The sequence below is a fragment of the Haloplanus sp. HW8-1 genome, from assembly GCF_023703795.1.
Classification (GTDB): Archaea; Halobacteriota; Halobacteria; order Halobacteriales; family Haloferacaceae; genus Haloplanus; species Haloplanus pelagicus.
Map to the genome: position 1 here is coordinate 2,116,607 of NZ_CP098518.1, position 224,010 is coordinate 2,340,616.

The window sequence follows — 224,010 nt, forward strand, 5'->3', positions numbered from 1 at the left end:
CTGGCGCTCTCGACGCACCGCCGGTCGACCCGCCGTATCGACGCCCTGGCAGCGGCGGCGCCCCTGTTCGACGGGGTCGACCCGAGCGTCGACGTCGATCCGGCCGTCTTCGACGGGGCGACGCTGATCGAGTCGACACCGTACGCCCCCAACCGTCCCGCGGAGGCCGTCGGCGACGTCGTCGAGCGGGCGACCCACGTCTCGGTGTACACCGGTCGCTTCCTCTCCAGACACGCGCGGCTCTACCACGACCGGGTGATGGAGTCGGGGCTAACCGGCTCCTTCGTGGCGACCGACCGAGTGATCGAACGGCATGCGGTGTCCCACCCCGGGGAGATGCGGGCGGCCGTCGAGAGCGGCCGCATCGCGATTCGACGTGCCGACCGGGACGAACCGCTGACGCTCGTCTTGGCCGAGACGCCCGACGGTCCCGAGATGGGCCTGGTCGTCTACCGCGACGGCGGTGCCCGCGGGTTCGTCGGCAACGATTCCCCCGCTGCGACGCGGTGGGCGCGCGCGTTTCACGACCGCCTATGGAACGCGGCGACGCCCTTCGATCCTACCTGACCGCGGCGTCGAGTTTCTCCACCGGCGTTGGAGGCTCCGACTCGTAGTGATCGCCGAGTTGAGTCCGGCAGGACGCGCCGGGGGCGACGAGTTCCTCGCCCGAACTCTCGTCCACCTGGTCGAAGAGGATCGACCCGATGGCCTTGCTCATCGAGAAGTGTTCGGCCTCGTAGCCGAAGGACCCCGCCATCCCACAGCAGCCGGAGTCGAGCGGATCGACCGCGTACCCCGCCCGCCGCAACACGCCGACGGCGTGGTGGTCCTTCTTGGTCGACTTCTGGTGACAGTGGCCGTGGTAGGTCAACGACCCCGTCGCGTCCGTCGACAGCGACTCGTCCAGGCGGAACGCGTCGAGATACTCCATGACGCCGTAGCTGTTGTCGGCGAGCGTCTCGACGTCGCCGTTGGACGTCGTCCGATCCTCCGAGGAACGTGGCTCCTCGCTGCCGCCCGGGAGCAGGTCGCGATAATCGGACTGGAACATCACGGCGTCGGAGGGTTCGACGAGTACCACGTCCCAGCCGTCGCGGACGCGGGGGGCGAGGGTCTCGACGTTCGTCGCCGCCTGCTCGCGCGCCTCGTCCAGAAAGCCCTTCGAGAACGGCGGCCGGCCGCTGCCGGCCACGTCGCGAGGAATCTCCACGTGGACGTTCGCCGCCTCCAGCACCCTGACCGCGGCCTTCCCCGATTCGGGGTGGTTGTACGTGGTGTAGGTGTCGGGAAAGAGGAGGACCCGGCGGTCCGCCTCGGCCGCGCTCACCCGCGCCCCACCCCGGTCGTCGAACCAGTCGACGAGCGACTGGCGGTGGAAGGTGGGCAGCGAGCGATCCTTGGCGATGCCGAGCGTCTTCTCCATCACCGTCCGGGCGCCGGGAACCTTCGCCGCCCAGTTCGACAGCGGCGCCAGCGCCGAGCCGAGGGCGTTCAGTGTGTCGACGTTCGCGAACAGTTTATCGCGCAGCGAGGCGCCGTGGCGCTGGTGGTGTTCGTGGGTCACCTCCGCTTTCAACTTCGCGAGGTCGACCTCGCTCGGACAGTCCTTCGAACAGCCCTTGCAGCCGATACAGAGGTCCAGCACTTCGTGCATGAACTCCACGTCGGTGGCCTCGTCGTCCAGGTCGCCGCTCATCGCCTGCCGGAGCAGGTTCGCCCGGCCGCGGGTGGCCTGGATCTCCTCCTGGCTCGCGCGGTAGGTGGGACACATTACGCCGCCGGTGGTCTCCTGTGGGCCGCGACAGCCCCCACAGCCGTGACAGAGTTCGACCATCCCCTGCATCCCGTTCTCGTTGTCCCAGTCGAGCGCGGGCGAGAAGCCGGCGTCGAACTCGTAGTCGGCGTCGAACCGCAGGTTCTCGGTCATGTCCACGTCGCCACAGACCGTCCCCGGGTTCAGCAGCCAGTCGGGGTCGAACGCCGACTTCAGGTCCCGGAACGTCTCCCAGAGACGGTCGCCGTACAGTTTCCGGTTCCACTGGGTTCGGGCGCGGCCGTCGCCGTGTTCGCCCGAGACTGAGCCGTTGTACTTCACGACGAGGTCGGTCGCGGCGTCGGCGATGGACTCCATCCGCTCGATACCCTCGACGGTCTTGGTGTTGACCAGCGGCCGGATGTGGAGGACGCCCGGCCCGGCGTGGGCGTAGTAGCTCGCGAACGTGTCGTGATCGTCGAGCAGCGCCTGGAAGTCGGCGACGTAGGCCGGCAGGTTCTCGGGCGGGATGGCGGTGTCCTCGATGAACGAGATGTGTTTGGCGTCGCTGGTCCGACCCAGCAGGATCGGCAACCCCGACTTGCGCATCTTCCAGAACGTCGCCCGTTCCTCGGCGTCGTGAGCCTCCATCGCGTCGCGGGCGTAGCGCTCCTTCCCGGTCAGGTCGGCCGCCCCCTCGCTCGGCGACGCCTCGGTGTCGACGCCGCCGACGCGGTCGGCGATCAGGTTCGCGACCTTCCGTCGCCCCTCCTCGTCGCTGTCGGCGTAGAACTCGACGAGCAGGACCGAGTCCGTCCCCTCGGGCAACAGGCCGACCACGTCCGCGAACTCGGCCGTCTCCCGCGCCAGGTCGAGCAGGACGTCGTCCATCACCTCGACGGCCGCGGGGTCGTGTTCGAGGATCGGTGCCACGTCCTCCATCGCGTCGATCAGGTCGTCGTAGGTCAGCAGGCCGATGGCCTTCGTCTCGGGGACGGGCTCCAGCGAGACGGTCGCCTCGGTGATGACCGCGAGGGTGCCCTCGCTGCCCGCCAGCAGGCGCGCGAGGTTGACCGACCCCGTCTCTGCCTCGTCGATCAGCACGTCCAGGTTGTACCCCGAGACGTTGCGCTTCAGATCCGGATACTTCTCGCGCACTTCGTCGGCCTCCTCGTCGACGATCCGGGCGACTTCGGCGTAGATGCGCTCGCGGATCGACCCCTCGGGGTCGGCGTCGGCCCGCAGGTCGTCGAGGTTGATCTCGCCGAACGTGGTGACGGTGCCGTCGGCCAGCACCGCCTCGACTTCCTCGACGTAAGCGTCCGTCTTGCCGTACTTCAGGGAGTGCGATCCGGTGGAGTTGTTGCCGATGGCGCCCCCGAGGGCGCTCTTGTCGCCCCACGCTGGGTCGGGGGCGAACTTCAGGTCGTGGGCGTCGAGTTCCGCGTTGAGGTCGCCGAGGTTGATGCCCGGCTGGGCGCGGGCCAGGCGGGCCTCGAGGTCCATCTCGATCACGTCGGTCATGTGCCGCGAGAAGTCGAGGACGACCGCCTCGTTGACGGTCTGTCCGGCGAGGCTCGTGCCGCCGCCGCGGGGGAGGACCGGCACCCCACGGTCGGCACAGTACTCGACGACCGCGGACACGTCGGCAGTCGAGGTGGGGAAGACGACGCCGACGGGCGTCACTTCGTAGGCGCTCGCGTCGGTCGCGTAGAGCTGTCGGGAGTAGTCGTCGAACCGCACGTCGCCCTCGATCAGCCCGTCGAGATCGTCGACCATCCCCGGACGGTCGACGTCGTCGCTCCGGTAGTCGTAATCCCCGTCTCGGGCGGGGTCGTCAGCGGGATCGCCTGTCGTTGCCATCGGGTGGGAATTGGTGTACGACCGCTTAAAAGCCGGGTACTATGGTAGCCTTTGTAAGTCATCGCACACCTGATCGCCAGACTGCGTGGGATCAGGTGTGCAAACAGTTCCAAACGCTACTATAGCAGACGCCGGGGATCAGTACGTCCCCCGAACGGGGGTCGGGAGTCCCGTCGCCGGCGCCTCGTGCGCGAACGGGACGCGTCTCCGGCACGGAGATTCCACCCTGTCGGCGACCGAAGCTACAAAGCTCACGCGTCCCTACTGCGGGACATGGCTACCACCACGAACCCGACGCTGTCGACGTTCGCGGACGCCCTCGACGAACTCGGGGTCGCCCTCACCCGGACGACGGCCGACGAGTTCGCGGCGACGCTCGACGACGTCGTCCGCGACCCGGCGGTCGGCGTCCCCCTCCCGTTCGACGTCACGTACCCGGACCGCGTGACGGTCGATCCGACGCCCGCCGCCCTGGAACGGGCGGCGACCGGCGTCACCCCCGCCACCTTCGGCGTCGCCAACTACGGCAGCGTCCTCCTCCCGTCGACCGCCGACGGGGCCGAACCCGTCTCCCTCTATCCCGAACTCCACGTTCCGGTCGTCCGCGCGGGTGACGTCCTCCCGGACCTGCCCGAGGCACTGGACCGCTTCGGCGACATGGCCCGGACGGACGGTGCGAGTACGGTCGTCGCCACCGGCCCGAGCGCCACCGCCGACATGGGGGAACTCGTCCTCGGGGCGCACGGTCCCGAGGCCGTCCACGTGGTGATGCTCGATGAGTAAGGGCAGGGGCGACAAGGCCGCCGAGATCCGGCGGCTGATGGCGACCGAAGGCTCCGCCATCGAGGCGAACACGAAGGGGTTCAACCGGAAGCGCCGGGAGGCGGTCGCGGAACTGGACAACTACGAGGAACTCCGGACGCGCGCCCGCGAGATCAAGGAGGACGCCATCGACCGCCTCCCCGAACTGATCGCGGAACTCCGCGAGTCCGTCGAGGAAAACGGCGGTCACCTCTACGTCGCCGACGACGCCGCGGACGCGAACCGGTACGTCCGGGACGTCGTCGCCGACGAGGACGCCGAACGCGTCGTCAAGAGCAAGTCGATGACCACCGAGGAACTGGACGTCAACGAGGCGTTGGAGGCCGACGGCGTGGACGTGGTGGAGACCGACCTCGGGGAGTGGGTCGTCCAGCTCGCCGACGAGACGCCCTCGCACCTGATCGCCCCGGCCATCCACCGCTCCCGGGAGAGCATCGCCGACCTGTTCGAGACGGTGTTCGACCCCGCGGACCCACCCGAGACGGCCGACGAACTCACCACGTTCGCCCGGACCCGACTCGGCGAACTCATCCGCGACGCCGACGTTGGGATGACCGGCGCCAACTTCGTTACCGCGGACTCGGGGACGCTGGCGCTGGTCACCAGCGAGGGCAACGCCCGGAAGTGTGCGGTCACGCCGGACACGCACGTCGCCGTCGCGGGCGTCGAAAAGGTCGTTCCCTCGACGGACGACCTCTCGCCGTTTCTCGAACTCCTCGCGCGCTCCGGCACGGGACAGGACCTCACGGCGTACGTCTCCCTGCTCACCCCGCCCGTCGACTCCCCGACCCTCGACTTCGACGACGACGAGACCCCGCTCTCCGAGCGGGAGTCCGACCGCGAGTTCCACCTCGTGCTCGTCGACAACGGCCGGATGGCGATGCGCGAGGACGAGCAACTCCGCGAGACGCTGTACTGCATCCGGTGTGGGGCCTGTTCGAACTCCTGTGCCAACTTCCAGCACGTCGGCGGGCACGCCTTCGGCGGCGAGACGTACTCCGGTGGCATCGGCACCGGCTGGGAGGCCGGGGTCGAGTCCCTCGACTCCGCGGCCGAGTTCAACGACCTCTGTACCGGCTGTTCCCGGTGTGTCAACGGCTGTCCCACCAAGATCGACATCCCGTGGATCAACACCGTCGTTCGCGACCGGATCAACCGCGGGGCGGACCCCGAAGGGACCGACTTCCTCGTCGAGGGGCTGACGCCCGACGAGGAGCCAGGCGGCCTCGACCTCGACAAGCGCCTGTTCGGCAACTTCGCGACGCTCGCGAAAGTCGGGAGCGCGACTGCCCCCGTCTCGAACTGGATCGCCGACGCGGCGCCGGTGCGGTGGGCGCTCGAACGCGTCGCCGGCGTCGACGCCCGTCGCGACCTCCCCGAGTTCCGGCGGGAGACGCTCGTCGACTGGGCGCGGACGCGCACGGCGACGGTCACCGATCCGACCCGGGAGGTCGTGCTCTATCCCGACGTCTACACCAACCACGTCCAGGTCGAACGCGGCAAGGCGGCCGTCCGGACGCTGGAGGCCCTCGGCGTCTCGGTACGGGTTCCGTCCGTCCCCTCCAGCGGCCGCGCCCCGCTCTCACAGGGGATGATCGCCACCGCCGAGGAACACGCCCACGACGTCTATGGCGCCCTCGCCGAACACGTCGACGCCGGTCGCGACGTGGTCGTGATCGAACCGTCCGATCTCGCCATGTTCGAGCGGGAGTACGAGCGGTTCCTCGCCGACGCCGCCGTCGAGCGCCTGCAGGAGCACAGCTACGAGATCATGGAGTACGTCTACGGCCTGCTGGCGAACGGGGCCGACGCCGACGCGCTCCGCGCCGGCGACGGCCACGAGGTCGCCTACCACGCCCACTGCCAGCAGCGGACGCTCGGGCTCGACGCCCACACGACGGCCGTCCTCGACGACCTCGGCTACGACGTCGTCACCTCCGACGTGGAGTGCTGTGGGATGGCCGGCTCCTTCGGCTACAAGGACACCTACTACGAACTGAGCATGGACGTGGGCGAGGACCTGGCCGAGCAGTTCTCGACCCCCGAGACGCGCGACCGGACGGTCGTCGCGAGCGGCACCTCCTGTCTGGAACAGCTCGACGCCCTCCTCTCCCGGCCGTCGCGGCACCCGATCGAACTGATCGCGCCGTAGCCCACCGACGCGTCGCCTACGGCGTCCCGGTCGGTCGCTCATCCTCGACGACGGTCAACACGTCCTCGACGAACTCGCAGGACCGGTACCGGATCCGTCCACCCTCGGGATCGTACTCGACGAGGCCTGCCTCCTCCAACCGCGGCAACAGCGCGTGTCGAAGCGCGAGCGCCGCGTCGGCGGGCGGGTCGACGCTGTTGGACCGCACGTGTTCGGCCACCTCTCGACAGGTCGCGGTCCCGTCGGTCTCCTCCATCAAGTAGCGAACCGCGAGCCGTCGCCGTTCGTCGTCCAACGCACGGAACACGGCGTCAGCGAGGTCGGCGTCCATGCCGTGGCGGTTCACCCGATGGGCACAAATTGTCATCCCGTAACGCGGCGACACCTCCTGTCGCCTCGCCGTCGACACCCGTCGTTCGGGCGACTCAGTCCCCCGTCTTCTGCGTCGACTCGTCGCGGTACGTCTCGAACATCGATTCGACCGTCGCCAGCAGGTCGGGATCGTCCGAAACCGCGAGCGCGTGTGGCCGGCCCTCCTTGGACACGGCGACTGCGGCGGTGTCGTCCATGACCCCGGCGAAAAACGAGATTCGGTCCGGGTGGACGTAGACGTCGACGGCGTCCGACTCGACGGTCGCCGCGTGGCCGTCGCGGTACTCGGCTCTCGACTCCGCCACGTCGCTCGCTCGCTGCGGGATCACCACCTCGACGTCGATGTCCTCGTCGCCCTGCACCCGTGCTGCCAACTGGTCGATGCTCTCCCGTTGAACCCCGGGGGCGACCTCCCGAATGCGGGTCGCGTCCGCCCGTAGCGAGAGGATCCGATCGAGGATGCCGAAGGGATCCACGTCGGACGCGACGAGCAACTCCCCGTCCGCCAGTCCCTCGAGCGGGAGGCTACGAAAGGCGGGCGGCGCGTGGCGCAACAGGGGAGCGAAGTCGAGTGCTGTCCCTGCCCGCGTTCGGAACGCGTCGACTCCGTCGGCGACGTGTGTCCCAAGCGGCGTGAGTCGGAGAGGGCCGTCGGCCTCCCGGAGGTACCCCCGCTCTTCGAGCGAGTTCACGACCCGTACGACGGTCCGGTGTGACACGTCGAGCCGCGACTCCACTGCCGCCCGTTCGATGGGTCCCTCCTCCGAGACGATGTCGAGGACCTTCGCTCGATTCTCTGACTGCGTTACGAACCGAAGTTCCGCGACGGCTTGCCCCATACGCCCCGTGGACGGCACTCGCTTAAATCACGAGCGAACCCGGTCCGTCGGCGTGTCGAACCCTGTCGCGTACGCCGCCATCCGCGAACTATTAAGACCCGTCACGAACAGGAAGTGCATATGGACGGCACGCCACAGGAGATCACGACGCTCGTCGGGCGCGAGGTGTACTCGAACAACGGGGTTTTCGTCGGGGAGGTCGAGGACGTCCGCCTCGATCTCGGCCAGGAGTCCGTCACCGGACTCGCGCTCGGCGAACTGAGCCAGGAACTGTTCGCAGGGCGAGTCGAGGCCGGCAAGGGCGTGATGATCCCCTACCGCTGGGTCCGTGCCGTCGGCGACGTGATCCTCATCAACGACGTTGTCGAACGGCTCGAAGACGAGGACGAAGACGAGGAAGTCGTCGCTTAGCTCCCGTTTCCGGCATCGTTCGCACTGCTCTCGACACCCATCGCGTCGAACAGTTTCTTGCGCACTGCCTCTTCGGCCAGCGCGAGCAGCGTGTCGCGATTGTCCTCGCTCGCCTCGATGCCGGTAAAGAGCCCGAGCGGAATCTCGGTGCTCCCTTGGGTGGAGTGTCCGCCGGCCTCGCCGATCTCGCCGTACGCGTCGTCGAGGACGTTCCCGATGTTGATGCGGATGTCCTTCGAGCGGGCGGCCAGATAGATGGTGTCGTCGGCGATGCCGAACACCGCGGTCGTGGTGATCCCCTCTAGGTTGAGGAGGTGCTGGGCGGCCTGCGCGAGCGCATCGCGGTCGCGGATGAATCCCGCGTTCGAGACGAGGTGGCTCCCCTGTACCTGCCGGTTCTGGATCGCCTCCGCCAGTACGTCCAGTGTCTCCGGCGACATCGACGGCGACTCCACCTGTTCGAGCGTGTCGTGGTCGGCGAAGGGGTAGAGGTACGCCGCCGCCGTCAGGTCCGCGGGCGTGGTGTCGCGCTTGAAATCAAGCGTCTCGGCGCGGATGCCGTACAGGAGCGCCGTCGCCACTTCCTGGTTCGGCGAGAGGTCGAACTCCTGGATGTACTTCGTGAGGATCGTCGACGTCGAGGAGACGTTCGGCCGCACGTCCATGAACTCGGCGTCGTAGTCGGTCTCGGGTTCGTAGTGGTCGATGAAGATGTCGACGCCGGTGTCGAGGCCGAGATCCCCTGATTTCATGTGGTCGACCAGTGCGATCAGCGCGTACTCATCCAGTGACGCCACGTCCGACAGGGGAAGGAGTTCGATCCCGAGCAGGTTCACGAACGCCCGGTTCTCTTGGTGGCCGATGTCGCCGTGATAGAGGATGTCTGCCTCCACGTCGTGGGCGTCGGCGATGGCCTGCAGCGCCACCGCACTGGCGATGGAGTCCGGGTCGGGGTTGTCGTGAGTGAGGATAGCGAGTTTCCCGCCACCGGTGTGGAGGATGTCCGCGAGTTGTTGAGCCTTGTACTCCAGTTCGCCCGTCTCAAGGGCGCGCAGCGCCGACTCAGCGATCACCTGTGATGGATTGATCACCACGTCCGCCCCCGCTTCGGTGAGTTCGTCTTCCGAGACGGGATCGGACGCCCGGACGATGATGAACTGGTCGCCGCCGCGCTCGCGGATCGTCGAGACGGCGGCCTTGTTCGCCTCGACGTCCGACGCCAGAATGAGGAGGACGTCGCGGTCGGCGACGAGATCAGCCACCTCGTCCTCGCGGATGTCGGTCCGACGAGCGTCGAGGTCCTGATCGCGGAGCGCTTCGACGCGGCTCTCGTCACGGTCGAGGATCAGCACGCTCTTGCCTTCCGACGCGAGGTCCTCGGCGACGGCGTGGCCGACGCTCCCACAGCCGAGGATCGCGTACGAAGACATAGTCGAGACTGAGGCCGCGTTACTCATGTGATCCGACGTATCGAGCCATCTCACTTAACGTCGTCCCTTTTTCCCACCGGCGTGAAGGGAAACGCCTTTTAGTGGGCCACGGATACCGGATGTCGTAGGGCCGGTAGCTCAGTCAGGTAGAGCGACGGACTCTTAATCCGTCGGTCGGGGGTTCAACTCCCTCCCGGCCCGCTTCTGCGCGACACTACGCGACGAGCAGAGCACGGAGTGAGCGACGCGAGGAGCCGTGTCGCGCGAACGGTATACGGAGGAGTTGAACCAGGGAGTGAAGCGAACGCAGTGAGCGGAACGACCGTGGTTCAACTCCCTCCCGGCCCCTGCACCGAACCGCCGAGCGACGACGTAGCCGTGAGGGAACTCGGTAGCCCGCGGCGGGAGGGCGGGTAGTTTTTTGCCGCTTCGTTCCGATCTGAGTCCAACAGTCGTGATCCGAGTTCTCTACGTCGCCGCGGACGAGGCCGACGCCGAGGGGGACGCCGCCGCCCTCGAACGGGCGGCCCCGTCGCTCTCGGTCGTCCCGGTGACGCCGTCCGGCGCCCTCGACGCTCTCGGTGAGACGTCGGTCGATTGCCTCGTGATCGGCCTCGACCCCGCCGACGAGGGGGTCGCCACCCTTCTCGGATCGGTTCACGAACGGGGACCCGACCTCCCTCTGATCGTCGCGGGGGCGGCCGTCCCCGAACGCCTCGCGGCACGCATCGCCGCCGCCGTCCCGGACGACGAGGGGGCGACCGATCGGGACGTAGCGTCCGTCCCTGTGGCACCGCAGGGCTCGTGTCTCGACGCCATCCCCGGCATCGCCTGCATCGTGGACGCCGACGGCACGGTCCGGCGGTGGAACGAACGGACGGCGGCCCTGGTCGGGGGGCGCGACTCCACGCCGACCCTCACCGAACTTGTCTCACCCCCCGCGCGTGAGCGCCTGGCAGCCGCGCTCGACGAGGCGCTGGACGTGGGGCGCGGGACGACCGAGGAACCGGTCGAGACGGCGGCGGGACGGCACGTCGCCCACGAGTGGACGCTGACCCGCATCGGCGACGGGTCGGCGCGGCGGGGGTGTCGCGCGGTCGCGGTCGACGTCTCGGAGCGAGCGGCCATCGCCGCGGAACTGCGGGCCACCGAGTCGTCGCTCGCCGCGCTCTACGATATCCTCTCGGATCGGGAGGCGACGTTCGAGTCGCGCCTCGACCGCATCCTCGAACTGGGCTGTGATCGGCTCGGCGTCGAGTACGGCTTTCTGACGCACATCTCCGGCGAGACCCAGCGGATCGTCGACGCCCGCGGGAGTCACCCGCTGCTCCAGCCCGACGAGCAGTGCCCGCTCTCGGAGGCGTACTGTCGGAAGGCGATCCGGTCAGACGGCCTGCTCGGCGTTCAGGACGCGATAGACGAGGGCTGGAAGGCCGATCCGGCCTACGAGGCGTTCGGCCTCGGCTGTTATCTCGGCGGGAAGGTGATCGTCGAGGCGGACCTCTACGGGACCCTGTGTTTCGCCGACGACGACGCGCGAGAGCGCGCGTTCACCGACGCCGAGCGGACGTTCGTCGAACTGCTGACCCGGTGGGTGAGCTACGAACTCGAGGGGCGGGCGGCCACCGAGGAACTGCGCCGCCGGAACGAGCGGCTCTCCGAGTTCGCGAGCATCGTCTCTCACGACCTCCGCAACCCGCTGAACGTCGCGAAGGGGAAACTCCAGGTGAGCCGCGAGACGGGCGAGATGGACCACCTCGACCACGTCGACGAGGCGCTCGATCGCATGGAGGATCTGGTGACCGGGCTGCTGGATCTCGCCGAGCAGGGGACGGTCATCGAGGCCGTCGGCGACGTGGAACTGGCCGACGTCGTGGCGGCGGCGTGGGCGAACGTCGAGACCGAGGGTGCGGACCTCGTCGTCGACGCCGACGGGACGATATCCGCCGACCGCAACCGCCTCCTCCAGTCGTTCGAGAACCTGTTTCGCAACGCGATCGAGCACGGCGCCGCCGCGGACGGCGGGGTGGCCGACCTCACCGTCCGCGTCGGCGACCTCCCCGACGGGTTCTACGTCGAGGACACGGGGAAGGGCATCGACCCCGAGCGACGGGATAGCGTGTTCGAACGGGGGCGGACGTCGGGCGGCGGCACCGGCCTCGGCCTCACCATCGTTCGTGCCGTCGCCGACGCCCACGGCTGGACGATCGACGTGACCGAGGCCGACGCCGGCGGCGCCCGCTTCGAGTTCTCCGGCGTCGACCGGCCCGTCCCGACGGCCTGATCGAACGGGAACTCCTATGAGGACTGCCGTTCCGGCGGTTCAGGCGTCGCTCGCGTCCAGAAAGTCGGGATCGACCCGCTTCTCGTCGCGCTCCGTCCGGAGGTGGGCCGCGAACGCCTCCCGGGCCACGTCCTTGCGCTCTCGCTCTTTCCGGTCCCGCACCGAGACGGTGCCGCTCGCCTCTTCGTCGTCGCCGACGACGAGCATGTAGGGGACGCGGTCGCTGTGGGCCTGCTGGATCTTGCGACCTACGGTCCACGACCGGTCCTCGACCTCGACCCGGAAGTCGTCGAGGTCGTTCGCGATCCGGTGGGCGTAGCCGAGGTTGTCGTCGCTGACCGGGAGGATGCGTACCTGTTCGGGGGCCAGCCAGAGCGGGAACTTCCCGTCGAAGTGCTCGATGAGCACCATCAGGAACCGCTCGTAACTGCCGTAGAGCGCGCGGTGGATCATCACCGGCCGGTGGTCCTCGTTGTCCTCGCCGGTGTAGGTGAGATCGAACCGTTCGGGCATGTTGAAATCGAGTTGGACGGTCGGGCCGTCCCACTGTCGTCCGAGGGCGTCCTCGAACGCGAAGTCGATCTTCGGGCCGTAGAACGCACCGTCGCCCGCCTCGACGTCGTACTCGATCGCCCGGGATTCGAGGACTGCGCGGAGCTGTGACTCCGCCCGCTCCCAGATCTCGTCGCTCCCGACCGACTTCTCGGGACGGGTCGCGAGCGCCACCTCCGCGTCGAGGTCGAACGTCTCGAAGACGCGGACGATGTTGTCCATCACGAGCGTCACCTCGTCTTCGATCTGATCGGGGCGGACGAACTCGTGCCCGTCGTCGATGGTGAACGCCCACACCCGCGAGAGTCCCGACAGCTCCCCTCGTTGCTCCTTGCGGTACACCTTCCCGTCCTCGAAGTAGCGGACCGGCAGTTCCCGGTAGCTCCAGGATTTCTGGTCGAAGATGGTGGCGTGTCCCGGGCAGTTCATCGGCTTCAGGCCGTACTCCTCGTCGTTCACGTCGAGCAGGAACATGTCGTCGACGTAGTTCTCGTAGTGGCCCGACTTCTTCCAGAGTTCCGTCCGGAAGAGGTGGGGGGTCTCGACAGGTTCGTACCCCGAATCGAGGTTCAGATCGCGCGCGAACCCCGCGAGTTCGTCGAGGACGCGCTTGCCGTTGGGATGGTAGAGGGGCAGTCCCGGGCCGGTCGTGTCGTCGATGGAGAAGAGGTCGAGTTCCTGGCCGAGTTTCCGGTGGTCGCGCTCCTGGGCCTCGCGTCGCCGTTCGAGGTAGGCCTCCATCTCGTCCTCGTCGGCGAAGGCCGTCCCGTACACGCGCGTCAGGGTATCGTTCTCCTCGTCGCCCCGCCAGTACGCCGACGAGATGTTCAGGAGTTTGAACGCGCCGATCTCGCCGGTCGACTCGACGTGGGGACCCTGACAGAGATCCGCGAACTCCCCCTGCCGGTAGACGGTCACGGGGTCTTCGCCCGCCGCCTCCGTCTCCAAAATGTCTTGCTTGTACGGGTTGTCGGCGTATCGCTCCAGTACTTCCGCCCTGGGGTGCTCCTCGCGCTCGAGGTCGAGGTCCTCGGCGATGATCTCTTCGGCTTCCGCCTCGATGTCCGCCAGGTCGTCGCTGTCGAGGTCGACGCCCGTGACGTCGTAGTAGAAGCCCTCGTCGGTCGGCGGGCCGATGGCGAGTTTGGCCCCCGGATACAGTCGCTGGAGCGCCTGTGCGAAGACGTGTGCCGCCGAGTGGCGCAACACGCGCAGATACTCGTCGCTGTCCTCGGTGACGATGACGAGGTCGGCGCCGTCTTCGAGGGGCGTGGCCTTGTCGACGAGGTCGCCGTCGACGACGCCGGCGACGGTGTCGCGACCGAGTCCCGGCCCGATCTCGTAGGCGACGTCCTCCACCGTCGACCCCTCCGCGACGGAGAGTTCCGATCCGTCGGGAAGCGTCACTACGATTTCGCTCATACCGGTGGAAGTCGGACGAGCGGAATAATACTGTCGAACACGCGTTTCGACGGGACGCTTCTGCCACGCGCGCCGACCGACAGCGCGCCCCCACACCACGCGACACGCACCACGAGCCGAGCCGTGGCTTCGACCGCCTCTCGACACCGCCTCCTGGGCACGGAAACGAAACCCCGAAACCCCGCCGGTCCAACCCGGTGGCATGGAACGCGGCACCATCCCGCTCGACGACCTCGACGGCCCGTTCGACCTGCAGGCGACCGTCGAGAGCGGCCAGAGCTACCTCTGGGACCGCCCCGACGACGGGATGTACGAACGGACCGACGTCCACGGGGGCGACGCGTGGTACGAGACGGTCGTCCCACCGCTTGACGCCGTCGGCAACGAACGTGCCGTCGTCCGGGTACGACAGACGGCAGGTCGTCTAGAGTGGGAGGCGACGACCGATCCCGTGCCGATCCTGACCCATCTCCTCCGTCTGGACGACGACTTGGACGCCATCCTCGACGCGACGCCCGACGACCCCCTGCTTTCGCGTGCCTACGACAGGTACCGGGGGATGCGGCTGGTCCGCGATCCGCTCGTTCCCTGTCTGATCTCTTTCATCTGCTCGGCGCAGATGCGCGTCTCACGCATCCACGGGATGCAACGGGCGCTCGCCCGCGAGTACGGCGACACTCTGTCGGTCGACGGCCGGACGTACCACGCCTTCCCGACGCCCGAGCAACTCGCCGCCCGCACCGAGGACGAACTCCGCGACCTGAAACTCGGTTACCGCGCTCCCTACGTACGGCGGACGGCGGCGATGGTGGCCGACGGCGAGGCCAGCCCCGCGGACGCCCGCGGCCGCGACTACGAGGACGCCCGCGAGTATCTCACCCGGTTCGTCGGCGTCGGCGACAAGGTGGCCGACTGCGTGTTGCTGTTCTCGCTGGGGTATCTGGAGGCGGTCCCCCTCGATACCTGGATACGGTCGGTCATCGCCGACCACTATCCGGACTGTGAACGGGGGTCCTACGTCGAGACGTCCCGTGCGATCCGCGAGCGGTTCGGCGGCGAGTTCGCCGGCTACGCCCAGACGTACGTGTTCCATCTCTTGCGGGCGGGCGGGGAGTGAGCGCTATCCGAGTTCGTCGAACAGCGCCCGGACCCGCCCTCTCACCTCGTCACGGATCTCGCGCACGCGGTCGATGTCGGCGCCGTGTGGGTCGTCGAGCGCCCAGTCGCGGACGTCGACGTCGTCACGGATCGCGGCCACGTCGAGCGTCGAACAGCCCATCGTGGCGACGTAGTCACAGGTTCGGAGTTCGTCGAGGGTGATCGCACGGGGGGTCCGCCCCGAGATGTCGATCCCGACCTCGCTCATGGCGTCGACGGCGACGTCGTGAACCGTCTCCGCGGGGTGGGTGCCGCCGGTCAGGACCTCTATGTCGTCGAGGCCGCGGCGCTCGCGTTCGCGTTCGGCGAAGGCCGCGGCCATCTGTGATCGGCCGGCGTTCTGCACACAGACGAAGGCGATGCGGGTCGGATCGGTGGTGTCGGTGTCGATGGTCATGATCTCAGTCGTCGGTCGGTGGTTCGGCCGTCGTGACATCCGTGCCGGTCGGGTCCCAGTCCAGTCGGCCCTGGAAGTAGAGCGCGACGTTGACGAGGGCGAGGAGGACGGGTACCTCGATCAGCGGGCCGCCGACGATGGCGAAGGCGACGCCGGAGCCGACGCCGAAGACGGCCACGGCGACGGCGATGGCGAGTTCGAAGTTGTTCGACGCGGCGGTGAAGCCGATGGCGGTGGTCGTGGAGTAGTCGGCGCCGATGCCCCGTCCCATCCCGAAGCTCACGAGGAACATCACGACGAAGTAGATGGTGAGCGGGACGGCGATGAGGAAGACGTCGCCCGGCGCGGCGACGATGTTCTTCCCCTGGGTCGCGAACATGACGACCACGGTACAGAGCAGAGCGACGAGCGTCAGGGGATCGATCTTCGGGACGAACACCTCGTCGTACCACTCGGTCCCCTTCCAGCGGGTGCCGACAAAACGGGTGAGAAAGCCTCCGGCGAAGGGGATGCCGAGGAAGACGACGATGGCCTCGAACACCTGCATCGGCGTCACGTCGAACGCCGTGATGCCGGCCACGAGCGTCTCCATCCCCAGTAGCGGCGGCAGGAACAGCCCGAAAAACCAGACGTAGACGCCGTAGGTGACGATCTGAAAGAGGCTGTTGAACGCGACTAGGCCGGTCACGTACTCGGTCGATCCCTCGGCGAGTTCGTTCCGGACGAGCGCCGACATAATCAACGTTTCGCCGGCTGTCGGCTTCATCCCACCCCTGAAGGGGTGGGCTTTCGCCTCGAAATGCTGTAATCCGCCTTCGCGAGTGGCGGATACATCATCGCCACGAGTCCCACCTCGACGAGGTGGAAGTCCCGAATCGGCGCTGTCACCGACGGGGCCACGAACCCGGGGCCGACGCCGATGGCCATCGCGCCGAGGATCCAGACGGAGAGGTACTTATCGAGGACGTCCATCGAGCGTGGGTCGCCACAGCTCGCACACTCGCAGTTCGGCCCGTGCTCGTGGGCGTTACTCATCACCGACGCTCCCGTCGAGAACCGTCACGAGGGCGACGGCCGGGTTGGTCGCCCGGTATTTCTTCCACCGTCCCTCCTTCCAGCCATCCACGAGGCCCGCGTCGACGAGCGCCGAGAGGGCGTGACTCAGCCCGCTCTCGCTCACGTCGACGACGGCGTTCAGTTCGCAGACGCACATGTTCCTCGCCCGCGGCCACGAGCGTCCGCACGAGGGTGTAGCGTCTCGTTGGCGAGCGCCGAGAGTACATCGAGTGCGGTCTCGACCCGCGTCAGTCCGAGCGCCGCTTCGAGCGTCCCGAGCTCTTCGAGCCGTCGCTCCACGTCTTCGGTACGACACTCCTCGAGCTCGTCTTCGAGGGCTGTGTTGAATCGCCATATTGCGGTGGAACTCACTGTTTCACAGCCTGCTTGATGTTATAGACGACACACATCAGCGCGATTTCTCGGAACTCACGGAACCACGAACGCGCTCGCACGGCGAAGCCGAGCGAGCGCTTCACAGCCGAGTTCACGGTCTCGGTCATCGAGCGCTGATTGTAGCGCTGTTCGTCGATTCTGGCGTTGTGCGCGTGGTCGTACGGTGCGAAGATGCGATGTTTGATGAGCGGGCGAATCCCGAGGTCACGAAGGGATTCGCGGAGCGACTGCTTGTCATAGCCTTTATCGGCGGCAAGAGACCGCAGATCGCCCGCCGGAATGCGGGCGATCTGCTCGGCGAGGTCTGCGTCGCTCCCTTCACGGTTCGTCGAGCAGTGAACGTCAAGGATGGCTTGTGAGTCTGTATCGACGAGTTTCGTGACCTTCAGCTTCTGCACGCGGTAGCTTATTCGCTGGCAGTAGTGGCGGCTCGCTGCTGAGCGTTCGTAGAATGTCGCGTCGATCGCGCCGTGTTTCGAGGGGTCGTGCAGTTGCGCCGACTGGCGCAGCAGCACTCGGCAGACGCTCATACTGATCCGGTCGAACGCTTTACACAACGTGGATGGAGAGGGGAGATCGGCCGCGCTGAGGCCGATCTCCCCAGTTATTTGTGGCATCTCTTTGAGCAGGTCGATCGTCATTCGATAGGACGTGTCGAGGTAAATCCGCAGACAGTGGAGGGAAACGAGGGCATAGTCGGCGAATCCGCCGCCACCTTCCGGGGCGGCGGATTCGTCTCCATCGCCAGTAACTCTTTGAGAAATCGGGACGATTTCGCTAGTGAAGCGGGAGATTTGGGTCATGACAACTGAAGTCTCCCGCTTCAACTCCTTCGATTTAGCGGCCTATCCCAACGCCGTCTAGTGATTCAACACAGCCTATCTATCGGATTCTACTCCGGGCCGCGGCGTATCCTATCCCGAATAGGAATCCAATAAGATGACCGACGATATCGGCCCGGCCAACCGGAAGAAGTCCGGCCAGCTGCCCGAGCATGTATGGAATCAGCACAATGGGAGTAAGTACCAAGACGATCCCCCAATACGTTCGTACTGGAGTGGTGATTGGACTGCCAGACGTGAGTGCGCCGAACTCGAACTCGTCTCGGTGCTCGAGGAACATGTGGACACTGTAAAAACCGATAAATGCCAATATGCCCCCACTAGCGCCCAGTGTACTCTCACCGGAGACTGCAGTTCCGATTAGTACCGCTACCTGCGCGGTAATCACAAAAAATGCGATAACTTCGGCCTGCCGCATATGCTGCTCGCTTTCTCCGGCAAATAGCCACAGGAAGGCTACATTCCCAAACAAGTGGGTTATTCGCGGTGGGAGCGCATGTGAGACAATCGCAAAGAACAGTCCAGGCGATAATGCGGGAAACGACTCAGTTGTGAACATCCACTGGATGAGCTCTTTGTCCCACCCGAGAAACACCACTCCAATTTGGAAGAGGTACCACAGCATGATGACTGTAGTGAGGAATCCTGTCCCCAGCCGATTTTGGAAAAACAATCGGCTCTGAATTGCCTCGGCGACTTGTTCACAGTGGGGGTGATTGAATCCCATCATAGTCGTACCCCGCAGACGCTTCTCAGCACGGTTGCCCGTTTGCTTTGATGCGCTCGGCGCATATTAATCAAAAGAACCCCAGAATACTTTTAGAGGCATTGAGAATCGGGATTCGCCTGTTCACGATAGCCATTCGCCCAACCACGAATCACCAATTTCCTATCCATGTCACGTTTTGACCTCCTTCCCCACGACGTCCACACGAAGCTCAAGACCGATCCACGCCACGTTAGTGGCAACGAACTACTCCCGGCCGAGGTCGCGCTGACAATGTATGAAAATGACCGCCCGATATGGACAGCCTCGCAAATGCAGTCGGAACTTGATACCAGTCATGGTAAGGAGACTGTCCGCAAAAAGCTGAACACGCTTGATGAGGTGGAGGTTTGCGAGTCCATGCCCGCCAATAACGGTCGCATCTACTGGTGGAGCGACGATCGCAGTGATTGGCCGATTCCCCCAGATATCATCGTGGATGGCCAACAAGAACTGACTGTCGCCGAATTGATCAACCCGTGGTATTCGAAAGTCGGACTGATTGGGCTACTCGTCCCCGCACTCGCTGGTATACCACTCCTAGTCGGGATCTTCGCGATCGGCGGAACCATCTCGATCCCCGTCTCTGGCACAGAGTTGCTCTCGATGGGGATGATCGCGATCGTCCTCTCATATATACTCTTGGCGTACGCTGGTCTCATCGGTATTGTGCAATGGGCAACGGGCAACACCATCGGCGTCGGCTTCCTCGATTCCTAACGAGAACACTCGTGATTCCCATGTACCTCCAATGCGTTCACGTAATATGGATGAAAAAATCGTGTCTCTGACCGCTGATACTACTCGATTATCTTAGACTAAGTAAAGGTTATAACGTTTCGATTAGGTGATGTCTATATCCAATGACTAAGAAGACAATCGGACAGAACACCGGCCGATCGGGTCGGGTGAACTTGTCTGGCCCTGAACTTGAACAGTTCAGTGCCGAGGTTGGGGACTCAATCAAGGTTGATATTGCTGAGTCAAGTAAAACACTCAGAGTGGCTAAAATGATCTGACTGTATCCATACAAAATCTCATTAACATAGAGACCCGGTTCAATCCTCAGTCGGTACCCCGTCAGTAAGATCAATAATTGGCTGCTCTTCGAATATGGTCTCAGGAACGCCCAGCCGTTTCAGCAGTTGATGCCACGAGATGTCTCGAGCGTAGCTCTCCCCCATAGTGGAGTGATCGCGGGCAGTCCACGAATCAGGGACTTCGTCAACGCGTTCTGCGGGGACGACCAATTTTCCTACTTCTCGTTCTCCCCCGTCCTCAATTGTATAGACACAAAAGAAGTAGAGAAACTGGGTTTCGAAATGCCACGAGCGGGCCGTTGAGACGAACTCGTCGTGATGTTGCTTCCAGATCCGAAACCGCCCATACGGCCCTGATGGATAGCGGTGCACGCAACTTTTCGACTCGATTCGAAAAGCAATATCGTGACTCCCCTTGGCGAACGTGTCGTACCATGGATCGCCACGGCATGCATCAAATATCAAACATTTATCAAAGACTGCACTAACCAATCGTTCGGTATTATATCCACGAACAGCAGCAGTGTTTTTCCCCCGACCAGAGCACGTTGGGACGTCTCCAGAGACATCCTCAAGAGCAACTTCAGGCCGCTCAATCAGCTCTGTCAGTGCAAATTCCGACGAAATCTCTTCTCGGTTACCATCTATTTCCGTCTCTCCACCCTGATCTGGACTGGGAGTCTCAACATCAATTGAGGAAGCACCCTGTCCTGAGCTCTCTACGCTGGATGACTCAGTTTTGTCGGACATCAATCGATCACCTCATCGGTGGCTGCTGGCGCTAGCCCCCGGAGCGTTGCAAGCCAGTCGTTGTCGGCGCAGGACGGACAGACTGGCGGATCGGTTGGATTGCCGTCCCACTGGACGGTTTCCCAACTGAACGTGCTATCGCAGGCTGGACACTGCCAGTCAGAGACTTCATATTTAGACGCTAATTTCGGGTACTGTTGAGCGAGGGTCGGTGTGAGTTTCTCCGTGCCACTGTCTGCATTCAGTGCGCGTTCGACCTGCTCTCTGGGGTACGAAACCAGCGGGAGGAATCCGTCTGGAGGCTGGTCGGTGTAGGGCTCATCACCTTTGCCACACCGCTGGCGATACGAGCAGTAGTCACACTCCCACCCGTGTTCGGGCTCGGCAGGAGGCAGTGTCCCCTCAAGTCGATACGTGGACTGGGTCGCCATCCACTCGCGGACGGTCTCCTTCCAGAATTCGTGGTCGAATTCGACGGTCATCGCTCGGAAGTCGTGCTGCTCGCGATCGATGTAGATCACCAGCCCGGTCCGGACGGGATAGGAAACAGTCTGATCGAGGCCGTAGAGATAGGCGTGCAACTGAGCACGGTGATGATCGGCTGGTGTCGGGTCTTCGTTGTCAAGACTGGTGAGTGACTGTTTCGCTTTCACCTCTGTCGGCAGCAGTGGATCGCCCTGTCGCGTGCAGATGACGGGATCGGTCGCGCCTCGGACCTGCAACTCGCCGGCGTGCGTATCAAGCTGGTAATCGACCCACATCGAGTTCTGGACGTACGCCGGTGGGTCAGCTGTCTCGGCAGCGATATCCTCGACAAAGGGCATAACGATATCCTCCTCGATACGTGTCCCAGCCCAGAAGATGCCGGTGGGCTGTTGGTCTTCCTTCGGTGCATTCTGGGTTGCGTAGGCAGTTTTCCGGTGGCACTGCAACAGTCGGTGTGGCGCGTGCCGATCTGGTGGTGTGAGAGACGCGGGGGTATGCCGCCACGGCTGCCCCTCGCGCATGTGCTGTTTGATTTGACGGGTCCGGTACCACTCACTGAAGGCATCTTGATGGATGGCTTCGACGACCGCCTGAATGTGTGACTGTGGTTCTGCTGTGGTGATCGACGTCATGCTTGGAAAGACCGGGTTTGGATGGCTGGTGCTACTACCGGCTGAGGTCTAGAGCTACCAGAATATAAAACCACATTAATTAGTGAGGTTATTATATTGAATACATCATCTCCGGTAGTCGCGTTTTATACAACAGCACAAATTCGTGTGAATATTATATCCAATTAGTTATCCTTGCCTAATATATTGCCGCGGTAACGACGGCGGTGTAGGTGGCCTAAGAAGTGCGACAGCCAGCGCCGTGGATGCAGCTGCCGCTCGACGAGCGGATCCTAGAGGCGTTAGATTCGTCTGGACTGATTTTGTCTCCAGCCGTGATTTCGATCAACATCGACAAATCACGGAGCGAGGTGAATCGGCGGCTGTCCACACTGGTTGAGTATGGGCTCGTCACTCGAGTCCAGCGAGGCTATTATGAGATCACGGAGACAGGCCAGCAGTACTTAGCTGGCGAGTTGGATGCTTCCACACTCTCCGAGTCTGAGTGACCGAGCACCACTAAAGGTAGGCCAATCGGATCACGCAAACAGCCGAATTCAGTATGAGGTATCCGGAGTCTCCACGGCCGTGATCAAAAACTCAGACAGCTATCTGACGGGGGCCTCATGGCCAACCCACCGTGGGGTCAGTCTCTCCAACTCTCCCGGCATTTAGCGGAGCGTCTGCGCGCTTGAGCAATATTATCTGATTCCCAGCGTCAGTGACGCTGTCGACGTTGGTGACACCGACAAGTTACCCCACGCGTAGCGAGAAATCCAACTATGTGGGGTAACAAATCCAATCCAGACCGCCGGTCTGTTGCTATTCCCCGTTCAGCGAGGAGAGACATTTCACTCGGTACACGGGGCCTCGGACGTGGACGTCCCGGATCGCCGGGAGGTGAGTGCGCCACTCCCGCCACCTGGACACGCGCAGACGGCTGGACCACCGGGGTAACGGCGGTCGCAAGGCCGCCCACACCCTCATGAACGCGCTCGGCCACAGCCTCAGCCACCGGTGGTTTGAGAGAATTCGATTAAGAAATTCTTTGATTTCAAGCCCTCTACCCCGTATGACCGGCGCTTCTACATAAATCCTGTTGACAAGACTTTTTTTGCTACCTCCAAAATTCTCTCTCGCCTGCGGGAGCGCCCCCAACCAAGCACGCTCTTCCTCAGGCCTTGACAGGACCGTGTTCGAAATCATCCCTCGTGAGCTGCTGCTGTGGCTTCGGGCTGGGGCAGCAGTCCTCGCGATCGTCGTCCACATGTACAGGCTTCGAAACGAAATCGATGCCTCTGGCGACGAGAGGTAGCGGGCGCCAGAATCGCCGGCGCCCCCAACCAAGCATCGGTTACTTTGCGCCCACATATTTTAAAAATTGGGTGGTGGAGAATTGACCAGTCGAGGTCTGTCCACGAACGGGCGTTCCTCAACAGACTGTCCGCAGCCCTTTTTTAATAACACGAATAGGTGTCCGTGAACGTCGCTTGCTACGTCCGGGTTTCGACCGCAGAGCAAAACCTGGACCGCCAGCTGCAATCCACGACCGACTACGCCACGGACGACCTCGGCGCCAATCTCGCGAATGTCGACACCTACCGAGACAAGTCCACGGGGACGAACACCGAGCGAGGCGGGTATCGTGAGATGATGGACGCCGTCGACGGCGGCGACGTGGACGCGGTGGTCGTCCACGAGATAAGCCGCCTCGCCCGATCGCTGCAAGACTTAGAACGGACGGTCTCGCGGGTCACAGACACCGGCACAGAGATTCATTTTGTCCGGGACGGCCTCTCGTTCGGCGACGGGAAGGAACAGCCGATGCACCGGCTACAGATGCAAATGCTCGGCGCGTTCGCGGAGTGGCAAGCGCGGGTCAAACAGATGAACACCCGCGAGGGGATCGCGGCCCGGCAGCAAGAGGACGGGTACCACCACGGCCCCGCGCCGCTCGGGTTTGAGAAAGACGAGGGCCGTCTCATCGAGGCGGAGGACTATCACGACGTTGTGGCGGCGCTGGACATGGTCCAGAAAGACGAACTCTCGAAGCGGAAGGCCGCGCAACGACTCGACTGTTCGCGTTCGACCATCGGCCGGGCGCTGGAGCGAACCGAGTTGTATGGAATCTAACCCGGTGCCTTCGACCGGTTAGACGCGTTCGCGGGTTCCGAGGACGTAACCGAGAAACACAATTGCCGCCGTCCCGGCGAACGTCTCAATGCCAGCAGCGAGCGTCCCAATTGTTCCAAATCCGACCCCTGAGGGGTCTGTTGGAGGCGCGGTCGTGAACGTCACGACGCTATAATATAGACTCTGATCGATCGGCATCCCTTCCCAGAAGTAAGCCGCGACAGAGGCCAAGTATAGGGCTACCATGACTCCACTAATCCAAGTGAGTTGGACTCCATACCCGGTGAATACTTTCGATAATAATGATCCAAACCACGCAGCGGTCCCCCGCGGTCCGCCGCCAGCGAGTGCCTCTCGACGTCGTGCTCGGCGTTCCCGAACACGGGCACTTCGAGCCTGGCTAATCAGCCCGTTCGCGCTGTAGGCGGTTCGCAACTCGTGATTCGCCCGGGCAATAATATCGTATTGCTGGTCCTCAGATACCGAGTCCTTGTCAGCAAGCTCATGCCTGATTCGTGTGCCAGGGGCGCCGATTTGTGTGTTCCGGGAGAGTGCCGCGTCGGTGAGGATGATGCCAGAAATGAAGGTGTTGCGGAGATCGGCGTCTCGGAAGTCCGCGTTGGAGAGGTCGGCGCTTCGGAGGTCCGCCTCGGAGAGGTCGGCGTCGGTGAGGCGCGCCTTGGAGAGGTCAGCACCGGCGAGCACCGCCTTGGGGAGGTCGGCGCCTCGGAGGTCTGCCTCGGAAAGGTCGGCGCCTACGAGGTACGCCTCGGATAAGTCGGCGCGTACTAGGTCCGCCTTGGAGAGATCGGCGTGCTTGAGGCGCGCCTCGGAGAGGTCGGCGTTGGAGAGGTCCGCCTTGGAAAGGTCGGCGTGCTTGAGGCGCGCCTCTGAGAGGTCGGCGTATCCGAGGTCAGCCCTAGAAAGGTCGCCTTGGAGAGGTCGGCGTTGGAGAGGTCGGCAAGTCCGAGGGTCGCCTTGGAGAGGTCGGCGTTGGAGAGGTCGGCAAGTCCGAGGGTCGCCTTGGAGAGGTCGACATTTCGGAGGTCCGCTCCGGAGAGGTCGGCGTAGTTGAGATCCGCTCCGGAGAGGTCGGCGTAGTTGAGGTTCGCCCCGGAGAGGGCCGCTTCGGGTTGAATATCACCCGGCGAAATGTTCTCGTCGTTCGGTATTTCCCAGTCTGAATTTGGCATATAGAGACCACGTCATGCCGGGTCTAATTTCTGGGGACGCCCTGCTGGCCGTGTCGGTCGCCCGTCTGACTGAGCTATTTGATTCAGTAGTGAATCAGATTGATTCATCGCCCTCGTCCTCGCCACTATCAACGACGAACAGAAGGCCTGGGTTGAATCACAATCTGATTCACTCGACGTGCCCAAAGCCGAGGTTATACGTTGTGTTTCTCGGCTACGTGCTGGGGACCCGAGAGCGGGTGTAAGCTCTTTTCAGGTGGGGTTCCCCCAAGAGGCTCCAAGCACATCGGCACGATCGAAAAAGCAGTCGGCGACCGCTCCGACAGTCTCCGGGGCTCTCCATACCGATTGTATTCAATTGAGACCAGTCTACGTAGCGGTATCGAATGAGAAATTTCAGCCCCAGAAACAGTGTATTAGTGTTTAATATCTCTCTACCGTATTGTCAATATGCAGTTGGTCCCCCAGCCAACTGAGCTCCTGCTTCCCCGCACTGCCCTCCCCTCCTCCATTTTGCTTAGGATTCGGCTCGGAAGATAGCTTTGTAGCATGCTGAAACACTCTGTTGGAGAACGCCGAATACGACCTCCAGCGTCAGTCGAAGATCGTCGAGTCATCGAGTGACCCTGACGTATTCCGTTCAGGGTCGATTCCTAACTCGCGGAGCTCGTCTTCGCTCGGGGGCTCGCCTGCTCCATGGTAGCCTTGGAGTGCTTCATCAAGGTTTTCGAGGGCCTCTCGGCGGCGTTTCCCTTGGCTGATGACGCCGGTTCCTTGCTCTTTTGCGAGCCACCACTCCCCCTCGCGTGTGAGCGTGATTACCGTCCCAGTCGGCAGGTCATCGGTAATGGGTGAGTCCGTAGTCATTGGTCGCCTGTATCTTACTACGCCAAGCGGGTGGACGCCTGATCCGTCTTCTGGTCACTGTCTTCTTCTTGGCCAAGCGGCTCGACCCCGTTACGTTCGCGATTCCCTGGGTTTGCTCCCGCTGCGAGTCATGTCCTCACAGCGGGGACAGGCACGCGGAGCATCGACGTTGTCGGGCGTGAATACACGGACGTACTGTTCGGTGACGTGCGCACCGCAGTTCTGACACTCCGGCATGGTTACTCTGGGTCACTCCCGTTGACATCGATCCCGCGTCCTTCGAGCAGTGCTGTCGCGACTTCCTCAGGGTGGTTCGCCACAACTCGGAGGGCAGCATCGTGAAGTTCGCGCTTTGGAACATCTCGGACGCCGTATTCACGACGGAGGACCATGCCAACATCAAGATCGAGTGTATCCTCAAACGCTTCCCATGCCGATTCACGAGCATAGAGCGGACGCTGTGTCGTCTCGTCGAATGTGAATGCTGGCATGTCGGCTGACCGCTCGGTTGGCTTCTCATCGGCCGGCGTGGCGGCGTTGGGCGGCTCCTCAGCGGTCGTGTCATGCGTCGAGTCAGCTCCGGCTGTTTCATCGTCGGCATCGTTGGCCTGATCGTCATCGCCTTCGAGTGCCTCACTGATCCCGTTGAATCGACTCTCATCAGGCATCGATACCACCTCGCTCGACGATTGCTGCCAGTTCATCAAGCCGCTCCAGTTGGTCGCACTCGCTGTCGTAGGCCGCGACTGGCTTGCCTTCTCGCCACGCCCGACGGAAGGCGATTCGTTTCCGGATCCCCGGTCCAGGAGAGTTGGGGTTGTCGAAGTGATCTGATCGACCGAATGCTGGGAGATTCTCCGCGAATGGTGAGGTCTCGATGTCTGTGATAATCCGTCGTTCTTCGTTGTCACCTTCGAGACGGTTGGGAACCAGCGCGAGGATATTGATATCCAGTTGTTGGCGGAGAGGAGCAATCTGGTCTTCGACCATCCGCTCTAATCCGGAAATACTCGGCTCACTCATTTGGAGTGGCACGATTACGTTCTGGGAGGCGATCAGTGAGGCATCTGAGAGTGCGCCGAGATTTGGTGGCGAGTCGATTACGACGTAGTCGTACAGGTCTCCGAGGACTGCTTCAACAACGTGCTTGCGAACCCACGTCTCAGCGAACGTCGTCGTCCGGATCCGGTCTTCAAGCGCGTCGAAGTCTCGGTTTGCCGGAATGACGTCGAACCACTCTGTCTCTTGGATGATGTCGTCGAGTGTTGCTGTCGCGTCATCACCGAAGACGTCCCCGAGATGCGTCTCAGCATCGTATGCGTCTCGAAGCCCGACGCCCTCGGTTGCGTTCCCCTGCTGGTCAAGATCGACTAAGAGGACACGATGTCCTCGTGCGTGTAACCGCTCAGCGATGTTGATCGCGAGTGTCGTCTTCCCAACACCGCCTTTCTGGAGTGCTACGGAGACTGCGCGAGGTTGTGTTGCCGTGTCTTCTGAATTCTGGGACATGGTGGTCTCTCGTTAAGAATAGGTACAATAGGTGAAATAGGTGAGATTCCAACCTATCGTGCGCTATGTGGATACTCTACCTATTGTACCTATTCCTATTATAGAGGTCATATCGCGGAAGATATGTAAAAGTGCGTCAGACAATACAATAGCTAGAATAGGTGAGATAGCTAACTTAGGTAAGATAGGTAAAATAGGCGTGATGGAATTTTATCGCCAATAGTTACCCCACAATTTGAACCAACAGCTGATTAGTGGGGTAACTTCTACTGTCGCCATTCGTCGCTGTGAGTTATTCCTGAGGACTCACGACTTCGTCACAGATCGGACACTCTGCCCAGATCCCAGTCGTCCCGTCGTCTTTCTCGTATTCGACCAAGACGTGTACGCCAGAGAGCCCCTCACCACACTTCGGACAGCTTCCGAGTGGTGGATCGCCGGTCATTAGGGGAGGGAAGGGAGCGTGTGACATATCCCTTCCATCCGAATGTGGGGTAATGATTGGGTGTAAGCCTTGTGTGGAATCGCATTGGCGATACACCGCTGTCGGTGAATTCAGCTCAGCCGCCACAACTAATTCCCTCGCAACTGACTTTCAGATGATGAGTCTCCGGAAAGTACTCACTCGAGTACTCTTTGAGACCGACTCAACGGTCATCGTTGAGTGCCGTCACTGTGGGCTGACCGTTTCTCCGGAGATCGACTCGTGCCCAGCGTGCGGGGCGACGGATTTCTGTTGCTACGAGATACCCGAACAGGGAGTTCTGTCGCAATTCTCGGCAACTGAGACTATTCTCTTGCTGAATATAGAGGATGGACCGGTCAGCTAGTCACATAGCCAGCCACTTCGGTAAAGATAGCCGGTTATACCCGCAGTACACGCTGCTGCAAGGCCGAATGCGATTAGTCCTGTCGGGTCCGGGGCGAACAGTATACTGAGAGTGCTTCCCGTGAACAGGCCGATAATGAGGCAGAGGGCAAAACGGATGGAGGAACTGGCCATGCTCAAATTTTCGGCCACGAATATAAATCACTGACCGACTTGCGCTCTATATTCAGCACGACGACTGAAACCCCACAACGAATGAGAATTTCAACGAAGTAGCCGACGTGTTGCGAAGATAGGGAATAATGCACAGGTCCGCGAGCGACCACTCGCCCCGTTGAGTGTTCTTGAGCACCCCTGTTCACGAGTGAATAACGGCTTTCTCTCAGAGCGGCTAGAAGAATTCAGTCGCCTACGCCATTGTTCGTCTTACCGCTGATTTCTATGGGTTGTACGTCATTCTTATCAGTATGACCACCGGATCTGTTGACGATTTTGAGGAGATTTCGCACGCGAACGGAGACATACTCGCCGAACGCATCGAACTGCTCGATGATCTTGATGATGAGGAGACGCTAACCGCCGATGAGGTCGGGGATAATCTCGGCATCGACCTTGGCGGCGATACCTGCACCACCGACGAGATGCGGGATCATCTCGATATTTCTTGATTGCCTGAACCTCTATCGGACGCCTAAATACTTCGCCGCCTCCTCCGCGATCTTTTCGGTTGTCGCCTCGACGAGACGCCCCTCCTCTTTTTGAATATCCGCGTGGCGGATCGAGACGACCGTCCACGGGTTCACATAGGTCTCGCGTGGAAGGCCGCCGGCCGCGAAATCGTCCTCGCCAAGCGGGATCGCAACCGCCCTCGGCGTCGTCGTGCCCGCGGCGTAGAGACCCTCCTCGTCGCTGAACGGGTGCGTGTCGTCGTTCAGGCAAACATACGGCCGGTAGTCGTGATCGGCGAGGAGATCAGGACCCTTCACCACTGCGCCGCGAGTGTATCCGTCGGTCATTCCTCGCCGTAGTAGTCGTCTGTCGTCGACGACGAACTCGCACCCATCTGAGCAGCGTACGAGGCGAGGCGGTCGTCCTCAGCGATCGCCCAGTACCGGCCACGGTGCCGGACGAGCCCCCGGTCCTCGAGACGGGACAGAGCCCCGCCAACGCTCCCGCGCTTGATCCCTGTCTCCTCGTGGAGTTCGGTCTGTGTGAACGCTTGGTCGCTGTGCTCGGCGAGGAACTGCAGAATCTGGTATGGTTGTGTGCCTTCTTGGAGATCGAGGACCTCGGCGGGCTCGTCATCGAACCGATCGATACTGATGGGCATACGTAATAGAACGTAATAGATCGAAATAAGTCTATGGGAGAGACATATCGGGTCCGTTCTCTTCGGAATGAGGGAAACATCCAGTAGCCGTTAATTTGCGAACGACAGAAAACGTGCACGTGATTATTTCATAAAAAAGAGGGCATCATAGAACTCGTCTCACACCGTAATAATCGTACTTCCCGGATTGTCTCTACGTTCGTAGTTGGTGATAGCGACGACGAGCCGAAGGCACAGTACGAGGAACACCTGCGCTCGTGCGTGGACGCGGCCTCGGGTGTGGGTTCGCCCGAGGCCGCAGTCCTTGACTGATTCGTTGGTTCGTTCAACTCCAGTACGGCGGTTGTACGTCTCGTCTAGCGTCGATTGCTTCAGTTGAACGTCCTCGCTGTGTTTCTCGATGCGATCTTCGACCCTGTACTCGATGTATTTCGGGTCGTCGGTGTTTCGCGCGTTGTAGGCAGCGACTGGCACGACCCCTGCGGCCAACAGGTGGTCGTGCCAGTCGAGCGTGTCGTAGGCGCTGTCACCGACCATCCATATCGGCTGAGCGACGGCGAGCGCGTCACGCGTGACGCGCATCGCTGTCTCCTCTGGCGCTTGCTTACTCTCTGTAAACTCTGCTGCTATCGGGATCTTTTGCCCAGTCGAGACGATTGTGCAACCGTAGCCGTAGTAGTACTCGTCGTCGGTTGGATCGTAGCACTTCGACGCGTCTTGATCGGCGGGCATCGCTCTCACGTCAGTTGAATCGACACAGTAGGTCAAGTCGAGCAGACCGCGTCGGGCGGCCTGCTCGACGAGTCGGTCAAAGACCTCGTCAACGACGTGTTCGAGGTCGGTGAGAAAGCGATCGACCGCGTCTCTCGACGGCGGTCGATCGAAGCCACAGCTCAGCCAAACGACCGTGTTCCGAAGCTCTCGTTCAACGGGACGAATCCCGCAGATGTCGTGGTAGTAGCAGTGGAGGAACCCACGCATCAACTCTGGTGGTTCATGCTCTCGTGTTCGCCCCGTCTCCGCCGGGGCGAACACGTCGAACTCAAGCGACTCGAACTCAAGGGACTCGAATAGTGCCAGCGTCTCGGTAGCCACGACATTGAAGAACTCGTCGATAGAAGCCTCTCCTTGCAGGGTTTGGGAACTCGTAGACACAGTTTCCACACCCTGCCTCCTCGCGTGTGACTGTTTCTATGACGCTCTCTCGAAGAAGTATTCAATACTCAGTCGATACGTCCACTCAGGTCGATGGACTCCGGATACTCCTATCGTGATCCACAAACCCAGGCCCGTCTGGTGTGCCTGCCCAACGTTCGAGGTACTGGTGATTTATGCGGATGTTTTCTCACGCTTGTTCCGTTCAGAGAGATTCCGGAAGATGCCGTAGACGACAGGCCCATCGGGAAGCGATACCGTATCGACAGCGATTTCGATAGGAATGGTTTCACCGTCGGCGATCACCAGTTTCGGCTGCGAGCCATCCGGTAGCGTTTGGATTGTCGTTCGTTCGCCTTTAGCCCGCTTGAACCCTTTGCGGTACAGTTCGGCGTCCTCGGTTGGATGGAGTGAACTCTGGTGGCGGCCAATGATCTGATCGCGCGGTTCCCCGAGTAGCGTTTCGGCAGCGTCGTTTAGCTCGACGATTTCTCCCGTCTCGGCTTCCGCAACGAACACCGGATCCGGAGCCGCCGCAAGCAACGTTTCATACCGCTCTTTTTGTGCCGCCAACTCCCGGTCGCGCTCTTTGCGTTCGGTGATGTCGCGCCCCTCTGGAATCAATAGCGTAACGTTGTCTTCGTCATCGGTAATTGGTCGAATCGAAAAATCGATAATGACCGCGCCCTCATCACCTTGCACTTCGACCTCATACCGGACGAACTCGCCCGTTGCGGCACGATTGACCGCATCCTGTAACTCTTGTTGAGTAGCGTCGTCGATCTGCCACCAATCCGCCTCCCAAAACGGCTTGCCGATAACGTCCTCCCGGTCAAGACCTCCGAAGTTGAGAGCTGTCTCGTTAGCCTCAAGAACGGTCCCGTCAGGATCTAACAATCCGATAAACTGATATGTCTGATTGAAGATTGCGTTGTAGCGACGTTCGCGTTCCTTGCGTTCGGTGATATCCCGACCGACGACGAGATGCTCGCCAGGGACAATATTGGCCTTCCCCGAGTATTCGACGGTGTGTTCCACTCCATCAGCATCAACGACGGTGATGTTGCCGTGGGTGGCTCCAGTGCCCGGGAAATCACCCATTTCGGCGTCGAAATCGAACGCATCAGGAACTAACTCGGTGAATGACCGACCGACCAACTCCTCCCAATCCAGCTCAAAAAGCGTCTCTGCCGCCCTATTGCCGTTCAAGATTTTGGCGTCGTCATTGAGAATGAGTATCGCGTCGTTTGCTTCTTCGAAGGCCGCCTGAAACCGGTCACGTCCCCGTGTGGCATCAGGGAGCTGTTGTTTCGGACTAAGGTTGGGGATTCGTGGGACCGAAAGCGTGATGGTCGTCCCGTCTTCCGTGACTGTCGTATCGATAGTCCCATCGTGGCCCGTCACGATCCAGTGGACCAGCCACAGCCCCAATCCGCTTCCATGGGAGAGCGGCGTTTCTTCTCCAGTAGTCAGTACCCCAGCTTCCATATCGGGGAGTCCGGGTCCGTCGTCGGCGATCCGAATCTCGATAGCATTCGGCACGGTGTCGATGGTCACCGAGACAGTCGGGGTTTCATCGCTGTGCTCGGTGGCGTTTTCGAGTAGTTCTCTGATGGCCCGCTCGAAGCTCGGCAGCAGGGCTACACTGATGTCTTTGTCGTATTCGACGGAAAGTGACGCCTGCGGCTGTTCTTGTGCGACCGTCTCGACGACATCCTCAACGAGCGTGCCAACCGCGGTGGGCTGGCATTTGGTGTCAGACGTGACGATCTGTTCCAGTTCACGGGCTTTCTCGCTCAGATCGATGAGGGAATCGATATATTCGAAAGTGGTTTCGATAACGGCTTGATCCGGCAGTTGCTCGGTTAGCTGTCGTATGTTTCCTCGAACGACGCTGATGTCGTTCCGGAGGTTGTGTCGAAGCACTCGGTTGAGAACGGCAGCGAGATTGGATTGACTCGTGAGTTCGGCCTTGACATGCTCGCGTTCGCGTTCGCGTTCGAGCAACCGTGTGAGGTGCTCGGCAAACAGCGTCTCGATATCGCTGAACGGCTCAGAGCGGGGGTCGTCAGCGACGAAACAGACCGTCCCGTAGAGGGTCGCGTTGACGATGAGTGGAATCCCGAGGTAGGTGTCGTGGTTGCGGGTCTGGAGTGCCGGGTCGTCGGTCCACCCCTGGGCGGACGCATCGTGGAGTGCGTAGTGAGTCTCTGTCGTGATAGTCTCACGACAGTACGTATCTTCAAGCGAACATCGTAGTCCGGCAGGAAACTGCTCAGTATCGGTCGTGATGACTACCTCCCAGTCTTCAATTTCGCTGTCGATCCGAGTGAGATATCCATAATCCAGATCGAGATACTCCACCCCGACTTCCAGGACTTCACGGGCTTTTTTATCGAACGGAACCTCCTTTCGCACGATGGAGTGTAGTTGCTGTCTGGTTTCTGTCGGTGGGACTGTCGTCTCCGCCATTCAGTGCTCACCTCTCTGATGTGTGTGTCTTTGACTCTCGGCTGGTCGCTCTATACTGTCAAACAAATCAGATTGCGATTGAGCTGTTCGACCCGCTTCTCGGAGACTGTCGCGTTCCCCTCTGCCTTCGACTCGTTCGGTAATGTCTCTATTGACAGCAACAAAGTCAGTTATTTCTCCCGTCTCGTCAGTTACCGGTGTAATCGTTTGATTGATAACATACCGGTCGCCGCCTTTCGTCGCATTGACTAATTCACCCTCCCACGTGTCTCCGGCGAGGATCGTCTCCCACAGTTCCTCGTAGAATTCCTCGTCGTGTTCGCCGGATTTGAGGATTTGCGGTGTCCGACCAATCGCTTCTTCGGCAGTGTATCCGGTGGTTGTTTCGAAGGCCGGATTGACGTATTCGATGGTCCCGTCAGCGTCAGTAATATACACCGAATGCGATGTGGCCTCGATTGCTTGCTTGAACTGGCGAAGCTCACGTTCGCGTTCGTGGCGTTCAGTTATATCAATTGCCACACCGGTGACAGTACCGACGCCCCCATCCTCGTCGAACACGGGATTGTACGTCGTCTGGTAGACAGCATCAGCGATTTCGTGTGTTGCCGTCGTCTGTGCCCCCTTGAGGGCACTCTCGGCTGCAGCGATAATATCGGGATTGTCAGCAAATACGTCGAAGACAGACTCGCCAACCAGTTCGCCGGGCAGAAACCCCAGTGTACTCAGAGCCTTGCCCCGGGACAGCGTGAACACGCCGTCTGCATCGAATGCAAAGGAGATGAGCGGACTGTGTGAGAGGACAGTATCGAGTTCCTCGGTCTGTTGGGTGAGTTTGTCATGGACACGTTCTTTTTCGACGCTATTTATAATCCGGTTGGCGAGGACAGTGAACTGGTCGGTGCCGGACTCCTTCTGGAGATAGTCGGTCACACCGGCCGAAATAGCGTCGCTGGCGACTTCTTCGGACCCTCTGCCGGTAAAGAGAATAAACGGGAGGTCCGGATAGGACTCACGGACAGCTGTGAGAAATTCGATCCCATCCATGCCAGGCATGTTATAATCGCTGACGATACAGTCAATATCGTCGCCGAGACGCTCACTTCCCTTCGCTGCGCTGGGCGCTTTCTCGACGCTGATCCGGTCTGTCTCCCTTTCGAGACACGTCACAGCCAGGTCAGCGAAGCCAGGGTCGTCCTCGACGTGAAGTACCTGGATCTGCTCGGGGCGACTCCCGTTCTTCGACCGTCCATTGGTGTGAGTTTGTTTGCGTGACATTATCTCTCTTCTCACCGCAGGTTATCGGTCCATCTCAGGCGGTGAACTCCAGTGGGTTGAGCCAGAGCGTGAACCCATCGTCGTCTGTGATGAGTCCGCGCAGGAGGTCAGTGTCACCGACACTGTCGGTGTCCAAGGTCTCCTCAGTCACCTCGGTCACTTCGTGGACATCCGAGACGAGCCAGCCGGTTGCCCCTCCGTGCCGACGGTGTCCGAATCGAGGACGACGATGCGACCGTTCGACCGACCTCCATCGGCACTTACCGCGTTCGATCTGTCGAGGAGTGCGGAGAGATCGACGATGGTCGTCGTCTGCCCCCGGAGATCCATCATCCCTGCGACGTGGGCAGCATCGCTCGGTGTGGTCGTCAACTCGCCGGCTCTGACGATCTCGGCCACGTACGTGATGTCAACACAGCAGGTTTTCTCACCTAACCGAAACGTCAGCACCTGCGTCCCGGTGTCCGCTGTGGTCGCCATCAGGCACTCACCCTCCCATCCGGCGGCAGTGACGACACACCCGGCTGGCTCGGCCAGCGCGTGGGTGACCACGTGATGACGTCCCTCGACGTGGGTGTGGGCCCCGAGTGGACAGTCCCAATCATCGGGTCTCACTCCCTGACTGTCTGGTCTCGGACGACCTACCGGACCCGACGCCACCGTCGGCTACAGCTGATGAGCGAGTGTCACCCGAGCCCGTGGCCCCCGCCGGATTCTGCGCCACGTTCTGAACCTCGAAATCCGCGACCTGTGCGTGCAGGTCGTCGGCGAGCGTGGAGAGGTGCTGGATGGTCTCTGCGGTTTCAGACAGCGAGGCGGACTGCTCTTCAGTCGCTGCTGAGACGCTGCTTGCCTCGGCCGCGGTCTGCTGACTCACACTCGACACTTCGTCCACCATCGAAACGACCTCTTCCGAGGAGGCTGCCTGATCGTCGGTGGCGTCACTGATCTCTGTAATGCCCGACTCGGCCTGTTGGACAGCCCCCGCGATCTCGTCGAACATTTCGATTGCGTCTTCGATGGTTTCTGACCCCCGCTCGACACGGCCACTCATCTGCTCCATCCTGTCGACTGTCTCGCCCGTCGTCGATTGAATGGCTGTGATGCGCTGTTCGATATCGGTCGTCGCGTCGGCGACCTCCTGAGCGAGCCCCTTGATTTCGTCGGCAACCACTGCGAAGCCTTCGCCAGCCTCGCCAGCACGGGCTGCCTCGATAGAGGCATTCAATGCGAGCATATTCGTCTGCTCTGCTATCCCAGTGATCATCTCGACAATCTCGCCGATTTCTTCCATCTTTTCGTCGAGAGTCTTCACCTGGGTGGCGGCCTGGTCTGCCTGTGTTTCGATGGCTTCGATTTCCTCGGTCGCGTCAGCGGCGTACTCCAGGCCGGTTTCACTCCGCTCGACGGCTGTCGAGGCGGTTGCGGCGACCTCCTCTGCCGAAGAGGCGATTTCTTCGACTGTGGCCGACATGTCGTTCATCTCGTTGGCGACTTCCTGGAGGTTCTCGCTCTGTGTGTCGGCACCGTGTGAAATCTCCTCAACGGACTCGGCAACCTCAGACCCGGCCTGCTCGATTTCTTCGGCACCGCTGGCGGCCTCCTCGCTCGATGTCGATACCTCGTTGGCGATTGCCTGGACACGGCTGACGCTGTCGCTCAGTTGTTCGATTCCGTCTTCGAGCGTCGTCAGTACGTCGCCATAATCGCCGGGATAGTCGGTTTCGAACTGACGGTCCAGTTCGCCCGTTTGCAGACCCTCGCTCGCGATGGCAATCTGCTCGAACCCGTCCGAGAGTTGCCGCGATCCCGCGTCGAGACTATCCAGTACGTCGCCGTACTGGCCGGGCTGGTCCGTATCGATCTGCTGTTCGACCTGGCCCTGCTGGAGATTGTCGCTGACACGCTGTATCTCGTCGAAACTCTCGGTGAGCTGTGTCGTTCCCGAGTCGATGCTTTGCATGATATCTCCGTAGCTCCCAAGATAGTCGGTCTCGACATCCCGCTGGGGATTCCCGGTATCGAGGTCCTGGCCGACGGCGTCGAGTTCGGCGAAGACGTTGCGCAGGTTCGTCTGCATCTCGTTGAACGCCTCGACCATGCGTCCGATTTCGTCGCTTTCGACGTGATCGTCGAGATCAGTGTCGAGATCGCCCTCACTGGCGGCAACGGCCGCCTCCGAGAGCTGGTTGATTGGCGTCGTAATCCGTCGCGCCACGAACAGTCCAATTGCGATTGCAACGATGAACGCTCCCACGGTAAGTGCGAGGATGGTCATGCGAGCGGTTTGTGTGACGCTGTCGGCCTGGGCGTCCTGCTGGGCCTTGGTCTCCTCTGCTGAGGCGCCGAGGGCTTCCGTCGTTTCAATTAGCTCAGTGCGCACTCCCTCCATCTCGGCGGCTTTCTGTTCTGCGAGGTTCTCATCGCCCGCTTCCCTGGCCTCGAAATACTCGCTGGCGAGTTGCACATACTCTTCATCCTGTGATTTGATAGTTTCAAGTTGCTGTTGTTGCTCTTGGGTCAGATCTCTCTCTTCTACCCGCTGTTCCTGTTGATCGAAGGTTTCCGAAGCCTCGTCAAATCGCTGCTGGGCGTTCTCTTCACCGATTTTCGCCAGCTGTACAGCTAATGCTTGCTCTTCAGCGGCAACACGCAATTCCGCCGTCGCATCCATCAGTTCTCCATCGTCTCCGATCTTGTCGGCCTGAGTGTTGACATCGGTAATCGACGTGTAGCCCACTAACCCTGTTACTCCGACAAGCAGTGCCACGATCATGAAGGCGATGAGCAGTTTCGGTCGCAGGTCCAGACTGTCGATTTTTATCTTGTCAATCATTTTTTACACTCCTGCCTGGGGACACGCAGGTGTTCGGAGTACTTGTTCGCGCCTTGGGCCGCGTGTTACTGAGTTGCACAGTGGGTGGGCAGGACTATTTGATTACGAGACTGTGGGCTAAGAAGTCAGGTCGTGTCCGGACAGCAGTGCTAATATATTAGGTCGCCCTTCTCAGTCGGAGTCGGCGGATTCGGTTGCGGCCACCAAATTCCCGTCGCCCTTCAACAGAGTGTCGAACAGTTTCCGTTCCGCTTCCCGGACGTGCTCGTGGAAGGTTGGGTTCGAGAACCCGAACATCTCCGCGATGTCTTTGCCACTCGCATCCCGGGGCGAGTCGAAGTACCCACACCGATAGGCTGTTTCGATGACCTCGCGCTGGCGGGTGGTGAGAGTTTCGAGTATGCTACCATGCATAGCGGCACTCGAATCGGAGGAGGTACTCGACTCCCGCTTGGCGAGCAGTTGTGCGTCCTCGAATTGGGACATCACCAGGTCGACTGCTTGCCGAGCATCACTCGCCCGCGGAACTTCCACTGTCAGCCGACCGCCAGTCTTGTCAGCCGAGAGTCGTCGCAGAATCAGTCCTCGGTCGGACAACTCGGAGCCAAGAAACGGTCCCGTGAAGTACATCTGAACGAACGTGTCCGTCTCTCTCTCTATCAGACGGTTCTTCTCGACCCCGTCCAGTTGTTCGGCCTCCTTCAGTACTTGAGCTGGCGTTCCATCAGTGACTTTGGCGAAGACGAGCGTGGACTGGTCGGACTGTGGAACGAATCCATCGAGTTCGAGGCCGAGATTGGTTCCGGCGGTGAGCCGGCAGAACAGACAGGTCCGGTCCTGAATCTCGAAGTCGAGTTCCATCGTCTGATCTGTGTGCAGTGCCTCTTTATGCTCCATCGCAACAATCGAGCGGGCAAATAAGTCGCCCAGGTCTTCCAGGACGGAACGCATCGCAGCTGGAAAGCCCGATTGCGTACGTGCGTATACGCTGAGGACACCGTAGAGTGTCTCTTCATAGACGAGTGGAATACTCAGTACGGACTGGAATCCACGCTCGAGGGCCACACTCCGCCAGTTGTCGCGGTGGATATCCGTCGCGATGTTCGCACTGCCACTCACATCTCGGGAGCGTGCAGCCTGCACGGACGGTTCGGACTTGCCTCCCGCATCTAATCCGAGAGGGATACTGTCGAGATACCCCTCCGCGTTACCGGCGCGTGCCTGGGGAGACAACTGCTTTTCTCCGAGGTCGACGCGACCGATCCAGGCAAAGTCCACAAGTTCGGACTCGACGAGGCACTCACAGACCATCTGTTCGAGTTCCGCCCGCGTTTCGGACTGCACGATTGCGTGACTGATGTCCCGTATCTGTTCGTTTATCGACTCGACTTGCTGGAGTTCACGGCGCTGGTCCTGGAGTTGCTGTTCATGCTCGACACGGCTGAGTGCCGCCTCGGCTGTGGCTCCCAGCGTCTCCACGAGACTGACTGTCTGGTCGGTGAACTCCGCGGGTTGGGTATCACCAGCCACGAGAACACCTCGGTCAGCGACTGGAATGACCAGTTCGCTTCGGACCGTCCGCTCGAATTCGTACTCCGTCTCACGTGTCCAGAAGTCATCGACGAGCGTGGTCTCGCCGGTGGAAAGTGCATGCCATTCGACGCCAACTCCCGGTTCCAGAACGGGAAACTCTTGGGGTGGCTCCTCAGGTTGGTTCCCGTCAGTAGTGATCACTGGCTGGAGTTCCCAGTCTACCTCATCGAAATGATAGAAGGCGACGGTCGCGACGTTGAGGATCTCGCCCAAGGTCTTGACCACCGTCTGTTCCACGTCCCGTGCAGTTTTGGCGCCGAGCAACTCTCGCGTTGCCTCGTTGAGTGACCGCAAACGGCGTTCGTGTTTGAGTTGGTCGCTGATATTACGGATAATGCCGAAGGTAACGTCCCTCTCGCCCAGTTTGACCGTCCGTACGCTGACTTCAACTGGGATTTGAGTTCCCTCCCCGGTAACGACGTGAATTTGAGATCCATCGGACAAGCGCCGCCAGGTCCCTCCGTCGTCTATTGCGTCTGTAAAGAACGATTCGTACGCCGTTTTGGACTCAGTCGGATACAGAATGGAGCCTGGCCGACCGATGAGTTCGCTTTCTGGATACGCAAATAGACTTTCGGCGGCCTCGTTTACTTCGATTATCTCGCCTGTTTCCGCGTCCGCAGCGACGATGGGGTCCGGTGCTGTCTCCAGTAGCGTCTGGTACTGTTTCTCGGCCCGCTGTCGTGCCTGCTCTCGCTCTTTCCGCTCGGTGACATCCCTGAAGTAGACGGCAATCCCACCGTCGTCGTTGGGGGATGCCTGAATATCGAACCAACTGTCGAGACCCGAGTAATACGCCACGAACGAGGTCGGCTCGCGTGTGTCCATCACCTCCCGGTACCGCTCCTCGAATGTCGTTCCACGTGCGTCGTCGAACACGTCCCAGATGGTCCGGTCGAGGAGTTCCACCTCGGGTGTGTTCAACAGTTCTGCGCCCTGATCGCTGATGAACGAGAACCGCCAGTCGGCGTCCACCTCGATGATCCCGTCAGTAATCCGGTCGATTACCTGTTTCCGTTTGCGTTCCTGCTGCTTGCGCTCGGTGATGTCACGTAACGTTACGATAATGCCGCTGACTTTCTGAGAATCGAGAAGGTTCCTAGCTCGACTCTCGACCCAAAGCCACGTCCCGTCTTTCCTTCGGACACGAAATTCCATCTTTTCCGAGACACTCTCCCCAGTGGTGTACTTCCGGAGGCGCTCTTTGATCCGGTCGCGGTCCTCGGGGTGAACGTAGTCGAACGCCGACTCACCGACTCGCTCGTTGGCCTCGTATCCGAGCATTCCGGTCACACCCGGACTCTCGTATTTGATGACCCCGTCCTCGTCGACGACGATAGTTAGGTCAGAGACGCTTTCGAGATACAGTTCGTGGCGTTCGAGTTCCGCCTCACGTTCCTTGCGCTCGGTGATGTCCGTAGACGTGCCAAACCATTCGACAATTTCGCCATCCTCCAGGATTGGGACTGCCCCCGAATGCGCCCACCCGGTGGCTCCATCAGCGCGCTTGACACGGTGTTCCATCTCGAACGGGCTCTGTGTCTCGATCGCTTCGTCGATTGCCTCCCCCACGCGCTCTCTCGTCTCTCGGAATGTAGTCTTGCCACGTGTTGGGGGTATCGTCCGCGACAAACCCCTCCCCGGCAAGTTGGTCTATTTCAGACCAATCAGGACTTATTCGATAGACACCCTCTGTGGTGGCCTCCACCAACGCATTGAGCCGTTCCTCACGCTCCTGTACCGCTTGGTCGGCGTGTTTGCGCTCGGTGACGTCCCGAGTGGTGATAACGATCCCCTCAAACAGCGGATCATCCGTGAGAACGCGAGCACGGCTCTCGACCCAGATCCACTCACCATCTGTCGTCCGGGCGCGATATTCTATCGGACGCTGGGAACCTTCCTCCGCCACACGTTCTTGGAACCGCTCTTTGACCCGCTCTCTGTCCTCGGGATGAATGTGTGTGAACGCCGGTTCACCGACTCGCTCGCCAGGTTCATACCCGAGTATCTCGCTGATTCCAGGACTATCATACCTGATGGTTCCATCCAACTCGACGACGGTGATGAGATCTGAGACGCTTTCGAGATACAGTTGCTGACGTTCGAGTTTCGCTTCGCGTTCCTTGCGGTCGGTCACCTCTTGCCCCGAACTGAGGGTCCCAGTGATACTGCCCTCGTCGTCACGGAGGACTGTGTTGTGCCATTCGGTGATGCGCTCTTGACCGTCCGCTGTCACGACCGCGTTCTCGTGGCGTTCGTCGGCCTCTATCTCACCGGTCATCAACCGGTCAAACACTCCACGAACCTCCTCCTGTATCCGGTCCGGAATGCACGTGTCGAACCAGTCTGCCCCGACGAGGGTGCCCGGTTCGTAGCCGAGAATATCACGGGCTTTGGCGTTTGTGTACGTCACTTCCCCAGTGGCGTCAATCGCTATCATCATCACATCGGCGATCTCGAGGAACCTGTCGCTGACATCCGAGGCGGGCGAAGGAGGTTGCGAGCGCGACTTCATAGTAACTATGGGGCGTTCTTTATGTTGTAGACAGAAATATCCTTGAAGAACTACGTACGCTCTTGAGTAGACTGGCGGAATACTCTGTTAACAAGCCACAATTAGGCGTGTGTGACGGGCTGAGACGCCGGAATTCGTGGGGGGAAGCGATTCATCACCCCATTCCGAAGAGCCAGTTCCGCTGTACTACCGAAGAGCGAGTTAGCATGAAGAGTGAGGCGTGCTGATTTCTGAGTGTCTATGCCCGAAATCAGCCGCCTCAGCGATGATAACGACTGGATCGAATTAGATTTTGTGGAGCGTCAGCGGACACCCGAGTTCGCGATGCGGCTCGGTATTCAGATGCACGTGGCAGGACTATCACTTTCGAATACAATCTCGATTCTTGAAAGGTTGGGTGTCGAACGCTCTCGAACAGCCGTCCACAACTGGGTGCAGAAGGCCGATCTACAGCCCGAAGGCGGTGCAAGCCCGAATCACGTTGCACTCGACGAAACCGTGATTCGAATCAACGATCAGCAATACTGGCTGTATGCCGCCATCGATCCTGAAACGAACACATTCCTTCATATTCGGCTCTTTAGCACGTATACGACCGGCCTTACAGAAATCTTCCTGAGCGAGTTACGCGAGAAACACGATGTCGAAACCGCCGTGTTTCTCGTCGACGATGCTCAGTGGCTCAAAACTGCCCTCAATCGACACGGCCTCGATTGCAGATACGAACTCCATGGCAATCGGAATGCCGTCGAACGTATATTTAGAGAAGTAAAAAGACGAACCTCTTCGTTTTCAAATACGTTCAGTCACGTGGAGCCGACGACAGCAGAATCGTGGCTCCAAGCCCTCGCCGTCTGGTGGAATCGATGCCAAAGTTAACGCGACCGCGTGACGCGGGCGAAGGTTCATGACGGTGGACGTACAATTCTTGTGTGGTATGGACTGTCGAGTCGTCGTCGAGGCAGCGGTCCCGGTGTACGACGTAGAGACCCCGGACGAGGCGATTCGGATCGCCATCGCCAAGACCGGTGAGATGCTGAATCCCGACCTCAACTACGTGGAGATCGAGATGGGATCGCGGACCTCCCCGTCGGGGGAGGAGCTCCAGCCGGCCTTCATCGCGGCCGACGAGGCACTCGTCGCCCTTGAACTCGAAATGACGGTGTTCAACGTGGAACAGGAGGAACACGCCTCCCGGATCGCGCGCAAGGAGATCGGTCAGCGACTGGAGAACGTCCCGCTCACGATACTATCGGTCGAGCGGATCGAGTCGGACGACGAGACGGACGAGGACGACGAGACGGACGAGGACGATGCGACGGACGAGGACGATGCGACGGACGAGGACGATGCGACGGACGAGGACGATGCGACGGACGAGGACGACGAACTCATCCCCGAGTTCGAGGAACTGGTCGACGAGTGATCGCCGGCGCCACCGCTGGTCGATCGAAGCGTGTCGGGAGACCGCGCCGTACGTTCGCGTTCAGTCCGCGCGAGGAGCGACGCGCTCCTCGGACGTGTCCAGGGAGGAAGTGATTCCCTTCGCCAACTTGAAAACAGCCGCCTTGTGATCGGTCTTGGACTTGTGGATGGATGTGGGTCGTACCCCCATCTCCTCGTATGCCGTCAGGTCGATTTCGTCGTCATGCCACGCCGCACACTGTTTCTCTACCTCGGCCAGAAGGCCGTGCAGGTGAATGAGCTCCTGCTTTTTCATAACAACGTCCCATAGCGAGTGGAAGGTTATATTATTATCCTGAGTGGAGTTAACATGCGTCTCGGCAAGCGTCGGGGTCCGTTGCCGGGGCGTTCTGAAACGTTTTAGTCGTCACGGTTGTCAGGTTGGGGTATGGATTACGAAGACAGTCTCGACCGGGCGCTAACGGAGACGCCGGAGATAAGCGACGCTGTCGGCCGGTTTCAGGTCCCGGACCCCGAGGTTCGAACGGAGGGCAACGTCACCAGCTACGAGAACTTCGAGGAGACACACGACCGTCTGAATCGGGAGCGGGACCATCTCCTCAAGTTCTTCCAGTCGGAACTCGGGACGAGCGCCAGTATCGACGATCGGGGACGTGCGCGCTTCACCGGCGATTTCAAGCAGTCACGCGTGGCGGATGCCCTCGACGAGTACGTCGAAACCTTCGTGACGTGCTCGGAGTGTGGATCGCCCGACACTCGACTGGTCGAGGAGCGCGGCGCGACGGTCCTGAAATGTGACGCCTGTGGCGCGCTTTCCTCCGTTTCGGAGCTGTGATCAGTCGAACTGCTTGACGAGTTCGAGGTCGCGTTCGGTTCGCATGAACTCCGCGAGGCGGCGGGTCGCATGACACGTCGGACAGCTGAAATTATTTCGGTGACCGGGTAGATCGGTCGGTCCGGCTTCCCAGTCCTTGCCGCACTCGGGACACAACAGTCTCACGAACGCTTCGGCCATACCCTCTTCTGTGTCACGGAGTCTCATTAAACGTTCGGGGCTGCGACCGGGCGCCGATACACCTCCGGACCCCCACGACGGCCGCCGTACGACACCGTGGCCCGCCGGAACCGTTCCGGTCGGCTCCGTCACGATTTCAAAACCCTTAACGCCGCCTCGCCGGTAGCGTACAGTAGCGGGATGGGATAGCCAGGAGATTCCGCCGGGCTCATAACCCGGAGATCGGTAGTTCAAATCTATCTCCCGCTATTTTCGAACGCCTCGTAGATTTGAACAGTGAGTGAAACGACCGTGGTTCAAATCTATCTCCCACTATCTTTCGGCGGCCGTCGGGACGAATCGGAGCCGAGATCGGTCGAACGAACCGTCGTTCCCCGTCTCCCCGACGTGGGTTTCTCGGCACCTTTCTCCGGAGTTGTCCCACGTTCGGCGACCCCGCCCTGTGGGACCGAAAGCCATAATCGCCGCGCGTCCCTGCCGATAGTCGATGAGTCACCAGTTGCCTGACGTGCAGGCAAGCCAGCCCGACGTGACCGTCGGGCTCAGTCAGGTCGGCGTCACCGGAGTCGAGAAACTCGTCAAACTCGACCGGAACGGCAAGCGCCCGATCGTTCTGATGGCGGAGTTCGAAGTGTTCGTCGACTTGCCGAGCGGCCGCAAGGGGATCGACATGAGCCGGAACATGCAGGTGATCGACGAGACACTGGAGGCGGCCGTCGCGGAACCGTCCTACCGCGTCGAGGAGGTGTGTGGCGACGTCGCCGAGCGACTCCTCGAGAAGCACGAGTACACCTCGACCGCCGAGGTCCGGATGGAGGCGGACTACGTCACCCGCGAGCGAACGCCCGCCTCGGAGCTCGATACGCAGAACACGGCGACCATCATCGCCGGTGCGGTCGCCACCGACGAGGGAACACGTGAGGAAATCGGCGCCCGCGTCACCGGGATGACGGTCTGTCCCTGCTCACAGGGGATGTCCGAGTCGCGCGCACACGATACGTTGACCGATCTCGGCGTCGACGACGGGAAGATCGAGGCGTTCCTCGATCAGGTACCCCAGCCCGGTCACTCACAGCGTGGCCACGCGACGCTCACGATCACGAGCGACGGCTCGCCGGACGTGGACCTGCGGGACGTGATCGACGTGGCTCGCGACGCGATGAGCGCGCGCATCTACAACCTCGCGAAGCGCCCGGACGAAGACCACATGACATACCACGCCCACGCGAACGCCAAATTCGTCGAGGACTGCGTGCGGTCGCTCGCCGAATCCGTCGTCGAGGAGTTCGGACACCTCTCCGACGAAACGGTGATCCACATGAAGCAGTCGAACGACGAGTCGATCCACCAGCACAACGCTCACGCGGAGCGTGAACTCACGCTGGAGGCGCTCCGCGAGGAAGTGGGCGACGCGTCCTGAACGGCTATCGAACGTCGAGCGGGGTGGAGTCGTTCCACTGGTTCTCGAAGACGGTACGGACGTCGTCCGCGAAGTCGGCATCCTTGAAGTCGATCATGGCGAAGGTCTCGGTCGAATCGAGCGGGTTCGGCACCTCGATACACACCTCCTCGCTGTCGATCAGCGTGAACGTGCCGTCGATCGCCGTCGACGTGCGGATCCGGTAGTTCTCGTGGCCGCGGAGGCGGGCCGAAAACTGCTCGTTGAGTTCGTCGGGGATCGTCTCGACCAGGCCCGGATCGATAATCGCTTGTATCGACACGCCGCGGTCGAGCGCCGCCTCGAAGGTCTCCAGGACACGCTGGCCGACCTCTCCGATGTCGATCTGTACGGGGGGGAGGTCGGCGACGTAGTAGATGCGTTCGTCGGCCGCCGAGACGCGTTCGAGGAACAGTTCGACCGTCTCCTCCGGCCCGACCGCCGCCGTCCAGAACTGTTCTTCGGGGGTGTCGACCGCGTCGAGGTCGCCGATCAGGTCGGCCGCGACCGCCTCGTACCGCTCGGCCTGCTGTTCGAGTTCTCGCTTTCGCGCGTCGACGAGTCGATCCAGCGCGGTGTCGGGCTCCACGGCGACGTACCTTTTGGGCCGACTGGCCGTCTGACTCCTGACGAGTCCGCTCCCCTCCAGATCGTTCAGTACGTCGTAGATTCGGCCCATCGGCACGTCACTGACCGACGACAACTCTTTAGCCGTTGTCGGCCCCTGATCGAGCAGTTCGCGATAGGATCGTGACTCGTACTCAGACATGCCGAGATCTCGAAGTTCCGCCATACATCCCCGTGTTGGCCGGGAAACAAAAACGAAGCGGTAGTTTATTCGCTGGCGAGGGTCGCGACGGCCTCGGCGAGTGCCGCCGGCGTCTCGACGGCTTCCGAACGGTCACCGACGATTACGCGCGCCGTCCCGGCGCTCGGAGCGGACGCGCCCGGTCGGACGACCTTCTCGTGGTCGGCGACGCGCAGGGCGGCCCGGTGGAGGTCGCTCCCCGGATCGGTCGCCACGTCGATCACCAGCGGGTCGCGCCGGAGGCGGGCGGCGACGGCGCCGTAGCCGGCGACCTGGACGCCCAGACGATCCCAGGCGCCCGCGAAGGCGGCGACGGCGTCGTGGGCCACTTCGTGATACCGCTCCTCCCCGGTCAGTGCCGCGAGGTCGAGCAACGCGTCAGCCATCTCGACGTTACCGTCGAGCGGGTGGAACGACCGGTCGAGCAGTCCCGGCCCCTCGGCCGGTCCGTCGCGGAACACGCCGTCATCGAACAGCGCCTCGATCGTCCGGTCGGCGACCCGGCGGGCCATCGAGAGGGCGTCCTCGTCGCCGAGCACCTGCATCGCCCGGACGCCCGCGGCGACAGTCCACGCCTGGTCCGCGAGGACGAGTTCCGGCGCCTCCTCGTCGGCCCAGTGGCTGACCGTTCCATCGTCGACGAGATCCGTCCGGATCGTCGAAAGCGTCCGGCTGGCGTACTCGTGGGGACGGTCGGCGTCGGTGTACCCCGAGAGGGCGAGCAGGGCATCGACCGCGAGGGCGTTCGAGTCGGCGAAGGCAGTCAGATCCGTCCGTGGACCGGTGTCGTCCTCGGCGTTTGCCGGCCCCTGGCTCCCGCCGAACGCCGAGCCGTTCCACAGCGCGTCGATCAGATACTCGACGGTGCGGGCCGCGGGCCGCCGGTACGCGTCCTCGCCGGTGTAACAGTAGGCGTGGGCGAACGCACGGACCAGCGCGGCGTTGTCCGCGAGAAGTTTCGCGCGATCGGGGTCGCTCCAGTCGCGGGTCCGGGCGTACCGAAAAAACCCGCCCGCGTCCTCGTCGAAGAGGCCACGGGTGATGGCGTCCAGGGTCTGTCTGGCTTTCGCCCGATCCCGCTTGAGCGCGAACTCGACCGTCCGCGGCAGCGGGAACTTCGGGGCGTCGCCCCATCCCCCGAACTCGGCGTCGAAGCTGCCGTCGATCTGCCCGGCGAGGTGTTCCTCGATCCGATCGGTCACGGAGCCCCGCGGTGGCCGGTCGTCCGCCAAGGAGCGTGGGATCCGACCGGCCTCGGCGCCGCTCGCGTCCCAGCGCTCCCGCACGCTGTCGAGCACCTCTCGCATCCCATCCGGACCGAGAAACCCGGCGCTCGCGATGCGCTCACCGTTCGGCGTACAGAACACTGTCGACGGGAAGCCGCCGACGTTGTAACGTTCGCGGACCCGCGGGTGTCGATCCACGTCGACCCGGACGGGGACGAACCCGTCGTTCAGGTTGGCGGCGATGCGTGGGTCGCCGTACGTCCGGGCGTCCATCTCGTGACACTCCCCACACCACGTCGCCGTCAGCGCGAGCAACACGGGCGCGCCGGTCCGGTGGGCCTCCTCGAAGGCCTTCTCGCCCCACGCTCGCCACTCGACCCGCGTCCCGTCGGTCATACCGACACTCCGTCGTGGGCGGGCCTAAGGGCTTCGTCATGTCTCCGGGAGTGGCGCCATCCCCCGGTCGACCGCAGCGACGTCAAAAGGGCTATGCGTAGGCACGCGGTAATGACGATTATGCGCCTGCGCTGGGTGTTCGTCCTCCTGTTGCTCATCCCCCTCACCGACGCTCTGTTGCTCGTCGTCGTCGCCGACGCCGTCGGTGCACCGGCGACCGTCGCGCTGGTCGTCCTCACCGGCATCGTCGGAATGTTGCTGGTACGGGCCGAGGGCCGTCACACAGTCCGTCGCCTTCAGGAGAAACTGGCGACCGGTGACGTACCGACCAAGGAACTCATGGACGGCGGCCTGCTGATCGCCGCGGGCGCCTTCCTGCTCACCCCCGGACTCGTCACCGACGCCATCGGCTTCCTGCTCGGCGTGCCGCTGACGCGCGCGCCGATTCGAGCCCTCCTCGAGCGGACGGTCGTTGGCCCGTATCTGGAGCGGAAGAGCGGCGGCTTCGTCACCGGTGGGGTGTACACCGGTGGCTTCCCGAACGAGGACCCGTCCGCCGACGACTTCCGGAACGACGACGTCTACGACGTCGACAGCGGTTCCTATCGTGTCGACGACGAGTAGAACGCGAACGGAAACGCTTAACCGACCGACCGCGCAAGCAACTGATGCGCTCACCTGGGCCAATAGCTCAGTCAGGTTGAGCGCTCGGCTGATAACCGGGAGGTCCGCGGTTCAAATCCGCGTTGGCCCACACCCATTTTCCACGAAACGTTGCTAATACAATAGATCGTCTTAAACCCTCGTCGTAGACAAATTACACCGCTCAAGTTCGGGATAGCTATGGCAGAGTGAGCGTTGGTTGAGCGGACTCACTCGCGCGGTCGTCCTACATCTATGCATTGTCGATTAGTTAGATTCAGTCTACTCTGAACACGAATTTAAAATCGTCTGTCACATCCTATACGGAATACTATAGCTTTCGCGAGTGCGTTTTCGGAAGGTTCTTGAATAAAATATCAAGTGCTAAAAAATTTAATTAATGAAATCTACTACAGGCACGTCGTTTATTATCACAATATATAAATGCGGTGAACCTTAATTAAGAATGGGTAGCGCTAACGGTGCCAAAATTCCGATTACGTCCCTGACCGCGATGAGGCGGTAACGAAGCTTTCGTGGACGGGTTCGTGTTCCTGTCGCGGATGGCATGTCGCACCGTGGATGTTACCCACTTTTAGTGCCCGTCAACCCCGACCGCCTCACGATATTATTATTATATTATATTTATTGAACCTTTCGGTGAATTTTCATGGGTGAATCTGGTGTATTTTGAGTAGAACATGCATTAAATCGAATCCAAGTACTCCCTTCGTTGTTCCGCCTTCTCGCGTTCGCCACGCCGGTCGTAATGTTTCTCAAGCACGTCGAGACTGACGTTCATTCGGTCGCTGACGACCTTCTCGGGGACATCCTTGGAGAGATGCTGTGTGATCGAGCCTCGGCGGATCGCGTGGGGACTGACGCTCGACGGACACCGACTGGCCTTGTTCTTCTCCATCGCCTCGCAGGAGTCAATCTCGCGGTCGTGCGGGCACTTCCCGGTGTACTCGCACGGACGAGTGGCCCGGTAGATGCTGTCTCGGAGTGATGACTTCGCCGCCCGTCCGTACCTACTGGAGAAGAGGGGCTTGCGTCCGTGGTCGTCCACGGCCTTCTCGCGGTTGTACCTGAGGTACGCATCCAGCGCGTCACACACCTCGGCGGTCAGGGAAACGTACCGCTCTCCCTCGTTCTTGTTTTTGAGTCTCGTTTCCGTGTCGGGGCGGTGTCGAACCTCGATGCGCTGTTCGTCGCTATCGTAATCGTCCACGTCGAGGCTGTGGGCCGCTCCGATCCGCATCCCCGTGTGCCACAACAACTCGACGAGAGCGTGCGTTCGCGTCGAAAATTCGAACTGGCGAAGGTACTCGATGAGTTTCGTCGCGGCGGCCTTATCGAGGTATGCCGTGCGCCGGTCCTCGTTCTTTGATAACGAGGGCATCAGGATCTTGTCGTGTGTTCCGGAGGCAACGGCGTCAATATCCTCACACCACTTGATGAACACACGAAGTGTGGACAGTTGCGTGACCATCGTGACGTTGTTGAGGTCGCCGTCGTCTCGCCGCCACATCTTGAATCGCTGGAGGTCGCGCCCGGTCAGGTCATTCAAGTTGTCGATCTCCGCGACCTTCTCGCACCATTCGACGAAGTGTTTCAACCTGTAGTGATGCGCTTGAATGGTTGACTCGGAGACTTCCCGCTTCCGCTGTTCGAGGTACAGTTCCTTCGCTTCGGCTGGCTCGATAGGTTCGAGGTCATCGTTCATGATTGGATGGATGCGAAGTAGCGAAGGGGGCGCAAGTCACGGGGCGCTCGCACGCGGGGCATATTCTCCCGACGCGAGCGTTCGAGCGGATATACTCAGAGAGCCATAGCGCCCGTTAGGGCACCTCGGAAACTCTTAGGTCCGCGCGTTCAAATCCGCGTTGGCCCATCCAAAATTAACCGGGAGCTACCCGGGAAAAACTGGGGCCTCAACTCCCCAGCCACCTAATTTCGGTTTCAACACACCTCGGAGACACTTCCCTCTTCGCGGGGTGTTTTGGCGCTCTATCGAACCCCGTAGCGAACGCTCCGGGCCTCGTCTCGGGAACTCCTCGCCACACAGGAGGGGACGCAGGGTGCCTATCACTGGGACAACGAGGACGTGGTCGGGAAGATGCACCGCCTGCAGTTGAGTCCAACCGACGCGGGGAAACTCGTCCCGACCCACCAGTACGGGAAGCTACTGAAATACTACCACCCGAAGTACGTTCGGTCGGAGGAGAACGGAGACGATTCGCTCTACAATCCGAAGGTCGGCGTCTTGGTCAGGAAGAAGTTCCACGGGAAAGCGATTCCGTGGAACGATCTCGGGGACGCTCGACGAGAGATAGAAGAGACGCTGGTGAACCTCCTCGCGTGGTCGAACGTGCCGGCCTCCCGGACCCGACGACCTACGTCGAGGACGATCACTTCACGCCCGTCGAGTCCGACCAGGAAGTTGCCCGGTTCGAGGACCCGACACCGGAGATCGAGGCGCGGCAAGACGCGCTACTGGTGACGACGCTACGGGAGTTGTCCGGGTCCGCATCGGAGGTCGTGGAGTCACTGGCGACTGACGGCGGTCAACACTACACGGAGTTGGCGGAGAACACAGAAACGTCGGCGAGTACGATCTACCGCGCGCTTCGACAGCTGGATGCCCTCGCTCGAAACGACGACGGGAACGTGGACCTCGCCAGCGAGAAACTCCGCCAGGAGATCGTCGGCATCGTCGAGCGGACGGACGACCACCTGCGGTCGGCGGCGGACCGTGCGTGCAAGCTCGTGAACTTGGAGACGCGACAGGCCGCAGACAGCGCGCTCCAGCAGTGGATGAAACGCATCCTCTGTATCGGTCAGGATGGCTCCGATAGCGATTGGGTAGATCGGTCACGCTCTGCGAGACGCACAGCGCGTACTCAACGCTGGTGTCGTTCAGCAATACGAAAATCGCCGAGTATCTTTCCACCAGCAATCGCTTATCCAAGAGCGAATACCGTTATCCACCGAGCCACCAGCCGTAGATCTTCTCCCGCTCCTCGGCGTCGGGATGCTTCTTCGATTGGCCGTACGTTTTCCCCTTTAGGAGTTGCCGTTCGACTGCATTCGCCGCGAGACGGAGCGCATGGCTAGCGCCGTACCCCTCGCCGTCGGCGGTGAAGTAGCCCCGGTCAGTGACCAGCCGGATTCGTGCCAGCACGAGCGGCACGCCCCGGCTCTGTTCCTTGTGCTCTTGCAGTTCGATGCTGGCCTTGATCACCTGCATGTCGCCGTACTTCGAGGTCATACTCTCGATCAATGCGGAGATGCCGTCGTAGTCCATCCCATCGAGCAGGTCGAGCCCAAACACTTGCACAGGCTGGCGCTCGTCGTCTCGGTCCCAAGTGAGTGCCTCGATGATATCCGTCTTCGTGACGATACCGATGGACTCGCCCGTCTCACCGTCGGTGACGACAAGCGAGGAGATCTCCCGCTCGAACATCGTCTCGACGACCTCGTCGAGCGTTGCGTCTTTCCCGATGGTCATGACCACATCGGACATCAGGTTCCGGACCGGCAGATCGAGCATCCGATCGGACTCCCCCTCGCGCGCGCCGAAGCCCCCTTGGCTCCCACCGGCGGCTTTCCCGCCGCCCCGGCCGCCGATGTCGCCAGAGGACCCGCCTTGGCTCCGACTCCCCCCTCGGGTTGTGAATTCGATGACATCGTAGAGACTCAGTATTCCCACTACTTCGTCGTCCTCAACGACCGGGAGATGGGCGATGCCCGATTCCCGGAGCGTGTTGAGCGCTTCTCCGGTCCCGGTATCGGGGGTCACGCTGATCAACTCGCCCGAGTACGCCTCGTCGACGGTAGCCGCGTCGAGGAACGGACGGACGGCCCCGAGGACGGCATCTGCGGTCACGACGCCGTAGACGCGTTCGTCGTCGAGGACGGGAAGTGTCTTGGCGTCGCTCGCGATCATGAGTCTGGCGACCTCGCGGACGTCTTCGGTGCGTTCGACGGCCGGGACATGTTGGACCTGTGAGCCGATCTTCGCCGAGGGTTGATTGGACGACGATGCCAGCTGTCGACGGCTGACGACGCCGCGATACTCGTCGCCGTCCGTGACGACGACGGCATCGAGTTCCTGGTTCTCGAACGCACCCGCGACCTTCGAGAGCGGTGTCCCAATGTCGAATTCGGTGAACGATGTGGAAACGATCTCGGCGATATCCATATTGATTCCCTCTAGGTTGACGGGCGCTGTACGGTTATGACTATCCCACCGACTGGGACGACGAGTCGTGAACATGAACTCGATTCCTCGACAGTCGGTGAGCGCCCCCAGAGGACCGTCAGCGATAAGAAAATATTCGCTCTTTGGTAATTGTTGGTAGCGTCATAGCGCAGTTTTGGGGACCGTTTCGAGTGTTTCGTCGCCCTCTCCTCGGGCATGGCGTCGCTGCTGGAGGACTACATCGACAACGTCCGGCAGGCTATCGAGGACGAGTACGGCCGCCGCCCGCTCGTCACCACCAACCAGGGTCGTCCCGCGACGGGAACGATTCGACACTGGATCGACGGCGTGACGCGCCCGTGCCTGCACAACGAGTGCCCGCACGACCGCGACGTAGAGGAGTGTGAGGCGACCGAGCATGACCAGGCGAGCAAGTGCCCGTCGAGTCGGTCGCCCCACGACCTCCGGTCCGGCGCGATCACCGCGCACCTCCTCGACGACGTGCCGGTGGAGATCGTCAGCGACCGGATGAACGTCAGTCAGGACATCCTGGATCGGCACTACGACCGCCGATCCCCCCGCGAGAAGATGGAACAGCGCCGCGAATACCTGCGGAACATCTGAAAGCCCATGATCCGATGCAATTCCCACACCGAGTGCCGCGTATCGTTCGAATCACTATCCCGCGTTGGCCCACTGGGACTCCACCCGAGATCTGTCCGGAACGGAACCCGCGTGCTACCTTCCCCAACCACCTCATTTCCGCAGTTTCACCCTTCCGAGAGAGGGGGTCTATCTCGCGCCTTCCAGTACACTCCGGGTATCCATCTTATTTGAGACCGTTCTACAGCCACTCAGATTGGATGAGTTTCATATGCACGCAAACTGTCTGGGGTACTATGCCCGGTGAGTTCTACGATCTTCTCGGTAAAATAACCGGTTACGGAATCGAGTTGGGCGATCAAATAAGCACTGTACATTATAACGAAGAGATGCCAGCCACGGCCGGATTGAAGATATCTCGGAACAATAACAAAGTCTCCATTTATGGGAACCCGCTCGAACGTAGCTTGTCCGTCGAATATCGGTTCCGAATAAGCAACCACCTATCAGTAACGCGAGAGGAGGTGGAGGACCAGGCAGAACAAACCAACACCGGACTGCCTTCTGGCCGGACGCAAATCGAGACGAGCCTTCGACGCCAGAAGCTACAGCGTATAGCCGACGAGGACATCTCCAATGCAGTGGAGGAAGGGGAGCGGAAGATCCAAGACGTGGAGTCCTCGATCAACTGGCTAACCTTCTCCGAAGACGACCCTGATCTCTGGGATGGGTTCACAGCGGTAGCTCGTCTCTATCCTTATCAACCGGACTTCGGCATGGAGGATTACAACACCACGGTCAAACAGGTGATCCGTGACGGCGTGCCAGTTGCTCAAGCTATCTATCAGGAGCTAGAAGAACTCGGTGAAGAGGCTATTCCGGATGTGAGTGACTCCGGCGAGCAACGACACGACCGAACGTACCAGTAACGAGTTGTGGGTCAGGCGTGACCGACGCTACTCGGATGGCGCGGTCAGCGATGACCGTCGATCCAGCGACACCATGTGTCGAAGTCGCCGGTCCCACACTGTTCGGCGATGGACTGGAACGTCCCAATCTTCACCCGGTCGTGGAACAGGACGCGTCGCCGTTCGACTTCCGCGGTATCGAGATCGGTATCCTTCAGAGTCGTCTGGATCCCGCGCTGGCGGTCCTTGTACCCCCACGATGTGAGGACACCGACGATCTCGTGTCCGGAGAAATCACCCGACGAGCCGCTCGTCCCTCGAACCACGGGGTGTCGGTGTCGGCGTCGTGGGGCCTCTTTCGCTAGCTCGACGGCCTCGTCGAGGTTGGCAAGCGTCAGTCGTGAGTACGATCTCGAACCGCAGTCGCCGACACCGCGACGGAACTCTACCTCGGCCACTGGAGGGAGGGGTTCGGACTAGACGCTCCTCACCGCTACCGGCTGGAGTCGTTCGCCGAGTGGTGTGAGGCAAACGATCGTCGGACTCTGAGCGACCGCACCGAACGCGACCTCCATGCCTACCGCGTCTATCGCCGGTGAGAGGGCCACCTGACCCCCGTCAAGCCCCGGGAACGGCTCTCCACGCCCGGGGCGCTCCTCGAAATCTGCTCGCCCGTCGGCGTCGGTTCAGAAATTCCCCTATCGAATGTCTTCCTCACGACGGTCAGCGACGAAGGGCGGGCTAAACGACGTTCGACCACGAACGCGTGGTGAGGCCGTCGAGAAGACGACCCCGACCTCTACCGAGTTTGGAAGATCCCATGCCCTGACCCCACAAGAGATATATTTGTCGTCCGCGTTTGGTCATATATGAACAAGCACTTCGAAGACGCGCTGTACTACATGGGACGGGCCGGCGAACACGCGAAGGAAGGCGTGATGGAAGAACTCGATCCGCTCGAAGAGCGGTTCCGGGAACTCACCGGTAAGGAGGAGGAACCGGAGCCGTCGCGACTGGAGACACTGGAGGACGACCTCCGAACCTTGGAGGCGCGGGCTGAAGGGGAGGCGAAGACCGCTATCGCAGATGCCCGTGAACGGATCGACCGGTACCGGTCGTCGGAGTAAGACAACCCTTAAGTCGGCGTCCCCAGTATCGGCGTACCACGCGGGTTGGTGGTCTAGTCCGGTTATGACGGCTCCTTCACACGGAGCAGGCCGGCGGTTCGAATCCGCCCCAACCCATTCACTCTCCTCCGGTGTGATGCAGCAGTCCCGTTATCTGACTCTCAAGTTCGTCCCGTTTCAGTCACGAGGCCTCTAAGTTCGTCGATGGACAACGGTTCGATCTCCTGACGGCCACCCGTCTCCGTATACAGAATGCTGGCCGAGATATCCCGATCCGGGTAGACGTCCTCGGCCACGTGGTAGTAGACACTCAGTTGCTTGCGATACTCCGCTTCGGCGTGCCGCCCACGATCCGTCTTGTAATCGACGATTTCGATTCGATCCGGCAGCACGTGGACGAGATCAACGACTCCCGAGATCGTCACTTGTTCGCCGTCGATTGAGAGCGGGAGGTACACATCCTCTTCGACCAGTAGCTTGCCGTCGAGCCCATCGATGAATCGCTCGACCGTCTCCTCGTCGTCGCTGGCGGGGTCGACGTCCTCCCCGAGCGCATACGCCTCGGCAAAGTCGTGCACACGGGTTCCGAACTCGGTCCCGCGACCCTCCTCCACACCCTCGAACGCGTCGTCGCGCATGAGCGTATGCGGCGTGTGGCTCCGTGGCCCGGCTGAAACCGGCATCTCGACCCGAAGCGTGCTCCCGTCGGTGTCCTCGCGACCGATTTCGGTCAATTCGGGATCGACCGACTCCACCTCGACCGGGAGTTCGTCGATGAAGGTGTTCGGATCCTCGCCCGCCGAGAAGACGACGTGACTCTGGGCTCGCGTGATCGCGACGTAGAGGAGGCGACGCTCCTCGTCGTACTCCCGAGGGAGACAGTTCTTGAGGACGTCTGCCCGCCAGTTGTCGTAGACGTGGGGCAGTTCGTTGGCGTCCGCCGAGTACACCTTCCGCTGACGCAGGCCGATCGGATCCTCGTAGGAGATGACGTCGCTCCCACCGCCGCTGGGCGGGAAGCGCCCGCTGTTCATGTTCGCGAGGATGACGATCGGATACTCCAGCCCCTTCGTCGCGTGAATCGTCTGTACTGTCACGGAGTTCGTTCCGGCACCTGTGTGGACGTCGTGTGTGCTTCCCGATTCGATGCCACGCTCGATGAACCGGATGAGGTCGCCGCGGGTGAGCGTCGTCGAGTCGTGGACCGACTGGATGGTGTGGAGCACGACGTCGGCACGCGGTCCGTCGTACCCGTACCGGGCAAACACGCGCCGTGCAACGCCGCCGAGCGTCTCCAAGTCGTGGAGTTTCTCCCGGAACGCCACCATGTCCGTCGGGTACTCTTCGGTGTCGAGCAGATGGTCGATCTCGTCGAGCGTGTAGCCGGCCCGTTCGAGCACGGTCGCCCAGCCGCGATCGGCATTCGTGTCGAGGATCCGCAGCCACGCGAGCAGGAGCTTCGCCTGGTCGGTTCTGAAGAGTTCGATCCCACCCTCGTAGGCCATCGGCAGCCCGCACTCCTCGGCCGTGCCGAGTAGCTCGCGCCCGAAATCACGCGTCCGTGTCAAGACCGTGATATCCCCGTACTCCGGCTGGCGAAGGTCGCCGTTCTCGGCCTCGACGCGGTAGCCCTCGCCGGTCACGATTTCCTGGATCTTCGCTAGAACCGCGACCTGCTCTTCGTCGCTCTGGATCGCTTCGATGGTAGTGTTCTCGTGGTCGGCGTTCGACTGCAGCGAGACGAGTCGGTCGTCGATTGCCTCGGTATCGACGTCGTCGCGGGATGCGGCGGGGACGCGAAGCGCGTGCTCCGAGAAATCGAGGATCTCCTGCGTCGACCGGTAGTTCTCGACGAGTTCGATGGTGGTGATGGGTCGGGACGGGAACGAGACGCGTTCGTGGTCGTCATTCAACTGCTCGATGAAGCGGTCCAGACGGGTTTCGAATTCGACGACGTTGTCGACGTCGGCGTACTGGAAGCTGTAGATACTCTGCTTCCAGTCTCCGACGACGCAGATGTTGTTGGTGCCCGCGAGCAGGAGCGCGAGTTTGAACTGGATCTCGCTGGAGTCCTGGAATTCGTCGATCATCACGTACTCGAACGCCACCTCGTCTCGCAGCTGGTGGTTCTCACAGAGTACCACGAACGCGAACAGCTGCAGGAACCCGAAGTTCAGGTAGTTCCGCCGGAGCGCGAAGGTGAGATACGCGTGGTAGACGTCGTGGACGAACGCCTTCAGGTCCGTCCGCTCCTCCTCGAAGGCCCAGCGGGCGAGGTCCTCCGGGACGTGCTTCCCGCTGCCCCGCACCGCCGGCTTCTTGGGCGCTTCCGGAAGGTAGCATTTGTTCCGCCCGTATCGACCGAGTTTCGACCGGAGCAGCGACTGCTTGTGCCCGCCGTTTCGGGGCTCGTTCATCGCCTCGAAGTATCGTTCGAACGCGTCGAAGTCGCCATCGAGGTGTCGCTCGCCGTCCCGGTACCAGCCGTCTTCGGTCGGGAAGACCCCCTTCGCCGCGAGTTGGTTGATCAGGTCGAGGAGTTCGCTGGGATCCGAGAGCGCCCGGAAGAACTCGTCGTACTCCGGATGGGTGTCGCTGAATCGCCCGATGAATTCGCGGAACAGGGCGCCTTCGACGAGCTCGTCTTCGATGAGACGCGTCGACCCCGTGATTCGATCTTCGATGTCAAGGTGGGTCGGGGCGGCGTGGCCGTGTTCTTCGAGGATATCGTGACACAGCGAGTGGAACGTCTGAATCGGTGCGTCGGCGAATTCGCGCATCCCGTAGCGACAGTTACCGACGATGCGCTCTTTCATTTCGGCGGCCGCGTTGTTCGTGAACGTCACGAGGAGGACGTCTTCCGGGGTGACGTCGGACTGCTCGACGATGTTCGCGTAGCGGCGCGTCACGGTGAACGTCTTCCCCGTTCCGGCGCCAGCGTCGACGAGGTGGAGTCCGTCGGTGCTGTCGATGAGTTGCTGTTGTCGCTCGTTCGGTTCGAACTCGGTCATCGGTTGCCCTCCAGGAGCAGGTCGCGGTTGTCCACGTAGCGGTAGTTCGGTTCGCCGCCGAGTCCATCGACTGGGAAGCGTTCCACCCCGGCACGTCGCTGGTTCAACTCGTCGAGTCGCTCGTCGACGAACGCCTCGAACGAATCGAGGTCGTCCTCGAAGAACGTCCGTCCGCGAACGCGAGCCATCTGCCGCATCGCCTGTTCACAGCCCTGTGTGACGTACTTGTAGTCCCCCACGGCCGTTTTCATTCGCTTGATAAATCCCTGCCCGAACGTCGACTCGATGAGTTCGTCACTGTCGCTCGTGTCCGGCACGGACGCGTCGTCGAACGCTGCTGTGTACGTTTCGTAGTCGACCTGCGAGAGGGTCTTTTGACACTTGTTCGCGCCCTCCTCGACCAGTTCGTCGAAGAACGTCTCCGAGCGAACGTGCGCGTCGAAGGGTATCGGGTAGTACGAGACCGTCGTCAGGGTGTCGTCGAGATCGACCTCCCCGGCGACGACGTCGTCGAGCGTTTCGAGGAAGTGGAAGAAGGTGAACTCCAGCGGCCGATCCGGATACTGCGCCCGCCAGTGGGTCAGATACAGCAGTGCCTGGAAATTCGGGGAATCGATCGGGAGGTCGATCGCGGAATTGGTCACGACCGTGGACGCACTTTTGCGACTTCCGCTCTTGTGGTCGACCAGCCGAGTGGGCGCGTGGACCAGATCGATCTTCCCTTTCAGCCCGAGGTCGTCGTTTTCGAACCAGCGCTCGGTGACCGGTGAGTCGACGGGGCGGTCGAAGCGATCGGCGAACACGTTGTCCCCCCGGCTGCTCGTGGGGGTCAGGAATGCCTCGTCCGATGGGGGGTTCGTGTCGAAGAACGCGACGATCGTTTCTACCCCGGCACGGTACTTCGTTCGCCGCGTCGCCTCGTCGACGGATCGCACGAACGGTCGCGTCTCCGCGAGCATGTGCTCGACCACGTTATCGACGACGTCTTCGTCGACGAAGTCGGGATGATTGACGTAGAATTCGGCGAAGTCGTGGAAGAGGTTCCCCTCTTTGAAGTAGTCCTCTTCCGGACTGTCGACCAGCCTGCCGAAGAGGTAGTCCCGGGGACAGTTGACGTAGGTTCCGAGACTCGATTGACTGATGGTCGTCATCTCGGTAGGAGTCATGTCGACTGACTCCCTCTCGAACCCCTCGCCACGACGGTCGAACTGCGGCGTGTGGACGTGCGAATCGAGGTCGCTGAAGCGCTCGAACTCCTCGTCGAACAACTCCGAGAAGTAGAGACACGGCGTCACCGGTGACCCGCCCTTCGCATCCTGAACGAGGTAGTACTGCCTCGCTCCACTCTGGAGGAGCAGCTGGAACTGCTGGATGTTGCGCGTGTACTGGGCGTCTCGATCGACCCACGGACGTCGTGGGGCGGAGTGCGTCCAGTCTTCGTCCAGCCCGAGATAGAAGACCACGGGCCGGTCGACGTAGGCCGCGGACTTCGCGTCCGCAAGCAGGACGCCGTCGTTCTCCCTATCCACCGGAACTTCGTAGGTCTGAAGGTAGAACACCAGTTGATCCACCGCTCGCTCGGTGGCACGCGTCTCGGCAATGCCGAGTGTCTCCAGTTCCTCGGCGAACGCATCGAGCCGATGACCAACGCGCCGCTCGAACGCGCTGAGGGCCTCGGCGAAGGTTCGAGTCTCGATAGTCTCACAAAAGGAGACGAGCCACTCGATTGCCTCGTCGTCCAGTTCGTACAGCCGTTTCGCGTCGTGTTCGACGTCCAGCGAGATGCCGAGTCTGGCGAGGAGTGGTCTGCATTCGCTGATGCGGGTGTCCGTGCCGCCGTGTGCGGCGCGCAGCAACTGGACGAACGTGCGATGGTCTGGGTCGTCTACGAACCCCGGACCGCCGTAGAACGGGATGTCGGCCGCTTCGAGGGCCGACTCGACGAGCGCGGAGAATTCGCTTCCCTGGTCGAGCACGACCGCCACCTCATCGGCGTTCGCTTCGGTGACCGCATCGACGACAGTGTCGACGATTGCCGTCGACGAATCGAAGACGTGGAACGGGGGACAGTCGAACTCGTCGTCGCTGAAGGGGCTGTACGTATCGTACGTTGAAGGAAGAATCGACCGTTCGAGCTGGGTCAACTGGTCGTCCCCGACGACGGCGACATCGCGGTCCCCGCTGATTCGGTAGTCGGTGAGCTGTTTCGACGTCGTGGGGAGTTCGCCAATATGCTCTACGGCCCGGCGTGTGGCATCGTCGACGTAGGCGTCGTAGTCGAGGATCGCGTCCACGCGACCCTGATGTTCCCAGCATTGCAGGATGTTCCCGATCGCGTACGCACCGCGCTTCCAGTCGAAGTCTTCGTGCTCGATGAGTTCGAGGAATGCAACCCTGTCTTCAGATTCCTCGCGTCGGCCTGCGGCGAGCCGACGAGGGGTGATTGCGAAAGCTCCGAGATGGGGCGTATCGAGACGGCGATTCAACGCGCTGGCCAGTGGTGCGTCCGGTACAACGACGAGATCGTACGTCGAGACAGCATCGTAGAGGTCGGAAATCGGTTTGGCCCGCGGAAATGACACGGCCAAACGAGTTCACGTCGAGTAATAAAACTTCACTGCGACGGACAGGGAAGGGGAATTTATCCGTTTTTCACATCTATCTATGCGCATGAGTATCGATTCCGGGCACGGATCCGGCCGGGAACCACGGATCACCCTGACCCACAACGAGGATGGGACCTGGACCGCCCGAGACCGCGAAGTCGAGGTGTCCGCTCAAGGAGAAACGCGAGACGAGGCCCTCGAAAATCTTGATGCTGTCGTTGACGCGCTCGAAAACAACGGTGGGCGTGAACCCACCGAGGAGGAGCTGCAAGAACTCGGAATCGATCCCGACGAGAACACACCGGCGCGGGGCGAACTGCCGGACGTTCTCAAGTAATTCGCATCTCCAGTTGAGGATATCAGCAAGCCCTGGATTCGTTCGGATTCAAGCCCTGTTCAGATAGGAATCCGGAGCGATCCCCTGCTCCGTGAGGAGCATTCGCGCGTCTCGACGCACTGTCTGGTTCTCCGGGCGGTCCTCGTGAGTTCGAATGTGCTCTTTGATGGACTCTGCAACCTGATCTACCAATTCATCATTCCCACAGTTAGCGACACTCCGGAGTGTTTTTTGATAGCCACTCACCGACATCGGCAGCCCCTGTTCCGACCCGAGCACCTCCTCGTTGACTTCCGTAATCTCGTAGAGATGGCCTTTAATTCGCAGCTCCAAATCCCGATTCACATGGTGAACGCCAATCCGAGTCCGTATATAATCGCGGACTACCAATATTAGCAGTCCCGCGTTTGCCATCACCAGCAATCCCGGGATTGCCAACATCCGAGTTCCGAGATTGCTATTGGACGATATTCGGGATTGCCAATTACTGAATGGTCGGGATCACCTTAGCAAGCAAAGTCGTAACTCTCGCGGACGACACAGTAGCGGATTACGACTGATTGGCACCTCACTATCATGCGCTGGATACAGACGGGGAAACTAAAGAGAGCATTCTGCCGGAGAAGTTGAAGCTCCAGAATCGGATCACCAATTATTCTACTCAGCCACCAACCCCGCCAATTCCACCAATCCCAATTAATTGGACCGTATTTATCACCGGGGTGTATCGGGGCGGATGATGGCCGGCAGAGACCTGGAACCGATCACCCCGGAAGACGCGATCGACTGGTACCTCGAACACCGTCGCGACGAACTCCGGACGGCGACCCGACGCACGCATCGCTCCGCGCTCAACATCTTTCACAGCTGGACGGAAGAAGAGGATATCACCGATTTGAACGACCTCCGTGGGCGAGGTCTCGTGGCGTTCAAGACTTGGCGCAAGTCCGAGACGGATATCAACACGGTCAGTCTGAACGGGACGCTCGCAGTCATCCAACGCTTCCTCCGGTTCTGTGAGACGATCGACGCCGTCGAGGAGGATCTGGCCGACCGCGTCCCACTGCCCAACGTACCTCCCAACGAGGAAGTCCGCACTGACGTCCCCGAGGACGAAGCCGTCGAAGGCATCCGATCTTTCTACCACCGCTTCGAATACGCCTCTCGGCGCCACGCACAGTTCGAACTCGTGGCCGAGGTCGGCATCCGACTCGGGGCGCTTCGAGCGGTCGACCTTGACGACTTAGAGATGGACGAAGCCGTCATCCACCTCCAGCATCGCCCAGAATCGTCAGATGCGTACGGGACGCCGCTGAAGAACGGCGCGGACGGCGAGCGAATCATCAATATCCCGCCGGAGTTGGTGGATCTGCTTCAGGCCTACATCGACCACCATCGGCACGACGTGACTGACAAGTTCGACCGCGACCCGCTCTTCACGACGACGAACGGACGCATCTCGACGACCACCATTCGACGGGATTTCTACAAACTGAGTCGGCCATGTGAGTACGCGTCAGAGTGCCCCCACGATCGGGAGATTGCCGACTGCGACGCAGCACAGAACGCCGAGGCTGCCAATTGTCCTTCCTCGTTCAGTACGCATCCGCTTCGGAAGTGGGCTATCATGTCCCAGCTCGACGCCGGCCTGCCGAAGGAACTGCTTAGTGACCGTGTCGACGTGTCCGTGGCTGTGTTGGACAAGCACTACGACCAGCGAACCGAGGAACGGAAATCACGGCGTCGGCGGGAAGCACTTGAAGCGAACATGTCGCAGTACGCTATGACGGATGGTGGTCAACTGCCGGACGACGGTGATAGCTGATGTGATTTGCATACTGGATGTAGAAGCGAAACGGCTTGGTGGTATTTCATAATCGGTCTAGCAGCGTGAGGACGGCGCACACGGTGGCTCGAACGGATAGCGCCGACTATTGATTGTTCATAATCGGTCTGTACGCCCGCAAGAACAGGTCTACTTCCGAAATCAGCCTGCGTGTCTACCGGATCTGTGTTTCTGTGTGCGCATCCCAGATGTTCAGCGAGCGGCGCGTAGCGCCCCGATTTCGGCCGTGTCGTCAACGCTTTTGAGGCCAGTCCGTTCGCGGTCCCGTCGGCTTTCCCATCGAATCGCCTGACAGCAACCGATTATGAAGCTCACACCGACTGTCTGGATGGTCGGTATCGTCTTGTTCGTTCCTCGCCACCCCCTGCTTTGCGGCCGTCTTATTCCGCATACTGCTGCTTGGGAGCTTGCTGTGGCTGTTGGTCTCGTGGACCCATATTGGCGAGTTCTGGTCTGTGTGATTCTTTCTTACGGCGTCGGGCTCCGATTATGATGGCTGTGAAACGGATCGATACGTGTTCAAATACTGTATTATAGGTTCTTACGCCCCAAATCCGATTATGAAAATTCAGTAAGAGCGATACTCTCGCAGCCTGTCTACGACTCAGCTGGGCTGCGAAGAATATCCAGTGTTCTCCGTCCTCTTCAGACGGCTGGAAGTCCCACTCATCAGTGACGGTGAAGCCAGCGTTCTGCAGATGCCTGCGTGTTGCATCCGCTCCGGCGATGCGCCACTGCTCTCACGATACACCCGTTGTTCAGATTTTAGCTTATTTTTCAAGTAGAGAACGAAGCACGTATACCCGGCCCTCACATATGTAAATCGTGGATAAAATCAACGTCACTGACATAGCGGATCAACTGGCCGAGGACGGGGAGATGGAAACCGAGGCAATGCGTGCAGTGTCGTTCAGCCTCCAAGTGATGCGGTTCGAGCCGGGCGACGAGGACCCGATGCACGCGCACGCTGAGGAAGAGATTTACCGTATCGACACGGGCGAGGCGACGCTCGTGACCGACGACGAGTCGGTGGAGGTGGAGCCGGGTGACGTTGTCCATCTCCGTCCTGGGACAGACCACCAGTTCACCGATTTCGAGGGCGAGTTCGTGGTCACGGTTATGTACGCACCCGCCGAAGGCTCTCAGGCAACGTAACAACAGGTCGCAGCTATACCTGTAGCCCCATTGAGTACGTCCCTCCAGCGTCGTCCCTAACGGCCAGTTCGATCCTATCTACCGAACCAGATCCAACGGTCTGCTGAGTACACCCTCTATACGCAGCACGGCAAGCGTGCCAAATAGCGTGAATTTCAACGGGTCTGCCTACTCCGATCGGTTGGAAACGGGGGTGAACTTGAGACCAACCTTGATATGTACACAAACCCATACACAAAACACGGATGGCTTCGAAAAATATCGGTATCAAGGAGGAGGTCTACGAGCGGCTGAAAGCGCACAAACGCGGCGACGAGAGCTTCAGTGAGACGCTCGACCGCCTCCTCCACGAACTCGATTCCGATTGGCGGACCAACGCCGGGTTTCTCTCTCGTCAAGCGGCTGCCGACCTCGAAGCAGAGGTTGAGCGAGGCTTCGAGGACCTCGATGATGCGTTCGATGAACGCAGCGACGGCATCGACGAGCAGCTTTCAGGGGAATCGTGAAGCTCGTCGACGCGTCGTTTCTCATCGACTACGCCCGAGGTGACGACGCCGCAATCGCGTATTTAGCTGCCCACGACGAGGAAGAGATCGGTGCATCGACCGTCGTCCTCTCCGAACTCTATCGCGGGTTGATGATCACCCAAGATATGACACAGGAGGAGGCGATGTCGAAGTACGAGTGGGTAGAGCCGGTACCGTTCACGAACGAAACGGCTGCAGAAGCCGCCGAAATCTACGTCGAACTCCGTGCCGACGGCGAACTGATCAACCGGAGCGACATCTACATCGCTGGAACTGCTCGCTCGCTCGGTGTGTCGCTGGTCGTGAACGACAATCATTTCACTGCTATCGAGGACCTAGAAGTCGAGATGTACCGGGAATAACCTCTTTTGATAGCATCTGGCTTCGTTGATTTCCCTGGTTGCTGATAGTTCTCAGACGGTGTGCTACAGACGAGGGGTATCGTATTGTATTATTAGTGTATTCTAGTTTACACTCCACGATGACCGAGTGCTGCATCCGGGCTCTGTATTCAGCACGCGGGTCCTACCAGATACAGAGTGCCTCCGTACCACATACTAGCAAAAAATGGACCAGCTGCGCCGAGCGCCTCAGATATTTTCGAGATACCCCCGTCGCTGCTCTAGTTTCACCTGCTCAGTCCGCTGGTCGTAATGCTTATCCAGCACGTCCCGACTCACGTTCATCCGGTCGCTCACTACCTCGACAGGAATATCCTGAGTCAGATAGTGGGTGATACTCCCCCGCCGAACCGCATGCGGATTCACGGCTTCGGGACACCGCTCCGAGAGACTCCCGGTACAGTCCGGGCAGGATTCGTTCCGGAAACACGGTGAGGTTACTTTGTACACGGTCCGGCGTATCGAAGCCCGGGACATTCGGCCATGAGAGGTCGTGAATAGCGGGTCACGCCCGTGGTCGTCGGGGACATCCTTCCGGATTCTCTCGATGTAGGCGCCAAGAGCGTCGGCGAAATCGGCGGTGATGGCGATGGGCCGCTCACCACCGGACCCGTTTTTCAGCGTCGCCCCTTCGCTGGGCCTGTGGACGAGTTGTAACTGCTCTTCGGCGAGGTCGACGTCGTCGACGTCAAGTCCGTGAGCCGCGCCGATCCGCATTCCGGACTCCCAGAGGAGCCCCAGCATCGCGTGCTCGACTGAGGCGTAGTGGAAGGTCGACAGGTACTCTAGGATCTCCTTGGCCGTCTCGGCGTCGAGCGTCTCGTCGGCCTGCTGGTCGTCGGGTGAGACCCGCGGCACCATCACCTTGTCGTAGAGATTCTCCGGCACGGCTTCGATGGAGCCACACCACTTGATGAAGACGCGCAACGAGCACATGTAGTTGTTGAGCGTCATGAGATTGATGTCGCCACTCTCCTTCCGCCAGAGCCGGAGGGCCTGGAGGTCACGCCCCGTGAGGTCGTTCAGATTGTCGACGTCGTTCTCCTCGCACCACGCGACGAATTCGTTCGTGTGGTACCGATGATTGCGCACCGTCGACTCGGTGCATTCGGTCTCCTTGTGGTCGAGGAACAGTTGCTGCGCGGTTCGAGGGTCGATCGGTTCTAGCTCGCTCTTTCGGGATTCCATGGTTATTCTGGAGTCCCGGTAGAAGGCTCGAAACGTCTGGAATCGGGCGCGAAGGGAACCAGCGAGGTCGGATCTCTTTCCGCCCCAACCCACTCAGTTGCGTAACGCTCCTGAGTGATAAGTGGGGTGTGAAGTGACCACACACTCGGACACCTCCCCTCTCTCCACGTACCTCCCTCCGAAGGTGTCGCTGTTCGTTCGACAGACATTTGGGCACTTACTTGTCGCCGCCGTGAGTCGATCCGGTATGGACCGTCGCTACGTGGTCGGCCTCGCCGTTGCACTCGTAGCAACCGGTATCGGCGCGCTCGCTTTCACGGCCGTCTGGTCTCCACACGCAACCGTGCCCGATTCCGACCGGCCGTATCCCGCAGGGGCAGGCCCACACCACATCAACTTCTCCGCGCTCGGGACGGACGATACGAACGTTTCGCACACTCCTCGTGAGTACTGGGACTCGTACGCCATCGTCTACACCGCACCTCCCGAACGACGACTCGTGGAAGGGGATTATTACATCGATTCCGCCACGGGGGCGATCATCGCCCAGCGCTGGCAGAACGCCACCGTGTATATCAACGGAACGACCTACGCGTTCGTCCAACCTGCCGACAGCATCCCGGAGCACCAACGCGAACAGTTCGCGTCGGATCCACAGTTCGTCTACGACGACACCACCGACGCGTACTACAGATACGATCCACACTACGGACAGATTGCCCCCACGAACATCGGTCGGCATACGATGATACTCGAAGCGTACGCGTGGGAGGCGACCGATACGACGACCCACCACGGCGTACCGGTTATCACGTACAGAGCAACCGGAACGCGTCCAGACTCCCAAGTCCCACCGACGATCGACGGAACGCTCCGACTCGGTGTCGAGGACGGCGTGGTATACGCGTTCGATCTCACGCTGGACGCGGGCGAGGAGACGTATCACTACACCTACGACGTGGCGCCCGCTCCATTCCCGGAGCATGAGTGGGTCGATACGGCACGGAATCTCGCTGCAAACGCCACCGACAGCCGTTCCGAACAGTAACACTCCGACCGACTTGATGGCACCGTGCCACGTCCGCGGGAGCGTCTCTTCCCCCCGGAGCGGTTCTCCGACCGTCCGCCGGGGCCCTTACCGATTCGTGATCCGAGACCGGAACTGCGGTCGTCCTTCGACTCCCAAATCCGTCGCCAGTAGTGCGCCTGCGGCGCGTCCCAGTTCGGCCTTCGAACGTCGCTCGTAGTAGCCGAGCCCCGTCGTAACGTACGCGGTCTCGTAGTTCTCACCGCCGAAGGTCAGGCTGGCAACCGTCTCTGCGGGACAGGAAACTTTCTCGACGACCGTGCCCGAGTCGTCGTATCGGACCAGTTGTCCACCGTTCCACTCCGCCGACCAGACGTGTCCGGTCGTGTCGACGGCGAGCCCATCCGGAAGGCCATCACCGTGGTCGACTTCGGCGAACACGGTTCGATCGGAGAGTTGCCCGGACGTCTCCTCGTAGGCGTACCGTCGGATGCGATTCGCCTTCGATTCCGTGAGATACAGCGCGTCCCGTTCGGTCGTGAACCCAAGTCCATTCGGGAGGGCCAGATCGTCGATCAGGCGGTGATACGTCCCATCGGGGTCGAGACGGTAGAGCCGGCCCGGATGACGGTCCGTCGGCATCGTCCCGGCGAACACGCGCCCGGCGGGATCGGCGATGACGTCATTGAAGCGGGTGTCGGCCTCCTCGGTGATGTCGAGGACGGGGGTGGCGTCCCACGTCTCCGTGTCGAGGCGACGAACGACGCCACCGTCTTCGAACAGTAACAGGCTGCCGTCCGCTTCCACCGTGATACCGGCGATGAGGTCGGACTCGAACACGTGAGCGTGTTCGTCCGTCTCCGGCCGATATCGAAACAACGAGCCTGCGGGGACGTCGATCCAGTAAAGCGCCTCGTCGTCGGGGTGCCAGATCGGCCCCTCCGCTACCTGGCAGCCGTAGTCGGCGACGACCGTAATGTCGTGACTCACGCTTGGAACCGCATATCGCCACGGTGTTGAATCTCCTGCACGGCCTTCCGGCGATGGACGCCGTCGTCGGCCCGGGGTCGGGGCCGTCGAGTCCCCGAGGAGGGTTCACAGGCGGACCGTCGCCACCGCTCCGTTCCTGTCGGTCGGCGCGGTCATCCGATCGCTATTCGAGGGAGACCTCGATGTCGGGTGGCAGCGGCAGTCCGCGTTGCTTGCGTGCTGCCATCGCTCGACGGAACTCCTCTCGGATCCGGGGTCGCTCCGACGTCTCCAGTTCGTCGATGTCGAACTCGCCTTCCTTGCCTCCCTTCGACACCCACGCGGCCATCCAGACCCGCTCGGTGCCGGTGTTTCCGACCGTGTGCATACAGCCGGTCGGGAAGAACGCACAGTCGAACTGACGCATCGTGACGTCTCGGTACTCGGTCTGAAGGCGGGCCTCGCCGTTCAATACCCAGTAGATCTCCTCCGTCGGCCCCTCGTTCTCGAAGTGGCCGTGAAACCCGATGTACGACCCCGGGTCCAGTCGGATGACGACGCTCTGTGAGATCCAGTTGCTGTCCGGAAACGCGTAAATCCAATCCGGACGATCGTCGGTGGCGGCGATCTCCGGCGTCGCGATGAACATCTTGGGCCGGGTCTCGGCGAATCGCGAAATCGACGGCTCCGGACGTCCGTCGTCGGGGTCGCCCTCGTACGCGCCGCGGTCAGGCGGCGTCGCGAGACCGCGTTCCGACCGGGCGGCGTGTATCCGCTCGTACTCCTCCCGGGCGCCCGGTCGGTCCACGGGTTCGAGGGCCGAAGCCTCGGCGAGTTCGTGGTCGCCGACGGACGCCCACCAGCCGAGCCACAGCGTGTCCGTCCCGGTGTTACCCAACTGGTACGCCGTACTCGGAGGCAGGAGGACGGAGTCGAACCGCTCCAGTGGCTCGTCGGCGCGTTCCGTCCGGAGGACACCTCGCCCCGAAAAGACGGTCAGACACTTCTCGTACGGACCCTCGACGGACTCCCGGTGTGACTGGAAGTCGGTGTACTCGCCCGGTTCCAGCTTCAACAGCCCGCCGTCGTCGAACCACCGCGAGGAGTCGTACCCGTACTCCCACGACAGGTAGTCGGTGTCCGCGCCGATCGGTGAGGCCTCGTGTCTCGTGGGACGCAGATCCTCGAACCGGACGACGGTTGCCTCCGGGGACTGATTCTCGAAGGGATCGCCGCTGAACTCGATATCCATATGATACCGTTCAGACACATCCACGGTAACAATCTACTGGAACCGTTCGTATTACTGTCACTACGGGTCGTCCGGCGACGGTGACTCCGAGACTGGACGGATGCAGCGTCACGATAGCCTTGTGGAGAGGTTCCGGAGGAGCCGTCCCCCGGCCAGTTGGAAGATCAGCGGTGCTGACTGTACCATAATCATGTCTACGCCGCGGTCGTGGAGTTGGACCACCCGGTCTTCGAGCGTGTCCAACGAGTACGTGAACTCCTCTCCGGTGCCGTGGAAACTCGGGTTCGCTCCGATGACGGTGTTCGTCGATTCGCCGAGTCTGACGACTTCGTCGACGAACTCCCAGACTCGCGGGTCGTTCCAGTCGGGACGGTCCTCCCCGGTCAACACCTGCATCGCGTCGTTGAGAGCGACGAAGCAGTAGTTCACCTCCGGATTGTCCATCACCGCTTCGAGGTCTTCGATCGCCCCCTCGGATTCGACGTGGGGGATGATGTTGGCCTGCATCCCCTCCCTGTCCGCCGACCTCTCGGTGTCGAACGGCAGCAACTCGTCGTACGGGAAGATATGGGACTCCTTCTTGTAGTCTTCGTGCGCGAGTGGGAGTACCTGCTCGATCTCCTCTTTCCCCGAGTGGGAGAGCATCACGTAGTTGGCCCCCATCCCGATGTTACGGCTCACGTTCGCGACGACGTGTGGATCGTATCCGGCCCACGGATACGAGTGGGCGCGAACGATCGGCGTGATGCCGGCAGCCTTCGCCGTCCGGATGAGCGTCTCGGTTTTCTCCCAGCCGTGATTGGTGAACATCTGGTCGAGCATGAACCAGTCGAAGCCCACGTGGGCGGCGAGTTCGACCGTCTTCGGATCGTTGATGTAGACGCCGAGCGCGGGTTCGTCGTTCTCGATGCTCGCTTCGAGCGGATCTTCGAACGCTCCGGTTACCGGCGACCGTTCGGACATGACCAGCCGTGACGTCCACCCGAAATACCATAAGCATTTGTTAGAAAATCGACTGGTCCTGGCGCCTCAGCCCGCCCGCCGCCAGAGGTCCCGGCCGACGATCACCACGGCGGCCGCGACTGGGGCCACCACGGGGAGGGAGCCGGCAGTGCTCTCGCCGACGTCGAGGGCGATGCTCGCCGCCACGACGAGGACGGGAACCACCGGGCCACCGACCAGCGCAGCACCGAGGACCGGCCGATCGCCACGGAGGTAGCCGCCCCCCCACGCGAGGAGTCCCGGAACCAGGAGGAGGAACGCGAGAACGGCGAGCACGGCGCCGAGGAGCGCGTTCAGCGTGCCGGTCGGATCCCCGTTGGCGCCCCGGCCGGCCGATACGAGGAGGATGGTTGCGAGCGTCCCGACCGCCGCACCGATCAGCGCCACGATGGCGGTCCAGTGCTGCCATCGTGCCATCCGTTCTCGGTCGCGCCGGAACAGGGAGAGCAGGCCCACGAGCATCAACAGCACCGCGGCCAGCGCCACGGCGGGGACGATCGTCCGCTCGATCCAGAGCGCGCTGAACCGCGGCGGATCGAAGACGTAGGAGTCGGTAGGCATCGGGCCGAACCATCGTGTTGGGATCGCGGCGACGATGACGAACACGCCACTGAGGGCGGTCATGCCGCCGACGAACCGGCGGCCTGGCGTCCACACGGTCACTCACCCCCAACGGCGACGACGGTGCCGCGTCGCGTCGCCGTCACGACGCCGCCGTCGAGGAGCGCCGGTGACACGAGGGGTTCGGCGCTCCGGTAGCCCCACGCCGCCTCGCCGAAGCGTTCGGTGAACGCGAGCAAACGAGGGGGTTTGCGGTCCTCGCCGGGGCCGGACTGGAGAGCGAAGGCGTGTCCACTCGCGGCGGCGGTGACCGCCCCCTCGCCGACGTACGAACACCAGCGAGGATCGGGCGAACCCTCCGTCCGGTCGAGTGCGAACGTCGCGTCGCCGGCCTCACCCGGACGCTCGACGGCGTAGACGGTCTCCGGCGTAACGACCGGTGTCGAGTAAGTACGGCCTCCCCCCCGATCGACGGTCCAGCGTTCCGTTCCGTCGTCGAGATCGACTCCGACGACCCCCTCGTAGGTGCCGAGGTGGACGGTCCCGTCGGCGACGACGGGGTGTGACTCGGGCCCGACGGACGACGACCAGAGCCGGTCGCCGGTCGCGGCGTCCAGGCCGAGTAGTTCCTCGCCGGCGACGACGACGACCCCCCCGGTTACGGCCGGGAGCGATCCGCCACTCGTCGCGGCCGCCCACCGTCGCCGGCCGGCGGCGACATCGAGTGCGACCAGTTCGTCGCCGGTCGGTACGAACACCACGCCGTCAGCGACGACCGGCGTCCCCGTCGGCGTGACGTCGGTGGTACGCCACCGCTCCGTCCCGTCGTCGACGCGGAGGGCGACGACGCCGTCCGCGGCGGGGACGTACGCGGTGTCGCCGTTGAGGACCGGCGGCGCGAGCGACCGGCCGTAGCTGCCGGCTGAGTCGACCGTTGCCGGCGAGAGGTCGCCGTACCGCCATCGCTCCCGGCCCTCACGGAGCGAGAGGCCGAACGCACCCTCGCCCGTGGTGACGAAGACGCGGTCGCCGGCTACTGTCGGCGGGCTCACGTCCGTCGTGGCGTCGTCCACGGGCGGCGCGGGGAGTGTCGTTCGCCAGCGGAGCGCCGGCGCGGTGGTCGGCGGGCGTCGAGACGGGGCAAAGCCCGTGTTGGCGGTGTCAAAGCGGGGCGTGGGCCAGCTCCCGCCGGGGAGCGTATCGAATCCGCGGTCGGCCTCGCCCGTCCCAAGCGTCGTCGCCGGCTCGGGGGGGTCGCTGTCGGGACACGACGACGAACAGCCGCCGAGCCCGGCGACCACCCCGGCCGCGACCGTCCCGAGAAACGTCCTGCGTTCGATGGAGGGCATCGATCACCCCTTGTGACACCTCCGTGAAAGGTGTCCCGGATCGGGGCTAGTCCCACGCTGAACGAGGGACGGTCTCGACGGCTGGTTCGGGATACGGTCCGACCCGCGTCCGGGTCACAGGTTCTCGACGCGGGAGGACGGGACCGGCTACGGGTTGTCCGTCGTCCGGTCGATCATCGGCGCACGCGGCTGGCACCTCGCGGTGACTGACGCCGATTCCGGTGGGGCTCGGTTCGAAGTCACGGGGATCGAGTTCGTAAGCGACTAGCGGGGCTCCGGCGCCGTCGATTCACCGCTCGCCGACGGTAGTCGAGGTTCGGAATGACTTGTGACATCGGCCCACTCGCTGTCGGCCTCCCGGTCGTCGGTCTGCGGGACGACCCCGCCACCGACCTCCTCGTCCCGCTTGTTTCGATGTGGTATTTCACATCGTGGCCTCCCTTCCGAACCTGCCACGCGAGGTCGGTGATCTTCGCGGTGTCGGCGGAAACGGTCGGACGTCGTGAGTACGCTTCGCTCGGCGAGCACTCGACTCTCGGGAACCGTCGTCGACCGCACCGCCCCGAGGGTGTCACAACCGCCGACGGCGGCCGAACGGCCGACACAGCCGGCAGCGAGGAATCCGCGTCGGTCCATACGGCCAGGCCCCTCCGGGAACGCCCCTTCGGGACGTGAGACACCGAGGACGACATCTCGACGAGCGCCGTGGGGCTCGTCTAGAGGACGTCACGCTCGAACGCGACGACCTCGCGCCACGCGTCCGACCGCACCTCGACGACGAGCGCGAGACGACCGTCGGCCCGTTCGACCGCGCGGACGGCAGCGTATCCGACCCCAATGTGCTGAGTCGTCGTATACGACTCGTTTGCCGAGAGGTTCCCGACCCGTTCGCTCCCGCTCCAGAAGACGGTCTTGCCCGCCCGGAGCCGAACGTGCACCGAGACGTCTGTCGCCGTGGTGTTCTCACCCGTCGAGACCGTCCCGACGGCGTCCCGGCACGTCCAGCCACACCGATCGAGCCCCCCGTAGACGAACGTGAAGTGGTCGGTCTCCCGCGTCGTGCCGGGATGCGGGAGTCCCTGGGACGGCTCCACACTCGTCGCGTTCGGGTCCCGATCGGCGGCCGGCGACTCGACGGCCGTCTCGAACGTCGTCGCGTCGATCCGTTCCCGACCGACGGGGTCGCGATCGTATAGCGTCACCGTGATCGAGGCAGTGTCGCGCTCGACGGTGTCGGTCAGCGTCGTCAGGTACCGACGGACCGTGTAGTTCGCGGTCGGAGCGGCGTCGATCGTCACCGTCGTCCCGTCCTCGCTCGTGAGCGTGATCACCGGTTCGAGTTCCGGATCCTCGAGCAGCGTGTCCGAGTCATAACAGCCGGGACACGTCGTGTTCGCCGTGACGACGAGTTCGCCCGCCGACACGTGTCCGTCGCCGTCCGCATCGGCGCTCGCAACCAGTTCGACCGACGTGATCTCCGCCCGTTCGGCCGACGTGGTCGCTGCCGGCACACCGACGGCACACGCGGCGCCAGTCAGGAGGATGGCACAGCAGAGTGGGAGCCACCGCATACGTCCGTCATCGGAGCTCACACAGTTATAGTATTGGTGTCACTTTCGACGGAGGATCGGTGTCCCGAACGGGAGACGGCCGCCGTGGCCGGCGCTCGACGGCCACAAAATTCTTGTTATGATGTGTCATACCACGATACTGCGAGGTGATGGCACAGTCTCTCGACCCCTCCCTACCCACGACATGCCAGCCGACGACCAGCCAGCAACCACGTAGGCCGACTCGCTTTCGCGACCGTTTTCGACTCCCGACGACGGGCCGAGGACCCACGAACCGTCGCGTTCTCCCCCCGTCGGTCCGTCCGATGCGAACCCCGAACGATTAACTCGGGCGGGCAGAACCGAGATGACGATGGGCACGGTACTGACCAGTGTCGTCGCCGACGTCACCTACGACCTCAGGCGCCTGCACGGCCTCTGGATGGCTCTTGCCTTCCCACGGCTTCGTGACTCGCATCCGGTCGTCGATCGGTGGACGCCGACGACTACGCGGGAGCGCGCGACGTATCGGATCTGGGCGCTTCTCGGGGGTGTCGGATTGTTCGTCGGCTACCCGCTCGCGGTACTGGGCCTGCTGGTCCGGTTTCACGTCAGGCGGATCGACCGGACGACGACGCGGTTGGGTGCCGTCGGTACCGTCCTCCTCGCGGTCGTTGTCTGGGGGTTGCTGACGGCTCTCGCCCGCGTCAGGTTCTCGGCCGACGGCTTTCTCGCCGTCGCCGCTGCCGGCACCGTAGCCGTGGTTTCGACGGTCCTCGCGCTCCTTTTTCGGCGGCTCGGGGGCCGGCTGACGACCGTGGTGGTCGCCTACCCGTTTGCGGTGGTCGCCGTCTTCCTGCCGCCGGTGGTGGCCGCGCTCTACTCGCCGTCGCTCGCCGCGGCGGTCTTCCCCCGGAGCGAGACGCTAGCGGTGTGGATTCTCGATACCGTCCTCACCTACCGCGGGGTAAACACTCTGCTTCGCCAGCGGTTCGAACTCGTCGGCATCGCGTACGTCGGCATGTGGGGAGCGCTCGCAGTCCCCGTCGGATGGGGGCTCGGACTCCTCGTAACGCTCGCGAATCTCGTACGCCCGACTTCGGACACCGACGACGAATCGTGACTACACCCGCGTCGAAAATGGACACCTCCAAGGGACCGCGGCGACTGGGCCGTGTGTGGTCATCATCGTGACCTGTGCGGAGTGTGGCCGGGGGTACTCGCGGACCCGATTCCTGGGTGACCCCGACCGACACGGCGCGCGGCCCATCCAGTGTCCGAACTGTTATGCGTATCTCGGGCGCACGGAACAGGGTTCGGAGGCGTGAGCCGTCGGCCCGGGAGCCCCCGCTCCACCCCTTCGGTCGTTGCTCCGGCACGTGACCTGTCTCGGTGACCGGTGGTCCGATAGCGCCCCGTCCGCCTACGGCCAGTCGTCTCGCGTCTCCCCCTCGAAGGGGTCCTCTTCCGGCTTCTCGCCGAGGTCCCACTCGGCGAACTCCGCGGCCTCCTCGACGGAGAGGTACTCCCAGCCCATCTCCTCGGCGACGGCACGGTCCCCGTCGGTCGTGCCGACGAAGACGTGGCGGTCGGTGTCGAACTGATCGGCCACGTTCTCGAGGCTCTCGCGGACGCCCCGCGGTCCCGAAAAGAAGTCCTGTCGGATGCGACGCTTGCGCGTGAAGTTGGTGACGACGTACGTCGGCTGGTCGCTGAGGACGCCCACGTACTCGGTCCACTGCCGGGCGTCGTCGAAGACTGCGTTCGGATCGGCGAGTGCCTTGAGCGCCTCCAGTTCGAACGCGAGGGTCATCGTCCCGCCGCTGTCCATGGGCGAGTTATCGCGGCACCGGGCAAAACGGCTTCGGTCCGCTCTCCGCTACTGGATGTGGTAGTAGTCGGTGAACACGACGACGTCGCCCTCGCTCAACCCCGAGAGGTTGTTCGGGTCCTGCGGTGATTTCCCCTCGGTGACGTGAACGAGATAGTCCTGAACCGAGTCGTCGAGTTCGTCGAAGTGACGAACCCTCGCACTCTCCGGGACGGAGTCGGTTCGGTTCACGTCGTACTCGGAATCGACGGCGTGTGCCATGTGACAACACTCGACATTAACGATGATAAAGGTTTCGTCGGCGTAACGGCGCAGGCCGGTCGTTTGCCGCGGTGAGGGTCACCGCCGGGGCCGTCCTCACGCGACCGTCACTCGTGGCTCTCCTTGTAGACGTTCACCAGTTCCTGCATCATCTCCTTGCCGTCGCCGAACAGCATGTTCGTGTTGTCCTGTGCGAACAGCGGGTTGGGAACGCCCGAGAAGCCGGGACTGAGGCTCCGCTTGTTGACGATGACCGTCCGCGCTTCGCCGACGTTGAGGACGGGCATCCCTGCGAGTGGGCCCGAGTCGGCCTCGTTGGCCGACGGGTTCACGACGTCGTTGGCGCCGGTGACGAGGACCACGTCCGTCTGGGAGAAGGTCGGATTGATCTCCTCTAAGTCCCGCAGTTTCTCGTAGGGCACGTCCGCCTCCGCGAGGAGGACGTTCATGTGGCCGGGCATCCGGCCGGCGACCGGGTGGATGCCGAACTCCACGTCGACGTCGTTCGCCTCGAGCAGCTCGGCGAGTTCCGCGACGGCGTGTTGGGCTTGGGCGACCGCCATGCCGTATCCGGGCACGATCACGACGCGGTCGGCCACGTCGAGGATCATCTCCACCTCCTCCGGCGAGGTGGTGGTGATGTTGCCCTCGTAGATGTCCTCCATCTCGTCGTCGCTCTCGCTCTCTTCGCCGATGCCGCCGAAGAAGACGTTCGTCAGCGAGCGGTTCATCGACTCACACATGATGACCGTGAGGATCAGTCCGGAGGCGCCGACGAGCGTCCCCGCGATGATCAACACGGAGTTGTCGAGGACGAACCCGGTCGTGGCCGCTGCGAGCCCGGAGTAGGAGTTGAGCAGGGCGATGACGACCGGCATGTCCGCGCCGCCGATGGGGATCACCAGCAACACCCCGAGGACCGAGGCGGCGACGACCAACACCCAGTACGAGGGGACCCACCCGGCCAGCGGGACCGAGCCGAGCAGGTCCGGCCGAGCGATCAGATGGAGGCCGGCGAGGACCGCCACCACCAGGAAGACTGCCTTGACGATCTGTTCGCCATCGTATCGGACCGCCGAGTCGTCGATCACGCCGTGGAGTTTGCCGGCGGCCACCACGCTCCCCCAGAAGGTGACCGAGCCGATGATGCCCGCGAGGGCGGCCGTCGCCGTCACGCCGACGGCGAAGGTTCCCTCGCCGAACATCCCGATCAGCTCCGCGCCGGCCACGAGTGCCGAGGCGCCGCCGCCGAACCCGTTGAACAGCCCAACGAGCTGGGGCATCTCCGTCGTCTCGACCGTCGTCGCCAGCCAGACGCCGACGCCGGCGCCGACGATCAGCCCCGCGAACAACACGACCGGCGAGAGGATGTCGGTCACGAGCACCGTCACTCCTACCGCGAGCGCCATTCCGCTCGCCGAGATGAGGTTGCCCCGCGGTGCCGTCCGCGGGTGGGTCATGTCGCGCAGGCCCTGGATGAACAGCACGCCCGCGACGAGGTAGACGAACGCGAGCACCGACTCCGAGAGGCCGCCAAGGATGGCTACCATGGGTCAGTCGCGCCCCCCGTCGCTGCTTCGGAACTGGTCGAGCATGCTGTTGGTCACGAGATAGCCCCCGACGACGTTGACCGTCGCCATGACGACGGCGACGAAGCCGAGTATCGTCGCGAGCGTCGACGATTGAGTCGCCATCCCAGCCGACCCCGCGACGACGACCGACCCGATGAGCGTGATCCCCGAGATGGCGTTGGCTCCCGACATCAGCGGCGTATGGAGGTTGGTCGGGATCTTCGTGATGATCTCGTAGCCCACGAACGCCGCCAGGACGAACAGCGTCAGGTTCCGGACGAACGCTGCGGCGCCCACGGCGAGGACGAACGCCGTCGAGTCGATACCCGTCATGGTGTCCTCCGTTCACGCATCGGCTTCGTCCTCCAGCGACTCGTCGGCCGACTCGTCTTCGTCCGTGCCGTCCGCCCCGTCGTCCTCGTGCGGTCGTCGTATCTCTCCATCGTGTGTGAGTAGCGTCGAAGCGATCACCTCGTCGTCGAGGTCGACGTCGAGTTCGCCGTCCTCGACGAGCAGGTCCAAGAAGTTGTGCAGGTTGTTGGCGAACAGTTGGCTTGCGGTGTGCGAGACGGTCGACGGGAGGTTCGTCGGGCCGAGAACGGTCACTCCGTCGATTTCGACCGTCTCGTCGGCCACCGTCGGCTCGCAGTTCCCGCCCGTCGAGGCCGAGAGGTCGACGACGACCGATCCCGCCGCCATCTCCTCGATCATCTCCGTCGTCACGAGTTCGGGTGCGGGTGCCCCCGGAATGGCCGCGGTGGTGATCACCACGTCCGACTCCGGGACGACTCGCCCCAGTTCCTTGCGCTGCTGGCGGTAGAACTCCTCGCCCATCTCGATGGCGTACCCCTCGTCGTCGCCCGACCCCTCGGTTTCGAGGTCGAGTTCGACGAAGTCCGCGCCGAGGCTCTCGACTTCCTGTTTCACCTCCAGCCGGATGTCGTAGGCCTTCACCGAGGCGCCGAGTCGCTCGGCCGTCGCGACGGCTTTCAGCCCCGCGACCCCCGCCCCGATGACGAACACGTCCGCCGGACGGACCGTCCCCGCGGCCGTCATCTCCAGTGGGAACAGCTGTGGGAGCCGTTCGGCCGCCACCAGCACCGCCTTGTAGCCGCCGATGCTCGCCATCGAGGACAGGACGTCCATACTCTGGGCGCGGCTGATCCGGGGCATCAGTTCCAGCGCGAAGGCGCTGACCCGCCGCTCGGCGAGTTCGTCCCACGCGTCGAGGTCGTAGGGGCCGAGCGTCCCGACCACGACCTGTCCCTCCCGGTACGGATCCATCGGCGCGTCCGCGTTCGCCCCGAGACCACGAACCTGACAGATCACGTCCGCACGTTCGAACACCGCCGTCCGCTCGTCGACCACCTCACAGCCCACCGCCCGGTACGCCTCGTCCGTCCAGTCCGATCCGGTCCCCGCACCGCTGGCGACACAGACGTCCAGCCCGCCCTCGATCAGTTGCTCCGCCACCGGCGGTGTGAGCGCGACCCGCCGCTCCTCCGGCGCCGTCTCAGTCGGCACGCCGACGATCATGACACGATTCCCCGATCCGTGACGGTCGAACCGCCGGGGCGACGTCCCCTCGCCCCCGCGGTGCCGTCCTGCTCCCGATTCGTTCGTCGCATGGTTACACGATTCGTGGGTTCTGTTGCCACACTACGTACGGATTTCGGACTGTTCACATAAATTCTCGGGACGGTTCGGGGCCCTGGCAGGCCAGCGGGAGGGCGTGTGACGGGAGACGGAGAACGAACGGGTACGGGGTCGGTCCGGTCGGACTACTGTTCCTGTGTCGGGGCGAGGTCGTCGAGGTCGACCGATTTCTGCAGGAGAGCCTCCTTCTGGTCCGCGACGACCCGCTCTTCTTTCATCAGGCGCTTGTAAGCGCTCTGTGGCGAGAGGTCGCCGATCAGGACGCCACCGACGATCTTGCCGTCCTTGAACGCTAGCCGCCGCCACTCCGTGTCGGCGTACTTGCGTTCACACTCGTCGTCCCCGATGGTCGGGTGACCGAAAGAGAGGAAGGGGAAATCGAAGTGGGTGATCGAGTACGAGGAGACGAATCGAAAGGGCTCGGACCCGGGCTCGATCATGTTTTTCGCGGCGACGGTTCCCTGGGATTTGGCGCTGTCCCACGACCCGTTCTGGGCGCGTTCCCCGAGGATGGTGTCGTGATAGCGGGTGATGTCGCCCGCGGCGTAGACGTCGTCGACGGTCGTCCGCATGTACTCGTCGACGAGGATGCCGTCGTCACACTCCACGCCCGTCCCCTGGAGGATCTCGGTGTTGAAGTTCAGACCGATGGCGATGCTCACGAAGTCGCCCTCGTAGCGGTCGCCGTTGGGGTCGACCGCCGCCGTGACGTGGCCGTCGTCTGTCTCGAAGTGGTCCACCCCACTCCCGAAGACGGGTTCGACCCCGCGTTCCCGCATGGCCTCGTGGAGGATCTCCGCCCCTTCTCCCGAGAGCGCGTAGCGCCACCAACAGTCGCCACGCATGAGGTAGTGGGCTTCGACGTCCTGTTCGCCGCAGATGGCCGCGAGGTCGATTCCCAGTAGCCCCGCACCGACGATGATACCGGTGTCGGCCGCCTCGGCGTGGTCACGGATCGCCCGCGCGTCTTGGAACGTCCAGAAGTGATGGATGCCGTCGGCGTCGCTGTTCTCGACAGGCAACTGGGCCGGTGTCCCGCCCGTGGCGACGAGGAGTTTGTCGTACTCGATGACCTCGTCCTCGTGTGTCCGCAGACAGTGGCCGTCGGGATCGACGTTCGTGACCAGCGTGTCTAGGCGGAGGTCGATGTCACGCTCCGCGTACCACGAGGGCTCGTGGATCGAGATGGGCATCTCGGGGAGTTTGCCCTTGGCGAACTCCTTGATGAGAATCCGGTTGTAGAGGGCCTCCCCCTCATCGGTGATGACGGTGATGTCGGCGTCCGGCGCTTCGTCGCGAAGCGTCTCGGCGGCCGAACTCCCCGCGATTCCGTCACCGATGATCACATACGACTGGCTCATACCCCGACGTTTGGGGATACGGGTTAATGTCGATTGCTATCCGCGAAATTCGCCTCGACCCCGAGCGTGGGACACCGACCGTTGGCTTGAAGACCGAACGATCCCAACCTGCGACGATGAAGATCAGTCAGAACGTCAGGCATTTCGCGTCCCGAAAGGCGCTCACGCTCCCCGTAGTCGGGTCGCTGGTCAACGGCAAACTGGTCGATCTCCACACCCGGGTCTTCCTCGAGAAAGCCGACGAGGGCTCGAGGGAGGAGCGTCGCGACCACCTCGACGACTTCTTCGACACGACGATGGACACGTATCTCGAGGCGTTACAGGAGGGGTTCACCGAGGCGAAGGCTCGCGAAATCACCCACATCCAGGCGAACTTCGACTTCTACAACCACGGGTGGGTGGAGATGATGGAGTTCCCCACCGACGAGGTGGAGGCCCACTACGAGCGGTACGCGGACTTCTTCGAGCGACACGGAATCACGATCGACGACCCACTCGGCGAGTATCGTCCGACTGGCGGCGTGGCCGCCGCGCCCTCGACGCCGGAGAAACTGGACGATCCGGAGCATCCCCACGCCGAGGGCGGGTTCGCGGACGACGTGTACGTCGACACCGGTGAAGAGGTCGTCACGGGTGGGGTCGAGGAGCCGTCGGACGTGGACCTGACCGAGGCACCGGGTGTCACCCCCGACGACGTACAGGACCGGGAAGGCGAGGTCTCTCGTAGCGACTGACACTGGTTGCACGGCCGGTGGGACGACGCACCGCGTTCAGCCGTGTACCGACGTTCAATCGCTACTATCCTCGCGTCCGGCCGCGTCGACGAGTCGATCCGCACACTCGAACCCCGCGACGACACCGCCGTTCAGACTCCGCTCGGGATACTGCGCCCGACTCGCCATCCCCGCGTAGTACACGCCCTCGGCGACGTCCGCGCCGAGGTCGTACGGCACCACCATGTCGAGATACCCCCGCTCGTACACCGGCGCAGCCCGGGGGTTCCGCGCCACCCGGAACTCGCTGACGGCCGACCGGTCGAACGCGGGGAACATCTCCCCGACGTGATCCAGCCACGTCGCCTTCAGTTCTCCGTCGTCCATCCGCCAGACGTCCTCCTCACGGGACTGGACGTAACTCGCGACGTAGCACAGGTGGTCGCCGCCGTACCGCTCCGGGGGGACGAAGTTCGTATGCTCGATCAGCGCCCCGAAGGGGGCGTCGTGAGCGACGTTGAGCCAGTACGTCTCCGTGAGCGGTTCGTCCATCGTCACCACGGCACAGACGGCCCCCTGGAAGTCGATGTCACAGGCGTAGCCCGTCAGCGATTCGAGGACGTTCGGCATCGTCGCGACGACGACGCCGTCGGTCCCACGGGTCTCGACGCCCGCGTCGGTCTCGACGGTGAGCGACTCGACGCCCCCGTCCGCCGTCCCCAGGTCGATCGCACGCGCGCCGGTCTCGATCCGTTCCCGTCCCACCGCGTCGACGAGCGCGTCGATCAGGACGGCGAAGCCGCCCTCGAAGTAGCCGAGGATCTCCCCCCGACGCAGGTCGCGCTCCCCGCGGAACTTGATCCGCCCCAGCAGCCACGCGGCGCTCACGTCCTCCTTCCGGTCGCCGAACTTGGCGTCGAGCAAGGGCTCGAAGAAGTTCTCGTAGACGCCGCGCGTCGTGTGTTCGAGGAGGAACTCCTTGATCGGCACCTCCTCGAAGGCTTCGAGGTCGTCGTACGTGTCGAACCGGGGGCGCCCGCCGCGCACGTCGACTTCGAGGGTCAGCATCCCCAGCCGAAACGTGTCGTAGAGGCTCAGATGCGGATACGCAGCGATCTGTGGCAGGGTGTCGAGGGGGTGGACGACCCCGTCGACGTAGTAGGCGTTCTTGCCAACCAGCCACTCCACCCGGTCGCCGAGGCCGAGTTCCTCGGCCAACTCGACGATGGTCTCCTCCGATTTCGAGAGATGGTGGTAGAACTGCTCGACGTCGTCGCCGGCGGTCGAGTACGTGGCCGCCAGCCCGCCGAGGTCGTCGCTCGCCTCCAGCACCGTCACGTCGTGGCCGCGCTGCTGGAGACGGTACGCGGCGGCCAGTCCGGCGATGCCGCCGCCGACGACGTGGATCATACCGACTCTGTGTCGGGCGAGGGTAAGGGAGTTGCGGATCAGGTACCGATATCCGGATCGGTCAGGTCCGTCGCGAGCACGAAATCGGGGTCGCCGCTCACGTCCGCCCGCGCCGCTGCGGCGTCGGTGACAAAGCGGGCCGTCTCCGGGATCAACAGTCGCGCCCGGTCGGCGTCGAGGCGGGCGGCGTCCCGTGCCGCGGCGTCGATCAGCGCCCGCGCCGCGTCGAGGTCCGCCCACGCCCCGACGGCGTGCTCCGTCCAGCGGTCGCCGTCAGCCTCGAAGGCACGGTTCCGGAGCCCCAGTCCCCGCGTGCCCCTCTCCCCGACGACGAACAGGCCGTCGGCCTCGGCTGCCCGCGCCAGGTCGGCCGGCCGGAGTTCCGACAGCGTCCACGCCCGCGAGGGGTGAATGGCGAGTCCGCGCAGATGCTTGCGCGCGTCGCAGTCGGTCCAGAATGCCCATCCTGCGTCCGGGTCGGCGGTCACGGACAGCACCGGATCGGCGTCCGCGTCCGCCTCGACGGTCGCCCATCGGAACTCCGTGGCCGGCTCGAACCCCCGGTCGCGAGCGAGGCCGAGACTGGCGACGTTCCACGAGAAGACGAGGTTGCGACAGACCGTCGCGCCGCGGGACCGCGCCCATGTCAGGACGTCGTCGGTGAGCCGGCGGGCCAGCCCCCGGTCCCGGTAGTCGGGGTGGACGCGTAACCCTTGTACCCACGACTCCCAGTTCGAGAGTTCGACGCCCTGGATTACGCCCACCGCCCGCCCGCCGTCGTCGGCGACGAGCGTTCGTCGGGCGTCGTCGTCGCTCGCCGCCCACTCCCGGAACGTGCCGGGTAGGTAGTCGTCCATCTCCCGGTCGGGCCACGTCTCGCGTGTGAACGCGGCGACGGCCTCGTGGTCGTCGATCCGCGCCGGTCGGATCGTCAGGTCCACGGGACCGACCGCGGCTGGAGTTCGCCGACGAGCGATTCGCCCATCGCGGCGGCCGGATCCGCGCGGTTCGCCAGCACCCACATCAGTTTCGCCGTCGCCGTCTCCGGGAGCGTATCGCCCGCCTCGACGACGCCCGCGTCCAGCAGGTCGCGGCCGGTGTCGTACACTCGGTCACAGACCCGGCCCTCCAGACACTGACTCGTCATGGCGACGACCGTTCCCGCCTCGACCAGGTCCTCGATCCGGTCGATCCAGTCGGTGGCCACGTGGCCCAGCCCCGTCCCCTCGATCACGACGCCGGCGGCGTCGTCGAGGTGGTCGAGCGCCGCGGGGTTCATCCCCGGCGTGAACTTGACGAGTTCGACGCTCGTCTCCAGGTCGGGCGAGAGGTCGAGTTCCGTCTCGCCGCGGCCGGGGCCGTCACGCCGGAACTCGACGGTCTCGGTGTCGTAGTCGACTCGGCCGATCGGCTTCGCCCCGACCGTCTCGAAGGCGTCCCGACGCGAGGTGTGGTTCTTGCGCACGCGGGTGGCGCGGTGGAGCGCGCAGGCGTCGTCGCTCGACGATCCGTGCATGCAGACCAACACCTCCGCGCGGTCGCTGGTGGCCGCCTCGACGGCACACACCGCGTTCATGACGTTGTCGCTGGAGGGTCGATCGGCCGACCGCTGGCTCCCCGTGAAGACGACGGGGACCGGCGTATCCAGCATGAACGACAGCGCGGACGCGGTGTACTGCATCGTGTCGGTGCCGTGCATGACGACGACCCCGTCCGCACCCGCTTCGATCTCCTCGTGGACGGCGTGTGCGAGTTCCTGCCACACCGACGGCGTCATGTTCTCGGAGAGGATGTTGGCGACGACTCGGCCGCGGTAGTTCGCTCGCCCCGCGAGGTCGGGCACCGCCCGGAGGACGTCCTCGGCGTCGAACTGGGCCGTCACCGCCCCGGTCCGGTAGTCGACCGTCGACGCGATGGTTCCGCCGGTCGAGATGAGCGAGACGGTGGACAGGTCGTCGTCGAACGCCACCGTCGACCCGCTCTCGTCGTCGTCCGAACCGGCGACGTCGTAGACGTCGCGTTCCAACACCTCGACGGCGGCGTCCGCGCGGTCGATGCCGACGTTGTACCCCCCCGGAAGTTTCACGACGAGGTGGTCGGCCGTCGTGGAGGGCATGAGGACGCCCTCGTTCGTGACGCTCCCGCGTTCGACACGGACGCGATCCCCTGGGTTCATACTCCGCGGTACCGGCCGGGTGGACTTGAATCCACTCGTCTCGGCGCAAGCCACTTGTCGTTCGACCTCCGAGTCGTCGTATGCGCCGTCCCGAATTCCGACGTGCCACCGGCGAGGACGACAGCACGGAGTCGACCGGGCGTCTCGGCGGCCTCCGCCGTCGACTGGGTGGGATCTTCGCCCTCAAACCCTTCCTCCTCGTGTTCGTTCTCTCGGTTGTCGGCCTCGTCGTCGGCGGGAGCGTCCCCGTCGTCGGCGTCGTCGGTCGCTTCCTCGGCATCGCGCTCGCCGGGTTCGTCCTCGCGTTCGTCGTGGCCGGTCGCCGATACGTCGAGGCGGGCCTCGCCGGCGCGCTCACGGCTGGCGTCGGCGTCGTTCTCTCCGCCGTCGACGTCGCCTTCCTGCCGATCGTCGCGGACTACGGTCTCCAAATCGCCGGCGTCGGCACGACCGTCGGTCTGCTCGCGGCGCTGCTCGGCCACTATCTCGGGCGCGACCTCCGGGCGGGACTGACCCGTGAACTGTAGTCGCGTGACTGCCCCCGATCCCTACGAGCGGGCGACCCGCCACTCGTCGCCGCGGCGGGTGATCACGCCCCGGTCGGCGAGCGTGTTGAGCGCGCCCCGCACCGCGTCGCTCGGGGCGTCGACCGCCTCGTCCACCTCGTCGGTCGTGGTCGCGCCCGTCGCCACGGCCGCCAGCACCTCGGCGTGAAAGCGACTGTCGGCGTCGACACCGAGGTGGTCGTCGAGTCGCTCCAGCACCTCCGTGATCCGGCCGTACACCCACCGCTGGGCCAGGGAGAGTTCGTTCTCGAGTGCCTGCAACCGATCGAAGGCCGCCGCGAGGTCCCGGACGTCGTCGTCGGCTTCGTCCGGCGTGTCGAGCGAGACGTGACGACAGCGGCCGTTCATATCGAGGCTCGGGCTCGCGGGGTAGGCGCTCTTGGCGCCGAATCCGTACGGCGAGACGCTCACCTCCAGCCGGAGGTTTCGCGAGATGTGAAAGTACTTCCGTCGCTGGTCGTCGGTGTGGCTCTCGACCAGCCCCGCCTCGTCCAGTTTCCGGAGGTGGTCGATCACGGCCTTCGGACTCACGCCCAGATACTCGCTGATCTCGGTGACATAACAGGGTTTTCGCGCCAGAAGTCGCAGGATCCGCCGGCGGTTCTCGTTGCCGAGGAGATCGAGTAGTACCGCCGAGTCCATGACGTCAGGTAAGCGTCGACAGTTGAAAAGGGCTACGTGTCGGAGTCCGCCTCCGGTGCCGGCGCGAACACGATCAGCGCCGTGCTGTCCTTGACCGCGGCCGGAGACACCTCCCGACTCCCGTCGAAGCGGATCACCTCCCCCGCGTCGAGGGCGTACGTCTCGTCGTCGAGGGTGAGATTCAGTCGACCGGTCAGCAGGTGGAAGACGACGTTCGTCCCCGCGTGGGTGTGCCGGGGAATGTCCTCGCCAGCGTCGAGTTCGAGTCGCACGGTCCGGGGGCGCCGCGTCTCGAACACCTCTGCGTGGGGGTGATCGTCCAGCGCCGCGAGTGTGGTGCGTTCGGGCATCGACGGCACGTCGGCCGCCGACGCCCTAACCGACGCCCCGATCACGTTCGCTCCCCGGGCACCGTTTTTGTACTCGCCTCGCGTACGGGCCGGTATGACCGACCATGTCCTCGTTCCGTTCGACGGCACGCCCCAGTCGGAGGCGGCACTGCGGTTCGTACTAGCGGAGTGGCCCGACGCCGACGTCACCCTGCTTTACGTCGTCGACCCGGTCACGTCCGGCTTCACGCAGCGCGCCCTTCCCGGTAGTTCGGAGGCGTGGTACGAGCACGCTCGCGACACCGCCCAAGAGCAGTTGGACGCGGCCCGCGAACTCGCCGGCCGGCCGATCGACACTCGGATCGAGGTCGGCAGTCCCGCCCGTGTCGCCGTCGAGGTGGCGGGCGACGGACCGTTCGATCACATCGTCGTCGGCAGCCACGGCCGCGAGGGGGTCTCCCGTATCCTCCTCGGGAGCGTCGCCGAGGACGTGGTTCGGCGGTCGCCGGTACCGGTGACGGTCGTCCGGTGAGCGTCCACCGGTACCGATTCACACCCGGAGAGTTCGGCCGCCTCCCACCGATTCTTGCCCGTCGCAGCCCTACGGGTAGCGATGGAGTTCGACGACGTCATTCACACGAGACGGTCCGTTCACCAGTATTCGGACGCCGACATCGACGACGAGACGCTGTACGACCTCTTCGAGGACGTACGGTTCACCCCCTCCTCGTTCAACCTCCAGCCCTGGGAGTTCCTCGTCGTCCGGGGCGAGGACCTCGAACGACTCCAGTCGGTCGCCTACGGCCAGAAACACGTCACCGACGCCGCCGCCGCGGTGGTCGTCCTCGGGACCCTCGACCCGGGTGATCACGCCGAACGCGTCACCCGTGACCTCTTGGAGAAGGGGTATCTCCCCGACGAGGAGGCCGCCGAGGTCCGTCTCGATACGGTAGACGGCCTCGCGGACGCCGATACGGAGACGCGCCGCGTCTGGACGGTCCAGAGCTGTACCCTCGCCGCCATGTCCCGCATGTACGCCGCCTGGGGTCGCGACGTCGCGTCCTGTCCCATGGGCGGATTCGACGCCGACGCCCTCCACGAGGCGTTCGACGTGCCCGCCGACTACGAACCCGTCGTCATCGTCACGCTCGGTTATCCCGCGGACGGGGCCGCCGACCTCGAACGCCCGCGGAAGTTCCGACGGCCGACCGAGGAGTTCGTCCACTTCGACGACTTCGATCCGGTCGCCCGGGAGTCGCCCACTCCCGCGGACGACTGACCGGTCCACCGCGGACCGTTCGGCTGCAGTCTGGTCATTATCGGAACTGTTATTAGTCCTAATTCGCCTCTATCGGAGGGCTAGTGAACTGGCTCCCTGCGTTGTGGTCCACCACGTCACAGTTCGTTCAGTCCGCGGTTGAGATCTGGCCCCGGCGGATCGCGATCGGATTCATCGTCTTGGTGACGGTCGTTCTGGGGATGGTCTGGACGCTGATCAACTTCTACAACTACTATCCGCTGGCCCAGCGGTGGCTCGATCAGGGAATCCGCCGACTCCGTCTCGCCCTGCCCGCCGTCGGCACACCGGGAACCGACGGCCCGGCACCCCCTCCCGACGGGACGGTGTCCGACGACGCGTCGCTCCCGGTCGTCGACGTTCTCGTTCCGGCATACCACGAGGCGGAGGTCCTCTCGAACTCGATCCGATCGATCTACGATTCATCGTATCCCGCCGACCGTCTCAATGTCGTCGTCCTCCTCGAACCAGACGACACCGAGACCCGCACGGTGGCGACCGAACTGGCTGAGCGATTCCCCTTCGACGTCCTGACGGTTCACCCGGAGTACCCCGGTTCGCCGAACAAACCGCGTGCACTCAACTACGGCTTCGAACACACGGACGGCGACCTCGTGGGGATCGTCGACGCCGAGGTCATCGTCGGTTCGGCCACGTTCCACGAGGCGGCGACGGTCGTCCGTGAGGGTGCAGACTTCGTCCTCAGTCGACTCGACATGGTGAACGAGGACGACGGCTGGCTGAACCTCCTCTTTCGGGCGGAGTACGGCTACTGGTACGAGGAGGTCATCCCCGCGTTCGCTCACGTCGACTACCCCATCCCGCTCGGCGGCACTTCGTGTTTCTTCCGCCGATCCGTCCTCGAAGCGGCGTCCGAGTTCCGCTACGAACGACACGGCGACCCGTGGTCGGATGCCGATCTGGAGTGGCTCGCCGCGAACGATCTCTCCGGGGCGATTCCGTGGGATCCGGAGAACATCACCGAGGATTTCGAACTCGGACTGCTCCTCTGGGTTGCGGACTACGACTTCGCGTACCTGTCCGAGCGGACACGCGAGGAGTCGCCGCTCGACCTTGACGGGTGGATTAGCCAGCGAACCCGTTGGAAGCAGGGCAAACTCTACACGTTCCTTCAGTACGTCGAGTATCCGCCCGGGACGCTCCGTCAGCGGTTCCATCTCTACTGGCAGTCGTTGCTCCCTCACCTCGGCCCGATCAACATCGCCGGCCTGGTGTTCGTCTTCTGGCTGGCGAACATGGCCGGCGCCGCGCCGTCGGTGCTGGTTCGGGGCGTCCTCTCCCTGGGATTGGCGTTCATGATCATGGTGTCCGTGCTCTACGCGCGGGGATACTGGCTCGTCTCCGACCGGCCGGCTCTCACGAAGCTCCGGCGGGCACTGATCGTGGTACTGACGCTGTATCTCTACTGGTTCCTCCAGTGGATCGCCGACGTCCGTGCGATCCTCAGAACGTACCGCGGCAGGTTCGACTGGGAGAAGACGACCCATATCGGACGGAACTTGGTGGGTGACGAGTCGGGCGTGCTCTCTTCGCACAGCGCCCTCTTCACCACCGGCGGGGAGGCTGACGGTGGTTCGGGCGGGTGGGCCGACGGGTCGGGCGACACTCGCGTCGTCCCGACGACGAGCGATACGAGCGTGTCGCTCACTCGCCGCCGCCGGCTGGTGCTTCTCGCGGGGATCGTCGCCATCGGCGCCGCGCTCCGGCTCTACGGTCTCACGCGGTGGAGCCTCTGGGTCGACGAGATCTACACGATTGCGAACCGAACGGCGATGTCGATCCCCGATCTGCTCGTCGTCCCACAGGATCCCCATCCGCCGCTGTACTTCCTCTTGCTCAAACTCTGGTTTCACCTCGCGGGTGACACGCGCGTCGCCGCTGGCCTCCTCTCGGTCGCGTTCTCTCTGCTGTCGATCCTGCTGCTCTATCTGTTCGCCCGAAAACTGTACGACGACGCGACCGGCCTCGTCGCGGCCGGCATCCTTTCTGTATCGACGCTGCACATCCACTTCGGCCGCAACATCCGGATGTACAGCCTCCTCACGGCGTTGGCGCTGGCGTCGTGGTACGCGTACGTTCGGCTCCCCGAGCCGGGACGGCGGACCGACCTCCTCTATGTCCTGACGACGGTCGGAATGCTGTACACACACGTCTATGCTGTCTTCGTTCTCGCGGCACAGCACGTCTATACGATCATCACCGGGACGGACGCGGCGTTTCGCCGCCGATGGCTCCGGGTCCAGGTCGTCCTCGCCGTACTGTACAGTCCGTGGGCGGCGATCCTCGGCCAGCAGGTCGTCGGTAGCCTCGTCGGTGGGGCTGGTGGGGCGGCGATCACCTGGCTCCCCGATCCCTCGCCCGCGCTGCTCCGGGACACGCTGTTGATGTACGCCGGCTTTCCTTCCCTCTACCCGATCCTCAGCGGTTCGACGGTTACCTGGATCGCCGCGATTCTCGTGCTCTTGACGTTCAACGTCACGCTGTTTCTGTCGTGTATTGTCCACAGGGTCGACGACGACGGCGCAGGCTACGAGTACCAGATGGACGACCTCGGCCAATCGAGCTTCCTCGTCGTGGGATTCGTCGTACCAATCATCGTCCCCTTCGTCGTCTCCTACTTCGTCGTTCCCATCTACTTCCCCCGTTACACGCTCGCGGCCAGCCTGCCACTGTACGTTCTCTCGGCCCGCGGCCTCGTCAACCTCCGGTGGCATCGTTCGTGGCAGATCGTCTTCGGCGTCGTCATCCTCTTGGGAGCGGCCACGACCGGCCTCGGCTACTACACCGGCGAGAGCGTCGAGGACTGGCGCGGACTGACCGACCACGTGGAAGACGACATCGACCAGACGGATCTGCTCGTGATCCAGCCCACTTGGATCGAGAACAGCGTCATGTACTACTACGACGGGCCGGACACCGAGGTGGTGTTGGTCCGCGAGAGCCCCCAGGTGACGGATCGGGCACTGACACAGCTCTCGGACCGGGCGACCGACCACGACACCGTCTGGATCGTCCGGCACCAGACCGACGACGACGACGTCCTCGCGGCGGTGAACGACACGCACCGCCGGACCCAGGTTCGTGTAACCGGTTCGACCCGACTCTATCGCTTCGACAACCGTACCGCGACCGGTTAGCGTCAGAAGATGTTCGCCTGCCGGTAGACCGACAGTCCCTCGTCGGTGATCTCGTACGGTTTGGTCTCCCGGGAGTGGTTCGCGTCGCGGATCTTCTGAATCTCGACGGCCAGTCGCGTCTCCTGGAAGTCCGACGGGCGGACGTACTGGAGGACGAACACTGCGTCCGCGAGATATTCGATGATGCCGTATCGTGAGCTGTAGGGATCGTCGCCGCTCGCCTCGCTGGTCACGAGCGTCGTCACGCCGGCCTCCTTGAGCGACCGGGTGAACTGGTACACCTCGCTACGGCGGTCGGAGGGGTGGTCGTACATCATCTCCAGCAGCGACACCGAATCGAGGACGAGGCGGTCCGCGCCGAAATCCTTGACCAGTTCCGGCAGATCGCTCCGGATGCTCGCCAGACTGTTCGCCATCTCCACCGGGTCGAGGTGGACGATAGCGAGTCGACCCTCGTCCGCGTACTCCGCGAACGACCAGCCTTTCTCCCTGGCAGTGTCGAAGATGCGGTCGGTGCTCTCCTCCAAGGTCACGTAGACGCCGCGCTTGCCCTCGGTCAGCGCCCGATTGAGGAACTGGAGGCCGAAGGTGGTCTTCCCGGTCCCCGCCGATCCGATGACCGAGATGAGCGAGCGTTTTGGGACGCCGCCGAGGATCATGTCGTCGAGTCCCTCGATGCCGAGGTCGATCCGCTCGATAGCCGACTCGAACTCGTCCTCGTCGAACGGCTCGGTGCCGGCGCCACCCCCTGGGCCGCCCGGCCCGCCGCCGAACGCCGCCCCCGCGCCCTCGTCGCCGCCGACGCCACCCTGCGGGTCCGGCGCGTTCTGGAAGGCGCTCGCGAAGTCCTCGTCGAACGGTGACCCCCCGTCGCCGCCGTCGACCTCGCCACCGTCGCCGCCGGCCTCGCCGCCGTCGTCGACCTCGTCGCCGAGATCAGCGAACGCGTCCGCCGCGTCGCCGGGGCGCTCGACCGGGGACTCCGAGTCCGACTCCGGGGACGGAACGGTGTCGTCGTGCCCCGTCTCTGTCCGGACGTCGCCGTCGCCCGCGTCCCCCGTCCGCGAGGGCTCCTCCTCCGGTACCTCGGATTCCTCGGAGCCATCGGCGTCGTCGTCTTGGCCGATGGCCCGTTCGAACCAGTCGTCGTCGCTCATGGGGCCACGTGATCTCTCCGCTGGGTTCGGTGGCAGCGGCCACTCTGATGATTCTGGTGGCGGCGGCTACCCACTCCTCTCCGGTGGCTCATCCAAACACCCGCCCCCACGTGCTGTCCCATCGGGGTGCACTCCGGTCGCGGGTGTGATGAATGTTGCCCGTTCGGTGGGCTTTTTTTCTCACGGGGCGAGGGCGGGGTATGGACGTCGGTCTCGTCGCACAGAAGGACAACAGCCGGGCAGCGTTCCTCGCGGCCGAGTTGCGCCGGCGGCTTCACGAGGAGGACGTGTCGGTGGCCGTCGACACCACGACCGCCGAGACGCTCGACATCGACGGAACGCCCATCGAGGCGTTCGACGCCTGCGACCTCGTGGTGAGTATCGGTGGCGACGGTACCTTCCTCTTTGCCGCTCGCGGCGCCGACGGTACGCCCATCCTCGGGGTCAACCTCGGCGAGGTCGGCTTTCTCAACGCCGTCGGCCCGGCGGAGGCGGTCGACGCCGTCCTCGACGAGGTGGCGGCCTTTCGCGCCGGCGAGTTGACGGTGCGCGAGACGCCGCGATTGGCCGCCAGCGGCGACGGCTGGACCGCGCCGCCGACGACCAACGAGGTGGTCGTTCAGGGGTCGATCAGGGGGCCCGGCGGCGGCATCGACGTCGACGTTCGTGTCGACGGGTCGCGGTACTCTGAGAGCCGTGCCGACGGCGTCCTCGTCGCGACGCCGACCGGTAGCACGGCGTACAACCTCAGCGAGTCCGGTCCGCTGGTCCATCCCGGCGTCGACGCCGTCGTGGTCAACGAGATGTGTGCGAGCGACGGGATGCCACCGCTCGTGGTCGGCCCGGACAGCACGATCACTGTGACCGTCGGGGGCGCCGATCGGGCGATCGTGGTCGGCGACGGACGGGTGCTCCGCGAACTCGACACACCCGCGGAGGTCCAGGTCGCGCGGGCCGACTCGCCGATGCGCGTCGCCGGCCCCACCTCGGATTTCTTCGAGGCGCTCGGGAAACTCGAGTAGGTCCCTACTCGCCGCCCCACTTCGTCCGGCGCTTGGGGCGGTCCGAGGTGGCCTGCACGTCGATTGGGTCGTCGTGGTGGCGCAGGCCTTCGAGGACGGCCGTGGCGGAGGCGTGCGTCGAGAAGTAGGTCACGTCCTCCTCGACGGCGACTTCGAGCGCCTCGCGGTTCCGCGAGACGATCACGTCCACCTCGCCGGCGCGGATCGCCCCGCGCAGGTCGTCGAACTCCCGGACGTCGAAGAAGTCCGCGAAGCCATCGAGCAGAGCCTGCCCCGCCTCGCTGTCGGGGTCGGGGAACTCCGCGGCCGACAGGTCGACGACGGCGACGCCCTCGGTGGGGATGGCCTTGCCCGTTGCCGACTGTGCTTTCTCGTAGGCCTTGCCGAAGTGCTCGGCCGTCCCCATCACTTCGCCCGTCGACTTCATCTCCGGCCCGAGGCGCGGATCGCTCCCCTCCAGGCGGTCGAAGGGCAGGACGACCTCCTTGACGCTCACCTGCTCGGGGATCTGCTCGTGGGCGTCGAGGTCGTCGAGAGCGTCCCCCGCCATCACCTTCGCCGCGAGTTTCGCGATGGGGACGCCCGTCGCCTTCGAGACGAAGGGAACCGTCCGCGAGGACCGCGGGTTGGCCTCGAGGACGTACACCGTGTCGTCCTTGACGGCCAACTGGACGTTCAACAGGCCGACCGTGCCGAGTTCGCGTGCGATCTCGACGGTCACCTCGCGCACGCGGTCCATCACGTCGCGGACCGCGTCGGCCTGCGGCGGGATCATACACGCCGAATCGCCGGAGTGGACGCCCGCGGACTCGACGTGTTCCATCACGCCGCCGATGATGACGTCCTCGCCGTCGGCGACGGCGTCCACGTCGAGTTCCACCGCGTCGTCGAGGAACTCGTCGATGAGGATCGGCTTGTCCGGCGAGACCCGGACCGCCTCCTCGATGTACTCCTTCAGCTCCTCGTCGTCGTACACCACGTCCATCGCGCGCCCGCCGAGGACGTAGGAGGGGCGGACGAGGACGGGGTAGCCGATGTCGGCGGCGAGTTCGAGCGCTTCGGCCTCGCTGGTCGCGGAGCCACCTTCGGGCTGGGCGATCCCGCGTTCGTCCATCAGGCGGTTGAACCGATCGCGATCCTCCGCCAGGTCCATAGCGTCGACGCTCGTCCCGAGGATCTCACAGTCGAGGTCGCGACGCTGGATCTCCGCTTCGAGCGGGTGCCCGATGTTGACCGACGTCTGGCCGCCGAACTGCACCATCACGCCGTCGGCGTCGGCCGCCTCGATCACGTCCGCGACCTCCTCGGCGGTGATCGGCTCGAAGAAGAGGCCGTCGGAGGTGTCGTAGTCCGTCGACACCGTCTCGGGGTTGTTGTTGACCACGTGGGCGTCGATCCCCTCCTCGCGGAGCGCCTGGATGGCGTGGACCGAGCAGTAGTCGAACTCGACGCCCTGACCGATACGGATCGGGCCGCCGCCGACGACCACCACGCTCTCGACGTCGCGGTCGACGCGGAGTTCGCCCGCGGCCGCGTCGCCCTCGAACGGTCCGGTGACGAACTCCGGCTTGCGCGAGGAGTAGTAGTACGGCGTCTGGGCGGCGAACTCCCCGGCGCAGGTGTCGACCTGTTTGTAGGTGCGACCGGGCACCGCCGTCTCGACGCTTCCCACGTCGGCGCCGGCGGTCGCCGCGATCTCGGCGTTGGTGACGCCCTTGACCGCGGCCTCGGTAAAGTCGCCCTCGGCGGCGGCCGTCACGGCGTCGGAGACGCGCTTGAACCGCTCGACGTACCACTCCTTGATGTCCGTCAGGTCGACGACCTCGTCGACGGCGTAGCCGCGGTCGAACGCCTCGAAGATGGCGTAGGGACGGTCCGGGCTCGGCCGGGTCAGATACTCGCGTTCGAGGGTACCGTCGTCGACGTCCGCCCAGTCGACCGCGGGATCGTACTCCGAGGAGCGCAACGCCTTCAGGAGCGACTCCTCGAAGGTGCGCCCGATCGACATGGCCTCGCCCGTCGACTTCATCGCCGGCCCGAGCGTGAAGTCCACGTCGTCGAACTTGTCGATCGGCCACCGCGGCACCTTCGTCACCACGTAGTCGATGGCGGGTTCGAACGCCGCCGTCGTCTCGCCGGTGATCTCGTTTTCGATCTCGTGGAGCCGCTTGCCGAGCGCGACCTTCGCGGTGACGCGGGCGATGGGGTACCCCGTCGCCTTCGAGGCGAGCGCCGAGGAGCGGGAGACACGCGGGTTCACCTCGACGACCCGGTACTCGCCGCCGGGCGTGCCGTCGTCGTGCCACGCGAACTGGATGTTACAGCCGCCCTGGATGCCGAGTTCGCGGATGACTTCGAGCGCGGCGTCGCGCATCTCCTGGTGGCCCTCGTCCGGGATCACCTGCGACGGCGTGACGACGACCGACTCGCCGGTGTGGATGCCCATCGGGTCGATGTTCTCCATGTTGCAGATGATGATCGTCGAGTCGTCGGCGTCGCGCATCACCTCGTACTCCAGTTCGACCCAGCCGGCGATGGACTCCGTGATGAGCACCTCGTCGTTCCGGGAGAGGCGAAGTCCCTTCCGGACGCGCTCTATGAGCTGATCCATGTCGTCGACGACGCCCGATCCGGAGCCCCCGAGGGTGTACGTCGTCCGCGCGATGACGGGAAGTCCACCCACCTCGTCGACGGCGGTCTCGACACGGTCGCGGAGGGCGGCCTCGCTCATCGCCTCCGCGGACTCCTCCGCTTCCAGCGAGATGACCGTGGACGCGGGGACCGGTTGGCCGATGTTCTCCATCCGCTGGCGGAAGAGGTCGCGATCCTCGGTCGCGTAGATGGTGTCGAGGGGGGTGCCCATGATCTCCACGTCGTATTCCTCCAGAACGCCCTCCTCGGCGAGTTCGGCGGTGACGTTCAGCCCGGTCTGGCCGCCGAGACCGGCGATCACGCCGTCGGGCTGTTCCTGCCGGATGATCTCGGAGATGGCCTCGGTCGTGATGGGTTCGATGTACACCCGGTCGGCCATCTCCGGATCGGTCATGATCGTCGCGGGATTCGAGTTGACGAGGACGACCCGAGCGCCTTCCTCCTGCAGGGCTCGGCAGGCCTGCGCGCCCGAGTAGTCGAACTCGGCGGCCTGTCCGATCTGGATCGGGCCGCTTCCGATCAACAGTATCGTCCGGTTCTCGGATTCGGTGGCGGGGGTCTCCGCCACGGTGGCCTCGTCGGTCATCGTCGAATCGAAGTCCGCACATCGTAATAAGCCCGACGAAACAGTACGAGATACGAAACGAAATTACGGATTTCGAAATCGTCGTCACGTGACGACGGGCGTCGCCGGGGAGCGACCGCGTGCCGGCCGATACCGGCGGCCGGTCAGGTGTTCAGGCGATAGCGGTACGGACTTCCCTGTAACACTTCGACGTCACCCTCCTCCGCCCAGCGGCCGAGGATCGTCGCGACGCGGTGGGCGCTTTCGAACTCCTCGTGCTCTTCCAACAGCGACAGGATCTCGCGTGCGGTCAACGGTTCGTCGGCCTCGGAGAGCACGCCCCGAAGTTGCTCGTACTGCGTCGACTGGGGGCGCATACGTCTCACAACGGCCGGGAACGTCTTAGTGTTCAGTGAGACGGCCGTCCGACGATCGTCAGACGTACACGTCCTCGGCGTCCAGGTCCCGCTCCGCACGGTACTGCTCGACGAACGCCCCCACGTCGAAATCGAGCATCTGCCGTTCGAACTCCTGGATCGTCGCGTCGTCCTCGGCGTGGCTGACCGCGTGTTCCATCAGTTCGATCACGAGTTCGACGACGACCTCGTGGAGACGACGGGCGTCGAACCCGGTCACCCAAAGCAGGGCATAGCCCACGTCGCCGTCCTCGCTCAGGTCCGCCGTCGCCACCTGTGCCGGGAACTCCTCCAGCACGACGCCCAGCAGGTGGGGCGTGTCGAACTCGGGCATCTCCTCGCTCGTCGTCTCGACGGTTTCGCGCAACACGTCGACCAGAAACTCCGGCAGGAACCGCTCCGGCGGGTGGACGTCCACCACGACGGCGTGTGCGTCGCCACAGGGACACTCGAACTCCCGCATCCCCAGGTCGAACTCCGTGACGGGCACCGCCTCCCCACAGGGGAGGTCGATCGCACGCGTCTCGCCCGGGACACCCGGTTTCGTCATACAACCGATTGCATCCTCGTCCGCTTAAACGTCGCGCTCCTCACCGCTCGGCCGTCACCCACAGCACTGGCCCGACGACCAGCAGGACGATGCCGAGAAACAGGTAGTGGACCGGCGCCAGCGACTGCGGCGTCATGATGAACACGAGGCCGAACACGGTCGCGTTCGCGGCGATGATCCGTCGCGACTTCAGCGGCAGCGCCCCGACCGTGGCGAGGACGAAGACCAACAGCAGCGCCTGCCCGACGTTGTAGTTGAGCAGGAAACTGTCGATGACCTGTAACGGGAGCATTCGTACTCACAACTCGCCCGGAATCGGGCATTAAAGTTCCGTTTACCGACGCGGGTCGACGCCGCTACTCCTCTCGACCGTTCGGGCCGGTGATGTCGAGCGGCCTGAGCCACCCCCACCACAACAGCACGACCATCGTTCCGTAGCCGAGTACGAACACGGCGGACGCGAGTGCGTCGTATCCCCGTTCGTGGAGCAGTCCGCGGGCGATTCCCGACCCGCCGATGCCGACCACGAGGAGGACGACCACCAGCAGGGTATCCCGAGTCGGGAGGGCGTCGATGTCCATACGGGTCGTAGGAACCGACCGCTACTGAGGGTGACGGTCCCGTTTCGAGCCGACGATCGAAAGTCCGGAGCGCGCCTTACTGTGGCGCGGTGGCGCGGGCGATGGTGTTGGTGCTACCGCCGTTCGGGTTGGTCCAGACGACGCGGATCGTCTCGCCGCTGTTGACCTTCTCGAAGGAGATCCGGTCCCCCGCCGAGACCACGTCGTCGTCGCCCCAGTTCGAATCGTTGGCGACGTACGACAGGGAGTTGGTGCCGTCGCCGCTGACGGACAGCGTCGAGTTCTCGATCGTCTCGCCACCCTCGTGGGTGATGTTGACGACGTCGTTCGCGTTCCCGCCGAATCCGTCGCCGCCGTCGGCGAAGTCGAAGCTGAAGCTGGCTTGCGGTGCGCTGTCACTGACCTGATCGCCCAGACCGAGGACGAAGGTGCCGATGACGGCGGCCAGAATGACGGTGATGGCTACCATCAGGATGACGCCGATGACCGGACTGACGGCACGGTCGTCCGTGAGCAGTTGGTTGAAGTTCATGGTTGCGTGGCACGCCGAGCCGGAGCCGGGGGGATCGCTGCTCCCGCACGGGCACACATCGACGTGTCGTGGTCGTGAATCGAACCGGCGCCGAAATAAATCAATCGGCCAATTATCATGGGAGATACTCTATTCGGCCGTCACGTCGAAGACTGGCGTATCCACTCGCCGTCGGCCGGGCAAAAAACGAGTCGCGGACGGATTACTGCGGTGCGGTGGCGCGGGCGATGGTGTTGGTGCTGCCGCCGGCGGGGTTGGTCCAGATGACGCGGATCGTCTCGCCGCCGTCGACCCCGCTGTACTCGGCCGTGCTGCCCGCGTCGATGGGATCACTGAACGGAGTCGTGGCGCTCACGCCGTTCGGACCCCCGGTTGCGGTGTCGTCACCGGAGACGTTGATGTTCCCACTTTCGAGCGTTTCGCCGCCCTCGTGGGTGAGGGTCACGTTGCCACTGTCGAAGTCGAAACTGAAGCTAGCTTGCGGTGCGCTCTCGCTGACCTGATCGCCCAGACCGAGGACGAAGGTGCCGATGACGGCGGCCAGAATGACGGTGATGGCTACCATCAGGATGACGCCGATGACCGGACTGACGGCACGGTCGTCCGTGAGCAGTTGGTTGAAGTTCATGGTTGCGTGGCACGCCGAGCCGGAGCCGGGGGGATCGCTGCTCCCGCACGGACACGCGTCGACGTGTGTGATCGTCGATGGGGTGGGAATAGGGATAAATCAACTGGCCAGTTATCACACAAGATATTTTATTCGGATGTCACTCCGAAGTCTCTCGGTTCGGTGTTCGAAAAAACGAACCGCGAAGCGCGGTGGTTTACTGCGGTGCGGTGGCGCGGGCGATGGTGTTGGTGCTGCCACCGGCGGGGTTGGTCCAGATGACGCGGATCGTCTCGCCGTTCTGGACGTCACCGTACGTGGCTGAATCCCCTGCTTGGATCGTGGATGTGAAGCCGGTCCCCGTCAGTCCGGAGCCCTCGTCACCGGTCGCGTTGATGTTCCCGCTTTCGAGCGTCTCACCACCTTCGTGGGTGATGGTGACGTTGCCCGGACTGTTCGTCATGTTGAAGTCGAAGCTGAAGCTAGCTTGCGGTGCGCTCTCGCTGACCTGGTCGCCCAGGCCGAGGACGAAGGTGCCGATGACGGCGGCGAGGATGACGGTGATGGCCACCATCAGGATGACGCCGATGACCGGGCTGACCGCCCGGTCGTCCGTCAGTAGTTGTTTGACGTTCATGATTGTGGTGACACGCCGGGCCGGAGCCGGGGGGAAGCCGCTCCCGCACGGACACGCGTCGACGTGCTCGGTGGAGAGTCGGAGCCGCGACTGATAAATCAACCGCCCAATTATCAACCAATATAATCGAACGCGGATGACGGCGTCGGCCACCGCCCGCAGTGACGCCGATCACGCCGCACTCGGCCGATCAGTAGCTCCGCTCTTTCGGCTCGTAGGTCTGGTTCTCGCCGTCCAGCACGACCGGCTTGTACCAGAGTTCGGGCGAGCCGTCCGACCAGGACACCATCGTGTGTTTGAGCCACTCCTCGTCCCGCCGCTCCTGATACTGTTTGCGCCAGTGGGCGCCGCGGAACTCCTCGCGGGCGAGGGCACCGACGGTGATCATCTCGGCGATGTCCAACAGGTTCCGCGTCTCGATGGTCTGGATCAGGTCCGTGTTGTAGGTGCTCGACGGATCGGCGACGGACACGTCGCGGTAGCGCTGGCGTGCGGCGTGGATGTCGACCAGCGCCTCCTTCAGCGCGCTCTCCTCGCGGAAGACGTTGACGTTCTCCGTCATCGTCCGCTGGACCGCCGCGCGGATGTCGGAGTGTTTGGTCCCCTCGTCGCGTTCGAGCAGGCGTTCGACTCGCTCGCGCTCGCGTTCGAGCGTCCGCTTGACGACGGCCGCCGCCGCGTCGGCGGTCGCCCCGCCGTCGGCCACCGCGTCGGCGTTCGTCTCCCACGGCTCGCCCAGTTCGACCGGCACCTCGACGTCACCCGGGTCGACCTCGTCCGTCTTGCCGACCGTCACTCGCGGCTCGCCCAGGTCCTCGTCCGCGGCGTGTCGCCCGGCGCGCTTGCCGAACACGATGAGTTCCGGCAGAGCGTTGCCACCGAGGCGGTTCGACCCGTGGACGCTCGCACAGGCACACTCACCGACCGCGTACAGCCCGTCGACGCAGGTCTGACCGAACTCGTCGGTCTCGATGCCGCCCATCGCGTAGTGTTGGCCCGGTTTGACCGGCATCGGCTCTTCGAGGCCGTCGACACCCTCGAAGTCCTCCGCGAGATGGAGGATGTTCTCCAGTCGGTCGACGATGCGCTCCTCGCCGAGGTGACGCATGTCGAGGTGGACGTACTCGTCTTCGATGCCGCGACCCTCGTTGACCTCGGTCAGTTCGGCCCGCGAGACCACGTCCCTGGAGGCGAGTTCGCCGTCGTTGTTCGCGTAGCCGTGTTCGAACATGAACCGCTCGCCCTCCTCGTTGTAGAGGATACCGCCCTCGCCGCGGACCCCCTCCGAGATCAGGACGCCCGTCGAGGGGAGGGTCGTCGGGTGGAACTGGATCATCTCCATGTCCTCCGCGGGGACGCCCGCCCGGTAGGCCATCGCGACGCCGTCGCCCGTGTTCGCGACGGCGTTCGTGGTGTGGTCGTACACCTGACCCAGGCCGCCGGTGGCGAGGATCACGCCGTCCCGGGCGGTGAACGCCTCCACGTTCCCCGTCGCCGTCTCGTAGGCGACCACGCCGTGACACGACCGGTCCTCCGGTCGTTCCTCGTCGGAGACGGCGAGGTTCAGGACGTACCATTCGTCGAACACCTCGATGCCCCGTTTGACCACCTGTTCGTACAGCGTATGCAGGAGGTGATGCCCCGTCTCCGCGCCCGCGTAGGTCGTCCGCGGGAAGGAGAGCCCACCGAAGGGCCGCTGGGAGACGCGGCCGTCGTCGTCGCGGGAGAACGCCATCCCCCAGTGTTCGAGTTGGATGACCTCCTCGGGGCTCTCCTGGGTCAGCGCCTCCGCTGCCGGGGCGTCGGCGAGGTAGTCCGCGCCCTTCATCGTGTCGTAGGCGTGGAGTTCCCAGTCGTCGCCCTCGCGGAGCGCGGCGTTGATCCCGCCCTCCGCCGCGCCCGTGTGACTCCGGACGGGGTGGAGTTTCGTGACCATCGCCACGTCCGCGCCCGCTTCCTGTGCCGCGATGGCCGCGCGCAGGCCTGCTCCGCCCGCGCCGACCACGATGACGTCGTATTCGTGCATGGTTACCAGAACTTCAGGTTTTGAGCTGCTGAACTTTGCATAACATCTTTCCTATTATCCCGTGAAGGGCAATCATGGCCCGACGCGGGGACGATCCGTCTCACAAGTACGCGAAAGAACGGGAACGGATTAAAGACTCGGAATTGTCGGACTCCGACACACAGGCAATATTACGGTTCTTGTCAGCGTTTGACGACAATGACCTATCACAGTCGTACACAAATGAACGGGGTGAGACTGAAACTCTGTCGTACAACTCGCTCGAAAGCTACGGGCGATCTATGCGATTGATTGCCAAAGAGTCCGACCGTGATCTACTCGATCATAGTCTCAATTCCCTTGGGTCGGTCTTTAGCACCTTCTTGGATAATTTGGCCGTCGAGACGGTGCGACAGCGTCAGGCAGGTGCGACGAAATTCTATAGATTTCACGATACCGAGATTGACCCAGATGAAATCCCCCTGCAAAAGCGTGAGAATGATACTTCCGTTGATGAACGGGATATGTTCACCCGTGAAGAAGTCCAACGGATGCGGGATGCCTGTGATAATGCACGGGACAGGTGCCTGATTGAACTTCTACTGTATACGGGACAACGTATCCGTGCTATTCAGACGCTCCGACTGAAGGATATTGATCTTGAAGAAAACGTTTACTACCTCAATACTGACGAATTAGGGCTGAAAGGTGCGGATAAGACGGGAAAGAAGCGTCCATTACTTGGTGCGACGAACGCTGTTCGAGATTGGGTCAACAAACATCCGACTGGGGAACGAGACGACTATCTGATTACGTCGCTCCCCTCAGCAAGCAATACCGAGGGTGACGGCGAATATCTCTCTGCCCCCGCTATCCGATACCGACTCAAGAAGATTGTAGAGCGGGCGGAAGTGGACAAGCCCTTTCATGCCCACAATTGGCGGCATTATTTTGTCACGGTTTGTATCAGGGATTACGACATGGACCCGTCGGTTGTGAAGTTCCTAATCGGGCATGATGAAGACTCGTCCGTGATGGAAACGACATACCAGCATTTGACTGACGAGGATTACATTGACGCTGCCCGCCGATCCGCTGACGCGGGGCGTGACCCCCAACAACGAGAAAGCGCCCTGACGCCCGACACCTGCCCGACTTGCGACGAGCCTCAGCCACCAAATGCAAAGGCGTGTTCAAACTGTGGGACTGTCTTCACCCCCGATGCACAGCAGGCGAAACAGCAAGTTGAGGATGTCGTCCACGAGGGAGCGAAGCAAGCCGACTCCGATGCGGAACGTGAGGCTATTGATGCTATTCGTGAGTATGTGAAAGAGAATCCAGAGGTGGCCGTCGAGAACCCCGAGTTAGTCGACAAACTCCTTGGTGACGAGTAACCTCGATCACCGAAACCCCCTCAATCGGCAACGACGCCGTCCGTCGTTTCGTCCGCCACGGGAAACTCCCCCTCGTGGCGGAGGATCAGACGGGCAACGTCGGCGGCGGGGTTGTCGGCATTGTCGAGGATTCGCAAGTGGTAGTGTGTTACCTTAGTCATGGTTTTCGCTCGGTGCGGCGGCGTGACCCGCTCGCCCGAGAAATGCTTTCCACTTGCGTCTGTGAATTTGGCTGTCCAGTATAAAAATATCAGGGACGGGACGGAGATTCACGGATCGAAACCCCAAGGATCGACGCGGGGATAGCCCATACGCACGTGCGTAAAATGAAACGGCGGTAAACATATAATAATAATACTCTGGTTAATGTGAGCATCATCACTTCGGAGTCATTTGTTTTCAAATATATCTTCTCCTCCAGATGAACAGGTGTAGAGTGTAATATGGAAGTGGGAGTATATTATTAACCCGGCACAGCGCGGGCGGGCGCACATGCACGATAGGGGCAGATTCCTTAGAGGGTCTCCGACTCTCTTTCACCAGACGATACGAAAGCACACAGTCCGTCTGTAATGGTACGACGTTGCCCAACATATACCAATTTCAGAGCCTTGAGGCCATAGATGATGTTTCCCCCTTCCTCCACTCGTTGAGGTTCTGAAAATGCATATGAGGGCCGCTGTGAAATCACACGTACCATATTCAGACACTCAGACACTGACCGCAAGTGGCGAGTGGGAGGAACGGCGAGAGAAAGGTCAGAGATACAGGACATGAAGCAAAATCATACGTGACTGGACTATTATATCCTGCATATGGTCCCAATAACACGAGAAGGGAGAATCGAGTGGATTCGGAGGAATCTAATCCCTTTACTTGATTCTCAACTCAGTGATCACCCCGACAAAGAACTTGACGAAGAGAGTATTAATACGAGTGAAAAAATATTAGCTGAAGAATATTTGGACGAAGGTAGTGGTATCTTTAAGACATTTGGCAAAGTGACACTACCGATGATAATTATAGATTCCGTCTCTTATATGCCCCCTCAAGTCTATGGTCTCGTATTCAGTACGTTGGGTACTTTCATAATGCTTGTAGAAGCGGACATTCTGGGAAGTGAACCAATCACCGCTCAGTCTATGGATACTGTGGGTGGGCCAACTGGTGGAAAAGAATACCTTGATGAAGAGAAGGTGAGACGGTTAGCGAATAATACAGTAATCACGAATATCGGCCTTGTTTGGCTATTTTTTGGATTCACCATGCAGATAATAGCTGTGTGGGCAATTTCGTCCGAAACATTAATACAACCAATCTGGTATATCAATCCTCTATTCTGGTTAAGTTAGCAAGGGTCATCTCCATTTAGCCGACATGTACTGTGAATTCGTCGTAGTTCCACAATCCCCGAATATAATTACGCGTCTTTACAGCCTGTAATTTAGAAGCTTGATCGAAAGCCGTTTCGGAGGATAGAGGTAGCCCATGCAGTATCATGATTGGATTCGTCCAGATATTTTTGGTATCAATCTCTACACCCTGATCCCCTCCCCCGTGTTCTGACACTTCCAATACGCCTCTAATCGTGATACCCCATGTCTCTACCCTTTGTTCGACTTGGGGATATGAAAATACTATCAAATAATCGATATACGCCGTGAGGCCTGATATGAAGTGTGTGCCCGCCGTTTGGTCAATCGTGATGTCCGAAAGCACGGGCGCCACGAGCGAGACGCACGACTTCGCAACCGTCATTACCGACATAGACGCCGAGAGCAAGCACGTAATACGGAACAATGCACGTAGCCTTTCGCCCACCGATGACGCCGTCGAGGATCACACAGGCGACTTGGCTACACTTACGGATACGTCACTGTCGTCAATGCTGTTCAACGCGACAGTCGACGACGTCCACGGTATCCCCGACGACACCGTCACTGTCGTGTTCTCCAAAGGAGTTGAGTTTCCCGAGGGCGACGGCTACATGACGTTCAAGGTGACGGCTGATACCGAGACGCGAGACGTGAAGTCGATGACGGTCAACGCGAGACTCTATTGATCGATTAGTAACGAACCCGTCAGAGAAGTCTCAGAGCGGTTCGAGTGTTGGGACGATGTTTCCCCTTGGTTCCTTTCACGCATCGGAAATTGTGGTGAGAAGCTAACTTGCACAGTAATTTTCAGGGGACTCTGTCGGATGGGAGCCTTCGGGGTAGGTGATCCCGTATTTTGCCATCCTTCAGAAGGGACACTTTGTTTGGTTACAAGTTGTAGTACCAGATTCACAGATAACAATTTTTGTTTGGGTAAGTGATACCAGAACTCCATTGGCCGCCCCATATTTCACGGTGGAATACACGGAATTTGGGAAACCTATCACATTTTCCGAGAGGAAATAGGGAGGAACTGCCGAGTAGCATCGTAAGAGACGCTACGGTAGAAGGTCATGAACGGAGGGGCCGAGTCCTAACCCAAGTAGTAGTAGTGCGACAATCATCATTGTCACTAACTCCCGCCCAGGAAAGACACCGCTCAATGAGAGACTGTGGGGAAGGTTAGCCAAGATCATAACAAGTGTGACTGAGGCTATCGAAAAGACGCCAATCGCTTTCAGTACCTCGTTACTCATACCTACTGGTAAGACCCGATGACTTGTCAGTGTAGCGCCGTCTTTAAACTCGGTCATGACAGTCACGTCACCCTGCGGCGTAGCCGTCGAAGCCTCTGACTGTCCATGTCACTCCTTCAGCCTAATAAAAGACGAGACGTTATGCTAAGGCAGCCTCACCAAAACTTCAGGTTGCTCTTGACCGCTTCGCGTTTCAGTTCCTGGATGTGCTCGGTCAGGGGAATGTCCTTCGGACAGACCTCCGTACAGGAGAACTGGGTCTGACACCGCCAGACGCCGTGTTCCTGTTCGATGATCTCCAGGCGCCGCTGTTTCATGTCCTCGCCCTCCCGCTCGTCCATCGCGAAGCGGTAGGCCTTGTTGATTGCCGCCGGGCCGAGATACTCGTTGTCGCCCGCCGCGATGTTACAGGAGGACATACACGCGCCACACCAGATACACCGCGTCGAGGTCTTGATCTTCTCGCGGTTCTCCCGGCTCTGGCGCTGTTCTTCCAGTTCCCCGTCCGGGCGGTCGGTCGTCTGGAAGTACGGTTCGACCGACTCCATCTGGTCGTAGAAGTGCTCCATGTCCACGACTAGGTCTTTCACCACCTCTTGGTGGGGGAGCGGTTCGATCCGGACCGGCCGATCGAGGTCCGAAAGTTGGGTCTGACAGCCGAGGCGCTGCCGACCGTTGATGAACAGCGCGTCCGAGCCACAGATCGCCTGTCGGCAGGAGTGTCGGAACGTGAGGCTGGCGTCGAACTCGTCGCGCGCGTAGATGAGCGCGTCCAGCACCGTCATCCCCGTCTCGTAGGGCACGTGGAAGTCGTCGAAGCGGGGCTCCTGTTTCCCCTCGACCTCGGGGTCGTAGCGGAACACTTTCAGATGGTAGCGCTCCGCGTCCGCCTCGGCGCGTTCGGCCTCCTCGATCCGCTTTCGCTCGCGCTCCTCGGCGCGCTGGCGTTTCTCGTCGAGGCGGCGGTCCCGTGACGATTCGGCCACTGCGTCGGCGTCGGTTTCCGTGCTCTGCGTCTCGGTCTCGGGTTCGGGTCGTTGCGTACTCATAGTATCGGGAGGAGGTCGATGCCCGCCCAGGCGTTCGCGGTCCGGAAGCCCTGCACGAGGAGAAGCAGGCTCGCGACGACGAGGACGGCCTTGACGACCTGTCGTTTGGTCCCCGTCAGCCCGGCGTTGATCAGGGCGTTGTAGACGCCGTTGACGCCGTGGAACGTCGCGGTCACCAGAAAGAGGACCATCAGCGAGTAGTAACTCCAAGTCTCCATCCGGTTGGCGCTCATGAGGAAGGTCACCTCGTCGGCGTGGTGGACGAAATGGAGGAGGAAAAAGTGGAAGGCGAGCACCACGATCAGGAAGGCGGCGGTGATCCGCTGCCAGAGCCACAGACGCCCGCCTGCGGTAAAGGAGGAGTAGCGCTCGGCCATCAGAGCGACACCCCCGCGAGGAAGGTGGGGACGCTCGCGACGACGATGGCGCCCGTCAGGATCAGCGACGCGTAGAAGGCTCGATCCTGTGATTCGAGGCCGATCCCCAGATCGACCAGCAGTAGCCGGCTCCCGTTGAGGATGTGGAACACGGCCACCGCCAGCAGTCCGACCTCGAGGATGCGAACCACCAGCAGGCTCTCCAGCGTCCGGATGGTCTGCGTGTAGAGATCCTGGTTCGCCGCGACCGTCGCGGGATCGGCGCTCGCAGACGTGAGTGCTGTACTCAGCACCGCCACGTGAGTGAACAGATATCCGACCAGCACCCACCCCGTGAACTTATGGAAGATCCAGGCCCACATTCCCGCCGAGAACTCCCGCCACCGGCCGAAGTCCTCGATGAGGCCCCGATCATAGGACTGACTCATGCTCGTCCGGGAGTCGGGACCGGTGTGGTATAGAAGTTACGTACAGCGTCGCCCCGACCGACGCAGATGGTCCCGCCGTCGCCCCGCGATTTCGTCGATCATCGATTAGAACGTCGTCGTTCGACGACTCTCGCTGTCTTCTCGTCGAGATCCGCCAGGTGACAGATGGGGTTGCCCGGGTAGACGACCGGGTTCTCGAGCACCCCGATCAACACGCCCGTGAACGGCGCTCGCACCGGCGTCCCGTCGGCCTTGAACGGATCGGTGATGGTACAGATCCGTTCCCCCTCCCGCACCAGACTCCCGCGGTCGTGGTGCATGTCGACGATGCCGCCCGCGTCGGCCCGGATCCAGGTCTTCTCGGTCACGACCGTCCGCCATCCGGGCCACCGGACCCGGTCCGGGTCCCGGAGGTCGTACTCGGCGAAGACGCTCCTGACGCCGTCGAGGGCGTCGTCGATGAGCGATCGTTCGAAGCGGTGGGCTTGGCCCATCTCCACCGTCACCGTGGGCACGCCCGCCCGTGTGGCCTCGCCGCGGAGCGTCCCGTCGCTGCCCGCGCCGTCGACGATGACGCTCGCACCGAAGGCGTGCGCAAGTCGCGACACGGCCTGTCGACTCATGTCCGCCCGGACGTGGAGCATGTTGGTCCGTCCTCGCGTCGAGGTGTGAAAGTCGACTCCCAGGTCACAGGGCTCGACGAAGTTCCGGAAAATGGCGTGAGCCATCCGTTTCGCGCTCGTCGAGGCGGGATTGCCCGGGAACGACCGGTTCAGGTCGCGGTCGTAGATCGGCAGGTACCGTTGCTGGGTGAGGAAGCCGGGCACGTTCAACACGGGAAGACAGACGATGGAACCTTCCAACTCCGAGAGGTCCCACTCGAAGGCCACCTCCCGGACCACCTCGATGCCGTTGAGTTCGTCCCCGTGGGCGGCCGCCGAGAGAAACACCGTCGGCCCTGGGCGTTCGCCGTTGACGATCGTGACGGGAATACGAACCGGATCGCCCAGATACGTCTCGCTGATGCCGTACCGGAGGTTCTGCCGCTCGCCGGGGGCGACCTTCCCGCCGTTGTACGTGAAGGCCGCGTCCGAAGTCATGCTCTCCACTCCGCGAGGCGCCTACTTAAATGGTTGAACGACGCGACGCGTGGCCGACGCGACAGTTTTTACCCCCAACCGTCCCTGTGACACATCGATGGTCACGGTTTCGTTCGATGCCGGGCGATACGTCGAGTACTACCTCGGCAACGCGCCCAGCCTCTCGACGCTCCTGGTCGCCAACGGCGCCGCCTTCCTCGTCGGCGTCAGTTTCTACGTCCACTCCACGCCCCGTTCGCTCGCCGACGTCCCGACTTTCCTCTATCCGCTCTTCGCGGACTCTCCGACCGCGCTCGCGCTGGTGACGCTCTCGCTCGCGACACTCCTCCCGACCCTCGGCCGCCGTCGCGTCCGGGACGCCCCCTCCAATACCCCGCTCATCTATCTCCACACCTTCGCGTTCGTCTGGCTCGTCAAGTACGGCCTCTGGACCGTCGTCGCGCTCAACCTCCACCCCGACCAGTACCTCGGCTTCGCCGGCGCCGCGCTCTGGGACTACTGGGGCATCGTCCTCACGCACCTGCTTTTCGTCGCCGAGGCGCTCGTCATTCCCTACTACGGGCGGACGACCGATCGGGCGCTGAAGGTCGCCCTCGGGGCCCTCCTTCTCAACGACGTCTTCGACTACGCGCTCGGCTACCACCCGCCGCTCCGGTACGACCCCGGCATCCCGCTCGTCCTCGCGACCCTGCTCCTGTCGCTGGGTGCCGTGGCCGCCGCCCACCGGCTGTTCGACCGCCCCGAGCGGTTCGACCCGCTGGCGCCCGGTGACCACGGATGACCGACTGGAAGGCCGTCCTCCGTGCCGACCCCGTGATGGCCGACCTGATCGCGACCTACGGCGATCGGCGGCTCCGTCCGGCCGAAAACCAGTTTCGCCGTCTCGTCGTGAGCATCGTCAATCAGCAGCTATCGACGGCGAGCGCCGCGGCGATCCGCGAACGGGTCTTCGACCGGCTGGGCGAGGTGACGCCCGCGACGGTACTCGCCGCCGACCGCGACACGCTCCGGGACGCCGGGCTCTCGGGGACCAAGGTCGACTACCTCCGGAACGCCGCCACGGCCTTCCGCGAGCGTGACCTCACCCGCGAGGGCCTCGCCGACTACGACGACGAGGCCGTGATCGACGAACTCACGACGATCACGGGTGTCGGGCGGTGGACCGCGGAGATGTACCTGCTCTTCGTCCTGGGGCGCGAGGACGTCCTTCCGCTCGGTGACCTCGCCGTCCGGCGGGGACTCGAGGACCTCTACGGCTGTGCATCGCGGCCGGCGATGCGGGCTGTCGCCGACGACTGGCGCCCGTATCGCTCCTACGGCACCCTGTACGTCTGGGCACACTACGAGGACTCACCGTAGGCGCGGTCGAGGGGATCCTCCAGTTCGCCCATCACCGCCTCGAGCGCGTCCGTCGCGGTCAGGAGGCCGACGACGTCGCCGTCCCTGACGACCAGCGCGAGTTCCTGATCCTGGGTCTGGAACTGATCGAAGGCGTCGCTGACGTTCGTCTCCGCCGCGAGCGTCATCGGCGGCGCCGCGATGTCCTCGAAGCTCCGCTCGCCGCGTTCGAGCGCCGCCATGTGTGTCAGCACCGACGGCGTGTAGACGATCCCTCTGAAGTCCGTGGCGTCCTCGCCGACCAGCGGGAAGCGCGTGTGTGGCGTCTCCCGAATCGTCGCCAGGTTCTCCTCGACCGACGCCGCCGTCGACAGCGCGACCACCGCGTCCGCGTCGGTCATGATCTCCGCGACCGCCATCTCGTCGACCGCGAGCGCGTTGAGGACCTCCTCCCGTCGCTCGTCGGGGAGGTCGCCCTCGTCGAGTAGGGAGCCGAGGCGGTTCCGGAGGTCCGCACGCGACTCGATCACCTCCTCCTCGGTTTCGAGCCACGCCCCCGACATCTCGACCCCGAACAGGGACAGGGTCGCCTTTGCGACGCTGTCGCCCACCCGCATGATCGGCGAGATGAGCCACGCGAACCAGTACAGCGGTCGAGCGCCGTACCGACAGACGAACTTCGAGCGCTCGACGCCGAGATACGTCGGCGTCTGCTCGCCGTGGGTCAGATGCAGGAGGTTGATGATCGCGTACGCGATCAGCGCTCCCGCGCCGATGCCTGCGAGCGCGCTCCCGGCGAAGACGGGTTCGAACAGCGCCGCCAGCGCCGGTTCGGCGACGATCCCGACCGCGATGCTGGTGGCGGTGATCCCCACCTGACAGCTCGTGAGGTAGATCTCGAGATCCTGGGTCATCTCCCACGCCCGGCGCAGGGCGGGCGTGTCGAACTCCGATTCGGGGTACTGGCGTACCCGGGTCAGCGCGAATTCGACGGCGACGAAAAAGCCGTTCGCCAGGATGAGAAGCACGCCTGCGACGAGACGCAGGCCGACTTCGAACGGGGTCATCGCTCCCGACTTTCGGAACGAGCCGGAAAAGACTACTCCTCCAGCAACTCGCCGTCGCCGCGTTCCTCGTCGTCCGACCGGCGGCGCACGTCGACGCGGTAGTGTTCCAGGACGTCACGCCCGAGCAACAGGGGGTAGTCCATGTGGCTGCGGTCCTCGACGCTCGCGGTGACGGTGTGCTGGGTGCCGCCGATGCCGATGACCAGGTCGACCACCGGCCGGGCCTTTCCGGACTTGACGCTCCCCGACTTCACCCGGGTCATGCTCTTGATCGGTCCCGCGCCGATTTCGGCCGCGAGGCCGGTGTCGATGCTCGTCCGCGTCGCCCCGGTGTCGGATTTGGCCTTCACCTGCGTCGAGCCGCTCGTGCCGCTGACGATGACGTCCTCGATGTAGCCGATGACCGGGAGGTCCTCCTGTTCCGGGGGCGTGATCCGTGGCTTGCAGGCCGGCGTCGAGTCGTCGAGGGTAGCCGCCAGCGTCTCGACGCGCCCGTCGTCGACCTCCCCACCGGCGCGTTCGATGGCCAGTTTCGCCACGTACGGCGCGGGGCTCGTTCCCGTCGCCCGGTACAGTCCCTTGAACCCCGCCGTGGGGTTGACTTCGAGGACGAACCAGCCGTCCTCGCCTTCGATCAGGTCGACGCCGGCGTAATCGAGTCCCATCACCTCGGTCGTGTACAGTGCCGTCTCTGCCGCCGTCTCGGGCAGGTCGTCGCCCGCGTCGGCCACGTCGCCCCCGAGAGCGACGTTCGTCCGCCAGTCCCCCTCCGGCGCGTAGCGGTACATGGCGCCGACGATCTCGTCGTCGACGACGTACACCCGGAGATCGCGGTGGCTGCTCTCGTCGCGTTCCACGAGTTCCTGGAGGAACGCCTGCCTGTTGCCGACCCGCGGGTTGACGGGTTCGGTCAGGTCCACCTTCCAGGTGCCGCCGCCGTGGGTGCCGATGGCCGTCTTGTAGACGCCGATGTCGCCGAACCGGTCCCGACCGCCGTTGAGGCTGTCGTTCGACAGCGCCAGGAAGGCGTCCGGGACGCGGACGTTCCAGTCCGCGAGCGTCGCCGCCGTCGCGAACTTGTGTATCGCCGTCAGCACCGCGTCCGGTTCGTTCAGCATCGGCCGGATGCGGTTGAACGTCGTCGCCAGCCCCAGCAACTCGGCCGGGTCGCCCGTCGTCGAGAGCAGGAGGCGGTTCGCGACCACGTCCACGTCCGGTTCGACCGTCACCTCGCTGTCCTCGATGGTGACGGTCGTGTTCTCCCGCCGCAGCCACACCGGGTCGTGGCCGAGGTCCTCGACCGCGTTCAGAATCGCCTTCGTCTCCTTGCTGTTGTGGAGCGATAACACCCCAACACTGACGCCGTCCTGCGTGTCGTCGGTCATGAATCGGTATTCCGGAGCGGCGGCAAAAGGCGTGCCGGTCGGCTACTCGCGGAGGTAGAGCCGCTTGGTTCGGTCGGCGATCCGCTCGACCTGTGTCCGCCGCTGTTCGCCGAGTTCCGACTGGGCGTCGGCGACGACGCTCAACTGGTCGACTAGCGACGACAACTCGTCGCGGACCTCCCCGTAGGCGTCGTCGTCGACCGGGTGGCGGTCGACGAAGTCGTGGAGTTCCTCCGCACGGGTGAGACACACGTCCGCCCCCTCGGTTCGTGCGGCCGAGAGGTGTTCGGTGAGCGAGACGGCGAGATAGGAGTCGCTCTCCTTCGACTCGCTGTCGGTCGATCCACCTCCGTCGCGGCCGGTCGCCCCGTCGTCGGGAAGTTCCGACAGTCCCCGACGGGCCGCCTCCCGTTCGGCGCTGTAGGTGGCCTCCTCGCTCACGGTCGCGAACGTGTCGGCGATCCGCTCGCGGAGGTCGGACGAGACGCCGCTCCGGCCGATCCGGCGGAGTCGGTCCAGGGCGGCCTCGCGCTCCCCCGAGTAGTCCGCCTCGGTGGCCAGCCAGCAGTAGGTGCCCACGACCGTCCCCGCCGCCGCCGAGTCCGTCTCGTAGAGGTCGGCCAGTCGGTCCCGTGCCAGTTCGCGCTCCGCCTCGTGGGTGGCGTCCCGGGCGACGTCTGCGAGCGTCTGGAGGATCTCGCGGCGTTCCGCCTCGTCGGCCCGGTCGTACCGTTCCGCCAGCCGTTCGATGGCGTCCCGTCTGTCGTCGCCGTACGTCGATTCGAGTGCCTGGGTTCGCAGTTCGGTGACGATGTCGGTCATGACAACTCCGTTCGGCTCTCGCCGGCGTTTCGGTGCTGTATCATCGCTGATGGATCCTAAGTGTCTTGTGGGCGTCGCTCACTGCTCTTCCCCGCAGGCGGGACAGAACCCCGCAGTCGCCGGAATCTCGGTCCCACAGTAGATGCAAAAGGCCGAGTCGTCGTCGGTTCCCGACGGGTCCGGGTTCGGCTCGGGCGCCGGATCGGGCTCCGTCGGTTCCGGATCACCCACCGCCGACTCCACGTGTTCGCCGCCGACGGTCGCGTCGTCGAGGACGCTGTCCTCGATGTCGGTCTCCCCGCTCCCACCGACCTCGGAGTCCTTGACGACGCTGTCGTCGACGACGGTTCGCCCGCCTTCGCCCTCGCCGCCGGCACCGATCGTCGACCCGTCGACGATGCTGTCGTCGACCGTGGTGCTCCGGTCGTGTACCTCCGTGCTGTCGTCGACGACGGTGGTGCTCCGATCGACGTCCTTGCGCTGGTCTCCGACGACCACGTCGCCGTCCGATTCGACCGACTCGACGGCGTCCTCCGCGGCCGAGACGGCGTCGTCGACCAGGCCGCCGATGCCGTCGCCCCCGCCGTCGTCGGCCGACGTCGGGGTCGTCGCGCCGTCCCGTCCCTCGGCCGACGCTCCGTCGGCGCAGGCCGGACACTCCGCTCCGCTGTACACCTCGTTGTGTCGGTCGCAGTAGGGCATCGGTCAGTCCTCCTCGCCTCCGCCGTCGATGTCGGAGCGGTTGACGACGCTGTCCTCGACGGTGGTGCTCTCGTCGTGGATCTCCGTACTCCGATCGACCGCCGTCGTGCTCTCGTCAACGCGTTTCTCCTGGTCGCCGGCGACCACGTCACCCTCGACGGTGATCTCCGTTCCCCCGCCGATCGATCCGACCCCCGCGTACCGGAACTCCTCGACGTCCGGCGGTTGCTTGCGCGTCCGCTCGATCATCGACGTGAACGTCTGCCGGACTCCCTCCCGCTGTCCGGCCGGGTCCGCGACGGTCCGCCAGGCCCGGCTGGCGACCTGTCCCGATCCGTGGTCCGACACGTCCGCGGGCACCAGAGCCGATCGCTCCCAGACGGCGTCCACGTCGAACACCCACGGGCCGACGGCATCGACGTCGTTGTTTGACCGGATGTGTTCGAGGAGGTCCGGCGTGAGAATCCCGACCCGGTCGGCGATCGTCAGCGACCCCTCGTCCGTGCGGATCTCGGGGTTGACCACCGCGACGTTCCGGCCGAGAGTCACGTCGTCGCGTGCGCTCACCGAGAAGGCAAAGAGATCCGACGCCTCGAGGATCCCCTCCGAACGCACGTCCCCGATCACGACCAGCGGGGCGTTCGCCCGGAGCGTCGTCTCCGCGGTCACCGCCCCGTAGACGACGGTCGGTTCCTCGACCGTCACGTGATCCCCGATCACGTCGCCGTACACCTGCACGGGTCGTGGCTCCCAGTCGTCCATCCGGGATCCCGGCGCCGTGACGTCGACTTGGCCCTCCGAGACGACCGATCCCACGATCCGTGCGCCGACCACTGGGGTCCCCTCCCCGTCGGCGCCCGAGTGGGCCGCCCCGCCGTGTTCGAGGCTCACGGCGCTGCGGCCGAACACGTCGCCGTGGATCTGAACTCCGTACTTGCAGTCGACCTCGTCGGCGTAGATACCCACGTCCTCCTGGGGGTTGTAGATGGAGCCTTTCTCTAGGGTGACCTGCCAGTTGAGCTGACGGTACGCGTTCTCGCGGGGCACGAGCGCCTCTTCGCAGGTCTGGTCGGCCCTGACCGTCGCGAAGTTCGTGTTGTCGGTCTCGATCTTATCCGAGGTGATCGCCCCTTTGGCCTCCTCAGGCATCCGCCGTCACCTCGCGTCGGTCCGTGGGTGTCTCGGAGCCCTCGTCTCTCTCCTGCCGACCGCCGTCGCGCAACTGGTACTCCTCCAGCGCGTCGACGAAGCGATCTAGCGTCTCGTCGCGCTGCCGGAGGACGTCCGGATCCGCGAACGCGCCATCCTGCCGGGCGAGTTGGTCGCGAACCTCGTCGCGTGTCACGTACTCCCTCACCGCGTCCGTCATGTCGCCGTACCGGTGGGTCGGATGCTCTTGGAGGTAGTTCACGTAGGGCTGGGTGCGACTGGGCGATCCGTTGGCGCTGTCCCGCGCCAGCACCGGGAGGACGCGAACCTCCTCCTGACCGTCTCGCTCGATGCCGACCACCCAGAACGGGACCGACACCGTCGTCGCCCCCGAGATACCGGGGATGGGCGTCTGGAGCGAATCGATGGTGTTGGCGGTCTTCTCGCGGTCGTCGAGGAAGTCGTTGATCGCCGTCAGGAACCCGTTGCGGCTCTCGATCACCGCGTCCAGACGACGATCGTACGCCCTCGCCGGCCCGTCGCTCAGTCGACTCGCGGTCGATGCCGTCACCGTCCGACGCTCCTCGACGCCGGCGAACTCCTCCTCCAACTGGTCGAACTGTTCGCGGTTGCCGGAGATGGCCCCAACGAAGCGGTCCTTCAGCCGGCGGATGCTGTCGCGGTAGTCCTCCAATACGTCGTTCCGGCGCCGCTGGAACTCCGCACGTTTTCGATCGACCTGCTCTTTGAGGTCGTCGACCAGGTCCTCCATCGCCTCGCGCTGGGCCGCCGCCTTCGTCTGTTCGATCCGCTCGAAGCCCTGTTCCAGTTGGTCGATGCGCTGTTCCAAGCTCCTGAGCTGTGCGTTCGTGTCCTCGATCGAACTCCGGAGACTGGAGATCTCCCCCTTGATACCGCTCGCGGCCGCCTCGCCGACCTCTCGTGCGCTCCGGCTGGTGAGCGAGACTTTCTCCGCCATTATCGCAGCCTCCGTTCGACCGTCCTGGCCGCCTCGTAGTCGGACCTGACCTGGTGGTAGTCGCGCTCGGCGCGTTCCTTGATCTGCTCGTACTGTGTCATATCGATCATCTTCTGCTCTTTGTTCTGTCTGACTTCCTCGGCGTCGCGTTCCAGATCTTCGGCGCTCTCCATGATCGGCTCGCGGAAGGCATAGTAGAGACTCCGCCACGTCTCTCCGAAGACGGCCCCGCTGTCCGGCACCCGCGCCGTCTCCACGTCGCCGTGGATCTCACAGTGCCCGCGTCCGGTCCCCAGATCGGGAAGGGTGTTGAACGCTCGTTTGAGCGACTCGGTGAGTTCGGGAATCTCCCGCTGGATGTCGTTACGGATCTTCTCCGTGAACTGCCCGTCGTACCCCTCGTCGAGGTCACGGTCGCTCAGCGCCGCGCCGAGACTCCCCGTCTCCGAACTGAGGATCTCGGACACCAGATCCAGCCGTCCGTCGATGTCCTCGACCCGCTCGGCGAGACACTCCGCACACACGTGTCGGTGGACGGCCGCCCCGACCGTCTCGCTGTACGCGTCGTAATGATCGGTCACCGCCTCCTCGTTCGTCTGAAGGCGTTCGGCGAACGCCGTCGCCTGCTCGTTGACGAACCGCCGCTGCTCGCGTGCCTGGGAGAGCAGGTCACCGCTCACCGCTTCTTGCTCGACGCCACGGATCTCGTCGACCGCCGCCTCGCTCTCGGCGGCCGACCGCCGGGTCGGCACGACCGGCAGGCCGTTCCCCTCCGTGAGGACGCCCCGCTCGGCGAACGTCCGAATGCTCTCGCTTTTCGCGTCGTTCGCGTGGACGTTCACCTCGACCACGTCGTGGGTGACGTCCGACGCGATGTCGGTCATCCCATCGATTCGGTCGAGTAGCGGCCGTTCGAGTTGGCCGTGTTCGGCCACGTCCGGCGCGAACTGCTCCGCGAACGACGGCGAGACGACCGACTCGCCGCCGAGTTCCGCGTCGTAGGTGTCGATCAGTTCTTCGAGGCACTCGCCCTCGCTCGTCAGTGCGTCGCCGTCGATGTTCGCGAGTTCCAGGCGCGTCTCCGGCGCCTGGTTGAGGCCGTCGAAGATCATGAACCGCTCTTGGTACGGGATCAGATAGAACGGGACCGTCACCTGCGAGACGAACGACACCTCGCCGTCGGGCTCGTTGTCCCGAATGTTGCGGCGGTTGGTCTCGATCCGCTCGATCGCCTCCTGATACTGCATGTATGCGTATCCGCCGCTCCCCGCGGCGAGCAACACGCCGAGGCCGATCAGCGGGAGCGAGGGACTCTGCCCCCCGACTGCCCCGAACACGAGGAGGAGGAGTCCGACTCCGACACCCCCCGCGCCGAGTAGTTTCATCCGCCGTTTTCGATCCTCCGCCTCGTCGATGGCATCTTCGTACTGTTTTCTCCGCTCGAAGAACTCCCCTGCCGCGTCGGCAAATGCCCGGGCGAGTACCTCGGTCCTGGCGACCCGATCGTCCACCGGTCCGTCGTCCCCGAGCATCCCCGGTGCCTGATAACTCATACGGTCGGAAATACTCTACCCGCTACATAAAATTGGGGCCCAAATCGGGGGTTCCCCGCGGGTCCGCCCGGGGATTGTGCCGATCGGCGGTCGACGGAGCGCGCCCTCCCCTCGGCCCGAAGGCATATACCACGTTCGGCCGGTAGACGGGGGTATGCAGGTTCAGGTTCTGGAGTTCCAGTACGAATCGACCAGCATCGACGAGATGGAGTCCCAGATCAACGCCTACCTCGACCACCACGACGTGAAAGACGTCCAGTTCTCCCGCTGGGAGGACACGATGGTCGCCTTCTTCGTCACCGAGGGATGATCCCCGCCCGACTCGATCAGGGGAACTCTTGGCCGCAGTCCATACAGAAGGCGTTGGAGTAGGGCTCCTCCGAGCCACAGTTCGGACAGACGATGATCTTCTCGGGGTCGTCGCCCCCACCCCCGCCCTGTGAGCCGCCTTGGGGCCCACCCTGTGGGTCGCCCTGTGAGCCGCCGTCGCCGCCGGGTCCGCCCTGTACGATGGTGGTGTCGCCGCCCGACGAGCCGCCGCCATCGCCGCCGACGATGACGTTGTCGGAGGTGTCCTCGGCCGCCGCCTCCGCCGTGTCGCCCATGCTGTCCATCGCCTTGTCGGTGGTCCGCTCCATGCGGTCCATCGACCCCTCCATCATGTCTTTCATCTCCTCGCGGAACTCCTTTTGATCCTCGACCCGCTCGCGTTCCTTCTCGGCCTTGTTGGCCTCCTGTCGGGCCTTCGCCAGTTCGTCGCTCTTCTGAGCCCCGAGCGAGTCGAGCTGGTCGGCGTCCAGGTTCTCCGCCTTGTCCATCTTCGCGATGTCGGCCATCTCCTCGTCCGTGTCGTCCAGGCTGGCGAGCGTCTGGGCGTCCACGTCGTCGCGAGCCTCGAGGCGTTCCTTCTCGACGTCGACCTCGTGGCTCTCCTTCTCCATCTCCATCTCCTGTTTGCGCTCCTTCTTGTCGAGCTTCTGCTCGTCTTTCTTCCGCTTGAGATCCATCAGATCCTCGATCTCGGAGACGTCCTGCTCGTGCTCCTGCTCCCGCTCTTTCATCTCCTGCTCGTGGTAGATGTCCTCGCGCTCGACCTCGGATTCGGTTCGGGTGGTCTTGACGTCCTCCTCGTGTTCGACGTCCTCCCGTTCGGCCTTGTGGCCGTGGCGGCGGCGCTTGTCCTTGAGGTCCTGTCGCTGTTCGAGTTCCTGCTCCTCTAAGGTGTGGTCGGCGCTCATCTCCGCCGACTCCCGGCGGACGCGCTGTTTCTCCCCGTGGACCTTGTCTTCGGTCTTTCGCTCCGTGCTCCGACGATCCAGTTGGCTCTCGCGGTCCCTGATATCCTCTTTGTCCTCGCGGATGTCGACCTCCTTGCGACCCTGGCGGATCTCCTCACGGTCGTCGTCGTAGTCGAAGGAGATCAGTTCGACGAGTTCGAGTCCGTTGCTCTCGAGGACCGACCGACACTGCTGTTCGATCTCCCGAGCGACCCGACGCTTGACCTCCCGACTCCCGTAGAGGTCTTGGTGGTCGTACTCGGAGATGGTCGTCTCGAGGGCGTTCCGGATCGCACGCCCGAGCAACTCGTTGAACGTGCCGGTGGTCAGTACGTCGCGGTCGGCCATCATCGACCGGAAGAACGTTTCGGGGTCGTGCATCGCCACGTCGAGTTCGACGGTGACGTCGACGAGATAGTCGCTCGCCGTCCGCACGTCGTCGAACGACCGGGCGACCGTGGTGCGACCCTCCTGAACCAGCACGACGGTGAGGTTGTGACTGGATCGGAGCTCCCGGATCTGTTTCCCGAGGCTGTCGAGTTTGTGTTTGCCGGCATCGAGCGTCTCGACGAGTTTCCCGTTGCGGAGCAACAGCGCCCGGTTGCCCGCCTCGATCTCCACGTCCTTCCGCCGGCTGAGCGTGGCGAGCAAGCCGTCGCCGTCGAGCGCCTCGCCGTCGACGCGTTTGGCGAACTCGTCGCCGGCCAGACGCCAACTTCCGTCCCCGGCGCCGGAGCCCGACCCCTGCTGGCCGCCGGTACTGGTGAGGTCCTGGCCACAGTTGGCACAGAACTGGGCGTCGATCGGCAACGATTCACGACAGTTGGGACAGTTCGTCGACAGCGACTCCCCACAGTTCGGACAGAAGTCGCCGTCGGACGGCACACTTCCACTACAGTTCGGGCATGTCGAAGGCATTCGTTGTGTCTCCTGTCGGCTCCCGAACATACGCCGCGTCCCCCATGGCGCGCTCGGCGAACCTCGTTATCGGGAAACATGATACGAGGACTGGAATAAATGTTGTCCCGGTCACGGCGACTGGTCCCTCCGACCGTTTACCCCGACGGTGTGGGTTTTTCGCGTCGACGCCGGTCCCGACCGCCAGACTATCCATCTGATAGACATGTCGACCGGGCAAAGATTGAAGGTGGTCGATTCGCAGGCTGGCAGTATGGTAGTTCCACAGATACTGTCGGTTGTGCTGTACGGGGCGGCAGTCGCGGGGGATCACCCGGATATCGACGCGCCGGAGAACCTCTCAAAGTTCAGTGGATTCATCCGGATCGGTGCGATCATCCTCCTTCTTATCGGATTGGTCACGGCTCTAGGGAACCTCAGTGGGTCCGCGCTCGGGGCGACGGCCTTTGCCTTCCTGGTCGTCATGGTCCTCGGCCTGTACGACTATACGATCATGGCCAAGAAAAAGCGCAAAGCGGCCAAAGACACCGTCGCCAAGGCCGGAAAAGAGTATCTCGAAACCAAAAAGGAGGTCGAAAAGGGCCCCGACCAAGTGACGAACGTACAGGGAGACATGGTCGATCGGAAGGACCAGCAGACTCACGTCGACCGGAGTACCACCAACGTCGACACCATCGATCAGAGCACCACCCGCGTCGACCAGAGCAAGACCGTCAAGGATCAGCGCACGCAGGTCGAGGACAGCGTCGTCAACCGCTCCGACATCACCGCGTCGGCCGAGGGCGGTACCGAGCACGGCAACCGCGGCGGCCAGCCCCGAACCGAACAACGGGAACAGGGGGGTCACCAGCCCCAGAACGGCCGTCGGCCACAGGATGAGCCACAGGCGCCACACACGGATCAGGGAAACCAGCGGCCGGCCGACAACGGTCAGTCCGGCGGCGGTCGCCCCCGATCCGACCGGCACTCACAGAGCGAGCCCCGGCCCCAGGGCAGTCGCCAGGAGCAGGGGTCGGCGGAGACCGGAGGTTCGTCCGGCGGCGCCCAGTACTGCCCGAGCTGTGGGGAATCGGTCGACGCGAACTGGAACACGTGTATTAGCTGCGGCTCCGACCTCTGAGTCGGCGGCCGTCGGCCTACGGGATCGACGACGAGCAGTACGGGCAGTGTTCCGCCTTGCCGGGAATCTCCTCGCCGCAGTAGGGACAGAACTTCGTTTCGTCCCCGCCTCCTTCGCCGGTCCCGTCACCGGACCTCGGCTCTTGGCTTGCCGCTCGCTCGGCGCTCCCGCCGGCGGCGTCCGTGGCCGAGCGACCCCGCTCTTGCTGTGTCGTCCTCGGCTCGGTGTCCGCTGCGGTCCGTCCCTGCGCCGCCCGCTCCGGTTCGGGTTGCGTGCCGGTCTGGGCTCGATCGGGTTCCTGCCGCCGCTCGGATCGCTGCCGTTCGGCCGCCCGCCCACGGTCCGCCTCGCTGCCGGCCTCCGCCGGGGCGTCCGGTCCGCCAGCGACCGACCCTTCGCTCGCCTCGCCGGAGGACGGTGCGGCCTTGGACTCGAGCAGTTGATCGCGGGCGCGGTAGCCGAGGACCAGGCCGATCCCCGACACCACGACACCCCCGCCCGCCCCGCCCGACCCGGCCACGAGCGACCCGAGGACGGAGAGGACGAGCAGCCCCATTCCCGCGTACCACGCGTACGCGCTCCCTCGCCTGATCCACAGACCCATCCCGAGGTTCACCAGGGTGACGACACCGTAGACGCCCAGGACGGCAACGATCGTTTGCGAACCCATTGCCCCCATCCCGCCCGTCCCCCGACTCGCCTGACTCAGCATCCACCCCAGGACCGCCAGCACGACAATGGAGAGGACGCCCAGTGCGAGAAAGTAGTTCGACCACCACTTGTCCCACCGTCGAGTTGTCATACGATGCCCCTGATCGACTACCGACAAAAAAACTGCCGACTGTCGTGTCTTCAGGCTATCAGATAATGGCGGTCGGCGGGGAGCGAGGGTGTCGGATCCCGCCTAGCCGTCCCAGTGTTCGAGACTCGGATCGGTCCCTTCGAGGGCCGCTTCCAGGTGTTCCTGGCGGATGTGCCGTATCTCGTCGGTCTCGACGGCTTCCTGAAGCGCTTCGAGGGCGGCGTCGTTGGCGACGACCTCCAGGTCCCGCCCGGAGTACCCCTTGCTCAGCTGACGGATCCGGTTCCAGTCGATCTCGTCCGGGAGCGCCGGCCGATCCCGGAGGTGAACGCGGAGGATGGCCTCGCGCGCCGCCGCGTCCGGCGGCGGGACCTCGATGCGCTCCTGGAACCGGCTGGTCGCCGCGCCGTCGACCTCGTCCGGGATGTTGGTCGCCGTCACCGTGATGACGTCCTCGCCCCGCGTCTCGGTCAGTTCCGTCAGGAACTGGTTGACCATCTGGCGTTCGCTTTGGGTCTTCTGGGAGCCGCCGCTCCGGGACGGCATCAGCGCGTCCACCTCGTCGATGAAGATCAGGCAGGGCTGGTTGTCACGGGCGACGTCGTAGAGTTCGGAGACGTTGTCCGCCGCTTCCCCAACCAGCGAACTGGTGATGTCGTTGGGCTCGACGTCGACGAAGTTGTAGCCGAGTTTGCCGGCCAGCGCCCGCGTGATGTACGTCTTGCCGGTCCCCGGGGGCCCGTACAGCATGATGCCGTTGACTACCCCGAGGTCGTACTCTTCGTACAGATCCGACCGCTCCAGCGGATCGATCACCTTGTCCCGAAGCGTCCGCTTGAGATCGTGCATCCCCCCCACGTCCTCGAAGTCCGAGTCGGGCGGTGGCTCTAGGTACTCGCTGGCGTCCTCGACGGTCTCCGCCTCGGCCGCCGATCCGGCACCCTCGCTTCCGTCCGATCCGTCCGCACGCCCCACGGCGTCGCCGCGGTCCCCGTCCGCGGACCCGGCGTCCCTTCCCTCGGGACCACGCTCGTCGCCAGCGGGCTCCCCGTCCTCGAGGGTGCCCGAGTCGCGGAGCTTCTCGGCCACGTTCGCGAGGTTCTGCGCGAGGTCGCGCCGCTTTTTCGCCAACGAGTCGCTGGACTCGGTGTCGGCCAGTTCCGCCATCGTGTCGGCACACTGTTCGTAGTAGGCCGCCGCTTTCGTGGCCTCCCCCTCCGAACGAAGTTGGTCCGCCTTCGCGCGATACTCCTCGTACCGGTCTTCGAGGATGTCCCGCTGGATGCTGTCGTCCATACTCGGCTCGGACGGTCAGAGGCCGTGTTCGTTCATGTCGTCCTCGATGTCGATCTCTTCGCCCTCCTGGATGTCGACGGACGCCTCGACGTTGGCCGAGACACTGGAGGTGTCGTCCTCGATGTCGATCTCCTGCTCGTCGAGTTGACCCGCCTCCACCTCCTCGATGTCGCCCATCACGTCGTCGTCGTCGCTCATCGACATGTCGCTGGAGGTGAAGTTGAAGTCCAGACTCCCCTGGATCCGCTCCATCATGTCTACCTCCATGTCGAAGTCGACCATCTTCTCTTCCATCTTGGCCTCGAACTCCTCGACTTGGAGGTCCTCGTCCATCACGTCGTCGATGGCCAGGTCGGGATTTTTGCTGTTCTGTTGTTCCTGCAGCAGTTCGCGGGCACCATCGATGGAGAGGATGGTCCCGTATTTCATCGAGGTCTTCTGGTATTTTTTCTGTTTGAGCTGGTACTGCTTCTTCTGGTTTTTCGCCTTCTTCGCGAGGACCTGTTTGCGCATGTCGTCCTCGCCGGCTGCCTCCTTTACCAGCTTCTTGTACTTACTTCGGTGCTCCTCGATTTCGTCCTCGATACGGCTTCGCTGTCGCTCCAGTTTGATCTTGTCGCGTCGGAGGTCCTCGTCCGAGTAGACGTCGGTGCTCAACAGCGTCTGATCCGTCGTGCCGAACTTGTTTCTGACCCAGTTTCGAACTTCCATGGTTCGTGTTCCATCTCGTACCGTCATGATACTTTCTCCGCTCGATACCTTCCGACCGACGTGGCGTCCGTTTTCACAGCTCCGGTTTGACGGTCAGGACCGTCCCGACGACACCTAGGACCGCACCGAACGCCGCCGCCAGAACGAGGAGCTTCATCTCCCCGACGGTGACCTGAAGCAGTCGTTCTCCCATCGTCGCTTCGGCGTAGATGACGGCTGCCCCCGCGAACAGTCCCCCGAACGCACCGAGGTGAACGCGACGCTCCATGAACATGAAGACGCCGAGTACGAGCGCGACGCCGATGACGGTGTTGAGTGCGAGTACGCCGGCCGACAACCAGTGGACAGGTGCCATGATTCGCTTTCCCTCGACGTTCAGACTCATTGTCCATATCCAGTGACTTAAACTTTCCTCCTTTCCGGAGTCGATCTATTTCTCCTTGTTGGAGATAACTCTCCGAAACCCGTCGGGAGAAACACTTTAATGCGTCGGGTGACTCACACGTGAACGAGCGTGACCGACAGTGACCAGAGCCGCTGAGAGCGCGGATCCGGGCCCCGATTGCGCGCGTGGCGCCTCGTACACACACACGGGACCCCCTCCACGGCGATGACCGACGATACCGAGTACCTGTACGTCGTCGATTACGCGGACGATGCCGAGCGAAAGCGTGTGGAGTACCTGTTCAACAACTGGTCGGGCGGGCGGATCGACCGACCCGAGGGGGTGGTTCGACTCGCCTCCGACGTCGATCACGAGCAGGTTTACGAACGGCTCATTTCGAAGGTTCCCGAGGAGCAAGTCCGGGCCTACCGGCTGGAGGAGGACCGTGCCGAGGTGTCGCCGGCGACGCGGACCGTCGAACTGACGGTGCCGGCGAAGGCCGACGCAGTCGAGACGTTCGTACAGTACATGCTCTCGAAAAGGAAGGCGGTGCTCCAGTCGGCGACGCACAACGAGTACGAGATGTACACGAAGAAGGGTCGAGCGACGACCACGTACGAACTCGACGACGAGGGCAACGGAAGCGGAACGACAGTACGACTCCGGATCACGGGCTACTCGGACGCCCCGGCGTTCCTGGCGGAGTTCTTCGAGACCGAACTGACGGATTACGCGGCGAGTCAGCGGAGTTGATCACGTATGAGCAACTGCAAAGAGCGATTCAGGGATCTCACACACACGAAGGATCGGATTCTGAACGAGGACGTGGCCGCGCTCAAGCGGCAGTCGGAGCGTGCCCGCATCGAACGGTACAACGAACTCAAGGCCGACGAGGAGTCGTTCGTCTTCGAGTTCACTGCGGACTGTCCGGACTTTTTCACTGGCGCCGAGGAGGATCGCGTCCGTAGCGAGTTCCGCCTCGCCCGGCTGCTGGTGGCGGCGAGCTTCTACGACGACGGCAGCCTTCCGGCCGCGATGGACGGTGACTTCGTCGACGCCGAACTGCAGGCGGTCGTCGACTTCGACCGCTACAAACAGTTCGACGCGCTCTCCGAGGAACAGATCGCCACCCGCGTCCGCCGGATGGAGGGGGAGGTGTACGAACTCGTAACCGAGTACACCGCTACACAGCTCACCGACCTGGACGAACTGCTCGACGATCCTGCCGTCCAGCGCGACGTGATGGAGCGTCTGCTCGAACGCTACGAGGAGCGCCGCGAGAAGATCCGCCGGGGCTTTTTTGTCTACGTCGAGAACCAGGGACTGGTTCACACCGTCGAGACCATCGAGGAGGCGATCCGGGCCGTCGGCTCCGCGGAGGCCGAGCGCGAGCGCGTCCGGTCCGAACTGGAGGCCGGGCTGGAGGAACTGTACGACCGGCTCGAAGGAGACCTGCAGGGCGAGTTCCGCGAACTCGAAGCCGACCTGCTCGAACTGGAGGCGACCGGCGCCGGCGAGGATCTCCCGACCGTCGCGGGGCGGCTCGACCGATGTGCCGATCGACGGGGAGCGGCCACGGCGGAACTCGACGCCCGGATCGACCAGGTGAAGGGCCTCCAAGCCGACCTGCAGGACCAGGTGTCGAACCTCGAATCGGTCCGCGAGGAGACGAAAGACGCCGCTCGCGAGGCCGTCCGGGAGGAGGCGTCGGCGCTCCTCGAGGACGAACTGTCGGACCTCCACGAGCAACACGAGCGGTTGGAGGCGGAGGTCGGTCGCCTCGAACGCGAACGGGAGCAGTTGGCCACGGCGAACGAACGGCTCGAGGAGAAACAGGCCGATCTGGAGGCGGCCGTCGCCGGGGTCGACGACCCCGACGCCGGTGACGACGTGGTGACGACCTCGATGGCTCGGCTGTTCGAGATGGACTATCTGGGACGATTCGACATCTCGATGCACGAGACCGAGGTCATCCACACGCCGGAGGGGATCCGCGAGATTTCCGAGGGGTATTGGGAGGACCGAAGCGAGCGACGGACCGACCACGCCCGGCTGCTCGACCTCCTTCCCGACGACGAGGATCCGGAGCGATACCCCCACAACCGGTGTGCGCGGTACGAGATCACCGACGAGCGGTATCTCGGCCTGTCGCGTGACTTGGAACTGGTCGTCGAGGCACAGGTCGTCAGCAACCTCGACGCCCACACCCGCAACGGCTTCGACGCCGCCCCCGCCGACGTGGACCGCCTACTCGACGTGGTCAACTCGGTCGTCTACGAGGCCGAGCGCGAGGGATACCACTACCTCTTGGCCGTGGCGTCGCCGACCGGGTGGTCCGAGCGGTCCCGACGACAGGTCGCCGGCGGGGACGACGGCGGCGGGAGTCGGTTCAGCCGTCGGCTGAGTCTCTGCCTGGTCGACCTCCAGACGGGCGACCTGTACTACGACGAGAACGACCCAGTGGTCGCCGATAACGCCGCCCTGTTCGAACCGCCAGTGGTCGCCGAGCGGGTCGCCGCCTGCACGGAACACGTTCGCGATACATACGTCGACGACGTGACGACCGACTCCGTTACCATCGACGACGTCCTCGAAGCGGGGTTCGATCCCCACGTCGTCAAGCGGTCGTTCAACGAACTGGCCGCCGAGGGGACCGGCGAGCAGTTCTACCTCGACGAGTTCGGGCTGACGCTGGATCTCGACTGATTCGGATCGCTGTACGTCGGTTCTGGCTGTCGGCGACGGGGGCGGCGACAGTCGGGACACGGGCCCAACGATCGGTGTGACCTGCGATCCCAGCCCCCGAGTCAACAGGTAGTTAACGACCGGCGGCCTGGTCCCGATATGGACGCCGCGCTGGTCATCCTCGACGGGTGGGGGCTCGACGGGCCAGGCCGGAACGCCGTTTCGGCCGCCGATACGCCGACGTTCGACCGCTTTCTCGCGACGGGTGCCTCCGGGACCCTCGATGTGTCCGGCCGTCGGGTCGGCCTCCCCGACGGACAGATGGGTAACAGTGAGGTCGGCCACCTCAACATCGGCGCCGGCCGTGTCGTCACCCAGCCGCTCGCCCGCATCGACGACGCTATCGAACGTGACTCGACCGTCGACCGACCGGACGCTGCCGACCCCACCGACGACGGCTCCTTCTTCGAGAACGACGCCCTCCTCGGTGCCGTCGACCACGTCCAGTCGACCGGCGGCCGGCTACACCTGATGGGTCTCGCCAGCGCCGGCGGGATCCACTCCCACCAGCGACACCTCCACGCCCTGATCGAGTTCGCGGCCCGGAACGACGTCGAGGCGGTCACACACGCCTTCACCGACGGGCGCGACACGCCGCCGACGGCCGGTATCGACGCACTTGCCGACCTAGAGGCCGCCGCCTCCGACCACGGGACCGGCGACGTGGCGACCGTGATCGGCCGGTACTACGCGATGGATCGGGACGAGAACTGGGAACGCACGAAACGCGCGTACGACGCCATCGTCGCCCGCGAGGCCGACCACGAGGCGCCGACCGCGGTCGACGCCGTCGAAGCCGCCTACGACCGCGGCGAGACCGACGAGTTCGTCGAGCCGACGCTGATCGACGGCGAATCCCCGCTCCGCGACGGCGACGCCGTCGTCTTCGCCAACTTCCGTGCGGACCGCGCCCGGCAACTCGTGCGGATGCTCACGAACTTCGATCCGACGTGGGCCACGGCCGTCGATCCCCCCGAGATCCACCTCGTCACGATGACGTCCTACGACGAGCGCTTCGAGTTTCCCGTCGCCTTCCCGCCGATCGACCTTGCGGACACGCTCGGCGAGGCGCTCGCCCGCGCCGGCAAGACGCAGTTGCGGATCGCCGAGTCAGAGAAGTACGCCCACGTCACCTACTTCCTCAACGGCGGCCGCGAGGTGGAGTTCGAGGGCGAGCGACGACGGATCATCGAGAGTCCGGACGTGCCGACCTACGACGAGCGACCGGAGATGAGCGCCGCCGCCGTCACCGACGCCGCCGTCGACGACATCGAGCGAACCGATCCCGACGTCCTCGTCCTGAACTACGCCAACCCGGACATGGTCGGCCACACGGGCGACTTCGAGGCGGCCGTCGTGGCCGTCGAGGCGGTGGACGCTCAGTTGTCTCGGTTGACCGAGGCGCTTCACGCCGCCGGCGCTCACGTCCTCGTCACCGCCGACCACGGCAACGCCGACGACATGGGGACGGCCGACGACCCCCACACTGCCCACACCTCCAACCCGGTGCCGTTCGTCTATCTCGCACCGGGCAACGACTCCGCCGGTGGTCGGCGGGTACGGGCCGACGGCTCCCTGTGTGACGTGGCGCCGACCCTGCTCGAACTCGTCGGCGTCGAACGGCCGGCGGCGATGACCGGCAGATCCCTCCTCGACTAGCTCGCGACCAGCCGGTACACCGGACCGGCGAAAGCGAGGGTGGCGATGATAGCCGTCCCGAAGACGACCAGCGGATCCATCGCCGCCGAGAGCGACGCCGTCCGCAACGTGGCAACGGAGTCGCCCGCGATCACGCCCGCCGCGACCCACGGCACCTCGCCGATCGCGGTTCCGAGCGCGAACGCCCGGGCGGGGACGCCAGCGACACCAGCCCCCGCGGACACCACGTCGGAGGGGAGCGGCAGGAGGCGACTCCCGGCGACGCTCCGGAGGTCGCCCGTCTCGGCGACCAGCCGTTCGCCGGCGGCCGCCACCCGACCGTCGCTCGCCCCCCGGCCCGCCAGCCAGTACGGAGGAAGACTCGTCACGACCACGAGTCCGAGTGCAAGCGGGAACCCCGCGAGGCCCAGTCCGTACCCCGCGGCGACGGCCAGCAGCGTCGTCGGCCACGCGAACAGCGGGCGGACGACGGCGACGCCGACGAGCGCGACCGTCAGGCGGAGCGGGTCACTGGCCACCCACGACACCCGGCCGAGCACCCACGACGGCGAACTCGCCCAGGCCAGGACGGCCACGGCACAGAGCAGTGCCGCTCCGGCGCCGAGCCGCGCGCGACGGTCCATACCGGTCGGTCGTCGTCTTTCCCCAAACTCGTTGTCCTTCCGTGTCGAGACGTTCTTGACGGGGGGTGCCGAACGAGAGCGTGTGACCGACGAGGCCGACCGGATCGACGAGCGCGTCGAACTTGCGCTTGACCTGCTCGCCAACCTCGAACGCGAGACCCTGCCGCTCCCGGACGTCGTCGACCGCATCGAGACGGTGACCACCGATCCGACGCTCGTCCGCCGGATTCTCGACGAGGCCGAACTCCGCGGACTCGTCGACCGCGAGGACGGCCGGATTCGGGTCCGACGTGGGAGCTACATCAGTTTCGAGAGCGAGGTCGTCGCCCGCGAGGGCGACTTCGACTGCCGGCGCTGTGGCGCGACCATCTCTACTGGTCACTTCGTCAAGTTCGAGACGGACGAACTCGGTCCGTTCGGCTCTTCCTGTGTCCGGACGGTACTCGGCCGCGAGTAGCTACCGGCCCTGCCGGAGTTCCTCGATCAGTTGCTGGATGGTCCGTTGTTGCCGTTCCAGACGCTCGTTCTGTGCTTCGACGGCCTCCCGGAGGTCCGCGAGTTCGCGAGCCACTGCCGGGTCGTCGACGACCCCGGCCGATCGAAAGCCGGAGTCGCCGAACCCCTCCTCACGCCCCGTCTCGTCGGGGGACGTATCTCCATTTGCACGCGGGCCCGAGCGGTCGGCCGTTCGATCCTCCGTCGCCGTCTCGCGGTCGTTCGCACCGAGCGGGGCCGGACCCTCGCCGAACGACACCGTGTCGTCCGCTCCGGTTTCGGCGTCCGCCCGCCCTTCCTCGTCGTCCTCGGCGGTGATCGCCCGCAGCGCATCGAGGTCATCGACGCCATGATGCGCACACACGGCATCTGTGAGTCCTTCCCGAAGCGCACGAGCCTGATCGTTCGGTGTCTTGAACCGCTCCTGCCGGCCGCCGACCGTGATGACGACCGACGTCGCGACGCTTCCCTCCTCGAAGTCGAGGTCGGTCACGTCGTCGAAGTGGTACTCGTCGTACTCCTCGTCCCAGACGGCTTCGCCGATGTGACGCACCAGCCGCGCACTCGTGACGACGATCGTGAGTTCGCTGAACCGGTAGGTCTGTTTCACCGTCTCCCCCGAGTCGGTCACGTCACGGGCGTTCAACACGCCCGCGAGGACGGGGTGGATCACCTGATCGAGTTGGTTGGTCGGGACCGAGAACGTACGCTCGCCGTCGAGTCCGTAGTCGAGCGTGATCGTGGCCTTCCGTCGCCCTTCGGACACCCCGACGCGTTCGGCGCCATGAGGGAACTCCTCGACCGCTTCGTCGGAGAGGAGGCCCTCCGCCCGGTAGACGAGCGTCCGCGTCGGCGTCACGAGGAGCATGTCCTCGCCGCCGAGTCCGACGCGGGCCGCCACGGACTCGCCGTCGAGGCTGGACTGGACGGTCTCCGGCAAACTCATGGACGGAGTGTCCCCGCCGCGGATGATAATACTGCCGGCTGTCAGTCGTCGACGGTACGCGCCGTTCGGGGGCTACATCCCTCGAGACGGGGACGGCTGGCAGTACGAACCCGGGAGGTGGACCGATATGGGAAGCTTCAAGGGGTGGATTTCCCTACGGAGTACTGCGCCCGGGTGGCTTAGCTGGACATAGCGCCGCACTCATAGGGTATTCGAGCTTCGGTGCGGATACACCTCGGCCTTGGAAGCCTCCGCCTCCCTCGGGGCCCGCCGAGCCTCGTACCTGGGACATGCGGAGATCGTGGGTTCGGAGCCCACCCCGGGCATTCTCGACGTCTACCACGTTCTCCCAGCGCCGACGCCGTCCGACATCGGACGAATAGTGAATATCATGCACTTCTGGGGAAGATAGTGGTAAAACGTTATCGATCAAACCGTTACTGACTATATTCTGGGGGCCATTGGCGATATTAGACGACGAATATGCAACTCGAAATCGGTCTCAGAGACCTGTTTCACCTGCTCTCGCCCGTCGGCTGCCTGGTGGAAGCGCTGTCGACCGCCCTGCTGTTCACCGCGATCGCCGGCTGTGCGCTGGCGGCCCTGCCGTAACCGCTCGGTCCCTCATCCCTGCCGCCAGATCGCCTTCCCGTCGCCCCCGGGGAACGACGTCGCGAGCGACACCGTGAGATCGCCGACTTCCGTTCCCGACGGGACGGAGTAGATCAGTTCGCCGATCCGGCCGGCGCGACCGTCCAGTTCCCCGTCTTCGTACGGCCTGGTGCTGATCTCCTGGTGCTGGGGACGGCGCTCGCCGCCGACCTCGACGGTGAACGCCGAGGCCGGCGGCACGGGACGTGGCTCCTGCAAGCGATTTCGCACGTTGACCTCCAACACCAGCCACTGATCCCCGTCGGTCGGCGTGACCGGATCGGGGGTTGCCGTCCCGTCGTCCCACCCCGTGTACGCCGACTCGAACGAGCCTCCGGTGACCGCGATCAGCAGTCCCGTCGGCGTCGCGTAGTCCTCGCCGAACCCGAGGCGTTCCGGCTCGGTCCCGATCGACCACGTCTCGTCGAAGGCCACGAGTCGGAAACCGTAGGTCGTCAGATACCGCGGCACGATCTCCGGGCTTCGCCACCGGCCGGTCTCGCCCGCCGCGAGCGACATCTCCACCGTCCCGCCCTCGGTCCACTCCCCGTCGCCGAGTCGCGTCTCCAGAACCGAGGTGAACGTCCCCCGTCCCGCGCCCACGTTCTCGACGCCAACGGTGAACCGAGTCGGGGTGTTCAGCGCCACCGTGTCCGGCGCCTCGACGCCGCGGAACGCGAACTCGGCTTTCCCGGAGTCGGTCGGCGTGGTCGTGGGTGTGGAAGTGCTCGTCGCCGTCCGTTCGCCGTCGCCGGTCGAACAGCCCGCGAGGGCGGCCATTCCGACGGTCGAGAGGAGCGCTCGGCGTCGCATACGCTCGATCCACGGGGCTGAAATAAAGGCCCCCCGGTTCCGTGCCGGACCGATCCTCGCCGCTTCGACCGTCGATCGTTTCTCAACACCGGTCTGTGTACGTCTGACACACACACGACAGGACCACAAAACATATACCAGACTTGGGTAAAGAATTGGCCGTACCCCTACCGGTGGCTGGCGCGACGCCAGGCCACGAACCGACACGAAAGAGGGCCGACCTCGGGACTGTCACTGCGAACACAACAACGCAAAAATGACAGACTATAACAACAAAGCTCGCGCGGTCGTTCTCGCGGCGCTCATGGTGTTCAGCGTCTTCGCTGGCACTGTGGCCTTCTCGGGGACAGCTGCTGCGAGTGCTATTGCAGCGTCAACTGGTGTCACATCGGCACCGGACGTGACAACTGGCCAAACTAGTGTAGATCAGACAATCACATTCAACATTACCGTTGAGAACGGTACCTCTGGAACTGCGACCGTCGATGTCACCGATGTCACTGACGACGGGGCATCCATCAACAGTGCTAGTGCCACCGTTACTGCCCAGAACAACTCTGGTTCGGTAAGTGTCACTGGCGCAGCGGAAACATCCACCGCCGGTAATGTCGATGTTGACCTGTCGCATGACGGTAGCGCCGGCGCAAATACCGAAGTCACAGTCGACCTCACGATCGACTGGGATACTGAAGGCGTCACGCCGACTTCGGGGAGTGCACTAACCGCTTCCGTCTCGCCGACGGGCGGGAGCTCGAACACCTTCGATCTCGTTGCTCCCTCGCAGTCGGGAACTCGGGCTAACCCCGCATCTGGCGGCGGTGACGTCTACAACGGCTCGACCGTCTTCCAGGGCGAGGAAGGCATCACGTTCGTGGACGAGAACGGCAACACGATCAACTCCCTGACTGGCACGAGCGGTGACGCCGAGGGTCAGACCCTCACCATCCCGATCGACCAGGATCAGGCCACCGGTCAGTACCACAACGGCGATCCGGACACGCCCTTCCGTCAGGGCGTCTACGGCGTGACGGTCCTGCGACCGGACATCACCAACTTCGAGGTCCTCAACTCGAACCGCGAGGACATCGCCGGTGGGTCCGTCCCGCAGGGCGACTCCACGACGGGCGCCGGTAACCTCACGGTCGTCGCGACCTACAACTACGAGGAAGCCGAAGACCTCGAACTCACCGTCGAGAACGACGACGGTCTCGACGTGACTGGTGACGCCCTGACGGGCGGCAGTACTCCGATCCAGCAAGGCTACACCAACAACGGCGACGTCTCCTGGAACGTGGACCTCTCGGACCTCAACACCGGGACGTTCACGATGGAGATCGCCGGTAGCGACGACCTCGACTTCGGCAGCGCCGCCGAATCGACGACCGTCACCGTCACCGGTGACGACGACGTCACCCTCGACCTCGAATCCGACGAAGTCACGCGCGGTGAAGACGTGACCTACACGATCCGTGGTTCGAACGCCGGCGACACGCACGTCGTCGCCATCAGCGAGCAGGAGTTCCGCGACGGCGTCTCCTCCAGCGACGCTGCGAAGATCTTCCGCAGTGTCGGTGACGTCCAGTACGACGACTACACGACCGCCACGAGCGGTAACAACTACGCGTGGGCGGTCGTTCAGATCGACGACGGCACCGGTGTCGGCGTCGGTCAGGTCGATACGAGCTTCCTCGACACGACCGACGTCGACGTCGACCTCTACGGCGCGTCGTCGATCGACCTCACGTCCAAGTCAACGGCTGGCTCGGACGCGGTCACTACGATCGACAACAACCAGCCCGAGGACGACCCCTCGCTCACGGTCAACGAGGGGACGGTCTCGGTCGACACGCCCGGCAACACCTACGTTGTCGGTAGCGAGATAGACATCAACGGCTCGGCCTCCGAAGGCGTCGACGACGTCGCCTTCTACGTCCGCCGTCAGGGTGACTACCAGATCCTCGACCTGAACGGTGATTCTGCCGGTACCCAGGATACCCTCAGCGTCGACGCGGACAACACCTTCGAGAAGGAAGACGTCGATCTGAGTGCCGGAGACAGTAACGGGAACGACCTCCTGTCCCAGCCCGGCACGTACCGCTTCGGCGTCATCGACGCCGCTGACGTGAACGGCACGTCGGGCACCACCCAGTCGATCAACGTCTCGGCGTTCAATACGGGCACGAGCAACCAGAAGTCCATCCGTGTGACTGACACGGAGCTCAGTGTCACCTACCAGAGCGTCGGCGGTGCCGTCTCGACCGACGACCGCGTCATCAACGTGACGGGGACGTCGCTCGGGTCGGGTACGGTCGCGTTCCTGTTCGTCGACGAGCGTGGTAACGTCGCCTACAGCGAGGTTAGCACGGACGACGACAACACGTTCGAAGAGGACGAGCTCAACATCGACGGGACGTCCGCGTCGAGCAACAACCTCGCGGAAGGGCAGGTCAGCGTCCACGCGCTGACGGCCGGCCGCGACGGCACGTTCGGCGACGGTGAGATCCCGGGCTCCTCGTCAGGCAACGACGCCTACCAGAACCTCTCGAGCTTCGTCGGCGAACTCAACAGTCAGTCGCTGACGGGCGACCAGGTGCGGTCGCGCGTCCTCGACCAGACGACCGAGGCAGTTGCGAGCGACGACCGCATGGTCACCTCGCAGTTCCGCCTCGCTGACTCGCAGTCGACGATCGGTTCGGTCTACCCCGAAGGCATGGAAGCCTCGGGTGTCAACCCGGTCGGTGTCGACGACACGATGGTCGTCGAAGGATCGACCAACCTCCGTCCGGACGACAACGCGATCACCGTGGAACTCATGACCACCGACGGCAGCTCGGTGGCCCTGTCGACCACGGACGAGTGGTCCTACGACGGGACCTGGATGGTCTCGCTCGAGCTGGACGACGTCCAGACGGGCACCTACGACCTCGAAGCCGACGACAGCTACAACACTGACGTCGTCGAGGTAGAGATCGTCCAGAACGTCCAGACGGCGACGCCGGAACCGACGGAGACGCCGGAACCGACGCCGACTGAGACGGCGACGCCCGAGCCGACTGCAACGGCGACGCCGGAACCGACTGCGACGTCGACGCCCGAGCCGACCGACACGCCGACGCCCACCGAGGGCGGCGGTCCCGGCTTCGGTGCGATCGTCGCGGTCATCGCGCTGCTCGCGGCTGCGCTGCTCGCGACCCGGCGCGACAACTAACGACCACGACTGACCGCCGAAAGCGGTCACGCGATTGCGGTTTCATTTTTTGGAGACACCGATCCCGTAGCGACGGTGATCGTACCCACGACTCCGGAGCCGTGGCTGTGTCGCTACTCTATCCGGCGGCGGGTCCGGGACGGACCGCGCCGACGGCCTCGTCGCTCCAGGACACGCGAGAACGAAAACCGCGGCCCCGAACGACGACGGCGGTGTCGCGTTCGAACTGGGGTGCCAGTTGGGTGGGTGGGGGGATGTGGGCCGCGGTCACGAAGTCGTTGTGGGTCCCACCTGTTAAGTGTATGGGTGATGACACGCTCGCGCCGGCGAGTAGCCGAGCGCAATCACTAAACGCGCTTCGCCCCTTCGCCCGGTAATGAGCGATTGGACGGAGACGTACCGACCGTCGACGCTGTCGGCCGTCCGGGGGAACGACAAGGCCCGCGACGCCCTGGCCGAGTGGGCGGAAACCTGGGACGACCACCGGGAAGCGGTCGTCGTCCACGGGAATCCCGGAGTGGGGAAGACTTCGGCAGCCCACGCGCTGGCGGCCGACATGGGCTGGGAGACGGTCGAACTCAACGCGTCGGATCAGCGCACGGCCGACGTGATCGAGCGGTTCGCCGGTCGGGCGGCGAAAAACGCGACGCTCGCCGGGTCGACCGGTGGTGCGGGCGACGGTCGACAGTTGGTGATCCTCGACGAGGCCGACAACGTCCACGGGAACTACGACCGCGGCGGCGCCAGCGCCATCACCCGGGTGGTGAAGGACGCCGACCAGCCGATCGTCCTCATCGCCAACGACTACTACGACATGAGTCGTGGGTTGCGCGACGCCTGTCGGGAGATCGAATTCCGTGACGTGTCCGCACGCTCCATCGTGCCGGTCCTGCGGGATATCTGTCGCCGGGAGGACGTCGAGTACGAGGCCGACGCCCTCGAACGGATCGCCGAGGTGAACGACGGGGACCTCAGGTCGGCGGTCAACGACCTCCAGGCGGCCGCCGAGGACGACCGTCGTCTGACCGTCGACGACGTCGTGACTGGTGACCGCGACCGGAGCCTGGGCGTCTTTCCGTTTCTCGATGCCGTGCTGAAAGAGGAGTCGGCCGAGGAGTCGATCGGATCGGCGTACCGGGTCGACGAGACGCCCGACGACCTGACGAAGTGGGTCGCCGAGAACGTCCCGAAGGTGTACGAGGATGCCGAACTCGCCCGGGCGTACGACAGCCTCGCGGACGCCGACCGCTGGTTGGGTCGGGTGCGCGCCAGCCAGGAGTACGGTTACTGGCGGTACGCGACCGACGCCCTCGCGGGCGGGGTGGCTGCCGCTCGGGACGGCACCAAGGGTGGGTGGACGCGCTTCTCCCGTCCGCAGTTCTGGCCCTCGTCGGACGCGACGGCCGACGAGGTGGTCCGCAAGATCGCCGAGCGGGGTGGCTTCAGTATGGCGACCGCCCGTCGCGAGGTCCTCCCCTTTCTCGCGGCGATGACACACCACTGCAAGCCCCGCGACCGCACGGTAGCGATGACCGCGTACTACGACTTCGACGCCGAGGCGGTGTCGTTCGTGACGGGCAGTGGCGAGACGACGAACAAGGTCGAATCGATCGTCGAGGACGCGGCGGAGCGCCGGGCGGCGGCGATGGAGGACAACTCGGAGGCGTTCGGCGGTGATCGCGAGCGTGTCGGCGAGACGGCGGTGACGGGGGCAAGCGACGGATCGCCCGACGCCTCAGAGGGCGACGGGACGGCCGACGCCACGACGACGGACGACCCGGATGCCGACGAGGGCGACGCCGACGGGACGGCCGACGACGGCCAGGCTGGGCTCTCCGATTTCATGTGACGACACTTTTTGTCCTCCCGCGGTGTGGGGTGGGGCATGCGCGCTGCAGTCCTCCGGGAGCACGGCGAACCGCTGTCCATCACCGACGTCGACCGACCGGAGCCCGCACCCCACGGCATCGTCGTCGCCGTCGACGCCTGTGGGGTCTGTCGGAGCGACTGGCACGCCTGGCAGGGCCACGGCGAGTGGGTCGGTGACCGGGTGACCGACGGACAGATCCTCGGCCACGAACCCGCCGGTCGGGTCGTCGCCGTCGGCGACCGCGTGGATCGTCTCGTCGAGGGCGACCGTGTCGCGGTCCCCTTCAACCTCGGCGACGGCTCATGCCCCCAGTGTCTGGGCGGCCACGGCAACGTCTGCGAGGACGGCCTCGCACTGGGCTTCCAGCAGGAGGCCCAGGGCGCCTTCGCGGAGGAAGTCCACGTCCCCCACGCCGACTACAACGCGATGGCGCTCCCCGACGACGTCTCCGCCCGCGACATGGCGGCGCTCGGCTGCCGGTTCATGACTGCGTTCCACGCGCTGACTGCCCGCGGCGAGGTGGGTGCGGGCGACTGGGTCGCCGTCCACGGCTGTGGCGGCGTGGGTCTCTCGACGGTCCACATCGCCGACGCACTCGGTGCCCGGGTCGTCGCCGTCGACATTCGAGATACGGCGCTCGATCTCGCCACGGATCTCGGCGCCGACGCCGTGGTGAACGCCGACGGCCGCTCGGGTCGCGAGGTGACCGGCGAGGTGCGTGCGGCCACCGACGGCGGCGCACACGTCTCGGTTGACGCGCTCGGCGTCGCCGAGACGTGCCGAAACTCGGTGTTCTCGCTGCGACGCCGCGGCACCCACGTTCAGGTGGGGCTGACGACCGACGAGGAGCGCGGCGAGGTGTCACTCCCCGTCGAGCGCATGGCGATGATGGAGGCGGATTTCAGGGGCGCCCGCGGGATGCCGCCGACGCGGTACGACGAACTGCTCCGCCTTTTGGAGTCGGACGCCATCGACCCCGGTCGGCTGGTTCGCCGTGAGGTGTCGCTCGACGAGGTGCCCGAGCGGCTTGCGGCGATGACCGACTACGAGACGACGGGCGTGGAAGTCGTCACGGAGTTCGCGTAGCGCCCACGCCGACGATCAGTCGCCGTTGGGGGAGACGACCGAACCGGTTCGGCCGTCGTTCCGTGCCCGCCGGGCGAGTAGCGCCGCGACGACGACGACGGCCGCCGAGAGGACGAAGAGGGCGGCGTTGACGACGCGGACGGTCGGCGTATAGAAGACCAGGTCGCGGCCGAGGAGCATCCCCGCAAAGAGGAGCGCGAGGGCGGTGCCGGTGACGAACCGCAGGTGGGCAACGGTGGTGGCTGCGAGCCACCGGGTCGCGGCGAGGAGGGCGGCGACGCCGACGAGTGCCGCACCGTAGAAGAGCGCCTGCGCGCCCGGTGAGTAGGGAATCGGGGTGAAGACCCGACTGAGGAAGACGCTCACGACGATAGCGGCGAGGGCGACGCCGAGCGCCTGCCGGATTCGGGAGCGCGTCGGGCCACACTGGCTCCGTGCGGACAGCGTCGTCCAGACGAGCAGCGAGAAGATGGAGAGCGCGACGACGAGGTGGGCACCCTGCGTCGGTGCGGAGTACCCGGCGGGCAGAAGGCCATTGAGCGTGACGGTTACGGCGCCGATACTGATCTGGAGCGGCAGGAGGCAGACTGCGAGCGTCGCCGCGATTCGTGTCCGTCGGCCGGGCCGCCGCCACGACCAGAGCGCGGTTCCGAGGATGAACCATCCGGTAACCATGGCGACGAGTCGGTGGAACCACTCGATGAAGCTCGGAATCGTCTGCGGGAGCAGCCCATTGTCACAGAGCGGCCACTGTGCCGAGCAGGCCAGCCCCGAGCCGGTCGCGGCGGTGTAGATGCCGAGCATGACGAGCGAGAGCGTCAGCCCCGTCGTGAACGCGGCGAAGCGGGGGAAGGTGATCGCGCCCCGAATGGATCGGCTCATGCGCGCGTCTCGGGGCCACGCGCACTTAGGCCTGTCCGACCGTCCTCACGGGCTGGGAACGGCCGGTCGTCCCACCCGTTGGGGACGAGCGGAGACGATCCGATCGATTCGACGATCGACGAATTCGATAATCGACGTCCCACGGATAGATTTTTATTCACACCACCTGTGGTCGCGGTCATGGGACTCGACGACGACGCCAGGGAGTACCATCGACAGGACCCTCCCGGGAAGATCGAGATTTCGACGACGAAACCGACGAACACACAGCGGGATCTGAGCCTCGCGTACTCCCCCGGCGTGGCGGCGCCCTGTTCGGACATCGACGAGGATTCCGACCTCGCCTACGAGTACACGTCCAAGGGGAACCTCGTGGGCGTCATCTCCAACGGGTCGGCCGTCCTCGGCCTGGGTAACATCGGCGCGCAGGCGTCGAAACCCGTCATGGAGGGGAAAGGCGTCCTCTTCAAACGGTTCGCGGACATCGACGTGTTCGACATCGAACTCGACTTCGACGACCCGGCGGATATCATCAGATCGACCCGGGCGATGGAGCCGACGTTCGGGGGTATCAACCTAGAGGACATCAAGGCACCCGACTGCTTCGAGATCGAGGAGCGTCTCCGCGAGGAGATGTCCATCCCAGTCTTCCACGACGACCAGCACGGGACTGCCATCATCACCGGTGCTGGCCTCCTGAACGCCGCGGACATCCTCGACAAGGAACTCGAAGACCTCCACGTGACCATCTCCGGTGCCGGTGCGAGCGCCATCGCGACCGCGGCGTTTTACGTCTCGCTGGGCGTCCAACGCGAGAACGTGACGATGTGTGACTCCTCGGGGATCATCACGACCGACCGCGCCGACGCCGGCGAGGTCAACGACTACAAGGCGCGGTTCGCAAGCGACCGTCCCGCGGGTGATCTCGCCGACGCTATGGTGGACGCCGACGTCTTCGTCGGCCTCTCGGTCGGCGGCATCGTCAGCCAGGAGATGGTGCGTTCGATGGCGGACAACCCCATCATCTTCGCGATGGCCAACCCCGAACCAGAGATCGACTACTACGACGCCAAGGAGGCGCGTGAGGACACCGTCATCGTCGGCACCGGGCGCTCGGATTTCCCCAACCAGGTCAACAACGTCCTCGGATTCCCGTTCATCTTCCGGGGGGCTCTCGACGTGCGTGCGACCGAGATCAACGAGGAGATGAAGGTCGCGGCGGCTCGCGCCCTCGCGGACCTCGCGCGCAAGGACGTCCCCGACTCGGTCGTGAAGGCCTACGGCGACCAGCCACTCCAGTTCGGCCCCGAGTACATCCTGCCCAAACCGGTCGACCCGCGCGTGATGTTCGAGGTGGCGCCGGCGGTCGCTCAGGCGGCCATCGAGAGCGATGCCGCCCGGAAATCCCTCGACCTCAGCACCTACCGCGAGGAACTCGAAGCCCGCCTCGGCAAGTCCCGCGAGATGATGCGGGTCGTCCTCAACAAGGCCAAGACCGATCCCAAACGGGTTGTCCTCGCGGAGGGGACCGACGAGAAGATGATCCGCGCCGCCTACCAGATCACCGAACAGGGGATCGCCCACCCGGTTCTCATCGGCGACCGCGAGGAAATCTGGACCGCGATGGATGATCTCGGCCTCGATTTCGACCCCGAAATCGTCGATCCCGCCGCGGACGAACTCGACGCGTACGCGGATCGACTGTACGAACTCCGCAAGCGTAAGGGGATCACCCGACGCGAGGCGAACGAACTCGTCCGAGACGGCAACTACCTCGGCAGCGTGATGGTCGAAGTCGGCGACGCCGACGCGATGCTGACCGGGCTGATGCATCACTACCCGTCGGCACTACGGCCGCCGTTGCAGGTGATCGGGACCGCCGAGGACGCGGAGTACGCGGCCGGCGTCTACATGCTCACGTTCAAGAATCGCGTGATCTTCGTCGCCGACGCCACGGTGAACCAGGATCCCGGTGCGGACGAACTCGCAGAGATCGGCCGTCACACGGGCGAACTCGCCCGTCGGTTCAACGTCGAACCGCGCGCCGCCATGCTCTCGTACTCGAATTTCGGAAGCGTGGACAACCCGGGAACGCGCAAGCCCCGACGGGCCGCCGAGTTGCTGCGTGAGGACCCCGCGGTGGACTTCCCGGTCGACGGGGAGATGCAGGCCGACACCGCCGTCGTCGACGACATCCTCGAAGGCACGTACGACTTCGCGGAGTTGACGAATCCGGCGAACGTGCTGATCTTCCCGAACCTCGAAGCCGGAAACATCGGCTACAAGCTCCTCCAACGGCTCGGCGGGGCGGACGCCATCGGCCCGATGCTCGTGGGCATGGACAAGCCCGTCCACGTCCTCCAGCGCGGCGACGAGGTGAAGGACATCGTCAACCTCGCGGGCGTCGCCGTCGTCGACGCTCAGGAACGCGACGAGTAACGCGGTCCTCCCCGTTTTGGGGGCGGCGGCGCTCGATCCGTTGACGCTGCCGGCCCGAGACTCGTCGCGCCGTGACGGTGCTCAGTCGCCGGCTCGACGCTCGGCTCGCGAGGGTGGCGGAATCTCGCTTTCCGTCCCGCTCCTGCACCTGCTTCCAGCCCCGTCTCGGTCGCCGGCATCCGGGATCACACACCGATCCTTGCGGTGGTTGACGTGGGCGTACTGCCTGGGTTTGTTGGCGAGGGGGTGGGCGGGGTTGACTCGACTGTCGATCCGTGCCGCCCGGAGCTCGTCGAAGTCGGCGATGCGGGCGCGGATTCCTCGCCAGTGGTACTCGCTGTGTGTCGGCACGTCGACCGGGTGGGTCGGCTTCCAGTCGGGATGGTCGGTCGCGAGAGTCGCGTGGTTGACGTTCGCGGCGAGGTCGTCGTGATCGACGAGAACACCGATCTGTGATCCCGACGGCGCCCGGGCCGCGAGGACGTCGAGACCCAGGTGGAGCGCCCGATACTCGGCGACGTTGTTGTCGGGTGGCGTGTCGGCAAGCGAGAGCCGTGCCACCCGCCGTCCGTCGCGCGTCTCGATGACCGCCCCGAGCCCCCCGCCGTCGGCCCGATAGGAGCCGTCGGTGGCGACGTAGAAGTGCCGATGGTGGGTGCGCGGCGGATGCGCAATGTGGGGCGTGGGCGAGTCGTCGAACAAGTCCCGGAGCGTCGAACGGCCGTGAACGGCCATACACTGCCTTTGCAGTCGGGTCACTTAAACGTACGGCGCCGAGGGACCCGCGACGGGTCCGATCAGTCGGCGTTGACCGGACCGTGGTCGGCCGCCGACCTGCCCGACCGCGTCCCGTCGGCGACGACCGGACCGTTGACGAACAGCGCGTGGCCGACGACCAGTGCCGCGACCGCCGCCCCGACGGGGATCGCGGCCATAGGGTCGACGCCGGCGGCACGGAGTGCCCCGGTGATGCCTACGAGCGCTACGGGAACGAGGCCGAGTACGTAGTCGTAGTAGTTGGGCATATGTCCGATCAGTTTGACACTATTCGCGGGCGTCACATAATTCTTTCGCGTAGGTGTTCGAAATCCACGGCACCTTCTTCCGGAAACCAATCCATTGATTTTCCATAACTTATGACCGTCACACCCCCATCGACGATCATTATATTTCACGCTTCGATTGATCAGAATTAAGGCTGCTCACCTCGTTCGTTCGGTCGTGAACGGAAACGATCGCTCGATCGTTGGACTGCTGATGCTCGCACACGGGATGGTCCACACGTACGAGTTGTCCCTCCCTATCTTCGTCTCCATCTGGCTCGCCGAGTTCGACGTGATCGCCATTGCAGGCGTGGAGGTCGGCGTCACCCGTGCGACCCTGGGGCTGGTCGTCACCGCGGGATACGGCTTGTTCGGGCTGGGCGCGCTCCCGGGGGGCGTACTCGTCGACCGCCTCGGATCGCGCCGACTCATCGCCGCCTGCTTGTTCGGGATGGGCGGCTCCTTCGCCCTCCTCGGCGTCGCGCCGGGTCTCGTCGTGGTGACGGTCTCTCTCTTGCTGTGGGGACTCGCCGCGAGCGTCTACCACCCCGCCGGGTTGACGCTCATCAGCAAGGGCGTCACGGATCGAGGCACCGGGTTCGCCTACCACGGGGTGGCCGGCAACGTCGGTATCGGACTCGGTCCCCTTCTGACGGCGGTCCTCCTGCTCGTCTTCGACTGGACGACGGTGGCGGCGGTGCTCGCGCTCCCCGCCGTCCTCGCCGGCGCGTACGCCGCCCGCGCGGAGTTCGACGAGACGGCTGCGGTCGGCGTCCACGCCACCGACGGCGGTGACGTCGACGCCCGGACGAACGGCGTCGGCTCGCTCGCGGAGTTTCTCGACGAATCCGGAGCCCTGTTCGTCGGCGCGTTCCTGCTCGTCTTCGTGATCGTCATGGCGAACGGTCTGTACTACCGCGGCGTGTTGACCTTCCTCCCGGACCTGCTCGAGGGACTTCCCGGCTTCGAGCCCGTGCCCCTCTCCGCGTTCCTCCCGGGCGTCGAGACCGGTGGACGCACCCTCAATCCGGAGCGGTACTTCTACGCCGGCCTCCTGCTCGTGGGCGTCGGTGGACAGTATCTCGGCGGGAAGCTCACCGACCGGTTCTCCCCGGGGTACTGCCTCGCCGGGATCTTCGGTCTCCTGGCCGTCCTCGCGCTGGCCTTTCTGCCGGTGGCATCGCTCGGGATCGGGCCCCTGCTCGTCTTCGGTGCGGCGTTCGGCGTCACGCTCTTCGCCGTCCAGCCGCTCTACCAGGCGACCGTCGCCGACCACACGCCCGCCGGGAGCCGCGGCCTCTCCTATGGCTACACCTACCTCGGCACGTTCGGCGTGGGAGCGCTGGGCGGGGCCGTCGCCGGCGGCGTCCTCACGTACGCCGACGCCGGAACGCTGTTCGCCGTGCTCGCGGGCGTCGCCGTCGTCGCCTCGGCGCTCGCCCTCGCCCTCGTCCGCCGATACTGATCACCGGAGTTTGAAGAAGGCGATCCGCCAGAGTGCGAGGCCGACCAGGCCGACGCCCAAGGAGACGAGCGCGAACGACAGTTGGACCCCGCCGTGGGTGAAAGGCATCGCCCGGATCCCCAGCGCGATGGCGTCCGCGAGCAGCCACGACCGGAGCGCGAGCGGGACGGCGGCCTTCGCCGACTCCGCGGCGCCGGGCGCGTAGGCGCCGAGCAGCGGGGCGGCGACGATCCAGCCGAGCAGGAAGGGGGCGATCGCCGCCAGGAGGTAGCCGGGGTTGGCGGTGACGAAGTCGAGGCCGTTGTGGTGGACCGTGCCCGCGCTGAAGAGGAGCGCGACGGCGATCAGGTCGCCGACCGCGAGCGGCGTCGCACGGCCGTCGAGACGACGGTCGAAGAAGGCTGCGACTGCGTTTGCCATATCGGCGCTTTCGGCTGGGGCCTAATGGCTCCCTCGCTTCGTCCCGACCACCGTGAACGCGAACCCCCGGTCGAGGACCGTGGTTTCCAGACCGGCGGCGGCGACGGCACGGGCCGTCGCGTCGGGAGTCCGGAACGTCGAGTCGAAGCCGACGACCCGCTCGGCCGCGACCAGCGCTCGTCCCCGGAGGGTTCCGGGGTCGAACTCACGGACGACGAGAACCCCACCCGGTCGGAGGACGCGCGCAACTTCCGCGAGCGCGTCCGGGGGGTCCGGGAGGTGATGGAGGGCGTCGAGGACGACGACGGCGTCGACGCTCTCGTCGCGGACCGGGAGCCGTCCGGCGTCGCCCCGGACCGCCGACGTCCCGCGATCGGCGGCTCGCCGGAGCATCGCCTCCGAGGCGTCGACCACGATCGACTCCGGCGGACGCTCCTCGCGTCCGCCGACGCGCACCGCTCGTGCCGCCCGCCCAGTTCCGCCCGCCAGATCGAGCACGCGGTCGACAGGGCGGTTCGCGCGCGACAGTCCCGCCCGGAGCGGCTCCGGGTCCGTCGTCGGTGCGAGCCGATCGTAGAGACGCGCGACGCGGTCGAAGAAGCGAACGTCGCCGGGACCGTGCATACCTCCCGATCCGCAGCCGAGCGCCAAAGGTTTCGGGGGCGGCCACCTAGAGACGTCATGGAGTTCGCCTGCCTCGGGTGGCCGCCGGACGCCCCGACGCTCCGTCTGGACTACCGGCGGTTCGCCTACGCGGGCAAGTTCGTCCTCGGCTCGACGGGCAAGGCGGTCGTCCGCGACGGCGCGGCCGACGACGGCGAGTTCGACGACTGGGTCCTCGCGGCCGCGTCGTTCAGCGCCGATCGCACCGACGCCGACCGTCTCGTCGTGCGCTACGTGACCGTTCGCGAGAACCGACGGGGAGAGGGACTCGGTCCCCGACTGCTGGCGTTCGTGGCCGATCGGGCCGACGACCGGGGGTACGACCGCGTCCGCATCGCGGTCAACAACCCCGTCGCCTACCGCGCCGCCCACCGGGCCGGCTTCGCGTTCACCGGCGCGGAGACGGGACTGGCCGAACTCGTCTGTGAACGGCCGGCAGCACGGCCCGCCGACCGACCCACCGACCGGTACCGCGACGGGTTGGCGCGGTACCGCGACCGTGACCTCGGCGACGGGATGGCCGCCCGGCTCGCAGACTGGCTCGACGGCGAGCCGCCGCCGGTCGTCGACCCCCCGGCCGACGCCGACGACGGGAGCGGATCCCGGAGGGCCGACCGCGAACCCGGACGTTGAAAGTTCACGGCCCCGTACCTACCCTCGATGGGCAACGCTGACCTCCGGCAACTCGCCGCCCTCTCGGACGTGTCCTGGGAGGAGGTGGCAAACAGTGTCGTCGCCGTCGACGCGCACAACTGGCTGTATCGCTACCTCACGACGACGGTCAAGTGGACCACCGACGACGTGTACACCACCGCGGCGGGAGAAGAGGTGGCGAACCTCGTCGGTATCGTTCAGGGACTCCCCCGGTTCTTCGAACACGACCTGACGCCCGTCTTCGTCTTCGACGGCGGCGTCACGGAGCTGAAAGCCGACGAGGTGGCCGAGCGACGGGAGCAGCGCGAACGCGCCGAGGAGCGACTGGCCGACGCCGAGGAGCGCGGCGACGCCGTCGAGGCCGCTCGCCTCGAAGCACGAACCCAGCGGCTCACGGACGTGATCCTGGCGACCACCCGGGAACTCCTCTCCCTGCTTGACGTCCCGGTCGTCGACGCGCCCGCGGAGGGCGAGGCACAGGCAGCACATATGGCTCGCCGGGGCGACGTCGACTACGCGGGCAGCGAGGACTACGACACCCTGCTGTTCGGCGCACCGCTGACACTCCGCCAACTGACGAGCAAGGGATCGCCGGAGCTGATGGATCTGGCGGCGACCCTCGACCGACACGGCATCAGCTGGGAGGGACTGATCGACGTGGCGATCCTCTGTGGGACGGATTTCAACCCCGGGGTCGACGGCGTCGGCCCGAAGACCGCGCTCCGGGCCATCGAGGAACACGGTGACCTGTGGGCTGTCCTCGACGCCGAGGGCTGGCAGGTTGCCAACGCCGACCGCGTTCGGGACCTCTTTCGGGATCCCCCGGTGACCGACGACTACGCGGTCGACCTCGATATCGACCCGGACGTGGCCGCCGCCCGCGAGTACGTCACCGAGGAGTGGGAGGTCGACGCGGACGAAGTGGCTCGCGGGTTCGAACGCATCGAGGAGTCGCTGGTACAGACGGGACTGGACCGCTGGACCTGACTGGACCGCGGGGCGTCGCGACCCCCGCGTAGGTGGGTTTTTCATCCGGGCACGCGAGTATCGCCACCATGGCGGAGTTTCGACTGGCCCGGTTTCGCCTCGGGTGGTGGAGTCTCGGACTCGCCCTCGGGGCTGCACTGACCTACGTCGTCTACGCCTTCGTCGGGACGTTCGTCTTCGGCGTGTTCATCTACTACGCCACCCGGCCCATCTACCGCCGGCTCCGGCGAGTGATCCGCCCCCCGAGCCTGGCGGCTGCCGTCTCGCTGTTTGCGCTCGCGCTCCCCGCGCTCCTGCTGGTGATCTACGCCCTGAGCATCGCCCTCCGTGAACTACTGAAATACGTCAGCAGCGGGGCCTTCGACCCCTCTCGGTGGCCGTTTCTCGACGCCCAGACGCTCGACAACGTCGCCGACCCGGCAGCGCTACTCGGACTCGATCCGGAGCGGTACCTCTCGGCCGAGGGGCTGCGGTCGCTGCTCGCGTCGCTCGGCTCGGCGGCCGACACCATGGCCTTCCTCGGTGTTGGCGCCATTCACCTGTTCGTCATGCTCGCGCTCGCCTTCTACCTGCTCCGTGACGGGGGCCGGCTCTCCCGGTGGGCGCTCGGCCGGTTCGGCGACGACCGCGGCATCCTCGAGGCGTACGGCCGCGCCGTCGATCGTGATTTCAAGGGTATCTTCTTCGGGAACATCCTCAACGCGGTGCTGACCGGGAGCATCGCCGTACTGACGTACTCCGTCCTGAACGTCTACGCGCCGGCGGGGCTCCGCATCCCGGCTGCGCCCCTCGTTGGACTGCTCGCTGGCGTCGCGAGCCTGGTCCCCATCGTCGGCATGAAACTCGTCTACGTGCCGGTGGCTGTCTACCTCGCCGGCGTCGGATTGCTGACCGATCCGACCGCGCTCTGGTTCGTCGCCGCCTTCGCGTTGCTCTCGTTCGTCGTCGTCGACACCATCCCCGACCTCGTCCTCCGCCCGTACGTCTCCGGGCGGAGCCTCCACGTCGGGAGCCTGATGATCGCCTACACCTTCGGCCCGCTCCTCTTTGGCTGGTACGGCATCTTCCTCGCGCCGATGCTACTGGTCCTGATCGTCCACTTCGCACGGCTGGTGTTACCCGAACTCGTCGGGACGAAGCCCATCCAGCCCTACGCTGTCGACCCCGGGACCCTGAGCGTCGACGCGGCCGTCGACTCGGATACCGAGGACGACGCGGATTCACAGGACTGAGACGACGAGGCCGCGGAGCGGTCGCTCGCGACGTTGGTACAAAAGGAAAGCAAGCCACGCGAAAATCGCGTGGAAGCTTGCCGCCCTGAATTGGTCCCCGCTGACGCTTCGGCCCTCCAGACGAAGCGTCACCTGATAATCCGAGGTCGGATGTCATAAAGGTACCGCCTCGCCGCTACATGTGTTCCTCTTCCAACACCCAACCCAGCGCACGTTTGTAGTGTGTGAACAGTTGTCTGACGCCCTCGTGGCGCATCTCCTCGTCGGCAAGTTGTGCTTCGAGGAACTCGTACTGCTCGCGTACCTCGCTTTCGTCGCGCATGGCGGCTGATCGGACGCCGGGCACCTGTATCCTCGGGGAACGCCGACCTTTTGTCGTCGCCGAGCGAACGGCGGGCATGAAGATCCGCGGCCGACGGGAGTGTCGGGACTGTGGCTGCCGGTGGTCGTACTACGAGACGGGGAGTGTCGCGTGCCCGGACTGCGAGAGCCTCCGCAGCGTCGGGGTCGACGAGGATCGAACCCTCCATACGGATGCGCCCGCGACGCTCGATCTGACGCCGTACCGGACCGCCGCGGCGGACGACGACCTCCACGCCGTCGTCGACGACTGCAAGAGCGACCTGCGGGCGTACCTCCGGCGGCGCGGCTTCGTCGACGGGGGCACGCTCCGCCCGCTCGACGAGACGGTGGTCGCCGCGGCCGAACTGCTCCAGGTCGTCGACGCGTTCGACCGACGCCGCTCGCCGACCGACGCCGAACACACGTACCTGCTCGCCCTCCTGCGCGACGCTGACGGGGGGGAGCGCCCCAGTCCCGACGCCGTCCCCGAGGAACTGGCCGCGGCCCGCGGCCTGGGCGATGCGAACGCCGTCGACGCGTACCGTCGGGACCTGCTGGAGTGGCTCGACGACCATCCGGACGGGGCGGCCAGGCGGACCCTCGGGACGCTCCGCGAACGGGTCAAGCGGGTGGAGGCGCTCCAGGGCGACGTCTCCCCGTCGGCGGCCGAAGCGCTGGTACGGGCGGCCCGCGAGGTGGGGACCTACCTCGCCGATGGCGACGACTCGGCGCTGGCGGCCGCGCGCGACCGGTTAGGGTAGGTCGACCGGCACGTCGGCCTGTCGACCCGTCGCCGTGACGGTGTTGTAGAGGAGCATCGCACGGGTCATCGGCCCGACGCCGCCGGGGACGGGCGTGATGGCTCGTGCCTTTTCCCGTGCGCTCTGGAAGTCCACGTCGCCGACGAGCGTCGACTCGCCCCCGCGCTCGACGCGGTTGACACCCACGTCGATCACGACGGTGCCCTCGGTGAGCATCGATCCGTCGACGAGTTCGGGGACGCCGGCGGCCGCGACCACCACGTCCGCGCGTCGGGTCTTCTCCGCCAGGTTCTCGGTGCGGGAGTGACAGACCGTCACCGTCGCGTTGCCGTAGTCGGCCTTCTGTATCAGGAGATTGGCGAGCGGTTTGCCGACGATGTTCGACCGCCCGACGACGGTCACGTCGGCACCCTCCATCTCCACGTCCGCCGCGTCGAGGAGTTTCAGGACCCCGTGGGGTGTACAGGGTTTGAACACGGGGTCGCCGGCCACCAGCCGACCGACGTTCTCTGGGTGGAAGCCGTCCACGTCCTTCGCGGGATCGATGGCCCGGATCACGTTCCGGTCCTCGATGTGGTCCGGGACGGGCATCTGGACGAGGATACCGTTCACCTCGGGGTCGGCGTTCAGATCCTCGACCGTGTCGAACAGCGCCGCGGCGGGCGCCTCGGGATCGAGTTCCACGTCGCGGGCCTCGATGCCCACCTCCGCACAGTCCTGCTGTTTCATCGAGACGTACGTCTCGCTGGCGGGGTCGTCGCTCATGAGGACGGTCGCGAGCGTGGGCGTCACCCCGGCGTCGGCGAGCGTCCCGATGGCACCCGAGAGGCCGTCGCGTACGTCCGCCGCCACCGCGTCGCCGTCGATAACGAGGGTCATGCACGAATCCGGACCGCGCGTGTTCTTCAAGCCTCCGCTTGTCGCAGTGTCGCACCGTGGGGACGACGGTGCAGGTTTTTCACGCGTGCCGCCGAATCGGCGAATATGTACGAGAACATCCTGCTCGCGACGGACGGAAGCATCGCCTCGAGGGACGCGACGGCACACGCGATCGGCCTGGCCGACCTCCACGACGCCATGTTGCACGCCCTCTATGTCGTCGACAGCGACGTCTACTCCGCGTATAGCGGCGACGAGTACGTCGACGAACACGAGGGACCGGAACACGGCCTCGAAGAGGCCGGCGAGGACGCGCTCGCGACGGTGACCGATCGGGCGGCCGACCGCGGCGTCGAGGTGATCGAGACGCTTCGACACGGCCGCCCACACGAGGAAATCGTCGACTACGCGGACGAGGAGTCCGTCGACCTGATCGTCCTCGGCACCCGGCGTCACCCCGAGGAGTACCGCAGTCTCCTCGGTTCGGTCACCGACCGCGTCGTCCGCCTGTCCGACGAACCGGTGGTCGTCGTCAAGACGCCGGTGGAGTCGTGACGGAACGTCAGCCCGCGTCGTTCGACGGCTCCCGCGGCGGCAGATAGATACACACCGCGTTCCCCCGGCGGGTCCCGGTTTCGATCTCGAGTTCGCCGCCCAGTGACTCGATACACCACTTCATCACGAACAGGCCGACGCCGGTCCCGTGGGACGTGGCGGTGGTCTCCGCGCGGTCGTCGAGCGCGCCGAGTTCGGACTCCGGGATCGGCGGGTTGTCGTCTTCGATCCGGATCTGGACGCGCCCGGTGTTCGGCGACGGACCGACCGTCACCCGGACGGCCGCCCGCGGGCCGTCGCCGTGAACGATGGCGTTTTCGAGCGCGTGAGAGACGGCGTGGACGAACGAGTCGTCGACGTCCGTCCACATCCGCTCGCGTTCGGTGATCTCGACCGACGCGGCGGGATGCTCGGCCCTGAGGTCGTCGGCCACGTCATCGATCGCGGCCGCGACACACCGCCTCCGCTCCCCGTCGGTCCGCATCGCCTGCTCGATCTCCGTGACCGATTCGGCCATGCGGCCCAGATCGACCGCCGTGTCGCGGACGACGGCGGCCGACTCGCGGATCCGTTCGGTTTCGGCGTGAGCCGCGATCCGTTCGCCGTGGCCAGTGAGCACGTTCGCCCCGTTCCGGAGGTTGTGCCGCAAGAGTCGCCAGAACAACTCCTCCCGACGCTCCGTGTGGTACGACTGCGTGATGTCACGTACTTCGGCTCGGACGAAGTCCTGCCGTCCACCGGACGCCCGCCTCGAGAGGTACAGTCGGACCCAGACGAGTTCCCCGTCGGCCCGCTTGACGCGCCAGACGAACTCTTGGGGGTCTCCCGCGGCGCTCGCACGAAGCCGGGCGAGGAACTCCGCCGCGGAGAACGCGTGCGTGTTCGCGGTGTACGTCGCGACGCGACGCTCGCGTAGCTCGTCGGTCGTGAACCCGAATATCGACTCGAGCCTGTCGTTCGCGTCCAGTACCGCACCGGTGTCCGGGTCGTACAGCGCGACGCCGGTGTGGAGGTCGTCGTAGGCCGGGTCGAGTTCCGGACCGGTCTGACGTGACATTCGGCTTCCTCCGACGACGGCCGGCGATATATCCGTTACTAGGATCGCTATATACCCGAACGGAGGTCGCGAGCGTCCGGGACCCCGTTACTCGTACAGCGGATGGGCGTCACAGAGGTCGTCGACCCGGTCGCTCACGGCCGCGAGGACCTCGTCGTCCTCGGGCGCGTCGAGGACGCGGGCGATCAGGTCCGCCACCTCGCGCATCGCGTCCTCGTCGAAGCCACGCGTGGTGAGGGCGGCGGTGCCCGCCCGGATCCCGCTGGGGTCGAACGGCGACCGGGTCTCGCCGGGCACGGTGTTGCCGTTGAGGACGATGCCCGTCGCGTCGAGGGCGTCCTCGGCGTCGCCCCCCGAGAGGTCGGGATGGGAGTCCCGGAGGTCCACGAGGACGAGGTGGGTGTCGGTGCCGTCGGAAACCAGCGAGAGGCCGTGGTCGGCGAGCGCCTCGCCGAGGGCGCGGGCGTTGGCGACGACGTGCTCCGCGTACTCCGCGAACGAGGGGTCGAGCGCCTCGCCGAACCCGACCGCCTTGCCCGCGACGTTGTGCATCAGCGGCCCGCCCTGTACGCCGGGGAAGACGGCGTTGTCGATGGCGTCGGCGTGTTCCTCGCCGCACATGACGATACCGCCGCGGCCGGCGCGGATGGTCTTGTGGGTGCTGCCGGTGACGAAGTCGGCGACGCCGACGGGCGAGGGGTGGACGCCCGCGGCCACCAGGCCGGTGATGTGTGCGATGTCGGCGACGTGGTAGGCGTCGACGGCGTCGGCGACGGCGTCGATACGCTCCCAGTCGACCTGTCGGGGGTAAGCCGAAAAGCCGGAGACGATGGCGTCGGGATCGAACTCGTCGGCCGTCTCAGCTAGCCCCTCGTAGTCGAGATAGCCCGTCTCGGGGTCGACGCGGTAGTGTTCGACCTCGAACAGCTGTCCGGCGAAGTTGGCCGGATGGCCGTGGCTGAGGTGACCGCCGTGTTCGAGTTCGAGCGAGAGGATGCGATCGCCCGGGTCGAGGACGGCGGTGTACACCGCCATGTTCGCCTGCGTTCCGCTGTGGGGCTGGACGTTGACGTGGTCGGCACCCCACAGTTCCCGGGCACGCTCGACGGCGAGTTCCTCGACGGCGTCGGCGTACGCACACCCCGCGTAGTAGCGCTCGCCGGGATAGCCCTCGGCGTACTTGTTCGTCAAAACGCTCCCCTGGGCGTCGAGGACAGCACGGCTCGCGTGGTTCTCCGAGGCGATCATCGAGAGCGTGTTTCGCTGGCGCTCGATCTCGCCGGTGAGCGCTTCCGCCACCGCCGGATCGGTCGCACGGACGTGGTCGTGGTCCATACGTATCCGCGGCACAAGCGACGCATAAAGCTGTCTCTCTGCCGGACCGACCGCCATCTGTCGACTCCTCTCGGTTCAAAAAAATTAATCGACTCACGGGAGAGAAATTACTCTGTTACGGGCATGGGTGGTCGTTAAAATTAAATACGGATGTGGAGATACTGACCGTATGGTCGCCGGGGCGAACTTACACGGATGGGAGTTCGAGACGGTCCTCGAAACCGTGTTCGAGTCGGCGGAGGAACTGTTGCTGGTCGATCCGACGGCGGAAGCGGTTCGGGCGCTGACCGCCGTCACGACGGCCACGAGCGACCCGCCGTCGGTTCGGATGCTCGCCGACTCGCGGCTGCTGAAGGAGGTGATGGACGACTTCGTGGTGGCGAGCCACGCCGCCGACCACGTCGCCGCCGGCGTCCTCTCGGTGCGGACGGGGGGGACCGGAAGCACGAACGCGCTCGTCGTCACCGAGGAGGCGGTGTGGGCGCTGGTCTCCGTCGGGGACCGCGTGGCCGCACTCGGCACCGACGAGGCGGAGTTCGTCGACGCGGCCCGGGACACGTACGGGGCCCAGTGGGACCCCGCGCCCACGTTCGATCTGCGCACGCCCCCGCTCTCCCGGGTGCGCGAGACGCTCGGTACGGAGATCGGTCAGGACGTCCGTGCCGACTTCGACGCCGCCCTCGACGCCCTCGACGACGCCCGGGACACCACGAGCGAGTTCGACGAGGTGACGCTCATCCTCCTCGTCGCGGCGCACAACGACGTCCTCCTCTACGACATCAGCAAGTGGGGGGAAGACGTGGGCATCGCGAGCAAAGCGACGTTCTCCCGGACCAAGACCTCGCTGGAGGAGGAGGGACTCATCCGGACCGAGAAGGTGCCCATCGACGTAGGGCGTCCCCGACTCCGCTTGAAACTCAACGAGGATCGGTTCGACGAGGTGACGCCGGCGGAACTCGCCGCCGTCACGCTCAATCACTCCACCTGACGCTCCGACTTCCGACCACTTTTGCCCTCCGGGACCGACGGCCGTCCCATGCAGATCGGCATCGCGGGGAGCGGGCCGGCCGCCGAGTCGGTCCGGGCCGCACTCGACGACATCGACGCGACGGCGACGGCGGCGGCGCCGGGGGAACTCGGTTCACACCCGCTCGGGGTCGTGATCGCCCCGGCGGGCGCACCGGCGTTCGAGGCGGCCGACGGCGTGGCGACGCGCTGGCTCGCCGTCGAGATCGGCGGCCTCGGCGGGACCCCGTTCCCGGGACTCGACGCCGCGGTGACCACCTTCGCCGACGGCGTCGGCTATCGCGACCTGCGAGAGCGGGTGGCGTCGGCCGCGGACGACGACGCGACCGACGGATCCCCCTCGGGGAACCGCAGCGCCGTCCGTCTCGCGGGTGCGGTCGCCGGCCGCCGCGCCGTCTCCTTGCTCTCCGGGGCCGACCTCGCGGGGACGGTCGTCGAGGTGCCCGGGGGGGAGCGGCGCGTGCTTCCGGTCCCCCGCCCCGACGACCGGGACCGGGACCTGCGGGACACCCACCGCGAGGCGTCGCTCGACGACGCCATCGACCGGGCGGAGCGTGCCGTCGACGACCGGGTGGGGCTCCTCACGCAGGTGGGCGAGCGCGACTCCTTTCCCGCCCCCTACTACCTGGCGGCCAGCGCCGACACGACCGTCTACAGCGACGCCCGGGCGGCGGCCTACGCCGCCGGCGTCGACGACGACTGGGACCGCGCCTTCATGAAGGCCCTGGGGGAGGGACTGGAACGCTACTGCGCCGGCGTCTACCGGACCGCGGCGTTCGAGGAGGCATCCCCAGCGGCGCGGGACCGGAGCGTCCCGCCGGCGGTGTTCGTCCGCCCCGAGGGCCGGACGGTCGACCCGTCGACCCCCATTCCCTGGGTGGCCGGCGAGAACCTGCGGACCGGCGAGGCAGTCGCGCTGCCGGCGGAGTTCGTCCACTACCCGCCGCCGACCGCTCGACACCGGCCGGCTATCACCACCGGCCTCGGACTCGGCAACGCCGGCGTCGAGGCGCTCCGCTCGGGACTCTACGAGGTGATCGAACGCGACGCCGCGATGCTCGCGTGGTACTCGACGTACGAGCCGCTGGGGCTGTCGGTCGACGACGAGGGCTTCGACGCGCTCGTCGCCCGTGCCCGCGCCGTCGGGCTGTCCGTGACGCCCTCGCTGATCACCGCCGACGTTGACGTTCCCGTCGTCGCCGTCGCCGTCCACCGAGAGGGAGCGTGGCCGCGCTTCGCCCTCGGGTCGGGCGCCGACTTGGACGCTCGGGCGGCGGCGCGGTCCGCGCTCGCGGAGGCGCTCCAGAACTGGATGGAACTCCGGACGATGGGGCCGGAAGCGGCCCGCGAGGAGGAGGGCGCCATCGGCCGCTACGCCGACCGACCGACGGCGACCGCGGAGTTTACGACCCCCGACGACGGCGTGCCGGCCGCGAGCGTCGGTCCCGAGGCAACGCCGACGGGCGAGGGGGAACTCGACGCGGTCGTCGAACGGGCGGCCGACGCCGACCTCTCCGTCTACGGTGCCCGGATCACGACGCCGGACGTGGCCGCCCTCGGGTTCGAGGCGGTGCGCGTCCTGAGCCCCGAGGCACAACCGCTGTTCGTCGACGAGCCCTACTTCGGCGACCGGGCGGAGACGGTGCCCGTCGACCTGGGGTACGAACCCCGCCTCGATCGCCAGTTTCACCCCTATCCGTAGGGGCCTACACGCCGAACGTCGCCCGGAGCATGTCGCGGGTGCCGGGACCCAGCCCCACCGCGAGGATGGCGATCAGCAACAGGATGGTGTACTGCGGGCTCTCCTCGAAGATCTCGGCGTCGAACAGCCAGACGACGAGCGTCGCGGCGACGAGTTTCACGACGAGGAAAGGCCAGGTGTCGCCGGTGATCGCGAGGACGGACGCCGGAAGGGTCGAGGCGGTGATGTCGACGATGGCGCGGTTGATCGGATGCTTGGGAACCAGGTTGGGGCCGGCGCCGAGTGCGACCATCCAGTCCAGGCCGACGACGTTCGCGACGCCGTCGATGGCGTGTCCCCAGATGACGACGAGGCCGAGGCGACCGGTACCCGCGTTGACGTCGGGGGCGTATCGCTCGATCAGCCACCAGGTCCCGCCGGCCGCCGCCGTCGCGCCCGCCAGGGTGACCACGAGCACCTGGGGGTGGAAGGTCCCCGGGCCCTCGGGCGCGACGGCGCTCCAGAGGAGGAAGGCAAGCGTTGCGGCGAGGACGGCGACGCCGGCGGCGGCCAGCGGGCGGGTGTATCGTTCGACGACGTCGCGGCGCGCCAGGGCTACACTCCCGAGGAGCGCGAATAGCGTCACCGCGAAGACGGTGAAGTAGATGATTGGACTGATGATGAGCGTGTTCAGCGGGTAGGTGACGAGACTCTCGGCGCCGGCGGTGTCGGTCGCGTCTTCGACCACCCGGAGCGCCCCGCCGAAGAAAACGAAAGGGATGAGTGCGAAAAAGAGGTCGCGGTCGGAGCCGACCGCGAGTCGCCGCAGTAGGAAGACGAGTCCGGAGAGCGCGATCAGCAGGATCACGACGTACCCAACCTCCGAGACGAGCGTGTATCCCGGGTAGGCGACGGGTTCGGCCGCGGCCCGGCACGCACTCGCGTCGTAGAGATAGCGGGTAGCGCCTCCCTCGCGGACGGCACAGACGGCGGCGTTGGCGTCGGCCTGCACCGGTCCCCAGAAGTAGTGCCAGACGAAGCCGTCGTAGACGGCGCGTGGGAAGGCGAGCGACCCGGCGATCAGCGCGCCAAGCAGCGTCAGCACGGAGCCGAGCCAGAGTCGAGCCGGTTCGACGCCGAGACGTTCCGCGACGGTGGCCATACCGGAATCCCGACGGCGTAGCGTTTCAGGATTGTGGTTGTCGGTCGAGACTCAGGTGGTCGACGTCGAGTCCGCCCCTCGTTCAAAGTCCGCAACGCTTTCGTCGGGACCCATCGCGTCGGCGAAGCCCTTCCCCCAGACCCAGGCCGCAGCGACCTGGGCGTAGAAGCCGACGAACACGCCGACGACGGGAACGAACCCGAGGAGTCCCGCCACGACGCTCGCCGCGAGGAGGAGGGCGACCCCGTAGAGCCACGGGACGGCGTAGGCGCCGTCGAGGGCGACGGCCCGAAGCACCGCGACGTCGAACGCTGCGCCGACCGTCCCCTCGCGGGCGTAGTTGGCGATGCCGATCGGCGTGACGTAGCCGAAGGCCAGGGCGAGGACCGCCGAGAGCGCGAGCCCTGCGAGCAGTCCGAACAGCCCGACGCCCACGCCGATCTCCGAGCCCGTGAGGAGAGCGAGCACCGCCCCGCCGACCGTCAGCGCCGCCACGAGCAAGGGGACGAACTGGTAGACGAGGACGAGGAGGACGGCGACGACCCCGTCACGAAGGAGCGTCCACCAGTCGTCGAAGGCGGGCGGCGCCGTTCCCTCGACCATCCCGTCCCGAAGGACACGGAGGAGGTAGCCGTACAGGAGGATGGCGGGGACGATCAGTACCGACAGCGCCGTCAACAGGCCGCCGACGAGGAGTGTCTTCGCCCAGTCGTCGCCGGCCATCGGATAGCGGACGAGCCGTTCGAGGTCGATGGCCATACGCACGCACGGACCCGCGGTGTGGTAACTCTTCGTACCGACAGTGACTACCCCGACCCGGCGGACTGGCCCGTCGCCGACAGCGCCTCGGTCAGGTCCGTCGTCGTCAGGATCCCCACCCCGTTGCCGTCGGCGTCGGTCACGGGCAGGTGGCTGATGTTCGTCTCGACCATCCGCCTGGCGACGGCCGAGAGCGGATCGTCGGGACCTGCCGTCTCCACCGTCGTCGTCATGTACTCCTCGACGGTCGCTTCGTCCGCCGCCCGGCCGTCTGCCACGACCTGCAGGGCGTCCGTCGAGGTGAAGATCCCCTCCGGACGACAGGCGTCCCCGACGACGACGAGGGATTTGACGCCCGCTTCGAGCATCCCCCGCGCCGCCTCGTCGACGGACGTCTCCGCGTCCAGCGTGAGCATCGGCGTGGTCATCGCGTCCGTGACCAGCGTGTCTGTCATGTGCTATTGTTGGACACGGATTCGCATAACGGTTGGCCCTCGTGTCCCGCCCGTCGACGTTCGGCGGACGGACCGCTCAGTACGTCGGGCGATCCTCGCGGACGCCGTCGCGGCGGTTGACCAGACGGGCGAAGGTGAAGAGGGCGTCCGAGAGGCGGTTCAGGTAGGCGATGGCCTCGGCGTTTACCGGATCGGTGCCCGCGAGGTCGACCGCCCGTCGCTCCGCCCGGCGGACGACGGTTCTGGCGTGGTGGAGTGCGGCGCCGGCCTCGCTCCCGGTCGGGAGAACGAACGACTCCAGCGGTTCGAGTTCCGCGTCGGCCTCGTCGATCCAGTCTTCTAGTTCGTCGACGTGGGCCTCGCGGACGACGGGGTCGTCGTCGTCCGGATCGGGGTTGGCGAAGTCCGCCTGCACGACGTGGAGGTGGTTCTGCACCCGTTCGAGGCGGTCGTCGACGTCGTCGTATCCCGTCGGACGGGTCGTCCCGATGAGGGCGTTGGCCTCGTCGACGGTGCCGTAGGCCTCGATGCGCGGACTCGTCTTGGAGACGCGGGACATGTCCCGCAGGTCGGTCATGCCCTCGTCGCCGCGACCGGTGTAGATCTTCATGCGAGGGTCCGCTCCACGTACTGCAGGATGTTGTCGCTCTCCGCCATGGTGACGCCGTGGTCGTCGTCGACGAGTACGGGAACGGCCCGTTGGCCGCTGATCCGTTTGACCTCGTTTCGATCGGAGTGGAGCGCCTCCACCCAGACCGTCTCGTACTCGACGTCGGTGGCCGTGAGCGCGTCGTGGACCGTCTCGCAGTGGGGGCAGCCGTCCAACGCGTAGAGCGTGATCGACATACCCTCCGTTCGGCCGCTGCGGGCAAGTAGCTTGGCCCGGCCGAGGCGCCCGTCGGACGGCACCCGGCATCGAACGCGTCGATCCCCATGTGGGCCACCACCGCATCGGCCGAATTGCTATCGCGACATACGATTTATCGAGTGGCGGAACCAGTATCTTCAATGTTGCCGGCGGTCGAGAGGGGACCATGAGTCTGGAGATGGCCTACGACTGCCCGGCGTGTGCGAACGACCGGTTCTGGCGGACCGCGAGCACGCGGCTCCACCTGGGCGAGAAGACGAAGTGGACCTGTACCGAGTGTGACTACGGACTGGTCAGGATCAACGGCATCGACAGCGCCGAACACGCCGACGTCTGACCGCAACGGGCCGCTATTCGATCTGTTCGCGGTACTCCTCGGCGGTCAGCAGGTCGTCGAACTCCTCGTCCGAACTCGGTTCGACCTCGAGCATCCAGCCGTCGCCGTACGGGTCCTGATTGAGGCGTTCCGGCGCGTCGAACAGTTCCTCGTTGACGTCGGTGACGGTGCCCGAGACGGGCGAGAGCAGATCCGAGACGGCCTTGATGCTCTCGACGACGCCGAACTCCTCGTCGGCGGTCACCTCGTCGCCGACCGCGGGGAGTTCGACGAACACCACGTCGCCGAGTTCGTCCTGTGCGAAGTCGGTGATACCGATCCGAACGCTGTCGCCGTCGGTCGTCGTCCACTCGTGCGATTCCAGATACCGTCGATCCGCGGGTACGTTGAAGCTCATCTGTCGAGGAATGGGGGACTCACTACGTTTGCCTGCTTCGGTTCGCCCCGGACGAGGACCCGAACCCGGGTCCCCGGGGGTGCCTCGTCGGTCGAGAGGTAGCCGAGACCGATGGGTTCGCCGAGGGTCGGACTCATCGTGCCGCTGGTGAGGTGTCCGAGGTGGTCGCCGTCGGCGTCGACGACCTCGTAGCCGTGCCGCGGGACGCCCCGTTCGAGCAACTTCACCCCGCGGAACCGCTCGTCGGCGCCCTCACGGTCGACACGTTCGAGGGCGTCCCGACCCACGAACTCCGTGTCGAGGTCGACCGTCCAGCCGACGCCGGCCTCGTACGGCGTTCGGGGTTCCTCCTCGGGGTCGAAGTCCTGCCCCGAGAGGAGAAAGCCCATCTCCAGGCGGAGCGTGTCGCGGGCACCGAGACCGCAGGGCTGGCAGTCGAACGCCTCCCACACCGTCTCGGCCTCGTCCCACGGACAGAGGAACTCGAAGCCGTCTTCACCGGTGTATCCGGTTCGTGAGACGAACGACCGAACGCCGGCGACGTCGAGGAAGGCGGCGCCGAACCGGTCGACGTCCCGCGTGCTGCCGTCCGTCGCCGCGGCGGCGAGATCCGGGGCGTCCGGCCCTTGGAGGGCTAGCATCGCCCACTCCTCGGTGGTGTTTCGGACCGACGCGTCGAGGTTCCACTCGTCGCGATGTTCGACCCAGCGGTCGTACATCTCGGCGTCGTGGCCCGCGTTCGGGACGAACAGATATCGGGGATCAGCCCCGTCGTCCGGGAACCGGAACACCACCGTGTCGTCGACGATGATGCCCTCCTCGTCGGTGATACACGCGTACTGGGTGTCGCCCGGATCGAGTTCGCCCACGTCGTTGGTGGTCAGTCGATTCATCAGCACCGGCGCGTCGGGGCCGGCCACCTCGATCTCGCCCATGTGCGAGACGTCGAAGAGTCCCGCCGACTCCCGGACTGCCGCGTGTTCGGTCCGGATGGAGTCGAACTCCACCGGCATCTCCCAGCCGCCGAATTCGGTGAACGACGCACCCGCCGCGGCGTGTGTCTCCCGCAGGGGTGGCTTCCGTAGGCCCATATCGACGCCACGTCGCCTCGGGACCTAATGCTTTTGTCCCCTGTCGAACGGGTAGTTATGAAGTAAATCGTATGTCGCGATATCAAACGATATGGTTTCAGTAGTTGAGACCGGTCGTCTCAATGCATATGGTTCTCTCTACGGATGCCTGCTAGGCGTGAATCAGTGAGTATTTGGCTCGAAACTATTCACGCCCCGGGATCAGATGTATCGAATCTTGTGGAATCACTACTTGTACCTCTGAGCCATTCTCAAGCGCTAGTCGTTCGAACGTCGGCGGACGAACATTCGCCGTGAGAGTGATCGACCCCGCTTCGATTTCGATCTCGATCCGGTATTCGCTCCCCTCATTCAACCAGCGAGTAACTGTTCCCGTGACCGTATTTTCCGTTCGGTCACCGTTGGCAATGTAGGGGGCTTCGATTTCTACCCGCGATGGATGAATACAGACCGTCACCGTCGACGTATGGATATCTGACGCGGTCGTTCGGCACTGGATATCACCGAGCCGAACCGTTGCTCCGTCTGTTGTTTGGTTGATCACCGTCCCATCAAAGAGGTTCTCGTTCCCGGTAAAACGGGCGACAAATCGGTTCGTCGGTCGAGTGAGCACCGTCGACGGCGAGCCTACTTGTTCGAGGTCACCATCCCGAACGATAGCGATTCGATCACCGAGTGCCGTTGCCGTCCGCTGGTCATGCGTGACGTAGAGAATCGGAATTTCGAGCGATTCGAACAGACTGTGCAGTTCATCTCGAAGCCGTTTCCGAATCGGCGCGTCGAGACTCGACAACGGCTCGTCGAGGAGTAGCACGTCCGGGTCAGTCGCCAACGTTCGTGCGAGTGCCACTCGTTGTCGTTCTCCACCGGAGAGGGTCGGAGGCTTTCTATTGAGCACGTCCTCTAATTCGAGAAGCGTCGCGAGTTCGTCGACGCAATGGCTGGCTGTGGCCGCGTACTCGATGTTTTTCCGGGCGGTCATGTGTGGGAAGAGCGCCCCCTCCTGGAAGACCATCCCCACGTGTCGATCTTCGGGCGGTAAGCCCACCAGTTCTCGCCCATCCAGTTGAATCGATCCCGAATCGGGACCGGTGATCCCGGCGATTAGCGAGAGGAACGTCGTCTTTCCACTGCCAGACGGTCCCAAGACGGCGAGTACTTCTTCCTCGACCGTCAGGTTCACCGGGCCGAAGTCGAACTGGCCGTAGACTTTGTGAAGTCGAGAGAGTTCGAGTGTCATTCCCATGGATTCGAGGCAACGGTATTGAGAATCAACAGGGCCGCGGCAGCGATCAATACTAACAGTATCGCCACCGGATAGGCGTTATCCAGGCCGAGTTCGATAAACGCCACCCAGATCTGAACCGGCATCGTCCGTGGATAGTACGCCAGCATCATCGTCGCGCCGAACTCACCGATCGCTCGTGCGAAGGCAAGCGTTATGCCAGCAAGAATCCCTGGACCAGCAAGTGGCAGCGTTACATTACGGGCGGTCGTCCATCGACTCTTCCCGAGCGAGCGAGAGGCGTATTCGAGCGTCTGATCGACGCTCTCGAACGCCGCTTTCGCGGTGACGACCACGAACGGCGACGCCACGAATGTCTGGGCCAGTACAACTCCAGCGAGCGACCGTGTGAGTGGAAACCCGGCAGCAACCGCGGCTTCACCGAGCGGCGAGCTGGGGCCGAAGACAGTGAGCAACACGATTCCGCCGACCGTCGGGGGGAGCACCAACGGGAGGACCACGACTGCGAGAACTACCTTCGTTACAGCCCCGTCGGTGCGTGCGAGCCAGTACGCGAGTGGCAAGCCGAACAGGGTGGCGATGACTGTGCTAATCGACGCCGACAGGAGCGACGTCCTCGCCGAATCCACGACGGTCGGATTGTTCATCCGAGCAAGAATCTCTCCGGCCGGTACCGAGAGAAACAGCGACACTAGGGGCACCACGTAATACAGGAGTAGCACGCCCCCGAGGACGAGCGCAACGCTGAGCCAGTCGAACCCGAACGTCCCCGTTCCCGATCGATTCGAGTGTGAACCTGTCGCCATTCAAACCAGGACAGTGATGTCCGAGACCGTCGACGATAATGCTTGGTTGGATCCGCCGAGCCGGGATTGATTTTCGCTGGATTGGTCGGTTGCCTGTCTGACACGCTGGGGTACGTCACCCGTATAGGAAGGGAATTGATCGCGCAGGAGGAATCCGTGCTCTTCGAGATAACTCCCGGTCGTATGGATGTCGAACACGGAAACGGCAGCGTCGCTCATGTGCCGAATGGTCGAGCCGTAACTGATGAGCCCGCCCTGGATTTCCTGGCCGCTCGGCAGTGTGTACGAGGTTGTTGAGTACCAATCCTCGGCATACTGTGGATTACTCAGATCGATCTGGTCCGGCAACTCGATGTACTCGTAATCGCGTTCGACAGCCATGTTGCGGTAGGCGATTGCGGCGTCGATGGAACCAGTCTCGAATTGACTGATCAACGATGTTTCGGGATAGATCTGATCTTGTTGGAGGATCTGTTCTCTGAGACTCGATGTATCCTCGTAGTAGCGTGAGGCGAGTTTGAGCATGAAGAGTGTACGATATCCAAGCGGGTCTTGATCGGGGTCGGTTCGCCCGATGTTCACGTTCCCGTTGACCATTGGTTCGTACCAACTCTCGGTTCCGGCGTTGGCCAGGCGCGCCCCACCATCTGTATCTGGATTATACGCGATGACGACTGAGTTGCTGGTAAACACGGAATGCCACGACGGTGAGAGTGGCTCTTCAAAGAGCGCCACGTCGGCGACTGAGACGATATCGGGATCGCGTTGCCCTTCATCGATCATCCGAGCGACGGTTGCAGAGCCGTGTGCCTCAATTTCAACCGGGACATCCACAGCAGGCTTGAGTCCGTTAGCTAGTGCGTTCTGGAGGCTGCCAGCTGCGAGGATGGCAACCGTCGTCGATCGGCTACTATCTCGACTGCTTCCACTTGTACAGCCCGCAATACCAGCGACGGCCGCCGTGCCAGCAGTCAGAAGAAACCGTCGTCGCGCAGTAAGAGATCCATCAGTCATCCATACGAGATAGAGAAACATTTGAGAGAAAAGCTTATCTCAAACACATTTATTTGACTCTATATGGCCTCTGCAGAATCGACGATATTGACTGAGCGGCAGGTGGAAGTGCTCGAACTCCGAGAGCAAGGGCAGACACAGCAGGAAGTTGCGGACCAACTGGGGACAACTGACTCGAATATCAGTGCTATCGAACGAGCGGCAGAACAGAACATCGAAAAGGCTCGTCGAACATTAGAACTCGTCCGGACGATTCGGTCGCCGATCCAGTTTTCCGTCTCTCCGGGGACAAGTTTCGATAAGTTGGTTGCCAGCGTCTATTCACACGCAGACGAAGCTGGCATCACAATCGCATATTGTCGCCCGGAACTCTATACACATCTTTATGGGGTTCTCGAAGAGCGGACGAGCCAGAACGAACTGAAGACAACTATTGATGTCGGCATTACCAACGAAGGTGAGGTGAGAGTCTTCATCGAAGACTTCTGAATCTGGTTTTGGGTCGTGCTTCTAGGCGGATTTTCTTTCGAGGTATCACTCGGTACTCGCACGGTGAGTGGCCCGTGTACGGCCCGGCGCTACTGTACGATCCGAACTTCACTCGCTTGGCTGGAATCGGACATACGCGTCGTGTCGGCGACTTGGCTTGATACAGACGAACACGACCCGATGGATCAGTTCATTTGCTTGCTTCCGTTGGCCTAGTTCATCGGCGAGTTCTCGAGTGGGAGGACCTTCCGCCGACTTCCGCTGTTGGATGTCCCACCTGTTGACGCGTCGGGTTCCAAAGCGGATCACGGTGGAAACGGGCTGTGACTATCGTCAGCAGTGGTAATGGAGCACTTTATTTAATTATTAATAATGTTCACACTCAATAGCAATTGGCCTGAGCTCGAAAGGAGACAAAGGTCTGAGCGCTCCTTGGCTTTGATTGTCGCACACCAACTGTATATTGAAGTATCTTCCCGTTGATTCATATACGATGACAGCAAACAATCAGGAAGTTATTGAGGTACTTCAGAGTGCATACATGGAGGAACTGGAGACGGTGATAAACTATCGAACTAACTCGATCGTTCTTGAGGGTGTTCGCGCTCAAGAAATCAAAGAGAGTCTCGAAGAGGATATTCAAGAAGAACTCGGCCACGCGGAATTATTGGGTCAGCGGCTCAAGCAGCTAGACGCTCGACCGCCCGGTTCCGCGTCGTTTACTGCAAAACAGGAAAGTCTTCAACCCCCCGAAGATTCGACGGATGTCCTTGCAGTCATTCGGGGCGTTCTTGACGCCGAGACAGATGCAATCGAGACGTATCGCCGACTGGTTGACTTAGCACGGGACGTCGATGACCCCGTAACCGAGGACCTTGCTGTGAAAATTCTTGCCGATGAGGAGGCCCACCGGACCGAATTCCGGGGATTCGAAAAGGAATACAGCGAGGACTGACTTCCAGTCAGTATTGGCCCGACCCGTCTCGGTATGGTCACCGGTCGGTCCGGATATCTCGTAGGGATCGCGTCGGCCAGTGTGAAACGCCACAGTTACCAATAGCTCCGGCCGCTCTTTGCGTTCTCCGGTAGACTACGTCCGTAGCCGTCTACAGTCTCGATGCCTCCGACCAATCCGTTAGAATTGTGAATACTCCGCACAATTGTTTTAACAGTGCGGCCCCTATTAGGAAGTAAGAATGCCAGATTCGATGTCCGAACAACTCCGACAGGACATGGAGTGTGAGAGTCTTCTCGAATGCTTCCATGGACTCAAGGATCTCGACAAGCAGTGCTTTCAGATCCTCGTTAATGCCGAGGAACCGCTCACCGTCGACGAAGTTGCAGAGGCCGTCGATCGGGAGCGTTCGACGGCGTATCGTTCGATTCAGCGGCTTCGCAACGCAGGATTCGTTCAGAAAGAACAGGTCAACTACGACAACGGAGGATACTATCACGTCTATTTGCCGACCGATCCCTCGGTGGTCGCCGACGACATGCAGCGACTGCTGAACGATTGGTATGCTAAAATGGGACAGCTCATCCAGCGATTCGAGGACAAGTACGAACGTGGTGATGTCACTTCGCCCGTCGAAGGATAACGAGTGATTGAAAAATTCCGGCTATACCGACTCTCCGGACTGAAACACGTGATTTGTCGCTTACTCGCCCTCGTCGGCTGTCTCACCACCGTCGGCTATTGCTAGCTCACGTTTTCGCTCGAACCACTCCCACTCCGCCGTTTTGAGCCTCGTTCCGTCGAGATCCCACGGGTCCGGATCGGCTTTTGGCCCTTCCATCCACGAGGTGACCATATTATACAACCACACCAGTTGTCCGAGCGTGATGATAACAGCCCCAAGCGTGGCGATCTGATGAAGTGACGTGAACTGCGGAAGGTACGTCGCGTACCGGCGTGGCATCCCGCCGTATCCGAGTATGATCATCGCGAAAAACGTCACGTTGACTCCAACCATGCTCAACCAGAAGTGCCACCTCGCGAGTGTCCGCTGGTACATGCGTCCCGAGACGAGTGGGAACCAGTAGTAAATCGCACTGTAGACCGCGAACACGGTCCCCCCCATGAGGAAGTAGTGGAAGTGACCGACGACGTAGTAGGTGTCGTGGAGGAGGAGGTCAACCGGGATCGACGCGAGGAACACGCCCGTTACCCCGCCAATAATGAGATTAGCGATGAAGCCGATGCAGAACAGCATCGGGGCCGCGAGTCGCAGTTGTCCGTTCCAGAGTGTCGTCATCCAATTGAACGTCTTTACCGCCGTGGGGACTGCAATCGCGAGTGAGACGGCCATGAACGAGGCGCGCAATCGTGGATCCATTCCCGTCGAGAACATGTGATGCGCCCAGACGCCAAAGGAGAGGACACCGATCGCGAGGGTCGAGTACACGACGAATTTGAAACCGAAGAGCCGTCGCCCCGCGAATCGCGGAAGGATCAGGCTCACGAATCCCATCGCCGGCAGGATGAGAATATAGACTTCCGGGTGCCCCCAGAACCAGAAGAGATGTTGCCAGAGGAGCGGTCCACCCCCCTCGACGACGAAGTATGTCGTCCCGAGGTTTCGGTCGAGGAGTAACATAACGAGCGCACTTCCGAGCAACGGGAATGCAAAGAGGATGAGCCCAGACTGAGTGAGGACGGTCCACGAAAAGATATCCAAGTTTGCCCACGTCACCTTTTCCGCACGTTCGGTGAGGATCGTCGCGATGAAATTGATCGCCCCCATCGTCACGCTAATTCCGGAGAGGTGGAGTCCGAGAAGCATGAGATCGACAGCCGGACTCGGCTGTTGGATCGACAACGGGGTGTACATGGTCCAAGAGGTTTGTGCGGCCGGGAACGTCGGAACCAGAAAGCCGGCGTACACTAACAAAGCAGATGGTGGAAGCAACCAGAACGCGATGGCGTTGACTCTCGGGAATGCCATGTCGTCGGCCCCGAGGAGCAGTGGAATGAAATAATTCGAGAAGGCCGCCAGGATCGGCGTCCCGAACAGGATGAGCATCGAGATTCCGTGGCTCGTCATTAGTGCATTGTACAGTGAGGGCGAAATGATGTTTTGCTCGGGGGCCAGTAACTCGATTCGCATGATTAGCACGCTGAAGCCCGCGAGTCCGAAAATAATGATTGAGTACACACCGTAGAGAATCCCGATGTCCTTGTGATCGACGGTAGTCAGCCAGCGGATGATTCCTGATGGCTTTTCGCGGTGGTGCTCTTGAACGGTACCAGTGCTACCGGTGCCCGAGGATGTGTACGTTCGCCAGTTCTCGACTCGGGCAAGCCACACGGCGATGATCAAGAGGAACACACCCATGACGAGTGTTAGTGCTACCTGCGAGGTTGCCATGGGAGAGAACTCGTCTCGAACCCATGTATATCATAAATTGTCGCACGACAAACCGTGATCAAGGATAGTCATTCTTCCTTCCCGGAGGCGATTGGGGCCCGAATCAAATTCCCCCATTCGGTCCACGATCCGTCGTAGTTCCGCACCGACTCATACCCGAGCAGTTCGTGAAGGGCAAACCACGTAATCGATGATCGTTCGCCGATCCGACAGTACGCAATAACGTCATCATCGGGCGTCACACTGTGGGATGCATACAGTTCCCGCAATCGTTGTGGCGGCTTGAATCGACCGTTTGAATCGACGTTGTCCGCCCAGAGAACGTTGATGGCGCCCGGGATGTGGCCGGCGCGCTGTGCCGTCTCATCGATGCCAGGTGGAGCTATTAGCTCTCCGCGGTACTCTTCCGGCATCCTGACATCGATAAGCATCGTCTCGGAGTCAAGTGCCTCGTACACGTCGCTTCGAAACGCACGATGTGACTCGTCTACTTCACGAACGGTGTACTCCGCTGTCGGGAAGGATGGAACCTCCTGAGTCGTCGGAAACCCCTGCTCCATCCAGTATTCGCGACCACCATCCATCACCCGCACATCGTCGTGGCCATACATGGTGAACTGCCAGTACAGGTGTGTCGCGAACCAGTTCGAGTTGTCGCCGTAGACGACGACAGTGGTGTCATTTGCGATGCCGTGATCGCGCATAAGTTGCCCGAATTCGTCCGGACTCGGGATATCACGCCACGTCTCGCTCTGAAGATCGGTCTCCCAGTCGAGTTCACACGCACCTGGAGCGTGCCCGTCTCGATAGAACTCCCGGTTGACATCGACCTCAACGAGTCGGAAGGCCGTATCGTCACTTTGGAATTGATCGAGTCGATCGGCGACCCACTGGGGTGAGACGAGGGCTTCTTTCGAATGTGTCGTCTCCGGTTCTCGTTCCGGGTCGTCCTTCGGAAGATCCGTGCTGTTATCTGATGTGTCGTCTGGATGCATACTTAGTATTCCTCCTCGACGTATCCCTTCGCCAGTTCGGCAGTCGCTCGGCGCAGTCGGTACGAAACCGTCGACCGAGGTATGTCAAGTTCGTCAGCGAGTTCGTCAAGTGTCACCTCGCGGGGGGTCTCAAAGTATCCCCTGTCGACGGCCAGTTCCAGAACCTGCTGTTGTTCGCTCCGGACCTGCCGTGACGAGAGGAGTTCGTTTTGCCATCCCGTCGCATCCTCGAGGTGTCCAAACTCGAACTCGATTCCGTCAGCGAGTCGTGCGCCGAGAGTATCGTATACCATCCCGATTTTTTCGTCGTTCTGCATGAGAATTCGCCATCGTGCTTCCCTCTGTTCACGAACAACTTCGAAGACGGTGCCCCCCGTGAGGTATTGAACCGCGATGAACGGGACTGCATCACAGTACGATACGTCCGAGAGGAGTGTGTAGACGACTCGGGAGCGATTGTCTGCTTCGAGCAGGCTGTGCTGTCGGGTACTCCGACACGCGCGAGTGCTGATCGACTCGCGGTCGAGCGTCTCGTCAAGCAACAGCGAGTCAAGCCGGTCGAGTGCCTCGGGCTCACCTGTCACCCGCTCTATTCGCCAGAACTTATCGCTGTCGAGACACGAGATGACCGCTTCGGAGAGGAGTGACTCGTTTTCGATGAAGGCATCCATATATGCGTCAATGCCCGAGGAGTAGACCAGAGAAAAGAGAAATTCGCGCATTACTTCGCCTGTTGTGGAGGGACAAACTAACCGTTTACGATCCGATTCTACTGGCGGGAAAATCCCGTGTCTCGCTGTGCTCGGTTGATGCTGTTTCATCCTATCTATATTGTGGAAATTGCGCAATATTTAATACATTAGCTGAGTAATATTGGGGCGAAGATGGACCCAGACGACTTCCCGACGCCCGACGAACCGATCGACGAGCTGTCGGCTGCGGACCTCAAGAGCCGAATCGACGCGGGTGAGGACGTGACCATTCTGGACACGCGTGTCGAGGGTGACTTCGAGGAGTGGAGAATCGACGGCGACTCGGTCGACATCGAGAATATCCCGTACTACGAGTTCTTGGACGAACTCGACGACGATCTGCTGGACCGCGTGCCCGAGGGCAATCCGCTGGTCGTCCTCTGTGCGAAGGGTGGGGCCAGCGAGTACGTCGCCGGCCTGTTGCAGGAGGCGGGACGAGACGTGGTCCACCTGCAGGACGGCATGAACGGGTGGGCGCGGCTGTACGAGCGACTGGAAATCGAGGAGTACGACGGCCCCGGCACGGTGTATCAGTACCAGCGGCCATCGTCCGGTTGTCTCGCGTACCTCGTCGTCTCGGACGGCGAGGCGGCGGTGATCGACCCGCTCCGGGCCTTCACCGATCGCTACCTCGATGACGCAACCGAGCTGGATGCGACACTGAAGTACGCCATCGACACGCACATCCACGCGGACCACGTCAGCGGCGTCCGTGAACTGGACGACGAGGGCGTTCGCGGCGTCATCCCGGCGGCTGCCGTCGACCGTGGCGTGACGTACGCCGACATCATCGAGACGGTCGAAGACGGCGACGTGCTCTCTGTGGGCGAGGTTGACATCGAGGTAGTCTACACGCCCGGGCACACGACCGGCATGACCTCGTACCTCGTCGGCGACAGCCTGCTCGCGACCGGCGACGGGCTCTTCATCGAGAGCGTCGCCCGACCGGACCTCGAGGAGGGTGACGAGGGAGCGCCCGACGCGGCTCGGATGCTCTACGAGTCGCTCCAGGAACGGGTGCTCACTCTCCCTGACGAGACGCTCGTCGCCGGCGCACACTTCAGCGACGCTGCCGAACCCGCTGCCGACGGGACGTACACCGCACCGCTCGGTGATCTGAAAGAGCGGATGGACGCGCTGTCGATGGACGAGGAGGCGTTCGTCGAACTCATCCTCTCGGACATGCCGCCTCGCCCCGGCAACTACGAGGACATCATCGCCACGAACCTCGGCCAGCAGACGGCCGACGACGACGAGGCGTTCGAACTCGAACTCGGCCCGAACAACTGCGCGGCCAGTCAGGAGTCGCTCGCCGGCGACTGATCGCGTCGCCGACTGAACGGACTCAACGCATTTTTCCACGACGACAGTCGGCCAATCGAACACACATCGATGCCAGTTGTCCTGTGGCAACTGAACCTGTATGTCGATACGGCGGCTACGGATACTCGTGATGAATGGCACCGAACTACTTGCCCGACTTCGGTCGATCCACGTGGATCGTCGTCTCGGACTCGCCGCCGTGGTGGCTGCTTCGCTGGCTACCGCAGCCGTCACATACGGCCTGGTCCACAACGATATCGTGACTGCCATCTCGGCGCTTCCGTTCGTCCCGGCCGCGCTGTTGCTCGTCGCGATCGGCCTCTCGTTCGAGCATCCGGACGAGCACGGACCTGGACCGGGTGGTTCCGTGTAAAATCGGTCACAGTGGCACGACGACTGCGAATCGTCGTCACTCTTCGTCGTCGGGAGCACGGGTCGCACCGATTCGTTCTGCAGCCTCCACGAGCATTCCGAGCGAGCGCTGCACGTCGTCGTTTCTAAACGCGCCGATCAGCCCCCGAAGACCGACCCGGCGGTCGATGTCTCCGTCCGCGATCGCTCCTGCGCCCGCGTCGACGACATCGAGTACTGCGGGATCACTCGCCCGTTCCGCGACATCGACGGCGCGGCCGAGTTGTTCGCCCAGTTCGTAGTACTCGCGTGGGGATCGGCCGGTCGCGTCGCCAAATCCCTCGAGGAGGTAGCCGAGGCCAACGACCGTCTCCATGTTCTCGCCGAGCGTTTCGATGGCTTGGAGGGTCGGTTCGCGCTCGAACGCCGCTTCGAGACGCTCGAGATCGGCCTCGAGGCGCGCGAGTTCGTCGTCATCGGCCGGGACGAAGTCCGAAAGGACGCTCCCGGTCACGTCGAGGAGGGTCAGCAGGTCAAGAAACGTCTCCGTGTTCTGACCGAGGCGACGAAGCAGCGTCAGCGTTTCCTCGCGTTCGAACGCGAGGCGCAACTGTTCGATCTCGCTCCGGTTCTCCACGGCGACCGTCCGCAACTCGGGAACGAGGTCCGCTGCGAGATCACGTGTCACGTCGAGCAGGTCGAGTAAGTCGGCGAGTGTCTCGGCATTGTCGCCGACCCGCTGGAGCAAAACGAGCGTCTCCTCGCGTTCGAGCGAGGTCCGGAGGTCGGCAAGTGGCTCGCGGTTCTCCGTGACCGCCGTCCGTGCCTCGGGGACGAGGTCGGTGCTCAGACCTCGCACCGCAGCGAGCAAATCCAGCAGCGCGACGAGATCGTCCGCGTTCGCGGCGACTCGCGCACGGATGCGATCGAGTTCTGCGTCTGCGTCCGCCGCCTCATCCGTCAGAGAGGAATGTTCACTCATTGTAGCCACCTCATGGCACTGGGTCGTAGCCGCGCATCCAGACGTTCCAGTACAGTGACGGGATGACGTTGATGTCGAGAATCCAGTTCAGTCGGCTGACGACGGGTGCCGAGATGGGTGACTCGTAGTCGAACTCGGCGATCATCGCTTTCCCTTTCTCGACGAGGATCGGACAGGCGGTGTACCCGTCGTAGTCCGCGATGAGGTCGCGGCCAGCGATCGATCGCTCGATGTTGTCGGCGACGACGTGGGTCTGTTTTCGGGCCGCCGAGGCGGTTCGCGACGTTGGAACGTCCGCGCAGTCGCCGACGGCGAACACGTCGTCGAACGTCCGGTGCTGTAGCGTGTGATCGTCGACGTCGACGTATTCCCCGCCGTTCGTGAGCGGCGACCGCTCAACGAGGAATTCGTGGCCGTGCTGTGGCGGCACGGGGGCGTAGAGGTCGTATTCGAGTTCGTCGCCCTCTTCGGAGTGGACGACACCCGCCTCATAATCGACCGAGTCGACAGTGAAGTTGGGGACGAACGTGATGTCGCGCTCGGCCCAGATCTCCTCGATCCGTTCTTGATACGGTGCCTTCGGGCCGGTCCCGAACACGTGCGGGCCGGGCTTGGTCATCACCACTTCGGCGTCTTCGCGGACGCCCCGCTCGCGGAGGTACTCCTCCATCAGCATGGCGAGTTTCAGCGGCGCGCCGCCACATTTGATCGGCGTGTCCGGGACGGTCACGAGGAAGGTTCCGCCCTCGAAGTCGTCAACGGCGTCCCCGAGTGCCTCAGCTGCGGCGGCGTGATAGAAAGGGAACACGGAGTCGGTTCGTTCCCAGCCTTCGACCATTCCATCGACGTGGTCGGGTCTGAGGCTGTTGCCGACGCTGACGACGAGGTAGTCGTACTCGTACGTTCCACCCTCCCCGGTGACCGTTCGGTCGTCGGGATCGATGGCTTCCACGGTGTCCTCCACGAACCGCACCTCGTCGTGGAGCAAGCTCCGCTCCGCTCGCTTGTTGTCGGCCAGATCCATGTAGCCGAACGGGATGAGGTAGTACGACGGCTGGTATCGGTGGGTCGCGTCTCGATCGACGACGGTGATGTTCGCGTCGAGTCGCCGTCGGAGCATGTTCGCCGTCATCGTCCCACCAGCCCCGCCGCCCAGTATCAGCACGTTCGGTCGGGTTGTCGTTGTCATAGTGATCGAATAGGGGGTCGTGATCGGTCGTCGGTCGTCGGTCGTCGCAGGCGATTCACCATCGTGCCACGGAGTACTCGGCTCACGAGTCGGCGGCCCCGTCGGTGCCGATTCCGCGCGCGACAGCGACGAGGAAGCCGACGCCAGCTTGCACCTCGGGGTCGCGAAGCGCGCGGACGAGGCCAAGCGGTCCAAGTGGCTCGCTTCCCTCGTTGGTGGCGTCGCCGACGCCGTCGAGGAGACGCTCGATCCCGCGTTTCACGTCGTCGTCTGCCGCCGTCGTTGCGACTTCGCTCAGCGCAGTGCCGCGGGCAACCGTCGACTCGATCATTTCATCATCTGCCGCGTCCGTCAGGAGCGCGAGCGTGTCGGCCACCTCGAAGAGACGGTCGAGCGTCCCGGTCCGCTGGAGGGTTGCGACCCGGTCGAGGGCGTCCGCGAGGTCGGCACCGTTCGCGCCGACGGCGCGTCCCAGTTCGACGGTGCCGTCGTCGGCAAGTTCGGCGGCCGCCAGACCGAGCGTCGTCGCGTCCCCTGTCAAATCCTCGACCATCCGGTCGTCGAGGGCGTCCTCGACGAGCGCCAGCGCGTCGAGCATGGACGAGAGCTGTCCCGATCGTTCGAGCACCGCCGCGACCGCCTCGGGGTTCTCGGCGATGGCGTCGATCACCTCCGGGGGAACGTCCCCCACTTCGTCGGTCGCGCTCATCTCACAACACCCCGCGGGCAGTGAGCCAGTACGAGCGGTTGTAGCCGAGCTTCGACCAGTGGATGAGCTTCGAGGGGGGTTTCGGCGTGGGCGACTCCTCGTAGTCGAAGGCGATATACGTCGCCTCGTCCGTCCCGCTCTCGATGAAACAGACGGTCTTGCCGTCGTACTCGGCGGTCGGACGTTCGCCGCGGGCGATGCTCGCGAGCCGGTCCGCAAGCGCCCCGGCCGCGTAGTGGGCGGCGCTCCCGGCCTTGCTCGTCGGGAGATCCGCCACGTCGCCGAGCGCGTAGACGTCGTCGGCGCCGCGCGCTTCGAGCGTGTTCGGGTCGACGTCGACCCACCCGTCGTCGCCGAGGCCCGCCTCCCGCACCAGATCGCTCCCGTCGTGAGGCGGAATAGCGACGAGCAGGTCGTAGTCCAGTTCCCGTCCTTCGACTGTGTGGATCGTCTTCGTATCGGGGTCGACCCGCTCGGCGTTGAAGAACGTCTCCACCTCGACATCACGGCCGTCCATGAGTGGTCCCGCCCACTCGGCGACCGACTCGATGCCGTGGGCGCGACCGATCGGATAGGTGTACGTGATATCCACGTCCTCGCGCAGGCCACGATCACGGAACCAAGCGTCGGCCATCAGCGCGAACTCGAGCGGCGCGACCGGACACATATGTGGGACGCCGACGACGGAGACGACGAGATGCCCCTCGGTGAACTCGGCGAGTTCGTCGCGGAGCGCTGCGGCGCCCTCCGGTCCGTAGAAGTGGTGTCCACCCTCCGCCAGTCCGGGGGTCTCCTCGGGCGTCACCTGTGCGCCCATCGCGAGCACGAGGTGGTCGTACGACTCGTCGACACCTGCCCCCGCGAGCGAGACGGTCTTGTCGTCGGTGTCGACTCCGTCAACTCGGTCGATAGTCAGATCGATCCGGTCGTCGACGAGATCGACGAGCGGTCGGGTCGCGTCGGCGAGCGTCTTCTCCCCGAAGGGGACGTACAGCCATGTCGGCTTGTAGACGTGATCCTCGCCGTCGTTGACGAGTTGTACTTCGATGTCCCCCGCGTCGATCTCCGTCGCGAGTTCCTCAGCCAAGTTGTTTGCGAGGACGATACCACCCGTGCCCGCCCCGACGATCACGATGCGTTCGGTCATCGTTTTCGGACGTAGTACGACTGGTGGTCACCGTGATCGACGATGTCGACCAGTTCGTGCCCCGACTGTTCGGTCCACTCGGTGAGGTCCTTCTCGGTCCCCTCGTTCGAACTGAGGAGTTCGACGACCGTCCCCGACTCGACCGATTTCATCTTGCCGATGAGGTCCATCAGTGGACCGGGGCAGGACGAGCCGACCGCATCGACCGTGACATCCGCTCGCTCGTCAGTTTCGGACATGGTTCGGTGTAGGTAGCCGAGCAGTATTATGTGTGCGTTTGTCGCAAGACAACTTTTCGGCCGGTTTTATATATTCTCGGGGGCGCGTGCGGTCACAGGCGAATCGATTTTCTCCTTTAATACCGGTTTCTGAGCCGTGAATGGGCATAAAACCGGGAGATATCTTTCGAACTGGTCGAGAGCAATATAACTTATTAGTAGCTTACTTATCGCCACTCGTTCGTTAGGAAAATATAGTATTGTCCATTACTCCCAAAACTATTATCTACGCCAGCGCTCTACTGGCGAGTGTGCAGGAACCTACGATGAACGCCACATCGAATCGAGGTGATCGGTGATGTTCGGAATCGAGACGCTCTCGGGGAACGCACAGGCCGCCGTACTCGTCGGTCTCGTGTTAGTCGAGGCCGCGATCCTCTATCTGGGATACGGGGCACTCGAACGACTCACAGGACTGTACGTGGTCGGAATGCTCCGGGGGAAATGATGGAACTACTCGGTATCAGCGTCGCGTTGCTCGGGATGTTCGCCGGCTTCGGCCTCCTCATCGGCATCCTGTTCGGCTTCTTCGGGATGGGCGGGTCCTTCCTCGTTACCCCTGCCCTCCTGGTGATGGGGTACGAACCGAACGTCGCGGTCGGGTCCGGACTGGCCTTCGTCTTCGGGACGAGCGTCATCGCCACCCTGAAACACCGCGACCTGGGGCAGGTCGACTACAAACTCGGCGTGTCGATGATCGTCGGCACGACCCTCGGCATCGAAGTCGGGAAACTCGGGCTGGAGTATCTCCAGCACATCGGTCTCGCCGACAGCGTCGTGAGCGTCGCGTACGTTGCCCTGCTGGGCGGTATCGGCGTCTTCGTCACTCGCGAGGCGCTCCGTGACGGGGACGGTGGCCTCAGTCACGATGTCGAGGACGCCGACGGTGACGACCACGACATTCCCGACATCGCGAAGCGGATTCAGTCGTATCGCATCCCGCCGATGATCTCGCTGCGAGGCGGTATCACCGTCTCGTTGTGGATGGTGCTTCTCGTCGCCTTCTTCACTGGCCTGCTCTCCGGCTTCCTGGGCGTGGGTGGCGGCTTCATCCGTATGCCCGCGCTCTTCTACGCCATCGGCGTCCCCGTCCCCGTCGCCGTCGGCACCGACCTCTTCGAAATCGTCTTCTCCGGCGGCATCGGGTCGTTCCTCTACGCGCAGTCCGGGGCGGTCGATCTCTCCATCGTGGCGCCACTTCTCGCCGGGAGCGCCCTCGGCGCTCGCATGGGCGCCGCCGCGACGAGCCTCGTCGACGAGGACGGAATCAAGATCTACTTCGGCGTGATGCTCCTTCTCGGTGCCCTCGCTGTCGCGATCCGACAGATCGGGAACTTCCTCGGGATCGACGTGCTCAACGTGGTCAGCTTGGTCGTCATCGTCGGCGCGGCGCTCCTCGTCGCCGGTGCCGTGGTCCTCAGCAGCATCCGTGAACTTCGGACCGAGGCCGAACCGGAAGCCGTCACGTCGACGAGCGACTGACGTGTCTGTCACGATCCGACGCCCCCTGTCGGTCGTCGCTGGCCCACACCACCGGTAGTCGAGTTCCCGACGAACTCGTTCTGAAAATGCCACTCGTGCAGCCGGAGCACGACTGGTCCGAGACTCGGCCTGCAGTGGGACGCCGTCTCGATTGTTTCGGACGTGGACTGGAGATCGGAGGAATTCGGCACCCCTCTGTGCCGTGCAACGGCTGGGACGCGGGGACCGAGATTGGGAGCCGGATCTCGGCGGCACGGATCGGGACAATGTCCTTCCGAAGATAGCCGCCCGTCTTGAGCTATAGTAGCGTTTGTAAGTCACCGCACACCTGATCGCACGGCATCCTGCGATCAGGTGTGCGAACAGTTCCAAACGCTACTATAGACACGGCAACCGACCGATCGCCGTGGGAAGAACGGACCCTGACGGGTCTCAATCGGGGAATCCTGCACTCCGTCGAACGCCACGGGTCCGGATCGTCGATCAACACACCGCCGCCAAACGGTTCGCGCGGGTCGAGAGGAGGCGGCCGCGTTGCGGTGACCGCCCGTCATCCCCCGTCGCTCGCGGCCAGCCGCGCCGTGACGTGTCGATCCAGGTTGTAAAACAGGACGCCGACGGTCAGCAGCGTCGTCCCGAAGAAGACGACGAAGCGTGGCGGGCCGCTCGTCGCGCTCGCGAGTGCGGCCCCGACGAAGCCAACGAGCGTTAGTTCGACCCACGCCACGACGATCCGCGACAGGAGTCGCGTGTCGGGGCGTGATCCGGTGGACGCTGCAGCCGACCCGGCGTCCGCATCGTCGGTCGGCACGGTTAGTACGACTCCGTCGGCTGTACCGGCCCACTGAACGCGCTGTACAGGACGACGAAGTACGTCACGACGAGCGGCAACAGGAGCGCCGAGGCGACCGACATGATGTTCAACGCGAGGGGAGCGATGATTGCCTCGGAGATCGACAGCCCCGAGCCGGGATCGACGAGCGGGTAGAGCAGCAGCGCGACGACGGCGACGAGTCCGTAGGTCAACAGCCCGCTCGCGACGAGGGCGAGTAGGTCACGGCCGGTCCGAAGCGCGGCCATGTAGCCGGCGCCGAGGCCGACCGACGTGGCGACCAGCACGAGCACCGGCGGCGTCGTCACGGCCGCCGCGAGCCGCGGCGTCGACAGGGCGACCAACCCAAGCGCCACGACAACCAGTCCGAGATAGGCGACGAGGGCACGCTCGCCCGTTTGGCGGACATCCTCTCGCAGCGATCCGGTCGTTTTTACCCGCAGGAAGGCGGCCCCGGAGACGACGGTGAGCGCAACGAGTGCCAAGCCGACGGCGACGCCCGCGGGGGTCAAGAGCGCACCGGATCCCGTGAGCCAGTTTGCGGTGAACACACCGAGAAGGAAGGGGGCGAGGACGCTCCCGGTGACGAACGACCGACCCCACCACCGCTGCCACGCGGTATCGTGGCGCTGTTCGTACATCTCGGGGGCCAGCCCTCGCAAGATGAGCGCGGCGAGCACGCCGAACAACAGGAGGTAGTTCCGGCTGAACAGGTTGGCGTACACTGCCGGGAACGCGGCGAAGAGTGCTCCGCCGAAGACGACGAGCCACACCTCGTTGCCGTCCCAGAACGGCCCAATAGCCGCGAGGATCGTCTCGCGCTCCTCGTCGTCCTCGCGGGTGGCGAAGAGCGCGCCGGCGCCGAAGTCGAACCCGTCCAGAAAGAGGAAGGTCCCGAGGATAGCAAACACGAGCGCGAACCACAGCTCCGGGAGCGGAAGTCCGAACAGCGGACCGGCGGCGAAGGCACCGTAGTCAGTCATCGCCGGGCGCCCCCGCAGTCGGCTCGTCAGCCTCGGTCACGAACGTCCGTAGTTCCTCGGTGCTGGGTGGGCCGGCCCGGATGATCCGTGCGACGACGTAGCTGTAGAGTGCGAGCAGGCTCGCGTACGCCATGACGAACCCCGCGAGCGTGATCGTCGCTTCGGTCCCGGTCAGCCCGGGGGAGACGCCGTCGGCCGTCTTCAGCACACCCTGGACAACCCACGGCTGTCGTCCCACCTCGGTGACGACCCAGCCGAGTTCGACGGCGAGGATACCGAGGAGACTGGAGCCCATCAGCGCTTTGTGGAGCAGGTCGTCCTCGAGGAGTTCGCCGCGCCACCACCGGTATCCGCCCCAGAACGCGAGCAGGATGAACCAGAAGCCGAGGCCGACCATCGCCCGGAACGACCAGAAGACGATGGCGACCGGAGGCGCTTCGGTGTCGAAGGAGTTCAACCCGCGTATAGTGGCCTGTGGATCACCCCCGCTGGCGAGCCACGATGCTCCGCCTGGGATGCCGAGGCCAAACAGTTCTTTCGCGCGTGGGTTCGTAATATCATCAAGGCTCGTGGGGAAGGCGATGAGGTACTCCGGCACGTACGAGTCGGTCTCCCAGACGGCCTCCATCGCGGCGAACTTCTGTGGTTGCGTCTCGTGGACGTGCCGGGCGTACATATCGCCGTGCAGCACCTGCAGCGGCGCGGTGATGAGGAGGGCGACGATCGCGATCTTCAGCGTCTTCTCCCAGAAGTCGACCTCCTGCACCGAATAGCCCCAGACGTAGTGCTTGAAAATGTGGTACGCCGCGACTCCGGCCATGAAGAGCGCGACCGACTCGACCGCGGCGTTCTGCATGTGGACGTACATGAACATGAACCGCGGGTTCAGATACGCAGCAAGTGGGTCGGTGAGGTGGACGACCGTCTGCCCCCCGCGCTCAACGAGTTCGTACCCGCGCGGGAGTTGCATCCACGAGTTCGCGATGAGAATCCAGACAGCTGAGAGCCACGTGCCCGCGGCGACGGCGAGACTGGAGACGAAGTACAGCCGATCGGAGACGCGTTCGCGCCCGAAGACGAAGATGCCGAGGAACGTCGCCTCAAGCATGAACGCCATCATCCCCTCGGTCGCCAGCGGACCACCAAACAACTCCCCCGCAAACGTGGAGAAGGCGGCGAAGTTGGTGCCGAACTCGAACTCGAGGACGATGCCCGTCACCGTCCCGACGACGAAGCTGACGGCGAAGATCTTCGTCCAGAACCGCCTGAGCTGTTCGTATACGGCCTCGCTTCCTCGAACTTCTCTCCACGTGAAGTAAACGAGGAAGGGCGCGAGGCCCATGCTCATCACGGGAAAGATGATGTGGACGATGGTGGTGAGGGCGAACTGTACACGGCTTGCGATGACTGGATCGACCATGTTGTGTCTCCTCTTGAACGGCGCGTTCGGTGTGTGCTGTTCACCACTACGTACGGCACCGACGACCCTCCCTCCTCGGTTGTCGAGGGACAACCCGCCCCGGTCCGGGGACGGCGCCCTGCTCGACGGGGGGTCTACCGGCGCAGTTCTGCTTCGGAAAATTGGAATTATCGCACAATATTAATGTTAGCAACGCGAACTGGGAACCATGCGCATCGTGTTTGCCACGGACCTCTCGGACGCGAACGAAGCCGCCATCCAATCACGAACGTGTCTCGACTGTCTGGAGAACATCGGCGTCACGGAGGTTCATCTCGTGACCGTCGTCCCGGACAACGTCTCCACCGGTTTGCCCGGAATGGACGTCGCCTCGAACCGGCACGATGCCCTCCGGACGCAACGCGAGGTGTTCGAATCCGCGGGCTTCACCGTCGAGACACACGTCGCCCGCGGGACGCCACACCGACGCATCAACGGGTTCGCCGAGCGACTCGACGCAGACATGATCGTCATCGGTTCTCGCGGCCAGAGCCCCCTCGAAGCCCGGCTGATCGGGAGCACGGCACGCAACGTCGCCCGGACCGCCGTGCGACCGCTACTGATCGAACGCATCGCGGCGGAGGACTCCACGCACTCGGTGGTGAAAGAGCACCTGTTTCAGGACGTTCTCTTCGCGACGGACTTCTCGGGGAACGCTGGACGGGCCTTCGGCTTCATCCCGCGACTGCACGGTGCGACGCAGCGTGTGACTCTTTTGCACGTCCGGAGCCGCGAACAACGGGCGGCCGAGGAATCCGAAGCCACGGCCCGCGACCGGTTGGCCGATCTCGCCGACGAACTCAAGACGACCATGGGCATCGACGTCTCGACGGCCGTCCGGAGCGGCGGGGTCGTCGACGAAATTCTCACCATGGAGGCGGAAGTTGGGGCAACGGTGACGGTACTCGGGTCGCGAGGCCAGAGCCGACTCCGTCGACTCCTCCTCGGGAGCACGTCCGAATCGGTCGTCGCCCGCGGACGCAACAACGTCTTGCTGGTTCCGCCCGAGTCGTCGACACCGCGCTGAGACGCGGTCCGGGGTTCTGACCCGTGGCGGGACTGTTCCGTTCGACGCGTCCTAAGACTGACTCTCCGGAGTCGAATCGATAGCCCGGCTGACGGCGACCGCCGTGGCGAGTTGGCCCACGACAGAGATATGGTTATACGATCTGATTGCCCAATAATTGTGTATGAAAAACACAATACTATCCGAGGCGATTGATCCCGGCGCCCCGACGCCCCGCGCCGGTCGCGCTACGCCACACCGTGGACGCACGGGGGACGATGATCCAGCGAGTACTCGCCGGGATCAAGGCGCACCTGATCTACGTGGTCATCGGTTCGCTCGCCGCCGGACTCGCGTTCGGGCAGGTCGCCGGCCCCGAGACGAAGGATCTGCTGAAGGCCGCCGTCGTGCCCGTCCTGTTCTTGATGATCTACCCGATGATGATCAACATCGACCTCCGGGAGATTCTCAACGTCCGCGGACATGCGAAACCGGTGTCGCTGAGCCTACTGATCAACTTCTTGGTCGCGCCCCTGCTCGCAGTCGGGCTCTCGCGGCTCTTTTTCGCCGGTGCCATCGAGTACGCTATCGGCCTGTATCTCGTCGCCCTCATCCCGACGTCCGGCATGACCGCCGCCTGGACGGGGCTCGCCAAGGGTGACCTCGAATCCGCCCTCGTCGCGATGGCGGCCAACCTGTTGCTCGCCCTCCTCATTCTCCCGGCGTACCTCTCGATGCTCGTCCCGGGGAACGTCGGGGTCGATCCGGCAGCCCTGTACCGACAACTCGCGGTCGTGATCGTGACGCCCATGGTCGCCGGCACGCTTACTCGCCGACTGCTGCTCCGTCGGTACGGTCCCGAGTCGTTCAAGCGCATGAAACCCACCTTTGGCGGGGTGAGTTCGTTCGGTGTCATGCTCATCGTCTTCATCGCGATGACGATGCGCTCGACGGCGATCCTGGCCGATCCGATCGGCTCCGCCAGTACCGTCGTTCCGCTCGTCGTCTTCTATGCCATCATCCTCGCCGTCGGGGCGGGACTGGGTGGCGCACTCCTCGACGCCGAACGCTCAACCGCGCTGGTGTACGCTACCAGCATGCGCAACCTCTCCATCGGGGTGGCGCTCGTCGTCGCCCCCGGCTTTCCGCCGACCGAGGCCGTCCTCCCCATCGCGCTCGCGTATCTCGTCCAGCCACCGCTTGGCGCCGTTTACATGCACTACCGCCGCGACGTGGTCGGGACGGGACGAACGGTCCGCGAGGTGATCAGGGCGGTGATCTGACCTATCGGGCACGGAGTTGTCCTCCGACAACGAAACGGTTAGGCTTCGCTCCCTGCTACCACCGATCGGGCGTGGTTGGTCCCCCCGCGCCCCGCCAGACCACTTCCGTCGAGTCCGCGTTCGGCGTCGCGGCGACGAGCGTAGACGGACGCGGATTCAATGCGCCGGTGGATCCAGTTCGATCACACTCCTGTCCGCGACGGTAACAGCGCTGGTCTCACGACGACGAGAGAAACCGCGTGCGCTCGGCTCCGATACGTCGGCTCCGAAGAAACGAGACTACGATACCGCTCAGACGAGCAGCTGGATGTCGGCCTCGGCCATCTCCTGGAACGCGGTGGCGGCGCCGACGCCGACAGTGACGCCGTCGAAGAAGTCCTCCTCGTCGTAGCCGAGGAGGTCGATGGTCATCTGACACGCCTGTAGCTCGACGCCGCTGTCGAGTGACAGTTGGACGAGCTCTTCGATCGAGGCGACGTCGTTGTCGGCGATGCGCTTGCGCATCATCCGGGTCGTCATCTCGTCCATCCCTGGCAACGCTGCGAGCACGTTCGGCATCGGCATGTTGGGGTTACCGACCGAACTCAGCTTCAGGTTCGAGGCGTGTTCCTCGTGGAGGATCTCGAGCCCCCAGAACGTGTGGAAGACGGTGACGTCGTAGTCGAAGGCGGCCGCCGTCGACGCGAGGATGAGCGGCGGATACGCCATGTCGAGTGTCCCCTTCGTCGCGATGATCACCATCTTCTTCGGGCCGTCTTCGACTTCGCTCCGGAGATCCGCGAGCTCCGCCTCCAGATCATCGATCCGGGTGCGGAGCTCGTCGGCCGACGGCGTGTCTGGCTGTGAGGGTGTCTCCGTGCTCATCGTGGGAACTTACTCCGTCTTCCGCACGTAGTGCGTGTAGGTCCCGTCGCCCTCGACCTGCTCAACGAGTTCGACACCGTCGGTGGACTCGGCCCAGCCCTTGATGTCGCTCATGCTTCCCGAATCGGTCGCGATGACCTCGAGAACGTCGCCCGGGGACAGCTCGTCCACGGCGCCTTTGGTTTTGATCACCGGCATCGGGCAGTTCTGCCCCGTCACGTCCAGTGTCTCCGTCACGTCGATGTTCGAGCTCATCTGTGATCTTCCTCACCGTTCAATACCGGTGAGAGGCGTATAAGGTTATCGATATAATGCCCAATACTTGCACGCATAGGTGTGGCCTCGGCGGCGATCGAGTGTGAGAGAAGTGCGTTATACGGCGCTGAAACGCTTATTCTCCCGTTAAATCCGGGTCTGAGTTGGTGGGTCTCCGGGGAACATCCGAGAGTTTATTGCGCTATATCTACAATACGCAGGCGAATGACGCAGTCAGCTCGGACGCGAATCGGTCCGTGTCGCACGTCTGGTGAGCCGGAGGGAGCGCCATGATCGAAGGTGCGCTGGAGGCGGCAATGACGTTTTTCCCCCGCGGGACGATCCAGTATCTCGTCGGCGGGGTCATGGTCGCCGTAGGTATCGCGGTTATCTACCTCGGGACCGCTATCATTCCCGGGAACAGCACGTTTCTCGAGACCACGCTCTCGTACGTCTCGAACGTCCCACGGTTCAACCGCCCGTCGTATATCGCCTCGCGCGACTGGCGCGTCGTCTTCGCCTTCAGCATCGTCGCGGGGGCGGCGCTCTGGGGACTGGTCCTCGATCCCGGCCCCTTCGTCACGAGCGTCCAGCCGTGGCGACTGTTCGGCGGCGGCGTCCTCGTCGGGATCGGGACGCGCATCGGGAAGGGCTGTACCGCCGGTCACGGCGTCTGTGGTCTCGGATCCGCCTCTACCACCTCGCTCGTGAACGTCGTCCTCTTCGTCGGCGTCGCCATCATCACGGCGACCGTCGTGGCCGCGCTGGGGGTAACGCCATGAGCCGGGATGCCGACGGCAGCACGACCGACCGGCATCCGCTGTTCCTCCCGTTGGTGGTCCTCGGCGGACTGATCCAGGGCTTCGGCCTCGCGTACAGCGGGATGGCCCGACCCGAGGTCGTCTTGGATTTCCTCCAGTTCGACGACCTCGGCCTGATCCTCGTTATGGGTGGCGCCGCGGTCGTATCGGGGATGAGCTTCTATATTGCCACTCACTTCCTCGATCGGGCGCCGCTATCCAGCGATCAGTATGGCCGACGAACTCGCTCGATGGATCGGAACGTCGCCATCGGCGGCGTGGTCTTCGGCGTCGGCTGGGGCGTGTCCGGCATCTGTCCCGGCGCGGCGTATGCCAGCCTCGGCATCGGCAATCTCCCTATCCTCTGGGCCATTGCCGGGATGTTCGTCGGTGCGTACATCCAAGGCTACTTGCGCTCGCGGAGTCAAACCGAGTCCTCTCATTCGATCACGGCTGATGACTGACCTTCGGGACAGTATTGTTGAGAGTATTGCACATGGTTCAAAGTACTTTTTGAGTCGGCGTCAGTATCCGGAGCTATGACTTCAAACGGCGACGATGCCTCGAAAGCCGAGGGGGGCGGTGACGACCCTCCGAACGCGCGTGTCGGTATGGGACTCCTTGATGTCGAGATGGGGCCGAGTTCGGCGCTCGCACATCTCTATCGCGGCGAACTCCACCGTATGAAATTGTGGCGCGAGCGTCTCGATCGTACCACCAACTGGGCGGTCCTGCTGATGGCAGCAATCCTGACGTGGGCGTTCTCGAACGAGACAAACCCACATTACGTCATTCTCATCGGAAACGCCGCGGTGGGATTGTTCCTCAGCATCGAGGCACGCCGATACCGGGCATACGATATCTGGCGGAGTCGGGTTCGTTCACTCCAGCAAAACGTCTGGGCGCCTGGTCTCGATCCAAACCGATCGCTTGAGGATCAACAGTGGCGCCAGAAACTTGCGTCGGATTACGCGCGTCCGACGCTCAAAATTACGATGGAGGAGGCAATTGCCCATCGACTCCGCCGGGTGTACTTGCCGCTCTTCATTATTTTGAATGGAGCGTGGTTGTTGCGCGTTACGGCGTTTGCCGGCGATACGTGGCCCGCGAGTGCTCGGGTCGGTATCATCCCAGGAGCCGTCGTCACGGGATTAGTTGGACTCCTTATGCTCGGTGCGATTCTCCTTGGCCTTCGTCCTCGGGTGTGGCACGCGAGCGACGAACTGCGTGAAAAAAACCTCCGGCGGAATAACTGAACGCTCCTGACGGACTGACCCGCTTCATCGACGTGTGCTGAGAATAAAGACGAGCGCTGCTAGTTGATACTTTGACACTCGACCTTTCCACTCATACCACTCAACAACACATTTCGGAATTCAAAACTATAGTTGTCGCAGGACAAAACTAATCTGATGTATAATCCCATCCTTGTACGACATGCGATGTCTGAAGAGAAATCCCACGCCACCGGAACCGTCGAACCGGGTGACACGAGCAAACGAGTCGGCATGGAGGTAATCCGTGAGCGCGGACTCGATCCCGAGGAGCTCCGCGAAAAACTGATCGACGCCATCGGTGCGGAGTTCACGACCTACTACTACTACACCAATCTGCGAATGCATCTCGCTGGCGAGGAAGACTACAAGGAGATCACCGAAGACGCGCGTCTCGAAGATCGGGCACACTTCGAACTTGTCGTGCCTCGGATCTACGAACTCGAAGGGTCGTTGCCGAACGATATCCGCGATTTCGCGGATCGAGCCTCCTGTCCCGACGCTGAAGTGCCGACGCCGATGGACGACAGCGGCGAGTTCGACACGTCCGAGTTGGAGGTAGAGGACATTCTGGAAGTGCTGCTGGAGGCAGAGCGGTGTGCTATCCGGACTTGGAGCGAGATCTGTGACATGACCCGTGGTGCCGATCCACGCACCTACGACATGGCTCAGCGGATCCTCAACGAGGAGATGGACCACGAAGCTTGGTTCATCGAGCTACTGAGCAAGGAACGGGACGACGAGATCAACCCGGCCGGCCACTTCGCCCGCGGCGAACCCGGCGACGCGCCGTACTCGACGAACAACCGGTTCAACGACTCGGCCTGACCTCAATAGTCGACGCTCCCACCCCCACTCCCACCCTACCCCCCTGTTATGACACAGTCGTCGAACGAAACGTGGACCGTCACGATCGTGGTCCCCGAGGACTCGTCGCTGGACGAGGGCGGTGTGACGTACGATCTCGAAGTCGGCGCGGACGAGACGATCCTCGCGGCCGCGCGTTCGGCGGGTGTGTGGCTGCCGGCCGACTGCCAGCAGGGCTGGTGTACAACCTGGCTGCCCGCCTCGTCGACGGCGATGTTGTCCACCCGAACGCGCGTCGGTACTACGACGAGGACGACGAGGCCGGCTATATTCTGCCCTGCACTGCGAAGCCACGAACCGACACGACCATTGTCGTTGACCAGCACGACGATTTCCTCGAATTTAGAGCCGTTAACGACCGACCGCCAGGCAACTCGAAATTGAACGACCAGACGGAGCAATGAGTACAAACGACTTACAGCCGACCCAAACAGCAGATCGAGACCGCGTGGAGCCAGCGTACGAAGCAGTCCTCATCTTCGATAGGGGGTGTCCATTCTGTTCGGCAGCAGCGTCGGCACTCCGGCGACTCCCTAAAGTCGGTGTCCTCGCGTGGAACGGTGATGCTGCACAGCAGTTCTTCACTGCTCAGTTCGACGAGCCACCGTTTACACTGGTATTTGTCGATGTGACTGCAGACCAAATGTGGCTTGATCGAGCTACCGCCGATGAGTCATGTGACCGTGCCAGTCTCCCGACGTTCGTTCAGGACCTTCTCGAAGACGACTTTGAGCGTATCGCTGACACGGTGCGCGTAGCCGTTGGTTCGACGCAATACGCCGCTGATCTCAGTGGCACTCGTTCACTTAATGACGCTGCAACGGCGAAGTATGATAACTTCGCCCCGAATGTTCACAGTACCCTCGGGGCGGGGGAATTGCGCCGATCAGCGGTGAGAGACAGATATGCCAGTGTGTGAAAACTGCGGCAAACACGTCTCTGAACGATCGCTCTTGCGTAGAACATTGTTGGTGGCGAGCTGTCGGGCGATCTTGTCGTAGTTCTACACGGCGTCCGGACTCACCAGAACGGGAGCGAGACAGGGTGAGAGAAGCGATCTGCCGAATTCACTCAGTCGAGTGAGTCCTCACCAACAATCTGCTTCACAAGAGCGACGCCGAAAGTCAAATTATCAGTGTCCTTTTGCAAGTTCAGCTAATGACAGGGCAGGGAACATCGGTGACCGAAGATCGAAAAGACGACCACATCCAGATCGTACAGGAGCGACGTCGAAACCACAGGTTTCGAAGACATTCAGTTCGTCCATAACGCGCTCCCGGAACTCGATTACGACGCTATCGATCCGTCCACCGAATCTCTGGGACATAAGCTACCCGCTCCAATCTTCATCGAGAGGATGACCGGGGGGCACGAAAACACCACAGAAATCAATCGGGCGTTGGCTCGTGCCGCCAGCTCACTGGCATCGCGATGGGGCTCGGAAGCCAGCGAGCTGGCCTCGAACACGACGACTAGCGTGCTCAAATCGTATACCGCCGTCCGCGATGCCGCGCCTGATGCGTTCATCTACGGGAATCTTGGTGCGGCACAACTCCGGGAGTACGACATCGAAACGGTCGAACGCGCGGTCGAGATGATCGAAGCCGATGCGTCCGCAGTCCACTTGAACCTCCTCCAGGAAGCCGCCCAACCAGAAGGGGACGTCGATGGACTACAATATTCTCCGATATTGCAGGACGGTCGTCGGTCGCCTCGTGTAGTCCCTTGATTGACTCTAGGGGCCGAGCGAGACCCACACGCTGTGCGCGTGTGTTTGGGCGCACCGAGTGGATGTCGACGGCCGCTACCGACTAGCCTTGATCCCGACGAACGATCCGTCGCCGTAGCCCTCTTCGATCGGTTCGAGACCGTCGATCTCATCGAGCCAGTGATAGACCGTTTGTACGAACTCAAAGTCGGAAAATCCGGTGGCTTCGAGCGCCTCGAGGAGTTCTTCGGTCGAGACGAACGTCGCCTCTCTGTAGAAGGGATTCTGCTCTTTCTTTTCCTGATAGATTCGACCGACAGGGCTGTCCTTGTCTATGTAGCCGATCACGAGATGCCCTGACTGCGAGAGGATCCGGTCGGCTTCGGTCAACGTTCGATCAATGTCGTCGACAAAGCAAATCGTCGTCACGATAAGCGCGGTGTCGAAGGTGTCGTCCCGGAACGGCAGATGCTCGGCGACACCTCTAACCACGTCGACTCCTCGCTCGCGAGCATATTCCAGCATCGCTTCAGCCGGGTCGATCCCGACGTCCATTCCCAGCGGGGCGGCGAACCGCGCGCTCCCGACGCCGATCTCGATTCCGCGTCCGGTCGCTGGTACGAGTCGATCCAAAGCAGCCAGTTCGGACTGGTAGGCGGCGTCGTGTTCGCCGAACCATCCCTCGTATCGGTCGGTGTGGGCTTCGAACGGCTCTACGTTTGGCATACGTACACATAGTCTATCAAGCACTACTAACGTGGGTCTGGTGTTCGGAGTCCACGGCCAGCAAAATCGTCGGATAGCGCTCCACTACCGATGTCGTACCTGAGCGTGTTGTATCTCGATTGGGTCGACCCATTCGGGATCGATCTGATCGTATGGCCTTATATACCTATTACAGTTAATGTTTATGCGTAGCCCACCAAAGTACTGGTATGCCACACGGGCAAGACATCGAGGGTGAAAACAATCTGGAGTCCGCATCGAAATACGAATGCCTCAAATGTGGTCGCATCGTCGAGGCCACGTCCCATCCCGGGACCTGTGAGTGTGGCGGCGAGTTCCAGAACCGCTCGAAATCACTCGAATAGCCGGACTTACGTTACGGACGATGGCACAGGAACCACCCTCGGTAGCCGGCGGTGTAGCGGACACGTCGGAGGTTTCGCCGAAAACTGCGCTTGCCACCGTCCGCCATCAACTCAATAAAGCCGCCTCCTACCTCGATATCGACGAAAACATCGTCGAACGGCTGAACCGCCCCGCGGCGGTCCACGAGGTGACGATCCCACTCGAACACGACGATGGGCCGTCGAGATGTTCCAGGGGTATCGTGCACAGCACGATCGCGTTCGTGACTCTGCGAAGGCGGAGTTCGAAACCCGCGGGTGCACGTAGCACGATGCCGCGTACGTCGTCGCTCTCTCGCGGATTGCGAACGCCCGCGAGAGTCGGGGACCATGGCCATAACGCCGAAGAGGACTGTTTCCCGGTCTGAGCAGAACAGCTACGGCTGCCACTGACCGTTATGTCTGTCTCCTGTTCCGAGCGAAGCGGGGGAGCGGCCACCTCTCCGAGTATGGCTACCGGTGAGTGATCGAAACCGGCTACAAGTCGATCAGGCGATTCACGGCCCCCACGACGTCGAAGAATCCAGCTCCTGTAGGGCATCCCGAAAGTAGATGATCGACTCGTAGCGATCGGATTTCTCGCTGGCCAGGGCCGTCAGCAACACGTCGTCGAGTGCCGCCGGCAGCGCGGAGTCACGCTCGCTCGGGGGTACCGGTGTCTCGGTCAGGGTCTTGTGCATGATCTCGGCGGACTGTCCCTCGAACGGGGGCCGGCCAGCGAACAGTTCATAGAGGACGGCCCCGAGTTGGTAGATGTCGGTCAGTTCGTCCGTGCCACCGTACTCGTCGTCGAACTGTTCTGGGGCGGCGTACGGCAGCGAGAGTCCGTCGACGCTCTGGGAGTGTTCCAGCAGGTGCTTCGAGAGGCCCCAGTCGGCGACCTTGGGGACGTCCCAGGCATCCTCCACCTCACGGAACAGGACGTTCTCGGGCTTGAGGTCGAGGTGGGCGACGCCCTGGCGGTGGGCGTGGCGGACGGCCGTCGTCACCGCGATCGCCGTCCACAGTGCCTGATCGAACGGGAGCGTACCGGAACGGGCCCCCAGGTGACCGCCGTCCATGTACTCCATGGCGATCCAGGGGATCGGTTCGACGTCCCAGTCGATGACGCCCACGATGTGGTCGTGATCGGCGAGGCGGGCCCAGGTTTCGGCTTCGTCGAGGAGTCGCTCGACTCGTTCGGTGTGGATCGTCCCACTCATCCGGGGCGTTTTCAGCGCGATCGGCACGTCACCGTCGTCGCGTCGAACGATCCCACGATACACGTCCGCGGTACCACCACTTCCGAGACGGTCGCCCCGGTCGATCCGATCGTAGTCGAGGGAGAGTGGCCGTGCGAGACCATCGAAATCGCCCGGATCGGCCGGCCGGCCCTCACCGTCCCTGCCACGAGCACGGCGATAGCGCCACACACCCAGTCCGGACAGCGTCGCGATCACCCCGCCGGTGAGAACGCCCACCTCCCGATCGACGAGGTCACTCGCCGGCCCGAGAACCAACTGCGCGGCGGACGGGCGCGCGTCGGTCGACGGCTGCCCGGTGAGCGCGACCACGTAGTTGTCGCCGCTGCCGACGTACAGAGTGCTGTCGACCACTGCCGGCGAGGTGACGATGCCACGCTCCGTCTCGTAGGTCCACCGCTCGGTGCCGTCGGCCGCCGTCAGGGCGTACATGGTGCCGTCCCTGCTCCCGACGTAGGCGATACCGTCGACGACGACCGGCGACGCCTCAACCACGTCTCCCGTCTCGTGGCTCCACCGTTCGGTGCCATTCGTAGCGTCCAGTGCGTAGACGGCAGTGTCGGCGCTCCCGACGACGACGGTTTCGTCCGTGATTGCCGGGGAAGAGAGGATCCCTCCACGGGTCTCCGAGACCCACCGCTCGGTACCGTCGGCGGCATCCAGCGCAGACACCGTACCCGCGTCACTCCGCTCGTCGCCGGTCCCGACGAAGACGGTTCCGTCGACGACTGCCGGTGACGACAACCGCCGCTCCGCCTCGTAAGTCCACCGATCGGTGCCGTCGGCGGCATCCAGTGCCGTGACGTGTCCGTCGAGGCCGCCGACGAAGACGGTACCGTCCGCGACCGCCGGTGTCGTGGTCATCACCCTGCCGACGTCGCGTGTCCACCGTTCGCGCCCCGACGCCGCATCCAGCGCGTACAGCGTGCCCTCCTGTGAGCCGACGTAGACGGTGCCGTCCGCGACGGTCGGTGACATCACGTTGTCGACCATCCGGTAGACCCACTGGCGCGTGCCGTCGGCCGCGTCGAGTGCGTACAGCCGGTCGTCCTGGCACCCGACGTACACCGTCCCGCCGACTACCGCGGGCGTTGCGTAGACGCTCCTCTCGGGCTCGAACCCCCACTGGACGGTACCGTCGGCCGCGTCCAGTGCATACACGCCGGCGTCCCCACAGCCGGCGTACACCGTCCCGTCAACCACCGCACCGACGTGGATCCCCCGTGGTGGGCGGCTGATCGAGCCGGTGTCGGCGTCCCAGGACCACCGCTCGCTGATCCCTGTTGCCGGTCCGGTCGCGGCGGGATTTCGTCCGGAGTTCGCCGCGTCGACGCCTGCCATCGGATGGTCGGGTCCCCTTATCGACGAGTGTTGAGTGGCGCTGACGCGAGCCGTCCCGGCGATTCCTGCGACTCCGGCCCCACCGAGTACCCGCAGGAATCCCCGACGCGGTGTCCGTCTCCACTCCATCTACCGGGACAGTGGCGACGAGCGATCATATAAATGCTGTTCGAACGGGATCAACTCAGGTTCCGGAGTGCATCCCGCAAGTAGAGGATCGAATCGTACCGATCGGACGCGTCGGTGGCCATCGCCGTTGCGACGATGTCGTCGATCTCGGCGGGGAGCGTCGAATCGAGCGTCGTCGGTGGCCGGAAGTCACCGGCGAGTGTGGCTCGCATGATTTCGGCGGGGGTGCCTTCGAACGGTGGGCGGCCGGTGAACAGTTCATAACAGATGGCACCGAGCGCGTACACGTCGCTCGCGTGGCCCGGCACTCCATACCCGTCGTCGAACTGTTCCGGAGCCACGTAAGCGAGGTGGAGTTCCCCGGCACGTTGGGACTGAGTGCGCGAGAGCGCTCCCATACCCCAGTCACCGATCTTCAGACGGAGGCTGTCGTCATCGGTGCCCAACAGCACGTTCGACGGGTGGAGCCCGAGGTGAGAGGTCCCCCTGCTGTGACCGTGGTACACGGCCTCGGCGATCCGACCGACGGCGACGACGGCCTGGCGTGGGGAGATCCGATCGATGACCGGGCCGAGGGCTCCCCGATTCATGTACTCCATGGCGATCCAGGGGATCGGTTCGACGTCCCAGTCGATGACGCCGACGATCCCATCGTGGGCGGCGAGTTGCTGCCAGGTGTCCGCGACCGTGGCAAACCGGTCGAGGGTATCCGTGGCGACCGTCTCCTCGAACTGGAACTCCTTGAGCGCCAGCGGTCGCGCTCCACGCGTCGTCTCGACTCGCGCGTGGGACACCGTCGACACCGCCCCCCGTCCGAGCGGTTCTCCGATGGAGATGTCCGCGTACGCGAGGTCGATATCCTGAAGTACCGCCTCGGAACTGGTGTCGGCGGACCGATCGACCGGGCGTGAGGGATCGGTCGCCGGCGTCGCCGCCGCTCCGGCGGGGCTCTCGTTCGCCGTCGGATCGCCGGGTACGGCTCCGAACGTGACCGACTGGCTCCGGTCGTTGTCGGCCCGTTCGAGCAACTCCACGAACTGGTCCCGGAGGTACAGCACGGATTCGTAGCGATCCTCCTTCCGTTTTGCCAGTGCCGTCAACAGCACGTCGTCCAACTCGGCCGGTAGTTCCGGGGTCAGGTCGGTCGGGCGTGTCGGCTCCTCGGTCAGGGTCTTGTGCATGATCTCGGCGGACTGTCCCTCGAACGGGGGCCGGCCAGCGAACAGTTCATAGAGGACGGCCCCGAGTTGGTAGATGTCGGTCAGTTCGTCCGTGTCGCCGTACTCGTCGTCGAACTGCTCGGGCGCTGCGTACTGCGGGGAGAATCCCTCGATGCTGTTCGAGTGGTCGAGTAGACGTTTCGAGAGGCCCCAGTCGGCGACCTTGGGGACGTCCCAGGCGCCCTCCACCTCGCGGAAGAGGACGTTTTCGGGCTTGAGGTCGAGGTGGGCGACGCCCTGGCGGTGGGCGTGGCGGACGGCCGTCGTCACCGCCAGCGCCGTCCACAGTGCCTGATCGAGCGTGAACTCGTCGGCCCGCTCGCCGAGGTGGCCGCCGTCCATGTACTCCATGGCGATCCACGGGACTGGCGTGCTCCCGTAGTCCACGACGTCGACGACGTGGTCGTGATCGTCGAGTGCCGTCCACGTCTCGGCCTCGGCGAGCAGACGCTCGACCGTCTCAGTGTGGAGCGTCCCACCCGTCCGGGGTTCCTTGACCGCCAATGGGACCTGCCGATCGTCGGCCATCACGGTGCCGCGATAGATCTTCGCGTTCCCGCCGGTTCCGATGACTCCCTCCTGTTCGATGCCGTGGTAGCTCACGTTCAGAGGCGGCGGCGACGGGATACGCGAGGGAACGGTGGCGTCCGCCGCTGATTCCGAGTCGGTGCCGGACGCCGCGTTTCGCCGATCCATCGTCCCGTCGGAAACGTCGGACGGCGTCTCCTCCCGTCCGGAGTCCCGGGAACGTCCACGCATCGGGGCATCGTCGCCGGACCGGTACCGATACGCACCGAGCCCGCCGAGAACCCCACAAGCGAGTAGAGCCAACAGGAGCGACTGTCCGTCGCCGGCGCCGTCCGGTCCCGCCCCCGCGGACGTGACAGTGGCCGACGTCGGCGTGGGATCGGACGCCGACGCCTCGAGGGTTTGGCGGCCTGCAGTCGGTGGGTTCGCCAGCGGGACCTCGACGCTCGTCTTGCCGGTCGCTCCCGAATCGTCGACGACGAGGAGGTCCGCCTCACGGTTGCCTGCCGTCGTGAACTCGAACGAATGACGCACCGTCTCGCCGGTGTAGTACGCGTTCGAGATTCGCCACCGGAACGTCTCGATGCTCCCGTCGACGTCGCTCGATCCGGTGCCGTCGAACGTGACGGTGTCACCCTGCTCTATCTCCGCCGGCGAGAACGAGATGTCGGGACTCGGGTCGGCCGCCGACTCGCCGGTCGTGATCGCCCATAAGTTCCCGGCACCCGCGACGTACACCGTCCCGTCGCCGACGACCGGTGTGGCGTTCATGTCCATGTCGAGTCCCAGAACGATCGACCACAACACCTCGCCGGTTCGGAAGTCGATCGCCCTGAGACGGTCGTTCGTCACGTCGTAGACCGTCTCGTCCGCGATTACCGGCGAGGGTTCGGCGTTCGCCGTGTCGGTCTCCCAGCGGACACTGCCGGTGGCGGGATCGAGCGCCGTCAGCCGTTGGCTGTCGGAGAGGACCACCCCATCGGCGCCGACGGCCACCGAATTGGCGACCCTGCGTACACCTCTCGTCCACAGTTTCTCACCACCGGCGGCGTCAACCGCGAACAGAGAGCCATGTGTCGAGGCGGCGAAGACGGTCCCGTCGGCCACCGTCGGGATCGAACGCAGTCGGTTGTCGGTGGTGAACTCCCAGCGCGTCCGTCCGTCGCTGGCCCCGAGAGCCAAGAGACGTCCCGTCTCAACGCCGGTGACGACGACCACGCCGTCCGCGACGGCGATGCCGAGAGCGTCGTTCGTGAGGTCATCGCGTCGCCAGACTACCTCGCCGGTCGCCGACCGGAGCGCAGCAACACCGGACTCGTGGGCGACATACAGGGTCCCGTCGAGCAGACAGGGAAAGCCTGTCGGGAACCCGATCGACTCCCGACGCCACACCTTGGTGCCGTCGGCGAGCGAAATCGCCTCAACACCGTTGAGCGCGGTGACGTACGCTCGCTTGCTATCCACGCTGAGTCCGGTGATTCCGGCACTCGTGGCGTAATCGGATTCCGGGCCGACCCACTGTTCCTCGCCGGTGGCTGCATCGAGGGTGACGAGGCGGGTCCGCTCGGACCCGTCGGTCCGTCGCACCCGCTGACAGAGGAGTCGTCCGGCATCGAGACACGGGTTCTGCGGCGTTCCCGTGTCGATCGGGTAGTGCCAGGCGACGCGTGGCGTCGATCGGACCCCCGCCGCGTCCGGAACGTATCCCGTGTTGGCTGGATCGCTCTGGAACGAGTGCCACGTAGCTGTCCCGGTCGCCCGCGGACCGGGATCGCGTCCCGTCGCTGCCCTTCGCGGTGTGCCGACACGGGTGGTCCCCACGACCGCGGACAGACGTCCGATCGTTTTGAGGACCGTCCGACGTGTCGGCACTCCCGTCACGACCTGGAATTATCGGTCAGCACAATTAAAGTCACGAGGGGAAAACGGTGAGCGGCCAACGGATCTCCGGAGGGGATGGCGTGACCGAGGGGCGTATCCCCACGGTGAACGCTACGACTCGCCGCGGTCGGTGGCCCAGCCTCGTTCCCAGCGGTGGACACCACAGTCTCGGTGGACGTCGCGACTCGCCCGCTGTACGCGGTGGTGACGGCACCGACGAACAGGAATGTCCGGCCGGGAGGCAACGGGCGCCGAACCGGGACGTATATGCCCGGGAACGGGATAGAATTCCCCATGGATCCCCTCGGGTGGCTGTCGGCCGGCCGCGCCGGCGACGACGAGTCACGCGTGGCGCTGTTCGTCGACGGTCCGAACGTCCTCCGCGACGAGTTCGACGTGGATCTGGACGACGTGCGCGAGGCGGCGGCGGCCGCGGGTCGCCCCGTCACCACGCGTCTCTACGTCGACGAACACGCGACGCCGGAACTGATCCAAGCCGCCGAGGCACGTGGGTTCGAAGTGATCGTCACGAGCGGCGACGTCGACGTGAAACTGGCGGTCGACCTGACCCGCTTCGCCGTCGAGGGACGTGCCGACGTGATCGCGGTCGCCTCCCGCGACACCGACTTCAAGCCCGCCGTCGAGACGGCGAACGCCCGTGGCCTCCGAACGCTCGCCATCGCCCCCGGCGAGCACGGCCGGTCCGACGCGCTCCGAAACGCCGCCGCCGAGAGCGTCACGCTCGGGGGAGACGAGTAGCGGGTCCTGTTCGCGTCACCGACCGCGACGCGACGACCGGGTCGAATCCGAGCGAATTTTGCCCCGCCGGTCCCGACGAGCGTCCGTGACAGATCCGGATCTCGACACGCCGGTGCTCGATAACCACCTCCACCTCGACCCGGACGCCGGCCAGGGGCTGTCGGCGGTCCGTGACTTCCGTCGCCTCGGCGGCACCCACCTGCTCGTGGTGAACAAGCCGTCGTGGCACCTCGGCGTCGAGGCGGAGACGGGCGAGGACTTCCGCGAGGTCTTCGAGCGCACGCTCGCGATCGTCGCGGACGCCGACGACCTGCTCCCCGGTCGGGCGTGGCCGATCCTCGGGGTCCACCCCGGCCTGATCTCGCGGCTCGTCGACGACCGCGACGTCGCGCCCGCCGAGGCACGCGACCTGATGCAGGCCGGCCTCGACGTCGCCGCGGAGTACGTTCACGACGGGCGCGCGCTCGCGATCAAGTCGGGACGGCCCCACTACGACACCGACGACGACGTGTGGGACGCCTCGAACGCGGTCCTCCGGCACGCCCTCGATCTGGGTGCCGAACACGGTTGTGCGGTGCAACTGCACACCGAGGCGAGCGAGGACCTCAGCGACATCGCGGCCTGGGCCGAGGAGCGTGGCCTGTCTCCCCATCGCGTCGTGAAACACTACGCCGGACCGAGGCTCATGGGGCCGACGCCGAGCGTGATGTGCCGCACGGAGTGGCTCCACGAGGCCGCCGAGCGTGGCGAGCCCTTCCTGATGGAGACGGACTTCGTCGACGATCCGGAGCGTCCGGGTGCGGTGATGGGGCCGAAGACGGTCCCGCGTCGGGTCCGAACGCTCCTCGAGGAGGGGTACGACGACGCCGTCCGGCTAGCACACGTCGAGACACCCGCCCGCGTCTACAGTATCGACACCGAGGCCACGCTGACTGAGTGACGGGCTCACCGCGCTCCAGCGTGCCGAAACGGGCATCAGATCCCTCGAATCCGTCGGTACGGCCGATCGATTCGCCGGTTTCGCGCCGGGAGCATCGGAAAGGCCTTTGAGTCCACGAACGTTCGGTCGAGGTATGACCGACGTGGAGGACACGTTCTACACCGAAGACCGCTGGCAGAATTGGATCGGGCGGGTCGCAGAGGAAGACCTTGACCCGGAGAACGAGGATTCGGCACGACTCCTGCTCAACCTGCAGGACGACGCCGCCATCGCCGTCGCGAAGATCGTCAACGCCTACGAGGACGGCAGCCTCGACGAGGAGGCGGCCGTCGACGAACTGACGGACGTGCGCGACATCGTCCTCGCGGACGTGGACATCGAAGACGAGGAAAAGCGGATGCTGGTCGACGGCGTCCAGACGAGCCTGGTCTGTGTCTTCTACGCCGCCGAGGAGTACATCGCTGCGGGCGCGGCCGAGGACGGCACCATCGAGGAGTACGTCCACGCCGCGGCCGACGCCGAGGCCAACGAGGACTTAGACGCCGCGCTCGGCTATCTCGTACAGGCGGGTACGCGAATCATCGACGGCGACGAACTCGACATCGCGCTGGTCGATGATCTGGAGTACGGCCTGGTCTCGGAGTGGGTCAACGGGCTGGACAGCCTCCAGAGCGCGATGAGCGACCCCGAAGTCGTCGAAGAGGACGACACCGACGAGTAACACCGGCGACTGATAATCGGGGCGGCACCCTTTTTAATGCCGGTGGCGAAGTCCCGCCATGCGATTCCGGGACGACCGACGAGCCGCCGCCCTCCAGGTCGGGGCGATCCTCCTGCTTGGCTTTCTCGTCATCGGCCTGGCGCTCTACCAGTCGACGGTCGTCCCGAGCCAGAACGAGGCGGTTGAGTTCGACCACAACCAGCAGGTACAGGAGAGCCTCCAGCAGGTGCGAAACGGCATCCTGCAGACCGCCGCGGCCGAGCGAACAAGCCCGACGACGGTTCCGCTCGGCACGCGCTACCCGACCCGGATCGTCGCGGTGAATCCGCCGCCGTCGAGCGGTCGCCTCGCGACCGACTCCGGGGGTGTGGTGACGCTCGTCGACGCCACCGCGGTCAACGACGAGACGGCGGACTTCTGGAACGGTACGAACCGCTCGTATGCGACCCAGCGGCTGACGTACGACGCCGACTACAGCGTCTACCAGGCCGCCCCGCGGACGGTTTACGACGATACGGTGTTGTACAACGACTTCGGGAGTCGGCGCCGGGCGGCGACCGACCAGCGACTGCTCGAAGGGAATCTGATCTACGTCGTCGCGCTCGACGGCTCGCTGAGCCGGAGTGGCACGCGAGCGACGAGCGTGAGTCCGACCCCCATCAGTGCGAGCGACCGGACCGTCGCGGTCAACGGGAGCGACATCGCCATCGAGGTAACGACGGATCTCTCGGAGGACGAGTGGGAGCGTCTGCTCCAGGACCAGTACGAGTCGAACGGCGGGCGCATCGACGGCAACGCCAGCGGCGTGACGGTGAGCGGCGGGACGCTTCGCGTCGACCTCGTCTCCAACCGGACCTACCGGCTACGGATGGCGAAAGTCGGCGTCGGCACCGGCGTTACGGACACGGTCGAGCAGTATCTGACGGTCGTCGACGGCGCCGACAGCGTCACCGCAGGTGGGACCCGACGGATCGTCTTGGAGGTTCGGGACGGCTACAACAATCCCGTCTCTGGCGTGCCGGTCGAGGTGGACGTCTCCGGCACCGGCGCCGGTATTCGACCGGGACAGGGTGTCTCTGACGGCTCGGGGAAGGTGGTCTTCGAGTACGACGCGCCGGACTCGATCAGCGGGTCGAGCCGGACCGACGAACTCAACTTCACGTTCGACACGCCGGCGGACCGCCCGGACTTCAGCGGTGAGGAGCCCGAGTCGGTGCGGATCAACGTGACCGTGGTGTCGCTGAGTGGCGGCGGCAATAACGGCCAGTCGTTCTACTATCCCGATAGCTTCAAGGACGACGACGGGACCGTCGAAACCGACGAAGACCCCTCGATCCCTCCCGACGTGGCCGAGGGGGACATCTCCTCGTTCAGTAACCTCCAGTCCGACGGCGGTGGCGCCGCCAACCTGGCGTCCGGTGGGGGAGAGCAACTGGCCGTCGGGGTGGCGACGACCGGCGTTCCGAACGCGAGCGCGTACGAACTGGGAATCAGCGCCAGTGGCGACGTCAACAAGGTAACGGTGGTCATCGTCGACGAGAACGGCGACCCGATTCAGAGCGAAAACTTGGGGAACTTCGACGGTAGCCCGATGACGCTGAATTCCGACGCCGAGGAATACGTCAGGAACAACGACGTTCTCTACACCGTGTACGAGCAAAGAAGCGGCAAGGGGAACATCAACGTGGACGTCGAGTACCAGCGGCTCCGGACGGCGTGAGCGAGTCGCCCCGCCCACGACTATCAGTGCTAATACTCGCGTCGATGGATTGATCCGGCGTTGTGGGAAACCTCTCCCGATAGATGCCCGACCGCGCCCAGTCCGAACTGATCGGCTCGGTGCTCGTCGTCGGCCTCGTCGTCGTCACCGTCGGCGTCGCGGGCACGTACTCAATGGGTACGATCACGTCCGGGACCGACGACCCGCGGGCCGACGTCATCGGGCAGATCAGAACGGACGGAATCGACCTCTCGCATCGGGGTGGCGACCCGCTCCCGGGGGACGACCTGCGGCTGATCGTCCGGGTAAACGGGAGCGAGACGGGACTCGACTGGGCGGACGGCACGCTCCCCGGTGACGATACCTTCGATCCCGGTGACCGATGGACTGTCTCGCGGAGCTACGACCCCGAGAGCCTGGTCGCGGTCACGCTCGTCCACCACTCCTCGAATACGGTCCTGTTCCGGACCGAGCGAAATCCGACGACGACTGAACCGGTCGTCGCCGAACGGGGCGGCAAGACTGACGCCCAGGACAGCGAAGGGGAAATCGGTAGCGGGACCGGTGGCACGACGCCACCCGAAGACGGCACCGGCGACGGAGCGGATGGCGGCGACGGGAACGGGGACCAGTGTGACGGGGAAGATGACGACGAGGAGGACGAGGAGAAAGACGGTGACTGCGACGACGACGATGACGACGATGACGATGACGATGACGATGACGACGACGATGACGATGACGACGAGGGGAAGGGCGGGGACTGACGTCCCCGAACGACTCACCACGGCGGCCCCCTGTCGGTATGGATGCCGTCGGAGTCGTCGGGACGCTCCTCCGCTCTCGCGGTCCTCCGTGACGTCGGCCTCGTCGCGTGGCTACTCCTAGCTGGACCGACCGCCCCGCCTCAGGGCGGCGATGGCCGTGTTCGGACTCGCCGTGAGCGCCGGGCTGACCGGCGTCGTCTTCCGGAAACGCGCCTCCGGAACTCTCTCGCCGTCGGACGTGGATCCGTCGGTCGGCTTCCGCGGCGGCCAGGGTGGCTTGTGAGCGGGTGGTGCGCGTTCGGGTCGCCGACCATCCCGAACGCTGGTTCGACGTTCGACGTATCCAGCATCGACAAACCCATATAGTGGCTCCCGCAACCGGAGGGTATGACAGCCGTCGGCATCGACGCAATCGAGATCTGGACGGGCAAACTCGCGCTCGATCTGGCCGAGACGTTCGCCCCGGCGAAGGACGAGAACCCGGCGAAGTACACGAAAGGGCTGGGATTGAAAGCCTCGTCGTTCCCGGACACGTACGAGGACATCGTCACGATGGGCGCGAACGCGGCCAAGCGGTTGCTGGACCGGAAGGGGTTGGAACCGGACGACATCGGTCGCATCGACGTGGCGACCGAGAGCGCGTTCGACAACTCCAAGCCCGTCTCGACGTACATCGCGGGCTGTCTGGAGGAGGTCTACGATGGCGACTTCCACCACGCCAACAAGGGTGAGCGAAAGTTCGCCTGTGTGGCGGGGACCCAGAGCATCGACGACGCGTACAACTGGATCAAAGCCGGGCGAAACCGGGGCCGAGCGGCGCTGGTGATCGCGACCGACACTGCGCTGTACGCCCGGGGCGACCCCGGCGAGGCGACCCAGGGGGCTGGCGCCGTCGCGATGCTCGTCGACGAGGACCCGAGCGTGGTCGAACTCTCGACCCACCAGGGGTACGGCAGCGCCGACGAGACGGATTTCCTGAAGCCCAACCAGCAGTTCCCGAGCGTCGACGGCAAGCGGTCGGTGCAGGTCTATCTCGCCCGGATGCGCGAGGCGCTGGAGGACTTCGAGACCGTCGCCGGCCGCACCCATCCCGACGACTACGCCTACATCCCCTTCCACACGCCGTTCCCGGGGATGGTCCGGAAGGCCGCGCTACTCGGGTTCCGACATATGACTCGCGATACGGCGGTCGAGGACGGTCTTGCCGACGAGATCGGTCGCCAGCCCCGCGAGGCCGACTTCGAGGACTGGGACGCCTACGAGGACGCCATCCGTGAGTACATGGACGCGCTGAAAGAGACGGAGACGTACGACACCTGGTACGCGAGGGCCATCGACCCGACGCTCACGCTCTCCCGGCAGGTCGGCAACTGGTACACCGGCTCCGTTCACGTCGCCCGTGCGAGCGCGCTCAAGACCGCGGCGGAGACGGGGCGCGCGCTCTCCGGCGAGAAACTCCTCGTTGGGTCCTACGGCTCCGGCGCGCAGGCGGAGATCCACTCCGAGACGGTCGCCGACGGCTGGCGCGAGGAGATCGAGGCGCTCGACATCGACGAACAGCTAGCGCGACGGTACGACCTGAGCTTCGAGGAGTACGGTCGCGTCCACGACGCCCACAACCACGAGAAAGAGCGGGAGTTGGAGGAGTTCACCGTCCCGAGCGGCGAGTTCGTCTTCACGGGCTGGGGTCGGATGAACGAGCGCGAGTACGAGTACGTCGACTAGGGGAGTTCGCGAAGCTCCGTGAGTGCCGAATCGAGGTCGCAGTTCGAGACGGCGAGGGCGAACCCGTCGATCTTCGCGAGTTCCGTCGCGTGTTCCCAGAGGTCCGCCTCCTCCAATCCGTGCAGGACCACGGCGTTCGGCGTCGGGTTCACGACCCGAAGCGCGACGAGCGGCGACTCTCCACGGGTCACGTCGGTGAAGACGAGCGCCCGGTTCGTGCTCTGCCCGTAGAGCCGGTAGAACTCCTCGCTGGGGAGGCGTGTGATCGCCTCGATGCTGTTGATCACGGTGTGGCCGCTGACGTGGTCGTTGTCGCCGCCGATCACCTCCGTCGCCTCCATCGCCTCGTAGAACCGCTCCAGCGGGATCGACGTGGGATACTCCCGCAGGTCGTGGACGATGTCGCTCTCGAAGCCCGCGGAGATGACCCGGGCGTACTGGCGGATGCGGCCGCCGCCGCGGGATTCGTCGATGTCGAGCAGTGCCCGCACGATCCGGCTGACGACGCCGATTCCGGGACTCTCTCGCCGCCCGCTCTCGTAGTCCGAGATGACCGACGAGGAGACGTCCAGTCGCTCCGCGAGTTCCGTCTGGGAGACGTCGAAGTCCGTGCGCCACTTCCGGAGCGTGGCGCCGGGGTTGGAACTGAGCGTGATCTCGCCGGCGATCCGTCTGGCGAGGTCGTCACGGGGATCGTCGCTCATCGGCCGCTCCACCCTCCGAGGGCCCAAACCATACCGGATCCCTGGGCGGTGAGCGCAAAAGGGTACCGAACGACGGCCGTCGCCCGCCGACCGTCCGATCCCCCGAACCTTTGCCCGTCCGGCCCCCAGGAGGGACCGATGCAACGGACCATCGACGCGGCCACCGTCACCCACCTCGCCGACCGGTTGGTCGAGGCCTACCGGACGGGCGAGAGCCTCGACTCCCTCTCTCCGTCGCTGACCGTCGCCGACGGCTACGCGATCCAGCGGGCGGCCATCGACCGCCGCACGGACGCGGAAGGACCGCCCGTCGGCTACAAGGTGGGCTTCACCTCGGTGGCGATCCAGGAGGAACTCGGCGTCGCGGAGCCGGCGTCCGGGCGCGTCCTCGCGGACACGGTTCGTTCGGAGGGTCGACTGGACGACGGCCTGATCGACCCGAAAGTCGAACCGGAACTCGCCGTGGTGCTCGCCGACCCACTCGATCCGCCCGTGACTCCGGTCCACGTCCTCGCAGCGACGGCGGCGGTCGTCCCCGTGATCGAGGTCGTCGACTCGCGGCTCGACGACTGGGCGGTCGACGCCGGCAGCGCCGTCGCCGACAACGCCCTCGCCGCCCGGCTGGTTCAGGGCGACCGGGTCGCCGACACCTCGACGCTCGATTTGCCTCTCGAAGGCGTCGAAGTCAGACGGAACGGGGAGCGGGTCGCGACGGGCGTCGGCGCCGACGTACTCGGCGGGCCGGCACGGGTGGTGGCTTGGCTCGCCGGAGCGCTCGCCGACCGCGGGGAGCGACTCGCGGCCGGCGACCTCGTCTCGACGGGGTCGCTCACGTCGCTCGTCCCCCTCGATCCGGGCGATACCGTCGAAGCGCGGTTCGCGTCGCTCGGCTCGGTGACCGTCTCGCGGCCGCGACCCTGATCTGCCCGGCGAGAGATTCAAGCCGGTGACGGCCAAGGTCTACCCATGCCATCGACGGTCGTCCACCTCGCCATCGGCGGCGTCGTCGCCGCCGCGTTGCTGGGTGTGGACTTCGATCGACGGACCGTCGCCGTCGTCCTCGCCGCCACGGCGGTGCCCGACCTGGATACGTTCGTCGGACTCGTCGTCCAGGGTGCCCACCGCGCGCTGTTGCACACGCTCGTCCTGCCCGCGCTCGTGGGGGTCGCCCTCGCGTACGACACCAGGGGTCGGGACGGCTCGCGGCTCCGCGACCGGTGGGGCGACCGGGGCGTCAGGGTTGCGTGGGTCGCGCTCGTGGCACTGATCGTCGGCGGGATCCTCCCCGATCTGATGACCAACGGCGTCAACGCCTTCTATCCGCTCTATGATCGGTTTCTGACCGTCGACGGCGAACTCCTGCTGTCGAACCAGCGGGGGATCGTCCAGACGTTCGTCGACCTGTCGGCCGACCCCGAACGGACGACTGCGAACACCCACTACTGGACGGGCGTCGATCCGACTCGGGGGGCGGAACCGGAGACCGTCGAACGGATCTTCCCGATCGTCCGGTCCGGCTTCCAGTTGCTCGTAGTCGTCCTCGGCGGTGTCACCCTCGGCGCACGATTTTTCGAGGAACGGTAGGCCGCGCTTTGATGTGCCTGTGGCCGTAACGCCGGACGATGGGCACCGAGACCGCCCTCCTGTGGCTCCGGCGCGATCTTCGACTCCACGACAATCCGGCCCTCGTCGCTGCGGCGGGAGCCGATCGGCTGCTCCCGGTGGTTGCCGTCGACCCCCGTCGCTACGGCACTGCGGCCTACGGTGGTTCGGACTCCTTCGATTTCGAGAAGACCGGCGGCCGTCGCACGGCCTTCCGGTGTGAAGCCCTGGCCGACCTGCGCGCTCGCCTCCGCACCCGTGGGAGCGACCTCGTCGTGCGGACCGGGGAGCCGGAGGTGGTGATCCCGACGCTGGCCGACCGCGTCGACGCCGACGCCGTCCACGTCCACACCCGTCCGACGCCCGAGGAACGTGCAGTCGAGGCGTGGGTCGAGGACGCCCTCGGCGCGACGCTCGTCCGACATTGGGGACACACTCTGTATCACCCCGACGACCTGCCCGAGGACGTGGCCGACATCGAGGACACCTACACCCCCTTCCGCAAGCGAGTCGAGTCCGCGGCGACGGTGCGGGATCCCCGCCCCGTTCCGGACCTGCCGGCACGACCGGCCGTCGATCCCGGCCCGGTGCCGGCACCCGCCGACCTCGGGGTCGACGCCGAACCTGACGACGACCGCGCAGTCCTCGCGTTCGAGGGCGGTGAGACCGCCGGTCTGGCGCGAGTCGAGGCGTATCTCTGGGAGACCGACTCGCTCCGGACGTACAAGGAGACCCGAAACGAGTTGGTAGGCCGGGACTACTCCTCGAAGCTCTCACCGTGGCTGAACGAGGGCTGTCTCTCGCCGCGACGGGTGAACGCCGAGATCGACCGCTACGAGGAGCGCCGTGTCGCCAACGACTCGACGTACTGGCTCCGGTTCGAACTGCGCTGGCGGGACTTCTTCCAGTTTCAGTTCGCCAAACACGGAGCGACCGCGTTCACTCCGGGTGGCATTCGCCGTCGCGACGTCGACTGGGTCGACGACGAGACGGCACTCGACCGGTGGAAGCGCGGTCAGACGGGGATCCCCTTCGTCGACGCCAACATGCGAGAACTGAACCGGACGGGCTACATGTCGAACCGCGGCCGGCAGAACGTCGCCTCCTTTCTCGCGAACGACCTTCGGATCGACTGGCGCAAAGGGGCCGCCTACTTCGAAACGCGACTGATCGATTACGATCCCGCGTCGAACTACGGCAACTGGGCGTACGTCGCCGGCGTCGGCAACGACGCCCGGAACCGCTCGTTCGACGTCCTCGCTCAGGCGAAGCGGTACGATCCGGACGCCGAGTACGTGACTCGGTGGGTCCCCGAACTCGACGCCCTCCCCCCGGAGTACGCACACGAACCGTGGCGACTCACCGCCGACGGGACGGCCGCCCACGGCGTCGAACTCGGTGTCGACTACCCGCGGCCGATGGTCGACCTCGACGGATGACCGACCGCTGTGACGTGGTGTACGTCCGGGTCGAAGACGGCGACGACGACGACCTCCTGGTCGCGCCAGTGGGCACCACGCTCCGGGCGGCCCTGCTCGACGCCGGGCACTCGCCGTACACCCGACTCACCAAGCGGGCGAACTGCGGCGGACGGGGACTGTGTGCGACCTGTGGCGTCCGCATCGACGGGGGCGAGACGTCGCCGGAACACTGGCACGACGAACTGGCGGCGCAGTGGGGGTATCCGCGTCTCTCCTGTCGAATCGAACTGGCGGAGGACTTGCGGGTACGGATTCCGGAGAAAGTGATCTGGGGACGACGGGAGACCGACGGGTGATCGGGATCGGAGGGTCGGCGAGGGCGAGGCGGGTCGATCGTCGGTCGCGACGGGGGCGCGCTCAGGCGGGACGCCCGTCGACGTCGGTGCCGACGAGGTAGGTACCGATCGTCAGCAGCGCCGCGGCCGCGACCGAGAGCAGATCGACGGTCAAGGCGGTTCCCGGAAAGATCACCGGGTAGAAGGCCACCGTGCCGACGATCATCAGAACGATCCCGAACAGTCCTCGCTGCGTGAGGCCGAGCATACACGCCTCTCCGTCCCCAGTCACATAATTGATTACGCTTTCCGTCTCGGCGGAGGGCAGGGGCGGACGGCGGTCAGCGACCGTGCTCGTGGCCGAGGAGAAGGGCCGTGGCGTTCACGAACAACAGGCCGGCGAAGACCGTCGCCTGCTGGCCTTGGAGGCCGCCGGCGAGAAGCGGCAGATAGAGGAAGGGCAACGCCACCGCGACCCAGAAGGCGACAAAGCGGAGGGGAGCGGTGACGACTTCGAGACTCCACCGCAACGGCCAGGAGTCGACCAGTTCGGTCAGGCGGGGCAAGCGGTCGGTGGGGAGGGTCGGGGACGAGTTCGACATCGGGGACACCTTGCCAGGCCGTTGAATCCGGAACGTCATATACCCCGACGAGCGTTGGCGTCGTTTCGGGGATTTTCACCGTCGGTCGCCACGGGGTCGTACGATTTACTACGTGCGTTCGTCGACGATAACGTTTCACGAGCGTATCTAATTCTTTTATTCACCTCTCTGTTATAGAATCAATCACTGCGCCGAACGCGGCGACGTGGGCGGTCCCGAACCGGTGTTCTCTTAACCACGGTGTCGCGTAAGTCTTGACGAACGTTCATGTCGGACGCGAGTGCCACCACCGAGCGGCAAGTCGACAGCAACCTGTTCATCACCGTCTCAGGTCCTCCGGGGTGTGGTGCGACGACGCTCACCGAGGGTCTCGCGGAGACTCTCGACTGTGGATACGTCATCGGCGGCGACATCTTCCGCGATCTCGCGGCGGACCGCGGGCTGTCTCTCCAGCAACTCATCGCCAAGGCGGAGGAAGACGACGAGATCGATCGGGCGCTCGATCGGCGACTGCGCCGCATCGCCGAACAGTGGGGCGCAGCGAACAAGCCGTTCGTCCTCGAATCCAGGCTCGCAGGCTGGCTGGCCGGCAACCGCGCGGACCTACGGATCTGGCTCGACGCGCCCGAGGAGGTTCGCATCGAACGCCTCAGCGACTACGAAGTGAGCTACGAGATCGAGCGTCCCGACGAGCGCGCGACCGAGGACGTTCGCCTCGAAGAACTCGACGACGAGGATGCGATCGGCCCCCTATTGCGCGTCCGCGAGGTCAGCGAAGCCGGCCGCTACCAGAGCTACTACGGTATCGACGTGGAGGATCAGTCGTTCTACGACATTTCGATCAACACCGCGCGGTGGGATGCCGACACCGTCCTCGACATCGTGCTCTCGGCAGTCGAAGGGTACGACCCCGCGACCGACGAGGGAGCGTTCACTACCCGCGACGTGGACCTCTGAAGGCTCTCCGAGGTCACTCGTCGCCGCTCCGTCCCAGGACCGACGCGCGGAGTCGCGGGAGTTCGGTCCGGAGCATCCGGCGCTTGATGAGGATGAACCCGACGAAGATCAACCCGAAGCCGCCCACCGTGGCCGGCGAGAGCCCCTCGTCAAGGAAGACCCACCCCGCGAGTGCCGCGAAGACCGGCGTGATGTAGGAGACGAGGTTGATCTCGACGGCGCCCAGTTCGGCGAGCAGGTCGAAATAGAGGAGGTAGCCGAGCGCGCTAGCGGCGAGGGAGAGGTACGCGAGCGCGAGGAGTCCGGTCGCCGAGAGCGTCACGTCGGCGACCGACTCCCCGAACGCGACGGAGACGCCGTGCATCAGGAGGGCGCCGCCGATCATCGACCACGCCTCCATCGTCTCGATGCGCAACTCGGCGTCGATCCGCCGGGTGAGTACCGATCCGAGCGAGAAGGCCACCGCGGCGCCGAAGACGAGCAGTTTCGCGGCGACGTCACCCGTCAACAGCGCCTCGGGTTCGGGACGGGCGAGGACGACGACGCCGAGCAGCCCGCACAGGAGGCCGGCGACCCCGGCGGCGGTCAGCCGCTCGTCGGGGAGGAACGCGCGGGCGAACCCGGTGGTCAGCACCGGGCTGAGGCTGACGATGACCGCTGCGACGGCGCTGGTCACCGCGGGGTCGGTCTCGCCGATGAAGAGCAGGACGTGGTAGCCGGCGATCAGGAGTGTCGATCCGACGGCGACGAGTGCCCACTCGCCGCGGCCGCGGGGAATCGGATCGTCGACCACCCAGGCGGCGTACCCGAGCATGAGGATCCCGGCGATGTCGTACCGGACCGCCGCGAAGAGGACGGGCGGGAAGTAGTCGAGCCCGGCCTTGATGGCCATGAACGCCGACCCCCAGACGGCCGCGAGGGCGAGAAAGAGCCCGAGGTTTCGGTAGCGGGACACGGAACCTCTCGGCCCGGACGCTCACTCAACGTTTCGATTCCGCACGCTGATCGCGAACCGCCCGCAGCACGTCCTGCCGGGCGACGATGCCGACGAGTCGGCCGTCTTCGACGACCGGGAGGCGGTTGATGTCGCGCTCGTCGTCGGCAAGCAGGTCGAGGATCGTATCGAGGTCGGTGTCGGGTGTGACCGTCACCACCTCCGTGGTCATCACCTCGCTGATCGGCCGGTTGGCGTTCCGTGCGAGGTCGATTCCGAGGTCGAGGTCGTCCCACGACACGTCGACAGCGTAGGTGAGCGTCTCGGTAAAGGGCGGGAGGCCGATCGGAATCCACAGGGTCCGGTCCTCGGTCTGGAACAGGTGGACGAGGTCGTGCTTGGTGACGATCCCGACGACGCGGCCGCCGTCGCCCCGAGACGTCTCCGATTCCTCGTTCTCGACGACTGGGAAGCCGTTGAAGTCGACCCGCGCGAGGCGGCCGAGCACTTCGCTCACCTCGTCGTCGGGGGCGACCGTCTCGACGTCGGTCTCCATCAGCGACCGGGCTGTCAGGGACATGGTCGACGCGACGAGTGACGCAGTGGTAGGCTTTGCGGGTCGTCCCAGCCAATAGTAGAACTGGCCACACACACTGGGGAGCGTATGACCGACACGCTGTTTCTGTCGAGCGAGGACGTCGCCGGACTGGCGACGCCCGCCGAGTACGTCGACGCCGTGCGCTACCGCCAGCGTGGTGAGGGGGAACCGGCCGAACCCGGACGGCGCTGTACATCGAGATGCCGTCCGGGCTGTTCACCTCGTATGCCGCCGTTCTGCCCGGGACGGGGGCGATGGGCGGGTACACGTACAGCGCGGGCTTCGAAGCGGGCGACGCGTGGTTCGTCACGCCGCTCTACGACGCCGACTCCGGAGAACCGCTCGCCATCCTCGACGGCGCGAGCATGAACCCGTTCAAGGCCGGCGCCCGTCACGAGGGCGACGGCGCCGCCGACGAAGACGAGACAGCCGAGTGCGACGAACGCCTGCCCGACGGTGTCGCTGCGTGACATCCGCTACTCCAGTCGATACCGCAACAGCGCCGCGATCCCGCCGAGGTTCTTCAGTCGCTGGCCGGGTTCGAACTCGCCCGAGAAGACGACGGCGTCGCCGCCCTGCCGTTCCACGGTCGTGATGATCTCGTCGGCGTCGACGTCCCACTCGCCCTCCCCCTGTCGCTCCTCGCGCAGGCGGTCGTCGAGGACGAGCAACGTCTCGACGGCGCCGTACTCGGCGGCCTCGGCCACCGCCTCGGGGCCGTAGGTCGCCTTCTCGCCCGTCGCCATCCGCTCGCTCAACTCGTCGATGAGTTCCGCCTCTCGGGCGATTCGCGTCTCGTCTTGGACGTCCTCGACCGCCCCACGTTTCAGCACCTCGTGGACGCCTCGGTCGCCGACACCCGAGGTGTCGACGGTGGTCGTCATCTCGGCCACGTCGGGAAACTCGTCCTCGAAGTGATCCAGGGCGTCCTGTTTGGTGAAGCCGGGACCGGCGAGGATGATTGCGTCGGGGTCGAGATGCGAGAGCGCCTCGCCCAATTCGTGGAACAGTTCCGAGCGCGGCCGGGCGTACTCCCCCTTGCCCGTCGGCCGGGTGAAGGAGGCGTACTCCTCGGTACCGTACTGGGCGACCGTGTGGACGTGGGCCTCTCCCTCCTCGACGGTGGCGATGGCGACGTCGGGGTTCTCAGCCGCCGCCTCGGCTTCCTCGATGCGCTCTATCTGATCCGGCTTGAAGTGCTTCTCGATCGTCAACTCGTCGTGTTCCTCGACGTTGAGCGTGTGGTGGTGGCCCAGTTGGTCCTCGCGAGAACAGCCGACGATGACGCCGCTCACCCGCAGTCGGTTGGCGAAGCGAGCGAACTCCACCTCCTCGACCTCGAGGGTGACGTGGATGTGTTCGCGCTCGCCGCCGGTGTCGCGCATCCGGTCGTCGTCGCGCTGGATGCGCCGACTCGTGTCGCCCTCGACGTCGTCGCCAGGTTCGAGGACGTAGGACAGGTGCCAGAGGTCGTCGACGTTCTCGGGGACGACCGTCAGCCGGGTCTTCCCCTCCTCGCCGCGACCACGGCTCTGGATTCGCATACTGGAGCCTCGCCGTCCACGGGGACATAGCTTGCCATTCGACCTCGCTTCCTGCCGACCCCTCAGACTGCCGGCTGCTCCGTACTCGTCTCGCCGTCCTCGTCGTGGACCGTCAGCCCGCGGGCGTCCCCCCAGGCGTGACCGACGATGTAGTACGCCGCGACGACGGCGTAGAAGCTCACGAACGCCCCGACGAACGTGCCGACGAACGGAACGACGCTGAGCAGTCCCGTGACGACCCCCGCCCCGAGGACGACGACGAAGCCGAGCAGCCACGCCGTTGCGTAGGTGCCCGAGGTGAGGACGGGGCGCAGGTCGCTGACGGCGAAGCCTGCGCCGAACGATCCCTGTTCCGCGTAGTTGGCGACCGCCGCCGGGACGACGTACGCCGCGAGCAGGCCGACGACGAGCGCCAGCAGCCCGCCGACGAACGTCACGCCGCCAACCAGCAGCCCACTCCGGGGTCCCGGCCCCGCGACCACCGCGGCGATCCCCGCGGTCAGGGCGATCAGCAGGCCGGGGACGATCCCGTAGACGAACGCGATAGCGACGGCGTAGAGGCCGTCGCGCCCGAGATCGCCCCAGTTCGCGAATCGTGGCGGCGTGTCGTCGCCGTGCATCGTCGCTCGCAGGACTCGGACCAGGTAGCCGGCGACGAAGACGACGGGAACGAGCAGGAACCCGAAGAACGTCAACAAGCCGCCGATCAGGACCGTCTTTACCCAGTCGTCGCTCGTCCGCAGGTAGGTGAGTGATTCGTTGATCATGGTACCGAGCAGGACGGCCGATCCGCGTGTTGCTCTGTAACGTATAACGTGCCTGACGGTATTAAAGGTAGCATGTCTGACAGTCACTCGCTCCCGGCTGTTCGGCGGGGACAGCCCTCTCAGTCCGCCGTCACGTCGCGGAGTGCGTCCCGCAGGTAGAGGACTGACTCGTAGCGGTCGGCCTTCTCCCTCGCGAGTGCGGTCAACAGGACGCCGTCCAGTGCGGACGGGAGATCCGCGACGTCGCTCGGGGGTGTCGGGTCCTCGTGCAGGACGCGGTGCATGACCTTGGCCGGCTTGCCCTCGAAGGGTGGTCGGCCCGTGAACAGTTCGTACAGTACGGCGCCGAGCTGGTAGACGTCGGTGATGTCGTCGACCGAGCCGAACTCGTCGTCGAACTGCTCGGGGGCGGCGTACTGGGGGGACAGACCCTCGACGCTCTTCGAGTGTTCCAGCAGGTGTTTCGACAGGCCCCAGTCGGCGACCTTCGGCACGTCCCACGCGTCCTCGACCGAGCGAAACAGGACGTTTTCGGGCTTCAGGTCGAGGTGAGCGACCCCCATCCGGTGGGCATGACGCACGCCTTTGGTAATGCCGAGGGCAGTCCACAACGCCTGCTCGAACGGCAGGTCGCCGGCCCGGGTGCCGAGATGGCCGCCGTCCATGTACTCCATGGCGATCCACGGGAGCGGTTCGGCGCCGTAGTCGACGACGCCCACCACGTGGTCGTGGTCGTCGAGTTTGTCCCACGTTTCCGCCTCCGCCAGCAGTCGCTCCACCGCGTCCGTATGCAGGGTCCCCTGCATCCGGGGGCGCTTGATCGCCAGGGTCACGTCGCCGTCGGGCGTGGGCAGGGTCGCCTTCGTCACGTCGGCGTTGCCACCGCCGCCGATCGGTTCCTCGTCGGTCAGGGCGTCGTAGTCGACGCGAACGTCGGGCGCCCGCGGGATTCGCTCCGGTGGGCCGGGGCGGTCGGCTCCCGGCGCCTCGACGTCGGGACCGTCGTCGGCGGGGGTGGAGACAGCAGTGGTAGTGGTGTCAACGCCGGTAGCGTTTGCCTCCCCCTCCTCGTCGACTTCGGAACGGAGGTGTTCCAGTTCCTCTCTCGGCCACGAAGCGTCGTCTTGCGTATCTTCCCCGTCGTCCCGGATGCGCTCCGGAGCCGCTCGCTCATCGCCGCGGGAGAGGTCCGGGTCGTCGTCGCGTTCGTCACGGTTCCACCACCACAGGCCGGCACCGACAGCGGCGGCGCCCACCCCCGCCCCGGCGACGACCCCCGCGGCGGGGAAGCCACCGTCGGGGTCATCGCCGCTCGACAGTGCCGGTGTCCGCGTCGCCATCGTCGACGTCGGCGTCGGCGTCGGTGTGGACGTCGCCGAGGCTGTCGCCGTTCGTTCGACGAAGAGGGCGACCACGTCGCCGCTCGCCCCGTCGGAGACGCGGATCGTGTAGGTCGCCGGCACGGCGTCGGCCGGCGTTTCGAGGGTCGTCCGCCACCGTCCCGCGTCGTCCCAGTCGGTGACCCGTGCCTCCGAGACGGTCGTCCCTTCGTGATCGTTGAACGCGACCGTGATCGCGTTCCCGTCGAACCAGCGATTCGTCGTCCCTTCCACGACCACCGCCGATCCCACCGGGACGGGGTTGATTCCGATCGCCTCCTCGCCCACGGGATAGACGTTCTCGACGACGGTGTCCGCCCGACGGTGTCGGAACGCCGACGTGTTCATCAGGTCGTCACTCCCCGCCTCGCTGACCGTCGCGTTGACGAGTCGAGCCCTGACCTGATCGCCGGAGAGGTCCGCGGAGAGATCGTCGAGATAGGCTTCGAGCGAGTCGCCACCGTCGCCCCCGCCGATCCACGCGGGGTTCGACCCGTCACCGAGGTTCCCGTCGGCTCCCTCGGAGAGGACGCTCGCGCTGATCCGTCCCTCGCCGACCGAACCGACGGTCACCTCGGTTTCGAACGTCCGGTCAGTCACGGGAGCGACCGTCAGCGACCGACTGCCGTCCTCGCCGCCGACGACGATCGCAACCTCGTCGACGACCCCACCCGTCTCCCCGCTGACCGAGAAGGTGCCGTCCGGGACGGCGACCTGTCCGTCGACGGTGCTGAACGAGGCGGACAGGCTCGGCGTCGCGCCGTCCTGTGCCTCCACGCCCGCGGTACCGGTCACCGCCGTCGCCCCGACGACCATCCCCCCGACTGCTCGCAGCGTCGCCCGCCGCGTCCACGATGCGTCCATCGTACACGAAACTTCGCAGGACCCCGATAAGTGATTCGACGACGCGCCGGTCCCGCCTTCGGCGTCAGTCCGCCACCACGTCCCGCAACCCGTCCCGGAGGTACAGCACGGACTCGTACCGGTCCTGCTTGTCCGTTTCGAGAGCCGTCAGCAACACGTCGTCCAGCGCCGCCGGTACGTCGGCCACCTCGCTCGGGGGCGTCGGATCCTCGTGCAGGACGCGGTGCATCGTTTTCGCGGGCTTTCCCTCGAACGGCGGGGCGCCGGTGAACAGTTCGTACAACACGACACCCAACTGGTAGACGTCGGTGATGTCGTCGACCGAGCCGAACTCGTCGTCGAACTGCTCGGGGGCGGCGTACTGGGGAGAGAGTCCCTCGACGCTCTTCGAGTGTTCCAGCAGGTGTTTCGACAGGCCCCAGTCGGCGACCTTCGGCACGTCCCACGCGTCCTCGACCGACCGGAAGAGGACGTTCGCGGGTTTCAGATCGAGGTGGGCGACCCCGCGGCGGTGGGCGTGACGCACGCCTTTGGTAATGCCGAGGGCAGTCCACAACGCCTGCTCGAAGTCGAGGTCGCCGGCCCGGGTGCCGAGATGGCCGGCGTCCATGTACTCCATGGCGATCCACGGGAGCGGTTCGGCGCCGTAGTCGACGACGCCCACCACGTGGTCGTGGTCGTCGAGTTTGTCCCACGTCTCGGCCTCCGTCAGCAACCGCTCGACCGCGTCCGTGTGGAGCGTCCCCGACATCCGGGGAACCTTGATCGCCAGCGTCACGTCGCCGTCCGGCGTGGGCAGGGTCGCCTTCGTCACGTCGGCGTTGCCACCGCCGCCGATGGGTTCCTCGTCGGTCAGGGCGTCGTAGTCGACGCTCACGTCGGGCGCCCGCGGGATCGACTCGGGTGGCCCGAGACGGTCCCCACCCTCGGACGCCGCCAGCGGGTCCCGCCGTCGTCGATCGGCCGCCTCTCGGCGGGCGTCGAACCCCGCCTCGGCCGCCCGGTCGGTCAGCGCGTCCGCGCGGGCCACCGCCTCCCGGGCGTCGTCGAGGGTCGTCGCCTCGGCTTCGAGGCTGTCGCCGGCGTCGATTGCGCCGGAGGCGGGATCGGGGTTCGTCTCCGCATCGGCGTCGGACACTCCTTCGCCAGCCTCACCCGCCGTCCCGGTACTGCCTCCCTCGTCCGCGTCGGCCCGGAGGCGTTCGACGTCCTCCTCGGGCCACGAAACCCCGTCCGGTTCTCCCTCGTCGCCGTCGTCCCGGATGCGCTCCAGCGCCGTCGGTCGGTCGTCGTCGCGAACGGCGGGCGGTTCGTCCCCGCCACCGTCCCGGCGCCGATGTCGATACCACAGCGCACCCCCGGTGAGCGCGGCGGTCGACCCGAAGGCCGACATGGCGATGACCGGCCACCTGCGTTCGAGGAACAGTTCCGCTCGCGCGTCCGCAACCGGCAGGTCGACGGCCGCGGAGGCGACCCGTTCGCTCCCGGCCTCCAGCGCGTACAGGTGGCCGTCGGCACTCGACACGTAGACGCGCCCGCCGGCGACGGCCGGCGAGCGAAGCCAGTCCCCCGCCTCGAAGCGCCAGCGCTCCGTGCCGTCGGCCGCGTTCAGCGCGTACAGGTGCCGGGTCCCTCCGACGTAGACGGTGCCGTCGACCACCGCGGGCTTCCCGATGATCCCGTCCGTCCCGAACGACCAGCGCTCCGTGCCGTCGGCCGCGCTCAGCGCGCTCACGCCGCCGCCACGCTCGACGTAGACGGTGCCGTCGGCCACCGACGGAGACGGATACCCGCGGTCCGTCTCGACGCTCCACCGCTCGCTCCCGTCGGCGGCATCCAGCGCGTACAGGGGGGACTCGTAGCCGCCGACGTAGACGACGCCGTTCGCCACCGCCGGCGTCCCCACGCCGCTGCCGACGGCGAAGCGCCACCGCTCGCTCCCGTCGGCCGTGGCGAGGGCGTACAGGGTGTCGTCGTCGCTGCCGACGTAGACCGTGTCGCTCGCCACCGCCGGCACCGAACGCACCGTTTCGTCCGTCGGGAAGCGCCACCGCAGGCTCCCGTCGGCGGCGGCGAGTGCGTACACGTCGCTGGCCGATCCCCCGACCAGCACGGTATCGCCGGCGACGGTCGGCCCCGCGGTGATCGAATCGTCGGTCGAAAATCGCCAGCGCTCCGTGCCGTCACCCGCGCTCAGCGCGTACACCCTGTCCCCTCGCCCGACGTAGACGGTGCCGTCGACCACCGCCGGCGACACCACCTCGTCCTCGCCGCCGAAGCGCCAGCGCTCCGTACCGTCGGCCGCGTCGAGCGCCCGTAGCCCGTCCAGGCTCTCGACGTAGACGGTGCCGTCGGCCACCACTGCCGATCCGGGCCCGTCCAGTCCGACCCGCCACGCCTCGCGGACTCCCTCGACGGGACCGGTGTTCCCCGGCACGTTCCCCGTGTTCGCCGCGCCGCCACCGAACTGTGGCCACGACTCGCCGGTCTGGGCCGTGCCGACTCTCGCCGTCCCGGTCACCACTCCTCCGAGGACTGTCCCGCCGATCGTTCGCAACACTCCCCGGCGTGTCCGCCCCTCGGCCATCGATACTGGCACCCTGTCCCACGTCGATAATAAGTCCTCGCCCGCTACTCCTCGACGATACTGCTCCCACCCGGCGGCAGGAACTCCTGAATCCTGTCGGGGCTCGCCACTTTCCGGAGGAACGACTGGTCCGCGAACCGCTCCTTGAACTCCCGGTAACAGCGCTTGGCGGCGTCGTTCTGGGCGAACTTCCCGGGTTCGAGGCGGAGCGTCGTCGCCGCCTTCGGTTCGATCGCCGACGGCGGCCCGCCGATCACCCGCGTCTCCGGTTCACACTGGATCCCCACCGAAACGCTCGCGGAGACGTCACGGAAGTACGTGCGATCGCCCCGGATGACGAACCCGCCTTTCTCGACGTACTCGCCGCTCTCGGGCGTCTTCGACACCTGCTCGGGTTCGACCATGTAGGCGTCGCCGGCGAAGCGGCCGTCCTTCCAGACCGAGGAGTAGGAGACGGCGAACTGCGCGGCCTCGTGCAGACTCGTGTCGGGGAAGTCCACGTCCCGCGCCTTCTCGCTCGGCCCCGTCGCCTTCAGCAGCGTCACCGGGCCGCCGTGGGCCTCCGCGTGGAAAAAGCGGTCGTTGCCGTCCATGTACTTCTTGACGATGGCCTCGTTCTCGTCGGCGTTCCGGCCGCCGATGACGAGAAACCCGTCGCTCGTGTGGAACCAGCGGAAGTCCTCGTACCAGTGTTCCGGCTGCTTGATCGGGACCGACGACATCGAAAGCCAGTCAACGTCGCGTGGTTCCTCGGGTTCGTCCTCGTCCTCGCCGTCCCCGTCGTCGGCCTCCCACTCATCGCGCCGCCGTTCGACCGCCGCCAGATCCTCGCGCGTGTTCTCGATGGCCGACAGCGCCCCCTCCTTTTTTTCTTCGACCCGTTTGGCCTCCTGATACCGCCGGTCAGCGTTTTTCTCGACGCCCATCGAGGGGTCGACCGGCACCTCGGTCCCGTCGAGGTCGACCGTCACCTCGCCCTCGACGGGATCGACGTCCAGGACGGCTTCGGCGGCCGGAATCCCGCGCTCGGCGCCCGTCGCGAACGTCTCCTCGATCTCTTCCCACGGGACGCTCTCCTCGCGGGCCGCCCGCACCGTCGAGATTATCTCGTCGACGAGGTCGTAGTGGGCGTAGAGCGCTTCGGCGCGCTTCCGCTCGGCCGCGGCCTGCTCCTCGAACCCCTCGATGGCCCCTTCCTGTTGTTCGATGATCCGCTGTTGTTTGGCGATTTCGGCCTCGAAATCCGGGCGTTCGGTCCCCGTGGTCTCCTCCTCGGGGTCGCGTTCGAGCCGGTAGAAGTAGTCGTCGAGGGCGGCGTTGAAGGAGTCGAACCCCTCCGCCGCCAGCCCCGAACGCTCCTCCAAGGGGAACGGCGTCGCGTCGACGACGCGGTCGTCCTCGACGTACACCCGTGGGTCGAAGTCGCCCTCGCGGAGCCGGTCGGCCAGACGCCCGATGGCGTCGTAGAGGGCTTCGTACTCGGCCTCGCCGGCGTCGGCGATGTCGAGGGTCTTCTCGACGCCCGCCCGGGAACAGATCTCCTCGCCGTAGAGCCCCCCGAAGTTGAGCTGCGTGGCGAGGGTCCGCACCACGTCCGTGTCGGACTCCTCCATCCGCCGGACGAAGGCGTCGTACCCGACGGTCAGGGGGTCGACCCGCGAGTCCGGAAAGCCGTACTGCGAGCCGGGGGCGACCGTCCGCGATTTCAGCCGGACCGTCTCCAGGCTCCGAACCACCTCGCCGCTCTCGTCGAGGACCGCCGCGTTACCCTGGCCGAACAGTTCCGCGACGACCGTCGTGTCCTCGTCGTCGCGTTCGAACTCGAAGACGAGGATGCGGTCGAACTCGTACTGCTCGACGCCGGCGAAGTCGGCGCCGCTCAGTCGGTTCCGGAGCATCATCGCGAAGTTCGGCGGCCGCCCCGGCGCGTCCGCGACGTGTTCGGGGTCCGCGACGTGGGCGCGTTTCACGTCGCCCACCTCGATCAGCAACTCGACGCGGCCACGGTCGAAATCCCGCATCCGGAACCGCAGCATATCGTCGTCGTAGAGGTAGACCTTGTCGACTTTCGCCCCCTCGTATCGCCCGAGTTCGGTGACGAGGGCGGCCAGGTCGACGCTGGTCAGTTCCCGCTTCGCGTCCATACCCTCACTTTTTTCCGGGGCCGAAAAGGCGTGTCGTTGTGAGACGACTTCCCGATCCCGGCTTAGCTGCGGCGGCGGCCGGCCAGCGCGCCGGCACCGACCAGCGCGACCAGCGCCGCGACCGGGCCGAAGCCCCCGCCGTCACCGGCCGTGGTCTCGACGGTCGGGGTGTCGGTCGCGGTGGCCCGCGGCGTGGGGTCCGGGGTCGCCGTCGCGGTCGGTCGGGGTGTCGCGGTCGGCTCCGGCGTGGCGGTGGCCGTCGCGGTCGGCTGGGGCGTCGCCGTCGTGTCCGGCTGTACCACCGCGAACAGGGAGAATCCTGGCGTCTCGGCGACCACGGTGACCGTCTCCTCGCCGCGGCGGACAACCGACGTGTCGAGCCGTTCCGGCGGATTCGTCCCGCTCACTCGGACGATCCGGAGTCCCTCTGCCGTCGCTTCGTTCGCTTCGAGCAACTCCCGCGGGAGCGTGATCTTCACCCGGGGATCCCGCTCGTAGGCCAGATCGGGGGTGCTGATCTCGACGATCGCCAGGTCCTCACCCTCCGGGGCCGGAACGCCGGCCGGGAACGTCTCGACCGGTTCGATGGCGAAGGCGCCGGTCGTCGGTTCGTCGAACTCGACCGTCGCCCGTTCCGCGTTCGCCCGGAAGAACGTCTCCGTCACGCTCGTCTCCGCGACGACCATGGTGCCGTCGCCGCCGCCCCTGGCGATGCCGCCGTCGACGGACATCTCGACCGTCCCACGGGCGTCACTCGCGTCGGTGTTCGCGTCCGCCGCCGTTCCGGCCACCGCGACCGGCGCGGCGAGAGCCGATACCACGATCACGACCGCCAGCGCCGCCGCTGGCGGGCCGATACGTACTCCGAACATGATCTCAGCCTCGTTTCCACTCGACGCTACCGGTGCGCTCCGCTGGGGACCGATTCACGGTCGGACGACGTGTCTCCGCACACGAGTATCCTGTGTCACTACACAGGGGTATCCGGCCGTTCGCTCCGTCGCCTCGCGGTCGGCGGTCGGGACCGTCCCGTCCGGTGTCCGAGGAACCACCGCCGATCCTCCGGCGGCGATCCGGGGTGCCGGCGCGGTGCAGCGGACGGCGACGGCTCGGTGGCTCACGCAGGGTCGTCGACCGAGGACACAGGAACTATATCACGGCTTGCGCATCCCGAGATATGGACGGGGGACTGATCGTCGCGGACGACCTGACCGGCGCCTGCGATACGGGACACGAGTTCGCACGACGGGGCTACCGAACGCGGGTCCTCGTGGACGGTCGGAGCGTCGATCGGACGGCGGCCGACGTGTTGGTGGTCAACACCGATAGCCGGTACGACTCGCCGGAGGCGGCCGCAACCGCGGTCCGAACGGCGGTCGAATCCCGGCCTGACGGCGTCGTGTACAAGAAGATCGACTCCACGCTCAGGGGGAACCTCGGTGCCGAGGTGGCCGCCGCGATGGGTGCCGTCGCGGATCGTGACCCGTCGGCGGCCGACGGGACGGGGGCGGGGAACGGCGCCCGACGGGATCCGCTCGCCGTCGTCGCGCCCGCCTCGCTGGACACCGGCCGCATGACCGCCTGTGGCCGCCACCTCGTCGACGGCGCCCTCGTGACCGACACCGAGGCCGGCGCGGACGCGGAGAACGGGCCGGCGAGTGCTCACCTCCCGTCGCTGTTCGAGGGCATCCGCTACCCCGTCGCACACGTCGGGATCGACACCGTCGCCGAGGGGGCGCCCGCCCTCGCCGAACGGTTCCGAGCGTTCGGCGACGGACCGCGGATCGTGACGGTCGACGCCACGCACGAACGCCACCTGGAAGCCGCCGCGACGGCTGCCCGGCGGACGGAACGTCCGACCGTCTACGTGGGCAGCGCGGGGCTGGCGAAACACGTCGAGATACCGGTCGGAGCGCCGCGCGATCCGGGAGCGGCGTGTGACACCGCCGGCCGGCGCCGGAGCGGATCCACCGGCGGGGGCGTCCTCGGCGTCGTCGGGAGCGTCGCGCCGGTCACGCTGCGTGGGATCGACGCGTTGCCGGACCGGACGGTCGTCGCGGTCGATCCGGCGGTTGCGGTCGGGGCCCCCGGTACCGCCGTCGACCGCGCCACCGAGCGGATCCGGACGGCGATGGACGCCGACGAATCGGCAGTCGTGACGGCCGCGACCGACCGAGGGGCCGTGGACCGCGCGCTGTCGGCCGGTGCCGACGTGGGCCTGTCGCCGCGGGCGACCCGGGAACGGATCGCAGGCGTGTTGGCCCGCACCGCGAGCCACGTCGTCGCGGACCGACGGCTCGCGGGGCTCTTTCTCACGGGCGGCGACACGGCGATGGCCGTGCTCGACGCCCTCGATGCCCGATCGATCGACCTCCGGGGGGAGGCCGTCGAGGCCGGCATTCCAGTCGGTACGATCGACGCCGGGGTGGCCGACGGAACGGCGTTGATCACGAAAGCCGGCGCGTTCGGCGAGGCCGAAAGTATATTTAGCTGTCTGAATCACCTACGGCGCGTATGACGGAGCCGGATCGGCCGATCGCCGGAATCACGATGGGTGATCCGGCGGGTATCGGCCCAGAGGTGATCGTCAAAGGCCACGCAGCGGCGGTCGAACACGCGCGCCCGCTAGTCGTCGGCGACGCCGACGTCGTGCGGGCCGCCGCCGAGATCTGTGGGCTCGACCTGACGGTTCGGCGGATCGATTCACCCGCGGCGGCGACGGCCGATCCCGCGGTCGTCGACGTTCTCGACGTGAACGAAGTGGACGTCGACGGGCTGGAACGCGGGATCGTCGACGAATCCAACGGACGGGCGAGTCTGGCCTACGTCGAACGGGCGATCGATCTCGCGATGGAGGGTTCGATCGACGCCATCGTGACGGCGCCGATCAACAAACAGGCCACCCGTCTGGCGGGGAGCGATCACGCCGGCCACACCGGGCTGCTGGCAGAGCGGACCGGGACTGAACACTACTCCATGATGCTCGTCGAGGAGCCGTTGCGCGTCACACACGTCAGCACGCACGTTCCGCTCTCGGAGGCCTGCGATCTGGTCACCGAGGATCGGGTCTTCGAGACGATCAGCGTGACCGACGACGCGCTCCGAACGCTGGGCGTCGAGGCGCCGACCGTGGCGGTGGCGGGGCTGAACCCCCACGCCGGCGACGGAGGACTGCTCGGCGAGACCGACGCGGCCGAGATCGAACCGGCGGTCGAGCGCGCCCGCGAGGCGGACATCGACGCCGTCGGCCCCGAGTCGCCCGATACCGTCTACGTGCAGGCCGCCGACGGCGCCTACGACTGTGTCGTCTCGATGTACCACGACCAGGGCCACATCCCGATCAAGATGCTCGGGTTCTCGGGTGGCGAGGCGGTCAGCGGCGTGAACGTCACGATCGGGTTGCCGATCGTCCGAACCAGCGTCGATCACGGCACCGCCTTCGACATCGCGGGCGAGGGCGTCGCCTCCGAGACCAGCCTCGTCGACGCCGTCGAGGTCGCCGCGGGGATGGCACGGTCGCGCCGGTCGGGACGCTGACCGGCGCGGCCGGACGGCTGCGGTCGCCTTTTCGGTCGACGTGCGTTCCCGCCAGCGTCGACTCCCGACGGGGGCGTGGAGGCAACCACTATACGCTCCGCCCGAGTGCCTCCGGTATGCGACTCGAGGACTACTGGGGGGTCGGCCCGAAGACGAGCGAGCGCCTCCGCGAGACACTGGGGGAGGAAGCCGCGGTCGACGCCATCGAGTCGGCGGACGTGCGGGCGCTGACCGACGCCGGGATCACGCGGGGGCGGGCGACGCGCATCCTCCGCCGGGCGAACGACGAGGCCGGAATGGACACGCTCGCCACCCGCGATACGCGTGACGTCTACGACGACCTGCTCGAACTGGCGAGCGAGTACGCCCTCACCCGGCACGCGGCCGATCGCATCCGGGTCCTGACGCCGCTCTCCGATCCCGGGGCTGCCGAATCACGGCTCGACGACGTCGACGCCGCGCGCGCGGCCTGGACCGGCCTCGACGACGAGGGGCGGGAAGCGGTCGTCGCCGCCTTCGAGGCCTACGACGCGGCCGAGGGCTCCGAACGCGCGGCCGTCGACGCCGCCCTCGCGCTTCGGGAGGCCGGCCTCGACGGCACGGCCTTCGACGCCCTCGGCGCGGTCGATCCGGACGCCCTCCGCGAGGCCGCCGACGCCCTGTCGTACGTGACCGCGGAGGGCGTCGCCCAGGGGGCCGACGAGCGACTCGACGACCTGCGGGCCCGCCTCGCGGACGCTCGCAACCTCGAGAACGACGCGTTCGACGTCCTCGAACGGGTCCGGGAGACCGGCGTCCGCGACCTGGCGGACTTCCGGCGCGCCTTCGCCGACTACGTGGATCGCGAGACGCGCCTCTCGCGGTCGGCCATCGAGGAGGTCGCCCCCGAAGACGCCCACGACGCCGCTGACTTCGTCAGCACGGCGCTCCGGGCGCTCGTCGACGACCTGGAACGTCGGGCAGCCGACCGCGAACGAGAGATCGAGGACGACCTCCGGGCCTCGGTGGCCGACGCCCGCGAGGACGTGGACCGGATCCTGGCCGCCGTCGACGACGTCGCCCTCGACCTCTCGTTGGCCCGCTTCGCGGCGGCCCACGACCTCGTCCGGCCGGCCCTCGGCGGCGACTGCCTCGCCGTCGAGGGAGCGCGCAACCCCTTTCTCTCCGATCCCGACCCCGTCGACTACGCGGTCGGCGATCACGACCTCTCGCCCCCGCCGGGCGACCGCGTGACGGTGCTGACCGGTGCCAACAGCGGCGGGAAGACGACCCTGCTCGAGACCTGCTGTGCGGTCGCCCTGCTGGCTGCGATGGGGCTGCCGGTCCCCGCCGACCGCGCCGCAGTCGGCTCCTTCGGAGCCATCGTCTTCCACCGCCGCCACGCGAGTTTCAACGCCGGCGTCCTGGAGTCGACGCTGAAATCCATCGTTCCGCCCCTGACCGACGACGGGCGAACCCTGATGCTGGTCGACGAGTTCGAGGCGATCACCGAACCCGGGCGGGCCGCCGACCTGCTGAACGGCCTCGTCGACCTCACCGTCGACCGCGGCGCCCTCGGCGTCTACGTCACCCACCTCGCGGACGACCTGAGCCCACTCCCCGACACCGCCCGCATCGACGGCATCTTCGCCCAGGGGCTCACCGCCGATCTGGACCTTCGGGTGGACTACCAGCCCCGCTTCGGTACCGTCGGCAAGTCCACACCGGAGTTCATCGTCTCCCGCCTCGTCGCGAACGCGGGTGGCCGGCGCGAACGGCAGGGGTTCGAACGGCTCGCGGCCGCCGTCGGCGAGGAGGCGGTCCAGCGCACCCTCGCCGACGCGTGGGAGGAGTGAGGACGCGACGCGCGGTCGGCCGTCACGGAGCCTCACCCACGATATGAGGGGCCCGCGCCGTCTCACGGAGCGTGCGACTCTTAACCCCGCGCCGTCTGTGAAGACTATGTTCGAGGACTGCTCGGGGCTACTCGCCGACAACCCGGCGTTTCGCGGGTACGGCGTGGCCGTCACGCCCGGCGCCGA

The 224,010-nt window shown here is 64.5% G+C and carries 218 protein-coding genes, 5 tRNA genes and 9 pseudogenes (2 of these 232 only partly in view); 100 read left to right on the forward strand and 132 right to left on the reverse strand.

The window, feature by feature from the left end; all coding sequences use genetic code 11:
• Positions 1-567, forward strand: partial view of a helix-turn-helix transcriptional regulator gene (locus NBT82_RS11280; protein ID WP_251328217.1) — the 3' portion only. It extends 234 nt beyond the left edge of the window; the window shows 567 of its 801 coding nt (coding positions 235-801); the start codon falls outside the window, past its left edge; its stop codon occupies positions 565-567.
• Here NBT82_RS11280 and NBT82_RS11285 read toward each other — a convergent pair.
• Positions 560-3,616, reverse strand: a complete 3,057-nt coding sequence (locus NBT82_RS11285; RefSeq protein ID WP_251328218.1) for an FAD-binding and (Fe-S)-binding domain-containing protein — start codon at positions 3,614-3,616, stop codon at positions 560-562. The two genes, NBT82_RS11280 and NBT82_RS11285, sit on opposite strands and share 8 nt — an antisense overlap.
• Before the next feature lie 273 nt (positions 3,617-3,889).
• On the opposite strand from NBT82_RS11285, the gene NBT82_RS11290 reads away from it, so the two are divergent.
• Positions 3,890-4,399: an LUD domain-containing protein gene (locus NBT82_RS11290; RefSeq protein WP_251328219.1), complete on the forward strand. Its 510-nt coding sequence runs from the start codon at positions 3,890-3,892 to the stop codon at positions 4,397-4,399.
• Positions 4,392-6,590, forward strand: coding sequence for an LUD domain-containing protein (locus NBT82_RS11295; protein WP_251328220.1), 2,199 nt, complete (start codon positions 4,392-4,394; stop codon positions 6,588-6,590). Before NBT82_RS11290 ends, NBT82_RS11295 begins: the two co-directional genes overlap by 8 nt.
• A gap of 16 nt (positions 6,591-6,606) precedes the next feature.
• Here the strand turns inward: NBT82_RS11295 and NBT82_RS11300 are convergent, their stop codons facing one another.
• Positions 6,607-6,921, reverse strand: coding sequence for a DUF7344 domain-containing protein (locus NBT82_RS11300; protein ID WP_251328221.1), 315 nt, complete (start codon positions 6,919-6,921; stop codon positions 6,607-6,609).
• Positions 6,922-7,015: 94 nt separating this feature from the next.
• Positions 7,016-7,801: a helix-turn-helix transcriptional regulator gene (locus NBT82_RS11305; protein ID WP_251328222.1), complete on the reverse strand. Its 786-nt coding sequence runs from the start codon at positions 7,799-7,801 to the stop codon at positions 7,016-7,018.
• Positions 7,802-7,921: 120 nt separating this feature from the next.
• On the opposite strand from NBT82_RS11305, the gene NBT82_RS11310 reads away from it, so the two are divergent.
• Positions 7,922-8,212 (forward strand): PRC-barrel domain-containing protein, encoded by a 291-nt coding sequence (locus NBT82_RS11310; protein WP_251328223.1) that lies wholly within the window; start codon positions 7,922-7,924, stop codon positions 8,210-8,212.
• Here NBT82_RS11310 and NBT82_RS11315 read toward each other — a convergent pair.
• A complete protein-coding gene (locus NBT82_RS11315; RefSeq protein ID WP_251328224.1) occupies positions 8,209-9,669 on the reverse strand; it encodes a DHH family phosphoesterase in 1,461 nt (486 codons plus the stop codon). The genes NBT82_RS11310 and NBT82_RS11315 overlap by 4 nt on opposite strands.
• A gap of 100 nt (positions 9,670-9,769) precedes the next feature.
• On the opposite strand from NBT82_RS11315, the gene NBT82_RS11320 reads away from it, so the two are divergent.
• Both NBT82_RS11320 and NBT82_RS11325 read left to right on the forward strand, forming a co-directional pair.
• Positions 9,770-9,843, forward strand: a tRNA-Lys gene (locus tag NBT82_RS11320).
• Positions 9,844-10,096: 253 nt separating this feature from the next.
• Complete coding sequence (locus NBT82_RS11325) at positions 10,097-11,926, forward strand: ATP-binding protein (protein ID WP_251328225.1); 1,830 nt, start codon at positions 10,097-10,099, stop codon at positions 11,924-11,926.
• Between the two features lie 39 nt (positions 11,927-11,965).
• Here the strand turns inward: NBT82_RS11325 and thrS are convergent, their stop codons facing one another.
• A complete protein-coding gene (gene thrS, locus NBT82_RS11330) occupies positions 11,966-13,900 on the reverse strand; it encodes a threonine--tRNA ligase (protein ID WP_251328226.1) in 1,935 nt (644 codons plus the stop codon).
• A gap of 202 nt (positions 13,901-14,102) precedes the next feature.
• Between thrS and NBT82_RS11335 the strand changes: the two genes are divergently transcribed.
• Entirely contained in the window at positions 14,103-15,017 is a 915-nt protein-coding gene (locus NBT82_RS11335; protein ID WP_251328227.1) for a DNA-3-methyladenine glycosylase family protein, read from the forward strand.
• A gap of 3 nt (positions 15,018-15,020) precedes the next feature.
• Here NBT82_RS11335 and NBT82_RS11340 read toward each other — a convergent pair whose 3' ends face one another.
• From NBT82_RS11340 to NBT82_RS11370, 5 genes and pseudogenes are all read right to left on the reverse strand, one after another.
• Positions 15,021-15,455 carry an arsenate-mycothiol transferase ArsC gene (locus NBT82_RS11340; RefSeq protein ID WP_251328228.1) on the reverse strand — a complete coding sequence of 145 codons (435 nt, stop codon included), beginning with the start codon at positions 15,453-15,455 and terminating at the stop codon, positions 15,021-15,023.
• Between the two features lie 4 nt (positions 15,456-15,459).
• A pseudogene (locus NBT82_RS11345) lies at positions 15,460-16,490 on the reverse strand (arsenic resistance protein).
• Positions 16,483-16,868, reverse strand: a pseudogene (locus NBT82_RS20200) (ArsR/SmtB family transcription factor). Before NBT82_RS20200 ends, NBT82_RS11345 begins: the two co-directional pseudogenes overlap by 8 nt.
• Positions 16,869-16,879: 11 nt before the next feature.
• Positions 16,880-17,710: an IS5 family transposase gene (locus tag NBT82_RS11365; RefSeq protein ID WP_251328233.1), complete on the reverse strand. Its 831-nt coding sequence runs from the start codon at positions 17,708-17,710 to the stop codon at positions 16,880-16,882.
• 79 nt (positions 17,711-17,789) lie between these two features.
• Entirely contained in the window at positions 17,790-18,479 is a 690-nt protein-coding gene (locus NBT82_RS11370) for a rhomboid family intramembrane serine protease (RefSeq protein ID WP_251328234.1), read from the reverse strand.
• A 165-nt stretch (positions 18,480-18,644) separates the two neighbouring features.
• On the opposite strand from NBT82_RS11370, the gene NBT82_RS11375 reads away from it, so the two are divergent.
• Together NBT82_RS11375 and NBT82_RS11380 are read left to right on the forward strand one after the other, a co-directional pair.
• Positions 18,645-19,235: a hypothetical protein gene (locus tag NBT82_RS11375; protein ID WP_251328235.1), complete on the forward strand. Its 591-nt coding sequence runs from the start codon at positions 18,645-18,647 to the stop codon at positions 19,233-19,235.
• Positions 19,236-19,378: 143 nt separating this feature from the next.
• Positions 19,379-19,534 carry a hypothetical protein gene (locus tag NBT82_RS11380; protein ID WP_251328236.1) on the forward strand — a complete coding sequence of 52 codons (156 nt, stop codon included), beginning with the start codon at positions 19,379-19,381 and terminating at the stop codon, positions 19,532-19,534.
• Between the two features lie 39 nt (positions 19,535-19,573).
• On the opposite strand, the gene NBT82_RS11385 is transcribed toward NBT82_RS11380, so the two are convergent.
• Positions 19,574-20,305, reverse strand: coding sequence for a PD-(D/E)XK family putative nuclease (locus NBT82_RS11385; RefSeq protein ID WP_251328237.1), 732 nt, complete (start codon positions 20,303-20,305; stop codon positions 19,574-19,576).
• The gene (locus NBT82_RS11390) at positions 20,305-21,312 is read right to left on the reverse strand and encodes a CRISPR-associated protein Cas4 (RefSeq protein WP_251328238.1); all 1,008 of its coding nucleotides are present in this window, start codon (positions 21,310-21,312) and stop codon (positions 20,305-20,307) included. The genes NBT82_RS11385 and NBT82_RS11390 overlap by 1 nt, the downstream gene beginning before the upstream one ends.
• Positions 21,313-21,647: 335 nt before the next feature.
• Between NBT82_RS11390 and NBT82_RS11395 the strand changes: the two genes are divergently transcribed.
• Entirely contained in the window at positions 21,648-21,911 is a 264-nt protein-coding gene (locus NBT82_RS11395; protein ID WP_345780647.1) for a helix-turn-helix domain-containing protein, read from the forward strand.
• A 964-nt stretch (positions 21,912-22,875) separates the two neighbouring features.
• Complete coding sequence (locus NBT82_RS11400) at positions 22,876-23,535, forward strand: recombinase family protein (RefSeq protein ID WP_251328240.1); 660 nt, start codon at positions 22,876-22,878, stop codon at positions 23,533-23,535.
• Positions 23,536-23,553: 18 nt separating this feature from the next.
• Here NBT82_RS11400 and NBT82_RS11405 read toward each other — a convergent pair whose 3' ends face one another.
• From NBT82_RS11405 to NBT82_RS11430, 8 genes and pseudogenes are all read right to left on the reverse strand, one after another.
• Positions 23,554-24,240: a pentapeptide repeat-containing protein gene (locus tag NBT82_RS11405; RefSeq protein ID WP_251328241.1), complete on the reverse strand. Its 687-nt coding sequence runs from the start codon at positions 24,238-24,240 to the stop codon at positions 23,554-23,556.
• 75 nt (positions 24,241-24,315) lie between these two features.
• Positions 24,316-24,414 (reverse strand): annotated as a pseudogene (locus NBT82_RS20305) (pentapeptide repeat-containing protein); the annotation flags it as partial.
• An 80-nt stretch (positions 24,415-24,494) separates the two neighbouring features.
• Positions 24,495-24,728, reverse strand: a pseudogene (locus tag NBT82_RS20310) (pentapeptide repeat-containing protein); the annotation flags it as partial.
• Positions 24,729-25,322: 594 nt separating this feature from the next.
• Positions 25,323-25,595, reverse strand: a complete 273-nt coding sequence (locus NBT82_RS11415) for a type II toxin-antitoxin system HicB family antitoxin (RefSeq protein ID WP_251328243.1) — start codon at positions 25,593-25,595, stop codon at positions 25,323-25,325.
• Between the two features lie 90 nt (positions 25,596-25,685).
• Entirely contained in the window at positions 25,686-25,832 is a 147-nt protein-coding gene (locus NBT82_RS20315; protein ID WP_425601750.1) for a DUF7563 family protein, read from the reverse strand.
• A gap of 2 nt (positions 25,833-25,834) precedes the next feature.
• Positions 25,835-26,263, reverse strand: coding sequence for a DUF7970 domain-containing protein (locus NBT82_RS11420; protein ID WP_251328244.1), 429 nt, complete (start codon positions 26,261-26,263; stop codon positions 25,835-25,837).
• Positions 26,256-27,104 carry a ParA family protein gene (locus tag NBT82_RS11425; protein WP_251328245.1) on the reverse strand — a complete coding sequence of 283 codons (849 nt, stop codon included), beginning with the start codon at positions 27,102-27,104 and terminating at the stop codon, positions 26,256-26,258. The genes NBT82_RS11420 and NBT82_RS11425 overlap by 8 nt, the downstream gene beginning before the upstream one ends.
• 292 nt (positions 27,105-27,396) lie before the next feature.
• Positions 27,397-27,549: a DUF7837 family putative zinc-binding protein gene (locus NBT82_RS11430; protein ID WP_251328246.1), complete on the reverse strand. Its 153-nt coding sequence runs from the start codon at positions 27,547-27,549 to the stop codon at positions 27,397-27,399.
• Positions 27,550-28,400: 851 nt separating this feature from the next.
• Between NBT82_RS11430 and NBT82_RS11435 the strand changes: the two genes are divergently transcribed.
• Positions 28,401-28,601, forward strand: coding sequence for a hypothetical protein (locus tag NBT82_RS11435; RefSeq protein WP_251328247.1), 201 nt, complete (start codon positions 28,401-28,403; stop codon positions 28,599-28,601).
• Positions 28,602-28,613: 12 nt separating this feature from the next.
• Here NBT82_RS11435 and NBT82_RS11440 read toward each other — a convergent pair whose 3' ends face one another.
• From NBT82_RS11440 to NBT82_RS11480, 9 genes are all read right to left on the reverse strand, one after another.
• Entirely contained in the window at positions 28,614-28,949 is a 336-nt protein-coding gene (locus NBT82_RS11440) for a hypothetical protein (protein ID WP_251328248.1), read from the reverse strand.
• Positions 28,946-29,263: a helix-turn-helix transcriptional regulator gene (locus tag NBT82_RS11445; RefSeq protein WP_251328249.1), complete on the reverse strand. Its 318-nt coding sequence runs from the start codon at positions 29,261-29,263 to the stop codon at positions 28,946-28,948. Before NBT82_RS11445 ends, NBT82_RS11440 begins: the two co-directional genes overlap by 4 nt.
• Positions 29,264-29,422: 159 nt before the next feature.
• Positions 29,423-30,418 (reverse strand): transposase, encoded by a 996-nt coding sequence (locus tag NBT82_RS11450; RefSeq protein WP_251328250.1) that lies wholly within the window; start codon positions 30,416-30,418, stop codon positions 29,423-29,425.
• A 174-nt stretch (positions 30,419-30,592) separates the two neighbouring features.
• Positions 30,593-32,890, reverse strand: a complete 2,298-nt coding sequence (locus NBT82_RS11455) for a PAS domain S-box protein (RefSeq protein ID WP_251328251.1) — start codon at positions 32,888-32,890, stop codon at positions 30,593-30,595.
• Positions 32,891-34,168: a PAS domain S-box protein gene (locus NBT82_RS11460; protein ID WP_251328252.1), complete on the reverse strand. Its 1,278-nt coding sequence runs from the start codon at positions 34,166-34,168 to the stop codon at positions 32,891-32,893.
• A gap of 156 nt (positions 34,169-34,324) precedes the next feature.
• Complete coding sequence (locus NBT82_RS11465; RefSeq protein ID WP_251328253.1) at positions 34,325-34,648, reverse strand: chemotaxis protein CheW; 324 nt, start codon at positions 34,646-34,648, stop codon at positions 34,325-34,327.
• A 121-nt stretch (positions 34,649-34,769) separates the two neighbouring features.
• The gene (locus NBT82_RS11470) at positions 34,770-37,004 is read right to left on the reverse strand and encodes a HAMP domain-containing methyl-accepting chemotaxis protein (RefSeq protein ID WP_251328254.1); all 2,235 of its coding nucleotides are present in this window, start codon (positions 37,002-37,004) and stop codon (positions 34,770-34,772) included.
• Positions 37,005-37,175: 171 nt separating this feature from the next.
• Positions 37,176-40,169, reverse strand: coding sequence for a PAS domain S-box protein (locus tag NBT82_RS11475; RefSeq protein ID WP_251328255.1), 2,994 nt, complete (start codon positions 40,167-40,169; stop codon positions 37,176-37,178).
• Entirely contained in the window at positions 40,096-41,112 is a 1,017-nt protein-coding gene (locus NBT82_RS11480) for a PAS domain-containing protein (protein ID WP_251328256.1), read from the reverse strand. Before NBT82_RS11480 ends, NBT82_RS11475 begins: the two co-directional genes overlap by 74 nt.
• 240 nt (positions 41,113-41,352) lie before the next feature.
• Between NBT82_RS11480 and NBT82_RS11485 the strand changes: the two genes are divergently transcribed.
• Positions 41,353-41,991 (forward strand): IS6 family transposase, encoded by a 639-nt coding sequence (locus tag NBT82_RS11485; RefSeq protein ID WP_251328257.1) that lies wholly within the window; start codon positions 41,353-41,355, stop codon positions 41,989-41,991.
• Between the two features lie 58 nt (positions 41,992-42,049).
• Entirely contained in the window at positions 42,050-42,538 is a 489-nt protein-coding gene (locus NBT82_RS11490) for a DUF555 domain-containing protein (protein WP_251328258.1), read from the forward strand.
• A gap of 60 nt (positions 42,539-42,598) precedes the next feature.
• Here the strand turns inward: NBT82_RS11490 and NBT82_RS11495 are convergent, their stop codons facing one another.
• The gene (locus NBT82_RS11495; protein WP_251328259.1) at positions 42,599-42,832 is read right to left on the reverse strand and encodes a UPF0058 family protein; all 234 of its coding nucleotides are present in this window, start codon (positions 42,830-42,832) and stop codon (positions 42,599-42,601) included.
• A 132-nt stretch (positions 42,833-42,964) separates the two neighbouring features.
• Between NBT82_RS11495 and NBT82_RS11500 the strand changes: the two genes are divergently transcribed.
• Positions 42,965-43,372, forward strand: coding sequence for a translation initiation factor IF-2 subunit beta (locus NBT82_RS11500; protein WP_251328260.1), 408 nt, complete (start codon positions 42,965-42,967; stop codon positions 43,370-43,372).
• Here the strand turns inward: NBT82_RS11500 and NBT82_RS11505 are convergent, their stop codons facing one another.
• On the reverse strand, positions 43,373-43,552 hold the full coding sequence (locus tag NBT82_RS11505) for a DUF7836 family putative zinc-binding protein (RefSeq protein WP_251328261.1): 180 nt from the start codon (positions 43,550-43,552) through the stop codon (positions 43,373-43,375).
• Positions 43,553-43,726: 174 nt separating this feature from the next.
• Here NBT82_RS11505 and NBT82_RS11510 point away from each other — a divergent pair.
• Both NBT82_RS11510 and mptA read left to right on the forward strand, forming a co-directional pair.
• Positions 43,727-43,801 (forward strand) — tRNA-Met (locus NBT82_RS11510).
• A 238-nt stretch (positions 43,802-44,039) separates the two neighbouring features.
• Complete coding sequence (mptA, locus tag NBT82_RS11515; RefSeq protein WP_251328262.1) at positions 44,040-44,972, forward strand: GTP cyclohydrolase MptA; 933 nt, start codon at positions 44,040-44,042, stop codon at positions 44,970-44,972.
• Positions 44,973-44,976: 4 nt separating this feature from the next.
• Here the strand turns inward: mptA and NBT82_RS11520 are convergent, their stop codons facing one another.
• Positions 44,977-45,783, reverse strand: a complete 807-nt coding sequence (locus NBT82_RS11520) for a TrmB family transcriptional regulator (protein WP_251328263.1) — start codon at positions 45,781-45,783, stop codon at positions 44,977-44,979.
• A 41-nt stretch (positions 45,784-45,824) separates the two neighbouring features.
• Positions 45,825-47,420: a DUF255 domain-containing protein gene (locus NBT82_RS11525; RefSeq protein ID WP_251328264.1), complete on the reverse strand. Its 1,596-nt coding sequence runs from the start codon at positions 47,418-47,420 to the stop codon at positions 45,825-45,827.
• Positions 47,421-47,540: 120 nt separating this feature from the next.
• On the opposite strand from NBT82_RS11525, the gene NBT82_RS11530 reads away from it, so the two are divergent.
• Together NBT82_RS11530 and NBT82_RS11535 are read left to right on the forward strand one after the other, a co-directional pair.
• Positions 47,541-48,044, forward strand: a complete 504-nt coding sequence (locus NBT82_RS11530; protein ID WP_251328265.1) for an FxsA family protein — start codon at positions 47,541-47,543, stop codon at positions 48,042-48,044.
• Positions 48,045-48,100: 56 nt separating this feature from the next.
• A tRNA-Ile gene (locus tag NBT82_RS11535) sits at positions 48,101-48,174 on the forward strand.
• Positions 48,175-48,768: 594 nt separating this feature from the next.
• Here NBT82_RS11535 and NBT82_RS11540 read toward each other — a convergent pair.
• A complete protein-coding gene (locus tag NBT82_RS11540) occupies positions 48,769-49,788 on the reverse strand; it encodes a tyrosine-type recombinase/integrase (protein WP_251328266.1) in 1,020 nt (339 codons plus the stop codon).
• Positions 49,789-50,121: 333 nt separating this feature from the next.
• Here NBT82_RS11540 and NBT82_RS20435 point away from each other — a divergent pair.
• Positions 50,122-50,565 (forward strand): annotated as a pseudogene (locus NBT82_RS20435) (DUF7845 domain-containing protein); the annotation flags it as partial.
• Positions 50,566-51,045: 480 nt separating this feature from the next.
• Here the strand turns inward: NBT82_RS20435 and NBT82_RS11545 are convergent.
• Positions 51,046-52,266, reverse strand: a complete 1,221-nt coding sequence (locus NBT82_RS11545) for a CBS domain-containing protein (protein WP_251328267.1) — start codon at positions 52,264-52,266, stop codon at positions 51,046-51,048.
• A gap of 216 nt (positions 52,267-52,482) precedes the next feature.
• Between NBT82_RS11545 and NBT82_RS11550 the strand changes: the two genes are divergently transcribed.
• Together NBT82_RS11550 and NBT82_RS11555 are read left to right on the forward strand one after the other, a co-directional pair.
• Positions 52,483-52,890 (forward strand): hypothetical protein, encoded by a 408-nt coding sequence (locus tag NBT82_RS11550; RefSeq protein WP_251328268.1) that lies wholly within the window; start codon positions 52,483-52,485, stop codon positions 52,888-52,890.
• 275 nt (positions 52,891-53,165) lie between these two features.
• Entirely contained in the window at positions 53,166-53,798 is a 633-nt protein-coding gene (locus NBT82_RS11555; RefSeq protein ID WP_251328269.1) for a hypothetical protein, read from the forward strand.
• 44 nt (positions 53,799-53,842) lie between these two features.
• On the opposite strand, the gene NBT82_RS11560 is transcribed toward NBT82_RS11555, so the two are convergent.
• Positions 53,843-54,235, reverse strand: coding sequence for a hypothetical protein (locus NBT82_RS11560; protein WP_251328270.1), 393 nt, complete (start codon positions 54,233-54,235; stop codon positions 53,843-53,845).
• Positions 54,236-54,646: 411 nt separating this feature from the next.
• Here NBT82_RS11560 and NBT82_RS11565 point away from each other — a divergent pair, with 411 nt between their 5' ends.
• Positions 54,647-54,904, forward strand: a complete 258-nt coding sequence (locus tag NBT82_RS11565) for a DUF7553 family protein (RefSeq protein ID WP_251328271.1) — start codon at positions 54,647-54,649, stop codon at positions 54,902-54,904.
• Positions 54,905-54,946: 42 nt separating this feature from the next.
• A tRNA-Val gene (locus tag NBT82_RS11570) sits at positions 54,947-55,021 on the forward strand.
• Between the two features lie 44 nt (positions 55,022-55,065).
• Here NBT82_RS11570 and NBT82_RS11575 read toward each other — a convergent pair.
• Positions 55,066-57,915, reverse strand: coding sequence for a UvrD-helicase domain-containing protein (locus tag NBT82_RS11575; RefSeq protein WP_251328272.1), 2,850 nt, complete (start codon positions 57,913-57,915; stop codon positions 55,066-55,068).
• Entirely contained in the window at positions 57,912-60,497 is a 2,586-nt protein-coding gene (locus NBT82_RS11580) for a PD-(D/E)XK nuclease family protein (protein WP_251328273.1), read from the reverse strand. Before NBT82_RS11580 ends, NBT82_RS11575 begins: the two co-directional genes overlap by 4 nt.
• Before the next feature lie 88 nt (positions 60,498-60,585).
• On the opposite strand from NBT82_RS11580, the gene NBT82_RS11585 reads away from it, so the two are divergent.
• The 5 genes from NBT82_RS11585 to NBT82_RS11605 all read left to right on the forward strand — a co-directional run bounded on the left by NBT82_RS11585 (position 60,586) and on the right by NBT82_RS11605 (position 64,748).
• On the forward strand, positions 60,586-60,858 hold the full coding sequence (locus NBT82_RS11585) for a type II toxin-antitoxin system HicB family antitoxin (RefSeq protein ID WP_251328274.1): 273 nt from the start codon (positions 60,586-60,588) through the stop codon (positions 60,856-60,858).
• Positions 60,859-61,597: 739 nt separating this feature from the next.
• The gene (locus NBT82_RS11590) at positions 61,598-62,683 is read left to right on the forward strand and encodes a tyrosine-type recombinase/integrase (protein ID WP_251328275.1); all 1,086 of its coding nucleotides are present in this window, start codon (positions 61,598-61,600) and stop codon (positions 62,681-62,683) included.
• A gap of 846 nt (positions 62,684-63,529) precedes the next feature.
• Complete coding sequence (locus NBT82_RS11595; protein WP_251328276.1) at positions 63,530-63,859, forward strand: cupin domain-containing protein; 330 nt, start codon at positions 63,530-63,532, stop codon at positions 63,857-63,859.
• A 245-nt stretch (positions 63,860-64,104) separates the two neighbouring features.
• Entirely contained in the window at positions 64,105-64,365 is a 261-nt protein-coding gene (locus NBT82_RS11600) for an antitoxin VapB family protein (protein WP_251328277.1), read from the forward strand.
• Positions 64,362-64,748, forward strand: a complete 387-nt coding sequence (locus tag NBT82_RS11605; RefSeq protein ID WP_251328278.1) for a PIN domain-containing protein — start codon at positions 64,362-64,364, stop codon at positions 64,746-64,748. The genes NBT82_RS11600 and NBT82_RS11605 overlap by 4 nt, the downstream gene beginning before the upstream one ends.
• Positions 64,749-64,976: 228 nt before the next feature.
• On the opposite strand, the gene NBT82_RS11610 is transcribed toward NBT82_RS11605, so the two are convergent.
• Entirely contained in the window at positions 64,977-65,975 is a 999-nt protein-coding gene (locus NBT82_RS11610; protein WP_251328279.1) for a tyrosine-type recombinase/integrase, read from the reverse strand.
• A gap of 247 nt (positions 65,976-66,222) precedes the next feature.
• Here NBT82_RS11610 and NBT82_RS11615 point away from each other — a divergent pair, with 247 nt between their 5' ends.
• Positions 66,223-67,023, forward strand: coding sequence for a hypothetical protein (locus tag NBT82_RS11615; RefSeq protein ID WP_251328280.1), 801 nt, complete (start codon positions 66,223-66,225; stop codon positions 67,021-67,023).
• 87 nt (positions 67,024-67,110) lie between these two features.
• Here NBT82_RS11615 and NBT82_RS11620 read toward each other — a convergent pair whose 3' ends face one another.
• The 5 genes from NBT82_RS11620 to NBT82_RS11640 all read right to left on the reverse strand — a co-directional run bounded on the left by NBT82_RS11620 (position 67,111) and on the right by NBT82_RS11640 (position 72,135).
• Positions 67,111-67,992, reverse strand: a complete 882-nt coding sequence (locus tag NBT82_RS11620) for an SMP-30/gluconolactonase/LRE family protein (protein WP_251328281.1) — start codon at positions 67,990-67,992, stop codon at positions 67,111-67,113.
• Between the two features lie 163 nt (positions 67,993-68,155).
• Positions 68,156-69,223, reverse strand: coding sequence for a cupin domain-containing protein (locus tag NBT82_RS11625; protein ID WP_251328282.1), 1,068 nt, complete (start codon positions 69,221-69,223; stop codon positions 68,156-68,158).
• Between the two features lie 108 nt (positions 69,224-69,331).
• Positions 69,332-70,186 (reverse strand): HpcH/HpaI aldolase family protein, encoded by an 855-nt coding sequence (locus NBT82_RS11630; RefSeq protein WP_251328283.1) that lies wholly within the window; start codon positions 70,184-70,186, stop codon positions 69,332-69,334.
• A 66-nt stretch (positions 70,187-70,252) separates the two neighbouring features.
• Positions 70,253-70,882: a hypothetical protein gene (locus NBT82_RS11635; RefSeq protein WP_251328284.1), complete on the reverse strand. Its 630-nt coding sequence runs from the start codon at positions 70,880-70,882 to the stop codon at positions 70,253-70,255.
• Between the two features lie 2 nt (positions 70,883-70,884).
• Positions 70,885-72,135, reverse strand: coding sequence for an outer membrane protein assembly factor BamB family protein (locus NBT82_RS11640; RefSeq protein ID WP_251328285.1), 1,251 nt, complete (start codon positions 72,133-72,135; stop codon positions 70,885-70,887).
• 115 nt (positions 72,136-72,250) lie between these two features.
• Between NBT82_RS11640 and NBT82_RS20205 the strand changes: the two are divergent.
• Together NBT82_RS20205 and NBT82_RS20320 are read left to right on the forward strand one after the other, a co-directional pair.
• Positions 72,251-72,403: pseudogene (locus NBT82_RS20205) on the forward strand (PAS domain-containing sensor histidine kinase); the annotation flags it as partial.
• A 53-nt stretch (positions 72,404-72,456) separates the two neighbouring features.
• Positions 72,457-72,810 carry a hypothetical protein gene (locus NBT82_RS20320; RefSeq protein WP_425601751.1) on the forward strand — a complete coding sequence of 118 codons (354 nt, stop codon included), beginning with the start codon at positions 72,457-72,459 and terminating at the stop codon, positions 72,808-72,810.
• Between the two features lie 41 nt (positions 72,811-72,851).
• On the opposite strand, the gene NBT82_RS11650 is transcribed toward NBT82_RS20320, so the two are convergent.
• Positions 72,852-73,706, reverse strand: a complete 855-nt coding sequence (locus NBT82_RS11650) for a hypothetical protein (RefSeq protein WP_251328286.1) — start codon at positions 73,704-73,706, stop codon at positions 72,852-72,854.
• A gap of 352 nt (positions 73,707-74,058) precedes the next feature.
• Here NBT82_RS11650 and NBT82_RS11655 point away from each other — a divergent pair, with 352 nt between their 5' ends.
• Positions 74,059-74,808 carry a hypothetical protein gene (locus NBT82_RS11655; RefSeq protein WP_251328287.1) on the forward strand — a complete coding sequence of 250 codons (750 nt, stop codon included), beginning with the start codon at positions 74,059-74,061 and terminating at the stop codon, positions 74,806-74,808.
• Between the two features lie 55 nt (positions 74,809-74,863).
• Positions 74,864-75,013 (forward strand): hypothetical protein, encoded by a 150-nt coding sequence (locus NBT82_RS11660; protein ID WP_251328288.1) that lies wholly within the window; start codon positions 74,864-74,866, stop codon positions 75,011-75,013.
• 95 nt (positions 75,014-75,108) lie between these two features.
• Here the strand turns inward: NBT82_RS11660 and NBT82_RS11665 are convergent, their stop codons facing one another.
• The 6 genes from NBT82_RS11665 to NBT82_RS11690 all read right to left on the reverse strand — a co-directional run bounded on the left by NBT82_RS11665 (position 75,109) and on the right by NBT82_RS11690 (position 80,365).
• Positions 75,109-75,516, reverse strand: coding sequence for a DUF7124 domain-containing protein (locus NBT82_RS11665; RefSeq protein ID WP_251328289.1), 408 nt, complete (start codon positions 75,514-75,516; stop codon positions 75,109-75,111).
• Between the two features lie 48 nt (positions 75,517-75,564).
• Positions 75,565-75,777 (reverse strand): DUF7979 domain-containing protein, encoded by a 213-nt coding sequence (locus tag NBT82_RS11670; RefSeq protein WP_251328290.1) that lies wholly within the window; start codon positions 75,775-75,777, stop codon positions 75,565-75,567.
• Positions 75,778-75,884: 107 nt separating this feature from the next.
• On the reverse strand, positions 75,885-77,327 hold the full coding sequence (locus NBT82_RS11675; protein ID WP_251328291.1) for an NAD(P)(+) transhydrogenase (Re/Si-specific) subunit beta: 1,443 nt from the start codon (positions 77,325-77,327) through the stop codon (positions 75,885-75,887).
• Between the two features lie 3 nt (positions 77,328-77,330).
• Complete coding sequence (locus NBT82_RS11680; RefSeq protein WP_251328292.1) at positions 77,331-77,681, reverse strand: NAD(P) transhydrogenase subunit alpha part 2; 351 nt, start codon at positions 77,679-77,681, stop codon at positions 77,331-77,333.
• Positions 77,682-77,693: 12 nt separating this feature from the next.
• Positions 77,694-78,884, reverse strand: coding sequence for a Re/Si-specific NAD(P)(+) transhydrogenase subunit alpha (locus NBT82_RS11685; RefSeq protein ID WP_251328293.1), 1,191 nt, complete (start codon positions 78,882-78,884; stop codon positions 77,694-77,696).
• 245 nt (positions 78,885-79,129) lie between these two features.
• The gene (locus NBT82_RS11690) at positions 79,130-80,365 is read right to left on the reverse strand and encodes an NAD(P)/FAD-dependent oxidoreductase (RefSeq protein WP_251328294.1); all 1,236 of its coding nucleotides are present in this window, start codon (positions 80,363-80,365) and stop codon (positions 79,130-79,132) included.
• 116 nt (positions 80,366-80,481) lie between these two features.
• Here NBT82_RS11690 and NBT82_RS11695 point away from each other — a divergent pair, with 116 nt between their 5' ends.
• On the forward strand, positions 80,482-81,099 hold the full coding sequence (locus NBT82_RS11695; protein WP_251328295.1) for a DUF6149 family protein: 618 nt from the start codon (positions 80,482-80,484) through the stop codon (positions 81,097-81,099).
• A gap of 54 nt (positions 81,100-81,153) precedes the next feature.
• Here NBT82_RS11695 and NBT82_RS11700 read toward each other — a convergent pair whose 3' ends face one another.
• From NBT82_RS11700 to gatD, 3 genes are read right to left on the reverse strand one after another with little or no spacing between them, the layout of a single operon-like run.
• A complete protein-coding gene (locus tag NBT82_RS11700) occupies positions 81,154-82,488 on the reverse strand; it encodes an NAD(P)/FAD-dependent oxidoreductase (protein ID WP_251328296.1) in 1,335 nt (444 codons plus the stop codon).
• A 38-nt stretch (positions 82,489-82,526) separates the two neighbouring features.
• Complete coding sequence (locus NBT82_RS11705; protein WP_345780648.1) at positions 82,527-83,429, reverse strand: GNAT family N-acetyltransferase; 903 nt, start codon at positions 83,427-83,429, stop codon at positions 82,527-82,529.
• Complete coding sequence (gatD, locus tag NBT82_RS11710) at positions 83,420-84,664, reverse strand: Glu-tRNA(Gln) amidotransferase subunit GatD (protein WP_251328297.1); 1,245 nt, start codon at positions 84,662-84,664, stop codon at positions 83,420-83,422. The genes NBT82_RS11705 and gatD overlap by 10 nt, the downstream gene beginning before the upstream one ends.
• Before the next feature lie 80 nt (positions 84,665-84,744).
• Between gatD and NBT82_RS11715 the strand changes: the two genes are divergently transcribed.
• Positions 84,745-85,191, forward strand: a complete 447-nt coding sequence (locus NBT82_RS11715; RefSeq protein ID WP_251328298.1) for a hypothetical protein — start codon at positions 84,745-84,747, stop codon at positions 85,189-85,191.
• Positions 85,192-85,212: 21 nt separating this feature from the next.
• Here the strand turns inward: NBT82_RS11715 and NBT82_RS11720 are convergent, their stop codons facing one another.
• The gene (locus NBT82_RS11720; protein ID WP_251328299.1) at positions 85,213-85,872 is read right to left on the reverse strand and encodes an ArsR/SmtB family transcription factor; all 660 of its coding nucleotides are present in this window, start codon (positions 85,870-85,872) and stop codon (positions 85,213-85,215) included.
• A 32-nt stretch (positions 85,873-85,904) separates the two neighbouring features.
• Positions 85,905-86,222: a cupin domain-containing protein gene (locus NBT82_RS11725; protein WP_251328300.1), complete on the reverse strand. Its 318-nt coding sequence runs from the start codon at positions 86,220-86,222 to the stop codon at positions 85,905-85,907.
• 94 nt (positions 86,223-86,316) lie between these two features.
• Between NBT82_RS11725 and NBT82_RS11730 the strand changes: the two genes are divergently transcribed.
• The 3 genes from NBT82_RS11730 (at position 86,317) to NBT82_RS11740 (ending at position 90,656) form a co-directional block, all read left to right on the forward strand.
• Positions 86,317-86,733: a universal stress protein gene (locus NBT82_RS11730; RefSeq protein WP_251328301.1), complete on the forward strand. Its 417-nt coding sequence runs from the start codon at positions 86,317-86,319 to the stop codon at positions 86,731-86,733.
• Between the two features lie 81 nt (positions 86,734-86,814).
• On the forward strand, positions 86,815-87,480 hold the full coding sequence (locus tag NBT82_RS11735; protein WP_251328302.1) for a nitroreductase family protein: 666 nt from the start codon (positions 86,815-86,817) through the stop codon (positions 87,478-87,480).
• Between the two features lie 83 nt (positions 87,481-87,563).
• Positions 87,564-90,656 (forward strand): glycosyltransferase, encoded by a 3,093-nt coding sequence (locus NBT82_RS11740; protein ID WP_251328303.1) that lies wholly within the window; start codon positions 87,564-87,566, stop codon positions 90,654-90,656.
• A 2-nt stretch (positions 90,657-90,658) separates the two neighbouring features.
• Here NBT82_RS11740 and NBT82_RS11745 read toward each other — a convergent pair whose 3' ends face one another.
• The gene (locus NBT82_RS11745; protein WP_251328304.1) at positions 90,659-91,813 is read right to left on the reverse strand and encodes a KaiC domain-containing protein; all 1,155 of its coding nucleotides are present in this window, start codon (positions 91,811-91,813) and stop codon (positions 90,659-90,661) included.
• A gap of 200 nt (positions 91,814-92,013) precedes the next feature.
• On the opposite strand from NBT82_RS11745, the gene NBT82_RS11750 reads away from it, so the two are divergent.
• A complete protein-coding gene (locus NBT82_RS11750) occupies positions 92,014-92,835 on the forward strand; it encodes an NAD(+)/NADH kinase (protein ID WP_251328305.1) in 822 nt (273 codons plus the stop codon).
• Between the two features lie 4 nt (positions 92,836-92,839).
• Here the strand turns inward: NBT82_RS11750 and carB are convergent, their stop codons facing one another.
• The 9 genes from carB to NBT82_RS11795 all read right to left on the reverse strand — a co-directional run bounded on the left by carB (position 92,840) and on the right by NBT82_RS11795 (position 101,401).
• Positions 92,840-96,073, reverse strand: coding sequence for a carbamoyl-phosphate synthase large subunit (gene carB / locus NBT82_RS11755; RefSeq protein WP_251328306.1), 3,234 nt, complete (start codon positions 96,071-96,073; stop codon positions 92,840-92,842).
• Between the two features lie 143 nt (positions 96,074-96,216).
• Positions 96,217-96,429 carry a hypothetical protein gene (locus tag NBT82_RS11760; protein WP_251328307.1) on the reverse strand — a complete coding sequence of 71 codons (213 nt, stop codon included), beginning with the start codon at positions 96,427-96,429 and terminating at the stop codon, positions 96,217-96,219.
• A 58-nt stretch (positions 96,430-96,487) separates the two neighbouring features.
• Complete coding sequence (locus NBT82_RS11765) at positions 96,488-97,018, reverse strand: DUF5815 family protein (RefSeq protein WP_251328308.1); 531 nt, start codon at positions 97,016-97,018, stop codon at positions 96,488-96,490.
• A gap of 40 nt (positions 97,019-97,058) precedes the next feature.
• On the reverse strand, positions 97,059-97,310 hold the full coding sequence (locus tag NBT82_RS11770) for a DUF8006 family protein (protein ID WP_251328309.1): 252 nt from the start codon (positions 97,308-97,310) through the stop codon (positions 97,059-97,061).
• 64 nt (positions 97,311-97,374) lie between these two features.
• Entirely contained in the window at positions 97,375-97,599 is a 225-nt protein-coding gene (locus tag NBT82_RS11775; RefSeq protein ID WP_251328310.1) for a DUF7996 family protein, read from the reverse strand.
• Positions 97,600-97,675: 76 nt separating this feature from the next.
• On the reverse strand, positions 97,676-98,131 hold the full coding sequence (locus tag NBT82_RS11780) for a type IV pilin domain-containing protein (protein ID WP_251328311.1): 456 nt from the start codon (positions 98,129-98,131) through the stop codon (positions 97,676-97,678).
• 202 nt (positions 98,132-98,333) lie between these two features.
• Positions 98,334-98,759 (reverse strand): type IV pilin domain-containing protein, encoded by a 426-nt coding sequence (locus tag NBT82_RS11785; RefSeq protein WP_251328312.1) that lies wholly within the window; start codon positions 98,757-98,759, stop codon positions 98,334-98,336.
• A gap of 196 nt (positions 98,760-98,955) precedes the next feature.
• Positions 98,956-99,375 (reverse strand): type IV pilin domain-containing protein, encoded by a 420-nt coding sequence (locus NBT82_RS11790; RefSeq protein WP_251328313.1) that lies wholly within the window; start codon positions 99,373-99,375, stop codon positions 98,956-98,958.
• A gap of 190 nt (positions 99,376-99,565) precedes the next feature.
• A complete protein-coding gene (locus NBT82_RS11795; RefSeq protein WP_251328314.1) occupies positions 99,566-101,401 on the reverse strand; it encodes an FAD-binding protein in 1,836 nt (611 codons plus the stop codon).
• Positions 101,402-101,475: 74 nt separating this feature from the next.
• Between NBT82_RS11795 and NBT82_RS11800 the strand changes: the two genes are divergently transcribed.
• Positions 101,476-102,774 carry a site-specific integrase gene (locus tag NBT82_RS11800; RefSeq protein WP_251328315.1) on the forward strand — a complete coding sequence of 433 codons (1,299 nt, stop codon included), beginning with the start codon at positions 101,476-101,478 and terminating at the stop codon, positions 102,772-102,774.
• 20 nt (positions 102,775-102,794) lie between these two features.
• Here NBT82_RS11800 and NBT82_RS11805 read toward each other — a convergent pair whose 3' ends face one another.
• Complete coding sequence (locus NBT82_RS11805; RefSeq protein ID WP_251328316.1) at positions 102,795-102,935, reverse strand: hypothetical protein; 141 nt, start codon at positions 102,933-102,935, stop codon at positions 102,795-102,797.
• Between the two features lie 654 nt (positions 102,936-103,589).
• Here NBT82_RS11805 and NBT82_RS11810 point away from each other — a divergent pair.
• Positions 103,590-104,126, forward strand: a complete 537-nt coding sequence (locus NBT82_RS11810; protein WP_251328317.1) for a hypothetical protein — start codon at positions 103,590-103,592, stop codon at positions 104,124-104,126.
• Between the two features lie 353 nt (positions 104,127-104,479).
• Complete coding sequence (locus NBT82_RS11815) at positions 104,480-104,836, forward strand: hypothetical protein (protein WP_251328318.1); 357 nt, start codon at positions 104,480-104,482, stop codon at positions 104,834-104,836.
• 725 nt (positions 104,837-105,561) lie between these two features.
• Here NBT82_RS11815 and NBT82_RS11820 read toward each other — a convergent pair.
• The 4 genes from NBT82_RS11820 to NBT82_RS11835 all read right to left on the reverse strand — a co-directional run bounded on the left by NBT82_RS11820 (position 105,562) and on the right by NBT82_RS11835 (position 108,360).
• Entirely contained in the window at positions 105,562-106,455 is an 894-nt protein-coding gene (locus NBT82_RS11820; RefSeq protein WP_251328319.1) for a succinate dehydrogenase/fumarate reductase iron-sulfur subunit, read from the reverse strand.
• The gene (locus tag NBT82_RS11825; protein WP_251328320.1) at positions 106,452-106,832 is read right to left on the reverse strand and encodes a succinate dehydrogenase/fumarate reductase transmembrane subunit; all 381 of its coding nucleotides are present in this window, start codon (positions 106,830-106,832) and stop codon (positions 106,452-106,454) included. Before NBT82_RS11825 ends, NBT82_RS11820 begins: the two co-directional genes overlap by 4 nt.
• Complete coding sequence (sdhC, locus tag NBT82_RS11830) at positions 106,832-107,260, reverse strand: succinate dehydrogenase, cytochrome b556 subunit (RefSeq protein ID WP_251328321.1); 429 nt, start codon at positions 107,258-107,260, stop codon at positions 106,832-106,834. Before sdhC ends, NBT82_RS11825 begins: the two co-directional genes overlap by 1 nt.
• A gap of 98 nt (positions 107,261-107,358) precedes the next feature.
• Complete coding sequence (locus NBT82_RS11835) at positions 107,359-108,360, reverse strand: succinylglutamate desuccinylase/aspartoacylase family protein (protein ID WP_251328322.1); 1,002 nt, start codon at positions 108,358-108,360, stop codon at positions 107,359-107,361.
• 97 nt (positions 108,361-108,457) lie between these two features.
• On the opposite strand from NBT82_RS11835, the gene NBT82_RS11840 reads away from it, so the two are divergent.
• Both NBT82_RS11840 and NBT82_RS11845 read left to right on the forward strand, forming a co-directional pair.
• Positions 108,458-109,141 carry a DUF1405 domain-containing protein gene (locus NBT82_RS11840; RefSeq protein ID WP_251328323.1) on the forward strand — a complete coding sequence of 228 codons (684 nt, stop codon included), beginning with the start codon at positions 108,458-108,460 and terminating at the stop codon, positions 109,139-109,141.
• The gene (locus tag NBT82_RS11845) at positions 109,138-109,719 is read left to right on the forward strand and encodes a DNA-3-methyladenine glycosylase family protein (RefSeq protein ID WP_251328324.1); all 582 of its coding nucleotides are present in this window, start codon (positions 109,138-109,140) and stop codon (positions 109,717-109,719) included. Before NBT82_RS11840 ends, NBT82_RS11845 begins: the two co-directional genes overlap by 4 nt.
• Here NBT82_RS11845 and NBT82_RS11850 read toward each other — a convergent pair.
• The 7 genes from NBT82_RS11850 to NBT82_RS11880 all read right to left on the reverse strand — a co-directional run bounded on the left by NBT82_RS11850 (position 109,701) and on the right by NBT82_RS11880 (position 117,355).
• The gene (locus NBT82_RS11850; RefSeq protein ID WP_251328325.1) at positions 109,701-110,765 is read right to left on the reverse strand and encodes a CNNM domain-containing protein; all 1,065 of its coding nucleotides are present in this window, start codon (positions 110,763-110,765) and stop codon (positions 109,701-109,703) included. The genes NBT82_RS11845 and NBT82_RS11850 overlap by 19 nt on opposite strands.
• Positions 110,766-110,797: 32 nt before the next feature.
• The gene (locus tag NBT82_RS11855; RefSeq protein WP_251328326.1) at positions 110,798-112,150 is read right to left on the reverse strand and encodes a putative ATP-dependent zinc protease; all 1,353 of its coding nucleotides are present in this window, start codon (positions 112,148-112,150) and stop codon (positions 110,798-110,800) included.
• 42 nt (positions 112,151-112,192) lie between these two features.
• Positions 112,193-112,972 (reverse strand): hypothetical protein, encoded by a 780-nt coding sequence (locus tag NBT82_RS11860; protein WP_251328327.1) that lies wholly within the window; start codon positions 112,970-112,972, stop codon positions 112,193-112,195.
• Positions 112,973-113,050: 78 nt separating this feature from the next.
• Positions 113,051-113,674 carry a zinc ribbon domain-containing protein gene (locus tag NBT82_RS11865; protein ID WP_251328328.1) on the reverse strand — a complete coding sequence of 208 codons (624 nt, stop codon included), beginning with the start codon at positions 113,672-113,674 and terminating at the stop codon, positions 113,051-113,053.
• 3 nt (positions 113,675-113,677) lie between these two features.
• Entirely contained in the window at positions 113,678-114,823 is a 1,146-nt protein-coding gene (locus NBT82_RS11870; protein ID WP_251328329.1) for a hypothetical protein, read from the reverse strand.
• Positions 114,816-115,802 (reverse strand): hypothetical protein, encoded by a 987-nt coding sequence (locus tag NBT82_RS11875; RefSeq protein WP_251328330.1) that lies wholly within the window; start codon positions 115,800-115,802, stop codon positions 114,816-114,818. The genes NBT82_RS11870 and NBT82_RS11875 overlap by 8 nt, the downstream gene beginning before the upstream one ends.
• Entirely contained in the window at positions 115,802-117,355 is a 1,554-nt protein-coding gene (locus NBT82_RS11880; protein WP_251328331.1) for a hypothetical protein, read from the reverse strand. The genes NBT82_RS11875 and NBT82_RS11880 overlap by 1 nt, the downstream gene beginning before the upstream one ends.
• Positions 117,356-117,509: 154 nt before the next feature.
• On the opposite strand from NBT82_RS11880, the gene NBT82_RS11885 reads away from it, so the two are divergent.
• Positions 117,510-117,665: a hypothetical protein gene (locus NBT82_RS11885; RefSeq protein ID WP_251328332.1), complete on the forward strand. Its 156-nt coding sequence runs from the start codon at positions 117,510-117,512 to the stop codon at positions 117,663-117,665.
• A gap of 16 nt (positions 117,666-117,681) precedes the next feature.
• Here NBT82_RS11885 and NBT82_RS11890 read toward each other — a convergent pair whose 3' ends face one another.
• Complete coding sequence (locus tag NBT82_RS11890; RefSeq protein ID WP_345780649.1) at positions 117,682-119,580, reverse strand: double zinc ribbon domain-containing protein; 1,899 nt, start codon at positions 119,578-119,580, stop codon at positions 117,682-117,684.
• A 223-nt stretch (positions 119,581-119,803) separates the two neighbouring features.
• On the opposite strand from NBT82_RS11890, the gene NBT82_RS11895 reads away from it, so the two are divergent.
• A complete protein-coding gene (locus NBT82_RS11895) occupies positions 119,804-120,670 on the forward strand; it encodes a zinc ribbon domain-containing protein (RefSeq protein WP_251328334.1) in 867 nt (288 codons plus the stop codon).
• 16 nt (positions 120,671-120,686) lie between these two features.
• On the opposite strand, the gene NBT82_RS11900 is transcribed toward NBT82_RS11895, so the two are convergent.
• From NBT82_RS11900 to NBT82_RS11915, 4 genes are all read right to left on the reverse strand, one after another.
• Complete coding sequence (locus NBT82_RS11900; RefSeq protein ID WP_251328335.1) at positions 120,687-121,472, reverse strand: hypothetical protein; 786 nt, start codon at positions 121,470-121,472, stop codon at positions 120,687-120,689.
• Positions 121,473-121,574: 102 nt separating this feature from the next.
• A complete protein-coding gene (locus tag NBT82_RS11905; RefSeq protein WP_251328336.1) occupies positions 121,575-122,768 on the reverse strand; it encodes an ATP-binding protein in 1,194 nt (397 codons plus the stop codon).
• 15 nt (positions 122,769-122,783) lie between these two features.
• On the reverse strand, positions 122,784-123,479 hold the full coding sequence (locus NBT82_RS11910; protein ID WP_251328337.1) for a hypothetical protein: 696 nt from the start codon (positions 123,477-123,479) through the stop codon (positions 122,784-122,786).
• A gap of 73 nt (positions 123,480-123,552) precedes the next feature.
• A complete protein-coding gene (locus NBT82_RS11915; RefSeq protein ID WP_251328338.1) occupies positions 123,553-123,864 on the reverse strand; it encodes a hypothetical protein in 312 nt (103 codons plus the stop codon).
• A 225-nt stretch (positions 123,865-124,089) separates the two neighbouring features.
• Here NBT82_RS11915 and NBT82_RS11920 point away from each other — a divergent pair, with 225 nt between their 5' ends.
• The 3 genes from NBT82_RS11920 to gpmI all read left to right on the forward strand — a co-directional run bounded on the left by NBT82_RS11920 (position 124,090) and on the right by gpmI (position 128,268).
• A complete protein-coding gene (locus NBT82_RS11920) occupies positions 124,090-124,617 on the forward strand; it encodes a hypothetical protein (RefSeq protein WP_251328339.1) in 528 nt (175 codons plus the stop codon).
• 6 nt (positions 124,618-124,623) lie between these two features.
• Complete coding sequence (locus NBT82_RS11925; protein WP_251328340.1) at positions 124,624-126,570, forward strand: hypothetical protein; 1,947 nt, start codon at positions 124,624-124,626, stop codon at positions 126,568-126,570.
• A gap of 138 nt (positions 126,571-126,708) precedes the next feature.
• Complete coding sequence (gene gpmI, locus NBT82_RS11930) at positions 126,709-128,268, forward strand: 2,3-bisphosphoglycerate-independent phosphoglycerate mutase (protein WP_251328341.1); 1,560 nt, start codon at positions 126,709-126,711, stop codon at positions 128,266-128,268.
• Here gpmI and NBT82_RS11935 read toward each other — a convergent pair.
• Positions 128,265-128,891: a TVP38/TMEM64 family protein gene (locus tag NBT82_RS11935; protein WP_251328342.1), complete on the reverse strand. Its 627-nt coding sequence runs from the start codon at positions 128,889-128,891 to the stop codon at positions 128,265-128,267. The two genes, gpmI and NBT82_RS11935, sit on opposite strands and share 4 nt — an antisense overlap.
• An 82-nt stretch (positions 128,892-128,973) precedes the next feature.
• On the opposite strand from NBT82_RS11935, the gene NBT82_RS11940 reads away from it, so the two are divergent.
• The gene (locus NBT82_RS11940; RefSeq protein WP_251328343.1) at positions 128,974-129,348 is read left to right on the forward strand and encodes a DUF5830 family protein; all 375 of its coding nucleotides are present in this window, start codon (positions 128,974-128,976) and stop codon (positions 129,346-129,348) included.
• On the opposite strand, the gene NBT82_RS11945 is transcribed toward NBT82_RS11940, so the two are convergent.
• Positions 129,349-130,332, reverse strand: a complete 984-nt coding sequence (locus NBT82_RS11945; RefSeq protein WP_251328344.1) for a DUF7115 domain-containing protein — start codon at positions 130,330-130,332, stop codon at positions 129,349-129,351. It abuts the gene before it with no gap.
• 168 nt (positions 130,333-130,500) lie between these two features.
• On the opposite strand from NBT82_RS11945, the gene NBT82_RS11950 reads away from it, so the two are divergent.
• Positions 130,501-130,658: transfer RNA gene (locus NBT82_RS11950), tRNA-Met, on the forward strand.
• A gap of 157 nt (positions 130,659-130,815) precedes the next feature.
• On the forward strand, positions 130,816-130,944 hold the full coding sequence (locus NBT82_RS20035) for a hypothetical protein (RefSeq protein ID WP_256476560.1): 129 nt from the start codon (positions 130,816-130,818) through the stop codon (positions 130,942-130,944).
• A 12-nt stretch (positions 130,945-130,956) separates the two neighbouring features.
• Here NBT82_RS20035 and NBT82_RS11955 read toward each other — a convergent pair whose 3' ends face one another.
• Positions 130,957-131,796 carry a hypothetical protein gene (locus NBT82_RS11955; protein WP_251328345.1) on the reverse strand — a complete coding sequence of 280 codons (840 nt, stop codon included), beginning with the start codon at positions 131,794-131,796 and terminating at the stop codon, positions 130,957-130,959.
• A gap of 256 nt (positions 131,797-132,052) precedes the next feature.
• On the opposite strand from NBT82_RS11955, the gene csg reads away from it, so the two are divergent.
• The 3 genes from csg to NBT82_RS11970 all read left to right on the forward strand — a co-directional run bounded on the left by csg (position 132,053) and on the right by NBT82_RS11970 (position 137,960).
• A complete protein-coding gene (gene csg / locus NBT82_RS11960; RefSeq protein WP_425601752.1) occupies positions 132,053-135,004 on the forward strand; it encodes an HVO_2072 family ArtA-dependent S-layer glycoprotein in 2,952 nt (983 codons plus the stop codon).
• A 376-nt stretch (positions 135,005-135,380) separates the two neighbouring features.
• A complete protein-coding gene (locus NBT82_RS11965) occupies positions 135,381-136,853 on the forward strand; it encodes a replication factor C large subunit (protein WP_251328347.1) in 1,473 nt (490 codons plus the stop codon).
• Between the two features lie 36 nt (positions 136,854-136,889).
• Positions 136,890-137,960, forward strand: a complete 1,071-nt coding sequence (locus NBT82_RS11970; protein WP_251328348.1) for a zinc-dependent alcohol dehydrogenase family protein — start codon at positions 136,890-136,892, stop codon at positions 137,958-137,960.
• 15 nt (positions 137,961-137,975) lie between these two features.
• Here the strand turns inward: NBT82_RS11970 and NBT82_RS11975 are convergent, their stop codons facing one another.
• Positions 137,976-138,842, reverse strand: a complete 867-nt coding sequence (locus NBT82_RS11975; RefSeq protein WP_251328349.1) for a COX15/CtaA family protein — start codon at positions 138,840-138,842, stop codon at positions 137,976-137,978.
• A gap of 180 nt (positions 138,843-139,022) precedes the next feature.
• On the opposite strand from NBT82_RS11975, the gene NBT82_RS11980 reads away from it, so the two are divergent.
• A complete protein-coding gene (locus NBT82_RS11980) occupies positions 139,023-141,281 on the forward strand; it encodes an NADP-dependent malic enzyme (RefSeq protein WP_251328350.1) in 2,259 nt (752 codons plus the stop codon).
• 81 nt (positions 141,282-141,362) lie between these two features.
• Here NBT82_RS11980 and NBT82_RS11985 read toward each other — a convergent pair whose 3' ends face one another.
• Positions 141,363-142,016, reverse strand: coding sequence for a ribonuclease H family protein (locus tag NBT82_RS11985; protein ID WP_251328351.1), 654 nt, complete (start codon positions 142,014-142,016; stop codon positions 141,363-141,365).
• Between the two features lie 62 nt (positions 142,017-142,078).
• Positions 142,079-142,306 (reverse strand): DUF8015 family protein, encoded by a 228-nt coding sequence (locus NBT82_RS11990; protein ID WP_251328352.1) that lies wholly within the window; start codon positions 142,304-142,306, stop codon positions 142,079-142,081.
• Between the two features lie 232 nt (positions 142,307-142,538).
• Here NBT82_RS11990 and NBT82_RS11995 point away from each other — a divergent pair, with 232 nt between their 5' ends.
• On the forward strand, positions 142,539-143,789 hold the full coding sequence (locus NBT82_RS11995) for an MFS transporter (protein ID WP_251331282.1): 1,251 nt from the start codon (positions 142,539-142,541) through the stop codon (positions 143,787-143,789).
• Here NBT82_RS11995 and NBT82_RS12000 read toward each other — a convergent pair whose 3' ends face one another.
• Both NBT82_RS12000 and NBT82_RS12005 read right to left on the reverse strand, forming a co-directional pair.
• The gene (locus NBT82_RS12000; RefSeq protein ID WP_251328353.1) at positions 143,790-144,209 is read right to left on the reverse strand and encodes a DUF3054 domain-containing protein; all 420 of its coding nucleotides are present in this window, start codon (positions 144,207-144,209) and stop codon (positions 143,790-143,792) included.
• Between the two features lie 21 nt (positions 144,210-144,230).
• Positions 144,231-144,833, reverse strand: a complete 603-nt coding sequence (locus NBT82_RS12005) for a class I SAM-dependent methyltransferase (protein WP_251328354.1) — start codon at positions 144,831-144,833, stop codon at positions 144,231-144,233.
• Positions 144,834-144,890: 57 nt separating this feature from the next.
• Between NBT82_RS12005 and NBT82_RS12010 the strand changes: the two genes are divergently transcribed.
• The 3 genes from NBT82_RS12010 to NBT82_RS12020 all read left to right on the forward strand — a co-directional run bounded on the left by NBT82_RS12010 (position 144,891) and on the right by NBT82_RS12020 (position 147,745).
• The gene (locus tag NBT82_RS12010) at positions 144,891-145,505 is read left to right on the forward strand and encodes a GNAT family N-acetyltransferase (RefSeq protein ID WP_251328355.1); all 615 of its coding nucleotides are present in this window, start codon (positions 144,891-144,893) and stop codon (positions 145,503-145,505) included.
• A gap of 27 nt (positions 145,506-145,532) precedes the next feature.
• Positions 145,533-146,513 carry a flap endonuclease-1 gene (gene fen / locus NBT82_RS12015; RefSeq protein ID WP_251328356.1) on the forward strand — a complete coding sequence of 327 codons (981 nt, stop codon included), beginning with the start codon at positions 145,533-145,535 and terminating at the stop codon, positions 146,511-146,513.
• Between the two features lie 68 nt (positions 146,514-146,581).
• Positions 146,582-147,745, forward strand: coding sequence for an AI-2E family transporter (locus NBT82_RS12020; RefSeq protein WP_251328357.1), 1,164 nt, complete (start codon positions 146,582-146,584; stop codon positions 147,743-147,745).
• 175 nt (positions 147,746-147,920) lie between these two features.
• On the opposite strand, the gene NBT82_RS12025 is transcribed toward NBT82_RS12020, so the two are convergent.
• The gene (locus NBT82_RS12025; protein ID WP_251328358.1) at positions 147,921-148,067 is read right to left on the reverse strand and encodes a hypothetical protein; all 147 of its coding nucleotides are present in this window, start codon (positions 148,065-148,067) and stop codon (positions 147,921-147,923) included.
• A gap of 76 nt (positions 148,068-148,143) precedes the next feature.
• On the opposite strand from NBT82_RS12025, the gene NBT82_RS12030 reads away from it, so the two are divergent.
• Positions 148,144-148,848, forward strand: coding sequence for a DUF7117 family protein (locus tag NBT82_RS12030; RefSeq protein WP_251328359.1), 705 nt, complete (start codon positions 148,144-148,146; stop codon positions 148,846-148,848).
• On the opposite strand, the gene NBT82_RS12035 is transcribed toward NBT82_RS12030, so the two are convergent.
• On the reverse strand, positions 148,840-149,727 hold the full coding sequence (locus NBT82_RS12035) for a tetrahydrofolate dehydrogenase/cyclohydrolase catalytic domain-containing protein (protein WP_251328360.1): 888 nt from the start codon (positions 149,725-149,727) through the stop codon (positions 148,840-148,842). The two genes, NBT82_RS12030 and NBT82_RS12035, sit on opposite strands and share 9 nt — an antisense overlap.
• A 105-nt stretch (positions 149,728-149,832) precedes the next feature.
• Between NBT82_RS12035 and NBT82_RS12040 the strand changes: the two genes are divergently transcribed.
• On the forward strand, positions 149,833-150,282 hold the full coding sequence (locus NBT82_RS12040; protein WP_251328361.1) for a universal stress protein: 450 nt from the start codon (positions 149,833-149,835) through the stop codon (positions 150,280-150,282).
• Between the two features lie 7 nt (positions 150,283-150,289).
• Here the strand turns inward: NBT82_RS12040 and NBT82_RS12045 are convergent, their stop codons facing one another.
• Positions 150,290-151,339 carry a PAS domain-containing sensor histidine kinase gene (locus tag NBT82_RS12045; protein ID WP_251328362.1) on the reverse strand — a complete coding sequence of 350 codons (1,050 nt, stop codon included), beginning with the start codon at positions 151,337-151,339 and terminating at the stop codon, positions 150,290-150,292.
• Between the two features lie 87 nt (positions 151,340-151,426).
• Positions 151,427-152,674 (reverse strand): serine hydroxymethyltransferase, encoded by a 1,248-nt coding sequence (locus tag NBT82_RS12050; protein WP_251328363.1) that lies wholly within the window; start codon positions 152,672-152,674, stop codon positions 151,427-151,429.
• Between the two features lie 169 nt (positions 152,675-152,843).
• Here NBT82_RS12050 and tbsP point away from each other — a divergent pair, with 169 nt between their 5' ends.
• Entirely contained in the window at positions 152,844-153,662 is an 819-nt protein-coding gene (gene tbsP / locus NBT82_RS12055) for a transcriptional regulator TbsP (protein WP_251328364.1), read from the forward strand.
• A 48-nt stretch (positions 153,663-153,710) separates the two neighbouring features.
• Positions 153,711-155,402, forward strand: coding sequence for a YcaO-like family protein (locus tag NBT82_RS12060; protein WP_251328365.1), 1,692 nt, complete (start codon positions 153,711-153,713; stop codon positions 155,400-155,402).
• 4 nt (positions 155,403-155,406) lie between these two features.
• Here the strand turns inward: NBT82_RS12060 and NBT82_RS12065 are convergent, their stop codons facing one another.
• The 5 genes from NBT82_RS12065 to NBT82_RS12085 form a co-directional block, all read right to left on the reverse strand.
• Positions 155,407-156,543 (reverse strand): DUF63 family protein, encoded by a 1,137-nt coding sequence (locus NBT82_RS12065; protein ID WP_251328366.1) that lies wholly within the window; start codon positions 156,541-156,543, stop codon positions 155,407-155,409.
• A gap of 51 nt (positions 156,544-156,594) precedes the next feature.
• Positions 156,595-157,302, reverse strand: a complete 708-nt coding sequence (locus NBT82_RS12070; protein WP_251328367.1) for a DUF4013 domain-containing protein — start codon at positions 157,300-157,302, stop codon at positions 156,595-156,597.
• A 47-nt stretch (positions 157,303-157,349) separates the two neighbouring features.
• Positions 157,350-157,757 (reverse strand): CBS domain-containing protein, encoded by a 408-nt coding sequence (locus tag NBT82_RS12075; protein WP_251328368.1) that lies wholly within the window; start codon positions 157,755-157,757, stop codon positions 157,350-157,352.
• Positions 157,758-157,833: 76 nt separating this feature from the next.
• Positions 157,834-158,367, reverse strand: a complete 534-nt coding sequence (locus NBT82_RS12080; protein WP_251328369.1) for a cob(I)yrinic acid a,c-diamide adenosyltransferase — start codon at positions 158,365-158,367, stop codon at positions 157,834-157,836.
• The gene (locus tag NBT82_RS12085; RefSeq protein WP_251328370.1) at positions 158,364-158,603 is read right to left on the reverse strand and encodes a glutaredoxin family protein; all 240 of its coding nucleotides are present in this window, start codon (positions 158,601-158,603) and stop codon (positions 158,364-158,366) included. The genes NBT82_RS12080 and NBT82_RS12085 overlap by 4 nt, the downstream gene beginning before the upstream one ends.
• Before the next feature lie 188 nt (positions 158,604-158,791).
• Between NBT82_RS12085 and NBT82_RS12090 the strand changes: the two genes are divergently transcribed.
• Positions 158,792-158,962: a DUF7838 family putative zinc beta-ribbon protein gene (locus NBT82_RS12090; RefSeq protein ID WP_251328371.1), complete on the forward strand. Its 171-nt coding sequence runs from the start codon at positions 158,792-158,794 to the stop codon at positions 158,960-158,962.
• A gap of 13 nt (positions 158,963-158,975) precedes the next feature.
• Here the strand turns inward: NBT82_RS12090 and gcvH are convergent, their stop codons facing one another.
• The 5 genes from gcvH to NBT82_RS12115 all read right to left on the reverse strand — a co-directional run bounded on the left by gcvH (position 158,976) and on the right by NBT82_RS12115 (position 163,516).
• Complete coding sequence (gcvH, locus tag NBT82_RS12095) at positions 158,976-159,359, reverse strand: glycine cleavage system protein GcvH (protein WP_251328372.1); 384 nt, start codon at positions 159,357-159,359, stop codon at positions 158,976-158,978.
• Positions 159,356-160,450, reverse strand: coding sequence for a glycine cleavage system aminomethyltransferase GcvT (gene gcvT / locus NBT82_RS12100; protein ID WP_251328373.1), 1,095 nt, complete (start codon positions 160,448-160,450; stop codon positions 159,356-159,358). Before gcvT ends, gcvH begins: the two co-directional genes overlap by 4 nt.
• A 184-nt stretch (positions 160,451-160,634) precedes the next feature.
• On the reverse strand, positions 160,635-161,690 hold the full coding sequence (locus NBT82_RS12105) for an ABC transporter ATP-binding protein (RefSeq protein WP_425601771.1): 1,056 nt from the start codon (positions 161,688-161,690) through the stop codon (positions 160,635-160,637).
• Positions 161,687-162,502 carry an ABC transporter permease gene (locus tag NBT82_RS12110; protein ID WP_251328375.1) on the reverse strand — a complete coding sequence of 272 codons (816 nt, stop codon included), beginning with the start codon at positions 162,500-162,502 and terminating at the stop codon, positions 161,687-161,689. Before NBT82_RS12110 ends, NBT82_RS12105 begins: the two co-directional genes overlap by 4 nt.
• On the reverse strand, positions 162,503-163,516 hold the full coding sequence (locus NBT82_RS12115; RefSeq protein ID WP_345780689.1) for an extracellular solute-binding protein: 1,014 nt from the start codon (positions 163,514-163,516) through the stop codon (positions 162,503-162,505).
• Between the two features lie 63 nt (positions 163,517-163,579).
• On the opposite strand from NBT82_RS12115, the gene NBT82_RS12120 reads away from it, so the two are divergent.
• The 3 genes from NBT82_RS12120 to NBT82_RS12130 all read left to right on the forward strand — a co-directional run bounded on the left by NBT82_RS12120 (position 163,580) and on the right by NBT82_RS12130 (position 165,603).
• Positions 163,580-164,005 (forward strand): Tfx family DNA-binding protein, encoded by a 426-nt coding sequence (locus NBT82_RS12120; protein ID WP_251328377.1) that lies wholly within the window; start codon positions 163,580-163,582, stop codon positions 164,003-164,005.
• Positions 164,006-164,498: 493 nt separating this feature from the next.
• Positions 164,499-164,960, forward strand: coding sequence for a ferritin-like domain-containing protein (locus NBT82_RS12125; RefSeq protein ID WP_251328378.1), 462 nt, complete (start codon positions 164,499-164,501; stop codon positions 164,958-164,960).
• A 241-nt stretch (positions 164,961-165,201) separates the two neighbouring features.
• Positions 165,202-165,603, forward strand: coding sequence for a helix-turn-helix domain-containing protein (locus tag NBT82_RS12130; protein ID WP_251328379.1), 402 nt, complete (start codon positions 165,202-165,204; stop codon positions 165,601-165,603).
• A gap of 60 nt (positions 165,604-165,663) precedes the next feature.
• On the opposite strand, the gene ctaD is transcribed toward NBT82_RS12130, so the two are convergent.
• The 3 genes from ctaD to NBT82_RS12145 all read right to left on the reverse strand — a co-directional run bounded on the left by ctaD (position 165,664) and on the right by NBT82_RS12145 (position 169,090).
• The gene (gene ctaD, locus NBT82_RS12135; protein WP_251331283.1) at positions 165,664-167,340 is read right to left on the reverse strand and encodes a cytochrome c oxidase subunit I; all 1,677 of its coding nucleotides are present in this window, start codon (positions 167,338-167,340) and stop codon (positions 165,664-165,666) included.
• Positions 167,341-167,441: 101 nt separating this feature from the next.
• Positions 167,442-168,368: a sulfurtransferase gene (locus NBT82_RS12140; RefSeq protein ID WP_251328380.1), complete on the reverse strand. Its 927-nt coding sequence runs from the start codon at positions 168,366-168,368 to the stop codon at positions 167,442-167,444.
• Between the two features lie 2 nt (positions 168,369-168,370).
• Complete coding sequence (locus NBT82_RS12145) at positions 168,371-169,090, reverse strand: helix-turn-helix domain-containing protein (protein WP_251328381.1); 720 nt, start codon at positions 169,088-169,090, stop codon at positions 168,371-168,373.
• Positions 169,091-169,252: 162 nt separating this feature from the next.
• Here NBT82_RS12145 and NBT82_RS12150 point away from each other — a divergent pair, with 162 nt between their 5' ends.
• Both NBT82_RS12150 and NBT82_RS12155 read left to right on the forward strand, forming a co-directional pair.
• Complete coding sequence (locus NBT82_RS12150) at positions 169,253-170,443, forward strand: MBL fold metallo-hydrolase (protein WP_251328382.1); 1,191 nt, start codon at positions 169,253-169,255, stop codon at positions 170,441-170,443.
• A gap of 127 nt (positions 170,444-170,570) precedes the next feature.
• The gene (locus NBT82_RS12155) at positions 170,571-170,816 is read left to right on the forward strand and encodes a hypothetical protein (protein WP_251328383.1); all 246 of its coding nucleotides are present in this window, start codon (positions 170,571-170,573) and stop codon (positions 170,814-170,816) included.
• A gap of 36 nt (positions 170,817-170,852) precedes the next feature.
• Here the strand turns inward: NBT82_RS12155 and NBT82_RS12160 are convergent, their stop codons facing one another.
• The 5 genes from NBT82_RS12160 to NBT82_RS12180 all read right to left on the reverse strand — a co-directional run bounded on the left by NBT82_RS12160 (position 170,853) and on the right by NBT82_RS12180 (position 175,060).
• Positions 170,853-171,776 (reverse strand): DUF1641 domain-containing protein, encoded by a 924-nt coding sequence (locus tag NBT82_RS12160; RefSeq protein WP_251328384.1) that lies wholly within the window; start codon positions 171,774-171,776, stop codon positions 170,853-170,855.
• A 10-nt stretch (positions 171,777-171,786) separates the two neighbouring features.
• Positions 171,787-172,965, reverse strand: a complete 1,179-nt coding sequence (locus NBT82_RS12165) for an NAD(P)/FAD-dependent oxidoreductase (protein WP_251328385.1) — start codon at positions 172,963-172,965, stop codon at positions 171,787-171,789.
• A gap of 82 nt (positions 172,966-173,047) precedes the next feature.
• A complete protein-coding gene (locus NBT82_RS12170) occupies positions 173,048-173,674 on the reverse strand; it encodes a helical membrane plugin domain-containing protein (protein ID WP_251328386.1) in 627 nt (208 codons plus the stop codon).
• Position 173,675: 1 nt separating this feature from the next.
• Complete coding sequence (locus NBT82_RS12175; RefSeq protein WP_251328387.1) at positions 173,676-174,821, reverse strand: NAD(P)/FAD-dependent oxidoreductase; 1,146 nt, start codon at positions 174,819-174,821, stop codon at positions 173,676-173,678.
• Positions 174,818-175,060 carry a sulfurtransferase TusA family protein gene (locus NBT82_RS12180; protein ID WP_251328388.1) on the reverse strand — a complete coding sequence of 81 codons (243 nt, stop codon included), beginning with the start codon at positions 175,058-175,060 and terminating at the stop codon, positions 174,818-174,820. Before NBT82_RS12180 ends, NBT82_RS12175 begins: the two co-directional genes overlap by 4 nt.
• A gap of 337 nt (positions 175,061-175,397) precedes the next feature.
• Between NBT82_RS12180 and NBT82_RS12185 the strand changes: the two genes are divergently transcribed.
• Complete coding sequence (locus NBT82_RS12185; RefSeq protein ID WP_251328389.1) at positions 175,398-175,547, forward strand: DUF7512 family protein; 150 nt, start codon at positions 175,398-175,400, stop codon at positions 175,545-175,547.
• Complete coding sequence (locus tag NBT82_RS12190; protein WP_251328390.1) at positions 175,544-176,581, forward strand: sulfite exporter TauE/SafE family protein; 1,038 nt, start codon at positions 175,544-175,546, stop codon at positions 176,579-176,581. The genes NBT82_RS12185 and NBT82_RS12190 overlap by 4 nt, the downstream gene beginning before the upstream one ends.
• Before the next feature lie 550 nt (positions 176,582-177,131).
• Here the strand turns inward: NBT82_RS12190 and NBT82_RS12195 are convergent.
• Genes NBT82_RS12195 through NBT82_RS12205 form a run of 3 tightly spaced genes read right to left on the reverse strand, consistent with a single transcriptional unit; the run spans position 177,132 to position 179,816 of the window.
• On the reverse strand, positions 177,132-177,392 hold the full coding sequence (locus NBT82_RS12195; RefSeq protein ID WP_251328391.1) for a hypothetical protein: 261 nt from the start codon (positions 177,390-177,392) through the stop codon (positions 177,132-177,134).
• 2 nt (positions 177,393-177,394) lie between these two features.
• Positions 177,395-178,396, reverse strand: a complete 1,002-nt coding sequence (gene cydB, locus NBT82_RS12200; RefSeq protein ID WP_251328392.1) for a cytochrome d ubiquinol oxidase subunit II — start codon at positions 178,394-178,396, stop codon at positions 177,395-177,397.
• Positions 178,389-179,816: a cytochrome ubiquinol oxidase subunit I gene (locus tag NBT82_RS12205; RefSeq protein WP_251328393.1), complete on the reverse strand. Its 1,428-nt coding sequence runs from the start codon at positions 179,814-179,816 to the stop codon at positions 178,389-178,391. The genes cydB and NBT82_RS12205 overlap by 8 nt, the downstream gene beginning before the upstream one ends.
• A gap of 208 nt (positions 179,817-180,024) precedes the next feature.
• On the opposite strand from NBT82_RS12205, the gene NBT82_RS12210 reads away from it, so the two are divergent.
• Positions 180,025-180,882 (forward strand): universal stress protein, encoded by an 858-nt coding sequence (locus NBT82_RS12210; protein ID WP_251328394.1) that lies wholly within the window; start codon positions 180,025-180,027, stop codon positions 180,880-180,882.
• Between the two features lie 257 nt (positions 180,883-181,139).
• A complete protein-coding gene (locus NBT82_RS12215; protein ID WP_251328395.1) occupies positions 181,140-182,144 on the forward strand; it encodes an arsenic resistance protein in 1,005 nt (334 codons plus the stop codon).
• A gap of 291 nt (positions 182,145-182,435) precedes the next feature.
• Here NBT82_RS12215 and NBT82_RS12220 read toward each other — a convergent pair whose 3' ends face one another.
• Entirely contained in the window at positions 182,436-183,008 is a 573-nt protein-coding gene (locus tag NBT82_RS12220) for a DsrE/DsrF/DrsH-like family protein (protein ID WP_251328396.1), read from the reverse strand.
• 9 nt (positions 183,009-183,017) lie between these two features.
• Positions 183,018-183,263: a sulfurtransferase TusA family protein gene (locus tag NBT82_RS12225; RefSeq protein ID WP_251328397.1), complete on the reverse strand. Its 246-nt coding sequence runs from the start codon at positions 183,261-183,263 to the stop codon at positions 183,018-183,020.
• Between the two features lie 290 nt (positions 183,264-183,553).
• Between NBT82_RS12225 and NBT82_RS12230 the strand changes: the two genes are divergently transcribed.
• The 7 genes and pseudogenes from NBT82_RS12230 to NBT82_RS20215 all read left to right on the forward strand — a co-directional run.
• Positions 183,554-184,045 (forward strand): YeeE/YedE family protein, encoded by a 492-nt coding sequence (locus NBT82_RS12230; protein WP_251328398.1) that lies wholly within the window; start codon positions 183,554-183,556, stop codon positions 184,043-184,045.
• Entirely contained in the window at positions 184,042-184,527 is a 486-nt protein-coding gene (locus NBT82_RS12235; RefSeq protein WP_251328399.1) for a DUF6691 family protein, read from the forward strand. The genes NBT82_RS12230 and NBT82_RS12235 overlap by 4 nt, the downstream gene beginning before the upstream one ends.
• Before the next feature lie 75 nt (positions 184,528-184,602).
• The gene (locus tag NBT82_RS12240; protein WP_420191771.1) at positions 184,603-185,319 is read left to right on the forward strand and encodes a DUF2270 domain-containing protein; all 717 of its coding nucleotides are present in this window, start codon (positions 184,603-184,605) and stop codon (positions 185,317-185,319) included.
• Positions 185,320-185,505: 186 nt separating this feature from the next.
• A complete protein-coding gene (dps, locus tag NBT82_RS12245; protein WP_251328400.1) occupies positions 185,506-186,165 on the forward strand; it encodes a DNA protection during starvation protein in 660 nt (219 codons plus the stop codon).
• Positions 186,166-186,213: 48 nt separating this feature from the next.
• Positions 186,214-186,608, forward strand: a pseudogene (locus NBT82_RS20210) (2Fe-2S iron-sulfur cluster-binding protein).
• Positions 186,605-187,123 (forward strand): thiol-disulfide oxidoreductase DCC family protein, encoded by a 519-nt coding sequence (locus tag NBT82_RS12260; RefSeq protein WP_251328401.1) that lies wholly within the window; start codon positions 186,605-186,607, stop codon positions 187,121-187,123. Before NBT82_RS20210 ends, NBT82_RS12260 begins: the two are co-directional and overlap by 4 nt.
• Before the next feature lie 239 nt (positions 187,124-187,362).
• Positions 187,363-187,876 (forward strand): annotated as a pseudogene (locus NBT82_RS20215) (beta/alpha barrel domain-containing protein); the annotation flags it as partial.
• Between the two features lie 132 nt (positions 187,877-188,008).
• Here NBT82_RS20215 and NBT82_RS12270 read toward each other — a convergent pair.
• Entirely contained in the window at positions 188,009-188,638 is a 630-nt protein-coding gene (locus NBT82_RS12270) for a class I SAM-dependent methyltransferase (protein WP_251328403.1), read from the reverse strand.
• A gap of 209 nt (positions 188,639-188,847) precedes the next feature.
• Here NBT82_RS12270 and NBT82_RS12275 point away from each other — a divergent pair, with 209 nt between their 5' ends.
• Complete coding sequence (locus NBT82_RS12275; RefSeq protein ID WP_251328404.1) at positions 188,848-189,003, forward strand: rubrerythrin-like domain-containing protein; 156 nt, start codon at positions 188,848-188,850, stop codon at positions 189,001-189,003.
• Positions 189,004-189,539: 536 nt separating this feature from the next.
• Here the strand turns inward: NBT82_RS12275 and NBT82_RS12280 are convergent.
• Together NBT82_RS12280 and NBT82_RS12285 are read right to left on the reverse strand one after the other, a co-directional pair.
• Positions 189,540-191,624 (reverse strand): outer membrane protein assembly factor BamB family protein, encoded by a 2,085-nt coding sequence (locus NBT82_RS12280; RefSeq protein ID WP_251328405.1) that lies wholly within the window; start codon positions 191,622-191,624, stop codon positions 189,540-189,542.
• A 179-nt stretch (positions 191,625-191,803) separates the two neighbouring features.
• Positions 191,804-195,322, reverse strand: coding sequence for a protein kinase domain-containing protein (locus NBT82_RS12285; RefSeq protein WP_251328406.1), 3,519 nt, complete (start codon positions 195,320-195,322; stop codon positions 191,804-191,806).
• 354 nt (positions 195,323-195,676) lie between these two features.
• Here NBT82_RS12285 and NBT82_RS12290 point away from each other — a divergent pair, with 354 nt between their 5' ends.
• The 7 genes from NBT82_RS12290 (at position 195,677) to hmgB (ending at position 202,014) form a co-directional block, all read left to right on the forward strand.
• The gene (locus NBT82_RS12290) at positions 195,677-196,141 is read left to right on the forward strand and encodes an NYN domain-containing protein (protein WP_251328407.1); all 465 of its coding nucleotides are present in this window, start codon (positions 195,677-195,679) and stop codon (positions 196,139-196,141) included.
• Between the two features lie 85 nt (positions 196,142-196,226).
• Positions 196,227-197,081 carry a TatD family hydrolase gene (locus tag NBT82_RS12295; RefSeq protein ID WP_251328408.1) on the forward strand — a complete coding sequence of 285 codons (855 nt, stop codon included), beginning with the start codon at positions 196,227-196,229 and terminating at the stop codon, positions 197,079-197,081.
• A gap of 133 nt (positions 197,082-197,214) precedes the next feature.
• Positions 197,215-197,802, forward strand: coding sequence for a DUF2150 family protein (locus NBT82_RS12300; protein ID WP_251328409.1), 588 nt, complete (start codon positions 197,215-197,217; stop codon positions 197,800-197,802).
• A gap of 58 nt (positions 197,803-197,860) precedes the next feature.
• Entirely contained in the window at positions 197,861-199,522 is a 1,662-nt protein-coding gene (locus NBT82_RS12305; protein WP_251328410.1) for an Ig-like domain-containing protein, read from the forward strand.
• An 83-nt stretch (positions 199,523-199,605) separates the two neighbouring features.
• Positions 199,606-200,289, forward strand: coding sequence for a type IV pilin domain-containing protein (locus NBT82_RS12310; protein ID WP_251328411.1), 684 nt, complete (start codon positions 199,606-199,608; stop codon positions 200,287-200,289).
• 151 nt (positions 200,290-200,440) lie between these two features.
• Positions 200,441-200,572 carry a hypothetical protein gene (locus NBT82_RS20040; RefSeq protein ID WP_256476568.1) on the forward strand — a complete coding sequence of 44 codons (132 nt, stop codon included), beginning with the start codon at positions 200,441-200,443 and terminating at the stop codon, positions 200,570-200,572.
• Between the two features lie 104 nt (positions 200,573-200,676).
• Complete coding sequence (gene hmgB, locus NBT82_RS12315) at positions 200,677-202,014, forward strand: hydroxymethylglutaryl-CoA synthase (RefSeq protein ID WP_251328412.1); 1,338 nt, start codon at positions 200,677-200,679, stop codon at positions 202,012-202,014.
• Here hmgB and NBT82_RS12320 read toward each other — a convergent pair.
• Entirely contained in the window at positions 202,011-202,718 is a 708-nt protein-coding gene (locus tag NBT82_RS12320; protein ID WP_251328413.1) for a helix-turn-helix domain-containing protein, read from the reverse strand. The genes hmgB and NBT82_RS12320 overlap by 4 nt on opposite strands.
• Before the next feature lie 138 nt (positions 202,719-202,856).
• On the opposite strand from NBT82_RS12320, the gene NBT82_RS12325 reads away from it, so the two are divergent.
• Genes NBT82_RS12325 through NBT82_RS12340 form a run of 4 tightly spaced genes read left to right on the forward strand, consistent with a single transcriptional unit; the run spans position 202,857 to position 206,097 of the window.
• The gene (locus tag NBT82_RS12325; RefSeq protein ID WP_251328414.1) at positions 202,857-203,639 is read left to right on the forward strand and encodes a 2-keto-4-pentenoate hydratase; all 783 of its coding nucleotides are present in this window, start codon (positions 202,857-202,859) and stop codon (positions 203,637-203,639) included.
• A 45-nt stretch (positions 203,640-203,684) separates the two neighbouring features.
• On the forward strand, positions 203,685-204,302 hold the full coding sequence (locus NBT82_RS12330) for a metal-dependent hydrolase (protein WP_251328415.1): 618 nt from the start codon (positions 203,685-203,687) through the stop codon (positions 204,300-204,302).
• A 38-nt stretch (positions 204,303-204,340) separates the two neighbouring features.
• Positions 204,341-205,759: a DASH family cryptochrome gene (locus NBT82_RS12335; protein ID WP_251328416.1), complete on the forward strand. Its 1,419-nt coding sequence runs from the start codon at positions 204,341-204,343 to the stop codon at positions 205,757-205,759.
• The gene (locus tag NBT82_RS12340; protein WP_251328417.1) at positions 205,756-206,097 is read left to right on the forward strand and encodes a 2Fe-2S iron-sulfur cluster-binding protein; all 342 of its coding nucleotides are present in this window, start codon (positions 205,756-205,758) and stop codon (positions 206,095-206,097) included. The genes NBT82_RS12335 and NBT82_RS12340 overlap by 4 nt, the downstream gene beginning before the upstream one ends.
• Positions 206,098-206,158: 61 nt before the next feature.
• Here the strand turns inward: NBT82_RS12340 and NBT82_RS12345 are convergent, their stop codons facing one another.
• Both NBT82_RS12345 and NBT82_RS12350 read right to left on the reverse strand, forming a co-directional pair.
• Positions 206,159-206,344 carry a DUF8178 family membrane protein gene (locus NBT82_RS12345; protein WP_251328418.1) on the reverse strand — a complete coding sequence of 62 codons (186 nt, stop codon included), beginning with the start codon at positions 206,342-206,344 and terminating at the stop codon, positions 206,159-206,161.
• A 73-nt stretch (positions 206,345-206,417) separates the two neighbouring features.
• A complete protein-coding gene (locus tag NBT82_RS12350; protein ID WP_251328419.1) occupies positions 206,418-206,678 on the reverse strand; it encodes a DUF8028 family protein in 261 nt (86 codons plus the stop codon).
• A 267-nt stretch (positions 206,679-206,945) separates the two neighbouring features.
• Here NBT82_RS12350 and cmk point away from each other — a divergent pair, with 267 nt between their 5' ends.
• Positions 206,946-207,635 (forward strand): (d)CMP kinase, encoded by a 690-nt coding sequence (gene cmk, locus NBT82_RS12355; RefSeq protein WP_251328420.1) that lies wholly within the window; start codon positions 206,946-206,948, stop codon positions 207,633-207,635.
• 13 nt (positions 207,636-207,648) lie between these two features.
• Here cmk and NBT82_RS12360 read toward each other — a convergent pair whose 3' ends face one another.
• Both NBT82_RS12360 and NBT82_RS12365 read right to left on the reverse strand, forming a co-directional pair.
• Entirely contained in the window at positions 207,649-208,590 is a 942-nt protein-coding gene (locus tag NBT82_RS12360; protein ID WP_251328421.1) for a DMT family transporter, read from the reverse strand.
• 25 nt (positions 208,591-208,615) lie between these two features.
• Complete coding sequence (locus NBT82_RS12365) at positions 208,616-209,149, reverse strand: CBS domain-containing protein (protein ID WP_251328422.1); 534 nt, start codon at positions 209,147-209,149, stop codon at positions 208,616-208,618.
• An 84-nt stretch (positions 209,150-209,233) separates the two neighbouring features.
• Here NBT82_RS12365 and NBT82_RS12370 point away from each other — a divergent pair.
• Positions 209,234-209,556 (forward strand): annotated as a pseudogene (locus tag NBT82_RS12370) (ornithine cyclodeaminase family protein); the annotation flags it as partial.
• An 87-nt stretch (positions 209,557-209,643) separates the two neighbouring features.
• On the opposite strand, the gene NBT82_RS12375 reads toward NBT82_RS12370, so the two are convergent.
• The 6 genes from NBT82_RS12375 to NBT82_RS12400 all read right to left on the reverse strand — a co-directional run bounded on the left by NBT82_RS12375 (position 209,644) and on the right by NBT82_RS12400 (position 219,324).
• Complete coding sequence (locus NBT82_RS12375; protein WP_251328423.1) at positions 209,644-210,711, reverse strand: mRNA surveillance protein pelota; 1,068 nt, start codon at positions 210,709-210,711, stop codon at positions 209,644-209,646.
• A gap of 62 nt (positions 210,712-210,773) precedes the next feature.
• Positions 210,774-211,478 carry a DUF4013 domain-containing protein gene (locus NBT82_RS12380; RefSeq protein WP_251328424.1) on the reverse strand — a complete coding sequence of 235 codons (705 nt, stop codon included), beginning with the start codon at positions 211,476-211,478 and terminating at the stop codon, positions 210,774-210,776.
• Between the two features lie 119 nt (positions 211,479-211,597).
• Complete coding sequence (locus NBT82_RS12385) at positions 211,598-213,721, reverse strand: serine/threonine-protein kinase (RefSeq protein WP_251328425.1); 2,124 nt, start codon at positions 213,719-213,721, stop codon at positions 211,598-211,600.
• 64 nt (positions 213,722-213,785) lie between these two features.
• The gene (locus tag NBT82_RS12390) at positions 213,786-216,308 is read right to left on the reverse strand and encodes an outer membrane protein assembly factor BamB family protein (RefSeq protein WP_251328426.1); all 2,523 of its coding nucleotides are present in this window, start codon (positions 216,306-216,308) and stop codon (positions 213,786-213,788) included.
• Positions 216,309-216,352: 44 nt separating this feature from the next.
• A complete protein-coding gene (rqcH, locus tag NBT82_RS12395) occupies positions 216,353-218,452 on the reverse strand; it encodes a ribosome rescue protein RqcH (RefSeq protein ID WP_251328427.1) in 2,100 nt (699 codons plus the stop codon).
• A 62-nt stretch (positions 218,453-218,514) separates the two neighbouring features.
• Complete coding sequence (locus NBT82_RS12400; RefSeq protein WP_251328428.1) at positions 218,515-219,324, reverse strand: hypothetical protein; 810 nt, start codon at positions 219,322-219,324, stop codon at positions 218,515-218,517.
• Positions 219,325-219,629: 305 nt separating this feature from the next.
• Here NBT82_RS12400 and NBT82_RS12405 point away from each other — a divergent pair, with 305 nt between their 5' ends.
• The 4 genes from NBT82_RS12405 to NBT82_RS12420 form a co-directional block, all read left to right on the forward strand.
• Positions 219,630-220,970, forward strand: coding sequence for a four-carbon acid sugar kinase family protein (locus NBT82_RS12405; protein ID WP_251328429.1), 1,341 nt, complete (start codon positions 219,630-219,632; stop codon positions 220,968-220,970).
• Positions 220,967-221,989: a 4-hydroxythreonine-4-phosphate dehydrogenase PdxA gene (gene pdxA / locus NBT82_RS12410; RefSeq protein ID WP_251328430.1), complete on the forward strand. Its 1,023-nt coding sequence runs from the start codon at positions 220,967-220,969 to the stop codon at positions 221,987-221,989. The genes NBT82_RS12405 and pdxA overlap by 4 nt, the downstream gene beginning before the upstream one ends.
• Before the next feature lie 116 nt (positions 221,990-222,105).
• Positions 222,106-223,824 (forward strand): DNA mismatch repair protein, encoded by a 1,719-nt coding sequence (locus NBT82_RS12415; protein ID WP_251328431.1) that lies wholly within the window; start codon positions 222,106-222,108, stop codon positions 223,822-223,824.
• 106 nt (positions 223,825-223,930) lie between these two features.
• Positions 223,931-224,010, forward strand: the start of a protein-coding gene (locus NBT82_RS12420; RefSeq protein ID WP_251328432.1) for a CRTAC1 family protein. The gene runs 1,273 nt beyond the window's last position; 80 of the gene's 1,353 nt are visible here — the first part of the coding sequence; its start codon is at positions 223,931-223,933; its stop codon lies beyond the right edge, outside the window.

What these genes read in the sequence shown, in the direction of transcription:
- NBT82_RS11285 (WP_251328218.1), bottom strand. Translation starts at nt 3,616, where the DNA reads ATGGCAACGACAGGCGATCCCGCTGACGACCCCGCCCGAGACGGGGAT.
- NBT82_RS11290 (WP_251328219.1), top strand. Translation starts at nt 3,890, where the DNA reads ATGGCTACCACCACGAACCCGACGCTGTCGACGTTCGCGGACGCCCTC.
- NBT82_RS11295 (WP_251328220.1), top strand. Translation starts at nt 4,392, where the DNA reads ATGAGTAAGGGCAGGGGCGACAAGGCCGCCGAGATCCGGCGGCTGATG.
- NBT82_RS11300 (WP_251328221.1), bottom strand. Translation starts at nt 6,921, where the DNA reads ATGGACGCCGACCTCGCTGACGCCGTGTTCCGTGCGTTGGACGACGAA.
- NBT82_RS11305 (WP_251328222.1), bottom strand. Translation starts at nt 7,801, where the DNA reads ATGGGGCAAGCCGTCGCGGAACTTCGGTTCGTAACGCAGTCAGAGAAT.
- NBT82_RS11310 (WP_251328223.1), top strand. Translation starts at nt 7,922, where the DNA reads ATGGACGGCACGCCACAGGAGATCACGACGCTCGTCGGGCGCGAGGTG.
- NBT82_RS11315 (WP_251328224.1), bottom strand. Translation starts at nt 9,669, where the DNA reads ATGAGTAACGCGGCCTCAGTCTCGACTATGTCTTCGTACGCGATCCTC.
- thrS (WP_251328226.1), bottom strand. Translation starts at nt 13,900, where the DNA reads ATGAGCGAAATCGTAGTGACGCTTCCCGACGGATCGGAACTCTCCGTC.
- NBT82_RS11335 (WP_251328227.1), top strand. Translation starts at nt 14,103, where the DNA reads ATGGAACGCGGCACCATCCCGCTCGACGACCTCGACGGCCCGTTCGAC.
- NBT82_RS11340 (WP_251328228.1), bottom strand. Translation starts at nt 15,455, where the DNA reads ATGACCATCGACACCGACACCACCGATCCGACCCGCATCGCCTTCGTC.
- NBT82_RS11365 (WP_251328233.1), bottom strand. Translation starts at nt 17,710, where the DNA reads ATGACCCAAATCTCCCGCTTCACTAGCGAAATCGTCCCGATTTCTCAA.
- NBT82_RS11370 (WP_251328234.1), bottom strand. Translation starts at nt 18,479, where the DNA reads ATGATGGGATTCAATCACCCCCACTGTGAACAAGTCGCCGAGGCAATT.
- NBT82_RS11375 (WP_251328235.1), top strand. Translation starts at nt 18,645, where the DNA reads ATGTCACGTTTTGACCTCCTTCCCCACGACGTCCACACGAAGCTCAAG.
- NBT82_RS11380 (WP_251328236.1), top strand. Translation starts at nt 19,379, where the DNA reads ATGACTAAGAAGACAATCGGACAGAACACCGGCCGATCGGGTCGGGTG.
- NBT82_RS11385 (WP_251328237.1), bottom strand. Translation starts at nt 20,305, where the DNA reads ATGTCCGACAAAACTGAGTCATCCAGCGTAGAGAGCTCAGGACAGGGT.
- NBT82_RS11390 (WP_251328238.1), bottom strand. Translation starts at nt 21,312, where the DNA reads ATGCGCGAGGGGCAGCCGTGGCGGCATACCCCCGCGTCTCTCACACCA.
- NBT82_RS11415 (WP_251328243.1), bottom strand. Translation starts at nt 25,595, where the DNA reads ATGACTACGGACTCACCCATTACCGATGACCTGCCGACTGGGACGGTA.
- NBT82_RS20315 (WP_425601750.1), bottom strand. Translation starts at nt 25,832, where the DNA reads ATGCCGGAGTGTCAGAACTGCGGTGCGCACGTCACCGAACAGTACGTC.
- NBT82_RS11420 (WP_251328244.1), bottom strand. Translation starts at nt 26,263, where the DNA reads ATGCCTGATGAGAGTCGATTCAACGGGATCAGTGAGGCACTCGAAGGC.
- NBT82_RS11425 (WP_251328245.1), bottom strand. Translation starts at nt 27,104, where the DNA reads ATGTCCCAGAATTCAGAAGACACGGCAACACAACCTCGCGCAGTCTCC.
- NBT82_RS11430 (WP_251328246.1), bottom strand. Translation starts at nt 27,549, where the DNA reads ATGACCGGCGATCCACCACTCGGAAGCTGTCCGAAGTGTGGTGAGGGG.
- NBT82_RS11435 (WP_251328247.1), top strand. Translation starts at nt 28,401, where the DNA reads ATGACCACCGGATCTGTTGACGATTTTGAGGAGATTTCGCACGCGAAC.
- NBT82_RS11440 (WP_251328248.1), bottom strand. Translation starts at nt 28,949, where the DNA reads ATGACCGACGGATACACTCGCGGCGCAGTGGTGAAGGGTCCTGATCTC.
- NBT82_RS11445 (WP_251328249.1), bottom strand. Translation starts at nt 29,263, where the DNA reads ATGCCCATCAGTATCGATCGGTTCGATGACGAGCCCGCCGAGGTCCTC.
- NBT82_RS11455 (WP_251328251.1), bottom strand. Translation starts at nt 32,890, where the DNA reads ATGGCGGAGACGACAGTCCCACCGACAGAAACCAGACAGCAACTACAC.
- NBT82_RS11460 (WP_251328252.1), bottom strand. Translation starts at nt 34,168, where the DNA reads ATGTCACGCAAACAAACTCACACCAATGGACGGTCGAAGAACGGGAGT.
- NBT82_RS11465 (WP_251328253.1), bottom strand. Translation starts at nt 34,648, where the DNA reads ATGGCGACCACAGCGGACACCGGGACGCAGGTGCTGACGTTTCGGTTA.
- NBT82_RS11470 (WP_251328254.1), bottom strand. Translation starts at nt 37,004, where the DNA reads ATGATTGACAAGATAAAAATCGACAGTCTGGACCTGCGACCGAAACTG.
- NBT82_RS11480 (WP_251328256.1), bottom strand. Translation starts at nt 41,112, where the DNA reads ATGAAGTCGCGCTCGCAACCTCCTTCGCCCGCCTCGGATGTCAGCGAC.
- NBT82_RS11485 (WP_251328257.1), top strand. Translation starts at nt 41,353, where the DNA reads ATGCCCGAAATCAGCCGCCTCAGCGATGATAACGACTGGATCGAATTA.
- NBT82_RS11490 (WP_251328258.1), top strand. Translation starts at nt 42,050, where the DNA reads ATGGACTGTCGAGTCGTCGTCGAGGCAGCGGTCCCGGTGTACGACGTA.
- NBT82_RS11495 (WP_251328259.1), bottom strand. Translation starts at nt 42,832, where the DNA reads ATGAAAAAGCAGGAGCTCATTCACCTGCACGGCCTTCTGGCCGAGGTA.
- NBT82_RS11500 (WP_251328260.1), top strand. Translation starts at nt 42,965, where the DNA reads ATGGATTACGAAGACAGTCTCGACCGGGCGCTAACGGAGACGCCGGAG.
- NBT82_RS11505 (WP_251328261.1), bottom strand. Translation starts at nt 43,552, where the DNA reads ATGGCCGAAGCGTTCGTGAGACTGTTGTGTCCCGAGTGCGGCAAGGAC.
- mptA (WP_251328262.1), top strand. Translation starts at nt 44,040, where the DNA reads ATGAGTCACCAGTTGCCTGACGTGCAGGCAAGCCAGCCCGACGTGACC.
- NBT82_RS11520 (WP_251328263.1), bottom strand. Translation starts at nt 45,783, where the DNA reads ATGGCGGAACTTCGAGATCTCGGCATGTCTGAGTACGAGTCACGATCC.
- NBT82_RS11525 (WP_251328264.1), bottom strand. Translation starts at nt 47,420, where the DNA reads ATGACCGACGGGACGCGGGTCGAGTGGCGAGCGTGGGGCGAGAAGGCC.
- NBT82_RS11530 (WP_251328265.1), top strand. Translation starts at nt 47,541, where the DNA reads ATGCGCCTGCGCTGGGTGTTCGTCCTCCTGTTGCTCATCCCCCTCACC.
- NBT82_RS11540 (WP_251328266.1), bottom strand. Translation starts at nt 49,788, where the DNA reads ATGAACGATGACCTCGAACCTATCGAGCCAGCCGAAGCGAAGGAACTG.
- NBT82_RS11545 (WP_251328267.1), bottom strand. Translation starts at nt 52,266, where the DNA reads ATGGATATCGCCGAGATCGTTTCCACATCGTTCACCGAATTCGACATT.
- NBT82_RS11550 (WP_251328268.1), top strand. Translation starts at nt 52,483, where the DNA reads ATGGCGTCGCTGCTGGAGGACTACATCGACAACGTCCGGCAGGCTATC.
- NBT82_RS11555 (WP_251328269.1), top strand. Translation starts at nt 53,166, where the DNA reads ATGCCCGGTGAGTTCTACGATCTTCTCGGTAAAATAACCGGTTACGGA.
- NBT82_RS11565 (WP_251328271.1), top strand. Translation starts at nt 54,647, where the DNA reads ATGAACAAGCACTTCGAAGACGCGCTGTACTACATGGGACGGGCCGGC.
- NBT82_RS11575 (WP_251328272.1), bottom strand. Translation starts at nt 57,915, where the DNA reads ATGACCGAGTTCGAACCGAACGAGCGACAACAGCAACTCATCGACAGC.
- NBT82_RS11585 (WP_251328274.1), top strand. Translation starts at nt 60,586, where the DNA reads ATGAGTATCGATTCCGGGCACGGATCCGGCCGGGAACCACGGATCACC.
- NBT82_RS11590 (WP_251328275.1), top strand. Translation starts at nt 61,598, where the DNA reads ATGGCCGGCAGAGACCTGGAACCGATCACCCCGGAAGACGCGATCGAC.
- NBT82_RS11600 (WP_251328277.1), top strand. Translation starts at nt 64,105, where the DNA reads ATGGCTTCGAAAAATATCGGTATCAAGGAGGAGGTCTACGAGCGGCTG.
- NBT82_RS11610 (WP_251328279.1), bottom strand. Translation starts at nt 65,975, where the DNA reads ATGGAATCCCGAAAGAGCGAGCTAGAACCGATCGACCCTCGAACCGCG.
- NBT82_RS11615 (WP_251328280.1), top strand. Translation starts at nt 66,223, where the DNA reads ATGGACCGTCGCTACGTGGTCGGCCTCGCCGTTGCACTCGTAGCAACC.
- NBT82_RS11625 (WP_251328282.1), bottom strand. Translation starts at nt 69,223, where the DNA reads ATGGATATCGAGTTCAGCGGCGATCCCTTCGAGAATCAGTCCCCGGAG.
- NBT82_RS11630 (WP_251328283.1), bottom strand. Translation starts at nt 70,186, where the DNA reads ATGTCCGAACGGTCGCCGGTAACCGGAGCGTTCGAAGATCCGCTCGAA.
- NBT82_RS11640 (WP_251328285.1), bottom strand. Translation starts at nt 72,135, where the DNA reads ATGCCCTCCATCGAACGCAGGACGTTTCTCGGGACGGTCGCGGCCGGG.
- NBT82_RS20320 (WP_425601751.1), top strand. Translation starts at nt 72,457, where the DNA reads ATGACTTGTGACATCGGCCCACTCGCTGTCGGCCTCCCGGTCGTCGGT.
- NBT82_RS11650 (WP_251328286.1), bottom strand. Translation starts at nt 73,706, where the DNA reads ATGCGGTGGCTCCCACTCTGCTGTGCCATCCTCCTGACTGGCGCCGCG.
- NBT82_RS11655 (WP_251328287.1), top strand. Translation starts at nt 74,059, where the DNA reads ATGGGCACGGTACTGACCAGTGTCGTCGCCGACGTCACCTACGACCTC.
- NBT82_RS11665 (WP_251328289.1), bottom strand. Translation starts at nt 75,516, where the DNA reads ATGGACAGCGGCGGGACGATGACCCTCGCGTTCGAACTGGAGGCGCTC.
- NBT82_RS11670 (WP_251328290.1), bottom strand. Translation starts at nt 75,777, where the DNA reads ATGGCACACGCCGTCGATTCCGAGTACGACGTGAACCGAACCGACTCC.
- NBT82_RS11675 (WP_251328291.1), bottom strand. Translation starts at nt 77,327, where the DNA reads ATGGTAGCCATCCTTGGCGGCCTCTCGGAGTCGGTGCTCGCGTTCGTC.
- NBT82_RS11680 (WP_251328292.1), bottom strand. Translation starts at nt 77,681, where the DNA reads ATGACGGGTATCGACTCGACGGCGTTCGTCCTCGCCGTGGGCGCCGCA.
- NBT82_RS11685 (WP_251328293.1), bottom strand. Translation starts at nt 78,884, where the DNA reads ATGATCGTCGGCGTGCCGACTGAGACGGCGCCGGAGGAGCGGCGGGTC.
- NBT82_RS11690 (WP_251328294.1), bottom strand. Translation starts at nt 80,365, where the DNA reads ATGAGCCAGTCGTATGTGATCATCGGTGACGGAATCGCGGGGAGTTCG.
- NBT82_RS11695 (WP_251328295.1), top strand. Translation starts at nt 80,482, where the DNA reads ATGAAGATCAGTCAGAACGTCAGGCATTTCGCGTCCCGAAAGGCGCTC.
- NBT82_RS11700 (WP_251328296.1), bottom strand. Translation starts at nt 82,488, where the DNA reads ATGATCCACGTCGTCGGCGGCGGCATCGCCGGACTGGCCGCCGCGTAC.
- gatD (WP_251328297.1), bottom strand. Translation starts at nt 84,664, where the DNA reads ATGAACCCAGGGGATCGCGTCCGTGTCGAACGCGGGAGCGTCACGAAC.
- NBT82_RS11715 (WP_251328298.1), top strand. Translation starts at nt 84,745, where the DNA reads ATGCGCCGTCCCGAATTCCGACGTGCCACCGGCGAGGACGACAGCACG.
- NBT82_RS11720 (WP_251328299.1), bottom strand. Translation starts at nt 85,872, where the DNA reads ATGGACTCGGCGGTACTACTCGATCTCCTCGGCAACGAGAACCGCCGG.
- NBT82_RS11725 (WP_251328300.1), bottom strand. Translation starts at nt 86,222, where the DNA reads ATGCCCGAACGCACCACACTCGCGGCGCTGGACGATCACCCCCACGCA.
- NBT82_RS11730 (WP_251328301.1), top strand. Translation starts at nt 86,317, where the DNA reads ATGACCGACCATGTCCTCGTTCCGTTCGACGGCACGCCCCAGTCGGAG.
- NBT82_RS11735 (WP_251328302.1), top strand. Translation starts at nt 86,815, where the DNA reads ATGGAGTTCGACGACGTCATTCACACGAGACGGTCCGTTCACCAGTAT.
- NBT82_RS11745 (WP_251328304.1), bottom strand. Translation starts at nt 91,813, where the DNA reads ATGAGCGACGACGACTGGTTCGAACGGGCCATCGGCCAAGACGACGAC.
- NBT82_RS11750 (WP_251328305.1), top strand. Translation starts at nt 92,014, where the DNA reads ATGGACGTCGGTCTCGTCGCACAGAAGGACAACAGCCGGGCAGCGTTC.
- carB (WP_251328306.1), bottom strand. Translation starts at nt 96,073, where the DNA reads ATGACCGACGAGGCCACCGTGGCGGAGACCCCCGCCACCGAATCCGAG.
- NBT82_RS11760 (WP_251328307.1), bottom strand. Translation starts at nt 96,429, where the DNA reads ATGCGCCCCCAGTCGACGCAGTACGAGCAACTTCGGGGCGTGCTCTCC.
- NBT82_RS11765 (WP_251328308.1), bottom strand. Translation starts at nt 97,018, where the DNA reads ATGACGAAACCGGGTGTCCCGGGCGAGACGCGTGCGATCGACCTCCCC.
- NBT82_RS11770 (WP_251328309.1), bottom strand. Translation starts at nt 97,310, where the DNA reads ATGCTCCCGTTACAGGTCATCGACAGTTTCCTGCTCAACTACAACGTC.
- NBT82_RS11775 (WP_251328310.1), bottom strand. Translation starts at nt 97,599, where the DNA reads ATGGACATCGACGCCCTCCCGACTCGGGATACCCTGCTGGTGGTCGTC.
- NBT82_RS11780 (WP_251328311.1), bottom strand. Translation starts at nt 98,131, where the DNA reads ATGAACTTCAACCAACTGCTCACGGACGACCGTGCCGTCAGTCCGGTC.
- NBT82_RS11785 (WP_251328312.1), bottom strand. Translation starts at nt 98,759, where the DNA reads ATGAACTTCAACCAACTGCTCACGGACGACCGTGCCGTCAGTCCGGTC.
- NBT82_RS11790 (WP_251328313.1), bottom strand. Translation starts at nt 99,375, where the DNA reads ATGAACGTCAAACAACTACTGACGGACGACCGGGCGGTCAGCCCGGTC.
- NBT82_RS11795 (WP_251328314.1), bottom strand. Translation starts at nt 101,401, where the DNA reads ATGCACGAATACGACGTCATCGTGGTCGGCGCGGGCGGAGCAGGCCTG.
- NBT82_RS11800 (WP_251328315.1), top strand. Translation starts at nt 101,476, where the DNA reads ATGGCCCGACGCGGGGACGATCCGTCTCACAAGTACGCGAAAGAACGG.
- NBT82_RS11805 (WP_251328316.1), bottom strand. Translation starts at nt 102,935, where the DNA reads ATGACTAAGGTAACACACTACCACTTGCGAATCCTCGACAATGCCGAC.
- NBT82_RS11810 (WP_251328317.1), top strand. Translation starts at nt 103,590, where the DNA reads ATGGTCCCAATAACACGAGAAGGGAGAATCGAGTGGATTCGGAGGAAT.
- NBT82_RS11815 (WP_251328318.1), top strand. Translation starts at nt 104,480, where the DNA reads ATGTCCGAAAGCACGGGCGCCACGAGCGAGACGCACGACTTCGCAACC.
- NBT82_RS11820 (WP_251328319.1), bottom strand. Translation starts at nt 106,455, where the DNA reads ATGAGTACGCAACGACCCGAACCCGAGACCGAGACGCAGAGCACGGAA.
- NBT82_RS11825 (WP_251328320.1), bottom strand. Translation starts at nt 106,832, where the DNA reads ATGGCCGAGCGCTACTCCTCCTTTACCGCAGGCGGGCGTCTGTGGCTC.
- sdhC (WP_251328321.1), bottom strand. Translation starts at nt 107,260, where the DNA reads ATGAGTCAGTCCTATGATCGGGGCCTCATCGAGGACTTCGGCCGGTGG.
- NBT82_RS11835 (WP_251328322.1), bottom strand. Translation starts at nt 108,360, where the DNA reads ATGACTTCGGACGCGGCCTTCACGTACAACGGCGGGAAGGTCGCCCCC.
- NBT82_RS11840 (WP_251328323.1), top strand. Translation starts at nt 108,458, where the DNA reads ATGGTCACGGTTTCGTTCGATGCCGGGCGATACGTCGAGTACTACCTC.
- NBT82_RS11845 (WP_251328324.1), top strand. Translation starts at nt 109,138, where the DNA reads ATGACCGACTGGAAGGCCGTCCTCCGTGCCGACCCCGTGATGGCCGAC.
- NBT82_RS11850 (WP_251328325.1), bottom strand. Translation starts at nt 110,765, where the DNA reads ATGACCCCGTTCGAAGTCGGCCTGCGTCTCGTCGCAGGCGTGCTTCTC.
- NBT82_RS11855 (WP_251328326.1), bottom strand. Translation starts at nt 112,150, where the DNA reads ATGACCGACGACACGCAGGACGGCGTCAGTGTTGGGGTGTTATCGCTC.
- NBT82_RS11860 (WP_251328327.1), bottom strand. Translation starts at nt 112,972, where the DNA reads ATGACCGACATCGTCACCGAACTGCGAACCCAGGCACTCGAATCGACG.
- NBT82_RS11865 (WP_251328328.1), bottom strand. Translation starts at nt 113,674, where the DNA reads ATGCCCTACTGCGACCGACACAACGAGGTGTACAGCGGAGCGGAGTGT.
- NBT82_RS11870 (WP_251328329.1), bottom strand. Translation starts at nt 114,823, where the DNA reads ATGCCTGAGGAGGCCAAAGGGGCGATCACCTCGGATAAGATCGAGACC.
- NBT82_RS11875 (WP_251328330.1), bottom strand. Translation starts at nt 115,802, where the DNA reads ATGGCGGAGAAAGTCTCGCTCACCAGCCGGAGCGCACGAGAGGTCGGC.
- NBT82_RS11880 (WP_251328331.1), bottom strand. Translation starts at nt 117,355, where the DNA reads ATGAGTTATCAGGCACCGGGGATGCTCGGGGACGACGGACCGGTGGAC.
- NBT82_RS11885 (WP_251328332.1), top strand. Translation starts at nt 117,510, where the DNA reads ATGCAGGTTCAGGTTCTGGAGTTCCAGTACGAATCGACCAGCATCGAC.
- NBT82_RS11890 (WP_345780649.1), bottom strand. Translation starts at nt 119,580, where the DNA reads ATGTTCGGGAGCCGACAGGAGACACAACGAATGCCTTCGACATGCCCG.
- NBT82_RS11895 (WP_251328334.1), top strand. Translation starts at nt 119,804, where the DNA reads ATGGTAGTTCCACAGATACTGTCGGTTGTGCTGTACGGGGCGGCAGTC.
- NBT82_RS11900 (WP_251328335.1), bottom strand. Translation starts at nt 121,472, where the DNA reads ATGACAACTCGACGGTGGGACAAGTGGTGGTCGAACTACTTTCTCGCA.
- NBT82_RS11905 (WP_251328336.1), bottom strand. Translation starts at nt 122,768, where the DNA reads ATGGACGACAGCATCCAGCGGGACATCCTCGAAGACCGGTACGAGGAG.
- NBT82_RS11910 (WP_251328337.1), bottom strand. Translation starts at nt 123,479, where the DNA reads ATGGAAGTTCGAAACTGGGTCAGAAACAAGTTCGGCACGACGGATCAG.
- NBT82_RS11915 (WP_251328338.1), bottom strand. Translation starts at nt 123,864, where the DNA reads ATGAGTCTGAACGTCGAGGGAAAGCGAATCATGGCACCTGTCCACTGG.
- NBT82_RS11920 (WP_251328339.1), top strand. Translation starts at nt 124,090, where the DNA reads ATGACCGACGATACCGAGTACCTGTACGTCGTCGATTACGCGGACGAT.
- NBT82_RS11925 (WP_251328340.1), top strand. Translation starts at nt 124,624, where the DNA reads ATGAGCAACTGCAAAGAGCGATTCAGGGATCTCACACACACGAAGGAT.
- gpmI (WP_251328341.1), top strand. Translation starts at nt 126,709, where the DNA reads ATGGACGCCGCGCTGGTCATCCTCGACGGGTGGGGGCTCGACGGGCCA.
- NBT82_RS11935 (WP_251328342.1), bottom strand. Translation starts at nt 128,891, where the DNA reads ATGGACCGTCGCGCGCGGCTCGGCGCCGGAGCGGCACTGCTCTGTGCC.
- NBT82_RS11945 (WP_251328344.1), bottom strand. Translation starts at nt 130,332, where the DNA reads ATGAGTTTGCCGGAGACCGTCCAGTCCAGCCTCGACGGCGAGTCCGTG.
- NBT82_RS20035 (WP_256476560.1), top strand. Translation starts at nt 130,816, where the DNA reads ATGCAACTCGAAATCGGTCTCAGAGACCTGTTTCACCTGCTCTCGCCC.
- NBT82_RS11955 (WP_251328345.1), bottom strand. Translation starts at nt 131,796, where the DNA reads ATGCGACGCCGAGCGCTCCTCTCGACCGTCGGAATGGCCGCCCTCGCG.
- csg (WP_425601752.1), top strand. Translation starts at nt 132,053, where the DNA reads ATGACAGACTATAACAACAAAGCTCGCGCGGTCGTTCTCGCGGCGCTC.
- NBT82_RS11965 (WP_251328347.1), top strand. Translation starts at nt 135,381, where the DNA reads ATGAGCGATTGGACGGAGACGTACCGACCGTCGACGCTGTCGGCCGTC.
- NBT82_RS11970 (WP_251328348.1), top strand. Translation starts at nt 136,890, where the DNA reads ATGCGCGCTGCAGTCCTCCGGGAGCACGGCGAACCGCTGTCCATCACC.
- NBT82_RS11975 (WP_251328349.1), bottom strand. Translation starts at nt 138,842, where the DNA reads ATGAGCCGATCCATTCGGGGCGCGATCACCTTCCCCCGCTTCGCCGCG.
- NBT82_RS11980 (WP_251328350.1), top strand. Translation starts at nt 139,023, where the DNA reads ATGGGACTCGACGACGACGCCAGGGAGTACCATCGACAGGACCCTCCC.
- NBT82_RS11985 (WP_251328351.1), bottom strand. Translation starts at nt 142,016, where the DNA reads ATGGCCGTTCACGGCCGTTCGACGCTCCGGGACTTGTTCGACGACTCG.
- NBT82_RS11990 (WP_251328352.1), bottom strand. Translation starts at nt 142,306, where the DNA reads ATGCCCAACTACTACGACTACGTACTCGGCCTCGTTCCCGTAGCGCTC.
- NBT82_RS11995 (WP_251331282.1), top strand. Translation starts at nt 142,539, where the DNA reads ATGCTCGCACACGGGATGGTCCACACGTACGAGTTGTCCCTCCCTATC.
- NBT82_RS12000 (WP_251328353.1), bottom strand. Translation starts at nt 144,209, where the DNA reads ATGGCAAACGCAGTCGCAGCCTTCTTCGACCGTCGTCTCGACGGCCGT.
- NBT82_RS12005 (WP_251328354.1), bottom strand. Translation starts at nt 144,833, where the DNA reads ATGCACGGTCCCGGCGACGTTCGCTTCTTCGACCGCGTCGCGCGTCTC.
- NBT82_RS12010 (WP_251328355.1), top strand. Translation starts at nt 144,891, where the DNA reads ATGGAGTTCGCCTGCCTCGGGTGGCCGCCGGACGCCCCGACGCTCCGT.
- fen (WP_251328356.1), top strand. Translation starts at nt 145,533, where the DNA reads ATGGGCAACGCTGACCTCCGGCAACTCGCCGCCCTCTCGGACGTGTCC.
- NBT82_RS12020 (WP_251328357.1), top strand. Translation starts at nt 146,582, where the DNA reads ATGGCGGAGTTTCGACTGGCCCGGTTTCGCCTCGGGTGGTGGAGTCTC.
- NBT82_RS12025 (WP_251328358.1), bottom strand. Translation starts at nt 148,067, where the DNA reads ATGCGCGACGAAAGCGAGGTACGCGAGCAGTACGAGTTCCTCGAAGCA.
- NBT82_RS12030 (WP_251328359.1), top strand. Translation starts at nt 148,144, where the DNA reads ATGAAGATCCGCGGCCGACGGGAGTGTCGGGACTGTGGCTGCCGGTGG.
- NBT82_RS12035 (WP_251328360.1), bottom strand. Translation starts at nt 149,727, where the DNA reads ATGACCCTCGTTATCGACGGCGACGCGGTGGCGGCGGACGTACGCGAC.
- NBT82_RS12040 (WP_251328361.1), top strand. Translation starts at nt 149,833, where the DNA reads ATGTACGAGAACATCCTGCTCGCGACGGACGGAAGCATCGCCTCGAGG.
- NBT82_RS12045 (WP_251328362.1), bottom strand. Translation starts at nt 151,339, where the DNA reads ATGTCACGTCAGACCGGTCCGGAACTCGACCCGGCCTACGACGACCTC.
- NBT82_RS12050 (WP_251328363.1), bottom strand. Translation starts at nt 152,674, where the DNA reads ATGGACCACGACCACGTCCGTGCGACCGATCCGGCGGTGGCGGAAGCG.
- tbsP (WP_251328364.1), top strand. Translation starts at nt 152,844, where the DNA reads ATGGTCGCCGGGGCGAACTTACACGGATGGGAGTTCGAGACGGTCCTC.
- NBT82_RS12060 (WP_251328365.1), top strand. Translation starts at nt 153,711, where the DNA reads ATGCAGATCGGCATCGCGGGGAGCGGGCCGGCCGCCGAGTCGGTCCGG.
- NBT82_RS12065 (WP_251328366.1), bottom strand. Translation starts at nt 156,543, where the DNA reads ATGGCCACCGTCGCGGAACGTCTCGGCGTCGAACCGGCTCGACTCTGG.
- NBT82_RS12070 (WP_251328367.1), bottom strand. Translation starts at nt 157,302, where the DNA reads ATGGCCATCGACCTCGAACGGCTCGTCCGCTATCCGATGGCCGGCGAC.
- NBT82_RS12075 (WP_251328368.1), bottom strand. Translation starts at nt 157,757, where the DNA reads ATGACAGACACGCTGGTCACGGACGCGATGACCACGCCGATGCTCACG.
- NBT82_RS12080 (WP_251328369.1), bottom strand. Translation starts at nt 158,367, where the DNA reads ATGAAGATCTACACCGGTCGCGGCGACGAGGGCATGACCGACCTGCGG.
- NBT82_RS12085 (WP_251328370.1), bottom strand. Translation starts at nt 158,603, where the DNA reads ATGTCGATCACGCTCTACGCGTTGGACGGCTGCCCCCACTGCGAGACG.
- NBT82_RS12090 (WP_251328371.1), top strand. Translation starts at nt 158,792, where the DNA reads ATGAGTCTGGAGATGGCCTACGACTGCCCGGCGTGTGCGAACGACCGG.
- gcvH (WP_251328372.1), bottom strand. Translation starts at nt 159,359, where the DNA reads ATGAGCTTCAACGTACCCGCGGATCGACGGTATCTGGAATCGCACGAG.
- gcvT (WP_251328373.1), bottom strand. Translation starts at nt 160,450, where the DNA reads ATGGGCCTACGGAAGCCACCCCTGCGGGAGACACACGCCGCGGCGGGT.
- NBT82_RS12105 (WP_425601771.1), bottom strand. Translation starts at nt 161,690, where the DNA reads ATGACACTCGAACTCTCTCGACTTCACAAAGTCTACGGCCAGTTCGAC.
- NBT82_RS12110 (WP_251328375.1), bottom strand. Translation starts at nt 162,502, where the DNA reads ATGGCGACAGGTTCACACTCGAATCGATCGGGAACGGGGACGTTCGGG.
- NBT82_RS12115 (WP_345780689.1), bottom strand. Translation starts at nt 163,516, where the DNA reads ATGACTGATGGATCTCTTACTGCGCGACGACGGTTTCTTCTGACTGCT.
- NBT82_RS12120 (WP_251328377.1), top strand. Translation starts at nt 163,580, where the DNA reads ATGGCCTCTGCAGAATCGACGATATTGACTGAGCGGCAGGTGGAAGTG.
- NBT82_RS12125 (WP_251328378.1), top strand. Translation starts at nt 164,499, where the DNA reads ATGACAGCAAACAATCAGGAAGTTATTGAGGTACTTCAGAGTGCATAC.
- NBT82_RS12130 (WP_251328379.1), top strand. Translation starts at nt 165,202, where the DNA reads ATGCCAGATTCGATGTCCGAACAACTCCGACAGGACATGGAGTGTGAG.
- ctaD (WP_251331283.1), bottom strand. Translation starts at nt 167,340, where the DNA reads ATGGGTGTGTTCCTCTTGATCATCGCCGTGTGGCTTGCCCGAGTCGAG.
- NBT82_RS12140 (WP_251328380.1), bottom strand. Translation starts at nt 168,368, where the DNA reads ATGCATCCAGACGACACATCAGATAACAGCACGGATCTTCCGAAGGAC.
- NBT82_RS12145 (WP_251328381.1), bottom strand. Translation starts at nt 169,090, where the DNA reads ATGCGCGAATTTCTCTTTTCTCTGGTCTACTCCTCGGGCATTGACGCA.
- NBT82_RS12150 (WP_251328382.1), top strand. Translation starts at nt 169,253, where the DNA reads ATGGACCCAGACGACTTCCCGACGCCCGACGAACCGATCGACGAGCTG.
- NBT82_RS12160 (WP_251328384.1), bottom strand. Translation starts at nt 171,776, where the DNA reads ATGAGTGAACATTCCTCTCTGACGGATGAGGCGGCGGACGCAGACGCA.
- NBT82_RS12165 (WP_251328385.1), bottom strand. Translation starts at nt 172,965, where the DNA reads ATGACAACGACAACCCGACCGAACGTGCTGATACTGGGCGGCGGGGCT.
- NBT82_RS12170 (WP_251328386.1), bottom strand. Translation starts at nt 173,674, where the DNA reads ATGAGCGCGACCGACGAAGTGGGGGACGTTCCCCCGGAGGTGATCGAC.
- NBT82_RS12175 (WP_251328387.1), bottom strand. Translation starts at nt 174,821, where the DNA reads ATGACCGAACGCATCGTGATCGTCGGGGCGGGCACGGGTGGTATCGTC.
- NBT82_RS12180 (WP_251328388.1), bottom strand. Translation starts at nt 175,060, where the DNA reads ATGTCCGAAACTGACGAGCGAGCGGATGTCACGGTCGATGCGGTCGGC.
- NBT82_RS12185 (WP_251328389.1), top strand. Translation starts at nt 175,398, where the DNA reads ATGTTCGGAATCGAGACGCTCTCGGGGAACGCACAGGCCGCCGTACTC.
- NBT82_RS12190 (WP_251328390.1), top strand. Translation starts at nt 175,544, where the DNA reads ATGATGGAACTACTCGGTATCAGCGTCGCGTTGCTCGGGATGTTCGCC.
- cydB (WP_251328392.1), bottom strand. Translation starts at nt 178,396, where the DNA reads ATGACTGACTACGGTGCCTTCGCCGCCGGTCCGCTGTTCGGACTTCCG.
- NBT82_RS12205 (WP_251328393.1), bottom strand. Translation starts at nt 179,816, where the DNA reads ATGGTCGATCCAGTCATCGCAAGCCGTGTACAGTTCGCCCTCACCACC.
- NBT82_RS12210 (WP_251328394.1), top strand. Translation starts at nt 180,025, where the DNA reads ATGCGCATCGTGTTTGCCACGGACCTCTCGGACGCGAACGAAGCCGCC.
- NBT82_RS12215 (WP_251328395.1), top strand. Translation starts at nt 181,140, where the DNA reads ATGATCCAGCGAGTACTCGCCGGGATCAAGGCGCACCTGATCTACGTG.
- NBT82_RS12220 (WP_251328396.1), bottom strand. Translation starts at nt 183,008, where the DNA reads ATGAGCACGGAGACACCCTCACAGCCAGACACGCCGTCGGCCGACGAG.
- NBT82_RS12225 (WP_251328397.1), bottom strand. Translation starts at nt 183,263, where the DNA reads ATGAGCTCGAACATCGACGTGACGGAGACACTGGACGTGACGGGGCAG.
- NBT82_RS12230 (WP_251328398.1), top strand. Translation starts at nt 183,554, where the DNA reads ATGATCGAAGGTGCGCTGGAGGCGGCAATGACGTTTTTCCCCCGCGGG.
- NBT82_RS12235 (WP_251328399.1), top strand. Translation starts at nt 184,042, where the DNA reads ATGAGCCGGGATGCCGACGGCAGCACGACCGACCGGCATCCGCTGTTC.
- NBT82_RS12240 (WP_420191771.1), top strand. Translation starts at nt 184,603, where the DNA reads ATGACTTCAAACGGCGACGATGCCTCGAAAGCCGAGGGGGGCGGTGAC.
- dps (WP_251328400.1), top strand. Translation starts at nt 185,506, where the DNA reads ATGTCTGAAGAGAAATCCCACGCCACCGGAACCGTCGAACCGGGTGAC.
- NBT82_RS12260 (WP_251328401.1), top strand. Translation starts at nt 186,605, where the DNA reads ATGAGTACAAACGACTTACAGCCGACCCAAACAGCAGATCGAGACCGC.
- NBT82_RS12270 (WP_251328403.1), bottom strand. Translation starts at nt 188,638, where the DNA reads ATGCCAAACGTAGAGCCGTTCGAAGCCCACACCGACCGATACGAGGGA.
- NBT82_RS12275 (WP_251328404.1), top strand. Translation starts at nt 188,848, where the DNA reads ATGCCACACGGGCAAGACATCGAGGGTGAAAACAATCTGGAGTCCGCA.
- NBT82_RS12280 (WP_251328405.1), bottom strand. Translation starts at nt 191,624, where the DNA reads ATGGCAGGCGTCGACGCGGCGAACTCCGGACGAAATCCCGCCGCGACC.
- NBT82_RS12290 (WP_251328407.1), top strand. Translation starts at nt 195,677, where the DNA reads ATGGATCCCCTCGGGTGGCTGTCGGCCGGCCGCGCCGGCGACGACGAG.
- NBT82_RS12300 (WP_251328409.1), top strand. Translation starts at nt 197,215, where the DNA reads ATGACCGACGTGGAGGACACGTTCTACACCGAAGACCGCTGGCAGAAT.
- NBT82_RS12305 (WP_251328410.1), top strand. Translation starts at nt 197,861, where the DNA reads ATGCGATTCCGGGACGACCGACGAGCCGCCGCCCTCCAGGTCGGGGCG.
- NBT82_RS12310 (WP_251328411.1), top strand. Translation starts at nt 199,606, where the DNA reads ATGCCCGACCGCGCCCAGTCCGAACTGATCGGCTCGGTGCTCGTCGTC.
- NBT82_RS20040 (WP_256476568.1), top strand. Translation starts at nt 200,441, where the DNA reads ATGGCCGTGTTCGGACTCGCCGTGAGCGCCGGGCTGACCGGCGTCGTC.
- hmgB (WP_251328412.1), top strand. Translation starts at nt 200,677, where the DNA reads ATGACAGCCGTCGGCATCGACGCAATCGAGATCTGGACGGGCAAACTC.
- NBT82_RS12320 (WP_251328413.1), bottom strand. Translation starts at nt 202,718, where the DNA reads ATGAGCGACGATCCCCGTGACGACCTCGCCAGACGGATCGCCGGCGAG.
- NBT82_RS12325 (WP_251328414.1), top strand. Translation starts at nt 202,857, where the DNA reads ATGCAACGGACCATCGACGCGGCCACCGTCACCCACCTCGCCGACCGG.
- NBT82_RS12330 (WP_251328415.1), top strand. Translation starts at nt 203,685, where the DNA reads ATGCCATCGACGGTCGTCCACCTCGCCATCGGCGGCGTCGTCGCCGCC.
- NBT82_RS12335 (WP_251328416.1), top strand. Translation starts at nt 204,341, where the DNA reads ATGGGCACCGAGACCGCCCTCCTGTGGCTCCGGCGCGATCTTCGACTC.
- NBT82_RS12340 (WP_251328417.1), top strand. Translation starts at nt 205,756, where the DNA reads ATGACCGACCGCTGTGACGTGGTGTACGTCCGGGTCGAAGACGGCGAC.
- NBT82_RS12345 (WP_251328418.1), bottom strand. Translation starts at nt 206,344, where the DNA reads ATGCTCGGCCTCACGCAGCGAGGACTGTTCGGGATCGTTCTGATGATC.
- NBT82_RS12350 (WP_251328419.1), bottom strand. Translation starts at nt 206,678, where the DNA reads ATGTCGAACTCGTCCCCGACCCTCCCCACCGACCGCTTGCCCCGCCTG.
- cmk (WP_251328420.1), top strand. Translation starts at nt 206,946, where the DNA reads ATGTCGGACGCGAGTGCCACCACCGAGCGGCAAGTCGACAGCAACCTG.
- NBT82_RS12365 (WP_251328422.1), bottom strand. Translation starts at nt 209,149, where the DNA reads ATGTCCCTGACAGCCCGGTCGCTGATGGAGACCGACGTCGAGACGGTC.
- NBT82_RS12375 (WP_251328423.1), bottom strand. Translation starts at nt 210,711, where the DNA reads ATGCGAATCCAGAGCCGTGGTCGCGGCGAGGAGGGGAAGACCCGGCTG.
- NBT82_RS12380 (WP_251328424.1), bottom strand. Translation starts at nt 211,478, where the DNA reads ATGATCAACGAATCACTCACCTACCTGCGGACGAGCGACGACTGGGTA.
- NBT82_RS12385 (WP_251328425.1), bottom strand. Translation starts at nt 213,721, where the DNA reads ATGGACGCATCGTGGACGCGGCGGGCGACGCTGCGAGCAGTCGGGGGG.
- NBT82_RS12390 (WP_251328426.1), bottom strand. Translation starts at nt 216,308, where the DNA reads ATGGCCGAGGGGCGGACACGCCGGGGAGTGTTGCGAACGATCGGCGGG.
- rqcH (WP_251328427.1), bottom strand. Translation starts at nt 218,452, where the DNA reads ATGGACGCGAAGCGGGAACTGACCAGCGTCGACCTGGCCGCCCTCGTC.
- NBT82_RS12400 (WP_251328428.1), bottom strand. Translation starts at nt 219,324, where the DNA reads ATGTTCGGAGTACGTATCGGCCCGCCAGCGGCGGCGCTGGCGGTCGTG.
- NBT82_RS12405 (WP_251328429.1), top strand. Translation starts at nt 219,630, where the DNA reads ATGGACGGGGGACTGATCGTCGCGGACGACCTGACCGGCGCCTGCGAT.
- pdxA (WP_251328430.1), top strand. Translation starts at nt 220,967, where the DNA reads ATGACGGAGCCGGATCGGCCGATCGCCGGAATCACGATGGGTGATCCG.
- NBT82_RS12415 (WP_251328431.1), top strand. Translation starts at nt 222,106, where the DNA reads ATGCGACTCGAGGACTACTGGGGGGTCGGCCCGAAGACGAGCGAGCGC.